Raw genomic sequence first — 223,469 nt, forward strand, 5'->3', positions numbered from 1 at the left:
GCAGGATGTGCTCACGCGTTTGCGGCATCGGGCCGTCAGCGGCGTTCACAACCAGGATCGCGCCGTCCATCTGAGCAGCACCGGTGATCATGTTTTTGACGTAGTCGGCGTGGCCGGGGCAGTCAACGTGCGCATAGTGGCGGTTGTCGGTCTCGTATTCCACGTGGGCGGTCGAGATGGTGATCCCGCGCGCTTTCTCTTCCGGCGCACCGTCAATCTGGTCATACGCTTTGAAGTCACCGAAATACTTGGTGATCGCTGCGGTCAGCGTGGTTTTACCATGGTCAACGTGGCCAATCGTGCCGATGTTGACGTGCGGTTTTGTACGCTCAAACTTTTCCTTTGCCATGATGGCCTCCTTTTTCGGTAATGAAGGGAGCCCGTGAACCGGACCCCCTCAAATCTTGGGTTATGCGTATTTCGCCTGGATCTCGTCCGAGATGTTCTGCGGAACCGGATCGTAGTGGTCGAACTGCATGGTGAACTGGGCACGGCCCGACGACATCGAACGCAGCGTGTTGATGTAGCCGAACATGTTCGCCAGCGGAACGAACGCGTCGATCGCGATTGCGTTGCCGCGCGGTTCCTGACCAGACACCTGGCCACGACGCGAGGTCAGGTCGCCGATGATACCGCCGGTATATTCTTCCGGGGTGATCACTTCGACCTTCATGATCGGTTCCAGCAGCTTCGCGCCAGCTTTGCGCATACCTTCACGCATACACATACGGGCCGCGATTTCGAACGCCAGAACGCTCGAGTCAACATCATGGAACTTACCGTCCAGCAGGGCAACCTTGAAGTCGATCACAGGGAAGCCAGCCAGCGGGCCGCTATCCATGACCGAGTTGATGCCTTTTTCAACACCCGGGATGTATTCCTTCGGAACGGCACCACCAACGATGCGGCTTTCGAACGAATAGCCCTCGCCCGCTTCGGTCGGCTGGATCTCCAGCTTGACTTCCGCGAACTGACCCGAACCACCCGACTGTTTCTTGTGGGTGTAGGTGTGCTCGACCGGCATCGAGATGGTTTCACGATAGGCCACCTGCGGCGCACCAATGTTCGCTTCAACCTTGAACTCGCGCTTCAGACGGTCAACCAGGATGTCCAGGTGAAGTTCGCCCATGCCTTTCATGATGGTCTGACCCGATTCCAGGTCGGTTTCCACACGGAAGGACGGGTCTTCGGCGGCTAGACGGGCCAGACCCTGGGACATCTTCTCTTGGTCGCCCTTGGTTTTGGGCTCAACCGCGATCTCGATCACCGGATCGGGGAAGGTCATGGTTTCCAGAACCACCGGATCCTTCGCATCACACAGGGTGTCACCGGTGGTGGTGTCTTTCAGACCCGCCAGCGCGATGATGTCGCCTGCAAACGCTTCTTCGATCTCTTCCCGGTTGTTGGAGTGCATCATCATCATACGACCGATGCGCTCTTTCTTACCTTTGGTCGAGTTCAGGATCGAGTCACCCTTGTTCATGGTGCCCGAGTAGATCCGGGTGAAGGTCAGCGAGCCAACGAAGGGGTCGTTCATGATTTTGAACGCCAGACCCGAGAACGCCATGTCGTCGTCTGCACGACGTGCAATGTTACGCTCTTCGGTTTCGTCGCCGGGGGCGAAGCCCATGTAATCAACGACGTCCAGCGGGCTGGGCAGATAGTCGATCACAGCGTTCAGCAGCGGCTGAACACCTTTGTTCTTGAACGCCGAGCCACCCAGAACCGGAACAAACGCGATGTCCAGGGTCCCTTTGCGCAGCAGGGCGCGCAGGGTCGGAACGTCGGGCTCATTGCCTTCCAGGTATTCCATCATCGCGTCGTCGTCCATTTCGACGGCCGCTTCGATCATCTTGCCGCGCCATTCGTCAGCCATGTCTTTCAGGCTGTCGCGGATCGGCGCTTTGATCCAGCTTGCGCCCAGATCTTCGCCCTGCCACAGCCATTCTTCCATGGTGACCAGGTCGATCAGACCTTCCAGCTCGGACTCGGCGCCGATCGGAATGCCAACCGGAACAGCGCGTGCGCCGGTGCGGTCTTCGATCATGCGAACGCAGTTAAAGAAGTCTGCGCCGATCTTGTCCATCTTGTTGACGAAAACCATACGCGGAACCTTGTAGCGGTCAGCCTGACGCCACACGGTTTCGGTTTGGGGCTCAACACCGGCGTTTGCGTCCAGAACGCAGACGGCACCGTCGAGAACCGCCAGCGAACGCTCAACTTCGATGGTGAAGTCAACGTGGCCGGGGGTGTCGATGATGTTCAGGCGGTGCTTGGGGGTATCGGCGGTTTTACCGTCTTCGGTGCGCTCCCAGAAGGTGGTGGTCGCAGCCGAGGTGATGGTGATGCCGCGTTCCTGTTCCTGCTCCATCCAGTCCATGGTGGCTGCACCATCGTGCACCTCACCAATGTTGTGGGATTTCCCAGTGTAATACAGGATACGCTCCGAGCAGGTGGTCTTACCTGCGTCGATGTGCGCCATGATACCGAAGTTACGGTACAGTTCGAGCGGATATTCGCGTGCCATTTTGGATAAGCCTCTGGATTACCAACGGTAGTGGCTGAAGGCTTTGTTCGCCTCGGCCATCTTGTGGGTGTCTTCGCGCTTCTTCACGGCGGTACCGCGGGACTGTACAGCGTCCAGCAGCTCACCGGCGAGGCGTTCTTCCATGGTGTTTTCGTTGCGGCCACGGGCGGCGGTGATCAGCCAGCGGATGGCCAGTGCTTCGCGGCGCTCGGGGCGCACTTCGACCGGAACCTGATAGGTTGCACCACCAACCCGGCGCGAGCGAACCTCGACCGACGGTTTGATGTTGTCGAGCGCTTCGTGGAACACTTCGACCGGCGCGCGTTTGATCTTGTTCTCAACGCGGTCAAAGGCGTTGTAGACGATGCGCTCTGCGACCGACTTCTTGCCGTCGATCATCAGGTTGTTCATGAATTTGGTCAGAACCTTGTCGCCAAATTTGGCGTCAGGCAGAACTTCGCGCTTTTCAGCCGCGTGACGTCGGGACATAGTCCGTTTCCCTTTCTATTGGTTGGCACATTTGCTGGTCACTCGCCGGCATTTTGCACCAAATTTCTCTCTACATTCGGCAGATGCGGTTTTCTTGGCTTTCGAGTGCGAAGCACCTTCAGCCCAGTGGTCCTTGCCCTCGTACCGGAAAATGGCAAAGCACTGCGTTGTCTCGACTACGATTTCACAACCAGCGACGCTGTGCGAATATCGCTTGCAAGTTGCCAACGCTCTTTCGTTTGCTTCTTCCTGAGTATCTCGCCCCCAGGTGTACCCCATGTTGTTCGTGTTTTGATTATACGCCACAGCCGCAAACTCTGCGTGAGCTTGAACTGGCGCAATCAAGAACGAAGCTACAAGAGCGAATACTGGAAAGCGGGCTATCTGCATTGTCTCTTACTTGGGACGCTTCGCGCCGTATTTCGAACGGCGTTGCTTACGGTCTTTGACGCCCTGAGTATCCAGAACACCGCGCAGGATGTGGTAACGCACACCGGGAAGGTCTTTTACACGGCCGCCACGGATCAGAACAACCGAGTGTTCCTGCAGGTTGTGGCTTTCACCGGGGATGTACGAGATCACCTCGAACCCGTTGGTCAGGCGCACCTTGGCAACCTTACGCATAGCCGAGTTCGGCTTTTTCGGTGTGGTTGTATATACACGGGTGCAGACGCCGCGTTTCTGCGGGCACTGCTCCAGGTGCATGGACTTCGAGCGTTTTACTTTGGGCTGCCGCGGCTTGCGGATCAGCTGTTGAATAGTTGGCATTCCGGTTTCTTCCCCGTTTTGCAACACACATGACATGCACGCGCGTTGCGTGCGGTTAAACTTTGCTGCACTCATGCGTCCACAAGCGCAAAACCCGCGAGCGTTCCCATTCCGAGGTGAACGTCGCGGTTGGTTATCAGAGGACGCGAACTGCAAAATTGTTCGGGTCTTGACCAGTCCATTACTGAGATCGGTTTTGGGGCGGCCCCCGGTACCGAGATGGGCGCGTAATAGGGGGAGTCGGCGCAAGTGTCAACAGTACACCGGACCCATCGCACGACAGGCCGCTTTGCGCTGATATACCCGGTCCGATTGTCGGCCGCCAGTACTGCTGGCCGTTGCGCGTTCGCGACCGCAAAGGCATAGTCGGCCACAACGCCACGCACCACGGATGACCCATGCAAATCATCGGCCTGTGCCGCTTTTCCTACCCCGCCCATGGCGGCTTTCAGGTCGAACATGACACGATCGAGGAACGGCGCGCCTATCTCTACAACCCTGCCCGGCTGGAAGAGAGGTTTCGCCTGTTCGAAACCACCACCCTGCCCTGTCTGCGCGAACAGACGGACGAGGATTTCCAACTGCTCATCGTGATCGGGGAGTGTCTGCCCAAATCCGCCTATGACCGGCTGCACGATCTGACCGCAGGCATGAAACAGGTGCAGATCATCGCCCGCCGCCCCATGCGCCACCGCCGGGTGATGAAAGAGATCCTGAACGCTGCGCGTCACGACCCCAACGCGCCCTGCATCCAGTTTCGTCATGACGACGACGATGCCGTTTCGGTGGATTTCATCGAGCGTCTGCGCATCGCCGCAGACGAAGGCGGCGCACTGATGCGCAACCACAAGACCGTCGCCATCGACTATAACCAAGGGTTCCTGGCGCGGTTCGGGCCTGAGGGCATTCACGCCGCGCAGGTGTTTCAACCGCTGCTGGGTATCGGATTTGCCATGTACGTTCGGGGTGGTAGCGATCTGACAATCATGAATTTTGGGCATCACCGGATCGGAAACTACATGCCGGTTATCAGCTATCCAGACGCGCCGATGTGGGTGCGCACGCTGAATTCGTTCAACGATTCACCCCATGCCCGCAAAAGCAACACCCAGCTTGCCCCCCTGACCCCCGAACAAGAGGGCGAGTTCATCGCCCGCTTTGCCATCGATCAGGACGCCGTGCGTCGGGTTCACTCGGCTGAATGAACCGCACGTTCGCGGAATAGAGTAAACAGCCCGGCGCCCACGACCAAAACTGCGCCAGCCATGGTGATGGCATCAGGCCAATCTCCGAACACGACCCAGCCCAATGCCAGCGCCCACAGCAGACTAGAATAACGGAATGGCGCGATGAAACCCACATCGCCCTCGCGCATGACCATGACGCTGCACAGATACCCGATCAGCACAAACACTGCAGCGCAGGCGATCATCACCCCCGCGTCGAATGTGACAGGTTGCCAGCCCGTGGTCGCAGAGGCGATGCCAGCCGATACCGTAATAGTAACCGAGGTCGCCAGCGTCACCGTCAGCGAAGGTACATGAACGGACATGCGCCGCGTGATCAGATCCCTCACAGTGACGGACAATACTGCAATCAGTGCGTAGATGGCATAGATACTGAAACCTTCGGGGCCCGGCCGGACGATCAACAGCATGCCAGTAAAGCCCAACCCGATAGCCACGATCCGGCGCCAACCGATTTGCTCCCGGAAGAACAACACCGCGCCTAAAGTCACTGTCAATGGTAGTGCCTGTAACACGGCGGTCACATTGGCCAATGGCATGTGCAACAACGCAGTCAAAAAGAAGAACGTGGCCGACAACTCGGCCAGACAACGCGCGGCGATCAGCCATTTGTCGTGCCTAGGAAAGTTCAGATGCAAAGCCCCCAAATGCCGCGCCAACAGATATACCAGCACTGTCGCCAAAGCCCCGCGCATCGCCACCATCTGGAACAAAGGCACCTGTTCCCCTGCCAGCTTGATCAGCGTGTCATTGATGGTAAAGCCCGCCATGCTGCCCATCATCAGCAGGGCACCTTTTATGTTTGGAGACATGGAAACAGAACTCAGATATTTTTGTGCTCATTCGCGGGGATAGCGCGTTGCAAGTCAATAGACGCAGACGGAAAAAGTGAATTGCAAATCGCACCAATGTGTTGAACGGTTTGACCATTCTAAAGCCTATTTTTTGGAGACAATATGTTTGAGAAGAATTCTCAAGGTATGGGTCAGCAACCACATCGCTACCAAACCAGTGGTGTTCAGCCGCAACCAAAAGCGCGCGTGTCACAACCGAGAGGCCACGAGCCGATGTCTGCCCCAACCCCTATCAGATTTGACCGAGTGTTTTGGGGCGCTCTCTGCTCGTTTGTCGTGTTTTTCCTGTTTTTCAATATTCAAACGATTTCTGATCTGGCACCGGAATCCGTGAAAAACGGCAACACTCCGGGTGCGTTTGGAATACCTGTTGCCATATTGACCGTTGTTTGGATCGCCGTCATTCCCGCTTTGTTTGTTCGCGGTGTCTATCGAAGTGCGCTAAGCGGAAAACTGCTTTTGAATTGGTTTGCGACCGGCGCGTTTGTTGGGGTTGCGCTTGGCGGTCTGTTTCTGAAACTGAGCCTTTGAACGCATAACTTCTGCATAGCCTTAGCCCACCACCTGCGTTTTTTTGATAGTATCAGCCCTGTGTTCGGCAGGATCACAACAACAAAAAAGGCCCCGCGTTTCCGCAGGGCCTGTTTTTTGTTCTGAAACCGCGCTTATTCGCGGCTTTCGGGGGCGTCGGCCACGATGTCCAGCTCATCACCGACCATGTCGTCGTCGATGACCGGCGCCGCCAGCGCAGCAGCCGCTTCGGCCTCTTCGCGGCGCGCCTCGATCACGACGTTGTCGCGGCCTTGGGCGACCTGACGCACGGCCTGAGTCGCGCCACCGGTACCAGCGGGGATCAGACGACCAACGATGACGTTCTCTTTCAGGCCAACCAGCTTGTCTTTCTTGCCCTGAACCGAAGCCTCGGTCAGCACGCGAGTGGTTTCCTGGAACGACGCCGCCGAGATGAACGAACGCGTTTGCAGCGAGGCCTTGGTGATCCCCAGAAGGATCGGCTCGCCCTGTGCCGGACGACCACCTCGGGCGATGGTCTTCTCGTTGGCCGCGTCGAACTCTTGCTTATCGACATGCTCGCCTTTCAGCAGGGTGGTGTCGCCTGAATCCAGGATCTCCCACTTCTGCAGCATCTGGCGCACGATAACCTCGATGTGCTTGTCGTTGATCTTCACGCCCTGCAGACGATACACGTCCTGCACCTCGTCGATCATGTAATCCGCCAGCGCTTCGACACCCATGATGGACAGGATGTCATGCGGAGCCGGGTTACCGTCCATCAGGTACTCACCCTTCTGGATGAAGTCCCCTTCGGCGACCGGGATGTGCTTGCCCTTGGGCACCATGTATTCAATGGTCTCCATGGACTCGTCAGCCGGTTCGATGCTGATGCGGCGCTTGTTCTTGTAGTCGCGGCCAAAGCGCACGTAACCATCGGCTTCTGCGATGATCGCGTGATCCTTGGGACGACGCGCTTCGAACAGTTCGGCCACACGCGGCAGACCACCGGTGATATCCTTGGTCTTGGCACCTTCGCGCGGGATACGCGCAACAACGTCACCGGCTTCGATCTGCTGGCCATCTTCGACCGACAGGATCGCATCCACCGACATCGGATAGTGAACCGGGTTGCCCGCATCGTTGCGGACCGGCTCGCCATCTTCGCCGACCAGAATGATCTCGGGCTTCAGGTCGCTGCCTTTGGGGGCGGCGCGCCAGTCGATCACGATCTTCTGGGTCATGCCGGTTGCCTCGTCGGTCTCATCGCGGACGGCAAGGCCCGAAACAAGGTCAACGTATTTCGCAGTACCGGCTTTCTCGGCGATGATCGGCAGGGTGTAGGGATCCCACTCGAACAGCTTGTCGCCACGGGCCACTTTGGTGCCGTCCTTGACGAACAGCTTGGAGCCATAGCCCAGCTTGAAGCTGGCGCGCTCTTCGCCGTGTTCGTCGTTGATGACAACCTTCATGTTCCGGCCCATGACCAGGCTTTCACCTGCCGCATTGACCAGAATCTGCGGGTTCTCAAACGCGATGACACCGTCCTGGTTGGCTTCCTGGAACGACTGCTGACCACCTTGGGCAACACCGCCGATGTGGAAGGTCCGCATCGTCAGCTGTGTACCGGGTTCACCGATCGACTGGGCGGCGATGATGCCGACAGCCTCACCCGTGTTGACCATGGTGCCGCGTGCAAGGTCACGGCCGTAGCAGGTTGCACAGACGCCTTCCTCGGACTCACAGGTCAGAGGCGAGCGGATGCGCATCGAGGCAACACCGGCCTCATCAATGGTGTCCGCCATACGTTCGTCGATCAGCTGGCCTGCGGCCACGATCACCTCATCGGTGCCCGGACGCAGAACATCGTCTGCGGCCACACGGCCCAGCACGCGCTCGGCCAGCGAAGCAACAACCTCACCGTCATTCACGGCGGCTTCGGCCGTGATCGCACGCTCGGTGCCACAATCGATCTCACGCACGATACAGTCTTGCGCCACGTCCACCAGACGACGGGTCAGGTAACCCGAGTTCGCCGTCTTCAGAGCGGTATCCGACAGACCCTTACGGGCACCGTGGGTCGAGTTGAAGTACTCGAGAACGGTCAGACCTTCCTTAAAGTTCGAGATGATCGGCGTCTCGATGATGTCACCGTTCGGCTTGGCCATCAGGCCGCGCATACCGCCCAGCTGTTTCATCTGAGTGACCGAGCCACGCGCGCCCGAGTGAGCCATCATGTAGACCGAATTCGGTTCCTGTTCGGACCCATTCTCTGCCCGTTCAGACGACGAAATGGTGCTCATCATCGCTTCGGTGACGCGATCGTTACACTTCGACCAGGCATCGACAACTTTGTTGTACTTTTCGCCCTGAGTGATCAGGCCGTCCATGTACTGCTGTTCAAAGTCCTTCACCTGACTGCGGGTGTCATCAACGATGCCCCACTTGTCGTCAGGGATAACCATGTCGTCCTTACCGAACGAGATGCCCGCCTTGAACGCTTCTTTGAAGCCCATCGACATGATCTGGTCACAGAAAATGACCGACTCTTTCTGACCGCAATAGCGGTAGACAGTGTCGATGACCTGCTGCACTTCTTTCTTACGCAGCAGCCGGTTAACCAGCTCGAACGGGGCCTTGTTGTTCATCGGCAGCAAGGCACCCAGACGCAGACGGCCCGGAGTGGTCTCAAAACGCTTCTGAACTTCGTTGCCTTCGTCGTCGATCTGCGTGATCCGCGCGGTGATTTTCGAGTGCAGGTGCACCTCACCGGAATCCAGCGCGTGCTGAACTTCGTCGATCGACCCGAACACTTTGCCTTCGCCCGGCATGCCTTCGCGTTCCAGGGTCACGTAGTAGAGACCCAGGATCATATCCTGCGACGGAACGATGATCGGCGCGCCGTTGGCAGGCGACAGAACGTTGTTCGTCGACATCATCAGAACACGGGCTTCCAGCTGGGCCTCAAGGCTCAGCGGGACGTGAACGGCCATCTGGTCACCGTCGAAGTCGGCGTTAAAGGCCGAGCAGACCAGCGGGTGCAGCTGGATGGCTTTACCTTCGATCAGAACCGGTTCGAACGCCTGAATGCCAAGACGGTGCAGCGTCGGCGCACGGTTCAGCATGACCGGGTGTTCGCGGATCACCTCGTCGAGGATATCCCACACTTCGGGACGCTCTTTCTCGACCAGTTTCTTTGCCTGTTTCACGGTCGAAGACAGACCCTTGGCTTCAAGGCGCGAGTAGATGAACGGCTTGAACAGTTCCAACGCCATCTTCTTGGGCAGACCACACTGGTGCAGCTTCAGCTCCGGACCGGTCACAATGACCGAACGGCCCGAGAAGTCGACGCGCTTACCCAGAAGGTTCTGACGGAAGCGACCCTGCTTACCCTTCAGCATGTCCGACAGCGATTTCAGCGGACGCTTGTTGGCGCCGGTGATCACGCGGCCACGACGGCCGTTGTCGAACAGAGCATCAACGGATTCCTGCAACATCCGCTTTTCGTTGCGGACGATGATGTCAGGTGCGCGCAGTTCGATCAGACGCTTCAGACGGTTGTTCCGGTTGATGACGCGGCGGTACAGATCGTTCAGATCCGAAGTCGCGAAACGGCCACCATCCAGCGGAACCAGCGGACGCAGTTCCGGCGGAATGACCGGGATCACGGTCATCACCATCCACTCGGGCCGGTTGCCCGACTCGAGGAAGGATTCAACAACCTTTAGACGCTTGATGATCTTCTTGGGCTTCAGCTCGCCGGTCGCTTCGGCCAGATCAACGCGCAGCTGTTCGGCTTCGGCTTCCAGATCGATCTGGGCCAGCATCTCGCGGATGGCTTCGGCACCGATATTCGCGGTGAACGCGTCCATGCCATAGGCATCCTGCGCGTCCATGTACTCTTCTTCAGTCAGCATCTGGCCGTAGGTCAGGTCGGTCAGACCGGGCTCGATGACGACATAGTTTTCAAAGTACAGAACGCGTTCCAGATCGCGCAGCGTCATGTCCAGCATCAGACCGATGCGGGACGGCAGCGATTTCAGGAACCAGATATGTGCGACGGGTGCTGCCAGTTCGATATGGCCCATACGCTCGCGGCGGACTTTCTGCAAGGTGACTTCCACACCGCATTTCTCGCAGACAACGCCGCGATACTTCATCCGCTTATATTTGCCGCACAGACATTCGTAATCTTTGATCGGGCCAAAGATACGCGCGCAGAACAGACCGTCACGCTCGGGCTTGAACGTCCGGTAGTTGATGGTTTCGGGTTTCTTGATCTCACCATAGGACCAAGACAGGATCCGCTCGGGCGACGCCAGCGAGACCTTGATCTCGTCGAAAACCTTCGGAGGCGTCAGCGGGTTGAACGGGTTGTTCGTAATTTCCTGGTTCATTTTATTCTCCCCATGAGGGTGTTTGTCCGAAGACAAGTAAATCTAAAGCGAGTGCGAAGAAGAGAGCGATCCAGACCAGCCTCACGGTGTGGTTTTTTTCGTACCATCTTGTTTTTCTTTCGTTTGGCCAAAAGACCGAAACCAAATCCAGAACAAGAAATCCGAAACCAACCACGCCGAAAGCGACCGGTCCGGTCAGATTCACTCATCCACCTCCGCATCCAGGAGTTCCATATTCAGGCCGAGGCCACGGACTTCTTTAACCAGAACGTTGAACGATTCCGGTACGCCCGCTTCAAAGTTATCCTCGCCCTTGACGATCGACTCATAGACCTTGGTCCGGCCGGCGACGTCATCCGATTTCACCGTCAGCATCTCCTGCAGGGTGTAGGCGGCGCCGTAAGCTTCCAGAGCCCAGACTTCCATCTCACCAAAGCGCTGACCACCGAACTGCGCCTTACCACCCAGCGGCTGCTGGGTCACCAGGCTGTACGGCCCGGTCGAACGCGCGTGGATTTTGTCGTCCACCAGGTGGTGCAGTTTCAGCAGGTACTTGATGCCCACGGTCACCGGACGTGCGAATTGCTCACCGGTGCGACCGTCGAACAGAACCGACTGACCGCTTTCCGAGAAGCCTGCACGCACCAGCGCGTCGTTGACGTCTGCTTCCTTGGCGCCGTCAAAGACCGGGGTTGCGATCGGAACACCGCGGGTCACGTTGCCCGCCGCCTCGATCAGGCCATCCTCGTCCAGACCGGTGATGCCTTCTTCGTAGACATTCTCGCCATAGGCCAGCTTCATCGCTTCGCGAACCGGGGTCAGGTCGCCGGAACGGCGGTATTCACCCAGAGCGTCATCGATGTTCAGACCCAGACCGCGTGCGGCCCAACCCATGTGGGTTTCCAGAATCTGACCAACGTTCATACGCGAAGGCACACCCAGCGGGTTCAGACAGAAGTCGACCGGAGTACCATCGGCCAGGAACGGCATGTCTTCCATCGGAACAACCTTGGAGATCACACCTTTGTTCCCGTGACGACCAGCCATCTTGTCGCCCGGCTGCAGTTTGCGCTTCACGGCGATGAAGACTTTGACCATCTTCATCACACCCGGCGGCAGGTCGTCGCCACGGCGGACTTTCTCGACCTTGTCTTCAAAACGGGCGTCCAGAGCGCGTTTCTGCACTTCGTACTGCTCGTTCAGAGCTTCAACGATCTGTGCGTCCTGCTCACCTTCCAGCGCCAGCTGCCACCACTGACCACGGGTCAGGGTATCCAGCAGTTCCTCGGTGATCACCGACCCCGCCTTGACGCCTTTCGGGCCTTTGACAGCGGTTTTACCCAGGATCAGGCCCTGCAGACGCGCATAGATGTTGCGGTCAAGGATCGCCAGCTCGTCGTCCCGGTCACGGGCCAGACGTTCGACTTCCTCACGCTCGATCTGCAGCGCACGCTCATCTTTTTCGACGCCGTGACGGTTGAAGACGCGGACCTCAACGACCGTACCGTAATCGCCCGGCTTCACGCGCAGCGAGGTGTCGCGCACGTCAGATGCTTTTTCACCAAAGATGGCGCGCAGCAGCTTTTCTTCCGGGGTCATCGGGCTTTCGCCCTTCGGAGTGATCTTGCCGACCAGAATATCGCCCGGCTCAACATCCGCGCCGATGTAAACGATGCCCGCCTCGTCGAGGTTGCGCAGCGCTTCTTCACCGACATTCGGGATGTCGCGGGTGATCTCTTCCGGGCCCAGCTTGGTGTCACGGGCGGCGACTTCGAATTCCTCGATATGGACCGAGGTAAAGACGTCATCACGCGCGATACGTTCCGAGATCAGGATCGAGTCTTCGTAGTTGTACCCGTTCCACGGCATGAACGCGACGACCACGTTCTTGCCAAGGGCCAGTTCACCCATATCGGTCGACGGACCGTCGGCAATAACCTCGCCCTTCTGGACGGTGTCACCCACCTTGATCAGCGGACGCTGGTTGATGCAGGTGTTCTGGTTCGAACGCTGGAACTTGCGCAGACGATAGATGTCAACGCCAGCGTCGCCCAGTTCCAGATCCTCAGTCGCGCGGATAACGATACGCTGGGCATCGACCTGGTCGATGATACCGGCCCGTTTCGCCTGAATCGCAGCGCCCGAGTCGATCGCAACCTTTTCCTCGATGCCGGTACCGACCAGCGGCGCTTCGGCGCGCAGCAGCGGAACCGCCTGACGTTGCATGTTCGAGCCCATCAGAGCGCGGTTGGCGTCGTCATTTTCAAGGAACGGGATCAGCGATGCAGCGACAGAAACCAGCTGCTTCGGCGACACGTCGATCAGGTCAACATTCTCGCGCGGGGCAAGAGTGTAGTCACCGGCCTGACGGGTCGAAACCAGATCGTTGATGAACTTGCCATCCGCATCCAGCGTCGCGTTCGCCTGCGCCACGGTGTGACGCATTTCCTCGGTCGCGGACATGTAGTGAACCTCATCGGTCACCTCGGCGTCTTTGACAACGCGGTAAGGTGTTTCGATGAAGCCGTACTTGTTCACGCGGGCAAAGGTGGCCAGCGAGTTGATCAGACCAATGTTCGGACCTTCCGGCGTTTCAATCGGGCACATCCGGCCATAGTGGGTCGGGTGTACGTCGCGCACCTCAAAGCCTGCACGCTCACGCGTCAGACCACCGGGGCCAAGCGCCGAGAGGCGGCGTTTGTGGGTAACCTCGGACAGCGGGTTGGTCTGGTCCATGAACTGCGACAGCTGCGACGAGCCGAAGAATTCACGAACAGCAGCCGCAGCTGGTTTCGCGTTGATCAGATCCTGAGGCATGACGGTGTCGATCTCGACCGACGACATACGCTCTTTGATCGCGCGCTCCATGCGCAGCAGGCCAACGCGGTACTGGTTTTCCATCAGTTCGCCGACCGAGCGCACACGACGGTTGCCGAGGTGGTCGATGTCGTCCACGTCGCCCTTGCCGTCGCGCAGTTCCACCAGCGCCTTGATGCAGGCCACGATGTCTTCGCGGCGCAGGGTGCGCAGGGTGTCCGGCGCGTCCAGAGCCAGACGCATGTTCATTTTCACGCGGCCAACAGCGGACAGGTCATAACGTTCGCTGTCGAAGAACAGAGTGTCGAACAGGGCCGAGGCCGCTTCGACGGTGGGCGGCTCACCCGGGCGCATGACGCGGTAGATGTCCATCAGCGCGGTTTCGCGGCTCATGTTCTTGTCCTGAGCCATGGTGTTGCGCATGTAGGGGCCGACATTGACGTTGTCGATGTCCAGAACCGGGATGTCGGTGATGCCCGCATCCATCAGTTCCTTGACGGTGCCGCCGATCAGGTCGCCGTCCTTGTCGTATTCCAGGGTCAGCTCATCACCGGCTTCGACATAGATCGCGCCGGTTTCTTCGTTGATGATGTCCTTGGCGACGTATTTCCCAACGATGTTGTCGAAGGGCACCAGCAAATCGGTAACGGCACCTTCGTCGATCAGCTTTTTGACCGCGCGCGGAGTGACTTTCTTACCCGCTTCGGCAATCACTTCACCCGATTTCGCGTCGATCAGGTCGTATGTCGGACGAGTGCCGCGGACACGCTCGGGGAAGAACGGCGTGACCCAGCCTTTCTTTCCATCCAGCTTGTAGGACACGGTGTTGTAATACGCGTCCATGATCGCTTCCTGATCCAGACCCAGCGCATAAAGCAGGGTCGTCACAGGCAATTTGCGGCGACGGTCGATCCGGGCGAACACGATGTCCTTGGCGTCGAACTCAAAGTCCAGCCAGCTGCCGCGATACGGGATGATGCGGCAGGCGAACAGCAGTTTACCGGACGAGTGGGTCTTGCCCTTGTCGTGGTCAAAGAACACACCGGGCGAGCGGTGCATCTGGCTGACGATCACACGCTCGGTGCCGTTCACGATGAACGTGCCGTTCGGTGTCATCAGGGGCATATCGCCCATGAACACGTCCTGTTCTTTGATGTCTTTCACCGACTTCGCGCCGGTATCCTCATCGACATCAAACACGATCAGACGCAGGGTGACCTTCAGCGGCGCGCTGTAGGTCATGTCGCGCTGCATGCACTCTTCGACGTCGTATTTGGGTTTTTCCAGATCGTATTTCACGAACTCCAGCACGGAGGTTTCGTTGAAATCCTTGATCGGGAAAACCGACTGGAACACGCCTTTGATGCCTTCGCCGTCAGTGGGCTGTTCTGCATCGCCGGAGCGCAGGAAAAGATCATAAGAAGATTTTTGTACCTCAATGAGGTTCGGCATCTCCAAAACTTCGCGGATTTTGCCGTAGTATTTACGAAGACGTTTCTGGCCAAGGAACGTTTGAGCCATGTCAGATGTCACCTTTCAAGTTCTCAGCGGGCAAAGACACCGTCGGGCCCCGGCATCCTGCACATTCGAGACGACACGTCCGGATCAATTCGTGGCCACCGTCCCGAAGGCAGCCTCCCGATCCAAGAACCGCGTCTTAGAAAACGCCCCAGCACATGAGGCCCTTTCTAAGACAGGTTCGGCTGGACCCGGATTTCTCCGGGCCCAGCCTGAATTTTCGGCACATCAGCGATGCACCTGTCGGTTGGCTTAGGCCAGCTCGACTTCGGCGCCAGCTGCTTCCAGCTTGGCTTTGACTTCTTCGGCTTCTGCCTTGTCAACGCCTTCTTTGATCTTGCCGCCAGCTTCAACCAGCTCTTTGGCTTCTTTCAGGCCCAGACCGGTGATGCCGCGAACTTCTTTGATCACGTTGATTTTCGAAGCGCCGGCGTTCTTCAGAACGACGTCGAATTCGGTTTTTTCTTCCTCAGCTGCGCCGCCGGCGTCGCCACCAGCTGCCATGACAACTGCGCCGCCTGCTGCGGGCTCGATGCCGTATTCGTCTTTGAGGATGGTTTTCAGTTCTTGTGCTTCCAGCAGGGTCAGACCCACGATGCTTTCTGCGAGTGCTTTCAGATCAGCCATTTTATCAGCTCTTTCCGTTTACAGTGTGTGTTCCAACGTCAGGGTGTTCACCCTACGCAGATCATTCAGTGCCAACCGCTTACGCAGCTTCCGCCTTCTCTTCGATGGTGGAAAGGATGCTTGCGATGTTGCTTGCAGGTGCGCCAATCGCGCCGGCGATGTTCGAAGCAGGTGCGCCAATGCAGCCAGCGATCGAAGCAATAAGCTCCTCGCGAGACGGCATTTTCGAAACGGCTTCAACGCCTTTGCGGTCCAGAGCGTTCTCGCCCATTGCACCGCCAAGGATTTCGAACTTTTTGTTCTCCTTGGCGAAGTCCTCGGCCACCTTGGCTGCTGCCACGGGATCCTCGGAATAGGTCAGAACGGTCATACCCGTCAGCAGGTCACCAATGCTTTCACATGGCTTTCCGTCGAGGGCGATTTTGGCGAGCCTGTTCTTGGCAACACGCACGGCACCACCCGCGTCACGAGCACGTGCGCGAAGGTCCTGCATCTCGGCAACTGTCAGACCGGCGTAGTGGGCAACCACTACGACGCCAGAGCTTTCGAAGATTTGGCCGAGTTCCTCGACCACTTTCTCTTTCTGGGCTCTATCCACAGTTCTCTCCAAGTTTGGGATGTTGAACATCCCGGCTCATATTTGCCGAGGCCGAAACCCCAGCGTTCAGGTCCGTTGTTACGGGATTGGCCAAAATGCGCCCGAGGAATGCGACCCTCAGAATTCTTTGGTCTTACCCGTCTCAGGCAGGGAATTAAGACCTTTCGCAAAGTCACCCACCGTCTTGGACGAAACGAAATAAAGCGCACGACGAATCGCACGCTTTACTCCGCAAGTCTCTTTAGGGCAGATAGGCGGGGTTTCCAAGAGGTAAATCACATCAAATCGCTGCAATCCCTGCCCAGCGAGGCACCCTGCCCTAACTGAATTGTGCGGCATTGACATGTCATGCGCGCTAAGGTCCTGTCTCGCGTACCCAAACCTCGGATAACACTCTGCAAATGCCGAAACTCTCCCCGCAGGAACACCGATTTGCGACAGGTTGCGTCGAAGAATTCTTGGCACATGGCAGGAACTTAAGCTTATCCGGGTTTGAATGCGTCTACCGATCGCATGATTTTGCCGACACCCGGTACCTATTGCGCCTGAGAACCGGTTCAGGGGAGTACGCCTTAAAGATTGATATGACCTCGCCTGAAACGGGTCGGTTGCAGAAGGAATATGACCTTCTGACGACCCTGTCGGCTTATTTCGAAGACACGCAGACTGTGCGAGTTGTTCGCCCTGTCTACATCTCACCCTCGCAGACGTTCTTCGTGACAGAGTATATCGACCGTCCAACCGCAGCGGATATTATTCACAAAAGCCCTGATGCGGATCAGGTCGCCCAGATTTACCGACGCGCCGGAGAATGGCTGCACCATTTGCACGCGTACCGCCCGCTACAGAAATACGGATTTCGACCGAAATGGATGCTCGACAACATTCAGGCCGCAGCGGCGCATGCCCCGCAAGAGATTCAACGCGAAAGCGCGGCAATGCTGGATGTGCTGACAACCGAAGCATGGAGCTTCAGGGGCACGCTGGAAACGCAGGTGTTTTCACACGGAGATTTCCATGCACAGAACCTGATCGTCGGCCGAGGGCATATGATCGGTTTGGATTTCACCGAGGTCAGGGTGAAACTGGCCGCCTATGACATCGTGGACTTCCTGAAGTCCGATGTGTTTCGCGACGCACCCCCTCAGGAAGTGGATCGCAGTGGCATTTTGAAAACAAACAAAGAGATGTTTTTCCGGCGTTACGCACACCCCATCCATATGGACATTCTGGACGCCTGCATCCGAGGACGGTTGATTTTGGACTGGTTGGCACTGTGGCACCTAAACCATCGCTGCAGCCCGTACGAGGAAGACAAACGGCACAGGCTGGGCGACCGACTGCGCATCGCATTTCAGGACCGTTTTGATTAACGCAACTTTCGCGCTGCTAACAAAATTGTGTGATCGCAGCTGAAGAAACGACTGGCAAAACCAGACCCAAGCAAATTAAATTGCGTACTGGATATAGGTTTTGCCGGTTTCCAACCTAAAGCCTCCGCCTGGTTAACAAGTTTCTGTAAGGTTAAGTCGAGCACATGGTACTTCGCAGTTTTTTCGCTCAGGACAGCTCCAGCCTGATTGTGACCTCCAGTTCTTCTGGCGGCATCGTAGGCAATCCGATTATCAACAACTCGGATACTCCGGACGGGACCATCTTTTCCTTTTCGGGCGGCGGCGGGACGACCGTCACGCTAGACGACACCAGCGGCAGCCCGGATATTTTCAACGACGACCAGGCGGGCGGACATATCATCACGGATGGCGGCGGGATTGTCGCCGACGGTACGCCGGTCGAGTCAGAATCCATTATCGTCCTGCGCGCCCTGGACGGTGATGGCAACCCGGTCGGACCCGAAATCGAGGTCTACGTTTTTTCGCAAAACGGCGTCACCTCGGACGTTTGGGGATTTGCAACGTCTGCACCACTGGACCCCGGAACTTCCTATATCAAGGTTTCAGGATCCAACGCAGGCAGTTCGGCTTATGACGACTACATCCCCTGTTTTGGCCCGGGCACTCTGATCGCAACATCTGAAGGGGATGTCGATATCGCGCAACTCAGCCGTGGTCAGAACATCTGGACCCGCGATGCCGGTTTTCAGCCAATCATGTGGATCGACACGACCACAGTCCCCGGGCGCGGCGCCTTTGCACCTGTTGTGATTGAACAGGGGGCCATCGGAAACACCAAAAAACTTATTCTGTCACAGCAACATCGGGTTCTGGTCGCTTCGCCCGCGATAAGCATGCTGTTCGGGTCTTCTGAGGTTTTCGTTGCGGCCAAGCATCTTTGCAGCCTGCCGGGCGTTGAAATCCGCGAGATGGACAGGATCACCTACACGCATTTCATGTTCGACCAGCATCACATCGTTCGGTCGAACGGAGCGTTGACAGAAAGCTATTTCTTTGGCGAAAGCGCGAAACATGCCTTGTCCTCGGCGCAGCGAGCCGAGATTTTGGCCCTGTTCCCCTCGCTTGACCACGCTAGGGACGCCTTCCGTCACACTGCAGCCGCGACGATCAACGCCCGTGAAGCCGCAGTTCTGAGCGCGTATATGTGACCTGACTGGATGCGGGATGCCGCCAATCCCGGCATTTGCGCAACGCACCCGAACGCTGCATTGTCTGCAAATACGAATGCGGACGATTGATGCGAAAAGAAAAACCTTGGCATGTGGTGGAACTTTCAGGAATCGACCCTCGACAAAACGGCCTTGAAACTTTGGCCAGGATTCGCCGCCCAGGCGGGGTTGTCGCGCCATGGCTGGACGCTGACCAAACTGTCCCGCCGAGACGATCCGGAAAACTCTCGGATTGTTCTTCGCGCAAAACACAGGTCGGGTTTGTCTTACGCCTACAAGTTCCAGCTTAAACCCGAGTCGCAACAGGGGTTTGTCGCCCACCACATGCGCCAGGAACGAGCGTTTCATGCTCTGGGGGAAGACGCCACCCTGACCGCGCCCAAACCTATCCACGTGTCACAGGACGCTCAAACAAGCCTCTTTGAATACATAAAGGGTCACACCTTCGCTGAACTCGTCCGCAAGGCTGAGGGTCGGCCTGTCCAACAATTGGACCTTTTAAAACAAGCCGGGGTCTGGCTGGATGCCTATCACCGCACGCAAATCGAAGAGCGGCGCATCTTTCAGCCCAAATACACGGTCTGCTACTATCAGGAGCTGGAAAAACAGATCACCGCAGGCACTGCAACCGTACCCGCACGGCAACTGTTTCTCGCCGGTATCCGACGGATCGTCGAGCTGGCGCCACAGTTCGAAGGCCAACAAACGATTTCGGCAATTCAGCACGGCGACTTTCACCTATCCAATCTGATACGAGACGACCAGCGGACACTCGGGCTTGACTTTTCCAGCGATCAAATGGCGCCGGTCGGATATGACATTTCCAAGGTCTTGCTGGTTTCACCACCCTGACCCGTTCTGCAAACGAGGTGGCGCCCGGCCGAGTCGTCCCCGAGGATGTCACCTCTGCTTTTTTCGAAGGGTATAAACTGGTCGGTCCAAATGATCCCAGCCTGGCTTTTCTTCTTTATCCACGCGTCTTGTCGACTTTGGCCCGCGTGCCACAGAAAAAGGCGCTGCGCACTGCGGCTAAACAAAGAACTCTGCGGCGGCTACGACCCTTTGCGAAAAGGGCTTTTCAGCCGGATCACTTTACCAATTGACACAAAAAATCCCGGGCAGTTCTCACCACCCGGGATCAATTCTTTGTAGTCGTGCGTCAGGGCTTATTCGCCCGCCGCAGCCGTCACATCCAGAGTCACGCCTGGGCCCATGGTCGAGCTCAGCGCGATTTTCTTCATGTAGGTGCCTTTTGCGCCCGACGGCTTGGCCTTGGCCACAGCCGAAACGAATGCGCGCACGTTTTCGGCCAGCTTGGCTTCGTCGAACGACGCTTTGCCAACGCCAGCGTGCACAACGCCGCCTTTTTCCGCTTTGAACTGAACTTCACCGCCCTTGGCTGCTTCCACGGCTGCTTTGACGTCCATGGTCACGGTGCCAACCTTGGGGTTCGGCATCAGGTTGCGGGGGCCCAGAACCTTACCCAGACGGCCAACGATGGGCATCATGTCCGGGGTGGCAATGCAGCGATCGAATTCAATGGTGCCGCCCTGAATGGTTTCCATCAGGTCCTCTGCGCCAACGATATCGGCGCCAGCTTCTTTCGCTTCGTCAGCCTTGGGGCCACGAGCGAATACCGCAACGCGCATCGCTTTACCGGTGCCGTTGGGCAGGCCAACAACGCCGCGAACCATCTGGTCAGCGTGACGGGTGTCAACGCCCAGGTTCATCGCGATTTCGATGGTCTCGTCGAATTTCGAAGTTGCGTTGGCTTTGACCAGGGCAACTGCGTCTTCGATCGACAGGTTTTCCTTGCCGGCGACAGCTTCGCGCGCAGCGCGGGTGCGTTTACCAAGTTTTGCCATCTTACTTCACCTCGATGCCCATGGAGCGGGCCGAGCCCAGGATGATCTGCATTGCGCCTTCGACGTCGTTGGCGTTCAGATCTTTCATTTTGGCTTCGGCGATTTCGCGAACTTGCTTCGAGGTCACGGTTGCCACGGTCTCACGACCTGGGTTTTCCGCGCCACGGGGGCGGTTACGCTTGCCAACCGGCTTCAGACCAGCTGCTTTTTTCAGGTAATAAGACGCGGGCGGCGTCTTGATGTCCATGGTGAAGGACTTGTCCTGATAGTAGGTGATCACGGTCGGGCATGGGGCGCCGGGCTCCATGTCTGCAGTCTTGGCGTTGAACGCCTTGCAGAATTCCATGATGTTGATGCCGCGCTGACCCAGCGCCGGACCAACTGGCGGCGACGGGTTCGCCTGACCTGCAGGAACCTGCAGCTTCATTGTACCAGCAAGCTTCTTGGCCATTTGGTTTTCCTTTCAACGTAGGTGAAACGCGTTCCACCCGGTTTATGTTGCGTGGTCCGATCCGGGATCGCGATCCCAACAACCTCCCACGAGAGAATCTCGCCCGAAGACGATAGAGGCGGCATTTACAGGGGAACGATGGGGTTGGCAAGTAGATGTCACCTTATTCCCAATTGACCCTTTTTGTCTTGGTCCGACCCCAGTGTCAGTTAGAAAAGCCAAACAGAATAATTTACTTGAATACATAAGTTGCGCCAGAGAACAAGACGGGTATCTTGGAACTGCTTGATTGCAAAAGAGGTGATCGGGGATGGCATCATCTCGGCTGAACAAGGGGCTACTGATCTGCGTTTTCCTAGCGATGCTGCCGGGATGTGGCAGCAAGGCTCAGGATCAGGACGCCGAGTCCGAGACAACCGGCCAATCCAATGGGTCCAACAGTCCCGCGTCAACCGTCACGACGGGGATTGATCCTGCCAACTATGCCGGTCGGTTTCAGATAAAACTGACCAAGGAAGTTCCCCTACGCGACATTCCCGTTCCCTTCACGGTTTACAGTGGCCTTGAAGAAGCCAGCCCCACACGGTTGCAAATAAGGGCGTTCATGGACCTGCGCGGATTGCAGGAAAAGGCGCCGCAGATTCTGACTGGCCCTCTGGAAGAAAGCTGCAAACGTCAGATCTATCTTGAGATCCGCGATGTCACTGCCACAGGCGATACTGTAAAGGTCGAGGGTTCGGCCCGCGCTCAATTTACCAGGTGCAACCGGCGTGAAGAAGCTGGCATTCGTTATTTTGGGGCTACAGTCGATGCCGTGGCTGTCGCCAAGGCGGAAGTTAAAGGCCAGTGCCTGACATTCAGTATCGAAAATGTTGACCTGAACCCGCGTGGCTTTATCGGCGCCGTCAGCAATCTCTTTGGTTTGACCAACCGCATCAACGAAGCCGTGCTAGAAAAGGGTGGAGAGTTTTTGGCCGCAAACCCGGTCTGCCCGCCACTGCCCGAAGAATTCGCAGTTCTCGACCCGATCTACGAATCCGGCGGCACACGCGAAATTGCTCCGGGCGGGATGGGAGCCGCAGTTGTCGGATCGGCTGATGTCAGCGCCGAGACAATCGTCAAAGTCCTTGCGGGCCTAAAAGCTCTTGGTGTTTTGGAGTTTGCTGAATGAGACATTGGTTCATGATCTTGGTCTTGGCAGCAGCAGTTCCCGGCGTTCGCGCTCCTAGCGCTCAGCAGGTGAACTTTCTGATCGACGCAACCTTGCCGGTGCGCGAAACAAAGCTCCCCTACACGCTGGACCTGAAAATCACTGCCGCTGCCCCTACACGGATCGGGGTAAACGCCCTTCTCGATCTCCGAGAGATACAAAAAACAGTGCCAGAGCAGTTGGCTGACAACGCGATCATCGACAATTGCGGCCTGCAGGCCCGGCTGGATGACTTAAGCCTCAAAGCCCAAGACGACGCGATTGACTTGAATGGAGATGTAACCATCACAATCTTCGAATGCAGTCGAACCAGCGAGCGCGACTTTCAGCGGGGCGAACAAAAAAGAGCCATCCTGGCGAATATGTCCACCGCGGCGACCGTCGAGCTGCGCGACAATTGTGCTTATTTCAAACTCATTGATCTTACACTTACGGCCCCTGAAGAACAGCGCGAGCAACTTCTGAAGGACGACACTCTGGACTCTGTTAAAGAATTGATGCTGGCCGCTGTGGACCTTGTTTTGAACGAAACCCCATTGTGTCCGGAATTGCCAGCAGAACTCGCTTCACTCGATCCGGTTTACGACAATGGCGGCCCGAAAGAAATCGGAGAAGGCGGGCTGGGTGTCTTTCTTGACGGATCGGTGGATTTCAGCCCGTCGACAATCCTCGACATTCTGACGACCCTTCAACAAAATGAACTGATCCCCGGACCGCCATAGCGACACAGTTTTTCCCTGCCACCGAAGTAGCCTGCCCCTTTCCTCCGGCCGCTAGAACTGGTTTGAATCAAAAAACGCCGCGTTGCCCAAGGCATCGCGGCGCTTCGAATCTCGCAGCAGGTTAAATCAGCTCTGCTTGGTCACCTGGGTGAAGTCCAGCTCGACCGGTGTTTCGCGGCCAAAGATCGAGACCGAAACCTTCAACTTTTGGTTCTCGTCGTCCACGCCTTCGACCATGCCGTCGAAATCCTCGAACGGGCCGTCGTTGACCTTGACCTTCTCGCCGACCTCGAAGGTGATCATCAGTTTCGGCGCTTCTTCGCCTTCCTGAACGCGGTTGAGTATCTGGTTCACCTCGGCATCGCGCATCGGCATCGGGCGGCCTTGCGGGCCCAGGAAACCGGTGACGCGGTTGATCGAGTTCACAAGGTGATAGCCCTGATCCGACATCTCCATATGCACCAGCACGTAACCGGGCATAAAGCGGCGTTCGGTGGTGACCTTCTTGCCCCGGCGCACTTCGATCACCTCTTCGGTGGGCACCAGAACCTCGTCGATATCGTCCTCAAGGCCGTGTTCGGCCACCGACGTGCGGATCTGTTCTGCGATCTTCTTTTCGAAATTCGAAAGAACGCTGACCGAGTACCACCGTTTCGCCATGAACCTGTCGTCCTTGTTTTTCTCAGGCAGCGGCAACGCGTGCCCGTGATTGAAATTCCATTACGCTACCCGGAATAAAAAGCGGCGCGCGGTCCGAATCGCCGCACGCCCATTCCGAATAGTTCCGCGTGACCTACAAGGACATCGCGAGCTGTGCAAGGGGGAAGCAGTGTTTCCACCCTGCCCGCGCGGGTTTAGCCGAACATGCCGAGGATCAGTTGCAGACCGCCGCGAATGCCCAGATCGACCAACGCAAAGAACACAGCGGTCAGGGCCGCCATGATGAACACCATGACCGTGGTCAGCAGAACCTCGCGGCGCGTCGGCCAGACGACCTTTGCGACTTCGGCGCGGACTTGCTGAATGAACTGGATCGGATTAATGGTAGCCATTTGGCGGTGTTCTCTCTGCTAGCGGATGGGCCGGACATAACCGGGCATTGCGGCAATTTCAAGGGCTGTCAGGGCTTGGGCTTGTCGTCCCATTCATCGCTGAGGATGCGCCGCGCGTCCCCTTCAGGGTCGTCGTACTGGTTCGAGCGGACAGTATAGACAAACGCCACCAGCCCAACCCCACCCAGAAACAGGGAAATCGGTATCAGATAGGCCAGAACTTCCATCGCTTTACCTTACCCGCAACGCGTTCAAAGAAACGGTGATCGACGAGGTCGACATCGCCAGCGCCGCAATCAGCGGCGTCGCCAGACCAACCACAGCCAACGGCACTGCGATGATATTATAGACGGTGGCGATGCGAAAGTTTTCGCGAATCCGTTTTGTCGCTTTGGCAGCGGTATCGCAGGCATCGGCGATAGGTGACAGGTCATTGCCCAGCAGCACGATGTCGGATGCCACCCGCGCGGCATCCAGTGCCGAGGCCGGAGAGATCGACACATGCGCCGCCGCCAGCGCCGCCGTGTCGTTCAGCCCGTCGCCCACCATCAGCACATGGTGGCCCTGATCGCGCAGCGCCTCGACATGCGTGGCCTTGTCCTGCGGCAGAGCCTGCGCAATCCAGTTCTCAATCCCCAGCCTGCCCGCCAGTGCCTGTACCGCGCCCTTTGTATCGCCTGAGATCAGGATGACCTCTTTGCCCGCATCGCGCAGCGTCTGCACCGCCTCCGCAGCGCCCGGGCGCAGCGCGTCCGAGAACAGGAATGCCGACGGCGCTTGCCCGGCGATGGCCAGCCATGCGGCGGTCTGGTCGCCTTCGTCTGCACCGGTCCACGCGGCGCGGCCCAGACGCACGCGTTGGCCGCGCCACGTGCCCTCGGTGCCATAGCCCGGAACCTCGGTGACGTCTTTCAGCGTGGCGGGTTTGATCCCGGCCTCACGCGCGGCCTTGGTCAAAGCAACCGACAACGGGTGCGAGGACGCCTCGGCCAGGGCCAGTGCGACCTCAAGATCAGTGCGGGAGTGATCGCCCAGATTGGTCAGTTCCGGCGTGCCCGAGGTCAGCGTGCCGGTCTTGTCGAAGACAACCGTATCGACCTCGGCCAGACGTTCCAGCGCGGTGGAGTGTTTGATCAGCATCCCCTTGCGGAACAACCGCCCCGAGGCCGCCGTGGTCACCGCAGGCACGGCCAGACCCAGCGCACAAGGGCAGGTGATGATCAACACGGCGGCGGCGATGTTCAGCGCCGTCCGCACGTCACCGGAATAGATATACCACCCCACAAAGCTGAGCGCCGACAGGATATGCACCCCCGGCGCATAGAGCTTGGCCGCCTTGTCGGCCAGCGAGGTGTAGCGCGACCGGCCAGACTCGGCGATGGCCACCAGATCGGCCATACGGTGCAGCGAAGTATCCTCGCCCACTGCCGTTGCGCGGATGGTCAGGGGGCCGGTCAGGTTGACCTCACCGGCGCTGACAGTCGTGCCCGCCTCGGCGAAGACCGGCAGGGTTTCTCCGGTCAGAAGCGACCGGTCGAGTTCGGACTGGCCCGAGACAATTTCGCCATCCACAGGCATCCGCCCACCGGGACGGACAAGGATCAGGTCGCCCACACTCAGCGTGGCAACGGCCACCTCTTCTTCGGCCCCGTCCACCACGCGAATGGCGCGGGGCACTTCGAGCGCGGTCAGCTCCTCGGCCGCGGATCGGGCAGCGGCGCGCGTGCGATAATCCAAGTATCGCCCGGCCAGCAGGAAGAAGGTCAGCGTCAGGGCGGCGTCGAAATAGGCATGCTCGCCGCTCAGCGCGGTTTCCCACAGCGATGTGACCAGCGCCAGCAGGATCGCCAGTACGATTGGCACGTCCATATTGAGACGACGCACGCGCAAGGCCGACCAGGCATTCGCAAAGAAGGGCTGGGCGGAAAAGGCAATCGCAGGCAGCGCAATCGCCGCCGAAATCCAGTGGAACATGTCCCGCGTTGCATCCGCCGCCCCGGACCAGACCGAGACCGACAGCAGCATCACGTTCATCGAGGCAAACCCGGCCACCGCCAGCCGCATAAGCAGATCACGCCCCGCCTTGTCGGCCTGCGTGGCGGACAGGGCGCCGGGGTCCAACTCATGCGCCTCAAAACCCGCGTTTTCCAGCACCGGAATCAGATCGACAGCACGAAGATCGGGCGCAGCTTTGATCATAGCGCGTTTCAGGGTCAGGTTGACGCGCGCATCCTCGACGCCGGGCGTGGCGTTCAGCGCACGCTCGACCGTCGAGATACAGGCCGAGCAATGGATACCTGGCAACGACAGCGCGATCTGCACGTCCTGAGGGATCGGCCGTGCCGGTTCTGCAGGGGCTGCGATACAACCCGGACAAGCCACTGTGCCGGAACTCATCTGCGCCACAGTCCCCTACCCCTTCACATAGAGCGGTACGCGCTGCGCGAATTCCGCTCCGCTATGGTCTTTGGCAACCAGACGGATGTTCCAGTTGCCCTTGCCCAGCGACGCGGGCGTTGCATAGGCGATGCCGTCAAAGGTGAAATCGGGAGCGAAATCCTCTTTGACGTGAGTAGCCCGACCCACAACGGCCTGCAGCTCGGCCACCTGAACCGGCGCACCGGTCTGGTCGGTGATATGCAGGATCAGCAATCCGCCGGAAACCTCGGCCCGGATCTCCCAACCCAGAGCCTGCTGTTCCTGCAGGCGTTCGTTGAACTCCTGACTGGCCACGTAGGAGTTTTTAACCTCAAGCCCCGGAAAGGTCTTCACAGCACTGTAGGCCAGCACCAGATTGACGGCGATGATCACACTGAAGGCCCCAACAAACACGGCCAGCGCGTGTTTTCCGGTGAATTGACGTTCTGCCATCTTACTGCCCTCGTCCGTTGAAGGTCGTGTCCTTATAGGCGCGCTCACCGCTTTGCAGGTCTTCGACCCATATGCGCACAGGCGTCACATCCTCTGCCGCTGGACCAGTCTCTTTACGCGCAACGATATAGACACGCTCAAGCTGGGCAGTATCGGCTGTGACATTTACTGTATCAAGATTCGTGCCCTCAATCACGATCCGCATGGCCGGATCGCCGGTCAGCGACAATTTGAACAAGCGATCCTCGCCATGCTTATTGCGTAGCCGAACGTCGTAGGTGTTGCGGATCGTCCCGTCAGACAGGGTCACAAAGGTCGGATTCCGCACCGGTGCGACGGTCAGGTCGATTTCCGAGCGGATGAACAACGCGAACAGCAGCGCAAAGCCCACCGCCGACCACATGGCCGTATACATGATGGTCCGCGGGCGCAGAATGTGCTTCCAGATGTTCTTGGGCGGCTGACCAGCGCGTTCGCGGGTCTCGTCGCTCAGCGCCATATAATCGATCAGACCGCGCGGCTTGCCGATCTTGGCCATCATGTCGTCACAGGCGTCAATACACAGCGCGCAGGTGATGCATTCCAACTGCTGGCCATCACGGATGTCGATTCCCACCGGGCAGACATTGACGCAGGCCATACAGTCGATGCAATCGCCAAGCTCGGAATCCGCCGTGCGCTTGCCCTTGCCGCGCGGTTCGCCCCGCCACTCGCGGTAGCCCACGACCAGAGTATCCTCGTCCATCATCGCGGCCTGAATACGCGGCCACGGGCAGGCGTAGATACAGATCTGTTCCCGCGCAAACCCACCAAACAGAAAAGTGGTGCCGGTCAGAATCAACACGGTCGTATAGGCCACGGGATGCGCGTTTCCAGTCACCAGATCGCGCAGCAATGTGGGCGCATCGGCAAAGTAAAACACCCATGCCCCGCCGGTCGCCAGACCAATCAGCAACCAAACCGTCCACTTCGTGACCCGCAGACGCGCCTTGCGCAAATCCATCTTTTCCTGCCGATGCAGACGCAGACGCGCGTTGCGGTCGCCCTCGATCCAGCGTTCGACCAGAATGTAGAGGTCGGTCCACACCGTCTGCGGACAGGCATAGCCACACCATACGCGTCCCAAAGCCGAGGTGAACAGGAACAGGCCCAAACCGGCCATGATCAACAGACCGGCCACGAAATAGAACTCGTGCGGCCAGATCTCGATCCAGAAGAAATAGAACCGGCGGCTTGCCAGATCCAGCAGCACCGCCTGATCCGGCAGGCTGGGGCCACGGTCCCATCTGATCCACGGAGTGATGTAGTAGATCCCCAGAGTAACCGCGAGGATGATCCATTTCAGGTTTCTGAACGGGCCGGATACACGACGGGGGAAAATAGGCTCCCTTGCAGCATATAGGCTGGGGGCGGGGTCGGAATCGCTCACGAGCTGGCTCCAGATTTGGCTTTATTTTTTGTGTCTTGTCCCAGATCACACAGATAAGCTCTTTGACATGGGTCAAAAGCGCATCGTGCAGACACCTTTTGTCACATGCGACCGGATTGCCGCCGAAGCCACGATACGAAGGTTCTGACCGCCGGACGCATAGAGTTTTCAGTGGTTACAATATGATATCCGCTGTTACCCGGCTGGCAAAACAGTTCGACCAGCCGTCCGTCGGCGATGTCGGATTCGACAAAATGCCGCGCCGTCACCGTGACGCCCTGACCCGTGCGGAGCCCGTCCAGCAGCAGGTTTCCGGGCAATGCAATTCGCCCTGCACGGGGGCCGTGCTCTACGCCTTGTCCAGCAAGCCATGTCGTTGCTTCAGTGGTCCCGAACTCTTCCAGCCAAGGCAGCTGACTTAACTCGGCAGCAGTCCAGTTCGTCTTGTCCCCCAGCAATGAAGGCGCGGCCACTATGGTAATCGGGCTTGGCAATAAAAGCTCGGATGTCACTCCGGGCCAACCTCCCGCTCCATAACGGAGAGCCACATCCACCCCGCCGGGCCCGAGAGTCACAAGCTTTGGGGTGGGTTCCAACGCCAAGTCAATATCCGGATGTTCCGCCTGAAAAGCCGGCAGCCTTGGCATCAGCCACGATGCGGCGAAAGACGGGGTTAGAGAAACATGAACCGGCCGATCAAGGCCCGATTGCACCAGATCAGTCACTGCCGCGCCAATGGCGCGAAACCCAAGGTGTAAAGCTTGGGCCAGGTGCTCACCCTCGGGTGTTAGAACCATCGACTTGCCCGACCGGTTCAGAAGGCTGGTACCTAAGTGCTTTTCCAACGCCCGCAGCTGCTGGCTGATTGCAGCGTGGCTGACATTCAGCATCGAACCCGCCTGCACCACATTACCCGTTTCCGCAAAGGCAGAAAAAGCCCTGAGCGCTGCAAAGGGCGGCATCTTCATCCAATCCATCTGTAAGCCTTACTTACACACTGACAAGGTAATTGAGTCGCATTTTAGGGCCCACAGGGCAATCCTCAAATAAGCTACAAACAGCAAAGGAGTGCAAAAATGCTTTCGATCCTAGCGCGCAGTTTCATGACCGCGACCCAAAGCATGGACCGCAATCAGCAAGAAAAGGAACACCGCCAGAATTGGTTGCCGGAGGCGCATTGGTGGAAACAAAAAAGCGATGCGCGCGAAAAGGTGAGTCTGGACCACACCTTTTTTCGTCGGTAGTCTAAAAAGTCAGCACCGGCTGTTCTGGAAACGCGCGAACAGATGGAACAGCCGGTGCTTCAACCTTCGGACGGCGAACCGTCCGGAGGTATTCTTTTCGCCTTACTGACCGCCACCCAGCTGGTGGACATAAGCGGTCACGGCGCGGATCTGCGCCTGAGTCAGGCGGTTTTCCCACGGAGGCATAACGCCGAAGCGGCTGTAGGTGACCGTCTTGGTCAAAGCCTCTTCGCTGCCACCGTACAACCAGATCGCGTCGGTCAGGTTCGGCGCGCCCTGGAAGACATCGCCTTTGCCGTCTTCGCCGTGGCAGGCCGCGCAATTGTCTTCGAAGACAATCTTACCGGCTTCAGCCGCGGCGTCATCCGACTGGGCGTTGGTCAGGGACATCACATATTGAACGACCTGAGTGATCTCATCCTTTTCCAGAAGCTCGCCAAAGGCCGGCATCTCGGAATAGCGCGCATCGTCGCTTTCTTCATTCCTGATACCATAGGCAACGGTATATTCGATATCCTCAAGCGAACCGCCCCAAAGCCAGGCGTCATCCAGAAGGTTCGGGAAGCCGGTGGCCCCCTGCGCGCCCGAGCCGTGGCACTGCGCACACCAGGTGCGGAACACGGCACCACCCGAATTCACAGCGTATTGCTGCAATTCGGCGTCCGCCGAGATTTCCTCAAGCGGCGTTTCCACCAGCCGCGCATTCCAAGGCGCGTTGGCTTCTTCGAAGGACACGATATCCTGCTGCACTTCCCCGCGCGAGGACCAGCCAACAACACCAGCGGTTGCCGATTGAACCAGCGGCCATGCCGGATACATGATGGTGTAGATCACGCCCCAGAAGATACAGGCGTAGAAGGTCCACAGCCACCAGCGAGGCATCGGATTGTCGAATTCTTCGATACCGTCCCAGCTGTGACCCGTGGTATTCGGATCGCCAGGCTGTTTATCAGGTGTCTTGCTCATGGCCGCGCCTCCTTGGATTCGGCGGGTTTGTCTTGATGCCGGAAGGGGATGTTGGCGGTGTCGTTGTATTCCTTGCTGGAACCGGGGCGGAAAACCCACACCACGATGCCAATGAAGAAAGTGAACAACAACAACAGCATCCAGCTATCCGCGAACTGTCTGAGGAGTGTGTATTCTTCCATAACGCCCTCCTTAGCGGCTTGCGTCCGGGGTGAAGGTCGAGAAATCGACCAGCGTGCCCAGCATCTGAAGATAAGCCACCAACGCATCCGCTTCTGTCAGCTCTGGCTGACCATCGAAATTGCGCACGCTGACCTTGTCGCCATAGCGCTCAAGCAGCCCGTCATAGTCGCTGTCGGGATCGGCCTGCGCACGGAAGTCAGCCTCGGCATTGGCCAGCATGTCCTCGGTGTAAGGCGTGCCGACAACAGCGTTCGCCTGCATGATGTCACCGATATACTTGCCGTCCAGCTTGCGGTTTTCGAGGAAGCCGTATTTCGGCATCACCGATTCCGGCACAACCGACTGCGGATCACGCAGGTGGTCCACATGCCACTGGTCCGAATAGCGGCCTCCCACACGGGCCAGATCAGGACCGGTCCGCTTGGAACCCCACTGGAACGGGTGATCATACATCGATTCAGCCGCCAATGAGTAGTGGCCATAGCGTTCGACCTCGTCCCGCATGGGGCGGATCATCTGGCTGTGGCAGACATAGCAGCCTTCGCGAATGTAGATTTCACGCCCTGCCATCTCGAGAGGGGTGTAAGGGCGCATGCCCTCCACCTTCTCGATGGTGTTCTCAAGGTAGAACAGCGGGGTGATCTGAACGATGCCACCGATGGTCACGACCAGAAAGCTGAACACCAGCAGGAGGGTCGCGTTGGTCTCGAGGATCTTATGTTTGTCGAGAATTGCCATTGCTCCGGCCCTCCTTATTCAGCCGGGACCGCGACGGACAGGCTGGCCTCTTTGGCCGGCGCTTTCCGCACAGTCATCCACAGGTTGTAGCACATGATCACGGCACCAGCGACGAACATCACGCCACCCAGAGCACGCACCACATACATCGGGAACTTGGCAGCCACGGTGTCGGCGAACGAGTTCACCAGGAAGCCGTTGGCATCCACCTCACGCCACATCAGGCCTTCCATGATACCTGTGACCCACATCGACGCGGCGTACAGAACGATGCCGATCGTGGCGAGCCAAAAGTGCCAGCTGACCATCTGCAGCGAATACAGACGCTCACGCTTCCACAGGACGGGAACCAGGAAGTACAGCGCACCAAAGGTGATCATGCCGTTCCAGCCCAGCGCGCCCGAGTGCACGTGACCAATGGTCCAGTCCGTGTAGTGAGACAGCGAGTTCACGGCGCGGATCGACATCATCGGACCTTCAAAGGTGGACATGCCGTAGAAGCCGACCGAGATTACCATCATACGGATCACTGGATCGGTGCGCAGCTTGTCCCATGCGCCCGACAGGGTCATCAGACCGTTGATCATACCACCCCAGGACGGCATCCACAGCACGACCGAGAACACCATGCCCAGCGTCGAAGCCCAGTCAGGCAGCGCGGTATAGTGCAGGTGGTGCGGACCGGCCCAGATATACAGGAAGATCAGCGCCCAGAAGTGGATGATTGACAGCTTGTAGCTGAACACCGGACGTTCGGCCTGTTTCGGGATGAAGTAATACATCATGCCCAGGAAACCGGCAGTCAGGAAGAAGCCCACAGCGTTGTGGCCGTACCACCACTGGATCATGGCGTCTTGTACGCCCGACCAGACGATGACCGATTTCGAACCCCAGATGCTGACCGGGATGGTGATGTTGTTCACCACGTGCAGCATTGCAACGGTCACGATAAAGGCCAGGTAGAACCAGTTGGCCACGTAGATATGCGGCTCTTTCCGCTTGATCACGGTGCCCAGATATACGGCCAGATAGGCGACCCAGACGATGGTCAGCCACAGGTCAACATACCATTCGGGTTCGGCATACTCTTTGGATTGCGTACCACCCAGAACATAGCCGGTTGCAGCCAGAACGATGAACAGCTGATAGCCCCAGAACACGAACCACGCCAGATTGCCACCCCACAAGCGCGCGGCGCTGGTGCGTTGCACCACGTAGAATGAGGTCGCAATCAGTGCGTTACCACCAAATGCAAAAATCACTGCCGAGGTGTGCAGCGGACGCAAACGGCCAAAGTTCAGATAACCCTGCGCCCATTCAAAGTTCAGCGCCGGAAAGGCCAACTGGAACGCGATAAAGGTTCCTGCGACGAAACCGATCACCCCCCAAAAGGCGGTTGCGATCACGCCATAGCGGATCACCCCATCCATGTACTCACCGGAATGATCCTCGAATTTCTCTGGCTCATCCGTGTTTCTCAGCGTCCAGATGAACAAACCGCCGGCGATCAACATCACCAGAATTGCATGCACCTGATACGCCAAATCGCGTGCATAATTGGTTGCGATCGCGGCGAATACCGCAATCACACCAAGCACGATCAGCTTGATATAATTTGACATATTGCGTCCCTTTGCCATGCCCCGCGCGATTCTTTGGTGTCGCGAGACCCATTTGACTGGCTGCTGTTTTCTACGACAGCTGCTCAAACTGCTTTGATCTGTGTCAAGACAGAGCTCCGCATACTATGACAATGCTGAGGAAACGAATGGGCTGGAACGTCGCAGGGAACCGGCCCGTAAGCACGAGGTCAACATGGCTTACAAATCTCTCCTCACTGTTATGACAGAAACCACGCAATCTGACTCGGCACTTGCACAGGTCGTGGCGCTGGCTGGGGCTCAGGACGCGCATGCTGAAGCACTGTGTCTTGGCGTCGACCGCAGCCAGACAGGGTATTATTATGCGGGCGCTAACGCTCTGATTCTTCAGGAAACCCTAAGCCGGGCCAATGCTGAAGCCGAAGAGATTCTGGCATTCGCAAAAGACTTCTTTAGCAAGTCAGGAGTGCGATGGTCTGCCGAATCCGGTGTTGCGCAAATCGCCGATTTGGGGCGACATGTTGCGCATCGCGCCCGGTTTTCCGACCTTGTCGTTTTGCCGCAGCCCTACGGTGAAAACCGCGGCGTCGAAGCGGAACCCATTGTCGAAGCCGCGATGTTCGAAGGGCACACCCCTGTGTTAATTGTTCCGGACTCGGCTAAAGTCTTCAGCAAGCCCGGCACCATTTTGATCGGCTGGAATGAAAGCGTCGAGGCCATGCGCGCTATTCGCCGGGCTTTGCCTTTCCTTATTGCGGCAACCCAAGTGCGTATCGTTGTAATTGACCCGCCTCGGCATGGCCCGGATCGTTCGGACCCCGGTGGGATGCTGTCACAGATGCTGTCGCGCCATGGGGTCAAGTGTGAAATAGATGTTCTCAGCAAAACCATGCCACGGGTATCAGATATCCTGAACCGTCACGCTGTGGATACTCAGGCTGATATGATCGTCATGGGGGCTTACGGCCACTCGCGCTTCCGCGAAGCCATTCTTGGCGGCGCAACTCGCAACATGTTGGAACAATCCTCGGTTCCGGTCTTTCTGGCGCACTGAAAGGCGTCAGACCAGAAAGCCACCATCCGAGTCGTCACCCGCTTCTTCCATAAGGCGGCCCATATCGGGGATCGTCACGTGGCGCTTGCCTTCCAACAGGATGACCTCATCTTTTTTGAGCGCCGAGATCTGGCGGCTGACCGTTTCCAGTGTCAGGCCGAGGTAATCGGCCATCGCCTCGCGGGTCAACGGCAGGTCGAAGACGATGGGTCCCCCTTTTTGGTTGATTGAGGCATCGCGGCGCGCGATGATCGACAGCAGGCTCGCGATCTTCTCGCGCGCGGTCTTGCGCCCCAGCACCAGCATCCATTCGCGGGCCGCGTCCAACTCGTCCAGAGTCATCTGCAGCAACCGATGCGCGATGTGCGGAGTAGTGTTCATCAGTTCTTCGAAAGGCTTCTTTCGAAAACAGCACATGACCAGATCGGTCGTCGCCTGCACATCATAGGGGGCCGATTCGCGCCCCGGACGCCCGACGAAATCGCTGGGCAGCAAAAGGCCCACCATCTGGGTCCTGCCATCTTCCATCGTCTGGGTCAAAGTGGCGATACCAGAGACGACGGACCCAACGAAATTCATTTGGTCACCTGACCAGATGACCGTCTGTCCGGCTTCGAAACTACGATAATATTTAATGCCTTCAAGCTCTTCCAGCTCATCGGCATCACAATGGGCACACACGGCCCGATGTCGGATCGGGCAGTCTGCACAGTTCGTATGGTCGATCTTGAATGTGGGTGTCATGCGCGCTTCCACTTGATCTCTATCAAAGCATCTGTTCGTGGCGTCCTCTAACCGTACCGGTATGATAGTAAAACCACAACTGGCACGGCTTGGACTATTTGACGCGAAAGTCCCGCGTTACACAAGCTATCCCACCGCCCCCCACTTCAGCAATGACGTGGGGTCAGAGCTTTTTGGAGACTGGATTTCCGGCATCACACCCGGAAGCGAGATCTCGTTGTATATCCACGTTCCGTTCTGCCGCAGGCTATGCTGGTTCTGCGCATGCCGTACACAAGGCACCCAGACGGACAACCCAGTCATAGCCTATGTGGATGTCCTCAAGGCCGAGCTGGACCTGTTGGCTGCGCGCTTGCCCGAGGGTGTGACCCTGTCGCGTCTGCATTGGGGTGGAGGCACGCCGACCTTGCTGAACGCGGATCTGATGCGCGAACTGGCGGCGCGAATTCTGGACGTGGTGCCTTTGGGGCCGAATGCCGAGTTTTCGGTCGAGATCGACCCCAATGAGATTGACGAGGCGCGTTTGGATGCGCTGGCCGAGGCCGGCATGAACCGCGCCTCAATTGGGGTGCAGGATTTCGACGACGAGATACAGAAGACCATCGGCCGCATCCAAAGCTATGACACCACACGCAAGGCCGTGGACATGATCCGCGAACGCGGCATCACCAGCTTGAACGCCGATATCCTCTATGGTCTGCCGCATCAGACCAAGACCCGGATGACGGAAAGCGTGCAAAAACTGCTGTCGCTCAGCCCCGACCGGGTGGCGCTTTACGGCTATGCACATGTGCCGTGGATGGCCAAACGGCAGCAGATGATCCCCTCGGACGCGCTGCCTACTCCGGAACAGCGTCTGGATCTGTTCGACACCGCCCGTCGTCTGTTCATGTGGGACAATTACGCCGAGATCGGCATCGACCACTTCGCCACGCAGGATGACGGCCTGACCCGCGCACTGAACGCAGGCAAGCTGAAGCGGAACTTCCAAGGCTATACCGACGATCAGGCCGAAGTTCTGATCGGTGTCGGGGCCAGTTCGATCTCGCGCTTTCCGCAGGGCTATGCGCAGAACGCGCCCGCAACGTCCGCCCATACCAAGGCCGTCCGAGAGGGGCGATTCTCAACCTCGCGCGGACACCTGTTCAAAGGTCAGGACGTACTGCGCGCGCGCCTGATCGAGGCACTGATGTGCGATTTTCAGATCAACACAGCCGAAATCCTGCGCGACCACGACATCTCCGTCGCCGAATTGCAGGGCATGTATGCGGACGCCAACGCCGCCTTTGACGGGCTGCTGCGCATCACCGAGGATGGCCTTTACATCCCGCAAGAAGCCCGCGCCTTGACCCGCATGATCGCCCGCAGCTTTGACGCCTATGACCTGAGCAAGGCAGGCCACAGCTCGGCGATCTGACCTCTTTCCGGCGGGCCGGGTTCACGGCCAGCCGACCCCCAACCCGCACAGGGGCTTGACGCAGGCCTCTGGTTTTCTCCACACTTGGGGCGTGCAATCGCACCCCGAGGCAGGCGAATTCGCAGACAGCTTTTACCGACGCAACCGCGCCGGACAGCCCTTTTCGTGCAGGTATATCTGCAACCTGAAAGAGGGACAGCACCCATGCGCGTTTTCACCGTCCTCGGCCCCAGCCAATCGGGCAAAACCACTCTGGTCGAGGCCATCAGCCGCCTCGACGGGCGGCCCACCACATTCGACGTGTCCGGGACCGTGCATTTGCACGGTTTTTCTTACTTGGACGAACCCTGGTGCGCCATCGACGTCGACGGGGGCGGCGATAACCTGGCCTATGTCGGCCCTGCCATGGCGATCTCGGACGCAGCGGTCGTGGTCGTTCCACCCGACCCCAACGCAGCCGTCCTCTGCGCCCCCTATCTGCGCCTGGTCGAAGAGGCCGGCATCCCTTGTTTCCTGTTCATCAACCGCATGGACAGCCCCAGTGGACGCATCCGCGACATCATCTCGGCGCTGCAAACCTATTGCACGCACCACATCGCCCTGCGCCAAGTGCCGATCCGCGAAGGCGACACGATTGTTGGTGCGGTCGACCTGATCTCAGAGCGGGCGTGGAAGTATCAGGAAGGCCAACCCTCGGCCCTGATCGAGCTGCCGCAATCGGTTGAGGATCGCGAGCAAGAGGCACGAACTGAACTGCTGGAGACGCTGTCGGATTTCGACGATCACCTGCTGGAACAGCTGATCGAAGACAAACAGCCCCCCAACGGTGAGATTTACGATCTGGCCGCGCAGGTCCTGCAGAACCACCAACTGATCCCGGCCTGTCTGGGCGCGGCCAGCCATGGCAACGGGCTGACCCGCCTGATGAAAGCCCTACGGCACGAAGCACCCGAATTCGACATCGCTGCCGACCGGGACGAGGCCGCCGAGAACGCCCGCGCCATCGCAGGCTTTGCGGATGTGAAAAAGCATATCGGCAAGATCGTCGTCCTGCGGGGCCTGGGTGACGGCGTCACAGCGCATGAGGCATTGGGCGGTGAGACCGTCGGCAATCTGACCACGCTGGACGCCAAGACCCAGATCGCGGACCTGCCCGCCGGGCAGATCGGGCTGGCGGTAAAATCCGATCACCTGAACCCCGGCAACATCTATGACAGCAAAGGCGCGACACCGCTGCCCGAATGGGCCTCGTCACACCCGGCGGGGCACCGTCAGGTCGTCTCACCCGCGCATGAGCGCGACGACGTGCGCCTGTCCAACGCCCTGTCGCGTCTGGTCGAGATCGACCCCGGCCTGCATCTGGGACAAGACGACCTGAGCGGCCACGCGGTTCTGGGCTCTCAAGGCCCACAGCACATGCGGCGCGTGACGGCGAAGCTGGCCGAGGATTTCGGGATCGAGATCGCCACCGACACCGTCGAAACAGCCTATCGCGAGACGATCCGCGCACCCGTCGAACATCGCCACCGTCACCGCAAACAGTCGGGCGGCGCAGGGCAGTTTGCCGACGTGGTGATCTCAGTCGCGCCCATGCCACGCGGGGCGGGGTTCCAGTTCGAAGAGGTTGTCAAAGGCGGCGCGGTCCCGCGCAACTATATCCCCTCGGTCGAACATGGGGCCAAGGACGCGCTGGAGCAGGGGCCCGAAGGGTTTCCCGTGGTTGATGTCAAAGTCACGTTGAGCGACGGCAAGCACCACAACGTGGACAGTTCCGATTACGCCTTCCGCACCGCAGGCAAGAACGCGGTGCGCGAAGCCCTGCCACAGGCCAAGCCGGTGGTGCTGCAACCGATCCTAAATGCGGAGATCCACCTGCCCTCGGATTTCGTCGGCGATCTGGTGCCCACCATCAGTTCCTTGCAGGGTCAGGTGCTGGGGTTTGAAGGCAATCCAAACGCCTCAGGCTGGGAGATTTTCAATGCCCAGCTTCCCGCCGTGGCCGAAGATGAACTGCACCGCACCCTCGCCAGCGCCACACGCGGCACCGGCTGGGTCAAGCTGAGTTTTGATCACTATGAGGAACTGCGTGGTCCGGTGCCGAAACCGGCAGCGCAGGAAAAAGCCAGCGCGTAAAAAAAAGGCGGGCTGGGATCAGCCCGCCGCCGCAATCAGCTCGCGGGTATAGTCGGTCTGGGCGTTCTCGAACAGATCTTCTGCCGTGCCCATCTCGACCACATCTCCGTTGCGCATGACGATCACGTTGTGGGACATGGCGCGTACGACTTTCAGGTCGTGGCTAATGAACAGATAGGCCAGCCCGTATTTGCGCTGCAGATCGCGCAGCAGATCGACGATTTGCACCTGCACAGTCATGTCCAGCGCGCTAGTCGGTTCGTCCAGCACCAACAGCTTGGGCCGCAGCACCATGGCGCGCGCGATGGCGATCCGCTGACGCTGCCCGCCCGAGAATTCGTGGGGATATCGGTCCATTGCGGCGGGGTCGAGGCCCACTTCGGTCATCACCTCGGCCACCAGATCACGCGGGGCGCGGTGCGGGTCGACCTTGTGGATCGCCAACCCCTCGGCAATGATCTGCATGCAGGTCATCCGCGGGCTTAGGCTGCCGAACGGGTCCTGAAACACGATCTGCATATCTTTGCGCAGCCGTCGCAACTCGCGCGTGGACCAGCGGCGCACGTCCTGATCACGGAAGGTGATCCCGCCCTCGGACGCAATCAGCCGCATGATCGCCAGCGCCAGCGTCGTCTTACCCGAACCACTTTCGCCGACGATGCCCAGCGTCTCACCCGCGCGCACGCTGAGCGTGGCGTCATTAACCGCCTTCACATGACCCACAGTGCGTTTCAGAAATCCGCGCTGGATCGGGAACCAGACCTTGAGGTGATCTGTCCGTGCAACCTCTTCGGCATCCGACGCCACCGGATCAGGCTGACCCGAGGGCTCGGCCCCCAGCAGTTTGCGCGTATAGGGGTGTTGGGGGTTGTCAAAAATCTCGGTCGTGACGCCGGTCTCGACAATCTCACCGTCTTTCATCACACAGACCCGGTCGGCGATGCGGCGCACGATGCCAAGGTCATGGGTAATGAACAGCATCCCCATGTTTTCCGACTTTTGCAGCTCGGCCAGCAGTTCAAGGATTTGCGCCTGAATGGTCACGTCCAGAGCCGTTGTGGGTTCATCCGCGATCAGAATATCGGGCTTGTTGGCCAGCGCCATGGCGATCATCACCCGTTGCCGCTGCCCGCCTGACAACTGATGCGGATAGCTGTCCAGCCGGTCACGCGGATCACGGATGCCCACCTTGGTCAGCAGTTCCACAATCCGGTCTCGTGCAGCATCCCCAGTCAGACCCTGATGCAGGGCCAGCGATTCCGCCATCTGTTTCTGGATCGTGTGCAATGGGTTCAGCGAGGTCATCGGCTCCTGGAAGATAAAGCTGATGTCGTTTCCACGCACATCCATCAACTTGTCCTCTGACGCTCCGATCATTTCATCGCCGTCATATTTGACCGAACCTTCAACGATCGCACTGTCGCCCAGCAACGACACCGTGGACAGCGCCGTCACTGATTTGCCCGACCCGGATTCGCCCACCAAAGCCACGGTTTCCCCACGATCAACGGTAAAGGACACGCCTTTGACAGCCGCCGAGACCTGACCATCCTGCTTGAACGAGACCTTCAGGTTGTTCACATCCAAAAGGCTCATGAGAAGGTCTTTCTGGGATCAAACGCATCGCGGACGCCTTCGAAGATGAAGACCAGAAGCGACAGCATAATGGCAAAGGTAAAAAACGCGGTAAAGGCCAACCATGGGGCCTGCAGGTTCTGTTTCGCCTGCAAGGTCAGTTCGCCCAGTGATGGGGCCGAGGACGGCAGGCCGAAGCCAAGGAAATCCAGCGAGGCCAAACCGCCAATTGTACCCGTCACGATGAACGGCATGAAGGTCAGCGTCGCCACCATGGCATTCGGCAGCATGTGGCGGAACATGATCGTCATGTTGCCCACGCCCAGCGCCCGTGCGGCGCGCACGTATTCAAGGTTTCGCGCCCGCAGGAATTCAGCCCTGACGACACCGACCAAGCCCGTCCAACTGAACAGGATCATCAGGATCACCAGCAGCCAGAAACTTCGCCCCAACACCGCAAACATGATGATGATGACATAAAGCGAGGGCGTCGCTGACCAGATCTCAATCACACGCTGAAATATCAGGTCCAGCCAACCGCCAAAGAAGCCCTGAATGGCCCCCGCAAAGATACCGACAATGCTGGCAGCGCCAGTTACCATCAGCGTGAACAGAATGGACAAACGGAAACCATAGATCACCCGCGCCAGCACATCGCGCTTGGTATCATCGGTACCCAGCAGGTTCTGCCCATTGGGCGGCAGCGGCGCGGCACCTGGGCGATCCACGCTGGTGTTGAAGGAATAGGGGATCAGCGGCCAGATTGCCCAGCCGCGTTCAAACCCGTCAGCTTCATAGGTGCCGGCCTCGATCTGTTCGATGATGCCTTCGGGGTCGTCGAAACAGTCTTCTATCCCGCCGCTGTCGATCAGGCACATGACCTCGGGGTCGCGATAGATCGCCTCGGTCTGGAAATCTCCTCCGAACTCCGTTTCGGCGTAGAAATTGAAGATCGGCGTGTAGAATTCGCCCCGGTACTTCAAAAGGATCGGCTTGTCATTGGCGATGAACTCGGCAAACAGAGACAGGCCGAAGAGGATCGAAAAGATGATCAGTGACCAGAAGGCCCGGCCATTGCGGCGGAAGTTGCGCCAGCGGCGCTGATTGAGCGGAGAAAGAGCCATTTACCCCTCGCGCTTTTCAAAGTCGATGCGCGGGTCGACCAGCACATACATCAGGTCACTGATGATGCCCACAACCAGCCCCATCAGGCCAAAGATAAACAAGGTGCCAAAGATCACCGGATAGTCGCGGGCCACGGCGGCCTCAAAGCCAAGTCTGCCCAGACCATCCAGCGAGAAGATCGTCTCGATAATGATCGAGCCACCAAAGAACACACCGATGAACACGGCTGGAAAGCCGGCGATCACGATCAGCATCGCGTTACGGAACACATGGCCATACAGCACCTTCCGCTCGCTCAGTCCCTTGGCGCGGGCGGTCATGACGTATTGCTTTTTGATCTCGTCCAGAAACGAGTTCTTGGTCAGCAGCGTCAGCGTCGCAAAAGCCGAAATCGTAAGCGCTATGATCGGCAAAGCGATGTGCCAGAAATAGTCCGTAATCTTGCCGAACAGGCTAAGGCTGTCCCAATTGTCCGAGGTCAGCCCCCGCAGCGGGAATATCTGCCAGTAGGAACCACCGGCGAACAACACCAGCAACAGGATCGCGAACAGAAACCCGGGTATGGCATAGGCAACAATGATCGCCCCGCTGGTCACGGTATCAAACCGCGATCCGTCCTTGACGGCCTTGCGAATGCCCAGCGGGATCGACACCAGATAGGCAATCAGGGTCGACCAAAGACCCAGCGAGATCGACACAGGCATCTTTTCCAACACCAGATCGATCACACTGATCGACCGGAAATAGCTCTCGCCGAAATCCAATGTCAGGTAGTTGCCCATCATGGACAGAAACCGCTCGACCGGCGGTTTGTCGAACCCAAACTCTTTCTCAAGCTCGGCGATGAATTCAGGCGGAAGACCACGGGCGCCGACGTATTTGTCGTCAAAGACCCCTCCGGCGGGTTCAGCGGCCGCTCCGGCGTCACCGCTGCCTGCAAAACCGGCAAAGACATCACCCTGCCCTTCGATTTGAGCAATGATCTGTTCGATCGGTCCACCGGGCACGAACTGAACCAGCGTGAAGTTGACAATCATGATGCCCAGAAGGGTCGGAATAACCAGCAACAGGCGTCTTAGAATATAGGCGCCCATGTTAACGCAGTGCGCCTTTTGCCTTCAGGTCAGCCTCTTTTTCAGGGTTTACCCACCAAAGATCCAGATAACCGAGCGTGAAAGGCGGCAGGTTTTCAGGGTATTCGTACATGTCGTAGTAAGCCGTCCAGTAGTCCGCGACATAACCGTCGGGGATGATAAAGAACTCATACCTCAGGACACGGTCCAATGCCATAAGTGCTGCGTCCTGTTCTTCCTGATTTGTCGTATCGAATGAGGATTCGATGACCGCGTCGACTAAAGGACTGGCCAAACCCGCAGGGTTGAACAGGCTAAAGGCGGCTTCTTCCGAACCGTACATCTGGCTAAGACCGCCGCCCGTCGACAAAAACGACCCATACCGGTTCGAATAAACCATGTCGTAGTCGCGCTCACGACGGCGCAATGTGAACTGTGACGGATCAACCTTCTCGGCCGAGGCATCCACGCCAATCGCCTGCAGGTTTTGAACGAAAGTCTCGATCATCGTGGCCGTCGATGTGGGAATGCTTGAGGCGTAAGGGATGTTCACCTTCAGCGTCTGCCCTTCAGCGTTGCGCCGCAGATTGCCGTCACCAACCGGCCAACCGGCCTCGTCCAGCAACTTCGAAGCCTTGCGCAGATTTCGACGATCATTCAGCCGCGCCGAATTGGATTCATGAGTAACCAAGGCAGGTTCACTTAGGACTTCGGCCGGCACAACGTCGCCCAGCGCCTCGAGGAAGGCAAGCTCAGCCCCTTCTGGTGCGCCTGTCGCTTCAAGATGAGTACCTTGCACAAACGAGCTGCGCGGTGAATTGAGACCGAACATCAGCGACTCATTTGCCCATTCGAAATTGAAAGCCAGCGCTATGGCTTTGCGGACATTCTTATCCTCGAACTGCGGCTTTCCCAGATTGAACACGAAACCCGATGGCGTCGGCGGGCTGCCATCCGTAATCTCATCACGAACGACCGACCCTTGGGTCAGCTTTGGAAAGTCATACCCCGAAGCCCAAAGCTTGGGGTCGCTTTCGATGCGCATTGTGTATTCGCCGGCCTTAAACCCTTCGAACGCGGCGGTCTGGTCGGCGAAATACTCGACCCGAATGGTGTCGTAGTTATTGCGCCCGACATTGATCGGCAAATCCTGCCCCCAATAATCGTCGCGCCGCTTGTAAACGATGCGGCGGTTAATGTCATAGCTATCCAGCTTGTACGGCCCCGACCCAACGGCCACTTCAAGCCGCGGTTCGTCCAGGCGGCGGCTCTCATCGGCCTCGAACCACGCTTTCGAAAACACCGGTGTCGAGCCAACCGTTTCGATCAACCCACGCCGCGTCACTTCGGGACTGAAGGTAAACTTGACCGTATGATCATCCAATGCTTCGGCACCGGTGACCATCCGGCCAACGGCCTGCGCATAAGATGGAAGACCCTGTTCGATAAACAGTCGGTGGCTATAGACCACATCTTCGGCAGTTACTGGCGATCCGTCCCAGAACGTTGCTTCGGGCCGGATGTGAAAGATCACATAGTTGCGGCCTTCGTCATACTCCATGCTTTCCGCAAGCAGACCATAGTATTGACCCACACTATCCGAGGTGCTGTCGATCAACGAGTCGTACTGCAGGGTCGTCAATGCACCGGCACGCCCTTTGCGCGAATACGGGTTCAGAGAGTCGAACGTGCCTGATCCAGCCAGCGACAGCTCGCCACCCTTTGGGGCTTCGGGATTCACATAACCCAGATGCGGATAATCCGCCGGGTAGTCTAGGTTGCCAAAGTAAGAATACCCATGGCTGCGCGTCACATTTTCTTCTGCGGCGCTGACCCCGCTGCTTGCCCCCATAACAATCGCTATTCCCAATGCTGCCGCCCAAGGTCGCATATTCGAAACGCGCAGTGCAGGCAGGAGGGGTGTCATGTGGCTCATCCTCTGGATCGTTGTCGTCTTTATTTTCGTACGCGAAAGCTAAAAGGCCAGCGCTGACAGATTCAAGTTTAGAATGCGTGAGCGCTTTGTGAAGTTCTGTTTAGACAAAAAAAGCCGCTGCACAAAGCAGCGGCTTTCAATTTTTGGAATTTCCAAGGACTGGATCAGTCGCCGATTGTCTGCAGATAGGCAATCAGGTCCGCGCGCTCTTGCGGTTTTTTCAAGCCAGCAAAGCTCATCGAAGTGCCCGAGATATACGCACTTGGGCGGGTCAGGAACGCATCCAGTGCTTCTGGTGTCCAGTTGCCACCATGCGCTTGCATCGCAGCCGAATAGCCGGTGAAACCCTTGGCCGATGCAACAGGGCGGTCAACAACGGCGTAAAGGTAGGGTCCGGTTCCGTTGGCTCCGTCTTCCAGTTTGTGGCAAGCGGTGCATTTGCGGAAAACGCGTGCGCCTTTTTCCGGATCGGCGGCGGCCAGCAGGTCTTCGAACACCACTTCTTCAGCGTTGGCGCTTTCACCAGAGCTTTCGGTTTCAATGATGTAAGAGGCCGTCTCGCCATGACCATCGGCATGGTACAGGCCTTCGGCGGCCCATTTGGCCAGAAGCAGCACCAGGAAGGTGCCAAACAGGCCTGCGGCGGCCTTGGTAACTGTCATCGTGTCGAACATTGATCGCGAGTCCATTTAGCTGTCTTGGGGGTGTCTAAGGCTTCCCCTGACAAGAGGCAAGGTATAGACACCGCGACTAAACGCCCAATCTTGGAACTTGTTGCACGGAATCGACCAAATGACCAAACGTATCGCATTTCAGGGGGAACCCGGCGCCTATAGCCACGAGGCTTGCCGCAACGCGCGCCCCGATATGGAGGCCCTGCCCTGCCGTACCTTCGAGGATGTGATCGAATCGGTTCGGTCAGGTGAAGCCGAACTTGCGATGTTGCCGGTTGAGAATACGACCTACGGCCGAGTGGCCGATATTCACCGCTTGCTGCCCCATAGCGGGCTGCACATTATCGACGAGGCGTTCGTGCGGGTGCATATCAACTTGTTGGCCGTTCCGGGTGCGTCGCTGGAGGATGTTACCGAGGCGCATTCCCATCTGGTCTTGCTGCCACAATGCGCGGGCTTCCTGAAACAACACGGCATCCGTGGCCGTGTCAGCCCAGACAATGCCCGCGCCGCGCGCGAAGTGTCCGAACAGGGCGAGGTTCACTCGGCGGCGTTGGCCAGCGAATTGGCCGGAGAGATCTACGGCTTGGACGTTCTGGCCCGCCATATCGAGGATAACGACGACAACACCACTCGTTTTCTGGTGATGTCACGCGAAGCGGACGACGCGCGGCGCGGCGAAAACGGGATGATCACCAGCTTTGTCTTTCAGGTCCGGAATATTCCGGCGGCGCTTTACAAGGCGATGGGCGGATTTGCGACCAACGGTATCAACATGACCAAACTGGAAAGCTATATGGTCGACGGATCCTTTACGGCGACCCAGTTCTACGCTGATATCGTTGGCCATCCAGATGACCGCAACGTGCAACTGGCAATGGACGAGCTGCAGCACTTTACCACCAATGTCGAAGTTCTGGGCGTTTACCCGGCAGCGCAACCGCGCGGTTAGTCAGGCAGATGAACGTTTGTTACTGGTATTTCAGCCGTGATGATATCGTTCTTCTATCTCTCTCGAGAACTCGCTGAGCCGTGATTGGAAACGTCGTTTGAAGCGTGACTTTCCCAGTCTGATAGACTGCAGGAACAGGCGTGCTGGCAATGACTTTGCAGCCAGACTCAGGTCTACACTCAACCGGGTTCGGCGTTGCGATAAGGCCAGGAAGTCAACCGTCGTCGTACCACTTACGCCCTTTCCTGCCGCGTTGAACTGCATCCTTGATGGCGGATCACACTCGGCCATCTCGATAGAGACGCGACGCGGCTTGCCTCGAAGCTTGAAATCCGCCTGCCATGTGGTGCCCGGCACAACACCCATGTGACCCGAAAGGCGTCTGACTTCGATCCCGCGACGCATTGCCATACGCTCGAAACGTTCAAAATCAGCGACCATTTCAAACACCGCGTTGATGGGTGCGTCGATATCTTCATGTGCTGTGAATTGCATGGTGTCCGAGGCTCTTACCTTTGATTCCCCAATATTCTGTCAATCCAGCGTATCCGCCAGCCAGTGCTGCAAAAGAAAATGCGCGATGGCACCCTTCCGCGCAGGCATCAATGTCGGATGCTCACCAGCAAAGGCCTGCATCATTTCCGACTTGCTGACCCAGATGGCATCTTCGATTTCAACCGGGTCGATTGTAATATCGCGTGACAGCGCCAGACCTGCACACCCAAACATCAACGACGCGGGAAAGGGCCAGGGCTGACTGGACAGATAGGTGACTGCGCCGACAGGTACTCCGGCCTCTTCCATCACTTCGCGGCGCACGGCAGCCTCGAGCGTTTCACCGGGTTCGACAAAGCCCGCAAGCAGGGAATACATCCCGTCCGGCCAACCCGGAGACCGCCCCATCAACACCGAATCTCCATGCGTGATCAACATGATCACAACCGGGTCCGTGCGCGGGAAATGCTGCCCCCCGCAAGACGGACAGCTGCGCTGCCATCCCGCCTGCGCCAAATCACTGGCGGCACCGCAGCGGGCGCAGAAACGGTGCGTCTCGTGCCAGCCGATCACCGCCTTGGCTGTTGCCGCCAGCTCCGCATCCCGAGGGTTCAGACGGGTCATGATCCGGCGCAATTCGACAAAAACATGCCCGATGGGCAACGCGGGGTGCTGTTGCTCGGAACGGTCGAAGAATGCCCCAACCTCGGACAGGTCCAGCCCCTCGGCGTCCCACCCCGAGATGTCCAAAGCGAATAGCGGAACGTGATCCGAAATACCTAAAAAGACCGGATCCTCAACAATACCACCCGGTCCATTGCGCAGCAGATCGTGCGTCAGCGGCAGCAACGCCAGCCGATCCAGAGCTTCGCCCTCGACCAGCACCTTACCGCGCCACAACAAAAGGCACCTTGCCTCCGGGTCGTTTGCGACTTGCGCAAGCCCCTCGGGATCGTTGCGCAGATGCGCCGCGCGATCCAGTCCCGACCCGCCAAACGTCACGGTTTCCGCGTATTTCATTACAATCCCTTCAGGTTGTCGGCACAGGGCTGCCACGAGCGCCGGATCGTTGCAACGACATTTCTGCCTCGTGGGAAATTGAGGAGATAATGTGATCAACTCAAACTCTGCCTTGAAACTTGCGTCAAATACTCTTTTTGTTGAAATAGGTTAACCAAAAACGTCTAAAAGTAGAGTATTGCAACATCCCCCTTCCTCTCTAACCGCAACGATCAGGATTTTGGGAACCTCGGATCTACATATGAATGTGACCGGGTTTGACTATTATCGGGATGCGCCGGAACCCATGATTGGGTTTACCCGCACAGCCACACTGATCCGCCAAGCTCGAACCGAGGCCAAAGATGCCCTGACCATCTTGCTGGATAACGGAGATTCGCTGCAGGGAACGCCTATTGGGGAATGGGCCGTAACACAAACCCAGACCCGTCATCCTCTGATGGAGGCTTTCGAAGCGCTGGATTACGATGCCATCGGGCTGGGAAACCATGATTTCGGCTTCGGCTTACAGGTTCTGGACCGTATCCTGCCCCAATCCCCCTGCCCTGTCCTATGCAGCAACACGCACCGGTTGGACCGCCCCGGTGCTTGGAGCAGGCAGACAGTGCTAAGGCGAACCATGAAAGCCGGAGGCCGCGAATATCCGATCAGAATCGGCGTTTTTTCAGCCCTGCCGCCGCAAACTGCGAACTGGGAGGCGCACCGCCTAGAGCAAAAGGTGCGCATCGACGATATCCTGTCCACGGCACGACATGTGTCGCAAGAGTTGAAGGCCACTGGCTGCGATCTTGTGATCGCACTGGCGCATTCCGGGATTGGCACCGCCCAACCGGAGCCGAATCTGGAAAACGCCGTGATTCCCGTTGCGGCCATCGAACCGATCGATGCGATCATAGCGGGACATTCACATCTGACTTTGCCTGGCGCGTCGCATAAAGGGTTTGCGTTCGTGGACAGTGCCAAAGGTCAAGTGCACGGCAAGCCGGTTGTCATGCCGGGCAGTGCAGGGTCGCATCTTGGTGTGATTGACCTGACGATGACACTCGGTGACGACGGAAAATGGCATGTAGAAACGCACCGTTCACACCTGAAGGCAATCGCACCCGACTTTGTTGGCGCTGAGGTTCTGGAAGACCCCGAACTGTCGCGGATTTTTGCTAAGGCGCACCGCGAAACTCGCGCGCAATGCAACACGCCCGTTGGACACACGTCGCATCATCTGCACAGCTATTTCAGCTTTTGCGCCTGGGATCGCGGTCTGGCGCTTGTGGCTGCCGCGCAAGCCGCAGCATTGCGGCAGCATGTGCAGGGAACTGCCTATGCGGGGCTACCCGTCTTGTCGGCAGTTGCGCCGTCGAAATTCGGCGGTCGTGCAGGACCTCGGTTTTTCACCGATATCCCACCCGGGCAGATATGTACGCGACATGTCGCCGACCTGAACGTGTTTCCGAATGAGATGCAGGCCGTCATTGTCTCGGGCACTGAAATCAAGGATTGGCTGGAAATGTCCGCTGGCGTGCTGAACCAGATGCGCCCGGGTGAACAATCGGACCTTGTGGATGCGAATCGCGCCGGACATAATTTTGACGTGCTACACGGGTTAACTTACGCACTAGATCTAGCATCTCCGGCGCGGTTCGACACAGGTGGCGCAATACTTCATCCCAACAGCCATCGGGTTCGCGAATTGCGATTCAACGGCCGCCCTATCGACGCAAATCAGCGCTTTGTTGTCGCGTTGAACAACTATCGCGCCAACGGAGGCGGGAACTTCCCGTTTGCCGAAAACGCGACCCGAATTCCTCTGCCAGTCCTTCCGATTCAACATATTGTAAGGGATTACCTGTCGGGCGTCTTACCAATAGACCCGTTGGAAGAGGCGCCCCAGCCTTTTCGGTTGTCACCCATACCCGGTGCCCATGCGCTTGTGAAAACCGGAGAGGCCGCTGACCAACACCTGGAAGAACTGGTACACTATCGCGCCAAAGTCATCGGTCCGGATGCGAAAGGTTTCCTGAATATTCAGCTCTCCCTCTGACGGGTTGCCAAGCACGAACCAAATGCCTATATCCACCGTTGAGAGGTTGGCGCGGGCGAGCGCCTCGCCAACCTGGTCAGGTCCGGAAGGAAGCAGCCACAACGAGCCCCGCTTGGGTCGATGTCCAACCTCTCACTTCATCCCCCGACAGTTTTGACCGGTTTAGACGCGCAGCACTTATGCGATCAAGCGCGGCCATAGGGACGCGTTGCGACGCGCGAACGCGCCGATATGGCCAATGTCCTTCAGTCCGAATTCCTGCGGTGACAGTACATGACGCCGAGCGCTGGAGCCGTACAGATCTGCCAACCGCCAAACGGCTTCGGGCGGAACCATCTGGTCGTCCTCGAAAGTGAACAGATCGACCGGTTTGCCTTTCTCTGCCCAGGTTGCGGCTGGTAGCGTTTTTCCGATTTCAGGCAGATAGTTTTGGGGCGCCGTGCACCACTTACGCCACTGCCAGTAAACCGATGCAGGCAGGTCGGCCCCAAATCCCACTGCCTTTCCTGGCAGGTATCCAACGGTTTTTACCGCCAGCGGAACATGTCCATACCAGAACAAGGACGCCAGCGCGCGATAAGGCCAAGGGTGATCACTGATTGTCACCAGCCCCGAACACACACAGATCATGCGATCTATATGGTCGATATCAGGTTGTATTGGCCCCAACATCCCTCCGACCGAGTGTCCTATGCTCCAGTGTTCTGCGTGTGGGTAACGTTGGCGCATTTCCGCTCTGGCGGCAGGCATGTCGGTCAGCGCCCAATCCGCCATCTTCACCCGCGATTCCTGCAGTGGTCCGGTTAGTGAGTGGCCAAAGTCGCGATAGTCGTAGGTCAGGCAGGCGATCCCCTGATCCGCTGCCAGCCAATGCGCGAAATGCTGATAATAATCCCTCGGGACACCGGTCGCACCATGTACAACCACAGCGACTTTGGGATCGGTCACGGGCCGGTACAGGCGCGCCGACAGCATTGCCGAACCGGCAGAAAACCGAAAATCCTCGGTCAGGACGGGGGGTGTATCATCCAGCATAGCATTGCTCACCTGATCTGAACTGTTCGGTTTACCCCTTATCCCCACTTCTTTGGCCAGGCTGAGTCAAGGGCGCATCAAGATGACCAAACGTCCACTTTGCACCTACTGCCGCTTGACTCAAAGCCCGCTCAACCGCTAGCGATGGCGTGATGGTTCTTGTCCCGTGTCGGGACAGGATGAAAAGGGAACACGGTGCGATTCTGCCCGGTCATGCCGGAACGAACCAAGGCCGCGACTGCCCCCGCAACTGTAAGCGGTAAGCAATGCCGAAATACCACTGGCCAAACGGCTGGGAAGGTCGGCAACGCGATGACCCGCAAGTCAGGAGACCTGCCATCAAAGCAAAACTGTAACTCGGGCGGGGTGTCCGGGCGGGATTGTCAGCGCGCTGTCACACCTGATCCATGCCCCGTTCCCCGCGCGGAGGGCGCATTATGATCTGGAAGACAAAAACGCACCAATTCAGTGCAACCCTATGTCAGAAAACCGGCAAGACCTGCCCGGCTCTGGCGCAGATGGCACGGGCTGTTGTGCAAGCGATGGAATCCGCAGTGCCCGCCACTTCGGATGACTTCGCCTTGGACGGCAGCGGAGAGCTGGGCCATTGCCCACAGGGCTGCATCGCTCGATTCCGCGCCCGGAAAGATCAAATTCGCATCTTCTGCGGCACCAGCACGGACGCCTCGCTCGACGCATTGGATGGTTATGCGGATATGCTGTTCGGCCCCGATGCGGCGGCCCGTCCGGCCAGCCTGTTGCCAGCGCCGCCCTGCGCCATGCTTGAAGTGTCAGAGCTGGCCCCGGCGCAATCAGCACAGCCCCAGCAGCATCTGGCGCTGTAACTCAGTCCGGCGCGCAGGTTGCCCAGCGCATTTGCCCATCGGTTTCAACCGCACAGGGCCGCACGGCGCGCAAGCGACGCAACGCCGCGTCAGGTGCTATGCCCTGTTCGACCATCAGCCGCAGGGCGATCATCCCCGACCGCCCGCACCCGCCCCGGCAATGCACCAGCACCCGCCCTCCACGCGCCAGAATATGCGCGGCGGACTGGCTGATCTGCGGCCATGCGGCCTCGGTGTCTGGTGACGGCGCGCCAAAATCCACAATCGGCAGGTGCGTCCAGCTTATGCCCTCGGCGCGCAGGTCATCCCCCAGTGTTCCCGCCCCGGCCTGCGCCATCTCGGGGCTTGTGGTCATCGAGATCACAAGACCGGGCCGCCAGCGGCGGATAACATCCAAATCCCGCGCATATTCCTCCGTGCGCCCCGGCAGCGGTGACAGCGCGACATGGCCAGCCCCGACCGCGACCGCGTGAATTGCAAATGGCTCCATCCCCGCCCTCCTTTTCACATCGCTTCTATGCCGTGCAAACTGACCTGCAAACCGAATTTCCCCGTTGGCGGCGGTGGACGCGGGCGGCGGGGGTCTCTACGCTGCGTCGGAACCCGAATCCGACAGAGCAGATATGACCGACACGCCCAGCCCCGCCTATCAGGTTCTTGCCCGCAAATACCGCCCCGAAACCTTTGCCGATCTGGTCGGGCAGGAGGCCATGGTACGCACATTGAAAAACGCGTTCGAGGCGGATCGGATCGCGCAGGCCTTTATCATGACCGGCATTCGCGGCACCGGCAAAACCACCACGGCCCGGATCATTGCCAAGGGCATGAACTGCATCGGCCCCGATGGTGAGGGCAAACCCACGACCGAACCCTGCGGCCAGTGCGAACATTGCACCGCCATCATGGAAGGCCGCCATGTCGACGTGATGGAGATGGACGCCGCCAGCCGCACCGGTGTCAATGATATCCGCGAGATCATCGACAGCGTCCGCTATCGCGCGGCCTCGGCCCGCTACAAGATCTACATCATCGACGAAGTTCACATGCTGTCGACCAACGCCTTCAACGCGCTGCTCAAGACGCTTGAGGAACCGCCCGAGCATGTGAAGTTCATCTTTGCCACCACCGAGATTCGCAAGGTTCCGGTGACGGTCCTGTCCCGCTGCCAGCGCTTTGACCTGCGGCGGATCGAGCCCGAGGACATGATCGGCCTGCTGCGCAAGATCGCCGATGCCGAAGGCGCACAGATCGCCGAAGACGCGATGGCGTTGATCACCCGCGCCGCCGAGGGTTCGGCGAGGGACGCGACCTCGCTGCTGGATCAGGCGATTTCACACGGGGCTGGTGAAACCAGCGCCGATCAGGTGCGTGCGATGCTGGGTCTGGCCGACCGGGGCCGGGTGCTGGACCTGATGGACATGATCCTGCGCGGCGACGCCGCCGGGGCGCTGACCGAACTTGGCGCGCAATATGCCGAAGGGGCCGACCCGCTGGCCGTGCTGCGCGATCTGGCCGAGATCACTCATTGGGTGTCGGTGGTGAAAATCACGCCGGATGCCGCCGAAGACCCGACCGTTTCCCCCGATGAGCGCGCGCGGGGTCAACAAATGGCCGAGGCCCTGCCGATGCGCGTTCTGACACGCATGTGGCAAATGCTGTTGAAAGCACTCGAGGAGGTCTCGGCCGCGCCCAATGCCATGATGGCCGCCGAGATGGCCGTGATCCGCCTGACCCATGTGTCCGATCTGCCCAGCCCCGAAGAGCTGATCAAACGGCTGCAGGACGCGCCTCCCCCAACGCCCAACGGTGGTCCGGGCGGTGGAATACCCGCGCCAACTCATGCCGCGCAGGCCCCGGTGGCGTCCACCTATGCGCCGCCCGTTCGCGGCGGGGCCGGAGCGCCCACGGCCGCACTGGCGCAGGATGTGCAGACGGCTCTGGCACGATATCCGAGTTTCGAACATGTGGTTGAGTTGATCCGCACCAACCGGGACGTGAAGCTGCTGGTCGAGGTCGAAAACGGCGTCCGGCTGGTGTCCTACCAACCCGGACGGATCGAGTTCACCCCGACGGACGCGGCCCCAACCGATCTGGCCGCGCGCATGGGCACCGCACTACAACGCTGGACCGGCAATCGTTGGGCGGTGACGATCGCGCCCAACGGTGAGGCCGCGACCATCGCCGAACTACGCGATGCTGCCGATCTGGCCCTAAAGGCCGAGGCCGAACAGCACCCGCTGGTGCAGGCCGTTCTGGCGCAGTTCCCCAAAGCGAAGATCAAGCGCATCGAAACCCCCGAAGAGCGCGCCGCCAAGGTCGAAACCGAAGCCCTGCCTGAGGTCGAAGACGAATGGGACCCGTTCGAGGAGGACTGATCCTCTCGCTCTTGGCTTCAAGCACGATGGCAGAAGTCTGCGACAAGGAGCGCCCGCGTTGGGACCCGGCTTCTGGCCCAGCATCTATGTTGGACGAGTTCTTCGCACTGATTTTGAACCCTTTCGTGCTTGGAATGCTCTGTCTGACTGCAGTTGCAATTCTGTCAAAGTGGCGCATTCCAAAGTGGATCCTCGCGGTTGTCTGGCTATCGCTATCCATCTTGATCGGTATCGATCACTACGGCCCTGTTCTGAACGATGTTCGCTGGTTCGCAATGCAAGAAGGCTGTATTGGCTCTCCCCTCTTGTTCATTGCGCTCGCAATTGCGATATGTGCCAAACTCATTCACGGCGCTCTGCGCCCCCGCTTACAGGAGAAAACGTAATGCTTAAAGGACTCGGCGGTCTGGGCGATATGGCCAAGATGATGAAATCCGCGCAGGATCTGCAGACCAAGATGACCGACATGCAGGAAGAACTGAACAATCTGATGGTTGTCGGCGAATCCGGTGCTGGTCTGGTCAAAGCCACCGCCACCGCCAAGGGCGAACTCAAAGGTCTGGACATCGACCCCTCGATCTTCAACGGCGACGACAAAGAGGTCGTCGAAGACCTGATCCTCGCCGCGATCAAAGACGCGCAGACCAAAGCCGCCGAACGCGCGCAGGCCGAGATGGCCAAGCTGACCGAAAGCATGGGTTTGCCCGCAGACATCAAGCTGCCGTTCTGATAGACACGCCTGACGGTCCAAAGGCCGGGCACCCTGCCCGGTCCCTGTGCAGGGGTACACGCGTTGAGTTCGAACAGCGACATCGACAATCTGATCGACCTGATGGCCAAACTGCCGGGGCTTGGGCCCCGCTCGGCCCGTCGCGCGGTGCTGCACCTGATCCGCAAACGTGCGCTGCTGCTGACGCCCCTGTCGGACGCCATGCAGCAGGTCGCCATCACCGCCCGCGAATGCCTGAACTGCGGCAACGTGGGCACCACGGACATCTGTGACATCTGCGACGCCGAGGCCCGCGCCACCGGAGAGCTCTGCGTGGTCGAAGACGTGGCCGACCTCTGGGCGATGGAGCGCGCAGGCGTGTTCAAAGGCCGCTATCACGTGCTGGGCGGGACACTCTCGGCACTGGACGGCGTCGGACCGGACGAACTGCGCATCCCGCGCCTCAAAGATCGAGTCACTGCAGAAGGGATCACCGAAGTCATCCTCGCCCTGAACGCCACCGTCGATGGCCAGACCACAGCCCATTACATCGCCGACCAGCTAGAGGGTCAGGTGCGCCTGACCTCGCTCGCTCAGGGTGTGCCGATTGGTGGCGAATTGGATTATCTGGATGACGGAACGATCACGGCAGCGCTGCGGGCGCGCAAGGAGATCTAGCGACCCATACCAGACCTAAATAGCAGGTTAAGCGCTCAGGACAGCTCGCGCCTCGACAGGAAAACATCGGCCCATCTGCGGTCTGTACCGGATAGATAATGCATGCATTGTTCCGCGTCTGTCCGCTGCAGTCTTTTGTTCCTGCTACCCATGATATAAACAAAGTCAAACGCCTTCAGGACCGCGGCAAAGGCCTGGGCGTCGAATTCAGGTTTTGGTATCCGCCACCCTTCGAACACCGCCAAATCTACGCGCTGCCAGAATCCAAGTGGAAGTTCGCTCATCAGCACCTCATCCAAACCTTGGGTATCCGATTTCCAAATCAACCGTCGCTTTCGGGCCTCATCCCCCATGCAATCGTCAAGCAGCTGCTCCGATATCTTGCGGATCGGGGCTTTGATCACGTGATGGTTTCTGCCCGCTACTGCATTCTCATTGAACGAAAAATTCCCTCCGTTCACATCGTCAGTAAAAAAGGTCAACTCACCATCTGTCGTTCCCAGACCGAAGTTATGGACCGTCGCAGTTGGCATCCCGCCGATATTTCGCTCAAGATGCTCGACATTGTCCGGGCTGGGTTCAAAACAGGAAGCGGAATGCACGTTCTGGTAATTGAGCAGCACCTGCCGCGTATAGAGCCCGACATTCGCCCCTACATCAATAAGATGGTAAGAGGCTGCATCGCAAACCTGACCAATAAAGCGTGTTTCGTTGAAATTCCACTCGTGCTGCTGCGCGACATGAGGAAAGATCGAGCCATCGGTTAGAAGCGAGATCTCGTCCCCCCGCTCAAACGTTCCACGAAGGGGGCTTTCCTCGGACAGCCGCATTTGCACCGAGGTGCAGGTACGTCGAAGAAAACGTATCTGTTGACGGTTCATCATGTGATCCTGAATAGTGAAAACATCTAATCTCGAACAACGGCCACCACCGGCATTACCCGATCGCGCACAAAATGGAACAATTGCGCCTGCTTCTCAAGATTTGATATAAACGTTCGGCACATTTGGCGCTTTAGATGCACCGGACTTTGGTATCAACTCGATTCCGAATGCGTGCGACCGTTATTCTACATATTTCAGGAGCTTAACCAATGCCTCGTCTTCTTGCTCTTTTGTTAACGGCAGTCACAACAACAACAGCGTTTGCACAAGACCTCATCGACAAGGGTTTCGTCGAGGGTTGGAACATCATGATGGACCCTGCGCTTGGGAACGGGTGCCTGATCCAGACGATTTATCAGGATCTCTCGGTCGTGCGTATCGGATATGACGCGTTGGACAAACGCGGTTATTTCGCCGTCTACAACAAGGCCTGGGGCGAGATCGAACAGGGCGAGAGCTATCCGATCCGCTTTGAACTGGACGGCAAGAGCTATGATGGCACTGCAATTGGATTCAACGAACGCGATGTCCCCGGTGCAACGGTGTTTTTCACTGACCCCAAATTCGTTGATGCGATTGCACAGAACAAAACCTTGACCATCTACAACCCGCAAGGTGAAACCGTGATGGCCATTGATCTGAAAGGAACCGCCAAGGCGCTGGGCTATGCGCGGGAGTGCCAGAACCGCGAGCTTTAACGAATCGGATCGAACAGAGCGTCCTTGGCCGTGCAGTCGCGGATCACATCTCGGCCGCATGGCACAGGTTTCAGGTCGCGCGACAGGCAAAGGCGGACCTCTTCGATATAGCCCTGTTTGCAGGTGACGGTGATCATGTCGCGCTCGAGCGCGGGGTTGGCCTTCAGAAACGCCTCTTCGACCACCGAGGCGGGCAGTTTGACCGCCCCGTCCAGCTTGCGGAACACAGGCGGGCGGGTGACACTCTCATAGGCCGCGCGCGACAAAGCGTAGTAGTCCGCTGCAGACAGGCCCGAACAGGTTCCGTGCTTCTTCCACTGGTGCCACGCCAGCCCCGAGGTGCCTTGAATATCCGCCATCTCGCGCGTCATCGCGCGCGACGGCGGCGCCTTGACCGTCGGGCAATAAGACGGCCAGCCTTGATGATATTGTGGCCAGAGCCCGTGCAGAATCCACCCGTGATCATGCCGCGCTTCGCATTGATCAGAACCGCGCGCATCACCTTCGCGGGCACACCAGTTGGGCGACCAGCTCAGCGACAGGACGAAATAGTCGAACACGCCCGCCTTCTCTCCATCGGCCAGTGCGACCAGCCCGCTGAACGCCCACATGACCAGCGCTAGAATCCCGTGACGCATTCGCCTCTTCCCTTCTTGCCTTTGCGCGACTATATAGGCCCGAAGTTCCCCGACAACGGAAACCTGCCCCAAGATCACGGGGCCGCCGAATTCCGGCGACGGGACAGATGTATTTACAGGAGACGGGCTGATGGCAAAACCGCTTATGGCCAAAGCAACCGCCGTTTGGCTGGTGGACAACACCACGATCAGCTTCAAGCAGATCGCGGATTTCGTAGGGATGCACGAGCTTGAGGTGCAGGGTATCGCCGATGGTGACGTGGCCGCCGGCGTCAAAGGGTTCGACCCCATCGCCAACAACCAGCTGACCCAGGAAGAAATTGACTCGGCGCAGAACAACCCGCTGCACAAGCTGAAGCTTAAGTTCAACGCCGCTGCCGCGGGCGAGGAAAAGCGCCGCGGCCCGCGCTATACCCCGCTGTCTAAACGTCAGGACCGTCCGAACTCGATCCTGTGGCTGGTCAAATTTCACCCGGAACTCAGCGACGGCCAGATCGCCAAGCTGGTCGGCACCACCAAGCCCACCATCCAGTCGATCCGTGAGCGCACGCACTGGAACATCGCCAACATGCAGCCGATCGACCCGGTTGCGCTGGGCCTGTGTAAACAATCCGAGCTGGACGCGATCGTGCAAAAGGCTGCAGCGAAGAAAGCCGCCGAAGGCGGCGTCATGAGCGATGATGAGCGCCGCAAGCTGGTTTCGACCGAGCAGTCGCTGGAAATGGACGCCGCACCGAAAATCCCGACAGCCATCGAGGGGCTGGAAACCTTCTCGCTTTCCGATGATCCGGTCGAGGAAAAGGACGATGAGCCGATCATCGACGCCGACAGCTTCTTCAACCTGCCTAAAGGTGGCGGAGATGAGGAAGAAGACGAAGATCCGCGCTTCTGATACCCAATCAGCCCCGGTCCGAAACGGCCGGGGCTTTTTTGCCCGAGATACCTATGCTGAATGTCTTGTCTTCTGTCTTCGGCCCGCACCGTGCGGTGTCAATCTATGCGTTTCTGAAAACATGGGGCCTGCTGATGGTGGCGATCACCGGCACGATCTCGATCGCGGCAGCGCTGCTGGTACTCAACGATGATGGCGCGCATGAACACGACTCGTACCTGACGGTTTCGGTTTTGACAGCAACCCCAATGAATGGGGATTTGAAACACGGTGTTATCGCGTCGGTTCGTCTGCCCGACGGATCAACAATCTCGATCGACGAATCCAAGGAACACGTTGCGCGCACCGTCGGCGATACCGCTTGCGTCGAAAAACGCGTTTACGTCAATAGCGGGGAAGCAAGGTACCGCTTCAAAATGCCGAGCCTCTGCGAGGCCAACCAATAAGCAAAGCCGCCCGGAGGCATCTCCGGGCGGCTTTTCCTTTAGATCATCTGAAAGATGATCCCTGAGATGATCGCGCCAGTAATCCCCAATCCGAGATAGGTCGCAAAGACCCGTGGCTTGACCAGCGACCATACAGCAGCCATCGCCGGGATCGAGCTGACCGCACCTGCGATCATGAACGACATGGCAGCGCCTGCGCTCATGCCCTGCTCGGTCAGACCCGCCAGCAACGGCGGTGCGACGTAAGAGTTCAGATAGGCAGGCATTCCGACCAGCGCCGCGATGACAATCGGCACGACGCCTTCGCCCCCAACCACACGTGCGATCAGATCAGCCGGCACATAGCTGACCAGAAGCGCCTCAAGCACATAGGCCAAAGCCAGCCACTTCAGCAGGAACATCCCGTTCTGGACAAACTCAGCTCGGAACCGCGTGCGGCGTTCCGGTTCCTGCCAGAATTTCCAGACCGGTTTGTCGTCCTGTTTCGGACCACAGCCGCAGCACCCGGCGGGTTTGTAAACGCGCAGAGGCTCGGCGAACGCTCCGCCACGCATCAGCGCGCGCACCACGAAGCCTCCGAACAGGCCCAAAGTAACAGCGGCGACGGCCTTGCCTATGGCAAACGGCCAACCCAGCGCGCCCGCCGTGATCAGCAGGGTTGGCGGGTCGATCAGCGGTGAGCTCAACCAAAACGCCATCACCGCCGACAAAGGCGCGCCCAGCGCCAGCAGACCGGCGATGAAGGGGATCACCTCGCATGAACAGAACGGGGCCAACCCTCCGAACAGGGCGGCGAGGAATATCATCCGCGTCTCGCGCCCTTCAAAAGCGCGGGCGACCATGACCTCGGCCCCGGTGGCTTTGAGGTAGGACAGTAGCAACACAGCGAAAAGGATATATTGCCCGGTATGCGCCAACGCTTTGCCCGCGAAGATTACCACCTCACCCCAGTTACCCGGGTCCAGAACGGCAACCGCGATCAGAATAGCCACGATGACCGTCCAGGGCGTTTTGATCAACTCCAGCGCAGCTTTCGCTTGGACCTTCGGGTTTTGCGTTAACTCAGCCATCGTTTGCGGCCTTTCCGACTTCGTCTGCGCAGCACTCGGACAGAATGAACTGCGCCAAAGCGCGCAGCTCGTCATAGCTGGCGCGGTTGATGGTGGTGCGACCGATCTTTTCCTGCTGCACGACCCCTCCGGCGGCCAGAAAGCGCAGGTGATGGGCAAGAGTAGACGGCGCAATTCCGGTGCGTTCCTGAATCTCACCAACCGTCAGCCCGGCCTGACCGGCGCGGACCAGCGTTTTGAGAACCTTCAACCGGGCCTCGGACCCCATGGCCGAAAACCCTGCTGCTGCAGTTTCCCACATATCGCAACTCCATTAAACTAGTTTTCTAGTTATTTAGGTTAATGTCGCGCACCCGTCAATGACAAAATGCGTAAGTCCAGATTGCTCGCCGCATAAGTCCACCCTATAAGACTTGAATGGGCATCTCAGTCGACACCTTCTTTCTGGAACTCAACGGTCAGGGCACGTTGCAGGCGCAGATTCAGCAAATGATTGCCGAAGGCATCCTGTCGGGCCGTTTTCATGTGGGCGAGAAGCTGCCCTCATCTCGCAAACTGGCGGCCCATCTGGGCGTCAGCCGGATCACGGTGACACTGGCCTATACGGAACTGCTGGCCAATGACTATCTGACCGCCAAGGGCCGGTCGGGGTATTACGTGTCGGAAAACGCGCCGGTGCCGCCGAAATACACGCCCACCCCGCGCGGCGACGAGACGGTTGACTGGACCACGGCACTGGCCCGTCGGTTCTCGGACGGGGACACCCTGACCAAACCCGCCGATTGGCGCGACTACCGCTATCCTTTCATCTACGGTCAGGCTGATCGGTCGCTGTTCGATCACGCCAACTGGCGGCTGTGCGCGGTGCGGGCGCTGGGGCACAAGGATTTCGATTCCCTGACCGGCGATTACGTGGATCAGGATGACCCGCTGCTGGTCGAATTCATCGCCCGCCACACCCTGCCCCGCCGCGGCATCGCCGCCCGCCCCGAAGAGATTTTGATCACCATGGGCGCGCAGAACGCGCTTTGGCTGGCCTCTCGCATTCTGTTGAACCACAACCGAACTGCGGTGATCGAAGACCCATGTTATTACGCCCTGCGCGATCTTCTGAACCATTCCGATTGCAAAGTGGCCCCGGTCGCAGTGGATCGCGACGGCTTGCCACCCGAGGCGCTGCCCGATCAGACCGATGTGATCTTTACCACCCCAAGCCACCAAAGCCCGACCACCGCCACTATGCCCGTGGACCGGCGCACCGCCCTGCTGGCCCGCGCCCGCGAATTGGACGCCATGGTGGTCGAGGATGACTACGAGTTCGAGATGGCCTTTCTGGGCGCGCCCTCGCCCGCGCTCAAATCGATGGATCGCGACGGGCGGGTGATCTATGTGGGCAGCTTTTCCAAATCGCTGTTCCCCGGCCTGCGCCTTGGCTACATGGTCGGGTCCGAGCCGTTCATCCGTGAGGCCCGCGCCCTGCGGTCGCTGGTTCTGCGCCACCCGCCGGGGCATATCCAGCGCACGGCGGCCTATTTCCTGTCGCTCGGCCACTATGACGCGCAGATCCGGCGGATGTCCAAAGCACTGGCGCAGCGGCGCGCGGCGCTGGATCAGGCTGTCGAACAGCATGGCCTGACCGTGGCCGGGCGCGGCGTTTTGGGCGGCTCATCCATCTGGATGTCGGCTCCGGACCATGTGGACACGGCCCGGCTAGCACAGGAACTACAAGGCCAGAGCGTTCATATCGAACCCGGCGCGCCCTTCTTTTCCGGCCCCGATCGGCCGCAGAATTTCTACCGTTTGGGATATTCTTCGATCGCGCCGGATCGCATCAATCCGGGTATAAAACGCATCGCCGAAGCAATCGCCGCTTGTTAGCGTAATACTGGACCTATTCCGCCGCGCATTCTGGCCCTAACGCCACCCCGCGCCATCCGTCAAAACCGTATCTAAAGGCCGGGCAGAAGACCCGGCCATTCCACATATGCGCGGAGATCATTCAGATGAAAATGACCACGGAAGAGGCTTTTGTTAAGGTTCTGCAAATGCACGGAATCGAACATGCGTTCGGGATCATCGGCTCGGCCATGATGCCGATCTCGGACCTGTTTCCCAAGGCAGGGATCATGTTCTGGGATTGTGCCCACGAAGGTAGCGCCGGCATGATGGCCGACGGCTACACCCGCGCCACCGGCAAAATGTCGATGATGATTGCCCAGAACGGCCCCGGCATCACCAACTTTGTCACCGCCGTCAAAACCGCCTATTGGAACCACACCCCGCTGCTGCTGGTCACGCCGCAGGCCGCGAACAAGACCATCGGTCAGGGTGGTTTCCAGGAAGTCGAGCAGATGAAACTGTTCGAAGACATGGTCGCCTATCAGGAAGAGGTTCGCGATCCGACCCGCGTGTGCGAGGTTCTGAACCGCGTGATCATGCAGGCCAAACGCGCCAGTGCCCCCGCGCAGCTGAACATCCCGCGCGACATGTGGACTCAGGTCATCGACGTCGACCTGCCGGCGATTGTAGAATTCGAGCGTCCCTCGGGCGGCGAAAGCGCCGTAGCGCAGGCGGCCGAGCTGCTGTCGAACGCCAAAAACCCGGTGATCCTCAATGGCGCGGGTGTGGTTCTGTCAGAAGGCGGGATTGAGGCGTCCAAGGCGCTGGCCGAGCGTCTGGATGCGCCGGTCTGCGTTGGATACCAACACAATGACGCCTTCCCCGGCTCGCACCCTCTGTTTGCTGGCCCGCTGGGCTATAACGGCTCGAAAGCGGGGATGGAGCTGATCAGCGAGGCCGATGTGGTTCTGTGCCTCGGCACCCGTCTGAACCCGTTCTCGACACTGCCGGGCTATGGCATGGAATACTGGCCGGCGGATGCCAAGATCATTCAGGTCGACATCAACCCGGATCGGATCGGCCTGACCAAAAAGGTCTCGGTCGGCATCATCGGCGACGCGGCCAAAGTGGCCAAAGGTATTCTGGCAGGACTGAGCGAGACAGCAGGCGACGCGGGGCGCGATGAGCGCAAGGCGAAAATCGCTCAGAAGAAATCCGCTTGGGCGCAACAGCTGTCCAGCATGGACCACGAGGATGACGATCCGGGCACCACATGGAACCAGCGCGCTCGCGCGGCCAAGCCCGACTGGATGAGCCCCCGCATGGCGTGGCGCGCGATCCAGTCCGCCCTGCCGAAAGAGGCGATCATCTCGTCCGATATCGGCAATAACTGCGCCATCGGCAACGCCTATCCGTCCTTCGAGGATGGCCGTAAATATCTGGCCCCCGGCCTGTTTGGCCCCTGCGGCTATGGCCTGCCGTCGATCATGGGTGCCAAGATCGGCTGCCCAGATGTGCCGGTTGTGGGTTTTGCCGGTGACGGTGCCTTTGGCATCGCGGTCAACGAACTGACCGCCATTGGGCGCGAAGAATGGCCCGCGATTACGCAGATCGTCTTCCGCAACTATCAGTGGGGGGCCGAAAAACGGAACTCGACCCTGTGGTTCGACGATAACTTTGTGGGCACCGAGCTGGACACCAAGGTCTCTTACGCCGGTATCGCGCAGGCGTGCGGGCTGAAAGGCGTGGTGGCGCGTACCATGGATGAGCTGACAGCCGCCCTGAACCAAGCCATCGAGGACCAGAAGAACGGCATCACCACCCTGATCGAAGCCATGATCAACCAAGAACTGGGTGAGCCCTTCCGCCGCGACGCGATGAAGAAACCGGTGGCCGTTGCAGGCGTCACCGCCGATGACATGACCCCGCAGGCCGGGGCGTAACCGGGGTGAAGCCTCTGCGCGCCATTCTCGGGACGGCAAGCGCGTCGGACAAGATCATCGCCCTGTCCGAGGGCGATGATCCCCGCGTTGTCGAAGGCGCGGTGAAAGCCGTGAAAGAGAATGTTGCGCGGATCATCCTGATCGGAGACAGGGCCGAAGTTTCGGCCCTTCTTGGCGCACATGAAGGATATGACCCGGACCGGATCGACATCCATGACCCGGCCACCTCTGACCTGACAGCCGGCCTTGCGCAGGCGTTGTATGAACGGCGCAAACACAAAGGCATGACGCCGGATGACGCCCGCCAGCAGATCACCAACCGCCTGACTTATGCCGCCATGCTGGTGCAGCAGGGCATCGCCGATGGCACGGTCGGCGGCGCGGTCGAAACCACCTCGGACACCGTGCGCGCCGCGTTGCAGATCATCGGCACCGCGCCCGAGGCGGCGATGGTGTCCAGTTTCTTCCTGATGCTGTTCTGCCAGGACCATCACGAGGTCAAAGGCGCCCGGATCTTTGCCGATTGCGGTCTGGTCGTGGACCCCGACGCGCAGGAAATGGCGGAAATCGCCCGTGCCTCGGCTGAGTCCTATACCACCCTGACCGGCGATACGGCGCGCGTAGCGATGCTGTCCTTCTCCACCTCGGGCAGCGCAGAGCACCCCAAAGTGTCCAAAGTGGTCGAAGCCACACAGATCGCACGCGCCAAGGACCCAACCCTGCTGATCGACGGAGAGCTGCAATTCGACGCCGCCTTCGTTCCCGAAGTCGCCGCAACCAAGGCCACAGAGTCGCCGCTCAAAGGTGAGGCAAATGTCTTTGTCTTCCCCAGCCTGAATGCTGGGAACCTCGGCTATAAAATCGCACAGCGCATCGGCGGGGTCGAGGCAATCGGCCCGGTACTGCAAGGGCTGGCGAAACCCGCAAACGACCTGTCGCGCGGCTGTTCGTCCGAAGACATCCTGCACATGATCGCCGTCACCGCCGTTCAGGCGCAACACAATGATGCCGGGACATAAGCCGCCCTCGGGCAGAAAAACGAAAATTTTATTCCGATTTTCCGCTTTTTATGGGAATGATCGGATCGCTAGCCAAAAAACAGGGGGCGCATTTGAACCAGCCAGTGATCGACACCTCGCCCAAGGTTTCCGACGAGGTCCGCAAGACCACCTGCTACATGTGCGCCTGTCGCTGCGGCATCAACGTCCACATGAAGGACGGCAAGGTTGCCTATATCGAGGGCAACCGCGACCACCCTGTGAACAAGGGCGTGCTGTGCGCCAAGGGGTCGGCGGGGATCATGCAGGTCAACGCGCCCTCGCGCCTGCGCAAACCGCTGCGTCGGGTCGGCCCGCGCGGCTCGGGCGAGTTCCGCGAGATCGAGTGGGACGAGGCGATCAGCACCGCAGTCGGCTGGCTGAACGAACTGCACGAAACGGCCCCTCAGAAATTAGCTTTTTTCACTGGTCGCGATCAGTCGCAGTCTTTCACCAGCTTCTGGGCGCAGCATTTCGGCACCCCGAACTACGCGGCCCATGGCGGGTTCTGCTCGGTCAATATGGCGGCGGGCGGCATCTACACCATGGGCGGCGCGTTCTGGGAATTCGGCCAGCCCGATTGGGAGCATACCAAGCTGTTCATGCTGTTCGGTGTGGCCGAGGATCACGACAGCAACCCGATCAAGATGGGCATCGGCAAGATCAAGGCGCGCGGCGCACGGGTTATTGGCGTCAACCCAATCCGCTCGGGCTATAACGCGGTGGCCGACGATTGGGTCGGGATCACGCCCGGCACTGATGGTCTGTTCATCCTGTCGCTGATTCATGTGCTGATGAAGGCGGGCAAAATCGACCTCGATTACCTCAGCCGCTATACCAACGCGCCGGTTCTGGTGAACGCCGCCGAGGGACCGGAAAAGGGCCTGTTCCTGCGCGACGCCGACGGCAAGCCGCTGGTGATCGACCGCGTGACCGGCGAACTCACCGCCTTTGACAAACCCGGCGTCCGCCCGGACCTGTCGGCCACCTATGACAAAGACGGCGTCACCCACCGCCCGGTCTTTCACCTGATGGCCGAGAAATACCTGTCCGACGAGCACGCACCTGAAAACGTGGCCGACCGCTGCGGCATCCCTGCCAAACGCATCCGCGTAATCGCGGCCGAAATCGCCCGCGTCGCCTTTGACGAGGCGATCGAGTTGGATCACGAATGGACCGACTTCCGCGGTGAGACACACGCCAAAATGACAGGCCGCCCGGTCAGCTTCCACGCCATGCGCGGAATATCGGCACATGCCAACGGCTTCCAAACCTGCCGCGCGCTGCATGTGCTGCAAATCCTGCTGGGCACGGTCGAGGTTCCCGGCGGTTTCCGCTTCAAACCGCCCTACCCCAAACCGGTCGAGGCGCACCCCACGCCTCACGGCGACCGCCGACCGGGCCGCCCGCTGGAAGGCCCGCACCTCGGCTTCCCGCGCGGCCCCGAAGACCTGTTGTTGGACGAAAACGGCAACGCCCAGCGCATCGACAAGGCCTTCACCTGGGAAAACCCGATGTCCGCCCACGGGCTGATGCATATGGTGATCTCGAACGCCGCCGCCGGTGATCCTTACAAGATCGACACGCTGTTCATGTATATGGCGAACATGTCGTGGAACTCGTCCATGAACACCAAGGGCGTGATGGAGATGTTGTCGGCCAAGACCGAAGATGGCAAATACGTCATCCCCAAGATCATCTACTCGGATGCCTATTCCTCGGAAATGGTGGCCTATGCCGATCTGATCCTGCCCGACACGACTTATCTGGAACGGCACGACTGCATCTCGCTGCTGGACCGCCCGATCTGCGAGGCCGACGCCGCAGCAGACGCCATCCGCTGGCCGGTGGTCGAGCCCGACCGCGATGTGCGCGGGTTCCAGTCGGTGCTGATCGAACTGGCCAACCGCATGAGCTTGCCCGGCTTCACCAACGAAGACGGCACGCCCAAATGGAAGAACTACGCCGACTATATCGTCAACCACGAACGCAAACCGGGCATCGGACCGCTTGCGGGGTTCCGGGGCGAGGATGGCAACAAAGAAGGGCGCGGCGCGGTCAATCCAGACCAGCTGAACCGCTATATCGAGAACGGCGGCTTCTACGTCGCCCATATCCCCGAAGGTGCGGATTACTACAAACCGTGGAACACGGCCTATCAGGACTGGGCGGTCAGCATGGGCCTCTATGACAGCCCTCAACCCTATCTGTTTCAGCTCTATTCTGAACCGATGCGCAAATTCCAACTGGCGGCCGAAGGCCACGGCGGCCGCCAGCCCCCCGAGCACCTGCGCCAGCGCCTCAAAGACACGATGGACCCGCTGCCCATCTGGTATGAGACGGACCAACAAGGCAACGAAGGATTCACCGTCAACGCCCTGACCCAGCGCCCGATGGCGATGTACCATTCATGGGGCACCCAGAACGCGTGGCTCAGGCAACTCCACGGACGCAACCCGCTCTATGTGCCGACCAAACTGATGCGTGAACACGGTCTGCAGGACGGCGATTGGGCCAAAGTCACCTCGCCCCATGGCGAGATCACCGTCCCGGTGATGGAGATGGCCGCGCTGAACGACAACACCGTCTGGACGTGGAATGCCATCGGCAAACGCAAAGGCGCATGGGCCTTGCAGGAAGACGCCCCCGAAGCCACCAAAGGCTTCCTGCTGAACCACCTGATCCATGAACTCCTCCCCCCAAAAGGCGACGGAATGCGCTGGGCCAATTCGGACCCGATCACCGGACAGGCCGCGTGGTTCGACCTCAAGGTAAACATCGAAAAGGCCGATCCACCATCCGACGCCGAAAGCCAGCCGGAATTCGCCCCGATTCAGTCCCCAGTCGGCACCGGCCCCAAGGACTTGGCATGGAAGGTTGGCAAATGAGCAGGATCCAATCTTCATCTGGCCAAAAATATCCCGGGGAGCCGCCTTTGGTTGCGCCATTGGTTCGAGCAACCAATGGCGGCGGGCTGGCCCCTCGCACCGACCCTCACCACCTACGCGGAGGTCAAAGCACATGACCCAGCTCCCCCCATCGACCGACCGCAAAATGGGCCTCGTCATCGACCTTGACACCTGCGTCGGTTGCCACGCCTGTGTGATCTCTTGCAAAGGCTGGAACACGGAAAACTATGGCGCGCCGCTATCGGATCAGGATGCCTATGGGGCCGACCCCTCGGGTACGTTCCTCAACCGGGTGCATTCCTATGAGGTACAACCCGCCGACGGTCATGCTCAACTCATCCACTTCCCCAAGTCCTGCCTGCATTGCGAGGACGCCCCCTGCGTCACCGTCTGCCCCACCGGGGCCAGCTATAAACGGGTCGAGGACGGGATCGTTCTGGTCAATGAAAGCGACTGCATCGGTTGCGGGTTGTGCGCATGGTCCTGCCCCTATGGCGCGCGTGAACTGGATCAGGCGGAAGGCGTGATGAAGAAATGCACCCTCTGCGTCGACCGCATCTATAACGACAATCTGCCGGAGGAGGATCGCGTGCCGTCCTGCGTGCGCACCTGCCCTGCGGGTGCTCGCCATTTCGGAGACCTCGGGGACCCCGACAGCGATGTCAGCAAGCTGGTCGCCGAACGCGAGGGCATGGACCTAATGCCTGAGATGGGCACCAAACCCGTCAACAAATACCTGCCGCCGCGGCCCAAGGATCAGATCGAGGACCAGATCGACATCCTCGCCCCCCTTCTGGCCCCTGTAGCCGAAGAGCCGAAAGGGTTCCTTGGATGGCTCGATAAAGCACTGGAGAAGCTCTGATGCACCCGGCCCCTTCTGTCATCATCTTTACCACCCTGTCAGGCCTGGGTTTCGGCCTTCTGTTCTTTTTGGGTCTGGGAATACCTGACGTCTCGGGCTGGGTGGCGTTTGTTTTCTTTTTGATCGCCTATGCGTTGTCAGTTGGCGGTTTGATGGCCTCGACTTTCCACCTTGGGCGCCCCGAACGCGCGTGGAAGGCGTTTACACAATGGCGGTCAAGCTGGCTCAGCCGTGAAGGCTGGTGTGCCGTGATCGCTTTGATCGTGATGGGGCTTTATGCGCTTGGGGTCGTTTTCGCAGGTCAACGCTGGAGTGTCTTGGGCCTGTTGGGCGCGGCTTTCTCATTGGCCACGGTTTTCACGACCTCGATGATTTATACCCAACTCAAGACAATCCCGCGCTGGAACATGGTGCTGACACCGGCGATGTTTCTTAGTTTCAGCATGGCGGGTGGCGCGTTGCTGGCCGGACAAACCACAGTTTCCATCATACTTCTTGTGGTCGCCGCTACAATTCAAGCGCTGTATTGGTGGCGTGGGGATACTGCCTTGGCCCGCTCCGGCACCGATATCGGAACGGCCACGGGTTTAGGATCACGTGGTGACGTCAGAGCGTTTGAACCGCCGCACACCGGTACGAACTATCTGCTGCGCGAGTTCGTGCATGTGGTTGGCCGCAAACATGCTGAGAAACTTCGCATCATTTCTTTTGTGCTGGCATTCATGGCACCGGTGTTGTTCCTGCTGCTGCCGTTCAGCCATGCCTTTGCCGCCGTCGCGGTCTTGTCCCATATCGCAGGTGTTGCCACATCACGTTGGCTGTTCTTCGCGCAGGCGGAACATGTCGTGGGGCTGTATTACGGCAAACGCTGATGGAGGGGGCCAGCCCCCTCCTTGGCCTTTAAGGCCAATTCCTCCCCCGAGGTATTTGTAGCCAGATGAAGAACGGATCCGGACGGAAGCGCGGTTTTACAACAGGCCTGCGTGTTTCATGGCTGCTTCGATCGCGGCTTTGGTACTGTCTTCCAGTTCGGTCAGCGGCGAGCGCACTTCGGGGCTGCACAGGCCCAGTTTGCTAAGCGCGTATTTGGCGCCCACAAGGCCGGGCTCGATGAAGATGGCTTCGTGCAGGGGCATCAGGCGGTCCTGATACGCAAGCGCCTTGGTATAATCGCCATCCAGCGTGGCCTGCTGAAATTCGGCGCACAGCTTGGGTGCCACGTTTGCAGTGACCGAGATACAGCCAACGCCGCCATGGGCGTTGAAACCCAGCGCAGTGGCGTCCTCGCCCGATAGCTGGCAGAATTCCGGGCCGCAGGAGGCACGTTGCTGGCTGACCCGAGCGATATCGCCTGTGGCATCTTTGACGCCTACGATGCGTGGCAGTTTGGCCAGCTCACCCATGGTTTCGGGTGACATGTCGATGACCGAACGACCCGGAATATTGTAGATGATGATCGGGATATCTGCGCAGTCATGCAACGCGCGGAAATGTGCGATCAGCCCTTTTTGCGTCGGCTTGTTGTAGTAGGGTGTCACAACAAGTGCCGCATCCGCGCCAACTGTCTGTGCGAACTGCACAAAGCGGATTGCTTCGACGGTATTGTTCGATCCAGCCCCCGCAATCACTGGCACGCGACCGGCGGTTGCCTTGACGACCTCGGCCACGACGGTTTCGTGTTCTTCGTGGCTGAGTGTGGGGCTTTCGCCCGTCGTGCCCACAGGGACCAATCCGGTCGAGCCTTCCTGAATGTGCCACTCGACCAAACGTTTGAGCGTATCCAAGTCCAACGCGCCGTTAGTGAACGGAGTGACGAGGGCTGGCATTGAGCCTTTGAACATGACACGCTCCTTGGTGTGCGGTTAGTGTTTTTTGCCTCGCGGGTCATCACAATCTTGGCGATGTGTGTTGATCCCGGCGGTGCAAGCTTTATCCTGAATGGCTCTATCCTTGGTTGGTTGGGAAATGCAAGGCATGACACGCGTTCTGGCGCTTTTTACGGCTGTGATTCTGGTTTCATTCGGGCAGGCAAGGGCCGACGCGGTGGGCGACCTGCGCGCGGGTCTTTACGAGATGCGCAAAGGCGATTGGAACGCCGCCCTGCGCGAATCTGGTGCCCGAGGGTCGGTATCGCGCGACATTATCGTATGGCACTGGTTGCGCGAAGGCTTCGGGACTTCAGGCGATGTGTTGGTTTTTCTGGACCGACGCCCCGATTGGCCAGGCCTCGCATGGCTGCGACGCAAGAGCGAGCCAGCCTTTACCGGAGCTGATCCGGATCGTGTCGTGAAATTCTATACCGACGTTCCACCTCAGACCGCCGAGGGTGCGTTGAATTATGCTGTGGCGCTGAAGGCCAAGGGGCGGTCGGGAGATGCCGAGGCTGATATCGTGGCTGCCTGGCGGACCATGCCGATGGGGTCTGGACTGCAAAAGAACTATCTTGAGAACTTTGGATCGTTACTGAAACCTCATCACGCGGCGCGGCTGGACCGGATGCTGTGGGACGGTCATCTGGTGAGCGCTGGCCAGATGTTGCCTTTGGTCAGTACCGATCAGCGTAAACTGGCCGAGGCGCGAATTGCATTGCAAAAGCGGCAACCGGGTGTCGATGGCAAGGTCGCTGCGGTTCCGAAATCACTGACGGACGCGCCGGGGCTGGCCTTTGACCGCTTTGTCTGGCGCGACAAGAAAGAGCTGGACGACAGTGCAATTGACTTGATGCTGGCGCGTTCCACCGGGCCGGATGCGTTGGGGGAACCCGACAAATGGGCCGAAGGTCGCCGCCGTCTGGCGCGGCTTGAGATGCGCAATGGTAGCGCCTCGAAAGCCTACAAGATTGCAGCGAACCACCATATGACGCCTGAGATGGGCTATGGCTATGCCGATCTGGAATGGCTGTCCGGATTTCTGGCACTGCGGAAACTGAACGACCCTGGCACGGCGGTGCGCCATTTCCAGAACTTCTCGGATGCAGTTGCGTCCCCTATTTCGAAGGGGCGCGGCGGCTATTGGCTGGGGCGGGCCTACGCGGCTCAGGGGGATGCGGACAAGGCATATGAAGCTTATGCGATGGGGGCTGACTACCAGACCTCATTCTATGGCTTGCTGGCGGCGGAACGGATCGGTCGACCCTTTGACAGTGAATTGGCCAGCCCACGCCGAGCCCCGCATTGGAAACAGGCAGGATTTGCCGATTCCAGCGTGCTGGAAGCCGGTCTACTGCTGCTGCGTGCGGGCGAGGACAACCTATCAGAACGCTTCCTGACCCACTTGGTCGAAGATCTGGATGACACGCAGGCCAACCAATTGGGTGATCTGGCGATCGAGCTGAAACAACCACATCTGGCAGTGATGATTGCCAAACGGGCGGCAAAAACCGGTGTCGTGCTGCCCGCTGCGTACTATCCGGTGCATCCGGTTGCCGATCTTGGCCTTCCAATGGCGAAGGAAATGACGCTGGCCATCGCCCGCCGAGAAAGCGAGTTTGATCCAGTCGTCATCAGCGGTGCAGGCGCACGTGGATTGATGCAGGTGATGCCCGCCACCGCCCAGAACGTGGCGCGGAATCTGGGCATCCTCAGCGGGCACAAGACCTCGAGCCTGACGTCGGACTGGCAGTACAATGCCAAGCTGGGGGCGAACTACCTGTCCAGTCTGGCCGAGGATTTCAACGGCAACGTGGTGATGATGGCCGCAGGCTATAACGCTGGACCACGCAGGCCGATCTCGTGGATGGATCGGTATGGCGACCCGCGTGCAGGTGAGATCGACATGGTCGACTGGATTGAGACTATCCCGTTCAGCGAGACCCGGAACTATGTGATGCGCGTCGCCGAAAGCCTGCCGGTTTACCGCGCACGGCTTGGGCGGCCCGCCTTGCCTGTCCCGTTTTCGCAAGAACTCACGGGGTCAACTCTGGCGGCGTTCGCGCCATAGGGTGAACAACCCCGCCGCAATCACCAGCGCGGCCCCGACCACAACTGCGGGCCGCAGCGATTCTCCGAAGACTGAGATGCCAAGGATTGCGCTCCACATCAGGTGGAAATAGGCAAAAGGCTGCACGGCACTGGCCTCGGCCATCTCATAGCACTTGATCAGCAGCCAGTGCCCCAGCACGCCGCTGAGACACAAAAGGCCCATCCACAGCCAGTCGCCACCGACCATCGGCTCCCAAAACCACAGGCCTATGACAGTCATGGCAACGGCCCCGGCAATACCGGTCCAGAAAAAGCTGGTCGCGGTGCTGTCACGTCGTGCTGCGTATCGGGTCAGCAAGCCGTAAACTGCGAACATCAGGGCCGAGATCAGTGGGATCACCGCCCACGGATTGAACACGCCCATGCCCGGCTGCAGGATGATCAGAACCCCGACGCACCCCACTCCAATTGCCGACCAGCGCCGCCATCCGACCTGTTCGCCCAGTACCGGCCCGCTGAGTGCCGCAATCAACAGGGGATAACAGATGAAAACCGCCTGGCTTTCGATCAGCCCAAGGATGGTAAAGGCATATACTGCGACGCAGACCTCTCCGGCTAACAGAACACCGCGCAGAATTTGCAGCACCAACTGACTGGTTCTTGCAGTGGCCGCGATCCCTCCGGGTGTGCGCAGGGCCAGTGCGATGACGAACGCCGCGAAAAACCAATAGCGGATCATAACGACCATGTAGGTGTTATATGTCCCTGCCAAATGGCGCGAGATTCCGTCCTGCAGGGCAAACACCACGGTGGCCGCAATCATCAGCGCGATGCCCGCGCGGGTGTTGTTTTGCTGGCTCATGATTTGACAGCGCGGGTCATATGGCGTTTGCGGCCGAAACCCGGTGCACGTGTGACAGTAAAGCCCGCATCCTCCAGCCCGCGACGCACAAACCCTGCGGCAGTATAGGTGGCAGCAGTGCCGCCTTTGGCCGTGTGATCCGCCACCTGTTGCATCAGGTCAGCACCCCAAAGCTCGGGGTTCTTGGCTGGGGAAAACCCGTCCAGAAACCACGCATCCGCAAGGCCCTGCCACGCAGGCAGAGCTTGCCGGGCATCGCCTTCGATGACCTCAAGGTGCAGAGTGCCCAAATCACAAACGCCTCCCCGCCATGTGGCCAGAAACCGTTCGGCCCACGGGGCTAATTCGGGAAAGGCGGCCAGGGCGCGGGACATGTCATCGCGGACCATGGGGTAGGCTTCGAAACTGGTGAAGGTCAGCGGAGTCGTCTGGCCCGATTTTTCCCAAGCTGACCAGACCGTCAGCATGTTCAGACCGGTGCCGAATCCCAGCTCGGCTATGCGAAATCCCGGTGCAAACCGTGCAGGCAGATCATTGCCCGCCAGAAAAACATGCCGTGTTTCTTCCAACCCGTTCTGGAGCGAGAAATAGGGGTCATCGAAACGGTCCGAGACGGGGATCTGCCCGTCCCGCCATGTCAGTTCGGCACGCTGGTCTGCCATCGGGGAATCCTGTAGCTAAGCGGCGCGACACTGAACAAGGAAATGAGGTTTGGCAATGGTCGATGTGACGGTGCGGGGTGCGGGTATCTTTGGCCTGTCCATCGCGTGGACCTGCGCCCGGCGCGGTGCCAAGGTTCAGGTGGTGGACCCGTTTGGCCCCGGTGCGGGCTCTAGCGGCGGGCTAGTGGGCGCGCTGGCCCCGCATGTGCCCGAGAACTGGAACGCCAAGAAAGCCTTTCAATTCGACAGCCTGATCATGGCCGAACCGTTCTGGAAACAGGTCGAGGCGACAGGAGGCGTGTCGCCCGGCTATGCCCGGTCAGGTCGCCTGCAACCCATTGCCGATCAACGCAGCCTGGACCTTGCCTACGCGCGAGCCGGGACGGCACAAGACTTGTGGCAAGGCCATGCCGAATGGCGCGTGGTCAAAACCTCGGAGATCGGTGCTTGGTGCCCGCCCAGCCCCACCAATTTCGTCATTCACGACACGCTCAGCGCGCGGATGCACCCCAGACGGGCCTGTGCCGCGCTGGTCGCCGCGTTAGAGGTGATGGATGTGCACGTTCAGGCGGAAGCGCCTGACAAAGGTCAGGTTATCCACGCCACCGGGTTGGCCGGGCTGCAAGCACTGAGCGACGCTTTCGGCAAGACCGTCGGCAACGGCGTCAAGGGACAGGCCGCCCTGCTGCGATTTGATGCGGGTAACGTTCCACAACTTTTTGCAGACGCCATTCATTTCGTTCCTCATGCGGACGGAACGCTGGCAATCGGTTCGACTTCGGAACGAGAGTATGACGATCCAACCAATACGGACGCTGCGCTGGACGATGTGTTGGAACGCGCCATGCGGGCGGTGCCGGTGCTGCACGGGGCTGAAGTGATCGAACGATGGGCCGGCATCCGCCCTCGCAGCAAAAGTCGTGCACCGATGTTGGGGGCACATCCTTTGCATCAGGGGCAGTTCATTGCCAATGGAGGGTTCAAGATCGGCTTTGGCATGGCGCCGAAAGTGGCTGAGGTGATGGCCGATCTGGTGTTGGAAGAACGCGATACCATCCCCGATGATTTCCGGCCAGAAGCCTCACTCTGAACGGGGCACGGCCTGCGCGCTCATACATTGGCGTCCGTCCGGGCCACGCACCCACATATCCGCGCCGTTCCGACACAAAACCGCCTGCTCGAAATGCATCAAAGGCGAAGAGGCCCGGAAAGAAAACTGCGCCAACGGGCCGGTCTGATCCTGCGCGAACAACATCAACAGTTGCGCCAGCAGGGGTCCGTGAACAACCAGCCCGTCATAGCCTTCGACTTCGCGGGCATAATCCAGATCATAGTGTATGCGGTGCCCGTTGAACGTCAGCGCCGAATAGCGAAACAGCACTGTCGAATCGAAATCGACCTCCCGCCGATGCGTTTCATCCACACGTGCTCGAGGTGCGACAGGCCGGGCAACATTCGCCGAGGGGTCTTCGCGGTAAACCAAATCCTGCCATTCCGTCAGGCAAAGCGCTCCGTTTTGGTGGAATTCGTGACGCAGAGTGACAAACCCAAGCGGGCCACTGCGTCCAGCCTTCACCTCGGAGCTTTCGCAAACCGTCCGCTTCTCGGCCTGCGCTCCTGCTGTTAGCGGCGTATGAAACTCCAACCGTCCTCCGGCCCACATACGGCGCGGCAGGCCCATGTCGGGGATCAGCCCGCCGACTTTTGGGTGCCCGTCGCGCCCCAGCTGATCTGGGGTCTGTGGAGACCAGAAATACAGGTGATGAAAAAATGGTGGCAACTCGGACCCGGCTGCCACACTTGGCTTTTGACCCAGCATTGCCTGCAATGCGGCGGCACGCGCCGGGTCCAGGGTGTCAGTCAGGATATCCTCGGTCATAAGAAAACCCTAAGCAGCGCGCCTGTGCAGAACAAGCCATCGGGGCTTTCAAAGACCCGCTTCCGCCCGCAATTTCTGCATCAGGGTCCGCAGGGCGCTTTCATAGCGTTCGCTGACCAGCTTGCCGTGTTCGTCGAATTCGTTCGAACTGTCAGCCAAATGGATTTCCGGACCCTGCAGGATGCGCGGCTGGAAAGGAACCATATAGCCGCGCAAAACCATTTGCGCGCGCTCCCCACCGGCCCGTCCGGCAGCCGCAGACATAACAGCGACAGGCTTGTCAGCCCAGGGACGGCCCTTGGTTCGGCTGACCCAATCCAGCGCGTTTTTCAGTACGCCAGACGGTCCCTTGTTGTATTCCGGGGTCGAAATGATCACCGCATCGGCCTGCGCGATCTGATCCGCCAGCACCTGAACGGCGGCGGGAATACCCTCGCCCTCTTCCAGATCGCCGTCGTAGAGCGGCAGATTCAGGTCTGCCTCGATATGGGTGGCGGGTTCGAACAGCCGGGCGGCCTCGCGCAGCAGTTTACGGTTGGTCGCGCTTTCGCGAAGTGAGCCGGAAAGGCTCAGAAGGATCGGTTCGGACATTGGGAAACTCCGTTGCGGTGTTTCCCAATACCTAGCGCGGCTTTGTCGTGGACCAAAGCCCACCTGACGCGCAGTCAGTGTGCGCAAAAGGGCGCCAAAAGGCGCCCTGTCCGGTCAATGTGATCAGTTGGGGATGATCTCGATATCGACCCGACGGTTCTGCGCCTTGCCCGCAGCGGTCAGGTTCGATGCAGCAGGACGACTTTCGCCCAGACCAATGGTCGAGATCCGCGCGCCATTCACGCCATTCGCTTGCAGAATATCCGCGACCGAGCGCGCGCGACGTTCGGACAGGCCCTGATTATACGAGGCTTCGCCATCGCTGTCGGTGTGGCCGATAACCTGCACGTTCGAATTGGGATAGCGTGTCAGGTTCTGACCAACCTTAACCAGATCGGCCCGCAACGCCGGACGCACGGTCGCGCTGTCGGTGTTGAATGTAATGTCGTTGGGCACAGTCACGATCAGGCGGTTGCCTGCGTTCACAATAGTAATGCCGTCATTGGCCAGTTGCTGCCGCAGCTCGGCCGCTTGCTGGTCCAGCTGATTGCCGATGATACCACCGCCCGCTGCGCCGATTGCGGCACCGGCCACGGCACCCAGAAGCGGGTCCGAGTCGTTGGCAATCGCCCCAACACCGGCGCCAACAATACTGCCCAGAATTGCGCCTTGCTTGGCGTTCTGGTTCGGATCGGCCGGAAGGTTCAGGGTACCGGGATCCGTACAAGCCCCCAGAAACATGGCCGAGCACAGCCCGGCGGTTACAAAAAACTTGGAAATCGTCATGAATTCACCTTCTGCTCTGGACCTCTTTTTTAGGTCCATGTTGTTTGAGGCAGTATATCGTGCCTAGTGCAGGCGGGCTCAAGCAACAATGCGGTGATATGGGCAGTTACCCGCCGTCTAATGGGCTTTTGGTCCAGTCTCCCATTGGTTTTGTTCCTGCCAGATGGCGCGCAACGGCTCTCCCTGACCGCAAAAATGGTCATCTATCAGTTCGCAGGCCCAGATTCGGTCCGTGCGGAAGTGGCGAAACCCGCTACGAAGCTCGCACCAGGCGACCAGCATGGTGCATTCTATGTGATAAATCAGAGCGACAGGCCGCACGACACGTTCGGATTGTTCCTCTTGGGCATTGATGTAGGTGATGCGAATCTTGCGCTCGGCGCGGATGGCCTCTCGGTAGTTCACAACGGGGATACAGCCCTTGTCGGGATCGTCGATCGGTGCGCCCCACGGCGCCACCTGCAACCAGTCCGCAGGCGCGCGCAGTGCCTCGTTCTTGCGGCACACCCGGTCAGCAGCCTGTTGCAGCGTACTGTCCCCGGTGCGGGCCAACATTGAGAGACCAACCCACAGCGCCTCAACTTCTTCGGCGTCGAAATTCAGGGGCGGCAGGTCATACCCCCGCCGCATCATGTAGCCGACCCCTGCTTCGCCCTCGATCGGAGTGCGCTGCGCCTGAAGTGCCGCGATGTCGCGATACACCGTACGCACCGACACTTCGAGCTTTTCGGCCAGCGCCTCGGCTGTGACCGGCGCGTCGGTGGCGCGCAGGATCTGGATGATTTCAAACAAACGGGTCGAGCGACGCATGGCGGTCTCCGGAGTTTTTCTGCTGACACCTTAGCACACCCCCCTGACAAGGTGGTGTCAGTAGTGACGCGCCAGATTGGATCACCCACACAGGAGATCCGCCATGCCAAGCCGCGACAATCACGTCATGATGACACTGCAACTTGGGCGCTGGTCGCAGGACCACAACCTGCGAGCGTTTGAAATCGAACGCGAACTCATGTCCACTCGACAACCCTGCGCCCCCCGGCGACGGATTAGGCGTTTTTCGCTTGGAAATTTGAAACTGCTATGGACCGGGACGGCTTAAAAATCCGCCCCGGCGCGGAACTTCATCGACGCGCCGCCATCGGGGCTTTTCAACCTTAGTTCTTCGGAATGCAGCATCAGTCGCGGATAGTCCCGCGCTGGCCCTTCCGCGTAAAAGGGATCGCCCAGAATTGCATGACCCAGCGATTGCATGTGGACGCGCAACTGATGCGAGCGGCCGGTTTTCGGAAACAGACGGATACGCGTCGTCTCGCCCTCATGTTTCACCACACGCCAGTCGGTCACGGCGGGTTTTCCGGTCTCGTGGCACACCATCTGACGGGGGCGGTTGGGCCAGTCGACAATCAATGGCAGATTGACAGTGCCGGTCTTGTCCTCAACCTTCCCCCAAACGCGGGCGATATAGGTCTTGCGGGTCTGGCGCTTTTCGAACTGCATACTCAGATGACGCTGCGCATGCGGCGTCTGCGCAAACACCATCACGCCCGATGTATCCCTATCCAGCCGATGCACCAGCAGCGCCTGAGGGAACACCGCTTGCACACGGGTCAGCAAGCAGTCGGCCAGATGCTCCCCGCGTCCAGGCACGGACAACAGACCCGAGGGTTTATTGACCACAATCAATTGCGCATCTTCGTGCAGCACATCCAGTGGGGTCTGAGGGGGATTATAGGCGTCGTTCATGCGCGCCTGCCTATCTTACCGCGCCCCCTCCCGCAACGTCGTCCTTGCCTGCTCGGAGTGGTTCGGCAAATCTGTTCCAAAGCGGAGGAGAACAAATGCACCCCACAATCGAGCGTATGCAAGAGGTCGTCGCCAAGGGCGATGAAACCCTGATCCTTGAGTTGCTGGCCGAAGACGTGCGTTTTTTGCCCCCCACCTATTTCAGCACATGGACCGGGCGCGAACCCGTGGCGGCCGTGCTGGGACATGTGGGGCAGGTGTTTTCTGATTTCCATTATCGCCGGATCATGGGGGACGGCAAGGATTGGGCGCTGGAGTTTCAGTGCAAGATCGGTGATCTGGATGCGGTTGGCGTTGACCTGATCACGCTAAACGATGACGGGCTGATCCAGGATTTCGAGGTCGTCATGCGCCCCTACAAAAGCGTTGGTGCCCTGCGCGAAGCGATGATGTCGCGCGTTATGACCGACGCGCGGTTCCTCAAGTTCAAAGACGCTCTAAGCTGATATGCCTCTCGCCGCTGATCAACTTTTACGCGTTCCCCTGTTGCCCGTGCTGGCAGCACAGGGGTTTTCCGTACGCCGGAACGCGCGGTTCCTGCCCGAACCCTCAGGTCCACGTGAAGGGCGAGAAGGGCGCGGTCCCCGGTTGCGTCTTCTGATTGCCGGGGACAGTTCAGCCGCTGGTGTCGGCGCAGGCACTCAATCACAAGCGTTATCGGGGTGTCTGGTCCGAGAGCTGTCTCGCCACTACGCTGTAGAGTGGCGGTTAGAGGCGACAACCGGGCACACGACGCTGGACACGATCGAACGCCTGCAGGCTTTGAACGGGCAATTCGACATGGCGGTGACCGCTTTGGGCGTCAACGACGTCACGCGGGCTGTTTCCCAAAGGGTTTTCATGGAACGGCAGTCGCGGCTGCTTGCGTTGCTGACGGGTCAGCTGGGTGCCCGGCGCGTCGTTGTAACCGCCGTACCACACATGAACCGCTTCCCCGCGTTGCCCCAACCACTGGCCTGGGTCCTGGGCCAACAAGCCGCCCGGTTGGATCTTGGGTTGCGAGAAGTCGTGGAAAGTTGCCCTCAGGCACGACATCTGTCTCTCGATCTGCCGGACGACCCGGCACTTGCGGCACCTGACGGGTATCATCCAAGCCCGAAAACCTATGCCTTATGGGCGGCAGAGGCCGCGCGTCTATTGCGTCAGGCCTGAGCCCGCATCTGCCGGATCATCGGGATCGAATACACCACCAGCGCCGTCCAGATCAGTGGGAAAGCGATCATGCGGCCCCGGTCAATCTGCTCGCCGAACACAGCTATGGCGGTGATGAAGATCATGGTTGGCGCGATGTATTGCAGGATGCCCATTGTTGACAACCGCACCAGTTTGGCCCCGTTTGCATAGACCAACAAGGGCACAGCCGTCACGATCCCAGCACAGGCCAGCAGCAGGGTGTCCGTAAGCCCCATGCCAAAATGCCCTGTGCCCTTCACGCCAAGCAAGGTGACATACATCAGGGCTGGAATCAGCAGGATCAGCACCTCAAGCAAGAAACCCTGATTGGGCCCGATGGGCAAAGACCGTTTGAAAAACGCATAAAACCCCCAGCTTACCATCAGACCCAACGCAGGCCACGGCAAGCTGCCTGCTTCTACGACCAGCACCAGCACCCCCAGCGCCGCAATCGCCACCGCCGCCAATTGTGTCTTGGTCAAAGGCTCTCGCAACAACACCGCGCCCAAGGCGATGCTGAACAGCGGGTTGATGTAGTACCCCAGCGCCGCATCCAATGCCCGGTCATTGGCAATAGCCCACACATAAATAGCCCAATTCACCGAGATCAGCGCAGCCGTCAAACATGCCATGCCCAGCATCTTCGGGTTCACCAGCGCCGCCTTCAAATCCCGTGTCCGCCCCAAAGCGACCAGCAGCAACCCCGCCACCGGCACTGACCAGATAATGCGGTGCGAGACAATCTCGATCGGCCCGACATGCGCCATGGCTTTCATATAGAGCGGCAAGAATCCCCACAAAACATAGGCTGTGACAGCCAGTACCAACCCCTTGGGCGTGTCTGCGGCATTCGGTGGGATGGATGTGTTTGCCACGGTGGGTCTCCGACTGATATCGGACTCTCTACGGCAAACCTCTGCCCTATGAAAACCACGAAAACTGTGAAGCCGGCCATCAGGAATTCTGATACGTCACATGTTTGGAACCAATCCAACATGCGAGGCTCTGCCTCGCGCTCCGAGATATTTTTAGCCAGATGAAGCACGGATCCGGCACTTCATCTGGCCTCAAATACCTCGGGGGAGTCGCGGCTTGCCGCGGCGGGGGCAGCGCCCCCTTTTCCCACGCCTCAGACTTTTACCCGCTCCGATTTGGGGTCGTACATCGGTTTCAGCGAGGCTTCTGCTTTGACCTTCACGCCGCAGACGTCGATCTCATAGCTGGAGGCCAGCACATCTGTAGCCTTTTCACCCGCGCACGGCACATACCCCAGGCCGATGGCCGCGCCCAGCGTGTGGCCATAATTGCCTGAACTCAGGTAGCCCACATATTCGCCATCGCGCAGGATAGGTTCGTTATGGAACAGCAGCGGTTCAGAGTCGGTTAGTTTGAACTGAACCAACCGGCTTTGTGGACCCGTTTCCCTGCGGTCGATCACGGCTTCGCGCCCGATAAAATCGCAGCCCTTGTCGGTTTTCACGGCAAAGCCCAGCCCGGCATCGACCACATGGTCCTCGCAAGTGATGTCATGGCCGAAATGGCGGAATCCCTTCTCGATCCGGCAGCTATCCATCATATGCATGCCGCAGAGTTTCAGGCCCATATCCTGTCCTGCCTCGTGCAGGGTTTCGAACACGTGGCCCGCCATGTCGGAGGAGACGTAGATCTCCCACCCCAGCTCTCCCACGTATGTCACGCGATGCGCCCGGGCGAGGCCCATGCCGATCTCGATCTCTTGCGCGGTGCCAAACGGGTTGGCCGCGTTCGAGAAATCGGCGGGCGAGACCTTTTGCAGCAGCGCGCGCGCGTTGGGGCCCATAACGGCCAGCACGCCTTCACCTGCGGTGACATCGGTGATGACCACGTTGAACCCACCCGCGTGGCGCTGCATCCATGTCTGGTCGGCCAGACGAGTGGCCGCAGGGGTGACGACCAGATAGGCGGTCTCGGTCAGGCGGGTGACGGTCACGTCCGCTTCGATCCCACCGCTGCGGTTCAGGAACTGAGTGTAGACGATCTTGCCATTGGGCACCGCGTAATCGCCGCCGCCGATATAGTTCATGAACGCCTCCGCATCCGGCCCTTCGACGCGGATTTTGCCGAAGGAGGACATGTCATACATGCCCACATTCTCGCGCACCGCACGGTGTTCGGCAGCGGAGTTTTCGAACCAGTTCTGGCGTTTCCAGCTGTAGTGGTACTCGCGTTCCTGACCTGCGTTGGCGAACCAGTTGGCCCGTTCCCACCCGGCCAGTTCCCCCATGACGGCACCCTGTTCCAGCAGGTGATGGTGGAACGGCGTACGCCGCACGCCGCGCGCGGTGGCCTTTTGGCGATAGGGGTAGTGGTCGGCGTAAAGCAGGCCCAGCGTTTCCTTGGACCGTTCAAACAGATACTTCTTGTTGCCCTGAAACGGTTGCATCCGGCTGATATCCACATCACCCAGATCAAACGGTTTCTCGCCGCTGTCCATCCACTCGGCCAGCGCCATACCCGCGCCTCCGGCAGATTGGATACCGATCGAGTTGAACCCGGCCGCGACCCAGACATTGTCCATCTCGGGCGCAAGGCCCAGATGATAGGCATCGTCGGGTGTGAAGGATTCCGGGCCGTTAAAGAAGGTGTGAATCCCCGCCTCGGCCAGCATTGGCATCCGGTTTACTGCCGCCTCAAGGATCGGCTCGAAATGGTCGAAATCCTCGGGCAGTTGGTCAAATTCGAAACTGTCCGGGATGCCGTTCATTGCCCAAGGCTTTGCATTCGGTTCGAACGCGCCCAGCAGGATTTTACCCGCATCTTCCTTGTAATAAGCGCATTCATCCGGCACGCGCAGAACCGGCAGCTGGGTCAGGCCGTCGATGCCTTCGGTCACGATGTAGAAATGCTCACACGCGTGCAGAGGGACGTTCACGCCTGCCATTCGACCGACCTCATGCCCCCACATACCGGCGCAGTTCACCACCATATCGCATTCGATATGGCCCGAGGCGCTGCCGTCATCGGCGACCCAGTCGACGCCCGTGACCGTGCGCCCCTGTTTGACGATATCGGTGACTTTCACCCGTTCTTTGACGATCCCGCCGCGTTGCCGTGCGCCCTTGGCCAGCGCCAGCGCGATATTGGCCGGGTCGCCTTGCCCGTCCAGCGGCAGATAGACCGCGCCTTTGACGTCTTCGACGTTCAGATGGGGGTACATCTCTTTGACGCGCTCGTTCGAGATTTCTTCGACCTCGACCCCAAAGGCGCGGGCCATGGCGGCCTGACGATAGATCTCTTCCTTCCGCTCCTCGGTCAGCGCCACGGTGATCGAACCGCAGCGTTTGAACCCGGTGGCCACGCCGGTTTCTTCTTCGAGCGCGCCGTACAGTTCTTGACTATATTTCGCCAGCTTGGTCATGTTCGCCGTCGCCCGCAGCTGCGCGATCAGACCCGCCGCGTGCCATGTGGTGCCGCTGGTCAGCTGCTTGCGTTCCAGCAGAACGACATCGCTCCAGCCCTTCTTGGTCAGGTGATACGCGACCGAGCATCCAATGACGCCGCCGCCGATGATGACCACACGGGCCTTGTTGGGAAGATCAACCATCCTGAAATCTCCGCACTGTCAGGTTTGGGCCAAAATGCCACGGAAGATCGACAGCAAATGCGCCAAAAGCGTCACAAAACGGGTAATTTTCACCGATGTGCCGCGCGCTTTTCACGACGCAGAACAAAGGGCGTGACGCCGAAAAAGCTTTTGTAAACAGACGAAAACCCGTTCGGGAACCCGCAGGCCAGGCCGATCTCGCGCACGCTCATGGTGGTGTTGAGAAGCAGGTTGTTGGCCTTAGCCAGCCGCATCTCGCGGTAGAACCCGTTGGGGGTGGTGCCGAAGAAGGTCTTGAACTTGCGCTCGAGCGAACGGTTGGACAGGTGCAGTTCCTCGACGATCTGATGGATCGGCAGAGGGTCTTCGATATTGGCCTGCATCAGCTTGATGCACTGGTCCAGCTTGGCATCGCCTGTCGCTGTCAGATGCGTGCCGGAAAACGGCTGCATCGAGGAAAAATCGCGGATGTTCTCGTGCAACATGATATCGGCAACGGTCATCTTGGCGGGCCCCGAGATGTGACGGCCGATCACCGACAGCGCCACGTCCGTCGTCGCCTCCATCCCCGCGCAGGTGACGACAGCGCCTTGCTGGGTGGCGATGGAGAGCTTGGCCTCGAACCGGGCACCGCGTTCGCGCAAGAATGAGGCGTTTTCCCAATGGGTTGCCATATCCTCGGTGCCGTGTTCGTCGATATAGCGGCTGGCGGCTTCAGCTAACAGAAACACCTGCGCGCCGCGGTAAGTGTAGTCCGACACCACGCGGCCCAGTGACAGATCGGGGTGGTCGGGGTCGGAATTGCCGATGACAAACAGGTAATCCGCTTTGGGTTGGGTGCTAACCGCCTCGGTCTGGATCATCGCATCGCTGCTGGAATGGATCGCTCCACCCTTCAGCGATGTATACGCATAGGTAAAGGGCGGGTGCGGGCAGACGCGATTAGCCAGCCGCAGCACCTCGACCAGCGACGCCAGTTCCAGCAGCACATAGCCGGGGGCGACGAGGATATCGAAATGCTGCTGACCCGCCATCGCTCTAGACGATCCGGTGTCGGGCAGCGTGCAGCGCGTGGGCCAACGCCTCGATATGATCGGGGCCGACCTCGCAGCAGCCGCCGACGATGGTGGCACCGTGTTCGACCCAGGACATGGCGAAATCGGCATAGGCTTCGGGGGTCAGGTCATGACGTTCTTGCAGCGCATCGACGGTGGGGGCGTCTTCCAAGAACCCTTGCGTGATGCCGGTGAAGCCGTTGGCATAAGCCCCAAAAGGACGACCTATCGTTTCAAGGATCATCAGCGCGGGCATCACCGATTCCGGTCGGGTGCAGTTGATCAGTACCGCCTGCGGCCCGAAATGATCCACCAGCGGTGCCACTTGCGCCAGATGCTCGCCCGAGCGCAGGCGGGTGCCGTCATTGTCCATCACCGACAGCGCCAACCAGACGGGTTTGGTTGCGCTTTCCGTACCGCGCAGCGCGCCTTCGGCCTCTTGCAGGGACGAGACGGTTTCGTGCAGGAACAGGTCCACCCGGTCGTTCATCAAACCGACCAGCTCGGCATATTTTAGCGCCGCCTCTTCCACATCGGGTTTCAGGTCAGGTCGGTATGAGGCCAGCAGCGGCCCGAGCGCCCCCGCGATCCGTCCACCCAACACAGGCCGCGCGCGCTCTGCCTGTGTCAGCGCCGAGTCGATCAGGGCGGGCAGTTGATCCTCGATCCCTTCGCGCACCAAGCGCGAGCGGTGGACGGCATAGGTGTTCGTAGTCGCCACCGTCGCGCCGCGGCGGAAGTAATCCGCATGGACCTGCCGCACCAGATCGGGTTGATCCATCATCACCCGCGTCGACCACAAAGGCGTGGGCTTTTCGCCGCCGCGCTTGACCAGTTCCTGCCCGATCGAGCCGTCCAACAGGGTGATATCCGCCATAGCCTTGCCTTTCCTCAGGGAATGAGAACCAGTTTTCCCGCAAACGCCTTGGACTGAAAGCCCTCTTGCGCTTCGGCGATATCTCTTAGCGGATAGGTTTTTGAGATCAAAGGTTTGATCCGACCCGCATTCATCAGTTCGACCAATCGTCCGAAGACCTCAAATGCCTGATGGGTACAGCCGTGGATGGTGATGTCGCGCAAATAGATATCGCGCAGATCGGCCTGAACGATGGGTCCGGCGATGGCACCGGATACCGCATACTGCCCGCCGGGTTTCAGCGACAGGATCAGGTCGGGCCATGCGGGGCCGCCGACGACGTCGATCACCACATCGAACATGTCTTTCGGCAAAGGCGCGTTACGGTCGAACGTATCCGTTGCCCCTTGACCTTTGACCACATCGGCTTTGGCTGGGCTGGTGACGCCCCACACGGTCGCTCCGCGCAGCCGGGCAAGTTGCACAGCAGCCAGACCGACCCCGCCCGAGGCTCCGGTGATCAGGACCTTGTGGCCTGCAGTCACGCCTGCGCGGGTCAGCAGGTTCTCGGCCGTTCCAAAAGCGCAGGGAATGGCCGCGATCTCGGCATCAGATAGCGGAGACGCTGAGACGTCGTACAGGTCCGATGCTTCAACCAGGCAATATTGCGCGAAGGCCCCGTCGATCTCGGACCCCAGCGCGATGAAGCCGGTCGGATTGCCCGGGCGTGGGCGCGGCAGGTTGATCGGGCAGGTGACGCGCTGACCTTCGGCGAAGCCCGTCTCTGGCCCGGCCACCTCAACGATACCGCACAGATCGCCGCCCTGAATGCGCGGGAAGTGCAGCGCGCCGCCCCAGCCGCCCGCATCGACCTCCTGATCCACCGCATCTGTCGCGCCGGTCACATCCGAGGAATACCAGCCGACGCGCGTGTTGATATCGGTATTGTTCACCCCGGCGGCGGCAACCCGAACCAGCACCTGACCGGGTCCGGGTTGCGGCACCGGGATATCCGCGCGCCATTCCAGCGCCTCTGGCCCGCCGTGGCGGGTCAGATAGACGCCCTGCATGACGCGCGGAACAGCCATGGATCAGGCCCGCAGCCGGTCGTTGGCCGGATCCCAGAGCGGCTGATCCTCCTGCACCACGGCGGGGTATTTCTGGCCGTAGATCTCGACCTCAAGCGCGGTGCCGGGGTTGGCGAGTTCCGACTTGATCATGCCCAGCGCGATGGATTTGCCCACGCGGTATCCCCATGCGCCAGAGGTCGTCTCGCCCACGATCTGATCGCCTTGCCAGATGCAGGACATGTAAGGCGCGTCGCAGTCTCCGGCCTCGACCGTCAGGGTCACGAACGACTTCTTCACCCCCTGCTGCTTTTCGTTCAGGATCGCCGCCTTACCGGGGAAATCCTGCGGTTTGTCCAATTTGACGAAGCGTTCCAGCCCGCCTTCCAGCAGCGTATAATCGGTCGACAGATCGCCCTTCCACGCGCGGTAGCCTTTCTCGATCCGCAGCGAGTTCAGCGCGTACATGCCAAACGGCGTGGCCCCGGCCTCAAGGATCGCATCATAGATCGCGGGTATGTCCGCGTTCTCGGCGTGGATCTCCCACCCCAGTTCACCCGCAAAGGATACGCGCAAAAGAGCGACCCATCTGCCATTGACTTCGCTTTCCTGAAAGCTGAGCCACGGCAGGGTCAGATCCGCATCGCACAGCTTGCCCAGCACCTCGCGCGATTTGGGACCGGTGACGATCAGCGTGTCCATGCGCGTGGTCCAGTCTTCCAGCGTGAATGCTGCGTTTGCGGGCATATGGCGTTCCAGCCATTCCCGGTCATGCCACTGCGCGGTGGCGGCTGTGACCAGCACAAACAGATCCTCGGCTTCGCGGGTCACGGACATTTCGGTCAGGATGCGGCCACGATTATCCGAGAAATAGACCAGCCCGACACGACCAATCTTGGGCAATGACCCGGTCACAAGCCCCCGCAGCCATTCGTCCGCCCCTGGCCCTTGCACCTTGAACCGCGAGAATCCCGGCAGGTCCAGCACGCCGCAATGGTCGCGCACCGCCTCGCATTCTTCTTTGATCCGCTGCTCCCACGGGCCGGACCGGCCCCATGTATGCGTCGCATCCAGCGAGGTATCGTCGCCCGGCTTGGCGAACCAGTTGGCGCGTTCCCAGCCGTTATAGGCGCCCATCACGCCGCCCAGTTCCTTGATCTTGTCATGAACCGGAGACAGCTTCTTGTCGCGCGCCGCAGGCCATTCGTGATGCGGGAAGTGCATGGCGTATTCGTTGCCGTAGACCTCCATGCCCTTCTGGTTGCAATAGTCCTGGTCGGTATAGTCGGTGTAACGACGCGGATCGACGGCCCACATATCCCATTCGGTCGCGCCATCGACGATCCATTCGGCCAGCACCTTGCCCGCGCCGCCGCCCTGCGCGATGCCGAAGGTGAAGGTGTGCGCCTCAAACGCGTTCGTCACGCCGGGCATCGGGCCAATCAGCGGCAGACCATCCGGCGCGTAAGGAATCGGCCCGTTGATCACCCGACCCACGCCAGAGGTTGCCATCAGTGGCACCCGTTCCATCGCGTCGGTGACGATATCCTCGATCCGGTCCAGATCATCATTCCAAAGCTGAAAGCTGAAATCCTCGGGCATCGGATCGTCTTCGGTCATCCAATGGCCTTTGCAGTTGGGCTCATACGGCCCAAGGTTGAAGCCATTTTTTTCCTGCCGCAGATAATACGAGATATCCACGTCGCGCAGCAGCGGCAGCTTGCCGCCGTTTTCTTTCGACCACGCCTCAACCTCGGGGATTTCGTCGGTCAGCAGATATTGGTGGCTCATGACCATCGCAGGCACCGTGCGCCCGCCGAAAGGCTTGAACCATTCACCCACGCGCTGCGCATAATACCCGGCGGCGTTGACCACGTAATCGCAGGCAATATCGCCCTTATCGGTATGCACAGTCCAGGTGCCGTCGTCATGCTGGCTCACGCCGGTCGCCGGGCAGAAACGGATGATCCTGGCCCCCAGATCTCGCGCGCCCTTGGCCAGCGCCTGCGTCAGCTGCGCCGGGTCGATGTCGCCATCGGTCGGATCGTACAGAACGCCCTCAAGATCATGGGTTTCAAGGAACGGATAGCGCTCTTTGGCCTCTTCCGCAGTCCACATCTCCATCGGGATGCCCTGATAGCGGCCCATGGACATGGCGCGCTGAAACTCCTGCATCCGTTCCTTGCTATGCGCCAGACGGATCGAGCCCGAAACGTGGTAGTTCATCGGGTAGTCAACCTCATCGGCCAGTCGCGAATACAGCTCGGTCGAATAGCGCTGCATGTTCATGATCGCCCACGAGGTCGAAAAGGTCGGAACATTCCCCGCTGCGTGCCATGTCGAGCCTGCGGTCAGTTCATTCTTTTCCAGCAGAACGCAGTCGGTCCAGCCCTTCTTGGCCAGATGATACAGCGATGAACAGCCGACAACGCCGCCGCCGATGATGACCACACGGGCCTTGGTTGGAAAATCACTCATGGTTTTGCTTCCCTGTTAGTCTGCCCGCTGGGGCAGATCGTCCTGAATGTCGTAGTAGTCGCCCTTGTCGGCGACGAAGATGTGCTGGGCGAGTTTCAAGCCGGTGGGTTCGTCCAGAGACCCTATTGAAACCGCGATCGTGTCCTCATCATTGTGCTGCCAAAACAGGAACGAGCCGCAGGCGCTGCAAAAGCCGCGCTTGGCGATGTCCGAGGCGCGGTACCAGCCCAGCGTCTCGCTGGAGGTAAAGTTGAGGTTGTCCTGATGGGTTTCGCAGGAGGCCCAGAGATGACCCGATTGCCTTCGGCATTGGCCGCAATGGCAGGCGTTGGGTGCGGCGAGTTCTCCGTCAATGGTGAAGGCAACCTTGCCGCAGAGGCAGGAACCGGTGTGCATGTCTTTACCCCCTTGCTGTAGGCGCTGCGCTAGTGCCCAGCAACACGCCGTAGATGATGAAACAGCCCGCCATCACGCGGCGGACCCAGATGTTGAACACAGCGCCAAGCGCGGCTTTGCCCATCAGCGCACCCAGCAGGGTGAACCCCGTGTAGCTGAGCGTTGTGATGACCAGCGCGGTGGGCATGATCACCCCCATCTGCTGCCAGACCGGCACGTCGGGTTGAACGAATTGCGAAAACGCCGCCAGATACCCGGCCACGCTTTTGGGGTTGATCGTCGCCACCGCCAGTGCGTGCAGATAGACGTGGCGCGCGGGTCGCTCAGATGCAGGCGCGGGTTTGGTGGCATTGATCCAGCCGCGAATGCCCATCCAGATCAGGAACCCCGCGCCGATCAGTTTGGCGATGAAAAACCCGGTGGGTGAGGCCGCGATCAGCGCGGTGACGCCCAACGCCGACAGGATCAGAAAGGCGCTGGCCTGTGTCAGGATCGCCAGCACGCCCAACATTGCCTTGGCAAAGGGCAGGCTCATCCCGTTTGATATGCAATTGACCGCATTCGGCCCCGGTGTGGTGACGAACACCACCCAGAACAGAGCGAATATGGTCCAGGCCTCAAAGCTCATTCAATACACCGGCGGGGCGATAACCCAGATGGCCACGGCGGGCTCATCATAGGGGTTCGCCCAATGATAGGGTTCGTGTTTGATACGGAAACTGTCCCCCGGCCCGACCGAGAATTGCCGCCCGCCAATCGTCAGGTCCAGCCGCCCCGAGATCATATAGCCCACCTCTTGCGTCGGACGGTCGGCGGGGGTCTGCATCTGCGAGCGGGGCTCGAAGGTGGAATGCACCATCTCAAAATCATCGGTCAGATCGGGCGACAGCAGTTCCTCGATCAGTCCTTCCTCGCCCGATCCCATTGGGCGGCGTGATCCGGCGCGGACCACATATCCCTGTTCATCCGCCGGGGCGGCAGAATGGGCAAACAGCATCGACATTGGTACGCCCAGACAATCAGCCATCTGTCGCAGGTCCGAGATGGACGGATCGGACATATCCCGCTCGACCTGGCTCAGCCACCCGACCGAGCGGTTCAGCTTTGCCGCAATCTCACTCAGCGTCAGCCCGCGCGCTTTGCGCAGGGCGCGGATATCAGCACCAAGGGTCGCGCTTTGGGGGGCCTGTGAGTTCAATCGCCGCTCCGTGTTGTCGTGAAATTTCATCCCTGTTTTTCACGATGGCGCGAATCGATGAAAAAACCAAGCGTTTTTTCACTTGGGTCACGCGGCCACGTTCGGTATCGGTCACGCATGTGGATTGCAGTGATGTATCTGTGGGCGATCAATACCCTGACCCTGCTGGCCTTTGGCTGGGACAAACTTCGCGCTCGGCGGCGCAAGCGCCGTGTGCCGGAACGTCGTCTGCTATGGCTGGCTGCGCTGGGTGGCAGCCCCGGAGCCATAGTCGGGCGGTGGATATTCCGCCACAAGACCCGCAAACGGGGATTTTCGAGATGGTTATTTGCAATCCTGATCGGTCAGGCCGCTGCTTGCTACGCTGCCTTCACCTTTCTGCCCCCGCTGCTTGGCTAACCGACGTCAGCGCGCGAACACATCGCGCAAGATCGCGGCAAGCCCATCGGCATCCGCCTGCGTAAATGCATCGGGCAGATCGCTGTCGATATCAAACACCGCGATCACCTCTCCCTGCGCGTCAAAGACAGGCAGCACCAGTTCCGACCGGGTCGAGGACGCACAGGCGATATGGCCGGGAAATGCGTCCACGTCAGCCACAAGCTGCACCTCTTGGGTCCGGGCCGCCGCGCCACAAACGCCACGGCTAAAGGGGATAACGAGACAACCGTGGCCACCTTGGTAGGGACCAATCTTAAGCAGGTCGGGCTCGGTCACCCGATAAAACCCGGTCCAGTTAAAGCGATCATCGCTGTGATGCACCTCGCAGGTGACGGTCGCCATCAGGGCGACCTCATCCGTTTCACCCTCGGTGAGGGCCGCAATAGCTTTAGCAAGCTGCGCATAGTCGACGGTCATGGTCACTGGTCCGGGTCAATTTACTTTGTGCCGCGACCTATGCCGAAAACGCCAAAGCGTCAAACCCGTTCGATTGCGATCGCTGTCCCTTCACCGCCGCCAATGCAGATGGCCGCCACACCCCGTTTGAGGTTCCGCTTTTCCAACGCATTCAAAAGCGTGACCATGATCCGTGCGCCCGAAGCGCCGATTGGGTGCCCCAGCGCACAGGCCCCTCCGTTGACATTGACGATGTCACGGGGCAGGCCCATCTCGCGCATGAAGGCCATGGGGACGACCGCAAAGGCTTCGTTGACTTCCCACAGATCCACATCGTCCTTGGACCACCCGATTTTAGTCAGCAAGGACTGCGCCGCAGGAACGGGAGCAGTGGTGAACAAACCCGGTGCCTGAGCAAAGCTGGCATGGCCAAGAATGCGCGCGCGTATGGTAAGCCCGCGGGCCTCGGCAGCATCGGTCGACGCGAGAACCAGAGCCGCGGCACCATCCGAGATAGAGGAGGAATTGGCCGCCGTTACCGTCCCGTCTTTGCGAAATGCTGGTTTTAGCGTCGGAATTTTTTCGGGGCGCGCCGATTGCGGTTGTTCATCAGCCGAATGGGTGATCTCTCCCTTACGAGAGCGGGTCACGACAGGTGTGATCTCGGCGTCAAAAGCACCGGTTTCCTGCGCGGACAGCGCGTTGGACAACGAGCGCAAGGCGTATTCATCCTGCTCTTCACGCGTGAACTGATACGCCTCGGCACAATCCTCGGCGAAGGTTCCCATCAAACGGCCTTTGTCATAGGCATCCTCGAGCCCATCCAGAAACATGTGGTCTACGACCTGCCCATGACCAATCCGAGCACCGCCACGCATCTTGGGCAGCAGATATGGTGCGTTCGTCATACTCTCCATCCCCCCGGCAATCATCGTGTCGGAATGACCCAAGGCGATTTGGTCGTAAGCAATCATCGCAGCCTTCATGCCCGACCCGCACATCTTGTTCAGTGTGGTGGCGGGAACGTCCTCGCCAAGCCCGGCAGCAAAGCCCGCCTGCCGCGCGGGCGCCTGACCCTGACCGGCCGGCAAAACGCAACCCATCAGAACCTCGTCCACTGTGTCGGCCTGTGCGCCATCAAGCGCCGCACGGATTGCGGCCCCGCCTAGTTCGGCAGCGTCAACCCCGTCGAACATCCCCTGAAATCCACCCATCGGAGTGCGTGCAGCCCCTGCGATCACGACCTGTTTCATACGGATGCTCCTCTCAACTTCCTTACCTTTGGATACCGAATGGTAAGATTTGCCGTCTAGCGTATTTCTACCATTGATTTTCAGTTTGAAGGATAGTCGCGTATGAGCCTGACCAGCAAGACGACTGACACAACGCAGGTCATTACGGTCCATTCCGACCGGATTGATGCCGCGATGGCCATCCAGTTCAAAGAAGACATGCGAAGCACGGCACAAGGCGGGGCGCCACGAGTCGTTCTGGATTTGACGGATGTGGAATTCATTGATTCCAGCGGACTTGGGGCCATCGTGGCCTCGATGAAGCAACTCGGCAGCGAAAGACGTCTGGATCTGGCCGGGCTGCACCCGTTTGTCGAAAAGGTGTTTCGGCTGACGCGCATGGATACGGTGTTCAAGCTGTACCCGACATTGGACGATGCGCTGACGGCTGCGGCGGACTGACGGATCTGAATGGGCGCAATGGCCATGTGTGACGAAAATTGCATGGATTTGAACTTTGCCGCGACCGAGGCTGAAGCCAGCACTGGTATCGCCAGAATTAGCACCTGCCTGGAAGCTCAGGGCCTGCCGCAACACAAAGCCGCCGACGTCAAGATAGCGCTGGCCGAGGCGATCAATAATGTCGTTGAACACGCATATGCGGGAATTACACCGGCAAAGGTCAAGGTCAGATGCCGATTGCACGAAAACTGGCTTGAGATCCTGATCTCGGACACAGGCAACCCACTGCCGGGGTTTCGCGTACCTGACGGGGTCCCTGCCCCGCTTGGCTCCTCGCTGGATGATCTACCCGAAGGTGGGTTTGGCTGGTTTCTGATCCATGAATTGACCAGCGAAATCCGTTATGAACACGCGGACGGCTGCAATCGTCTGTCTCTGCGCTTTGACTTTCCACGCTTGGGCTAGGTCGAAAATGTCACAATAACGCCCAGATCAGACCATTGTCGCGCCGCAAACAAAGAGCAAAAGTTAACTCGTAGCTCAGATAGCTTCCCTCGGCGCCAAGTGTCACAGCCCCCACCCAGTGAACGGCGCCGAGGAACTTCCCCTTGATTTGACTGGACAATACCAACCCGCGCGATACGTTCGGCGCGTTCAGTCACGGGAGCATCACCATGCGCGATTTCCATACACCGGGCCGGTCACAGGTTCTGGCAACCGAAGGCATGTGTGCTACGTCACATCCTCTGGCGGCTCAGGTTGCGTTGCAAATTCTGCAGCAGGGCGGCAATGCGATGGACGCCGCGATCGCAGGAGCGGTCTTGTTGGGAATTTGCGAGCCGCAAATGACCGGTATCGGCGGCGATTGCTTTGTACTTTTCAATCGCGCTGGCGAAAACACAGTTCGGGCTTTGAACGGATCAGGTCGCGCGCCTGCTGCGGCCAAAGCGCAAGACCTGCGCGCCAAGGGTTTGGAGACTGTCCCCTTGAACACGCCCGAAGCTGTGACAATCCCCGGTGCGGTGGATGCATTTTGCCATTTGGCTGATACCGAGGGAAAACTCGGGCTTGAAACCATTCTTCAACCCGCGGTTCATTATGCCGAAATCGGGGTTCCAGTCGCGCCGCGGGTGGCATTTGACTGGATATCAGGCGCATCCAACCTGCAAGGCGCCGCACGAGACCACTATCTGTTCAACGGAGCCGCACCCAAAATCGGGCAGGTTTTTCGCGCGCCCGGTCAGGCCCAGGTTCTGCGGCAGATTGCCAAATACGGCAGGGATGCGTTTTACACCGGTGACATCGCGCAGGACATGATCGATGCCCTGACAAGCCGCGGCGGCGTACATACAGAAGCGGACTTCGCCTCGACCGCCTTTTCCAAGACGAAACCGGTGAGCGGCCGGTACCATGACACCGAACTGTTCGAACATCCGCCCAACGGTCAGGGGGCCACAGCGATTCTTCTACTTAATATTCTGAAGAACTTTGATCTTTCCAGTATGGACCCGTTCGGGGTCGAGCGTATTCATATTGAGGCTGAAGCCTCAAAATTGGCCTATGACGCCCGCAACCGGTTCATTGCCGACCCCGATCATATGGCACAGGCTCAGAAGTTCACTGATCAGGGTATTGCCGACAGCTTAGCCGCGTTGATCGACCCCAATCGAGCGATGCCCGCTGCTGCACCGGTCACTGAGGCAATTCACAAAGATACGATCTATATCACCGTCGTCGATCGCGACCGAATGGCAGTGTCACTGATTTATTCGATCTTCCACAGTTTTGGCTCGGGCATCGCATCCGAGAAATATGGGATTTTGCTGCAAAACCGCGGCGCTGGGTTCACGCTGCAACAGGGCCACCCCAACGAAATGGGCGGCGGCAAACGCCCGATGCATACCATCATTCCGGGCATGGTCATGCAGGACAACCGGATCACTATGCCCTTCGGCGTGATGGGCGGAGCGTTCCAGCCAACCGGCCATGCGCGCCTGTTGTCGAACCTCACCGATCACGGTTTGGACCTTCAGGCCAGCATCGACGCGCCACGCGCATTCGCTGATGGGGGCGTACTGAAACTCGAGCGCGGAATTCCGCCCAAGGTGGCTGAACAATTAGGCGATATGGGTCACAAAGTTGAAATTCCGGAAACCCCGCTCGGCGGCGCTCAGGCAATCCTCATCAAAGAGGACGGTGTGCTTGAAGGCGCAAGCGATCCCAGAAAAGACGGTTGTGCGCTTGGCTACTGACCAAGCGCCGGCTGTCCCGTTATCAGTTCAGGTGAAAGTGCAAAGGGTACGCACCGTTTTCGAACGGACCGAACATGTCGGGAATATCGGGATGTTCCACCGGTTCGCCCGACTGGTCAGCAACCAGATTTTGTTCAGAAACATAAGCAACATAGAAGGATTGGTCGTTTTCGGCCAACAAATGATAGAACGGTTGTTCCCTGAGCGGACGACTGTCTTCCGGTATCGCTTGATACCATTCTTCCGTGTTCGAGAATTCCGGATCCACATCAAAAATGACCCCTCGGAAGGGATGTTTCTTGTGGCGAACCACCTGACCCAGACGGTATTTGGCGTTTGTCTTCAGCATATCTTCAGCCCCCAAAGGTCTTACTACTCTTTTATGCGCTGAAATGCCAATCAATGATCGGAAATTAAGGGAAACAGTCTGTGAACCTCTTACTGACAGTGTTTGAAATCGTTGCTCCGGTCTTTCTTTTGGCCGGAATCGGCTATGCGTGGGTCAAGTTTGGATTCGAATACCGACTGGAATTCGTGACTCGTTTGGCGGTCACGCTTGCAGTACCCAGCCTTATTTTTGTTGCCCTTATGCAAACTGAGATTCCAGCAGGCGAGCTGACGCGGTTCACACTGGCGGCCATTGTTGGCCATCTGGTACTTGCTGTCGCATTCGGTTTATTTGTGCGGTTTTCCGGGCTGGATCGCAGAACCTATCTTGCACCGCTCATCTTTGGAAACACGGGCAATTTGGGGCTACCGCTTTGCATCTTTGCCTTTGGCCAGGCCGGGCTTGGATTTGCCGTGATCTTTCTGGCCGTCACTGCACTTTTCTCTTTTACCTACGGGATTTATCTGGTGGCTGGCAAAGGCGCGTTTGGCAAAGTAGCACGCGAACCGATGGTCTGGGCCACTTTGCTGGGCGCGCTATTTCTGTGGCGCGGGTGGGAAACGCCACTGTTCCTGACCAATACACTGGATCTATTGGGACAAATGGCTATCCCAATGATGCTGATCACTGTCGGCGTCGCAATAGCGCGCCTGACCACCCGGAAACTGGGGCAAGCTATCTGGCTTTCAGCGTTGAAACTGGCGGTCTGTTTCGCGCTTGGCTGGGGTATCGCACTGGCGTTCGGTTTGGATTCGGTCGCATTCGGGGTTCTGGTGCTGCAAATGTGCGCGCCCGTAGCCGTGACCTCTTATTTGCTGGCCGAACGCTTCGAAGCAGACGCGGACGCCGTAGCGGGTATGGTTATGGTCTCGACCGTGTTGTCGGTGGGCGCAATGCCTATAATTCTAGCTATTGTCCTGTAGCGTTTGTGATTTCCAAAACGCTCAATCTGCGCTAGAATAAAGAAAAAAGGCACGAGGCACATGAGCAGAATTTTTATCGTACTCTTCGGGGTGCTGCTTTTGGCATCCTGTAGTGGTGGCTCCAAACAGCCGCCCAGCAAGCTAAACGACGCGTGCAGTATTGCGCGCGAACGACCTGACTTTATCAAAGCTTTCAAAAGCACCGAGCGGAAATGGGGTGTCCCCGTCCACGTTCAGATGGCGACGATTTATCAGGAAAGCCGCTATCGTCACGATGCGCGCACTCCGCACAAATACGTGTTGGGTGTCATCCCGATGGGCCGTCAAAGCAGCGCCTATGGGTTCAGTCAGGCTCTGGACGGCACGTGGGAGGAATACCAGCGCGAAACCGGCAAGCGCCGCGCCAAGCGCGACCGTATCCGTGATGCGTCGGATTTCATCGGTTGGTACATGAACAAAACCAACCAGCGCAACGGCATTCAGCTGCATGACACCCGCAACCAGTATCTGGCCTATCACGAAGGCCATACCGGCTACGCACGTGGCAGCCACTACAGCAAAACCTGGCTGCTGAATGTGGCCAATGATGTGGATGCACGTGCGAAACTGTATCAGGCGCAGCTGGCGGGCTGCCGAATTTGACCGGTTAGCGGGTCAGCGATTGTCTGACCCGCGCCGCGTCCGTTTCGAGAACAGATCGCTGTTCAGCTTGCCACCGGTTTCAAGCTGTCCAAGCAAGACCGTAGTCTGGCTGCCTGCGTTGTCATGGATCACCCATTTGCGCAGCTCTACCGGATCCCCGGTGAACATCAGTTCGATCCGGCCCGAATCCGGGTTTTTGGGATCTTGCGCTGTCACGACCGTAGCCGTACCGTCAAAGTCGTGCCCGACCACCATATTCGCCTGAGCCAAGTTCACGTTCCTCGCCAGAACCAATGACAATGGTGTGCGTCGCAAGGGGTATTGCTCGGGTGGTTGATTGGATTTTGGGTCGAAAATCTGAACCGTCCCAGCCCGCGCCAGAACAACAGCGCTGTTCGGCGGGTCGTATTCGAACCGCATCTTGCCCGGCCGTTCAATCCACAGCTTACCGGTGCTGAGCGACCCGTCATCATTGACCTGAGTGAAGGTGGTCTGAACGGTTTTCAACTCGTTCAGATAGTTTGATATCTGCGACAATGGCAGCTTATCCGCGGCCCACGCGGCGGGTGCGGTCAATGTCAAAGCAAGGGCAAAAGCAATCTGTTTCATAAGGCACAGATAGGCGCTTTGCCCTTGTTATTAAATATCCTATTGCTCGGGGACGAGGATTTCGCGCTTTCCGACATGATTGGCTGCGGAAACAACGCCTTCGTCCTCCATCTGCTCAACCAGACGGGCGGCCTTGTTGTAGCCGATGGCAAGTTTCCGCTGGATATACGAGGTCGAGCATTTGCGATCCTTGATCACAATCGCCACCGCCTGATCGTACAAGGCATCCTCTCCGTTCGTGTTGCCCCCGGTGTTCAGGCCCAGAACGGCGTCGATATTGTCTGCCTTTTCCTCGGCCGGGCCATCGACCACACCGCTCATGTAATCCGGCGGGCCGAACTGTTTCAGGTGGTTGACGATTTCCTCGACCTCTTCATCCGAAACAAACGGACCATGGCACCGGGTAATCTTGGCACCACCGGCCATATAGAGCATATCGCCCTGCCCCAGCAGCTGCTCGGCTCCCATCTCACCCAGAATGGTGCGGCTGTCGACTTTCGAGGTCACCTGGAACGAAATCCGGGTCGGGAAGTTCGCCTTGATTGTACCCGTGATCACATCGACCGAGGGCCGCTGCGTGGCCATGATCAGGTGAATACCCGAGGCCCGCGCCATCTGCGCCAGACGTTGAATACACGCCTCGATCTCTTTGCCCGCGACCATCATCAGGTCGGCCATCTCGTCGACGATAACGACGATATAGGGCATCGCCTCGGGTGCGAATTCTTCGGTCTCGAAGGTGGGTTCTCCGGTCTCGTCGTCAAAGCCGGTCTGTACCGTGCGGCTGAACATCTCGCCCTTGGCCAGAGCATCCTTCACACGGCCATTATAGCCCGCGATGTTGCGCACGCCCATTTTGGACATCTTGCGATAGCGGTCCTCCATCTCGCCCACGACCCATTTCAGGGCGACAACCGCCTTTTTCGGGTCGGTCACAACAGGCGAAAGCAGATGCGGGATGCCGTCATAAACCGATAGTTCCAGCATCTTGGGGTCGATCATGATCAGGCGGCATTCATCCGGCGACAGCTTATAGAGCAGCGACAGAATCATCGTGTTGATCGCCACCGACTTACCCGACCCCGTGGTCCCTGCGATCAGCAGGTGAGGCATCTTGGCAAGGTTCGCCACGACCGACTCACCACCGATATCCTTACCCAAGGCCAACGGCAGCGCATGATTGCCGTCGCCGAAATCACGGCTGGCGAGAATTTCACGCAGCACCACCATCTCGCGGTTTTCATTGGGCAGTTCGATCCCGATGACCGAGCGCCCTGGCAGGGTCGAAACACGTGCGGACAGTGCCGACATCGAGCGTGCGATATCATCGGCCAGACCGATCACACGGCTGGCTTTCAGACCGGGCGCAGGCTCCAGTTCATACATAGTGACAACCGGGCCGGGGCGAACACTGACGATCTCACCCTTGACGCCATAGTCATCCAGCACGTTTTCCAGCATCCGGGCGTTTTCCTCCAACGCTTCATCGCTGAGGTGATGACGTTGAATGTTCGCCGGGTTGGCCAGCAGGCCCAAAGGCGGCAATTCGAAATCGGAATGCTTGTCCTCGAACGACAGCGCAGGCTGCGCTTCGGCTTGCGCGCGGCGCGAAGGCTGAGGCGCGCGGCGCACAGGTTGCGCGACAACCGGTTTGCGCGGTTCAGCCACCGGGATTTTCATCGCCGGGCGCGACTGAGGGGCGGGCTCGGGTTCAACCATCGGCTCATCCTCGAACACGGCCTCATCATAGTCCGGCTCGGGCGCAAAATCCTGATGCAGAGGCTCCTGCCATTCGGTTGGTTCTGCCGTCAGCATCGGCTCGGGTGGCAAACCAGTCGACGTCATCGGCGGTTCCGGCGGCAATTCACCCGCGCCAGAGTTCAGGATCAACGGATCGGGCCCACGGCCCCGCCCCTTGGTCAGCGGCAGGTTTGGGTCATGTTCAGGTGCCATCTCACCCGCGGCGACCTTGCGGTTGCGCACAGCGGCGGAAATCTTGGACCGGATACGGTCTTCGCCCGGCATCTCTTCAAAATCGGCGAGAGGCTCGCGGTCAATTAATTCGGGCTCGGGCATGGGATCCGGGCGGCGGATCAGATCGGGGATACGCGACAGCAAGCCCGATTTCACGGGCTCGGGCGCAGTTAGCGGAGGCTCTTCGAACAGCGGATCGGCGTAAGCCAAGTCATCGTCGAACACGGCTTCGGCGGCTTCGACACGCGCGGCTTTGCGCTCATCCCATTTCGCGCGGCGGTCACGAGCCGCCTGCGCGGTTGCCGACGCACTGCGGCCCAGCAGGTTCATCAGCGTGTCGTAAGACATCACCAAGCCCAACAGGAAGGCGCGGAAGCCTTTGCGCACATCTTCCTTGGTAAAACCCAGGACGAAAATGCCCAGCGCCAGCATCCCGAGCGCCATGGCCAGCGACATCAGCTTGACCATGAAATGCGATGCGACCGGCAACAGGGTTAGCAACGCGCCCATGACGGTGTCGCCAAACAGCCCTCCCAGACCAAAACTATGGGTTGAGCGCCAAGCCTCATCCGGCACCAAAGTCGCTGCATAGACCGAGACGACGGCAATCCAGATCGGCGCAAAGATCAGCCGTGCAATCGCGCGATCCTCGCCAAAATGCCCGGCAAAGCGCACGCCCCAGCCGATCAGGACCAAGGCAATGCTCCAGCTGCCCCAGCCCACGATCATGAACAAGGGCGCCGCGATCGAAGCCCCAATCCGCCCCATCCAGTTCTGCACCGGCGCATCGGTCGAGACCATCCAGTTCGGATCATCCGGCGTGTAGGACCAGATCATCGCCGCCGAGGCCAGACCCAGCAGGATCAAGGCAATCCCGATCAGCTCTTTGCTGCGCCGTTCGATGGCGGCTTGCGTTGTACTGTCCAGCAATGGATCGCGGTTGCGCGCGTTCAATGATGCCATTTTGCCCTCGTACCTCACGAATAGATGCAGTCACGCAGCTTGATCAGCCCGTGCTGCAACTCTGTTTTTGGGGCCACCAAAGCGGCCCGGATAAATTGCTCGCCCGGGTTTTGCCCCGGATCGCCTTGAGAAAGATATGCGCCCGGCAGAACCCGAACCCCGGTTTCACGCCACAGCTTCAATGCGGTCTCTTCGCCGTTATCGACCGGCAGCCACAGGAAGAACCCGGCCTCGGGTGACATGTAACCTTGCACGCCCGCAAACACCTCATCCGCGATAGCGTATTTTTCCTGATAAAGCGCGCGGTTCTGGATGACATGCTCTTCGTCCGCCCAAACACGTGCAGCGGCGGCCTGCAACGGCAGGGGCAGTGGCGATCCGGCATAGTTGCGCAGCTGTTTGATCCGTTTGATCGTATCCGGCCCGCCCGCAATCAGACCCGAGCGCAACCCGGCCAGGTTCGACCGCTTCGAGAGCGAGTTGAACAGCACCACACGTTCAGGGTCTGCGCCCATCTCTTGCGCGACGGTCAGTGCGCCGACCGGTGCCTCTTTGCGGTAGATTTCGGAATAACACTCATCGGCGAAGATGCGGAAATCGTACTTTTCCGCCAGCCCGATCAGCTCGGCCCAATAGTCGCGCGAGGCCACAGCGCCCTGCGGGTTGGCGGGCGAACAGATATAGGCCGCGACCGTGCGGTTCAGCACATGCTCGGGCAGGCCTGCATAATCGGGCAGGTGTCCAGTGGCCGCAGTGGCCGATACAAAAACTGGCTCCGCCGCGACCGAGATCGAGGCCACCATATAAACCTGATAGAACGGGTTCGGGCACAGGATGACCGGCTTCTGGCCATTCTTTTCCTCGGGGCACAGCGCCATGGCGGCGTTGTACAACCCTTCGCGCGTGCCGTTCAGGGCCATCACATTGGTGTCCGGGTCCATCGTCACGCCATAGCGGCGCGCGATCCAGTCGGTGATCGCGCCACGCAACTCGGGTGAGCCTTCATTGGGCGGATACCCTTGAAATCCTGCAGCATTTTCGGTGATCACATCCGTCACCCAAGCCGGGAAATCATGCATCGGCGCACCGATGGTCATGTGAATCACATCTCCGCCCGGCTGGTGGTGGTCCAACAGGGTGCGCAGACGCGGGAATGCGTATTCCGGTAGGTTCGAAAACCGCTCGGGGAAATTCATATCTACTGCCTCAAGTTCGGGATCATTATCGCCCCGTTTTCAGGCAGGTTACAGACCACACCCCGTTTCGTCCAGCCAAAGTGATGGCGAATCAGGGGATTGTGGCATTCAGGCCAACGCCGCCTCGGCCGCTGATCCGATCCGTAACAGAGCCTCCTCGGACCCCGGATAGCCCATCATCATCAGCCCGCACCCCGGTGTTCCCGTTGGTAAGGTCAGCGCGGCCAGGCCCATCAGGTTGCCGATCCGCGTGTTGCGCAAGGCAAGCAGGTTTTCAGTGACGTAATAATCGTGATCGGTCAGCAACCGATCCAGATTAGGCGGTAGAATCGGAGCAGTCGGGGCCAGAACAGCATCAAACCCGGATGTGGCCGCATCCCATGCAGCGCGGCAGGCTTCCAGCTTCGACCACGCCGCGATGTAATCCGCACCCGAGACATTCTTGCCTGTTCGGAACCGTTCGAGGATTTCTGGATACATCGCATCCGGGTTGGCTTCGATCACGTCGCGCCATAGGCCATAGGCCTCGGTGGTGTAAAGCACACCGGACAGCGCCATCGCATCCGCCAGTTCGGGCACTTCCAGCGGTACGATCTCGGCCCCGGCATCGCGCAGACGCTCCAGCGCGCTGTCATAGGCGGCACGAGGAGCATCGCGCAGGTCATCCTTGGCAATGTTTTGCAGATCGGCAAAGCGGCGGCCTTTCAGGCTGGCCCCGCGCAGGTCGGCGGGTGTGCCGCCTTCCAGCAAGGCCAGCATATGCGCCGCATCCTCAACCGACCGGGCCAGCGGGCCCACGGTGTCGAAGCGCAGGCACAGCGGCACCGTGCCTTCAAGGCTGACCCGCCCTGCAGTTGTTTTCAAACCCACCAGATTGTTCCACGCAGACGGAATACGCACCGAGCCGCCCGTATCCGACCCAATCCCACAAGCCGCCAAGCCCCAAGCGACCGAGGCCGCCGCGCCCGAGGATGACCCGCCCGGCACGGCATCCACATCATCAATGCAGGGCGGCGTGTCGGTGATGGGATTCAGACCAAGGCCCGAGAAAGCAAGCTCGCTCATATGGGTTTTGCCCAGACAGACCGTGCCCATGGCCGTGGCGTTGCGCACGACAACCGCGTCCGCCTGCGGCACCCGGCCTTTCAGCAGGGCCGATCCGGCCTCGGTCCCGGTGCCCGCGGTATCGAACAGGTCTTTCCAGCTGATCGGCACCCCGTCCAGCAGTGACCGGCGCAGGCCCAGCGCGGCGCGATCCTGCGCGGCTTTGGCCTCGGCCCGGGCGCGGTCATGGGTGACGCGTGCATAGATGCGGTCGCGCTGGGGATGGGCGTCGATGGCGGTCAGATAGGTCTCGGTCAGCTCGACCGGGTCAATCTGGCCCATGCCGATTCCCCGCCCCAGATCACACGCCGTCATGGTCAACCAGTCCTGCATCCCTACCCCCTTGGAAAATTCTGCTGTGAGGGGACGGTAGCGACAGGACCGCACATGGACAATCCCGAAAGGGCGCGCATATTGCGGGTCATGGAACAGACCTCGGATATCGTGATCGTAGGCGGCGGGCTGAACGGCCCGGCTTTGGCTTTGGCGCTGGCGCAGACGGGGCATTCCGTCACCGTCATCGACAGTTTGGACCAGAAAGTCCGCAAGAACGCGGCGTTTGACGGACGTGCCTATGCACTGGCGCTGGCCTCGCAACGGCTTCTGGATGCTGTGGGCGTGTGGGACAAGGTCGCCGATCACGCCCAGCCCATGCTGGAGATTAAGGTCACGGATGGACATGCGGGCGCGGGTCCCTCTCCGTTCTTCATGCATTTCGACCATGCCGAGATCGAAGAGGGCCCGATGGGCTATATGGTCGAAGATCGCCACCTGCGCCGCGCCTTTCTGGACGCCATGGCCGAAGAGACCCGGATCACGCAGATCAACGGACGCACGGTTGTCGCGCAAGAGGCTGACGCGACCGGAGTGACCTTGACACTGGATGATGGCGCGACCGTTTCGGGTGGGTTGCTGGTGGGTTGCGATGGCCGCCGCAGCGGCACCGCCGCGCGTGCCGGGATCAAGCGGATGGGGTGGGATTACGGCCAGACCGCGCTGGTCTGCGCGATTGAACACGACCTGCCCCATCACGGTATCGCGCATCAGTTCTTCATGCCCCCCGGCCCGCTGGCGATCCTGCCGTTGACCGGCAATCGCAGCTCGATCGTCTGGAGCGAACGGTCTGACACTGCCAAGCGCATCAATGCCCTGCCCGAGGCCGACTATCTGCAAGCTCTGCGCCCTCGGTTCGGCGATTTTCTGGGCGACATTCGCATCGCCGGAGACCGGTTCACCTATCCGCTGAACCTGACCATCGCCAATTCCTTTATCGGTGATCGCATGGCTCTGGTCGGGGATGCCGCCCACGGGATGCACCCGATTGCAGGCCAAGGGCTGAACGCCGGTCTGCGCGATGTGGGCGCATTGGCCGAAGTTCTGACGCTCGCCGGACGGCGCGGCGAGGATATCGGATCTGTGCTGGTGCTGGAGCGCTTTCAGGAATGGCGGAGGTTCGACACGGCCTCTCTGGCAATGGCGACGGATGTGTTCAACAAGCTGTTTTCCAATGATAATCCGCTGCTGCGGATGGGCCGCGATATCGGCATGGGGATTGTTGGATCGCTGCCGGGCCTACGGCGCGGCTTTGTGCGCGAGGCCGCTGGGTTGACCGGAGACCTGCCCAAACTGCTGCAAGGCCGCGCGATCTAGTCCAGCTCGCGCGCCTCATCGACCAGCATGACAGGAATGCCATTGCGGATCGGAAACGCCAGCCCGGCGGCTTTCGACACCAACTCCTGCTTGTCCGCGTCATAGTGCAGGGTTGTGTGGGTCTGCGGGCAGATCAGCGCCTCAAGCATGTGGCGGTCAAACGCGTGTTCAGTCATTGTAAATGGTCCTCGCTCGATCCGCCGCGCATGGCGAATTCGATCAGTGTTACCAAGGTCTCGCGGCGGGTGCGCAGACAGGGGGCCTCAAGCAGCGCCTGTTTCTCTTCGGGGTCGAAATCCAGCAGCATCGACAGCGAATTCACCAGCAGCTCATCATCCGCATCTTTCAACGTATCCCAATCCGTCGACAGGTTTTGCGACGAAAAGAACTTTTCCAACAGGTTCAGGAAACGCGGACGATTGAACCCGTCATCCTGTTCGGTTTTACCCAGATCGCGGTCGAACCCCTCCCACGACACGGCACAGCGGCGATAGGGGGTGAAAGCGTCCAACTCGGATCGGATGCGGAACCGCGAGACCCCGGACAGCGTGATCAGATAGCGCCCATCCTCGGTCTCGGAAAACTGCGTCACACGGCCTGCGCAACCGATCTGGTGAAGACGCGCGTCGTTGCTGGCAGACGGGTTGGGTTGCACCATCCCGATCAATCGTTCCGGTGTTTTCAACGCATCATCCAGCATCTGCAGATAGCGCGGCTCGAAGATATGCAGCGGCAGGCGCGCGCGGGGCAGCAGCAGCGCCCCGGGCAGAGGGAATACGGAAACCGTTTCCGGCAAGTCGGCGGGATGCATCATGTATCCGAGTGTAGCTCTGATCGGAAATTAGGCAAATATCATCGAGCTGAGCTTACGCCGCCCGTTCAGAACAATCGGATCATTGGGTTTGAGCGCATCGAAGATCGTGAACAGCTGCGCCTTGGCCGCGCCTTCATTCCATTCGCGATCGCGACGGAACAGGTCCAGCAATTGCGCGACGGCCTCTTCCACATCGCCGTTCGCGTGCAGCGCCTGCGCCAGATCGAACCGGGCCTGATGGTTGTCGGGGTCGGCCTCAACCGCCGCCTTCATCTCGGCCACGGGGCCGGCATCGGCGGCCTGTTTGGCCAGTTCCAACTGCGCATGGGCAGCTTCCAATTCGGGCGCGTTGGAAATCTCGGCCGGAGCACCGTTCAGGATCGCTTCGGCCTGCTCCAGATCATCTGCAGCAATATGGGCGCGCACCAGCCCGCCATAGGCACCGGCATGGTTGGGGTCTTCGCCCAGAATGGCCGCAAAGGTCTGGGCCGCATCCGTGGCCGCGCCTTCAGCCAACATTTCCTCAGCCGCCGCGACAGCATCGTCCAATTGACCACCGGGGCTTTCGCCACCCGCGGCCTCGATCACCCGGTCAATGAACGCTTTGATCTCAGAGCCCGGCAGCGCGCCCTGAAAGCCATCAACCGGTTGGCCCTTGTGAAACGCATAGACGGTCGGGATCGACTGAATGCGCAACTGGCCAGCGATCATCTGGGCCTCGTCGACATTGATCTTGACCATCTTGACCGCGCCCTTGGCGGCAGTGACAGCCTCTTCCAGCATCGGGCCCAAGGTTTTGCAGGGGCCGCACCACGGGGCCCAGAAATCGACAATGACCGGCACGTCTTGCGAGGCTTCGACGACGTCGGCCATGAAGGTGGCCTCGGACCCGTCCTTGATCAGGTCAGTGGCGGCAGGGCCGGTGGCGGTGTTCAGAAGGTCCATGGCGATACGTCTCCGGTTCAAACTTGCGCCTTATATGCAGCCGCGCGTCGCGGAAACCAAGGGCAGATTTGTGCTGTTACAGGTCGAAAGTGGCAAAAACCGGCGCGTGATCACTGGGTTTCTCCCACCCGCGGGCGTCGCGCAGGACGCGGCTGGAATGCCCCGCGTTCGAGATATCGGGTGTCGCCCAGACGTGATCCAAACGCCGCCCCTTATCCGCCGCATCCCAATCCCGCGCGCGGTAGGACCACCAGCTATAAAGCTGCCCCTCGGGGATATCCTGACGGGTGACATCAACCCAACCGCCCGCATCCTGTGTCTCGGCCAGCGCCTCAACTTCGATCGGTGTATGCGAGACGACTTTGAGCAGTTGTTTATGCGACCACACGTCATCTTCGCGCGGAGCGATGTTCAAATCGCCAACCAGAATGGATTTCTCGGGCTTGTCAGTGCGGAACCAGTCGCGCATGTCGGCGAGGTAATCCAGCTTTTGCCCGAACTTCTCATTCACCTCGCGGTCAGGTACATCACCGCCCGCAGGAACATAAAAATTCTGGATGGTCACACCGTTTTCCAGCCGCGCGGCAATGTGGCGGGCATGGCCGAGACCGGCGAAGTCCTTGTCGCCCACCTCCTCCATCGGGATACGCGACAGGATCGCGACGCCGTTATAGCCCTTTTGCCCGCGCGCAACCATGTAGGTATAGCCCAGTTCCGCAAAGCCTTCGGTCGGGATTTTCTCGACGGGGGATTTACACTCTTGCAGGCACAGCACATCAGGGGCCTCTTCCTGCAGCAATTTCAACACGATAGGTTCGCGCAGGCGGACCGAGTTGATGTTCCAGGTGGCAAGAGTGAAAGGCATGGGGGATTCCTTTATCGCGGTTGCGCGCGACGTTAACGCGGTAGAAGACTAGGTGCCATCGGAAAAAGCAGCGCTTTCCCAGCCTATAATCGAGCAGGGGCGGAGTTCAAAAGCGCCTGCGCATCAGTGAAAATCTCCTCGACGATTTGGGCGGCAGGCATGATGTCACGGACCATTGCAACACCTTGCCCAGACCAAAGTGACATCGCCTCGATATCCCCTTCTGTCCCTGACAACGGCGTATAGCTCTGGTATCGGACAACGTCCTCTCCACCCGGGCGCTGACCGATGATTTCGCCTTCGTTCGGGCGATGCCCCGGAGCGGCCGAGCCTGCTTCTTTCCACGTTTGCGCGGTAGAATTGGCTAACGCGCGATGTGGTGCCTGCGGCCACTTCACATCATAAAGATCAGTGTACCATTCGGTCTGCGCCTCAGACGCGTTCAGCACGCGGCGGCGATAGTCTTCGTGTATCGTTGCCTCGGCACTGGCCAAAAACCGTGTACCGACCCAAACCGCCGAAGCCCCCAACATCAACGCAGCCGCCATACCGCGCCCGTCGGCGATTCCGCCAGCAGCAACAACAGGAATCGAAACCGCGTCCACGACGGCCGGAATCAGCGCCATTGTCGCGACCTGCCCCCAGACATGGCCACCTGCTTCCCACCCTTGGGCAACGATAATGTCCGCTCCGGCATCTTGCGCGGCCTTCGCCTCGGCAGCGTTACCGACACTGACCATGACGCACAGCCCACCTTTCTTGGCGTCCGAGATAGCCGAAGGTTCCATCCCCCAGAACAACGAAACGGCGTGAACCTGCTTGTCGATACAAACCCGCAGCTGGTCTTCGTACGGGAAGGCAAGGTTCAGGTTCACGGCGAAATTGCGATCCGTCAGCGCACGCACGGCATCTATCCCGTCCGAGACCTGATCCGCAGGCTTACCCCATAGGGGAATCACTCCGTACCCGCCTGCACTACAGACAGCCGCAACAAGTTCAGGTCCAGCGGCCCCACCCATAGGGGCCGACAGAACGGGTTTTTCAATATTCAACAGAGTGCAGATTTCGTTTGCCAAGTCTCACGCCTCCCAGATCGTTGGGCAGAATTGGCACCGCGAACCACTGATAAGTCAAGCAATTGGATCAAGACTTTGGCAGAGCGCCCGAGTCAAAAAAAAGCCGGGCCAAAGGCCCGGCAGTCCAACAGGGAGGTACATGTCATTACCCGGACATGCACGGGTTGGGAGTAACCTAAATATATCTTCAGAGTATCACTTTGATCTGCGTCATACCATCAAAGTTAAGATACCAACCGATATCCGCCCGATTCTGTGACCAAAAGGCGCGCGTTCGATGGATCGGGCTCGATCTTTTGACGCAGGCGATAGATGTGGGTTTCCAACGTATGGGTGGTGACACCCGCGTTGTATCCCCAGACCTCATGCAACAGCACATCGCGCGCGACGACGCCATCAGCCGAACGATAGAGGAACTTGAGGATGTTCGTCTCTTTCTCGGTCAGACGGATTTTGCGATCTTCTTCGGTGATCAGCATCTTCATCGCGGGCTTGAAGGTGTACGGCCCCAGAACAAAAACGGCATCTTCGGATTGTTCGTGCTGACGCAGCTGTGCGCGAATGCGGGCCAGAAGAACCGGAAATTTGAACGGCTTAGGAACATAGTCATTTGCACCGGCATCCAGGCCCAGGATGGTGTCGGCGTCGCTGTCATGACCGGTCAGCATCAGGATCGGGCTTTTGACGCCTTGCTTGCGCATCAGGCGGCACAGCTCGCGGCCATCGGTATCCGGCAAGCCAACATCCAGAATCACCAAGTCGTAAATCGCCTCGCGGGCGCGCTCCATGGCAGAGGCACCGTCTGACGCTTCGAACACGTCGAAGTCTTCGGTCATCACGAGTTGCTCACTCAGCGCTTCGCGCAGATCCTCGTCATCATCCACCAACAGGATTTTCTTAAGCTGTGCCATTCCCGGTCCTCCTAAGCCTTTTCGGACACTTGCGCGTAGAACACGCGTTCAACAAGGTTTGCTGCAATCGTCTCACGCCCTCGTGTCCGGCGAGTAGGAATTGTTTCACATTTCTTTCAGATCGCGCTAGAGGATGTTTTGACCGTTATAGGGTAACATACATGAGTCTCATTCCGGATATCTCTGAACTGCTGGCGCGGGCGCGGGCCGACCTGCGTATGGGCGTTCCGGTTGTTCTGACCGATGACACCGGGTTCAGCGTTGTCGCCATTGCAGCAGAAACGCTGAGCGCACAACGGCTTGCCGATTTACGTGGTTTGGGTGATGACCCGGTGGTTGCCATCACCGTTCGCCGTGCCGAAACGTTAAAAGCACGGGCCTATGACGGTGACTTGGCAAGGGTCGTGGTTCCGGCTGACGTCGATATTTCCTGGGTTCAGGCTGTAGCCGACCCCTCGGACGACCTGAACGCTCCGATGAAGGGGCCGTTGATGAGCGAACGTACGGGCAATGCAAACCTTCACCGTATAGCCATTGCCCTTACCAAATCCGCGCGGCTTCTGCCTTCTGCTGTTGTTGTGCAGATCGAAGATGGGCGCGGTTTTGCGGCCTCGAACGGGTTGACCTGCATCGACCATACCCGCGCTGCCCCGCATCTGGCAGATCGTAGCCTGCTGAACGAGGTGGTCGCCGCGCGCCTGCCAATGGAGGTTTCCGAGGCCGGACGCCTGCACGTCTTCCGCCCCGAAGATGGGGGCGAAGAGCATTACGCCATTGAAATCGGGCGACCGGATCGCAGCAAACCGGTTCTTGCGCGTTTGCACTCGGCTTGTTTTACCGGCGACCTGATGGGTAGCCTGAAATGCGATTGCGGACCACAGTTGCGCGGCGCGCTGGCGCAGATGGGATCTGAAGGGGCAGGTGTCCTGCTTTATCTCAACCAAGAGGGGCGCGGGATCGGGCTCGCCAACAAGATGCGTGCTTACTTCCTGCAAGATCAGGGTTTTGACACGGTCGAAGCCAATCATCGTCTTGGGTTCGAGGATGATGAGCGTGATTTCCGGTTGGGCTCCGATATCCTCAAATCGCTGGGATTCAACTCGGTTCGGTTGCTAACGAACAACCCCGCTAAAATCGCCATGATGGAAAAAACCGGCATTGCCGTGACCGAACGTGTACCTCTCAAGGTTGGTGAAACTGCACATAACCGAGGGTATCTGGCTACAAAAGCAGCCAAGTCGGGCCATCTGCTGTGACGCCAAAAGATCTGGTGCTGACGCCGCGTGGGGTTCGGTTCGCTGGCCGCATGTTTCCATGTTCAATCGGAAAAGGCGGGCGTAGTCGGACAAAACGCGAAGGCGACGGTGCCACCCCAACTGGCGAGCATCAAATCGTCGGAATGCTTTATCGGCCAGACCGGATTTCACCCCCAACCGCTTGGGCGATTCCGATCGGGCCCCGCGACCTGTGGTCTGATGATGTGTGCGACGCGCGATATAACCAAATGGTCAGCGCGCCCTACGCCTGCAGCCACGAAAAGCTGCGCCGTTCCGACCCGCTATATGATCTGGTGTTGCTCACGGATTGGAACTGGCCGAATGCAATACCAGGGCAAGGGTCGGCCATTTTCCTGCATCAATGGCGGCGGCCAGGTTATCCAACTGAAGGCTGTATCGCCTTCCGGCGCGATCACCTCCATTGGATTGCAGCCCATGTTCAACCGGGCACGCGGCTGATCATCCCTGAGGTTTAACGCGTGCGCCAAATATCGCAGACCCAACCCGCACATGGGTCGCACCCAGCGCGATTGCGCGCTCAAAGTCGCCGCTCATACCCATCGACAAGCCTGCCAAACCGTTGCGTTCGGCGATCTTGGCCAGCAAGGCAAAATGCAGCGCAGGCTCTTCTTCCACCGGAGGAATGCACATCAGCCCCTTCACAGGCAGGTCAAGGTCTTGGCACTCGGCAATAAACGCATCAGCATCAGCTGGCAGAATCCCAGCTTTCTGATCTTCTTCACCTGTATTGACCTGAATAAACAGGTCAGGGCATGACCCAATCTCTTGCGCCAAACGGGCAAGAGTTTTCGCCAGCTTCGGGCGATCGACCGAATGAATTGTGCTGAATAGCTCCATCGCCTGCCGGGCCTTGTTGGTTTGCAATGGGCCGATCAGATGAAGGTCAATATCGGGGTAGGTTGCAGAGAATTCGGGCCACTTCCCTGCAGCCTCTTGCACACGATTCTCACCAAAGCACTTGTGCCCCTGTTGCAGTACATCGCGGATACGTTCGTTGGGCTGCACCTTTGAGACGGCAATCAGTTGAACTGACCCTTCCGGCCGCCCGGCGGCGGCTTCGGCTTTAGCAATACGGGCAGAGATTTCCTGCAGTGACATGGGATTCCTCATTCTGGCTTGGGCGCAGGAAAACACCATGTCGATCAAAAAGAAAAGGGCAGGTCCGAAGACCTGCCCTTAAACCTTGCGGTTCAGATCAACTTAGAAGTTGAACTGGGCACCGAAGTCTGCGCGCAGCTGCGAGTCTTCGCAGATGTCACAGTCGCTGTTGCCGATACCACCGCGCAGCGATGCACCGCCACCCAGATCGTACAGAGCACCGATACCGTACTGCTGCAGGTCAGCGTCAGCCGAACCGTCGCCGTAAGCGAAGGTCAGGGTCAGAGCCGAACCAACATTGTAAGCTGCCGAAACACCGTATGCGGTGCCGTCGGTTGCGTCGACTTCGGTTTTATCGTCTGCGACAAACACAGTACCCGAGAAGTCACCGAATTCTGCGCCCAGCGTCAGAACCAGCAGGCTCGGGTCGTCGGCCAGGAGACCGTCCGAGTCGGTTTGACCGTATGCCAGAGCAGCAGTGATGTTGTTGAAGGTGTAGGTCGCGCTGATGTCCCAACGGTCAGCGTCGTTGGTTACACCTTGACCTTGGAAGATGGTCGCTTGGTCATACGAAGCGCCAAATGCGAAGTCACCAACTGCGTACTGGAAGAACACAGCGTTCGAACCCGAACCGGTCGACGAGTATGCCAGGAAGTCATAGTCAACGCCCGAGTACTGGCCGATGAAGTTTTCCAGGCCAGGCTCGTTACCGTAGTAGTTTGCCAGGTTGTCGAATGCACCTGCGACGTTGCCCGCGTCAACACGCAGACCACCGTAGATGACCGAGAAGCGTGCGCCGTTCAGGCCAGCCGCGTTGGCTTCGCCGGTGCTTGCATCTTCGTCAGCCTGCAGACGAACACGACCCGAGAACTCGACGCCGCCGTCGGTTTCAACGTTTGCGTCGATGTTCAGACGGAAGCGAGAAACCAGAATGGTCTCGTCGGCTTCGTTGAAGAAAGTGTTGGTTGCACCGCCTGCAGTGGTGGTGGTGGTCGTGAAGCCACGATCCTCCAGGTAACCAATACCAAAGCGGCCATAACCGCTGAACTTAACTTCGGCCGCGGCAACCGATGCGGTTGCGATCAGAGCGGTCGATGCGAAGAGAACTTTTTTCATCTTGTTTCCCTCGGTTTCAAAGTTTTCTAACTCGACAAGTGTCATTGCACATGTCTCAGCACGGGAACCGTTTCGCTCTTTTTGCCCCCTTCACGCAAGTATGGCATAAACGTGAAGACCGCATTGGCCACAGATTGGTGCAAGGATGCCACAGTCAGTTTTGTGACCTCTTCAGTCAGTAAACCCACCCGTATGTGACAATAATAGGGTTGTTGCCGCACTGGACCTTGTCTAGGAGTATCACCTAGCAAGTGAGACCCAGTGAAACAGGACACCTCTACAATGCGCCTGCAGACGATTTTCGGCTTGATCATAGCGACCGCACTCGTGTCGACCTGCGGACAGAATCGGAGCGCTGCCCCCAACCCCAATCTTGGAAACGTGGATGGTGGACGTTCGGACGAGCGGGAACTGAACGACCCAAATCGTTCAACCATCTGGGATGTTTTCAATACCGGCAATGCCGAGCAGGTCGCGAATGTGAACCGATACCTGTGGACGGCTTCTCTGGATGTTCTCAACTTTCTGCCTGTGCAGGAAGTCGATCCGTTTACCGGTGTAATTGTAACGGGTTACGGCACCCCACCGGGTGGCGGGCGCCAATATCGCGCGACCGTCCACATCAGCGATCCAGCCCTCGCAGCGCGGTCGCTATCCGTCGCACTCCAAACCAGCGGGGGCAACCCGGTCAGCGCGGCGACCACACGCGCGGTAGAAGACGCCATCCTGTCCCGAGCCCGCCAGCTGCGCATCGCGGACAACAAGTTCTAGCAACTTGCCGAAAATCACACTAATACCACGCCGGGCTCTCACCCGGCGTTTTCATTCACGAAGGACCGCACGATGTCGCGCTACTCGGCCAACGAAATCGAAGCAAAATGGCAAGAGGCCTGGGACAAGGCCGGAATCTTTGCCGCTAATCACAAGGCGGACAAGCCGAAATACTATGTGCTTGAGATGTTCCCCTACCCGTCCGGCCGAATCCACATGGGGCATGTGCGCAACTACACGATGGGCGACGTGATCGCGCGGCACAAACTGGCGACCGGCCACAACGTGCTGCACCCGATGGGCTGGGACGCCTTCGGGATGCCTGCGGAAAACGCGGCGATGGCGATTGGAGGCCACCCGAAAGACTGGACCTATGGCAATATCGCCGACATGCGCGGGCAGATGAAGCCTCTGGGCCTGTCGATCGACTGGTCACGCGAATTTGCCACCTGTGACCCGGAATATTACGGCCAGCAACAGGCGTTGTTTCTGGATATGCTCAAGGCCGGGCTGGTCTATCGCAAGAACGCCGTGGTGAACTGGGACCCGGTCGACATGACCGTTCTGGCCAATGAACAGGTGGAAAACGGGCGCGGCTGGCGCTCGGGTGCCCTGGTCGAACGGCGCGAGCTGACACAGTGGTTCTTTAAGATTTCCGACTATTCCGAGGAACTGCTGAGCGCGCTGGACACGCTGGAAAACTGGCCCGCCAAGGTGCGCCTGATGCAGGAAAACTGGATCGGCAAGTCGCGCGGGTTGCAGTTTTCCTTTGATCGCACCGATGGGGCCGAGCCGATCACGGTGTATACAACGCGCCCCGATACGCTGATGGGCGCGTCTTTCGTCGGTATCTCGCCGGATCACCCGATTGCCAAGCAGCTGGAGGCTGAAAACGCCGAAGTTGCTGAATTCGTGGCCGAATGCCGCAAGGGTGGCACCACGGAAGAGGCGATCGAGACCGCCGAAAAGCTGGGCTATGACACAGGCATAACCGTCAAACACCCGCTGGACCCGAATTGGGAACTGCCGGTCTGGATCGCCAATTTCATCCTGATGGATTACGGCACCGGCGCGATCTTTGCCTGCCCTGCCCATGACCAGCGCGATCTGGATTTTTGCCGCAAATACGGCCTGCCCGTGGTCGATACGTTCTTTGCGCTGGATGATGATACTCCGGTCGACAAAATCGCATTCGTTCCGCCCAAAACCGAGAAAGTCCGCTGGGTGAATCACTTCGCCGGCCTGACCGAAGCGACGGGTGATGAGGCCATCAACACCACCGTCGATTTCGCCGAAAAGGCGGGCTGGGGCGAAGGCGTCACCAAATACCGTCTGCGCGACTGGGGTCTGAGCCGCCAGCGCTATTGGGGCTGCCCGATTCCCGTGGTGCATTGTGATTCCTGTGGTGTGGTGCCCGAAAAGAAAGAGAACCTGCCGGTTCGCCTGCCCGATGACGTGACATTCGACAAACCCGGCAACCCGCTGGACCGTCACCCGACCTGGCGCGACTGCGAATGCCCGTCCTGCGGCGCGCCCGCCCAGCGCGAGACGGATACGATGGACACGTTCGTCGATTCGTCGTGGTATTTCGCCCGTTTCACCGCGCCGCGCGCGGAAACCCCCACTGATCTGGCGGAGGCCGAATACTGGATGAATGTCGATCAGTATATCGGCGGGATCGAGCACGCGATTCTGCACCTGCTCTATTCGCGATTCTTCGCCCGCGCGATGCAGATCACCGGCCACCTGCCCAAGAAGGCCATCGAGCCCTTCGACGCGCTGTTCACGCAAGGCATGGTCACGCATGAGATCTACCAGACCCGCGACACCAATGGCCGCCCGGTCTATCACCTGCCCGAGGACGTGACCGACGGCAAACTGGCCGACGGCACCGAGGTTGAGATCATCCCCTCGGCCAAGATGTCGAAATCCAAGAAAAACGTTGTGGACCCGGTCAGCATTATCTCGGCCTTTGGCGCAGATACCGCGCGCTGGTTCGTACTGTCCGATTCGCCGCCCGAACGCGACGTCGAGTGGACCGCATCCGGGGCTGAGGCCGCGTTTAAACATCTCAGCCGTGTACATCGCATCGCATCGGAAATCGCCGAGTCGGACGTTCCGGCCAACGGAGAAGACGAAACCCTTCTGCGTGAGATGCACAAGGCGATCCATGATGTGTCGGGCGGGGTCGAATCCTTTGGGTTCAACGCATCCATCGCCAAGCTCTATGCCTTCACCAACACGTTGGCGAAGTCCAAGGCCGGCACCGATGCCAAACGTCAGGCCGCCAAAACACTGGCGCAGCTTATGTCGCCGATGACCCCGCACCTGTCCGAAGAACTGTGGCAGCTGCTGGGCGGCGAAGGTCTGGTCGCCACCGCGCCGTGGCCCATCGCTGATGAAGCGATGCTGGTCGATGACACCGTCACCCTGCCCATTCAGATCAACGGCAAGCGCCGTGCGGAAATCAGCGTTCCCAAGGATATGGACAAGGCAGAGGTTGAAAAAATCGCGCTCAGCACCGAAGCTGTGCAAAAGGCGCTGGATGGCAACGCGCCGAAGAAGGTGATTGTTGTACCGGGCCGGATCGTGAATGTCGTTGTTTGATCGCAGAACCCTTTTGATATTACCGCTGGCGCTGGCCGCTTGCGGGTTCGAGCCTGTTTACGCCCCCGGCGGATCGGGTTCGGCTCTGAATGGCAGAGTCGAGGTTTCTGCCCCTAACTCGGTCAACAGCTATCTTCTGGTTCAAAATCTGGAACAAAGGCTGGGCCGCAGTGCAAGTTCGGGCTCGGACTACGCGCTGAACGTCAATGTGTCGACCGTCCGTCGACGGGCGGCGATTACGCAAACGAATGAAACGGATCGTTACACGATCGAAGGGCGAGCGGATTTCGCACTCAGATCCAATGCGACGGGCCAGGTGATCACCTCTGGCTCGGTCGCGGATTTCGTAGGTTTCTCGGCCGCAGGATCGACGGTATCCGAACTGGCAGATGAACGGGACGCGAATGAACGTCTGATGGTGATTCTGTCAGATCAGATCGTCAGTCGGCTTTACGCGACACCGGATCTTACGCAATGAAGCTCAGCCCGCGCGAGGCTGAGGGGTATTTTGCGCGGCCCGACGCCGACAAGGCCGGGCTGCTGATCTATGGCGCGGACGCGATGCGAGTGGCATTGAAGCGCCAACAGGTTCTGGCCGCATTGCTCGGCGCGAATGCTGAAGAGGAAATGCGCCTAACCCGAATGCCGGGGGGCGACCTGCGCGGCGATCCCGCACTGTTGCTGGATGCGGTCAAGGCAGTGGGCTTTTTCCCCGGCCCGCGCGCTGTCTTTGTCGAAGACACCACCGATGTTGCCGCCCCCGCGATCATTGCCGCGCTACAGGATTGGGCCCCCGGCGATGCTCAGATCATCGTCACTGCGGGTCAGTTGAAGCCCAGTTCGAAAATCCGCAAGGCGTTCGAGGGTCATCCCGCGGCCTATGCGGTGGGCATTTATGACGACCCGCCCTCGCGCGGAGAAATCGAACGGATCTTAGCTCAGGCCGGGTTGCAAAATATCCCGCACGAAGCAATGTCGGCACTGGCCGAGCTGGCCACTGGTATCAGCCCGGGCGACTTTGCCCAGACGATCGAGAAACTGTCGCTGTATAAACGTGGCGACAGCGCCGAGCTAAGCATTGAGGATATCGAGGCCTGCGCGCCACGCTCAACCGAGGCAGCGCTGGACGATGTTCTGAACGTGGTGGCCGAAGGTCGGGCAGGCGAAATCGGCCCTCTGATCCGGCGTCTGCAGTCGCAGGGTACCAACGCGGTCAGCTTGTGCATCGGCGCGACACGGCATTTTCGAACTCTGTATGCCTGCGCCTCAGACCCCGGAGGGGCCGCACAGGGCATCGGCAAGCTGCGTCCGCCGGTCTATGGCAAGCGGCGCGACCGGATATTGCGGCAAGCGCAGGGCTGGGGCGCGCCAAAACTGCAAACCGCGCTGACCGTTCTGACCGATACAGACCTGTCCTTGCGCTCTGCCGGACAAACTGCGCCCGCTATGGCTTTGGTTGAACGTGCCATGATCCGACTGGCTATGCTGGCGCGGTCGCGCTAAGCGCGGGCCAGCCAATCCACTGCTGCACGCCCGGCCCACCGCCCGGTCGCCAGACAGGCGGTCAGCAGATAGCCCCCGGTCGGAGCCTCCCAATCCAACATCTCTCCGGCGCAGAACACACCCGGCAACGCGGTCAGCATCAGCCCTTCATTGACGGCAGCTTGTTTGACCCCGCCTGCAGTTGAGATCGCCTCGTCCATCGGACGCAGGCGTGCGCCCACGATGGGCAGGCGTTTGAGCGCCGCCACCTCGTGTCCTTGCGGCTCGGCAGCTTGCTTGGACATCTCGTGAAACAGAGCGATTTTCTGCGGCGGCAGTTTCAGCGCCTTTTTCATCCATTGCGTGAACGTGGTTTTCGCGCTTTTTGCGGCCAGCCGCGCCTGCAAGGTCGCCGCGTCCAGATCAGGCAACAGATCAACATGTAAGTCCGCGCCCGAACGCAAGGCCGGGGTCAGGGAATAAAGGCCCCCGCCCTCCAACCCGGTGGCGGAAATCGTGGCTTCCCCACGGCTTTCCAGCTCTCCGGCCAGCCAGCGCACCGCTTTCAGCGCCTTGCCAAAATGAGGTTGCATATGGGGGCTCCACGCCACCGACAGAGCAGAGTTCGCCGGTTCAAACGGGGCCAGCGCCACACCTTTCTCTGCCAGTACCTGCGCCCAGTGCCCATCCGACCCCAACCGCGCCCAACTGGCCCCGCCCAGCGCCAGCACGGTTGCTTCAGACGCAAGCGCCTGCACCCCCTCGGGCGTATCAAACGACAGCGCGTTGCCATCCCAGCCCAGCCAGCGCCAGCGGGTTCTGATCTGCACACCCTCCTCATCCAACCGTCGCAACCATCCCCGCAACAATGGCGAGGCTTTCATAGCGCTGGGAAATACCCGCCCGGTCGATCCGGTGAACAGCTCTTGCCCCAGCCCCCGCGCCCAGTCCTGCACGGCGTTGGCATCAAATTCCGCCACAATCGGGCGCAGCCAATCCGCTGCGTCGCCATAGTTGGGCATCAGCGTCTGGAGCGGCTCATCTTTGGTCAGGTTCAGACCGGATTTTCCTGCCATCAGGAACTTGCGCGCGACCGAGGGCTTGGCCTCGGCAACCAGCACATCATGGCCCGCTGCGGCCAGCTGTTCCGCTGCCATCAGACCGGCGGGGCCGGCCCCGATTACCACCGCTTGCGCCATTGTTGTCCTCTTGCCTTTCGCATCTGCGGGCGCACATTCTGCCCCATGTCAGATCGCGATCCCATCTGCCCGCTGTGTGACCGCCCCATCCCAGACGGGGGCGGCAGCCTGCACCATCTGATCCCAAAACTCAAAGGGGGCAAGGGCGGACCTACGGTTTTGCTGCATATCATCTGCCACAAAGAGGTCCATGCCACCCTGTCCGAGGCCGAACTGGCCCGCAGCTATAACACGGTCGAAACTCTGCGCGCGCATCCCCGACTTGAGAAATTCCTGAGCTGGGTCCGCAAACGCCCGCCCGGATTCCGCTCGAAAGTGCCGGGCAAGCGACGCGGGCGATGATCAAGCCGGCCAGACCCGATCACCAAATGCATCCGCAAGGGGCGTGTCGATCCCTTCAAACTCCAACCCCCGGTAATCAGGTACAGGGGCAAACTGGGCACCAGCGAGGTGCTGAAACTCCAACGTCGTATAGGGGCGTTTCCAAAGCCATTCGCGGTTTTCCACGGACCATAAATCCGCGTTTGGCGGAGTATCATCTGAAAACGCATAGAAATGCAGATCGAACCCGTACTGTGCCACATCCTGCATCGACAGTAAGCGCATGCCCTGCGCGCGGCAAAACGCATCTTCGGCCGCGATATCGCCAGTACGCAACGTAATCTGCCCGATCCGCGCATCAGCAAAGGGCGCGTCGGGGCTTGCGGCATTGTCTGGCCGGTTGCCTTCGAAATCATGCTGCAACACTTCGATCACAAACCCTTCGGGGTCTTGCAGGTGGCACAGGTAACCAATGTCCAGAAACTGCTTGGGGTCCGAAACCTCAAACCCCTTTGCGCGCAGAGCGTTAACCGCCAGATCGACATCCGGTACTGTGACACCGATCTTCCAATACCGTTGCCCGCGGTCGTGACTGTACCCGCCGCCGCCGGGCATCAGGACCAGGTCAGCATCCAAACCAGTATACCCCACACGCTGACTAACGCCCTGAGAACGCGCGGACATGCCCAGCGTATCACCGTAGAACGCCGCCAACCGGTCAGGATCGGCAACACGCAACCTTACAGCAGACAGCCTCATGGGCACAGCGCCGCGATACCCGCGGCCGTTTCCGGGTCGGCGGCCACGCTGTCCGCAACCAGTTCCAAAGCTGTTGGTATCAATGCGTCCGGCTCGACCACGCGGTCGACAAGACCGAAATCATAGGCGTCCTTGGCGGTGATCTTTTGCCCGGCCATCAAGATCATCTTCGTACGCGATGGTCCGATCAGAGCCGCCATGCGACCGGGATCGGACGGTTGCGGCAGAAAACCCAGCTTCATGACCGGATAGAAAAACTTGGCATTCGGCACCGCAATTCGGATGTCGCAGGCCAGCACCATGCCATTGGCCCCACCGGCAAGTGTTCCGTTCAGTGCAGCAACGGTCAGACAGGGCAAAGCAGCGATGGCCCCCGAAAGCCTCTCCCACAGATCCGAAGTTGCAAGACCGGCCCGCGCTTCGTCCAGATCAGCGCCCGCGCTGAAAACCTTGCCCTTGCCGGTCAGGATCAGAGCGCGGGCATCGGTTGCCGCCTCGGCAATCTGGCAGAGCTCGGTTAGCATGGCCCCGGTCAGCGCGTTGGCTTTGTCGGGATTGTTAAGTGTAACGGTCCAAAGACCATCCACCTGTGTCAGTTCGATCACGTCAGGCCTATCCTTTTTCGAATGTCTTCCCGCCGCAGGGAAATCTCGGTGCCCAGAAACTCATCCGCATCCTGTGAACACATCCAAAGCAACGCCCGTGCGGGCCAGTCGGCGGGGATATGATCGCTCCAATCCAGTTGGCTGACCGCATTGATGCCGCTGGCCTTAATCACCCGCTGCATTTCAGTGGCCACAGTACCCGGCGACAGGCCCATAGCGCGGATGCCATGCATTGATTCCTCAAGATGCAAGCATTCCGTCAGCATCTTTGCCCCCGCTTTCGAGGCGCAGTAGTGACTCCACGCTTCAATGGCGTTCGAAGCTGCACCGGATGAGACAGTGATCACCGTACCGCCCCCAGCGGCTCGCATGACCGGCAAAGCCGCACGCATACCATGGAAAACGCCTTTAAGGTTTATGTCTATGGCCTTGCCCCACGCATCTGCATCCGCATTTCCGAGGTGAAAGATCGGATCAATCACCCCTGCATTGCCGATCAGCACGTCCAGCCCACCAAAGCGATCCACGCAATCGGCAATGGCTTGCTCAACCTGCGAAAACACGCTGACATCGCATTGCCGCGCGATCGCGTTGTCCCCAAGTTCCGAAGCCAGTGCAGAAATCTGGTCCCGGCTGCGCGCCACCAGCGCGACATTCGCCCCGGCTGCGGCAAAAACGCGCCCCGCCTCGGCCCCAATGCCGCGACTGGCCCCTGTGATCAGTACGGTTTTTCCTTGCATGTGGACCCTGTACCTCCGTTGTTTTGAGATTGTGTGAACGTCTACCGTGCAAAGGGGGAAAGGGTCCAGTGCTTGCCCCTTGACGCCCGGAGCCACAGGCACGACGATGCCTGTAAAATTGATCAAGAAGGGTTCTGTAATGTCCGTTTTCCTTCACCGCAGCTGCGGTGCTGTATTGGCCTATGCCGTTATCTCTCAGGGGGCGCTGGCTGATGTCACCGCGCAGGATGTCTGGGATGATTGGAAATCCTACCTGACCCAAATGGGCTATACTGTGGAAGCTCAGGAAACCGCAGACGGCAATGTGCTGACAGTCACCGATATGACCATGACGATGGCTCTGCCAGAAGAGGATGGATCCTTTGACATGGTCGTCCCTCAGATGACCCTGACCGAAAACGGAGACGGCACCGTCAGTGTAGACGTCCCCGAAAACTTTCCAATGACCGTGAAGGGTGATGGCAGTGGCGAGTCATTCTCCACCGAAATCCTATACACCCATACCGGCCTCAAGATGGTTGTCTCGGGCTCGCCCGAGGATATGACATATGACTATTCGGCTGGCTCGATTGGGGCCAAGTTGGATGGGTTTACCGTAAATGGCGAAGAAATGCCCGCGGACGCGCTGGCCGTCAGCATTGCATTGAACGACGTAAGCGGAAGCTCGCGGATGAAAATCGGTGAGAACCGCGATGTTGACCAGAACTTTACAGCCGCCGACCTGACATATGGGCTGGTTTTCAACGATCCCGAAAGCGGCGAGACGGCCAATGTGGACGGTGCGCTTCAACAACTCGCGTTTGAAGGCACCACGGTCATTCCATCAGATTTCGACGTCGCTGATCCGCAGGCTTTCTATGATGCCGGCTTCGCCTTTTCCGGCCGCTTCACCTACGATTCAGGTAAATCCGCTTTGGCGGGAACCAGCGAAGGTCAAGCGTTTTCACTGGGAAGCGAGTCCCAAGGCGGACGCCTGGCCGCCAGCCTGGACGCGCAGCGTCTTGCATACGACATCGAACAAAACAGCACCAAAGTGGCCGTAACAACTGCAGGTTTGCCGTTCCCGATCGAAGTCGCGATGGAAAATGCGGGTTTGAAATTCGAGTTCCCGGTCCAGGAATCTGAGGAAATTCAACCGTTTGGTTTTGCGATGAACCTGACGAACTTCACCATGTCGGACGTATTGTGGGGCATCTTTGATCCCGCAGGCGCTCTGCCCCGTGACCCGGCCACGATTGCGCTGGACACAACCGGTACTGCGAAAATCCTGACCAATTTCTTTGACCCCAACGCAGTTGAGGCGCTGGCCCTGTCCGATACCGCACCGGGCGAGCTGCATTCGATGAAGATCAACGAATTGCTGATCTCGCTGGTGGGAACCAAGCTGACCGGCGATGCCGATTTCACCTTTGACAACGCAAACACCGAGGCTTTCGACGGCCTGCCCACGCCAAAAGGTACTGCAAACCTGCAGCTTGTCGGCGCGAACGGGTTGATCGACACGCTGATCGGCATGGGCCTGATGTCGGACAGCGACGCTTTGGGTGCCCGCATGATGATGGGTCTGATGGCGGTTCCGGGCGAAGAACCTGACACGCTGAACTCCAAGATTGAATTCAACGAAGAGGGCCAGATTCTGGCGAACGGTCAGCGTATCAAATAACCATCGAGGGAAGGCTTCTGTCGGAGCCTTCCCCTTTTACCTGCGGCCGACGCGTCGAAACAGGACCGACCCGCCACTGCTGACGCGCTGATCATAGGCGAACCCGAGGGCGGACAGGTGGTCGAAACACGCTTTTATCCCGCGCAACCCGATCTTGCGGGTGTGCACCTCTAGATAGACCTTGTCCACATTCGCCAGATTGGCTCCGTCGAACAGGTATTTCTCGCCGCCTTCGATATCGACAATCAGAACATTGGCGTCGAAGCTGCCAAGAATTTCTGACAAGTGCCGTTCGGGCACGCTGACCTCTTGTACATAGTCGGGTTTCGGGTCCAACGAGGACGACCAGAACGGATCACGAATGTAAAACGTAGACATCCCCAATTCGTGCGAGTCCGCCAGCGCGACCGCATTCAGAACTTCGACCCCTTCAATTCCGTTCGCGGCATGGACGCGGCCGATAAAGTCACAAAGGGTTGGGTTGGCCTCGATGCACATCACGCGACGAACATTCAACTGGGTTGCCAGATAGGACGAGATGAACCCGATTCCGGCCCCAAGCTCGACCACGCGGTCCTCGGGATCGATGAATTTCGGCAGGCCGGTCACTTCGTCCTTTTCGTACCGTTCTGCGCGGATGGATCGTGCAACCTGAGGCGTGATGACATCCGGATCATTCGGTATCCGAACCCCACGCAACGAGAGATGATCTTGCATAAACTGCCCTGCCCGTTTGCCCTGCGCCAACCTGGGCAGAGCCTTCATTTCGCAATCAGGTTTAGCCCATGCCCCAGTCCTTAGCAGCCGGTTTTTTGCTGAAAACCAAAAGTTTTTGCACCCTTCACGCAGCTGCTATGGTCCTGATCCCCCCACAGCCCTTGCGGGACAAGCTGTCCAAGGCTAGGTCCAATACAACCAGACCGGAGGTTTCATGACCCGCACGCCCGAAGATATCAGCCAAGATCTGCTGGACGCCGCCCGCAAGGCCGGAGCAGACGCTGCAGACACCATCGTACTTGACGGGTCATCCGTTTCGGTCGAAGTCCGCGGCGGAGCGTTGGAACATGCGGAACGCTCGGAAGGGGCTGATCTGGGTTTGCGGGTGTTTCTGGGCAAGCGTCAGGCGATCGTTTCAAGTTCTGACAGCCGCCCCGAGACCCTGACAGCCATGGCCGAACGCGCCGTTGCAATGGCGAAAGAAGCACCCGAAGATCCGTTTACCGGACTGGCACGGACGGATCAGCTGGCAGCTGATTGGGATGTAGAGGCACTTGAGTTGTTCGATCCAATGCCTGAGCCGAGTGCCGAAGACTTGCTAAAGGATGCTCTGGCAGCCGAAGCAGCCGCGCTGGCTGTGCAAGGCGTGTCACAAGTATCAGACGCGGCGGCGGCCTATGGGGTTCACCGCGTGCACCTGGCAGCGACCAACGGCTTTTCGGGCGGGTATGAACGCAGCAGCCGGTCGACCTCTTGCGTTGCAATCTCGGGCGAGGGAACCGGGATGGAGCGCGACTATGACGGCGACAGCCGTACATTCCAGTCCGATTTGCGCAGCCCCGATGACATCGGTCGCCGCGCGGGTGAACGGGCTGTGCAGCTGGTCGGCGCGCGCCAGCCAGTGACCGGTACGTTCCCGGTCCTGTTTGACGAACGCATATCGTCCTCGTTGATCGGTCATCTGCTGGGTGCAAGCAACGGAGCCGCCATCGCGCGTGGATCTTCGTGGCTGTCCGACTGTCTGGGAGAGCAGGTGCTTCCTTCCCACGTATCCCTGATCGAAGACCCGCATCGTCCGCGCATTGCCGGATCGCGCCCGTTCGACGCCGAAGGACTGCCCACCCAACGCCGGGCTATTGTCGAAAACGGTGTCCTGACTGGCTGGACATTGGATCTGGCCAGTGCGCGCAAACTGGATATGGTCTCGACCGGGAACGCGGTACGCGGCGTGTCCGGCCCACCTTCGCCCAGTAATTGGAATCTGAGCCTGACCCAGGGTACGCAAAGCCGCGAAGACCTGCTGCGTGACATGGGCACCGGGCTGCTGGTCACGTCGATGATCGGGTCCACGATCAACCCCAATACTGGCGATTACTCGCGCGGGGCCTCGGGGTTCTGGATCGAAAATGGGCAGATCGCCTACCCGGTCAACGAATGTACCATTGCGGGCAATCTGCGCGACATGCTCAGGCGGATCATTCCGGCAAATGACGCACGACCTTACCTGTCGCGCGTTGTGCCGTCGGTTCTGATCGAAGGGATGACACTTGCCGGCAACTGACCTGCAACTGCTGATCGACGCTGCGCTTGAAGCCGGAAGGATCGCAACGCGGTACTCTGGCACAACTGCGCGACGCTGGGACAAACCCGACGGAGCCGGTCCAGTGACCGAAGCCGATCTGGCCGTGAACGCGATGCTGGAACAACGCCTGCCCTTTGCGCGGCCCGATTACGGTTGGCTCAGCGAAGAAACCGAAGATTCGCAGGCTCGTCTGTCCAAAGATCGCGTGTTCATCATTGATCCGATCGACGGCACCCGCAGTTTCGCGGAAGGGTCAAAAACCTGGGCGCATTCGCTTGCGGTCGCCCAGCAGGGCGAAGTCACGGCCGCTGTGATCTATTTACCTTTGCGCGACATGCTTTACGCCGCTGCCAAAGGACAGGGGGCCACGCTTAACGGCGCGCCGATCAGGGTGTCCGGCGCCTTTGACTTGGAAACCTCACAGGTTCTGGCCGCAAAGCCAAATCTGGACGCGCGTCACTGGCGCAACCAAGATGTTCCAGACTTCATCCGGACCTATCGTCCGTCTTTGGCCTATCGACTGGCGCTGGTGGCGCAGGGGCGGTTCGACGGTATGCTGACACTACGCCCGAGCTGGGAATGGGACATCGCCGCCGGAGACCTTATCATTCGCGAGGCCGGAGGAGCCTGCACGGATCGCACTGGAAGCTTATTGCGGTTCAACAACCCGAATCCGCGCCTGAACGGGGTCATCGCTGCGGGGCAGCGGATTCACACCCAATTGTCGGAAAGACTGGCTCCGGAAGGCCCTGGAATACAGGCATGAGCAAACCGCGCTCTCTTAGCCTTGCGGCCTATCGCGTTCTGTCCTGGGGCGTTCCCAACGGGACGGACAAACCCTACATCCCGCGCCCCGAAGGTGAGCTGATCTGGATACATATCGCCTCTCAGGATCGCCAGCGCGTGGTCGAGGGCTTCTGCCAACGTCTGCGCCAATCCCGTCCCAACCTGTCGGTCTTGCTGACGGCTCCGCCCGGAGTCGATTTGACACGGTGGGACGCAAGCAGCCATCCTTTGGTCAATCTGCCGTCCGAACAGACCGGCGCCGCACGAGAATTTCTGGATCATTGGCGCCCCGACCTTGGTCTATGGGTCGGTGGCGGGTTAATGCCCAACGTGATCACCCGCGCTGAAGAACGTGGGCTACCCCTGATTCTGATCGAAGCCGAGATTGATATCCACGTGGCACGCGGCGCACGATGGTTGCCCGATATCACACGATACACATTTGATTGTTTTCAAACAATTCTTGCCACTTCACCCGAAACAGTTAGACACATTCGCAGGCTCGGCGTCCCGGCCTCCAAAGTCGACACGGCCCCGCCCTTGCACGTCAGCCCCAATCCAAGTCCCTGGCCCGAAGATGAATTGATCGAAATGACCCACGCGCTGTCCAGCCGGCCAGTGTGGTTGGCAACCTGGGTTCAGGACAAAGAATTCATCTCGGTCCTCAGCGCGCACCGCCAGGCAATGCGGATGCTGCCGCGCTTGGCTCTTATCCTTCATGTCGCCGACATGTCCGAGGCCGAACCACTGCATCGCAGGCTGCTCTCGATGGACCTTAGATGCGTCAATTGGGATGACGGAGGGACAATCGAAGATACAACACAGGTTATACTGACATCGGACCCTGAAAATCTGGGGCTGTGGTATCGTCTGTCACCCGTAGCATTCATGAGCAGTTCGCTTGAACGGGGTGCAGGGGGGCGCGATCCGCTGACAGCAACTGCTCTGGGAACCGCGGTCATTCACGGACCTTTCGTGCATCGTCATCAGCAGCTATATGATCAGCTAAACAGAGCAGGTGCGGCTAGATTGGTCCGCACCGCGACCGAACTGGGCGATGCAGTGGTAGAACTTCTGGCACCTGACGAGGCCGCGAGAATGGCTCTGGCGGGTTGGGAAATCGTGTCCGAAGGCGCTCCGCAAACGGATCACCTGATCGAAATTGTACAGGACAGTCTGGACCAGCGGGGCCAAGATCATGCGAGCACCTGATTTCTGGAATACTGCGCCGGACAAACCGTCATTGGCGGCCCTGCTTCTGTCGCCGCTTGGGCACCTCTATGCGGCAGCAACCGCTCGCCGCGTTGCAAGCGATCCCGGCTTTGCCCCCGGTGTGCCGGTTATATGTGTCGGTAACCTGAACGCAGGCGGCACTGGCAAAACGCCTACGGTCATCTGGATGATCGAACAACTGCGCGACGCCTGGCATCAGACCCATGTGGTCACCCGCGGCCATGGCGGATCGCTGGACGGGCCGGTTCGCGTCGATCCCGGCAAACACACCGCAGCAGATGTTGGCGATGAACCGCTTTTGCTGGCGGCATTCGCCGATGTTTGGGTCGCCAAAGATCGCGCCGCCGGAGCAAAAGCCGCGGCCCAAGCCGGAGCAACGGTTATTGTGCTGGATGACGGGTTTCAGAATCCTTCGGTCGCAAAGGATTTCTCGGTCATCGTTGTGGATGCGGAACGCGGGTTCGGCAATGGCCTGTGCCTGCCCGCAGGCCCGTTGCGCGAACCGGTCGATGTAGGGCTTCAGCGGGCCGATCTGGTTTTGTCGTTGGGCGACGCAGATGCGCAGGCCCAATTCTCAGACCGTTGGGCAGGGGATTTAACTGTTCCACATGCCACCGGTGCGGTTGAGCCTCTGCAAACGGGTATGGACTGGAGCGACACTTCCGTATTGGCGTTTGCCGGTATCGGCCACCCGGAAAAGTTCTTCGCGACCTTGCGCAATCAAGGCGCGACACTCTTGCGGGCCGAAGCCTTGGACGATCATCAACCATTGACCTCGGCGTTGATGACCCGCCTGGAAAACGAGGCACGTTTGTTGGGCGCTCAAATGGTCACAACGGAAAAAGATGCTGTTCGTTTGCCCGCCGCCTTTCGCAGCAAAGTAATAACGTTGCCCGTCCGTTTGCGTGTCAATGACGCCGACAACGTCAGGCAGATGCTACTTAAAATCGCACCGTCGCCGTAGGTAGCGGCCGGTCCTAAGACCGGCCAACCCATATTAACTGCCCAATTCAGCTTCGATCAGCTTCTTGAACTCGTCATAAGACTGGTTGTCGACCTTTTTACCGTTCACGATGAACGAAGGTGTCGACTGGATACCATCCTTTTCGGCATTTTCCTGATACCAAGCGACCAGAGTACGCGCCCGGTCTCCGTCCTGCAGACAGGCTTCAAGCTGATCGTTGTCGATCCCTGCCAGACGCCCGATCTTGCGCAGTTCATCCACGATTTCAGCAGGACCGCCAGCGCGCGTCCACTCGGACTGGCCTTCATAGATCAGGTCCGAGATGCCAAAGAACTTATCGGGTCCAGCACAGCGCGCGACCATCGAGGCCCACAGGCCGTAGCGATCGAAATAAACCTCGCGGTAGGTGAACTTAACCTTGCCGGTGTCGATGAAATCCTTCTTGAGTTGCTTATACGGCCCTTTGTGGAAATTCGCGCAATGCGGGCAGGTATAGGATGCGTATTCAATGATCTCGACCGGTGCATCCTCGGCCCCCTGAGTCATTTCGACGATGGTCGAGGTGTCCAGTTCAGCCTCTTGCGCCTCGGCGCTGCCGATCAGCGAAAATGACGCGTTTGGTGACGACAGCAAAAAGCTGCCTGCGGCAATGGCGACGGCCGCGCAAATTCCGGTTGCAATACGGCTCATGTATCAGCCCTTTCTCAGCGTTTTTGTTTGGATAGAACGTTACGGCCCAGACGTTCAAGGGCTGCACGCAGATCGCCATCATGGACGCCTTGCGCTGCCCGGTCCGCTTCGGCCGCGATTTCCGGTTTCAGTGTGGGTTTCGCCGCCTTCGGTTTGTGATCGAAACTGGCCTGCCCCTCGGCAAATCCTGTCGGAGCGGTCTGGGTGATACGAACCCGGCTGATGGCGTTATAACCGTAGACCGCGTTCACCTTGCCGCGCAGCTGTTCCTTTTGCATCTCAAGCATCGGTGCCTGCGAGCCAGTGGTCAGCACAGTCAGCGTCGCGCCCATGCCGCCCTTACCATAGCCCACATTCACAGGGCGCGCGATGGCGGCCATGTCCTGCCCCACGATCTCGGCCCAGTGAGTCAGGATGCGCGACACGGCAAACCCCCGGCTTTCGCCAGCGCGCCTGATCTGCGTATTCAGCAATGTCGCGGTGCGTTTGAACCCGCGGGTCGAAGAACGTCTGCGCTGCATCTGGTTTCCAACTCCTGCACCACTATTGTAGAGGGCAGAACACCGGGCGCCAGCGAAACCCGACAGGGAGATGATTAAAAATTGCGTGACACAGGCGAATTTGACGTCAGCAGCGAATTGCTGGACTGGTACGACCGCCACGCCCGCCAGATGCCGTGGCGCGTCAGCCCCACAGATCGGGCCGCCGGAGTGCTGCCCGACCCCTATCGCGTCTGGCTGTCCGAAGTGATGCTGCAACAGACCACCGTGGCCGCCGTGCGCGACTATTTCATGCGGTTCACGACGCGCTGGCCCACGGTGCAGGCGCTGGCCGCAGCCCCAGATGATCAGGTCATGGGCGAGTGGGCTGGCTTGGGATACTACGCCCGCGCTCGCAACCTGCTGAAATGCGCCCGCGTGGTGGCGGACGAACATGGCGGTCAGTTCCCCGACACCTACGAAGCTTTGCTGACGCTGCCCGGCATCGGCCCTTATACTGCCGCCGCTATCTCGGCCATTGCCTTCGACCGCCCCGAGACGGTGCTGGACGGCAATGTCGAACGTGTCATGGCACGGCTGCACGACATACACGATCCCTTGCCCGGCTCGAAACCGCAGCTGAAAGACAAGGCCGCCGCACACACCCCGCAGGCCCGACCCGGAGATTATGCTCAGGCCGTAATGGATTTAGGCGCAACGATCTGCACGCCAAAATCTCCGGCCTGTGGAATTTGCCCTTTGCGCGAACCCTGTCGGTCCCGCAAGGCCGGAACACAGGCGGACCTGCCGCGCAAAACGCCAAAGAAGCCAAAACCTACGCGCTATGGCCATGTCTACATCGCCCAAGGCTCAGACGGGGCGCTGCTGCTGGAACGCCGCCCCGATAAGGGCCTGCTGGGCGGAATGTTGGGCTGGCCGGGGTCCGAGTGGTCTGAGGCTCCGACCGAGACACCACCGTTCGCAGCGGATTGGCGGCTATTGTCAGGTGAGGTGCACCATACCTTTACCCATTTTCATCTGATCTTGCGCATCTGGACGGCCAATCTGCCCGCTGATCAGAGTTATAGTGGCTTGGTAATCATCGAAAAACACGCGTTCCGCCCCAGTGACCTGCCCACAGTGATGCGCAAGGCGTATGACCTCTGGCGCGCGACGTAACCCATTGTGCCACAATGCGTGCCGGGTCTAACCTGATTACATTAGTTCGGAGCGCCAAATGATCACAACAGACAGTCTGTCTCGCTGGCAAGCAGCATTGCCATTCTGGGTGTCTTTGCTGTTGATCCCATTGATTTGGGTCGCCGCATTTGCAGGTGGCTGGTGGGTGTTGCTTGTGCCGTTATCGACCTGGTGGGCTTTCGCGGTTTTGGATCGATTGACGGGCCTAAACCTTGAAAACGCCGACCCCGACACTCCCGACACTGCGCTGCACTGGTATATCTTGTTGACCAAAGCGTGGGTGCCGGTTCAGTTCCTGACCCTGTTCGGGTTGATCTGGTTCGCGACACATACAGACCACCTGTCCACGGCGTCCAAGATCGGGCTGTTCTTTGGCATGGGCGTGATCTCGGGCACGATCGGGATCAATTACAGCCACGAGCTGATGCACCAGAAAGGCCGGGCCGAGCGCTGGCTGGGGGATATCTTGCTGGCGATGGTGCTGTATTCACATTTCCGATCAGAACACCTGCTGGTCCATCACCGCTTTGTCGGCACCCCCCGAGATCCTGTCACAGCCCGATATAACGAAGGCTTCCACCGCTTTTACCCTCGTGTCCTGTGGCAATGCCTGACCTCGGCCTTCCGGGCCGAGCGCGACAAGCTGGCCCGCAAAGATCGCCCGTGGACTGACCGCGCAAACCCGTTCTGGCGCTATTGGGCGTTGCAGGCAGGAATGCTGCTGCTGGCCCTACTGATCGGAGGTCTTTCGGGCCTTGCCCTGTTCCTGATTCAGGCGGGCGTTGCGATCTGGCAACTGGAGCTGGTGAATTATGTCGAACACTACGGCCTGACCCGGAAACACCTGGGCGAGGGCAAATACGAGCATGTCCAGCCGCGCCACTCGTGGAATGCCTCGCAAAAGGCGTCGAACTGGCTGCTGATCAATCTGCAGCGCCACTCGGACCACCACTACAAACCCAACCGCCGCTTTCCCCTGCTGCAACACCATTCGCAGGACGCAGCGCCGCAATTGCCCTACGGCTATCCCGTTATGACTGTTGCCGCCATGATACCGCCCCTGTGGAGGCGCGTGATGAACCCCCGTGTCAAGGCCTGGAGGCGGCAATACTACCCCGAGATAACCGACTGGTCGCCCTACAATAAGTCGCGAAACCCGTTGCCCCCCGCATGACCGCAGCGCGCTCCCGCGCGCTGCCCGGCCCAACAGTCTTTAGGGCATCTTTGATGCCGTACAGACTGGCGGGAGCACCTACTTCACCCAAATATCCATCGGATGCTCTACACCCCGCACGCTCTGACCTGTATGTCGCACAAATCCTTCGGTCAAAATCGCAGCGTTTGATCCTTCCTCGGAAAGCTGGGTACAAACCTCGTCACTCAGCACCACTTTGACGTCAAAATCGCGGGTCAGCGCCTCTAGTTTTGCGGCCACGTTCACCGCATCGCCTATGACGGCAAATTCCAACCGGTTCGCCCCAATATCCCCCAATACGACCGAGCCGTAGTGAACACCGATCCCAACCCGTATTTCCGGCTCGCCCAGCCGCCGTCTTTCAACATTCCAACGGTTGATGACCCCCACCATGTCCCGCGCGCAAGCCACAGCATTACTGGCGTCCAGCGGCGTGGGCACCGGGGTTCCGAACGTGGCCATCAACCCGTCCCCCAGATATTTGTCCAACGTTCCGTGATGGCGAAACACCTCGGTCTCCATCCGGGCATGAAACCCGCGTAGGACTTCGATCACTTCATATGGATCACGCCCCGCCGCGTATTTGGTAAACCCCACGATATCTATGAACAAAACCGCGACATTTTCCTTGCGCACCTGCTTGAGCGGCTCATCATTTTGGCTCAGCTCATCCACCACATTGGGCGAAAAATAGCGCGACAGGTTGGCGCGCTCCCGCTCCAGCCCGGCATTTGTCATCAACAACCGGTTCAGCCGCCGCATCGAGATACCCAACGTCACGGCAACCATCACGAACACAATGACCTGCTGAATGCGCAGCGACGGCATAAAGCTGTTTGGGTCCATGAACTCGGCCACGTCAGGATAGCCAGCCAACGCCTGAGCAACCCGCTCGCTGAGGCCGGGGATCGGAGTCGCAACCCACCATGCAACGATCCAGCCAATAGTCCACATCATCGCAGTCCACGACCCGATTGCCACAACTGTCCGCCAGGAATAAGCAAGTGTTCCCGCCGCCAGAATAATGAAGAAATACTGAAAGTTATCGAACCTGTACTGCATGGCCAGTGGCCGGACGTCGTCGCTGAACGGGTTCGGGATGATCATGCCCAGCGTCATGATCAGAAGGTCCACAAAGATCAAAAGCAGTTCGACCCGCGATTGCCCGACACGGCCCGCACGTCGGATGAACCAACCGTTTGCGCAGATCAGAAGTAGAATGAAGTGATACCACATCACCTCCCACTGGGGATTCAGAAAGACCAAAAGCACACCGGTTAGTCCCATCGCGACCCAACGTGCGCGTACGGCCAGTTCCAACCCCTCGCGTTTGTGCTTTTCCAGCGCGGCCTCGGTGTATTTGTTGTCCAGATCGTAGCTGTCTGGTTGCGTCACAAAAAACCGGCCAAACCGGGATTCGCTGGCTGTGGTATCCGACATGGCTGAGGCTCCCTCGGTGCGCGGCGGGCTATATCGAATTCATACCGAAATGGGAATGTGATGAAAACAAAAGACCCCGCCGAGAACGGCGGGGCAAGGCTTAGTGCCTTGTGTCAGGCCACAGGCACCGGCGGTATTCAGTTGTGCATTTCAGCCCGGATCTGCTGGCGCAGCACGTCGATCGGCACAGTCTTGCCGTCGCGTTTGAAGCACCAATAGGTCCAGCCATTGCAGGACGGCGCGTTTTCCAGATGTGCCCCCACCTGATGGATCGAGCCTTTGACATTGTCGCCCACCAGCGTGCCATCAGCGCGGACCTTGGCCTTGTGGCGCTGGTTCATCGAATAGAGTTCCTCGCCCGGACGCAGCATCCCGCGCTCGACCAGCTGACCGAAGGGCACGCGCGGCTCGGCGCGTTTGCTGGCACTGACCTCCAGCGCCTCGCGGTCGAATTTGCGGACCTTGGCGATGCGTTTCTCGGCCACTTTACGATAGCTTTCCTCGCGTTCGATGCCGATGAACTCGCGCCCCAACATCTTGGCGACAGCGCCGGTCGTACCCGTGCCAAAGAACGGGTCCAGCACCACATCGCCCGGATTGGTCGAACCGACCAGCACCCGGTGCAGCAGCGATTCCGGCTTTTGAGTCGGATGCGCCTTATCGCCTTTCTCATCTTTCAGACGTTCATGACCGGTGCAGATCGGCAGCACCCAGTCGCTGCGCATCTGTACGCCCTCGTTCAACGCCTTCAGGGCCTCGTAATTGAACGTATATTTCGCGCCTTCACGCTTGGACGCCCAGATCATCGTCTCATGCGCGTTGGTGAACCGCTTGCCCCGGAAATTCGGCATCGGGTTCGATTTGCGCCAGACAACGTCGTTCAGAATCCAGTAACCCGCATCCTGAAGGGCCGAGCCAACACGGAAGATGTTGTGATATGAACCAATTACCCAAATCGCACCATTGGGCTTCAACAGTCGATGCGCTGCTTTCAGCCATTCGCGCGTGAACTGGTCATAGGCCCCAAAGCTGGAAAACTGATCCCAGTGATCATCCACCGCATCCACCTGAGAGTTATCCGGGCGGTGCAGCTGGCCTTTCAGCTGCAAATTGTACGGCGGGTCTGCAAAGATCAGGTCAACCGACGCCTCGGGAAGACTGTTCATCACATCGATGCAGTCCCCGGATAGAATCGTGTTCAAAGGGAGCGCTTTTGCGCCCTTTTTGGTGGTTATGGTCATTATACTGCCTCAAGTATCCACGGCGCTTTTGCGCTCATTTGGTTGAGACAAGGATGAGTCAAAGACGAATCGCCGTCAATTTCTTTTTTGAATCAGCGACTTACGATTTACTCTTGATACAATATATTGTGGACCGGTTTGAACGAACGTCTATGGTGTGGGGTCACGCCAAGATTTCGCAACGCTTCGCGATGCATTTTTGTCGGATAGCCTGCATTCGACTCCCACCCGTAGCCGGGATGCTGTTGCGCCAAATCCACCATCACCTGATCGCGCCAGTTTTTCGCAAGGATCGATGCCGCTGCAATTGAGACCGACCGCCCATCCCCCTTGACCACCGCCTGCGCCGGGATCGTCAAACCGCGCGGAATCATGTTGCCGTCGATCAGCACATAATCCGGGGGCGGGTCCAAGGCGGCCACTGCGCGCTCCATCGCGATATGCGAGGCGCGCAAGATGTTGTGTGTATCAATCTCGGCAACTGTGGCCTGGGCCACCGCGAACTCGGCCCGTTCACGTATTGAAGTGTCCAACGCAGCGCGGCGCTTGTCGGTCAGCTTCTTGGAATCGTTCAGCCCCTGCGGAATGTCCCCGGGGTTCAGAATCACTGCAGCCGCAACCACGGGCCCTGCCAAGGGGCCCCTGCCCACCTCATCCACGCCCGCGATCCGCACATACCCATGGGCTTTGGCTGATTGTTCGATGTCATAATTCGGAGTTGTCATCCTTTCTGGCAAACCGTGTTTCGCCACCGTCCGCAACAAAAAAGAGAGGGCAGCTTGCGCCACCCTCTCCTGCACGGCGCTTCTGTGGCGCCGCTCCTGCTCGAAAACGGTTACTGGTAAACCACGCGGTATCCGTGATGGCGCAGGCAGGCGGGCTCGTAGGCGCGCTTGACCTTTTTGCCATTCCAGAAACCGACTTTGCACTCTTGCGGCAGGCTATTGGTGTATTTGTAATGCTTTTTCAGACAACGCGGCCCCAAAAGCGCATGGTGGGGCGAGTAACGCTCGTACGTCCGCAGGCAGTGTTTCGGCAGATCATACTTGGCCACGTGGTGGGGCAGCGGGCGAACCGGATGATGGGGGTGAACCGGCTTAGGTGTCTGAACGTGCGAACGGTGACGACGGTCACGGTCTTTGTCTTTTTCTTTGTTGTAGTAGTGCACGCCAGCGCCAATGATCGCGATGGCGGCCAGGCCACCCAGAATGTCTTTGGCATCTGCGGCCCGCGCCTGCGACACTGACACCCCTGTTATGGTGATGGCGGTTGCTACGATCAGGGCGATGAATTTCCGATGCATGGTGCTTGTCCTTTTAGTGCTGGGGCGATCCGTGAACGATCGCGAATTCCTTGCACCGACAATGAGGACGCCCCCCTCAGACAAGCAATAACGGGCAAATGTTATCGAATATCAGGACACCAAAACCCCTTGGGTTATTGAATATCAGGCCAAGCCATGCGCAGGATGCGGCCTATGAAACAGATCCTATCTTTCTTGGCTGTTCTGGCCCTGATATCGGTCGCAAGCTCTGTGGCTGCGGCGGATTGTTATGCCGATTACAAGGCAAAACAGGACAACCCCCTGCGCCTGCACTACGGGGTGATGCAAGTGTCGGCCTGCGACAAGGGCAAGGCGACTCAAGAAGTGTCGCAACGGCTGCGCGGGTCGGGCTGGACCTTGCTGAACGTGATGTCGGTGTTTGGGCCGGAAGGGCTGGATAAAAGGAAGGCAAATGCCGGACAATTCTATCTCCGTTACTGAGGCCCGACGATCCGGAGTACGTCTGGTCGGTGCAGGAATTGCCGCAATCGTTTTGATTCTGGTGACGGCTGCCATCTTCCTGTTCTGGACTCTGCCCGACGCAAACGCCTTTAACGCCCGCGTCGAACGATTGTTTGTCGAAAGCGATCTGACCGCGCAGACCGAAATTCGGCTGCTCGAAATTCTGGCCCAGTCGGGCACGGCGTTTGCGGATACGCTCTCAAGCTATCGGATGGTGATTTTCGTGTTGTTGGTGTTCGCCAGCGCGATGCTGGTCACCGCGCTTGTGTTTCTGGTCATGTTGGTTTTGCTAAACCGGCGCATGGCCCAGATCGAACGTACGGGTATACAAGTTACGTCCCTGTTGATCAGCCGCGAAGAAAACACTGTTTACCTCAATAACATGGATTTCAAACTGACCCCTGCCGCGATGGAGACTTTGTCTGTTCTGGCTGAATCCCGGCTGGATGACGAGATGCTGTCTGGCGCTCAGATTGAGGCTGTGATTTCAGGCAAGGATGCTGCCGATTGCGACGAGGCCGCGGGCGCGACACGGATCAAACGGTTGCGGGATGCGTTGGGCAATCAGATGGTCAGCGAGTTGCTGGTCAAGAACATCGCCAAAAAAGGGTACATGCTGTCCATCGAGAAAGACGTCATTCAGATGGTTTGATTGCGCGGTTCACGCTCTCGAAAAATGCACCGCGCCCCTTGGAATGACTGCGCAAAAGCCCCATCCTTTAGGAACCTGTGCCAAGGAGGTTACCTATGAACGTCCACGCAGCACCAAAGTCCAGTGGCTATGGAATCACTGTCGAACGATTGAATGGCTTGGTCTCGGTATACCGGGGTGACATCCTGCTGGCGCAAAGCGCAGACGCCAAGGTGATGTACGAAACACGGTTGCCGCCGATGATCTATATCCCGCGCCAGGATGTTCTAATCGACCTGAGCGCTGAAACCGATCTGCAAACCTTCTGCCCGTTCAAAGGCACCGCCACCTATCAGGACGTGTTGCTGCCGGGCGAAACCTTGGCAAACTCAGTCTGGGCTTACGAAGATGCCCTGCCTGAAAGCAAGATCATTCAGGGCCATATAGGGTTTGCATCAACCGCTTATGATCGGATGGATTTGGGCGATAACCGGCTCAAGACGCCGGATGACGGCAATATCAGCGGCCCGCTGATCGACTGGTTGATGCGGGGGGCCTCGGACATCAAAACGTCCGAGGAGTTTACCAAGGCGCTGGCAGAAAAGATGCTGGAACACGGGATCGCAATTCAGCGGCTGAGTATTCTTGTCTGGTCGCTGCACCCTTTGATCGCAGGCAAACACTACATCTGGGAAAAGGACAAAGACGAGATTTCGACCAATGTGCCGACCTACGAAATCCATGATCATCCCGCTTACATCAACAGCCCCCTGCGCCATGTTTCCAATGGGTTGGGCGGTGTACGACAACGCCTGAATGATGAGAACCCGCACAATAGCTTTCCCATTATTGAGGATCTGCGCGCCAAAGGTGCGACCGATTACGTCGCCATGCCGCTGCCGTTTTCTGACGGGCGCACCAATGTCATAACGCTGACCTGCGATCATCCGCATGGCTTCACCACCGAGAATCTGGGGCTGGTTTTCGAATGCTCCTCGGTCATCGCGCGGTTCTACGAAGTGTTTATGCAGCGGGAAAACGCGCAGGTCCTTCTGGAAACCTACGTGGGCAAACGCTCGGGCGCGCGAGTGCTGGGCGGTGAAATCCGGCGGGGTGACGGGGACGAGATTGATGCGGCGATCATGTTCTGTGATCTGCGCAACTCGACCAGCCTTGAAGAACGGTTGGGGCGGGAAACCTATATCAGTCTTCTGAATGATTTCTTTGAAACCGTCTCAAACATCGTCCATGAGAACGCAGGTGAAGTCCTGAAGTTCATCGGAGACGCGGTTCTGGCTGTCTTCCCCGCCGGGGAAGATGCCCAGTCGGCACGTGACAATGCGCAGAAAACGGCTGTGCAAATAGTCGAAAAGCTGGGCGAGTTGCGTCAATCGGGATCAGAAGTTCATTGCGATTGTTCGATCGGCGTGGCCTTTGGGCGCGTGACTTACGGCAATGTCGGGTCGCGTGAACGGCTGGATTTTACAGTGGTCGGCCAAGCCGCCAATGTAGCTGCACGCCTTGGGGAGTATGGCAAAACAGTCAATCACCGGATCGTGGTTTCGGCCGATATCGTCCCCGCATGTGCCAACGCTATCCCACTGGGTGATGTTAAGCTTCACAATGTGTCGAAACCGGTCGAGTCCTATGCGCTGCGAACGGCTGCTGACGCCGTGCTGAACGGCTGAAACCACAGTTCCTGTTTGAACGGATTTCGATTGACCCTGCTGGCGTAAAGCCAATGGCTAACCACCCAGCAGGATCAGGGCTGTTTGCGCCGGCGAGATCGTCCTTTGCAGCTGGGAAATCTGACTTCGTGCCAAGTACCTGTCCGTCAATTGGTCGATTGCAGATTCGTCAGTGAACTGGCTCAGATCTTCTGATCCTGTTGCACGAGACAGCCGGTCTTTGAACACCTCTAACTGTCGATCCAGGTCGAGTTGCGCAAAACTGGATGGCAAACCAAGCGCTGTTTCCATCATGCTGCGCAACGGAGGTAAACCCATCAGATCAAACCATTTCGTATCCGCGCTTGTGTCTTCAGCCGCGAGATCTGCCAAAGCATGGCGCGCATAGAGCGAAATACGCATCGTATCGTCGCGTTCTCCAACGGCGACTTCGAACCGCGAGACAACATTGTCGCGCGCGATGTCTTCCATGAACGTGACCAGGCCAGTGCGTCGAATTTCACCTGGGCCCAAACCGAAAGCTTCGGAAAACTCTCGGTACCGGCCATCTGCCAGCCGATTGGACAAGGCGTCATCCGCGCTGGTGCCGTCCGACAATATCTTCTGGATGAAGTAGCGATTGTTGATGTCACCCTCCAGCCCAAACGCACCCAATGCCACCTGAAGCAACCGTCGGTCTGAAACCAGATCCTCGGCGGTTTGCACTTTGCCAATGTTGTCCAAGAAGTATTGCGACTCACGCTCATTGACGGCAGACGATGCAAAGCTCTCGATCTGCGCGTCATAAGTGCGCTGCAGAAAACGCCAGCCAACAATGCCACCAGTGGGAATGACCGGCTGGAATGTCATTGCTGATAGGCCATCAACCGTTCCTCACGCGGCAACAGCGCACGCAGGGATTTGAGACATTTGTAATACTGCTCGGTCAGTAGCGCTTCGGTCGCTTCAGCCAGAACCTTGCGACTATCTGCGTCGGTGAACACCTGGCTCAATTCCTCGACCCGGCGCAACAGCTGTTGGCGGGCGTCTCCCGGCTCCATATCGCCAGACAGAACAAGCTGGGCGGCATAGCAAACACGGCGGACAGGTGTATTGACCTCATCCGGGTGAATTGCATCGCGCAGACGCAACACATTCGCCTGTGGGGTCATGATCGAAAATCGGCTTCGACGATCGCCATTTTCAACGACTACCCCATTGATTAACACTCTCTCTTTCGGGGCGAGTTTTAGAACAAGTCCTCCCATCAGGCAGTCCCCCTCTGACGGAGACCACGCAGTACGGCCATATTTATCTCGAGCAACGGCTCAACACTTGCCTTGTTTCCAAGCACCTGACTGCTGTGTTGTTCGGTAAACTCGGCCAGATAGAAAATCCGGGCGCGCAGCTCATTTGGTAGCGCGTTGTCGGAATCTGTGACGCCACTGGCCAATACCGTCCACAGTCGGCGGTTTTCGTGTAACGCGTGAACGAATGCCCCAAAATCCGATTTCTGGCGCGCAGCCGCTGCCTTAAGGCGATGTGTGATCTTTGAAATCGCCTCATACTCGGTGTCTCGCGGTGTGCGGGTCGGGGCGGCGGTTTGTGCATACGCACGCTGTGCAAGAGTTTGCGGAGTCACTTGAAATCCTTCCAATAGGCCGTCTGCGGGCGATCAGGGACGGGGCGCGAAACCACGCCCCGTCCAGGTTCCTGAAGTTAACGGAACAGCGACAGGATCGACTGTGGTGCCTGATTGGCGATCGACAGCGACTGGGTGGCCAGCTGCTGTTGCACCTGCAGGGCTTGCAAACGGGCCGAGGTCTCTTCCATGTCGGCGTCAACCAGCGAGCCGATACCGGACTTGAACGAGTCCGCTAGGTTCGAGATGAACTCTTTCTGGGTTTCGATCCGGCCTTGCGACGAACCGAAGGCCGCCGAGGCATCAATAGCCGTGTCGATCAATGTCTCAATCGTACCCAGAGCGGCGGTGGCACCGGCACCGGTGGACACATCAATCGAAGACAACGCACCCAGACCACCAGAACCAGCATTGGCGAACTGACCACTGACAGTCAGGTCATTGCCACCGGCATTGGTGAAATCGAGTGTACCTGGTGTGCCGCTGTCATAATCCACGGTCAAACCGGCGATACCCAACTCGTCAACTTTGCCTTTCAAAGCAATGGCAACGATGTCAGCCGTTGTTGTCGCTGCAGCATCGTCAGCGGTCACAGTATAGGACACGGTCTTGTCGCCAACAGTAAGGCTAACGCTGTCTCCGGCCGCAAAGGCGGTGGCGTTTTCGGCAATTTCAATCTGTTCGTTACCGCCACCATTATCCAGCGCGATCGCGACAGTGTCACCGTTGGCCGAGGCACCCGCTGAGCTGCCCGAGAAAATGTCATTGGCCGTATAACCCCCAACCGACAGATCCTGCCCCGTCACGGTAATGGAAGAAGCCGTAACAGCGCCTGTCGCGTCACGATCCAGCGAAGCCAGAATAGAAGCTGAACCCGCCGACCCGTTAACCAGGTTAAGCCCGTTGAACTGGGCCGCTCCGACAACAGCGGTGATCTGATCGCGCAGCGCGGTCACGTCGTCGTTGATCTTGCCGCGATCCACGTTGTCTTCCTGCGCCGCGACGATCTTGCCTTTCATCTGGTTCAGCAGATCAGTCACGGTTTCCGATGCGTTCCGCGCCACCGCGACAGTGGACTCACCCAAGGCGAGGCTGTCTTTGATCGCGTTGAACCCTTTCACGTCGGATTCCATGACTTTCGAGATTGCCCACACAGCCGAGTTGTCCTTGGCCGTGGCAACATCTTTACCGGTCGAGATCGCGTTCTGGGTCATTGCCAGGTTCTTGTTGACCGATTTCAGGGTCTGCAGCGCAACCATTGCGCCATTGTTGGTCAGAATGCTGGACATAGCTTCTTCCTTTTTTCGTATGGGCCCTTTGCGCCCGTGCTAACCCCGCACCACATGCGGGCTTTAACGTCTTTCTGATCATTGCGATCCGCCGTCGGGCTGTTCGCGCCACCTGCTGTTTCAGATGCCCGACCACCTTTGCCGCCGATCCCCTAACGGAGTGCTAAAACCCAAACGCGGAAAAATTCGGATTTGAATCAAACCGACATCTATGCCCGTTTTTCCAGTTTCGGGTGACTGCGCACCGCGAAGCCATTGCGTTGCCCATCAGCCCCGTAAGTGCTGAATTCCTGACGCACCCGGCGCAGTTCGGCCATGCGCGCGGCCACAGCGCGAATCCCATCCGCCGCGCTGTTCAGCAGTGCCTGGTTCCGCTCGACCTTTTTTTGCACGCGAATCAAATCCTCGCTTTCGAACACATCCAGTTCGTTGATCGCCCCGATTAGTTTTTCCTTTGCAGGGACCATATGATTAAGGCGATCCAGATCGCCTTCGATCAGAGCAGAGCGCTCCAGGTCCAAAACCTCTTCAAGAGACTGCACCAGATCAGGTTCAGATTTTGTCGGCATTGGTTTTCTCCATCATGGACCGCAAAAGAATTTCTGAAAGGCCAACGCCACCGGATTCGGCCAGCTGGCGTGCTTGGTGCTGAACAAGAAAAGATGAGAACTGGTCTTCGCCCGCACCGCCACCAAAGGCTTTGCGCGCTTCACCCAACCCTGCCGACTTGAGCATTTCCGAAAGAAACGCTGCCTCAATCTCGACCGCGGCAGAGCGCAGCCTGTCGGATGTGGTGGGTGTTTGATGCGTGGGTAAGGTCGCAGAGATCTGCATTGTTTTCTCCGAAATTTACGTCGAACTTTCTTGATCAAAGGCGAAAGCGGTTAAAATAAACGTAACTTCCTGCAGGCAGATTTCGGGTCACACAACCGGAGTCGGAGCAAAATGCCCAACCCTCTTACAGCGGCGATGTCAGCGCCGACCACCCATGCAAAAGGCAACCAGAACGCGCAGGAACAGCCTGAACAGAAAGAGGCGGGTTCGTTTCAATCCGTTCTGGACGAGCAGACAGAAACGACCACCGATGATGCCGAAACGCCGGATGTTCCGATGCCAGACGCTGAGGCGGTACAACATGAGCTGCCCATCAGCGACGAACCTACAGATGCCGAGCCTTTGCCAACTGACCGGCCAACCTCGTTGGACAATGGCAATCCTGAGGTCCAACAAGATCGCACCATTCTAGTATTCGGGACTGCACTGGCGCCGGAAAAACCGGTGGTCAGGGGCGAGGCGGCGGCTGCCATCATCGTCAAGCCGGATACACCAATCCAACAGTCCGGCCGTGTCGACTCTGATCTACCGCATGTTTCACCGACCAAGACTCCCGCGCCCGTAGCGCCTGACGTTAATCGGGCGGTGAATTCGACATCACTGGCCCAAGCAACTCAAACGTCCAAACCGCCGACACCGGTTTTGTCGGAACATGCAGCCGATCCGAATCTGGTCGAGCCAGTTCAGGACGCTCCGGCCGCGCAGCCGCGCACGCCAATCAATACAGCAACCAGTCTTGTTCAGATGCAGATCATGGCGACAGAAAAAAACCCTGTTGTCCCCGACGTTTCTGCCACAACCGAATTAGGCGAAATCCCGTCTTTCAAAGATGTATCACCCACATCCTCAACCCGCGACACTATGGCAGCCACGCAAGCCTTGACCGCATCTGCCCGCGCTGAGACGGCCCGCGCCGTCGCAGGTCAAATGGCTGCGGCAATCCACGCGCGACCGCAATCAGGTATGATCGAAATCGCTCTTAACCCCGAAGAACTGGGGCGTGTTTCGATCGTCATGAATGGCCGCGACGATGGGCTGCATCTGACGATCGCCACCGAACGCCCCGAAACACTGGACATGATGCGGCGGCACATCTCGTTGCTGGAGGCCGAGTTCAAGTCCCTTGGACTGGGGGATTTGTCTTTCGATCTCGGGACTTCGTCTGACACAGGATCGGACGAACAGAACGATGCGCATACTGCGGCATCAGAACCCGAACACGCGACCCAAGCGCAACCAGACCCTTCGGCCCGACCAATAATTGGCACTCTCGGGCGCATCGACATGAGGCTTTGACAATGATCACTCCTATTCAATCTGCAACTCAACCCGGTAACACGGCACAAACCACCGCACCTTCGGTTTCATCCGGGCTGGCCTCGGATTTTGAAACCTTCTTGCTGATGCTGACGGCTCAAGCAAAGAATCAGGACCCTCTCGAGCCGCTGGACTCGACGGAATACGCCTCGCAACTGGCGCAGTTTTCGATGGTCGAGCAACAGGTCCAGACCAACGACCTTCTGACTGGTCTGGCCTTGTCGATGGGCAACGTGGATATGGGCGAGCTTGCCAGCTGGGTCGGGATGGAAGTCCGGTCACCGGCCGCGTTCCGCTTTGATGGCCAGCCCGTTACTTTGCTTGCGCAGGCCAGCGCTGCGGCGGACAGCGCCGTCATGGTCATCCGCGACAAGGACGGGGCAGTGATCGACCGCATCCCCGTTCCGACCGATCAGGCAGAGTTCGAATGGGCAGGCACAGACGGTACCGGCACGCCCCTGCCAACAGGCTCTTATTCGGCCACTTTGGAAAGCTATGACGGCGAAGAGCTTGTGTCACAGCAGTTGGCCACGGTCTACAACCGGGTGGTGGAAGCACAAGTCGGAGAGGGTGCTGTCCTTCTGACCTTGGAAAGCGGGCAGGTTGTGCCGGTTGGAGACGTGACTGCAGTCAGAGCGGGCGCTTGATCTAAGAGGCGAGACAGGCCAAAGGTTTGCAACCCTCGACTCGCTTTTCAAACGGTGATCCCGCTGCCTGACCAGACGCCTCCTCCACAAGACCTTGTCAACCGGCTGCTGGACGCCGGGCTTATCGGAGCGGGTGCCCAGTTTCGCACCTTGTATGGCGGGCGCACCAATCAGGTGTGGAAAGTGCTCGGCGGAGATGGTGACAAGGTCCTAAAGCTCTACCGGACCAATCGGTGCAATCCCCTGTTTCGCAATGATCCCGAACTTGAGGCGCGGTGTCTGCGCGCATTGGAACAGACCGGCTTTGTGCCGCGTTTGCGCACGACCGGAACTCACCAAGAGGGGAATTGGGTATTTTACGACCACGCACCGGGATCACCCTGGTTGACCGGGCCAGAGGCTGTCGGTGTGTTATTGCGCGATTTGCACGACCTTAAAATCCCGGTTCAGGCCCCAGCCGGGTGCAACGGAAGCGCCGATTTGGAGGCTCACACGCTAAACATTCTGAACGGGTGCGAGTCCACGATGAAGGCCCGCGTCAACCAAATGCGCCCGACGACATCGGTTCCGCCGTCTCACCAAACCTGCTTGATCCATGGAGATCCGGTGGCCGGCAATATTCTGGTCGACGGTTCGGCATTGACGTTGATCGACTGGCAATGCCCCGCACAGGGCGACCCCTGCGAAGACCTTGCCATGTTCCTGTCGCCTGCCATGCAACAGGTCTATCGCGGCGCGCCACTGACCCCCGATGAGGAAAACGCTTTTTTGGCGGCCTATAATCACCCGGCCACAACGTCGCGCTATCTTGCGTTGCGTCCCTGGTATGCCTGGCGCATGGCGGCCTATTGCCTGTGGCGTATCGAGCGCGGGGCCGAAGACTATGCGAAGGGCCTGGAACTGGAACTCGCGTCACTCTGACCGGGTCACATGTCCGCAAGCCCCATCATCCAATAGGCGGGCGGCATCAGTGCCCTCCGCCAGGGCCCCAGCGGAAACCGGGCAGGAGTGCGCGTCATCGGAGTGGGAAGCTGCGGACCTTGACCAAGGGCCAACTGGGCAAGTGCGCGCCCGCAATAAGTCCCCATCGCGACGCCGTTGCCGTGGAACGCAAACCCTGCAAACATGCCAGGCTGGCCCGGAACCGGCCCCACATAGGGCGTTAACCCCCGTGTCAAACACACCATTCCCGACCAGATATGGGTGATATCCACTGCGCTCCATTCCGGGAACATCTGTGTGAAGTCACGTTGAACCTTATGGCGAATCGCGGCCTCAGCTCGGGGTGAGGACCGCAGACCGCCGCGCATTCCAAACAGGAACCGCCGGTCGGGCATCAGCCGGAAATAATGCAACAGGTGCCGCGTGTCATAAGACATCTGATCCGTGGTCCAGCCTTGCGCCGCCAACTCGAGTTTGGTCAAGGGACGAGTCACCAGTACCGTGGACTGGGCGGGCATGTAGCGCCCGGACATCCAGTCCGGCACATCCTCGCTGGAATATCCATTGGTGCAAATCAAGACATTTGATGCACGAACTTTCCCTATAGGTGTTGTGACCTTAAAACCCTGAGCGATCTTTTGCAGTGTCTGGACGGCGCTTTTCTGAAACAGTTTTGCACCATTTCGCTGCGCCGCTTCGGCCAGTCCGAACAAGTACTTCCGGGGGTTCAGGCCAAAGCCCACAGGGTTCGTATACCCGCCATGAAACGCGCCACCAAAACCGAGACCGGGCAAGTCCTTGGCTTCGTGCAAAACTCCGGTCGAATCTGCACCTTTCCTAAGGGCTGACATGGCGTGCGCATTGTGCGCCAGCTGGGTTTCTCCCTTCGAATGGACGTCCGCATCAATCCGATGGTCCCTTAGGAGACCGGCCACGAGATGAACGGCATCCGCTTCGGCTTGTCCGTATTCCCGCGCAGCAGAAGCTCCGTACCTGCGGGACATTGCCTTCGGGCTGAGTTTTGAACTACCCAGACAGCAAAAACCACCGTTTCGCCCGGACGCGCCCCAGCCGGGCGTCTCGGCCTCAAGCACAGCGACAGACGTACCCGCTTGCGCCAAATGTAGCGCGGCAGAAAGGCCCGTGAACCCGCCACCCACGACCGCGACATCAACCGTCAGGTCTCCTTTCATTTCCGGCCAATTCAGGCTGGGAATGGTTTCATCCCACCAGCATCCTGCGCGGGGTCCGGGGCCATAAGTGTAGTCCGGGAACAGCCGTTTCATTCGGCACGCGCCGCGGCCATTTCATCCTGCTTTTGGCGCATCATCGCCCGTTTTGTCACCAATGACGCGGTGATGACCCCAACCGTCACAACTGCAATCATCAACGTGGACAGCGCATTGATCTCGGGGCTGACACCCAGCCTGACCGCCGAGAAAATCTTGATCGGCAAGGTCGTCGCCGACGGTCCCGAGGTAAAGGACGCAATCACCAGATCGTCCAGCGACAGGGTAAAGGCCAGCAACCAACCGGAAATCACGGCAGGCGCAATGATCGGCAGTGTCACTAGGCGAAATGCTTGCGCGGGCGAACAACCAAGGTCCAGAGCAGCCTCTTCCAGCGACTGATCGAACGTGACCAAGCGCGACGAGACGACGACCGAGACGAAACACATCGAAAAGGTCGTATGTGCCAGCACGATGGTCAGGATACCGCGATCCAGACCGATACCGATGAACAGCAACAGCAGTGACAGGCCGGTTATCACCTCGGGCATGACCAGCGGCGCATAGATCATGCCGGAAAACAGCGTGCGGCCAAAGAAGCGCCCACCGCGCACCAGCACATAAGCCGCGGCTGTGCCCAGAATGGTCGCCAGCGTTGATGAGAAAACGGCCACCCGAATCGTGACCCAGGCCGCGTCCAGAAACGCCTCATTCTGCAGCAGCTCTCCGTACCATTTGGTCGAGAACCCGGCCCAGACCGTCACCAGTTTGCCCGCGTTGAAGCTGTAGATGATCAGGATCACCATCGGGATGTAGAGAAACGCAAAGCCCAGCGTCAGCGAGACTGCGTTGAACCAACTAAGCCTGTTCATCGCTCGGCCTCCGCCTGTTTTTGCTGGTTGCGCTGGAACAGCACGATGGGGATCACAAGGATCAGCAGCAGCACCACGGCGACGGCGCTGGCCACGGGCCAGTCGCGGTTCGAGAAGAACTCCTCCCACAGCACTTTACCAATCATCAGCGTGCCTGACCCGCCCAGAAGCGAGGGGATCACGAACTCGCCAATCACCGGGATCATCACAAGGAAACAGCCTGCTATGATACCGGGGCGCGACAGCGGGACTGTCACAAGCCAAAAGGCTTGAACCCGCGAACAACCAAGGTCTTCGGCGGCCTCAATCAGGGATTCGTCCATCCGTTCCAGCGCCGAATAGATCGGCAGGATCATGAAGGGCAGATAGGTGTAGACGATGCCGATATAGACCGCTGTGTTGGTGTTCAGAATGGTCAGCGGGGTCGAGATCAACCCCGTCCACAGCAGCAGTTGGTTCAGATAGCCTTCGTTCGAAAGGATGCCCATCCACGCATAAACGCGGATCAGGAACGAGGTCCAGAAAGGCAGGATCACCAGCATCATCAGCGTCGGCCGCCATTCAACCGGCGCGCGCGCCATGCCATAAGCGATAGGATAGCCAACCAGCAGCGTGAAAAACGTGGAAATCACCGCGATCTTGACGCTGGACAGGTAGGCTTTCCAATACAGGTCATCCTCGGTCAGCCAGACGAAGTTTTCGAAATCCAATTGGCTGAAGAACTCTTTGATTCCCGACCAGCCCTGCGAAAAGTCCAGCGTCGGCGTGTAAGGCGGGATCGCCAGTTCGATATCCGACAACGAGATTTTCAGGACGATAAAAAACGGCACCAGAAACAGTGCCAACAGCCAGATATAGGGGACGGCGATAAGAAGCGCGCGGCGCATCAGTCGGCCAGCAGAACCGCAGCCGTTGCTGTCCAGGACAGCCAGACCGGGTCTTCCCAGGTATAGGACCGGCGCGAGATACGGCGGGTATTGGCCGTCTGCGCCTTGATGATCGTGCCGTTGGGCAATTCGACGTGATAGGTGGACAGGTTGCCCAGATAGGCGATGTCATGGACCTTGCCTTGCACCGCATTGATCGCGTCCGCAGGGCGGTCGGCCGAGATAGTTACCTTCTCGGGGCGGATCGCCAGATGACAGGCCTGCCCCTGCGCGAACCCATTGGCCGAGGTCGCGGTCAACGGAGCCTGCCCCTCCGCCCAATCGATCTGATATGTGTCTTCGCCATTGGCGGTGGCGCGACCTTCGATGATATTCACGTCGCCTATAAAGTCGGCGACATAGACCGAGTTGGGGTTCTCATAAATCCGGTCCGGCGTGGCGACCTGCATCAGTTTACCCTGATCCATCACGGCGACACGGCTGGCCACGGTCATGGCCTCTTCCTGATCATGGGTTACGATGACAAAGGTGGTGCCGGTCTTTTCCTGAATATCCATCAGCTCGAACTGCGTGTCCTGCCGCAGCTTCTTGTCCAGCGCACCCAGCGGTTCATCCAGCAGCAATAGTTTCGGCGCTTTCGCCAAAGACCGCGCCAACGCGACCCGCTGCCGCTGCCCGCCCGAGATCTGATGCGGTTTACGACGCGCGAATTGAGTCAGACGCGTCAGGCGCAACATTTCTTCGACCCTGTCCTCGAGGTCGCGTTTGGGCATGTTGTCCCGGCGCAGGCCAAAGGCGATGTTTTCCCAGATGCTTAGGTGCGGGAACAACGCATAGGACTGGAACATCATGTTCACCGCCCGCTTGTTCGGCGGGATCGGGTCAATATCCTGACCGCCCAGCATGATGTGGCCTTCGGTGGGCGTCTCGAACCCCGCCAGCATCCGCATCATCGTGGTTTTGCCGCAGCCCGATGGCCCCAGCAGAGCGAAAAATTCTTTCTCGAAAATATCCAAAGACAGGTTGTCGATTGCCGTAAAGTCTCCAAACCGCTTGGTGACATTCTGGAATTGGATCAAGGGTTTCGCCTGTGGGTCTTCCCACGGCGCAAAGACGTCAGAGTTCAAATCGGCCCTCGTGCATCAATCTGGAAAATGGGGCAAGGCGACACATGCCGCCCTGCCGGGGAACCGGATCAGGTGCCCGATTTGATTTTGGTCCACATCCGCGTCACAACGCGCTGCGTTTTTTGCGGGTACGGCCCTTTGATATAGGTATTGTCCATCGCCTCGGCCGACGGATAGATCGCAGGATCAGTGATCACATCTTCCTCGAGAAACTCCTGTGAGGCTTTGTTGCCATTGGCGTAATAGACATAGTTCGAGGCCGCCGCCATATTCTGGGCATCCAGCATGAAATTGATGAACTGATGCGCGCCTGCGGGGTTCGGCGCATCCACTGGCACGGCCATCTGGTCGAACCACATCTGCGAGCCTTCCTTGAACGCGTTATACGCAATCTCGACCCCGTTATCAGCCTCGGCTGCGCGGTCGCGGGCCTGCAAGACGTCGCCCGAGAAACCGACGGCCACACAGATATCACCGTTAGCCAGCGCGTTGATATATTCCGAGCTGTGGAACTTGGTGACATAGGGGCGAACGGCAGCAAAGACCTCTTCGGCCTTGGCGATATCGTCCTTTTCGTGGCTATTCGGGTCCAACCCGGCATAGACCAGAGCGGCGGGAACCATCTCATCCGGAGCGTCCAAGAAATAGACACCGCATTCGGCAAGTTTCGCCATGTTGTCGGGGTTAAAGATCAGTTCCATCGAATCCAGCGGTGCGTCTTCGCCCAGCACTTCCTTTACCTTGCCGACATTCACGCCCAACCCGGTGGTGCCCCACATGTAGTTGACCGAATGCTTGTTGCCGGGGTCGAACTGCGCGACCCGCTCGGCGATGACATCCCAGGCATTGCCGATATTGGACAGCTGCGCCGGGTCCAGTGGCTGAAACGCGCCCGCCTGAATCTGACGGCTCATGAAACTGCCGGTCGGCACCACGACGTCATAGCCTGACCCACCTGCCAGCATCTTGGTTTCCAAAACCTCGTTGCTGTCGAACACGTCGTAGATCAGCGTCAGACCGGTTTCTTCCTCGAATTTCTGCAAAAGGTCTTCGTCGATGTAATCCGACCAGTTGTAAACACGCACTTCTTCAGCGAAGGCCGCCGAAGTCCCCAATGCGATGACCGCTGTCAGTGTCAGCGTTTTGATTGACATTTTTTTCTCCCTGCAAGTGTGCGGGTATTTTCCCGTTTTTTTGGATTTGATCAAGTTTTGCGTTTTTCCCCGATCCGTCGTATGGTTTCACGAGGTCAGGCACCTGGCAAGTCAACACAATCGCAAACAGGGCAAACCAATTGGATTTGATCAAAAATAAGGCACCGAGGCCAGTGGCCGATGATCAGAAACGACCTGCCCACGAGCAGGTCTATCAGACGCTGCGCGCCCAGATCATGTATGGCGATCTGGTCCCCGGGCAGCCTGTCACCATTCAAGGGCTGACTGATTCGCTGGACGTTGGCATGACCCCTGTTCGCGAAGCGATTCGCAGGCTGATCTCTGACGGAGCACTTATGTTTCAGGGCAATCGCCGGGTCAGCGTACCTTTGCTGAAACATAGCGATGTTCAACAGATGATTTTCGCTAGAATTTCAATAGAAACAGAGCTTTCCAGACGCGCGACAACTAACATGAGCGCCGTCGAAATAGATCATCTGGCTCAGATCGATAAACAGTTGGACCGTACTATCGCCGACGGCGACGTCGGCGGATATCTGCGGCTCAACCACCTGTTTCATGAAACGCTCTATTCCTACGCAGACGCTCCGATTCTCAACGATTTGGCGGAACGGTTATGGCTGCGGTTCGGCCCCTCACTGCGTGTCGTTTGCGGTCGTTTCGGAACTCAAAGCCTGCCCGACCGCCACAAAGATATCATAACGGCGCTCCGCCGTAAGGACCCCGACAGGGTCGCGAAAGCCACCGCGCAGGACATCGAACAGGGAATGGAGCTGATGGCAGGTGCCTTGTCATCCGCCTAGATAAATGCGATTCGATTGACAGAAAAAAATTTGATCATATTGTGACCGCTAATCGCTCTTGCAGGAGATTCCCCGATGTCGACCATCACAAATCACATGCCGACTGCCGAATTGCAGGCACTGGATGCCGCCCACCACATGCACCCGTTCTCGGCCAATGGCGCGCTCGGGAAAGAGGGTGCCCGCGTCATCACCCGCGCCAAGGGCGTCTATCTGACCGATAGCGAAGGCGAGGAAATTCTGGATGCCATGGCCGGTCTTTGGTGTGTCAATGTCGGCTATGGCCGCGACGAGCTGGCCGAGGCAGCTGCGCGACAAATGCGCGAACTACCCTACTACAATACCTTCTTCAAAACCACGCATGTCCCCGCCATCGCGCTGGCTAAAAAGCTGGCCGAACTGGCGCCGGGCGATCTGAACCATGTGTTCTTCGCTGCCGGCGGGTCCGAAGCAAATGACACCAATATCCGTCTGGTTCGCACTTATTGGGCCGAAAAAGGCCAACCCGACAAGAATATCATCATCAGCCGCCACAATGCCTATCACGGTTCGTCCGTTGGCTCGGCCTCGCTGGGGGGTATGGCAGGGATGCACGCGCAGGGTGGTATTCCGATCCCGAACATTCACCACATCAACCAGCCGAACTGGTGGGCCGAAGGCGGCGACATGACGCCCGAAGAGTTCGGTTTGGCCCGCGCGCAGGAACTGGAAGAGGCAATTCTTGAATTGGGCGAAAACCGCGTCGCGGCCTTCATCGCCGAGCCGGTTCAGGGCGCAGGTGGCGTGATCGTCGCCCCCGACACCTATTGGCCCGAAATCCAGCGTATCTGCGACAAATACGATATCTTGCTGATCGCGGATGAGGTCATCTGCGGCTTTGGCCGCACTGGCAACTGGTTCGGGTCGCAAACCGTGGGCATCCGCCCCCATATCATGACTATCGCCAAGGGCCTCAGCTCGGGCTACGCGCCCATCGGAGGTTCCATCGTCAATGATGAGATCGCCGAGGTGATTGGCGGCACCGAATTCAACCACGGCTACACCTATTCCGGCCACCCGGTCGCTGCCGCCGTGGCACTGGAAAATCTACGTATCCTCGAAGAAGAAAAGGTCGTGGACCACGTCCGCGACGTCGCCGCCCCCTACCTGAAAGAAAAATGGGAGGCGCTGGTCGCTCACCCGCTGGTGGGCGAAGCGAAAATCGTCGGTATGATGGCCTCGATTGCGCTGACGCCCGACAAAGCAAGCCGCGCAAAGTTCGCCTCAGCCCCCGGCACCGTCGGCTATGTCTGCCGCGACCGTTGCTTTGGCAACAACCTGATCATGCGCCATGTGGGGGACCGGATGATCATCTCACCTCCGCTGATCCTGACCCCATCGGATATCGACGAGATGTTCGTGCGCATCCACAAATCGCTGGACGAAGCCCAGGCCGACATCATCGAACAAGGGCTGATGAAAGCCGCAAGCTGATCCGCCCAGCTTCATCTGGCCAAATATATCTCGGGGGAATCGCGGCTTGCCGCGATGGGGGCAGAGCCCCCTCCCCTACCTCAACCGTTCTAGCAACCGCAGGGTTGGATAACCATCCGGTACCAAACCCTGCGCCAACTGATAGGCCCGCACCGCGTTGACAGTATTCGGGCCTGTGCGCCCGTCGATTCCTTGGGTATCGAACCCAGCCTGGGTCAAAAGGCTCTGCAGCTCTTTCTTTTCGGTAAAGCTCAGTATCCGATCATCGCGGGGCCAAGATGCCTGAAATGGCGCGCCGCCAACCAGCCGATCCGACAAATGGCCAATCCCGATCACATAGGCGTCGGCACCGTTGTATTTCTCGATCACGTTGAAATTGTCGAATATCATCAAGGCCACGCCTTGCCCGCCTGCCGGTAATAGAATGGCCGCCTTCCCATGATCCGGAATGGCCTGTCCATCACGTCCAACAACACCAAGCGCGGCCCATTCGGATGGCATCAACCTGTGATCCCGCTTGGCCGAGGCAAAATCGAAACCGTCTGGCAACCGCACTTCGATCCCCCAGGGTTGACCCTTTTTCCACCCATGTCGGGCCAGGTAGGACGCCGCCGAAGCCAAAGCGTCTGTCGGGTCGTCGGACCAGATATCTCGCCGTCCGTCGCCATCAAAATCCACCGCGTGTTCCAAATACGAGGTCGGCATAAACTGCGTATGACCCATTGCGCCCGCCCAACTGCCTGTCATCGCGCCGGGTGCGACATCGCCAGCCTGAATGATCTGCAAGGCGGCCACCAGTTGCGCCTCGAAGAAAGACGCCCGTCGTGCGTCGAACGCCAGCGTTGCCAGCGACCGGATCGTCTGATCTCCGCCCCGAAACGAACCATACGACGTCTCAAGCCCCCAGATGGCCGTTACAACTTCTTTCTCGACGCCATATTGCGCTTCGATCCGGGTCAAGATCGCGTCATGGCGCTCCAACCCGGCGCGCCCATTCGCAATTCGCCGGTCTGATACGGCAGAGTCCAGATACTCCCAGATTGGCTTCGAAAACTCGGCTTGATTGCGATCGCGCTTGATAACATCCCAATCGTAAGTCAGCCCCGCCAATGATCGGTCCAACGTCGTCGCAGATATTCCTTGCTGCAACGCGCGTTCGCGGAACGCTCCCACCCACGCCTGAAAGCGCGCATTCCCTTCGGTTGACACGCGGATCTCCTTAAACTCTGGCCGAACAACCGGCCGTATCGACACGGTGACATCGGCCGATGCGAGCTCGTGAATCTGTGGGCCATTGGCCGAGTTGATAGGATCCGCCTGCACTATGGATGCCCATAATGCAGCGGTCATGACGCCGCTTACGCATTTATGCATTCCGATTTTCCTGATTACTGCTCAACACCAAGGTAGCGCATAATGGCGAAATCACAAAGAGCTCAGGTTTCGCCCTCGCGGAGTTTTGCTGCCCGCTCGGCCCGCAACCGATCCAACGCTTGCCGAAGCAGAGGCACCCTGTTGGGCCGGAAAAAGTCTTCTGTCAGGGCCATATCGCGCATACGGTCCAGCCGGAATATCCTGAAATCCTGCCGTAAATGGCACCAACTGATCAAAACGCTTGCCCGGTCCATATATACGATACTCAGCGGATTCACCCGACGACGGGTGGCATCCCCCTTGGCATCGGTATAGGCGAACTCGACTGTGCGTTCATCCCATGTGGCCTGTCTCAGATCGCGCACATCTATGGTTGGCCGGGCCGGGCGATCAAACCGTGTGGCCGTCAGGACGGCGTGTGACAGGCGATGCGACTGGCGGTGTGGCAAGCGTCCCTGCAGCTTGCGCAGAACCGCCCCGGCCGCATCTGCAAGACCTGGATCGCCAATGGATTGCACCTCACGCAGGCCCAAAACCAGTGCCTCTAGCTCGTCATCGGTGAAGCCCAAAGGCGGCAGTGTCGCATCTTCGATCAGGGTGAACCCAAACCCTGCTTCCCCGTCGATGACAGCCCCCAGTCCGCGCAAAGCGTCGATGTCACGATGAACTGTGCGGGCTGAGACGCCCAGATCCTGCGCCAGTTGAACCGAAGTCTTGGGCGACGGACCAGAGCGCAAGGCTTGCATCAATTGGAACAGGCGGGCGGTGCGAGACATATCGCAATCTAGACTAAGACTAATGACAGAAACTGTCATTACGACATCTTACCCAAATGGCATCTTAACGACTCCGGAGCCAACGATGCTGACACTTCTGACCTTCCCTGCCGCTTTCGGCCAATTCAGCGCAAGCCCTTTTTGCGTCAAAACGGCGTATATGTTGCAACTATCCGGCCAAAGCTGGCAGCGGTCCGATATGCTGAACCCATCGAAGATGCCCCACCAGAAATTGCCTGTTTTGCGCACGTCCCAAAGGCTGGTGGCCGACAGCGACCTGATCCGGGACTGGCTGGAAACACAAGGGGCCAATTTCGATGCAGGCCTTAGTGACATTCAAAAGGCCCAGTCCCGCGCCCTGATCCGCATGGCCGAAGAACATATCTATGACCACGTCGTTCTGGATCGCTGGGGCAATGACAAGGTCTGGCCGATCCTGCGCGATATGTTCTTCACCGAGGTTCCTGCACTGATCCGTCGCCCCGTGACCCACACAATCCGCAAATCGGTGATGAAGCGGATGGACGGGGCCGGTGTCTCTCGGTTCTCGGATACTGAACGCACGGATCGCCTGGAACGGGACCTCGAAGCGATATCCGCTTTTCTGTGGCAGTCGCCCTTCCTGTTTGGTGAAAGCCCAACCGCCGCAGATATGAGCGTCGGGCCTGTACTGGCCGCGATGCGCGCGACACCAAAAGAAACTCAGCTGACGCGACGCATCAAAACCGATACCTTGCTTAACAGTTATTTGGACCGGTTAGAGCAGGCGATCCCCCTATGACGCCCTTTCAAGACCCCGCTGTTCAGTCCGTTTTCGACGGGTACAATCCAGACACCCAAAAGGGTGTGCTGGCCCTGCGTGAATTGATCTTTGAAACGGCCCTAACTCTTCCCAGCGCCCAACCTCTGCAAGAAGCCTTGCGCTGGGGGCAACCCGCCTACTTGGCACCCAAAGGGTCCACAATCAGGGTAGGGGGCCACAAGACCGCCAGTTTCGCCCTGTTCGTCCATTGCCAAAGCCGTCTGATCAGTGATTTCACTTCGGCCTTCCCGGACGAGGATCGGCTGGAAGGCAACCGGGCAGTTCTTTTCGACGACCCCCGCCAGATTGACGCGAACCGCCACGGATGGCTGATTGCGCGGGCGCTGACCTATCACCTCTGACGGCGTTTGCGTTCGACTTTGCGTTTGATCTTGTCTTTCTTGCGCTTGTTGCTGACCGCCTTTCGCCGTGCGCCGCGTTTCACTGGGCCGCGGCCGCGCGGTAGGGCTTGATCGTCGATGGACAGCAGCTCCAGCTCCAGCCCGCCCGTAACCGGCGTCGCGGCAGTCAGACGCACGCTGACGCGTTGACCGATGGCGATGATCAACCCGGTGTCTGATCCCATCAGCGTCCCGGCTTCGCGGTCGAAGTGGAAGAACTCACGCCCCAGGGATCGCACGGGCACCAACCCATCAGCGCCGGTTTCGTCCATCTTCACAAAGGCCCCGAACCGCGCGATGCCGCTGATGCGGCCGGTGAACTCATTGCCCACCCGCTCACTCAGATAGGCCGCCAGATAGCGATCGGTCGTGTCGCGTTCGGCCATCATCGAACGCCGCTCGGTGTCCGAGATATGGGTGGCGGTTTCGTCCAGTCGCGCGATTTCATCCTCGGTCAGCCCATCCTTGCCCCAACCATGGGCCGAGATCAGCGCCCGATGCACGATCAGGTCCGCATAGCGGCGAATGGGCGAGGTGAAATGTGCATAATTCCGCAGCGCCAGACCGAAGTGGCCGAAATTCTCTGGGTTGTAGTAGGCCTGCGCCATCGACCGCAGGGTGGTCAGGTTGATCAGCTCCGCATCCTCGGTTCCAGCAGCGGCGTTCAGCAGCGCGTTCAGGTGGCGTGTTTGCAGCACCTGCCCTTTCGCAAGGTTCAAACCTGCAGCCTGAGCAGTTTCCCGCAGGCTTTCCAACTTCTCGGGCGCGGGTTCTTCATGGACACGGAACAGCAGCGGGCGCCGTTTGGCGATCAGCGTTTCAGCGGCGGCGACATTGGCGAGGATCATGAACTCTTCGATCAGCTTATGCGCGTCCAGCCGGTCGCGGAACGCCACGCTGGTCACCTCACCCGTGTCGCTGAGCACGATCTTGCGTTCGGGCAGGTCCAGCTCCAATGGCTGTCGCACCGCACGCGCGGACTTCAACGCGGCATAGGCAGCGTAGAGAGGTTTCAGCACTGTCTCCAACAGGGGCCCAGTGCGGTCGTTGGGGGTACCATCGATGGCCTCCTGCACCTCAGCATAGTGCAGCGACGCGGCCGAGCGCATCAGCCCGCGCACGAAACGGTGGCCGATCTTGTTGCCCTCGGCGTCGATCTGCATCCGCACCGCGATACAGGCGCGCGGAACGCCTTCGTGCAGCGAACACAGATCGCCCGACAGACGGTCAGGCAGCATTGGAACCACGCGGTCTGGGAAATAGCTGGAATTGCCGCGCTTGCGCGCCTCGCGGTCCAGCGCGGTGCCGGGCTGCACATAGGCGGCCACATCTGCGATGGCGACCCAGATTACATGGCCACCGGGGTTCTTGGGGTCGTCATCAGCGTGCGCATAGCACGCGTCGTCATGATCCCGCGCGTCCGAGGGGTCGATGGTCAGCAGCGGCATATCCCGCAGGTCATCGCGGCCCTTCAGACCGACGGGTTTGGCCTTATCGGCCTCGGCGATCACCTTGTCCGGGAAGTCGTCAGGGATACCATGCTGGTGGATCGCGATCAGAGAGACCGCCTTGGGCGCGGTTGGATCGCCCAATCGTTCAACGATGCGGGCGCGGGGCAGGCCCATGCGGTTCTTGGGCCCGGCCTGCTCGGCCTCGACCAGTTCACCGTCTTTGGCGCCCAGCAGCGCACCTTCGGGCACCTGCCATTCGGTTGAACCCGCCTTGTCGATGGGGACGATCCGCCCGCCCTCGGCCCCTTTGCGGAAGATGCCGACGATCTTGCGCGGGTTGGTGCCGATCCGGCGGATCAGGCGGGCTTCGTAGTTGTGGTCTTCCTCATGCACCACGGTCAGGCGGGCCAGAATCCGGTCGCCTTCACCCAGAGCCGGGTCACTGGCGCGGGTAATCAGCAAGACGATGGGCTCGACCCCCTCGCCATGCCACTCCAGCGGGCGGGCGAACAGGTCGCCATCCACGTTCGGAGCCTTCACCTGCAGCACGCTGACCGGCGGCAGACGATCCGGGTCGCCATAATTGCGCTTGCGCTTTTCCAGATGGCCCTCGGCCTCAAGCTCGCGCAGGATGCGTTTCAGGTCGATCCGCGCCGCGCCCTTGATCCCAAAGGCTTTGGCGATATCGCGTTTCGAGGTCAGGGTGGGGTTCGCCGAGATCCAGTCAAGGACCTCCTGCTTGGTGGGGATACGACTCATATATTTGGCGTAACACGGGTGTGCGACGGCGTCATGACCAAAATCGGATCAGGGTTTCAGATCCGCCACCGTGTCCACATCGCGCAACGGGTCCAATAGGGCCACGCGCTGACCGGGGATCGAGGCCAGCGTGTCCGCCAGCGCATATTCGGTGGACCAGCGCACATTGCGGAACAGGTTGTTGGGCAGCGCGCCGTATCTTTGCGCACCCACCAGCCAATAGCCGCCGTCAGGCGCGGGGCCAAATGCCATCTGCGCAGACCCCAACGCCGTGAACGCGCGGGCAATGTGACTGCGGGTAATGCCCGGAATATCCGCGCCGATCAGGCAGACCGGCCCCAGCGGCATCCCGCGCAGCATCCGACCCATCCGGTCACCCAGATCTCCGCGCCCCTGCGCCGCCCGCGGCAGATCAGCAGGCCAGATTCGGCTGGTCAGACCTTCGCGGTCAGGCGCGACCGCCAGCACAATCTGCCAACGCGGATCACGCAGCCGCCGGATCAACGAGCGTGTCTGGTGGCGAAACCACCAAGCCGCCCCAACCATACCGATATCGCGGCCCAGCCGGGTTTTCACCCGACCCGGGCGCGGTTCTTTCACCATGATCACAAGAGTGCGCTGCATGTCAGGCGAAATAGCCCCGCAGGATGCGCGTGTAGATGGCCTTGAGCTGTTCGATCTGTGCCACCTCGACGCATTCGTCCACCTGATGCATGGTGCGGCCCACAAGGCCGAATTCCACCACCGGGCAGTGGTTCTTCACAAATCGCGCGTCCGAGGTACCGCCCGTGGTCGACATCTCGGGCACCACACCGGTTTCCGCCTCAACCGCCTTGGCGACCAGGGTGGACAGGGGTCCCGGCGGGGTCAGAAAGCTCTCGCCCGAGATCTTGATGCGCAGGTCGATCTCAACCCCGAACTCATCGGCCACTGCGGCGGCCTCGGCCCGCAACCAATCGCTGAGGCTGGCCCCGGAATGCAGATCGTTGAACCGGATATTCACCGCCCCTGTCGATTGCGCGGGGATCACGTTGGTTGCCGGGTTGCCCGTGTCGATCGTCACCACGGCCAGTGTTGAGGCGTCGAAATGGTCTGTTCCCTGATCCAGCTCGTGGCTGGCCAACCGATCCATCAGCCGCGCCATTGCGGGCATCGGGTTCTTGGCGCGGTGCGGATAGGCCGCGTGACCCTGTACCCCGGTCACGGTGAACCAGATGTTCATCGAGCCACGCCGCCCGATCTTCATCATCTCGCCCATTGTGTTGGGGCAGGTCGGCTCGCCCACCAGACAGACCGACATCTTTTCCCCGGCGCTGTCCATATAGTCCAGCAGAGCGGTGGTGCCGTCCAGCGCATCGCCTTCCTCATCCCCGGTGATGGTCAGGATGACGGCCCCGTCGGGCGGTGTGTCACGCACAAAATCAACGGCCGCTGCGGCAAAGGCCGCCACTCCGGATTTCATGTCCGTCGTGCCTCGTCCAAACATCACGCCATCTTTCACCTCGGCCCCGAAAGGTGGCATGGTCCACGCAGCCTCATCCCCAACCGGCACGACGTCTGTATGGCCATTGAAACCAAAGCTGCGCGGATGCCCCTTCTCGCCCCAGCGTGCAAACAGATTGCAAATCCCGCCGCGATCGACACGGGTGCAGGCAAACCCTGCCTCCGCCAGCAGCTTTTCCAACAGAACAAGGGCGCCCCCTTCATCAGGTGTGACCGATGGGCAACGGATCAGGTCCGCTGTCAATTCTACCGCATCTGTCATTTCTTGCCCTTTCTCTGCACTGAACTGCATCTTCGCGCACAGATTCAACGAATTGGCAGGATTGCCAACCCCCGCACGGCACGCTTCACACGCTTTTTTGCAGTTTATCTCGCGATGAGATGTCAACAAAACATTGGCGTTTCCGTTGCGATTGCCTTGCCGCCCAATTCGAAATCGCGTTAGAGGGCCGCGAAACAGGTAAATTTCGATGACACGCGCTTTTATCGCTTGGATCTGCCTGACTTTCGCCGTTCTTGCACAGCAAAGCCAGGCTCAGACATTGACGGTCACCACTGTGACCCGCCAACCGTTCTCGTATGTCGAGGACGGGGCAGAGACCGGATTCTCGATGGATCTTCTGGCTGCATTGGCACAATCGTTGGACTGGGACTACCAAATCAACCGGGTCGAGGGGTTCGGTGATATGCTGGTCGCAGTGCAGGACGGATCAGCAGATTTGGCCATCGCCAATATCTCGATCACGGCTGCGCGCGAAACCCAGATGGATTTCAGTCAACCGATTTTCGAGGCCGGGCTTCAGATCATGGTGCCGTCGGACGCGATGCGCCGCCCTTCACTGTTGCAGGCGTTGTTGTCAGTCGAGCTGTTCATCGCAATCGGGCTGGCCTTTGCCATCCTGCTGGGCGGAGGGATGCTGATGTGGGTGTTCGAGCGCCGCTCGCAGCCCTATTTCGACCGCAAGTTGGACGAGGCATGGTTTCCGTCCTTCTGGTGGGCGCTTAATCTGGTGGTTAATGGCGGCTTCGAGGAGCGGATGCCGCGCACACCCTTTGGGCGCTTGCTGGGTGTTGTTTTGGTTGTATCATCCCTGTTCATCGTGTCTGTCTTTACCGCGCGGATCACCTCGGTGATGACGGTGGATGCGATCAGCGGCAACGTGAATTCGGTGAATGATCTGTACGGCAAACAGGTCGGAACGATCTCGAACTCGACTGCAGCCAGCTTCCTGAACCGGCGCGAGATCGAATTTACCGGATACGACAGTCTTGAACCCATGCTGGACGCATTCCGGGCCGAAGAACTGGATGCGATCGTCTTTGATGCGCCCATCCTGTCCTACTATGCATCGCACGAAGGACGCAGATTCGCGTCCATGACCGGCGGGGTGTTCCTGCGCGAAAACTACGGCATAGCCTTTCCCACCGGGTCGCCTCTGGTCGAGGATGTCAATCAGGCGCTGCTGGCGCTACGCGAAGATGGAACCTATGACGAAATCTACCGCAAATGGTTCGGGGCGCGGAACTAAGCTGGTTCCTCATCCCCGAAAAACGGTGTCATCTGGGCGACAATAACCGCGTTTTCGTCCAACGCGCGCTGCATCAGGGCGCGCTCATCCGGGTCGATGTCATGCCCCTGCGCCTCGCGTTCAGCCAGCGTGCCATAGCCGGTCACATCCAAAGGCGCTGTGTCAGCCTGTTTCAGGATGGCAACGGTTTCACGCACGGCCTCGGCTTCGTCCACGCCACTGGCAAAGCACATCAGCGCCGCACCGGTTGCGCCTTCGGGCAAACCATCGCCTTCCTTGCGACCGATCTGCACAAGCAGGGTGTAAACTTGCTGACGAGAGGGTTTCTTTTGCTTTTCCATGCGCCCGGCCTTATCGCCGCGCCGCGTGTTGGTCAAGCGCGGGACACTAACGCTCGGCCGTCGCCAGTTTGAGCGCCAGCGCCACGAAGATCACGCCCGAGATCCGGTTCAGCCACATTTGAACGCCCGGCGACCCGCGCAACAGCCCGCCCAGAGTACCCGCGGCCAGCGCCACAGCACCGAATACCACGACCGTAGCCAGAAACATCAGAGCGCCCAACTGATAGAACTGCCCAATGATCGGCCCGTTATTCGGGTCGACGAACTGAGGCAGAAACGCCAGCATAAAGATTGTCACCTTGGGATTGGCAATATTCATGATCAACCCGCGCAGAAACAACTTGCGCGTCGCGATACGGGGTGCATCTGCACTGTCCAGCCGGGTTTCAGTGGCCGTGAACGCTTTCCACGCCAGATAGACCAGATACCCCGCCCCGGCATATTTCAACATGGCAAAGGCCGCCTGCGAGGTCTGAAACAGCACCGCAACCCCGAACGCTGCCGCAGTGGTGTGTACAATCAGCCCCGATGCCAAGCCAAGCGTCACAATCAGCCCTGACATCCGGCCATAAAGCGCCGATTGGGTCAGTACAAAAATATTGTCGGGCCCCGGCACCGCGGCCAAAGCGATGGCAACGCTCATGAACAAGATGACCACGTCAACGGGAATCATGAAAACCTCAAAAGGTGCGGGAAAGAGCCGGTCAATTCTTCAGACTGCAGGAGAAGGCCACATCCAAAAAACATGGCCTTTTCCCGCGAACGCCCGGGATCAGTCGCGCAGCAGCTCGTTGATCCCAGTTTTGGAACGGGTCTTTTCGTCTACCCGCTTCACAATGACGGCGCAGTAAAGGCTGACATTGTTTTTCGACGGCATCGAACCGGCCACAACCACCGAATAGGGCGGCACCTCGCCATACATGACTTCACCGGTTTCGCGGTCAACGATCTTGGTCGATTGGCCGATGAACACGCCCATTCCCAGAACCGAGCCTTCGCGGACGATACAACCCTCGACCACTTCCGACCGCGCACCGATAAAGCAATTGTCCTCGATGATCGTGGGGCCAGCCTGCATCGGCTCGAGCACACCGCCGATACCAACGCCGCCAGACAGGTGGACGTTCTTGCCAATCTGCGCGCAGGACCCGACAGTGGCCCATGTGTCGACCATGGTGCCTTCGTCCACATAGGCGCCAAGGTTCACAAAGGACGGCATCAAGACCACGCCCGGCGCGACATAAGCCGACTTGCGCACCACGCAGTTCGGCACGGCGCGGAAACCGGCGGCTTTCCACTGGTTCTCACCCCAACCGGCGAACTTGCTGTCCACCTTGTCCCACCAGCCACCGGCCTGCGGGCCACCCGTTTGGATTTCCATGTCCTTGATGCGGAAGCCCAGCAAGACCGCTTTCTTGGCCCACTGGTTTACGTGCCAATCGCCGCTGTCCAGCTTTTCGGCAACACGCAGCCTGCCACTGTCCAGCGCGTTCAGCGTGTCTTCGATGGCCTCACGTGTTTCACCGGTGGTGGCGGGGGTTATTGTATCGCGTGCCTCCCAGGCGGCTTCGATGGCGGCTTCCAGTTGCGCGTTGGACATTTCGGGGCTCCCTGACGAATCTGTTCATGTTGGTGTTGCCTATACGCAAGCGCCAACCTTGGCGCAATGCGACGCAGGTGGGCGCATTTGCGTCGGGCCGATCCCAATCAAAGGCTAGAGTAATGATCAACGCGCGCGCCGGATGTGCCGGATCAGAAGCCCAACCGCCCCTGCGGTGTCTTTCTTTTGGATTGCCTGCATGATCGCGGCATGATCCGTATCCGCCCGCTGCACCCATTTTGGCCGCCAATGCGCGAACAGATGGCGCGCGCTGGCAATGTGCAAATCATCAATCGTCCGCAACAGCCGGGGCAGCGCGCATGGTGCAAGAATGGCGCGATGAAAAGCGCGGTTTTTGGCCTCCCACTCGGGCATCGTTTCAGCCGCATCGCAGGCCAACCGCGCCTGTTCTGCCCGGGTGACAGCGTTCACCGACATGTTCTGCACCGCGTATTGCAAGGCCAACGGTTCAAGGGCGACACGCATTTCGATCACTTCGCGCACTTCAACCGGATCCAGTGGCGTCACACGCATCCCGCGTCGGGGTTCGCTTTTGGCCAGCCCATGGGCTTGCAAACGCAGCAGAGCTTCGCGCACCGGGACATGGCTGGTATCAAAAGCCCGCGCGATGTGGTCCTGACGCAGTTTTTCCCCCGCGCTCAGCTCTCCGGTAATGATTTGCTGGCTGAGGGTGTCATAGATAGTGTCGGCAATGGTCGCGCTCATGAATTATAGATAAAATCCACCGCCACTGATCACAAGCCGCATTCTCAGCCCATAAATGGGTCGGGTGAGATGTTGCCCCCGCATACCAGTACTGCAACCTTTTCACCGCGCGCAGGTGTATAAGCGCCCGATAACAGCGCAGCCAACGCGGTCGCGCCTGCGGGCTCGACAAGGATGCGATGGGTTTGCCAAAGCAGTTGCTGCGCTTGAGCAATCGCCTCATCAGGAACCAGGACCGAGGTCATGCCCTGCGCCAACCCAAAACAGATCGCTCCTATACGCCGCGCGCCCAGCGCATTGGCCGCGATCCCGGACACCCGGACATCCACCGGCTCACCGGCCTGCAAGGCGGCATTCAAAGCACATGAGGTTTCGGGTTCTACGGCCACGACCTTGCGCGCATTTTGCAACCAAGCAAGCGCTCCGGCGATCAGACCGCCACCGCCAACAGCGACCAGAACGGTATCAGCCTTAAGGCCCTGCGCCTCCCATTCGGCAAAACAGGTACCTTGCCCGGCTACAGTGCCGGGTGCGTCATACGCATGTATCTGCATTGCGCCGGTGCGCGCCTCATGATCCTGCGCAGCCGTCAGGGCGTTCGCATATTCGCCAGACACAACGCTCAGATCCGCACCCGTTTGTTCGATCAACGCGATTTTGGACGGACCAGCCAGTTCGGGTACGAAAATCTTGGCAGGGAAACCCAGCGTATGTGCGGCATAGGCCGCCGCTGCCCCGTGATTGCCGCCTGACGCGGCAACAACCCCGGCCTCGGGCACGTCGGAACTCAGTAACGTGTTGAACGCCCCCCGCGCCTTGAAGCTGCCGGTGTGCTGCATGTTCTCCAGTTTCATCTCGACCGGATAATCCAGCCCCAACGCGCGGCTTTCCATCACCGGTGTGACTTGCGCATACCCGCCGATCCGGTCTGCGGCTGCTGAAATTTCGTTCTTCCAATTCATTCTTGTACTTCCGTGACTGGCACTCTGCCCGCGAACCCTATAGCTGTTTTGCAAACACGCAAGCAGGGATCGATCACCTATGAGAGAAGACCGCCACAGCCCGTTCCGCGATGCGCAGACCGACCGCTCGACCGCGAGCGAGGTGCCGGATACGCCGCAGACGCGATCCCCCGCCTATCGCCTTGCCTTTGCCGATGATGAGTTCCTATGCCGTGATGAGCTGCGCCCGGTGCGCCTGCAGTTGGAACTGCTGAAGCCTGAGATGATCATGTCCGAGCGTCAGATCACATCGACCATCGTCATGTTCGGCGGTGCGCGCATTCCTGAACCGTCGCAAAAGCACACCGCGCGCACGAAAACACTGGCTGACTTATCCGAGTATTATGACGAGGCGCGCGAATTTGCCCGGCTGATGACCGAGAAGTCGAACCAGACTGGTTGCCGCGAGAATGTGATCGTCACCGGCGGCGGCCCCGGCGTGATGGAGGCTGGCAATCGCGGCGCGCAGGATGCGGGCGGCTGTTCCATAGGGCTGAACATCGTGCTGCCCCATGAGCAGGCACCTAACCTGTATGTGACGCCGGAACTCAGCTTCAACTTCCACTATTTCGCCATCCGCAAGATGCATTTCCTGATGCGCGCCCGGGCCATCACCATCTTCCCCGGTGGCTTTGGCACCATGGATGAGCTGTTTGAATCCCTGACTTTGATCCAGACCGGCCGGATGGACCGCGTGCCCTTTCTGCTGTTTGGCCGCGCGTTCTGGGAAAAGGTCATCAACTGGGAGGCGCTGGCGGATGCGGGCACCATCTCGGAAGAAGATCTGGACCTGTTCCGTTTTGTCGACACCGCGCAAGAGGCGGTCGAGATCATCGAGAACTGGGAACCCGCCCCGCCCCGCGACGACATTCCGGGGCGCTGAACGATGGCCCCGAAACCCGGAGAGATGCTGCACCTGCGCGGCAATGCCCTGAATGCAGGCGACCCTGTGGCGCTGCCGCTGACCCAAAGCAGCATGTACCATCTGCCCGGCGCGCCGGACGGTTTGGCAACCTATGGCCGCGTCGACAACCCCACATGGGTGCATCTGGAACATGTACTGGCCCATCTGGAGGACGCGCCTTGCCTTGTGTTCCCCTCGGGCATGGGGGCGATTTCCGCCGCTTTGTTTGCCACCATCAAGGCCGGGTCGCGTATCCTGATCCCGTCCGACGGCTACTATGTCACCCGCGTTCTGGCGGATCGATTTCTGTCGGGTCTGGGCGTGTCGGTCACCGAACGCCCCACGACCGCGTTTGCCGAGGGCGGGTTTGACGGGTTCGACGTGGTCTTTGTCGAAAGCCCCTCGAACCCCGGTCTGGACATGATGGACCTGCCCGCGATTGCACAAGCAGTACGCGCAGCCGGAGGAATCACAATTGCCGACAACACCACCATGACCCCGCTGGGCCAGCGCCCGCTGGATCTGGGTGTGGATGTGGTTGTGGCCTCAGACACCAAGGCGATGGCTGGGCATTCCGACCTGCTGATGGGCCATGTCTCCAGCCGCAATCCGCAGATCATGGAGCGGGTCGAGGAATGGCGCAAAGTCTCGGGTGCGATCCCCGGCCCGCATGAGGCGTGGCTGCTGCATCGCGGTTTGGAAACGCTGGATGTGCGGTTCGACCGGATGTGCGCCTCGGCGCAGGTATTGGCCGAGCGGCTAGCGGATCACCCTGCGGTGAAAACCACCCGCTATCCGGGTCTGCCCTCTGACCCCGCGCATGCGCTGGCCAAAGCGCAAACCGCGCGGTTCGGGTTTCTGCTGTCGATCACGCTGGACAGTGAAGACAAAGCCGAAACCTTTATCAACACCTGTCCGATGTTGCGCCCTGCCACGTCCTTTGGGGGCGTCCACAGTTCGGCTGAACGCCGCGCGCGCTGGGGCGACGATGTGGACCCAGCCTTCATTCGCCTTTCGGTCGGCTGTGAACCGGTCGAAGAACTGTGGCAGGCGGTCAACGCTAGCCTTAACGCGCTGTGATTACTTCTTGGGCTCGCGCAACTCAGTGAACACATAGATCGGCAGCACAATGCTGGCGATCAACGCCCCCAGCCAGACCAGCAGGGTTGAGGCCAGCAAGTTGGAAATCCCGCCTACAGTCAGGCCGTTTGTGATCAGATCGGTCAGCAACAAGCCGACAAAGGTCACGATCAGCGCGATGCCACCCTTGATCGCGGGCGCGCGCTTTGCCCCCAGTTTCAGGATCAGCGGCTCGGCGATCCATTGAATAAGCGTGAAAACGATCACCACCACAATGAACGAGATCGGTCGGATCGCGAACTCGGGCAATAGGATCGCTGCCAGCAGCAGCCCGATGGCGTTCCCGGCCAGCAGGGCCAGAATGGATTTCAATCGGCGCGTCATGGGGCCTCCGGTCAATCTATAAAAACATACGTATGTTAGCAGACCTATAGGGATTTGCGAGCGGTTTCAAAAGCCTCTTCCTTTTGTGCCCTTGAAAACGCATGATAAAACCATCCTGTTCCTCCGAGCCGCGAGAGGTGAGATGAGCGACGATCCCTATTCCGCCCTTGGCGTCACCAAAGACGCCAGCGATGCCGAGATCAAAAAAGCCTATCGGCGCATCGCCAAAGACTGCCACCCCGACCTAAAGCCCGGCGATGCCGAGGCCGAGGCTAAGTTCAAAGCCGCAGCTGCCGCTTATGACCTGCTGAAAGACCCCGAAAAGCGCGCGCAGTTTGACCGAGGCGAGATTGACGCCTCGGGTCAGGAACGCGCCCAGCAGCAATACTATCGCGACTATGCCGAGGCCGCTGGAAACCCCTATCGCGGGCGTCAGACAGACCCGGATGACATGTCGGACATCTTCGCCGAGTTCATGCGCGGGCGTGGCGGCTATGGCCAGCGCAGCCAAGGCTTCCACGCGCCGGGGCATAACCGCAGCTACAGCCTGCAGATCAGCTTTCTGGATGCTGTATTTGGTGCCAGCCAGAAACTCACCCTGCCCGATGGCGACCGGATCGAGGTTAAGATCCCCGCCGGCATTACAGACGGCCAAACCATCCGACTTCGCGGCAAGGGGGATCCCGGGTTCGGCGACGGGCCTGCAGGTGATGCTCTGGTCACGGTAACAGTCGCACCTCATCCGGTGTTTGAACGTCAGGGTGATGACATCCACATTACCCTGCCTATCACCATTGACGAGGCCGTTCTGGGCGGCAAAGTCCCCGCGCCAACTATTGACGGCGGCGTCAACGTCAGCGTGCCGCCCGGCACCAGCAGCGGCAAAACCTTGCGGTTGCGGGGCAAAGGGGTCAAAAAACGCGGCTCGGCCGACCGGGGCGACCAACTGATCGAATTGACCGTCGCCATGCCTGACCAGATCGACAATGACCTGAGGGCTTTCATGGAAACTTGGCGCGACACGCACAGCTATGATCCCCGCAAAGGAATGCCGTCATGAACCACACCTTGACCGAATCCGAAGTGATCGCAACCGTGACCCGCCTGACCTCGGCCCGGTTGACCGAGTATCTGGCCGCCGAAATCGTGATCCCTGAGAACACTGAACAAGGGCTGGTCTACCACAGCCTCGACGTGGCCCGGCTGGAGCTGGCCTGCGAATTACACGACCAGTACGAGATGGAAGCGGATGCCCTGTCGATGATGATCTCGCTGATTGACCAGATGCACGGTTTGCGCGCCGAACTGCGTGAAGTGCTGAGCGCCGTCGAAGCGCAACCAGAAGCAGTCAGGCAAAACCTGATCGATGTGATCGGAATCGCCCGGTTCGGGTCAAAGTAAGGTTCAGTTCTGCACCAAATATTCTTCGGGTACGTAAAAAGTATAATCCCGATCAGCCACAGCCTCGTGGCAATCGTGGCAATAGGCTACTGCGCTTGCGCGATCTCCCATCGTGTCACCGAACACCGACCCGTCCGGCATCACCATGATGTACCGCCAATCCGCCGTATCGGGGCTAACGCCTTCGGCCAGCTTTTCCATTACGAACAATGCGCCGGGATGCGTATTGCCAGTATCCGTGACGGTCATGCTGTCCTTCGCCAACACAGACCCCATTGGCAGTTTTTCGCCCTCAGTCAGAGTGCCATAGTTATGTGCCATCCGGTTTGCATAGCTGTTCACGAACCGCCGGCCATGTGTCTCAGAGATGTAGGGCGCATCATTGAACAGCGGCCAGCTTTGGTAGTTTCTGATGATATCCATCTGCGCGGCGGCATATCCCCGCGCCATGCGCTTTTGCAGCGAGCTGTAGATGCCTGACGCTTCTTCCTTGGACAGTTCAGCAGGATTTTCGATGGCAAGATGTGCGCTTTCACTCTCGGACTGGGCTGCAGCAGAAACTGCAACCAAACAGCCGACACATAGCCCCGGAAATATGCCGGGGATTCGTCGTATCAATTCCAATAGCATTCTATGGCCCAACCGGTAATTCGTTTCACAGGAACGCAGCACGTCATGTGAGTGGCAAATGGATAGCGGCCACGCTTAATCTTGCCAAAATGGCTAAAGCTTGCGCTTGGTCAGGCGCTGGTATGTCAGTGCTTCAACCACTCGGGCCAGACAAACATACCAAATTCCGCATACAATAGACAGCGGACGACGCATTAAATCTGTTCACATATCGCTGAAATATTGCGCTTACTGCCTGTCCAACCCCGCTTCGGCTGCGATTTGCTTGCGAGATTTGCGCGCGCGTTCCGTCGCTGACTTCAGCTGGCCGCAGGCCGCCATAATGTCCTCGCCCCGAGTCTTGCGGATGGGTGACGCATAACCCGCCTGATAGATGATATTCGCAAAAGCCCGGATTCGGTTGTTCGAGCTGCGCTTGTACGGCGCACCGGGCCATTCGTTGAACGGGATCAGGTTGATCTTGGCCGGGATCTTGTGGCGCTTGATATGGTCGATCAAGCGATGCGCGTCAGCGTCACTGTCATTCACACCATCCAGCATCACGTATTCAAACGTGATCCGTTCAGAATTCGAGACTTTAGGATAGCTGGCCAGCGCCTGAAGCAGTTCCTCAATGTTCCAACGCTTGTTGATGGGGACCAGCAAATCGCGGGTCTCATCCGTTGTCGCATGGAAAGAGATTGCCAGCAGACAGCCGATTTCCTCGGCGGTGCGGGCGATTTCAGGGACAACGCCCGACGTGGACAGGGTGATCCGGCGGCGCGACAGAGAAATCCCTTCGGGGTCCATAGCGATCTTCATCGCGTCGCGGACGTTTTCAAAGTTATAGAGCGGCTCGCCCATGCCCATCAGAACGATATTCGACAGCAGGCGCGTTTCATCCTTGGGCGCGCCGGGGGTGGGCCATTCTTCCAGATCATCGCGGGCCATCATCACCTGTCCGACAATCTCAGCGGCGGTCAGGTTGCGCACCAGTTTCTGCGTGCCCGTATGGCAGAAGGAACAGGTCAGCGTACAACCCACCTGCGAGGAAATACACAGCGTGCCGCGATCTTCCTCGGGGATATAGACCACCTCGACCTCATGCCCTCCGGCGATGCGGCACAGGTATTTGCGGGTGCCATCCTCGGACACTTGCCGCGTCACGACCTCGGGGATTTCGATGACGAAATGCTCGGCCAGTTGGGCACGATAGGCTTTGGCAAGGTTCGTCATATCCGCAAAGTCGCGCTTGCCCCATTGATAGATCCACTGCCAGATTTGACCGGTGCGCATCTTGGCCTGCTTTTCCGGCGTGCCATGTTCGATCAAAGCCGCACGCATCTGGTCGCGGGTCAGGCCGACAAGGTTCACCTTTCCCTCGGGCAGCTTGCGAGGGAGGGTCAGGACGTCTTGAGTGATCGGCGCTTTGGGCGACATTGGGCTATCTCGGCAGATTCTGGCTTGGGATGCGCCTCTATATAGGACCTAGCGCAAAGATCAAAAGAAATCGTCGCGTTTAATTCGCATAGCGCAGCAATTCGTCCACACGTGCCCGGCCCAACTCGACCCGACAGGCGGTAATGCCAATGCCGGTACCTGACACACCACCGAACGACGCGCCAACAGCCTCGCATTGGGCGTCCCGGTAAGCCAGCCACGCGGTCTGAGCGCTGTCCAACGCGGGCACTGCCACAACACGTCCGGTAACATCATCCAGTTCTTTGGCCGATTGCATGGCAATGTCGTAACTTGCATCTATCGCCTGATTGACGCGGTCCTCCATCGCGCCCACGCATGCGCCGATCTCTACCTGAGACCCAACATCCAGACATTCTAGTGCTGGATCGGCACTGGCAGCGGAAGACAGAAACAAAACAAAAAATGCAAAGCGCATCAGGCAGCCCCCTATTGGTTGCCCAATACTAGCACAGGCCTGGTTTCATCCCAAAGCTACGAAGCCCCGGGCACGACGACATGGCCGTGCCACGATGGGACCCGCATGCGTCAAATGCCTGGTGGCAGGATATTGCAATCCGTTGCGTCCAGCGTTTGAACCGGATCATCCGGCCCGCACTGCTCGCCCGAGACCGGATATGTATCGGCCTCTTTCTCGCAGGCACTCAGGATAAGGGCGGCCATCATTAAGACGGCGGTGAGTGTTTTCGTTGGCATTTCGGGCTCCTTCACTCGTTCAGAGCCTTATACATGCAGATATTTGCATTCATTTCTTTGACCGGAATCAAGTCCTGAACACGGGTGCCGCCTCCAGAACGCTGCACAATGCCTTGTCACAATGCAAAAACCCCGCCGAACTGGCGGGGCAGCGGTCAGGCAAAAGCCCAGTTTAGCTAGTGCAGCGCTTTTCCGCGTCTTCAATCGCCGCAGTGAACCCCAGCAATGAGAACGTGTCCTTGGTCTGCGTGCCACGCTCAGAACGCGCAGTCAGTACAGCCTCAGTCCCGCGCTTCATGGCGGCGACCACCTTCAGGTCCTCACCTTCGGTTGCGGGCCACGCCCATTCGCCTTCGGTAATCAGCTCGAACTTGGTGCCGTCGATATCAAGATTGACAGTCGAGCCCGCCGCGAACGGATAACCACCCGTAAATGTCACCTGTCCTTTGACCTCGGCATTCGGGCGGTAAAACACAAACAGCAGAATGTCGCTTCGGCGTACGGATACAACGCGCCCGCCACGTGTGTTTACCGTTTCCTTCGGGGCAGACACGCTCCAGCATTCGGTCGGGTCATCTTCGACGAAGACGCTCCAGTCCGTTTTGGCAGCCACCCTGTTGGTGCTTGTTGCCTGTTGAGCGGTTGCAGTTGTGGCCAGCCCCGCCACGCAAAGGCCCGCGATCACGCGGACAAGCTTTGATCCCATCGTCCAGCCTCCTAGCTCGACCTAATACCTCATACCCACCAGCGTCGCGTGCGAACCCTGCCTGGTTCGTCTGTAAGTTGCGTCTTCTGGTGTTTGCCGACATACACACTGTAACGCAGGTTTCGCCACAGGCGAAAGGGCGATTGGCAGAATTTTGCGCATGTTTAGGAGGGTTCGCATGACACAAGCCGTACCAATGACAGAACTGTGGCGTGGACCCCTGTTGGAAAGCCTACATCTTGGGCATGCGGTGATCTGCGACGATACCGGTCAGATCGTTCAAAGTTGGGGGGACTCGAACGCCGTGATCTATCCGCGATCCTCGGCCAAGATGATTCAGGGGCTGCCGCTGATCACCTCGGGTGCTGCGGCGAAATACGGGCTGAATTCGGAACATCTGGCGCTGGCCTGCGCCTCGCATAGCGGTGCACCTATCCACACGGATCGCGTCTCGGCCTGGTTGGACCATCTGGGTCTGGCGGAACCCGATCTTCGCTGTGGCCCGCAAGAGCCACAGGACATGGCTGCGCGCGACGGGTTAATTTTGGCCGACGACACGCCCTGTCAGATTCACAACAACTGTTCGGGCAAGCATTGCGGGTTTCTGACCGTGGCTCAGCATATGGGCGCCGGGCCGGAATATCTGGAGATCGACCACCCCGTACAACAGGCTTGCCTCTCCGCGCTTGAGGAGACAACGGGCGAGACCAGCCCTGCCTATGGGATTGACGGCTGCTCGGCCCCGAACTTTGCGACGTCGCTGGTCGGGTTGGCGCGGTCGATGGCCTGGTTTGCCAGCGCCGCGGATCGGTCGGACCGGGCCAGCGATGCGGCGCAACAGTTAACGGCCGCAATGATGAAACACCCCGAGCTGGTCGCCGGTGAAACCCGCGCCTGCACCGAACTGATGCGCGCCATGGGTGGTCGCGTTGCCATCAAAACCGGTGCCGAGGCCGTATTCATCGCAATCCTGCCGGAAAAGCGCATGGGCGTGGCACTGAAAATCACCGACGGCACCACCCGCGCCAGCGAATGCGCCATTGCCGCGATTCTGGTCAGCTTGGGCGTGCTGGAGGCCGACCATCCGGCCACCCGCAAGTTTCTGAACGCCACGCAATACAGCCGTCGCGGGCTGGAATGCGGCGTGATCAAACCCGCGCCGGGGTTCCCCAACTAAAGGCTACATCTCAATCTCGTGAATCTCGGCCACTTCGACCGAACCGGATCCGTTCACAACCATCGGGCAGCCCTTGGCCATCTCGGTCGCGGCATCCATGCTGTCGGCCTTGATGACTGTAAAGCCCGAGGCCGGATTGGCGCCGCCATTGTCGACAACACCGTTGCTGCTGACGGTGTAAGACTGGCCAACCGGGTTTCCGGGGATATCCAATGCATCGCCCATTCCACCAAACCACGCGCCCCAGGCGGCCATGGTTGCTTCGATTTCAGCGGGGTCGGTCGGGGTATGACCGCCGTGATAGACAAATAGAAACTGTGGCATTTATTTCCTCCCTTATGCCTTCGTAATGAAAATCTAGGCCAGTTGCGCCGCCAGCTTGTTCAGCGTCGACGTCCAGCCTTTGCTGTGGTTCGCTGCGATTTCGTCATCGCCCAGTTCGCGGTGGTCGATGATCAACTTTGCACCCTCTTCTGCTGCCTCGACCACCAACATCACATGGCTTTCAGCCCCGCGCTGGTCCTGATCGTCATGCCAGCCCCACGTGAACCCAACCGATTTGGGCGGATCGACATGCGTCACATGACCCGAAACTTTAAACCGCTGCCCTTCGCCATTTTGCATCACCGAATACCACGGCCCAGTGCGAGAGAAATCCAGGTTGTGTTCAGGGATATGCATCCCTTCAGGCCCCCACCATTGCAACAGCTTGTCGGGGGTGCTGATCCACGCATACAGATCATTGGGGGCAATTGGGAATGCGCGTTCAAGTTTCAGGTCGGCCATGAATTTTCCCTTTCGATTGCATCACCCAGACGGTCCAGGCTGCTTTCCCAGAATTGACGTTTCGAGATGGTCCATTCCGCAATCGCCCGCAGCCCCTCGGGGCGGATCGAATACATCCGCTGACTGCCCTGCACGCGCTGATTTATCAGCCCCGCCTCCCGCAGCAGCTTCAAATGGCGCGAGATCGCAGCGCCGGACATGCCGCGCCCTTCGATCAGGTCTCCGGCGGGTAATTCGCCATCCTGCATAAGCTGCTCGACGATGGAAAACCGTGTGGCGTCAGACAACGCGGAAAATGTGGTCAGAAGAGTGCTCATGACCATTGTTTAACATTTTTGTTAAATAAAAGAAAGCCGCGCTGTTTTAACCCGCCGCAAACTCGGATCTTGCATAGCCTTGCAGGAACAACAAAGCCGAAAGATCCCCGTGGTTTACCCGCACCTCGCATTGTTCCGCGACCGAGGGCTTGGCGTGCAGCGCCACCCCGGTTCCGGCCCGTCCCAGCATACCCAGATCATTCGCGCCATCGCCCACGGCGATCACATCCGATTCGGACAGACCCAACCGCGCAGTGATCTGTTCCAAAGCATCCACCTTGGCCTGACGTCCCAGAATAGGCCGCCCAACATCTCCGGTCAGCTTGCCACCCTCGGCCAGCAGCGTGTTGGCGCGGTTCTCATCAAAGCCCAGTTCGGCCCCAACCTTGGCCGTAAATGCCGTGAACCCGCCCGAGACCAATGCGGCATAACCCCCATTCGCGCGCATCGTGCCGACCAGTTCCTTGCCGCCGGGCATCAGGGTAATACGCTCGGCCAGGACCTTGTCGATCACGGCCTCGTCCAAACCTTTCAGCAATCCGACACGCTCGGTCAGAGCGCCCTCGAAATCCAGCTCGCCATTCATGGCCCGCGCGGTGATGTCCTTGACGCGCTCGCCAACGCCCGCCTCATCAGCCAGTTCGTCGATGCATTCCTGCTGGATCATGGTGCTGTCCATATCGGCCAGCAGCATTTTTTTGCGCCGCCCCTCGGCGGGTTGGACCACCAGATCGACACCCATTTTCTGCAAATCAGCCCACACGTCCCATTGATTGTCCGGCAGACCCGCCAGAGAAAACTCTGCCGCTTCATCCGGGCTCAACCACTGCACATCGCCGCCGCCCCAGGCATTACGCAGGGAGTCGACCAACGCCTGATCAAACGTGTTCTTCTCGGGGTTGGTCAAAAGGGTGGCAACATACATCTTAAATCTCCGGCAAGCTCACCTGCGGGATATCGCAGGTGCAGCATTTTCACCAGAGGACAGATGCGCCCTAGCCCAGAATACCCGGCAGTCGCAGCCCATGCGCACGGGCGCAATCCTTCGCCGTCTCATAGCCCGCATCCGCATGCCGCCACACGCCCGAGGCCGGATCGTTCCACAACACCCGCTCCAGCCGCCGCGCGGCGTCCTCGGTCCCGTCAGCGCAGATCACCACACCTGCGTGCTGACTGAACCCCATGCCAACGCCGCCGCCATGGTGCAGCGACACCCATGTCGCCCCGCTGGCCGTGTTAATCAACGCATTCAGCAAAGGCCAGTCGCTGACGGCATCCGAGCCATCCAGCATCGCCTCGGTCTCGCGGTTCGGGCTGGCGACCGAGCCGCTATCCAAGTGATCCCGCCCGATCACCACTGGGGCCTTCAACTCACCATTGGCCACCATCTCATTAAAGGCGAGCCCAGCGCGATGGCGATCCCCAAGACCGATCCAGCAGATGCGCGCGGGCAGGCCCTGAAACGCGATGCGGTCCTGCGCCATGTCGAGCCAGCGATGCAAGTGCTCGTTCTCGGGGAACAGCTCTTTCATCTTGGCGTCGGTTTTGTAGATATCTTCGGGGTCGCCGGATAGGGCGCACCAGCGGAACGGGCCGATCCCTTTGCAGAACAGCGGACGGATATAAGCGGGCACAAAACCGGGGAAGGCAAAGGCGTTCTCCAGCCCCTCATCCTGCGCGACTTGCCGGATGTTGTTGCCGTAATCCAGTGTCGGCACGCCTGCATTCCAGAAATCAACCATAGCCGCCACATGCTGCTTCATCGACGCACGTGCAGCCTTTTCCACTGCTTTAGGCTCTGTTTCGCGCGTTTCCCGCCACGCTGCCATGGACCAGCCGATAGGCAGGTATCCATTGATCGGGTCATGGGCGCTGGTCTGATCGGTAACGATATCGGGGCGCATTCCTCCCTCGGCCATACGACGGTAGATCTCGGGGAAAACCTCGGCGGCATTGCCCAGCAGACCGACGGATTTCGCCTCACCGGCTTTGGTCCAGCGGTCGATCATCTCAAGCGCTTCGTCCAGCGTCTCGGCCTTTTCATCCAGGTATTTAGTGCGCAGGCGAAAGTCGATACTGTCGGGGTTGCATTCCACCGCCAGACAACAAGCCCCGGCAAAGACGGCCGCCAGAGGCTGCGCGCCGCCCATACCACCCAAGCCGCCGGTCAGAATCCACTTGCCGGTCAGGTCGCCGCCATAGTGCTGGCGTCCGGCCTCGGCAAAGGTCTCATACGTGCCCTGAACGATGCCCTGCGTACCGATATAGATCCACGAACCGGCCGTCATCTGGCCGTACATCATCAGGCCCTTCTTATCGAGTTCGTTGAAGTGATCCCAGTTGGCCCAATGCGGCACGATGTTGGAATTGGCGATCAGAACGCGCGGTGCATCCTTGTGGGTGCGGATGATGGCCACGGGCTTGCCGGACTGGACAATCAGAGTCTCGTCCTCTTCCAGATCCTTCAAACCCTCTACAATAGTGTCGAAATCCTGCCATGTACGCGCGGCGCGACCAATTCCGCCATAAACCACCAACTCATGCGGATTCTCGGCCACGTCCGGGTGCAGGTTGTTCATCAGCATCCGCAAAGCCGCTTCGGTCATCCAGCATTTGGCGTTCAGCTCTGGCCCAGTCGGCGGATAGATATCTCGCGTGTTCTTACGGGGTTCGTTCATGGCGTAAGCTCCAGTACTGTGTCTTGGATGGCATCCAGAATATCGCGCAACCACGGGCGCAGACGGTCGGCTTTGGCAGTGTCATAGCGCCACGGCGCGCGCTCGGCGATTAGGTACGCGGACTGCGCAATCTCCATTTGAATGGCGTGTACACCTTCGCTCGGTCGACCGTAGTGCCGAGTGGTCCACCCGCCGCGGAAACGTCCGTTCAAAACGGTGCTATACGGCGACGAATCCGCAAATTCGTACGCAACAGCCTCGATTTCCGGCGCGCAGGTCGTTCCGCCGTCTGTTCCAATGTTCAAGTCTGGCAGAACACCGTCAAACAGGAACGGAATGCGACTGCGGATCGAATGGCAATCAAACAGGACCGCCACGCCATGTTTGGCCCGGACGCGATCCAGCTCTGCTGCAAGCGCCACGTGGTACGGCGCGTGGTATGCGCTGCACCTTTTCTGGACCTCATCGGCTGAGGGCACCTGACCGGCTTGCCAGATCGGCTGACCGTCAAAACCCGTCTCGGGCACGAGCGTTGTCGTATTCTGCCCAGGATAAAGCGAGGCACCTTCGGGATCGCGATTTGCATCAACGACATAGCGGTGGATATGAGATTGCACCACGGTCGCACCCGGCAATAGCCCGTCATAGAGCCTGTTTATGTGCCAATCCGTATCTGCCAGCGCAGTGCCTGCTGCGTTCAGTCGCCCAGCTATTTCGCCCGGAACCAACGTCCCGCCGTGTGGTTGGCCCAGCACAACCGGGCTGTCACCTTGTTGGACACTAACGACCTGCATCAGCGCAACTCTGGCATCGGGTTGCCAGCCGCCTTCAGAATGTCACCGCGCGCTACCAGTGCTTTCGCGGTCTCAAGGTCTGGCGCCATATAGCGATCCTGATCCAACGTAGGCACCTCGCGGCGTAGTCGGTTGATGACTTGCTGCAGCGGAGCGCTGGTCGCCAACGGCGCGCGAAACTCGACGCCCTGCGCGGCGCACAGCAATTCTACCCCAAGAATGTAGGTCAGGTTTTCGACCATCCGTCCCAGCCGCCGCGCCCCATGCGCAGCCATGGAAACGTGATCTTCCTGATTTGCAGAGGTCGGCGTGCTGTCGGTGACGCATGGGTTGGCGAGATGCTTGTTCTCGCTCATCAACGCTGCCGTGGTGACCTCGGCGATCATAAGGCCCGAGTTCAAGCCCGGATCGGGTGTCAGGAAGGGTGGCAGATCAAAGCTCAGCGCAGGGTCCACCATGAGGGCGATCCTGCGTTGCGCAATCGCGCCAATCTCGGACAGTGCCAACGCGATCATGTCAGCGGCAAATCCAACGGGTTCGGCGTGGAAATTCCCGCCCGAGACTATCGCATCTTCAAGAACCAATGGGTTGTCAGTGGCGGCATTTGCCTCGATCTCCAAAGTCGCAGCGGCCTGACGTATGACGTCCATCGCCGCCCCCGTGACCTGCGGCTGGCATCTGATACAATAGGGATCCTGCACGCGACTGTCGCCGTCGCGATGACTTTCGCGAATCTCTGAACCGGCCAGCACTCCGCGCATGGCGCTGGCGGCTTCGGTCTGGCCGCGATGTCCGCGCAGGGTGTGGATTTCGGGCCGTAAAGGGGCCGTAGACCCCATGATCGCATCGGTGGACAAGGCCGAAATGACGAGCGCAGTTTGCGCCGCTTGCCAGGCTTCGAACATGCCCGCCAAAGCGTAGGCAGTCGAAAACTGAGTGCCGTTGATCAAGGCCAACCCCTCTTTCGGGCCCAGCGCAACAGGCTCTAACCCTGCCGCTTTCAACGCGTCACGCCCCGGCATCACCTTGCCGTTCCAGTCGGCCTCGCCCTCACCAATCAGGACTGCGGCCATATGGGCCAAGGGTGCCAGATCGCCAGACGCGCCGACTGACCCCTGCGCCGGAACGACCGGGATAACATCGTGTGCCAGCATGTCTTGCAACAGCGCAATCAGTTGCCATCGAACGCCCGACGCACCGCGGCCGAAGGACAGCAGTTTCAGCGACATCATAAGCCGAACGATACGGCGCGGGACAGACGGCCCAACACCGCAACAATGGCTGAGGATCAGGTTGCGCTGCAAAACCGCAGTATCCTTGGGGGCGATCTTATGGCTGGCCAGCTTCCCGAACCCGGTGTTGACGCCATAGACGGCCACGTCGCCCTCGGCGGCGTGCTGAACGCGCTGTAATGCGCGCTGCACGACGGTTTCGCAGGCAGGGTCCAGTCGCACAGATGGCTGATTCCAGTAGATCTCGGCCAATTCCGCAAGGGTTACACTTCCGGGTGTTACGGTGAGGTGCGCCATCACTTCCCTCCGAAGATTCGCTGGTGCAGGGGATTGAACCCGATCCGATACGCCAGTTCAGCCGGGTGCCGCACATCCCAGACAGCCAGATCCGCCCGTTTGCCCACAGTGATTTCGCTCGTGTCCTGTAAGCCCAGCGCACACGCCGCATTCCGGGTCACACCAGCCAGCGCCTCTTCGGGCGTTAGGCGGAACATGGTGCACCCCATATTCATCGTCAGCAACAAAGACGTCAGCGGGGACGATCCCGGATTACAATCTGTCGCCAATGCCATAGGCACGGATTTGTCTCGCAGAATGTTCACGGGCGGAACCTGAGTTTCGCGTAGCGTGTAAAACGCGCCCGGCAAAAGCACGGCAACCGTGCCCGCCTCCGCCATGGCCGCGACACCATCCTCATCCAGATATTCCACATGATCAGCCGACAGGGCTCCGTAACTGGCAGCTAATCTGGCCCCGCCTAGATTGGACAGTTGTTCAGCATGCAGCTTGACCGGCAGACCAAGAGATTGCGCCTCATCAAAGACAAGCGCCATCTGGGCGGGGGTGAAGGCAATACCCTCACAGAAACCGTCAACCGCATCCACGAGCCCTTCGGCGTGGGCTGCGTGCAGGGTCGGGATGCAAACCTCGGTCAAGTAGTCTTTGGGGCGGGACTTGTACTCGGGCGGAACAGCATGCGCGCCCAGAAAGGTGGTTTTCACGCGCATCGGACGCAGTTTTTCTATTTTTCGCGCAACCCGAAGCATTTTTAGCTCGGTTTCTACGTCCAAACCGTATCCCGATTTCACCTCGACACAGCTGACACCTTCGGACACCAAAGCATCGGCACGGGTCAAAGCGTCGGACAACAGCGCCTCTTCGGATGCTTCGCGGGTGGCGCTGACAGTCGAAAGAATGCCCCCTCCGGCGCGCGCGATCTGTTCATACGATGCACCGTTCAACCGCATCTCGAATTCAGCCGCCCTGTTGCCCCCGAACACCAGATGCGTATGCGCGTCGATCAAGGCCGGGGTCACCAGCCTTGCACCATAATCCGTGGCCTCCCAACCCGAGAATCGCTCGGGCAACTCATTTCTTGACCCGACCCAGGCAATGCGGCCACCCTCGATCGCGATCGCTGCGTCCACGCACAAACCGTAGGGCTCCCGGTCGCGCTCCAGCGTTGCAACATTTCCCGCAAAAATGACCATATTTGTCATCATCGAAGCTCTTTTCGGATTCCGTGGTTGTTTATTTTTAAGTATACTTATAAAAATTTAAAGTCTACACAAATTGGATATGTCATGACGATCCACGCGAAGACAGCCTTGTTGGAAACAGGATGGGCTAACAACACACGAGTCCACGTTCGGGGTGGTCGGATATCCGGACTTGAAACCGGCGCGGCAGTCGCTGGGGATAGGTGCGTCGACCTTTTGCTGCCGGCGCCGGGAAACCTGCATAGCCATGCGTTTCAACGCGCCATGGCCGGCATGACCGAAACCCGAGCGGCAGGGCGTGAAAGCTTTTGGACCTGGCGCACCTTGATGTATCGATTTCTCGACAGGCTAACGCCCGATCAAATCCAGGCCATAGCTGCGCTGACGTATATGGAGATGCAAGAGGCCGGCTTTGCCGCAGTTGGTGAGTTTCACTATGTCCACCACCAGCCCGGCGGGCAGCCCTATGACACGCTGTCCGAACTGAGCCAACGAATCTTTGCCGCTGCGGATCAAACCGGGATCGGCTTGACGCACCTGCCGGTCCTTTATTCCTACGGGGGCGTACAGCAACAGGCTTTAGAGGGCGGGCAGTTGCGATTTGGGAACAGCTTGGACCGCTATAGTGACCTGACCGAAGAGTGCCGCACGATCCTGCCGCATGCAGACAGCAGGATCGGTATTGCGCCTCATTCGCTGAGGGCGACCTCGCCAGGTGACTTGGAACAGCTGATGCAACTGGACCCAACTGGCCCGGTCCACATCCACATCGCTGAACAGGTACAAGAGGTTACCGATGTCGAGGCCGCATTAGGCCAACGCCCTGTGGCTTGGCTGTTGGACAATATGGATGTCGACCAAAGATGGTGTCTGATCCACGCCACCCACATGACCGAGGCCGAGACCCGCATGCTGGCGCGATCCGGGGCTGTAGCAGGGCTGTGTCCGATAACCGAGGCGAACCTTGGCGACGGTATTTTCAACGGCTCCGCCTTTATCAAGGAAGGGGGGCGGTTTGGTGTTGGTTCTGACTCCAACATCAGAATTTCACTGCCCGCAGAACTGCGAATGTTGGAGTATTCGCAACGCCTGCGCGACCGCGAACGCGCTGTTCTGGTTCGCGGAGAGGGGTCCGTGGGCCATGCGCTTTATACAGGCGCCACCAGCGGAGCAGCGCAGGCGTTGGATCGGGATTCTGGTTCGATAGCCATTGGTAAGTTGGCCGATCTTGTGGCCTTCGATCGTTCGCATCCGTCCTTATGCCCGCTGACCGATGATCAGGTACTGGACGGGCTTTGTTTTGCGGGCCCCGATGGGTTGGTCACGGATCTTTGGTCCGCCGGGCGGCACATGGTGCGCGAAGGCCGCCATGTCGCACGCGACCGCATTGTAGATACCTACCGCGCTGCGATTGCCGAGCTGCTGGCTGACGTCTAAAACGAATCCCTGAAAGCAGGACGCACATGACCCAGACATCCGAGACCACCAGCTACAAGGACATCAAGAGAACGGTCCTGTCTCGTATTCGGTCCGGGGATTGGGGGCCGGATTCTCTGCTGCCCAACGAACAGGATCTGGCCGCCGAGTTTTCATGCACCCGCACCACTGTGAACCGTGCCCTGCGCGAACTGGCCGACGAAGGATATCTTGAGCGTCGTCGCAAAGCAGGCACGCGGGTTCTGAGCGCCCCTCAGAGGCAAGCGAGATTTACCATTCCGATGGTCCGAGACGAGGTTGAGGCCCTTGGCGGGACCTATCGCTATGCGTTGGTCTCTTCGGCACGGGAAAACGCGCCCGACTGGCTGGCGGCCCGGCTGGCATTGCGTACGGGGCAACCGGTGATGCATGTCAGGTGCATGCACTTTTCAGGCAACACGCCATTTCAATACGAAGACCGTTGGATCGTCGTCGATAGCGTCCCGCAAGTGATGCAAGCGGATTTCTCGCAGATCGGACCGAATGAGTGGCTGATCCAGACAGTACCTTTCACAAATGTCGAACTGACATTCCTGGCCAGCCGTGCCGACGCAATGGTTGCCGGATTTCTGGACGTTCCTGAAGGCGAGCCCGTTTTCACCGGTGAGCGCATCACTTGGCTGGAAGGCCAGCCTGTAACCTTCGCCAAGATGTATTTCGCGGCCGGCTACCGCATGACGACGCAGTTCTGATTTCGTCAAAAATTGGCTTTACCGTCCTGCCGATCCACGCCAGATTTCCACGAAATTGATCTGGCGAAAGGAACATCAGTCATGAGCAACCCGCTTTACGATCGCTTGTTCGGCATTCACGCGGGCAAAGACACACCGTTCCTGCATCTTTCGAATGGTCAGACTGTGACTCATGCTGACTTTCTGGACATTGCAGCCCGACTGGCCAATGCACTGATCGGGTATGAGCTTGAGCCCGGTGACCGTGTGGCCGTTCAGGTCGAAAAATCCCCCGAGGCGCTGGCGCTGTACGCCGCCTGCGCGCAGGCCGGGCTGATCTTTTTGCCTCTCAATACCGGCTACACCACAGCCGAGCTGCAATATTTCATCGAAAACAGCGAAGCCGCGCTGGTGGTTTGCGATGACGCGAAATCCAAGGGTCTGGCCCCCATTGCCGCTGGCCAAAACGCCCGGCTGGAAACGCTGAACGCCGATGGTTCGGGCAGTTTGATGCGGCGCGCGCTTGGGATGCTGTCCGCATTTGAACCCGTGCGCCGGTCCGAGGATGATCTGGCCGCCTTCCTGTATACCTCGGGCACCACCGGGCGGTCGAAGGGCGCGATGCTGTCGCAGGCCAACCTGTTGTCGAATGCGGAAACGCTGGTGCAGGAGTGGCGGTTCACAGCCGATGACGTGCTGCTGCACGCCTTGCCGATTTTCCACACGCACGGGCTGTTTGTGGCGACGAATGTGGTGCTGGCCTCGGGTGGGTCCATGGTCTTTCTGCCGAAGTTCGATCTGGATGACATGCTGCGCCTGATGCCGCAGGCGACCTCAATGATGGGGGTGCCGACCTTCTACACCCGCCTGTTGGGGGATGATCGGTTCACCGGTGATCTGGCCCGGCATATGCGACTGTTCATCTCGGGCTCGGCCCCGTTGCTGGCGGAAACCCATGAGCGGTTCGAAACCCGCACCGGCCACCGCATTCTTGAACGATACGGCATGACCGAAACCAACATGAACACCTCGAACCCCTATGACGGTGAACGTCGTGCGGGCACGGTCGGGTTTCCCCTGCCTGATGTCGAATTGAAAGTGACTGACCCTGACAGCGGCGAGACCCTGCCGCAGGGCGAGATCGGCATGATCGAAGTACGCGGCCCGAACGTGTTTCAGGGCTATTGGCAAATGCCCGAGAAAACCGCCGCCGAGCTGCGCGAGGATGGGTTTTTCATCACCGGCGATCTGGGTCGAATGGACGCCGATGGCTATCTCCAAATCGTCGGACGCGGAAAGGATCTGATCATTTCGGGCGGGTTCAACATCTATCCCAAGGAACTTGAGATGCTGCTGGACGATCAGCCCGGTGTGTTGGAAAGCGCGGTGATCGGCGTGCCACACCCGGATTTCGGCGAAACCCCCGTGGGCCTGCTGGTGGCGGAACCCGGCTCAACGCCTGATCTGGACGCGATCATGGCCCGTGCGCAGGCCGAGTTGGCGCGTTTCAAACATCCCCGCAAACTGATCGTTCTGGACGCGTTGCCGCGCAACACGATGGGCAAGGTTCAGAAAAACGCCCTGCGTGAGCGTTTCGCCGAGCTGTTTACCTAAGCGGCACGCGTCCGTTTGGGCTCAAAAGCCAGCAGTTACGCCCCTCAAACACCGCCGTGGCCAATGGACGGCCATAGCCTGCGCCCGCATCCAGATTGACCCGGTTGCCGCAATGCTCGGCCTGATCGACAGGCGTGTGGCCATGGACAATCAGCCACGGATGCGGCGCGGCTTCGGTCAGGAACTCGTTGCGGATCCAGATCAGGTCATTCTCGGACTGTTGCTCCAAAGGCAGGCCCGGTCTGATACCCGCGTGAACGAACAGCAATTCGCCCTCTTGGTGATAGTTCGGCAGAGCATTGAGGAAATCCAGATGCTGCGGTGGAACAGTCTCGACCGCGCGTTGATGGACATGGATGATGCGGTCATTGTCGGTGACATCCACACCGTAAGAGGCCAACGTTTCGCGCCCGCCCAAACGCGGATGCAACCAACTGAGCGTGACCGGCAGGTGGCTGTCGGCGACCTCGCAATCCTGTACAAATCGCGCCATCATCCGGTCGTGGTTGCCTTTGACCATGACCCAGTTGCGGCCAGCGCGTTGACCTTCGATCAACAGGTCAAGCACGTCGCGACTGTTCGGCCCGCGATCTACGTAATCCCCCAGAAACACGACCCGTGCGTCCGGGCCGCCATCCTGTTCGATCCGACGCAGGGCGGTTTGCAACATCTCAAGCTGGCCGTGAATATCGCCAATGGCGTAGATGGGGGACGTCATGAAAAACCTCGGGTCAAAAATCACTTTGCTTGTGACGTTAAAATTGTCCCTCGCATAGAAAATACCCGCGCCTTAAGTGGCGCGGGTTGGGATTGTCTCAGAAATTCAACACTGCCCGTTAGACTACGTCGAATTCCAGCGGTTTGATTTGCGTGAACAACCCTGTCTCAGCCAGTTTGGCTCGAGCCTCTGCTGGAACGGGTTCATCCACATAAAGCAGCGCGATCGCCTCGCCGCCGGCCTCAGACCGACCAAGGGTAAAGTTCGCGATATTCACGTCATTCTCGCCCATGGTCTGACCCAGCGCACCAATGATGCCCGGCACGTCTTCGTTGGTGGTATAGAGCATATGCGCCCCGACCTCGGCGTCGATATTGATGCCCTTGATCTGGATGAAACGCGGCTTGCCATCGCTGAACACCGTGCCACCGATCGAACGCTCCCGCTTGTCCGTCACCACGGTGACCTTGATATAGCCTTCGAACGCGCCGGATTTGTCCTGATTGGTGGTCGAGATATTGATCCCACGCTCTTTCGCGATCACGGGCGCAGACACCATGTTCACATCAGGATTGACCTTTTTCATGATCCCCGCAACGGCAGCACAATTCAGCGCAGCCAGGTTCATCTCGGCTGCGACCCCATCATAAAGGATGTTGATCGCCTTGATCGGCTCATCCGTCATCTGGCCGATAAAGCTGCCCAGATGACCGGCCAGCTTGATCCACGGCCCCATGACCTTGGCCTCTTCGGCGGTCACGCTGGGCATGTTCAGCGCGTTCTCAACCGCCCCGGTCAGCAAGTAGTTCGAGATCTGCTCGGCCACTTGCAGGGCAACGTTTTCCTGCGCCTCGGTCGTGGCCGCACCCAGATGCGGCGTGCAGACGACGTTGGGCAGGTTGAACAGAGCGTTTTCCTTGGCCGGCTCCTCGCTGAACACGTCAAAGGCCGCACCGGCCACATGGCCTGATTGCAGCATCTCGGCCAGCGCGTCTTCATCGACCAGACCGCCACGGGCACAGTTGACGATGCGCACGCCCGGCTTGGTTTTCGCCAGATTCTCGCGGCTCAGGATGTTGCGGGTCTGATCGGTCAGCGGCACGTGCAGGGTGATGAAATCGGCGCGGGCCAGCAGATCGTCCAACTCGACCTTTTCGACGCCCATCTTGGCGGCTTTCTCTTCGCTCAGGAACGGGTCATAGGCCATGACCTTCATCTTCAGGCCCAGCGCGCGCTCGCAAACGATGCCGCCGATATTGCCTGCACCAATGACGCCGAGGGTCTTGTTGGTCAGCTCAATCCCCATGAATTTGGACTTTTCCCACTTACCCGCATGGGTCGAGGTGCTGGCCTCGGGGATTTGCCGCGCCACGGCGAACATCATTGCAATGGCATGTTCGGCGGTGGTGATCATGTTGCCAAACGGCGTGTTCATCACGATCACGCCCTTTTTGCTGGCCGCTTCCTTGTCGACATTGTCGGTGCCGATCCCGGCGCGACCGATGACTTTCAGATTGTCGGCTTTCTCCAACAGGGTCGGCGTGACCTTTGTGGCGGAACGGATCGCAAGGCCGTCATACTGGCCGATCAGTTCGGCCAGCTTGTCTTTGTCCTTGCCCAGATCGGGCATGAAATCCACGTCGATGCCGCGATCGCGAAAGATCTGCACGGCGGTTTCACTGAGCTTGTCAGATACGAGTACTTTGGGGGCCATATCTCTGGTCCTTGAATTTTGGGGAAAGGTCCGGGCCACAGGCGGGCCCGGATATTTCGTCGAAAAATCTTGTCAGGCGGCGGCCGTTTGCGCGGCGATCTCGGCCTCAAAGGCCCAGGCCAGCCAGGGCAGCATGGCCTGAATATCCGCGGTCTCAACCGTGCCGCCGCACCAGATGCGCAGGCCGGCAGGCGCGTCGCGATAGGCACCGATATCCAGCGCGATGTTCTCGGCCTCCAGCCGTTTGGCCACGGCCTTGGCAAATGTCGCGCCATCCTGAATGCGCGGATCGGTGAATTTGAGGCACACAGACGTGTTCGATTGCGTCGCCGCATCCTCGGCCAGATTGGCGATCCAGTCATTCTGATCACAAAACGCATGCACCGCACCGGCATTGGCATCGGCGCGGGCGATCAGCCCCTGCAGCCCACCAACCGAGCGCGCCCAGTCCAGAGCGAACAGATAATCCTCAACCGCCAGCATCGAGGGCGTGTTGATCGTGGCCCCGGTGAAAATACCGTCGATCAGCTTGCCGCCTTTGGTCAGACGGAAAATCTTGGGTAGCGGCCATGCGGGGGTGTAACTTTCCAGCCGTTCCACCGCGCGCGGGCTAAGGATCAGCATGCCATGCGCGGCCTCACCACCCAGCACCTTTTGCCAGCTGAACGTAGTCACATCCAGCTTGTCCCACGGCAGGTCCATCGCAAAGGCAGCCGAAGTCGCATCACAGATCGTCAGACCCTGACGGTCATCCGCGATCCAGTCGCCGTTAGGCACCCGCACGCCCGAGGTCGTGCCGTTCCACGTAAACACCACGTCATTGGCGAAATCGACCGAGGCCAGATCGACGATCTGTCCGTAGTCGGCAGTCTTCACCTCGGCGTCGATCTTCAGCTGTTTGACCACATCGGTGACCCAACCGGCACCAAAGCTTTCCCAGGCCAGCATCTCGACCTTGCGTTCGCCCACCAGCGACCACAGCGCCATCTCGACCGCGCCAGTGTCCGAGGCGGGAACGATGCCGATCTTGTAATCCGCCGGGATGCCCAGAACCTCACGCGTGCCTTCGATGGCCGCTTTCAGCTTGTCCTTGCCCACGGCAGCGCGGTGAGACCGGCCCAGCGCGGCGTCGGCCAGCTTGTTCAGCTCAAATGTGGGGGGTTTGGCGCAGGGGCCAGAGGAAAAACGCGGATTCGCCGGCCGCGTCGCCGGTGTATTGGTGCTCATGTGTATTACCCTTCCAGATACACGCCCCTCGTTGGGGAGGGGTGTCCCGCCGCCACACCTAGAAACCCCTCGGCAGTGCAGCAAGCAGAAAAGACGTTTGAATGCCGAAAAACGACATCACTTTTCACCCCACACACGGTCATAGGTTTCCGATAGGCGAAAAGATTTGCGCGCCATGAACATTCACGCGGCGGGGTTGACTGTTTTTTAGGCACTCAGTCTCGCGTCCCGACGGAAAAGCCACCGAACTCTTGAGATCGCGCAGCCCCCCGGTGAAAAGGTGCCATGCCAGACACCCTGACCATTGTCGTAGTAGAAGAAGACCGCGAGCGTGCAATTGCCATCGTTGATGCCCTTCGGGCGTCCGGGGCTTATGATGTGCACGTGATCGGCAACGTCTCGAGTCTTGCGCGCAAGATCGCCGCCTTGATTCCGGATGTGGTGCTGATCGACATCGACAACCCGACCCGTGACATGCTTGAGGAACTGACGCTTGCCTCCGGCCCACTGGAACGGCCCGTGGCCATGTTCGTCTCGGGCGCCGCGGGAGATTTAGCGTCAACCGCGATCGAGGCCGGGCTGTCGGCCTATGTGGTCGACGGGATGCAGCCCGATCGGCTGAAACCAGTGCTGGATGCGGCCATCGCGCGGTTCCAGATCGTGCGCCAGATGCGCCGCGAACTGGCCGAGACCAAACGTGCGCTGGAAGAACGCAAGGTGATTGACCGCGCCAAGGGCCTGCTGATGAAGGCGCGCGGGGTTGAAGAAGAAGAGGCTTACGCCCTGCTGCGCAAGGCCGCGATGGATCAGGGCCGACGCGTCGCCGACGTGGCCGAGGCGCTGGTCACGGCCTCGGGGCTGTTGTCATGAACGCTGTCACCCTGCCCGTTGCCTATGTTCCGCTGGTGGACGCCGCCCCCTTGATCGTGGCGCATGAGATGGGCCTGGCCCGCGCCGAAGGGGTCGAGCTGGACCTGATCGCCGCGCCCTCATGGTCGTCGGTGCGCGATATGCTGGCCTTTGGACGGGTGGATGCGGCACACCTGCTGTCACCGGTCCCTGTTGCCATGGCCTTGGGGCTGGGCGGGGTGACACAACCCTTGTCCGCCGTATCAGTCCTGTCAGTGAATGGCGACGTGATTGGCGTCAGCCGCGCTTTGGAAACCCGCCTGCGCGACGCAGGCTATGAGTTCGACTTCCGCGATCCGTTCAAGGCCGCCGCTGCGCTGGCCTCAGTCGCCGATGGACCCTTGGTCTTTGGCGTGCCCTTCCCGTTTTCGCTGCATGTGGAACTGTTGCATTGCTGGCTTGAGGCCACCGAACTGTCCAAGATCGGGGTCGAGGTGCGCACCATCCCGCCGCCGCTGATGGCGCAGGCTTTGGCCGAGGGCGATGTGGATGCGTTCTGCGTGGGCGAACCCTGGGGTTCGGTCGCTGTGGAATCACAGGCGGGTGCTTTGTTACTGCCCGGTCAGGCGATCTGGTCCTTTGCGCCGGAAAAGGTGCTGGCCGTGCGCACCGACTGGGCGGATACCGAGCCGCACCTGCTGGGCAAGCTGATGCGTGCCGTCTGGCGCGCTGGACGCTGGCTGGGCCAACCCGGCAGCCACACCGCCGCCGCCGAAATCCTTGCACGAGACACCTATCTGAACCTGCCTTCGGAACTGATCGACCGGGCGCTCTCGGGGCGCTTTACCATCACAGGCCACGCCGAACAGCGCGAGGTGCCGGGATTTGTCGAATTCCACGACGGGGCCGCGAATTTCCCGTGGCGCAGTCAGGCCAAGTGGATCGCCCACCGCCTGGCCCATCGGTATGATCTGGACCCGCATCTGGCGCTGGCCCAAGCGGGCAGCGTGTTTCGCAGCGATATCTACCGCGATCAGATGGCAGGATTAGGAGCCGATCTGCCCGGTGCTTCGGAAAAGCTGGAGGGCGCGATTCGCGAAACAACGCCCGTTGCCTCCCATAACGGGCAGCTGTCGCTAAAGCGGGATGCGTTCTTGGATGGGCGCATTTTTGACCCTCAGGATATCTGACGCCCAAGAATTAAGCAGACACGCGCGCAGCACCGCGCGATTGCAGCATTTAACGCCGCGTTGCAGCAAAATCGCTTGATCGGCAACGGCGCATTTACCACTCTGAACCCATCGGCACGCAAAGGCGTGTGCCGCAAGAATTCCTCCCAAAGTTTGGGAACGACTGAGCAAAGCCGCTCACTCTCTGGTCACCTCCTCCCGGCCAGAGCGTGCAGCGGCTTTTGTTTTTTACCCACCCGGTTGACCGGGACCAAGAAAGGGACAGACCCACATGAAGAAATTGCTTGCAGGCCTTGTCGCCACCACCGCCCTGATCAGCCCCGCGTTGGCAGAAACGCTGGAGCTGGAGAAGGACGAGCTGACCTTTGGCTTTATCAAACTGACGGACATGGCCCCGCTGGCCGTGGCCTATGAGAACGGGTATTTTCTGGATGAGGGCCTGTTCGTCACGCTCGAAGCGCAGGCCAACTGGAAAGTACTGCTGGACGGTGTGATCGACGGACAGTTGGACGGCGCGCACATGCTGGCCGGTCAGCCGCTGGCTGCAACCATCGGCTACGGCACCGAAGCGCATATCATCACCCCCTTCTCGATGGACCTGAACGGCAACGGCATCACCGTGTCGAACGAGGTCTGGGAAGAGATGAAGCCCAACATCCCGAAAATGGACGATGGCCGCCCGCAGCACCCGATTTCGGCCGAGGCTCTGGCGCCGGTGGTCGAGAAATACAAATCCGAAGGCAAGCCCTTTAACATGGGCATGGTTTTCCCGGTTTCGACCCACAACTACGAACTGCGCTACTGGCTGGCGGCGGGTGGCCTGCACCCCGGATACTACAGCCCCGAGAACGTGACTGGCCAGATCGGCGCGGATGTGTTCCTGTCGGTGACGCCTCCGCCGCAGATGCCGGCCACGTTGGAAGCGGGCACCATCTATGGCTATTGCGTAGGTGAGCCGTGGAACCAGCAGGCCGTGTTCAAAGGCATCGGCGTGCCGGTCATCACCGATTATGAGCTGTGGAAGAACAACCCCGAAAAAGTCTTTGGCATCAATGCCGAGTTCGCCGAGCAGTACCCCAACACCACCCGCGCCGTCACCAAAGCCCTGATCCGCGCTGCGATGTGGCTGGATGAAAACGACAACGCCAACCGCCCCGCTGCGGTCGAGATGCTGAGCCAGCCGGAATATGTGGGTGCTGATTACGACGTGATCGCGAACTCGATGACCGGCACGTTCGAATATGAAAAGGGCGACAAGCGTGAAGTGCCCGATTTCAACGTGTTCTTCCGCTATAACGCGACCTACCCGTTCTATTCGGACGCCATCTGGTACCTGACCCAGATGCGCCGCTGGGGCCAGATCGCCGAACCGCAGACCGACGCGTGGTATGACGAGGTCGCCAAGTCCGTCTATCGCCCGGACATCTATCTGGACGCCGCCCGGATGCTGGTGGACGAAGGTCTGGCGAATGAGGCCGACTTCCCCTGGGACAGCGACGGCTACAAGGCTCCCACGCCCGCCGAGGATATCATCGACGGCATTCCCTATGACGCCCGCCAGCCCAACGCCTATCTGCAAAGCCTGCCGATTGGCCTGAAAGGCGAGCAGGTCGTCGTTGGCACCGAAGTACAGGGCTAACCCCCTCGGCCCCGGCCCAATTGGCCGGGGTCTCCCTCCGAAACAGAATTTCACCCCCGCCCGGCGCTGAACGTCCGGGCCAGGAGACCGCAAGATGACAGCCATCGACCACGATACGCTATCCGCTGATGCTGAACGCGAGGCCCGCCGCGCCCGCCTGTTCACTCGGATCAACGCCGCCGACAAATGGTTTCAGGTTTTGGGCCTGGCCTGGATCACCCCCATCCTGAAGGCCGGTGCAGGTGACAACCCACGCGCCCAGATGGGCGAAATCTGGCGCCTGCTGGTGGTGCCGCTGCTGGCCATCTTCGCCTTCCTTCTGATGTGGGGCACGTTGGCCCCCAAGGTGCAGACCTCGCTGGGCGCAGTCCCCGGACCGGCGCAGGTTTGGTCCGAGGCTGTCAGCCTGCATCAGGACGCGCAGGCCAAGGCCGCCAAAAAGGCCAAGTTCGAAGCGATGGTTGAAAAGCGCAACCAGAAGTTCATCAACGCAGGTCAGCCCGAAAAAGTCAAAGAGGTCGCCTATACCGGCGCGCCAAGCTACTACAACCAGATATGGACCTCGATCAAAACCGTGTTCTTCGGCTTTCTGATCGCCACTATCGTCGCGGTTCCGCTGGGCATCGCTGCGGGCCTATCGCCCACCGCAAATGCGGCGCTGAATCCGCTGATCCAGATTTTCAAACCGGTCTCGCCGCTGGCCTGGCTGCCGATTGTGACCATGATCGTCTCGGCCGTTTACGTCACCAATGACGGTTGGTTCGCGAAATCCTTCCTGATCTCGGCCATCACCGTGACGCTGTGTTCGCTGTGGCCAACGCTGATCAACACCTCGCTGGGGGTCGCGTCGATCGACAAAGACTTGGTGAACGTCTCCAAGGTTCTGAAAATGAACACCTACACCAAGATCACCAAGCTGGTGCTGCCTTCAGCTCTGCCGCTGATCTTTACCGGCCTGCGTCTGTCGCTGGGCGTCGGTTGGATGGTCCTGATCGCGGCTGAGATGCTGGCGCAGAACCCCGGTCTGGGCAAGTTCGTGTGGGACGAGTTCCAGAACGGCTCCTCCAGCTCGCTCGCCAAGATCATGGTGGCTGTCTTCACCATCGGCATCATCGGCTTCCTGCTGGACCGCGTGATGTATGCGCTGCAGTCGCTGTTTACCTTCTCGAACAACCGGTGACCCATATGGCTGTGATCGACTTCAAGAATGTCAGCAAGTCTTTTGGCACCGGCACCGCTGCGACGGATGTGCTGAAAGACATCAACCTCTCGGTTCAGGAAGGTGAATTCGTGGTACTGCTGGGCTTTTCCGGTACCGGCAAGACCACGCTGATCAACCTGATGGCGGGGATCGAGTTTCCCACCAAAGGCTGCGTCTCCTTTCGCGACAAAGCCATCACCGGCCCCGCGCCCGAACGGGGGGTGATCTTTCAGAACTACTCGCTGATGCCGTGGCTGACGGTGACGGGCAATGTGCGGCTGGCCGTGGACGCGGTTTTCCCCAAGATGCCCAAGGCCGAGAAAGAGGAAAAGGTTGCACACTACATCCGCATGGTCGGCCTGAGCCACGCCGCCGGTCGCCGCCCCGCCGAATTGTCCGGCGGGATGCGCCAGCGGGTGAACGTGGCCCGTGCTCTGGCCATGGACCCCGAGGTTCTGCTGCTGGACGAACCCCTTTCGGCGCTGGACGCGCTGACCCGGGGCAATCTGGCGGAAGAGATCGAAAAGATCTGGGAAGAGAACCGCAAGACTTGTGTCCTGATCACCAATGACGTGGACGAGGCGATCCTGCTGGCCGACCGTATCATCCCGCTGAACCCCGATGGCACGCTGGGGACCGAGTTCAAGGTCTCGATCCCCCGCCCTCGTGATCGGTCCGCCATGAACCATGATGAGACGTTCAAGGCGCTGCGTGGCGAGGTCACGAAATACCTGATGGATGTGGGGATCGAGGCCAAGGTCGAAGGCACCAAGACCCTGCCCGACGTCACCCCGATCCACGGTGTCCCGGCAGCGGTGAAAGAGGCGCAATCAGGTCTGATCGAAGACCGCTATCTGGATTTCAGCCAGTTGCACAAGGTCTATCCCACGCCCAAAGGCCCGCTGACCGTGGTCGAGGATTTCAACCTCAAGCTCAACCGGGGCGAATTCATCTCGCTGATCGGTCACTCGGGCTGTGGCAAGTCCACGGTGCTGACCATGGCCGCCGGTCTGAACGAAATCTCCAAGGGTGCGATCAAGCTGGATGGCCGCCACGTCGAAGGCGCGGACCCGGAACGCGCCGTGGTGTTCCAGTCGCCTTCGCTGTTCCCTTGGCTGACCGCCAAAGAAAACGTCTCGGTCGGTGTGGACCGCGTCTATCCGCGCGCCAGCCAGGCCGAGCGGCAGGATGTGGTGGAATATTACCTTGAACGGGTCGGTTTGGCTGACGCGATGGACAAATCCGCCGCTGATATGTCGAACGGGATGCGCCAACGTGTGGGCATCGCCCGCGCCTTTGCCCTGTCGCCGAAACTGTTGCTGCTGGATGAGCCCTTCGGGATGCTCGACAGCCTCACCCGGTGGGAACTGCAGGAGGTTCTGATGGAGGTCTGGTCGCGGACCAAAGTCACCACCATCTGCGTGACGCATGATGTGGACGAGGCGATCCTTCTGGCCGACCGCGTGGTCATGATGACCAACGGCCCACAGGCCACAATCGGCAAGATCACCAATGTCGACCTGCCGCGCCCGCGTACCCGCAAGGCGCTGCTGGCCCACCCTGATTACTATGAATACCGGCAAGAGGTTTTGGATTTCCTTGAGGAATACGAACACGGGGCCAAACCCAAGCCCAAATCCCCTGCCCCCAAAGCCATCGCTGCGGAGTGACTGACATGAAACAGAAACTGGTAGTCATCGGAGCCGGCATGGCCTCGGGCCGGGTGCTGGAGCACCTGACCGACGCAGCCCCCGATGCGTTCGACATCACCCTGTTCAACGCCGAGCCGCGCGGGAACTACAACCGCATCATGTTGAGCCCGGTTCTGGCAGGCGATCAGACCTATGAAGAGATCGTCACCCATGACGACGCCTGGTACGCCAAGCGTGGCATCACCTGCCGGTTTGGTGAGAAAGTCACCGAAATTGACCGCACCGCCAAGGTTGTGCGCGGCGAAAATGGCGATGTGGCCTATGACAAGCTGATCTTCGGCACCGGGTCGAACCCGTTCATGATCCCGATGCCGGGGCATGATCTGGACGGCGTGATCGCCTATCGCGATCTGGAAGACACCGAACAGATGATGGGCATGGGCGCGGGCAACAAGGTCGTCGTGATCGGCGGCGGCTTGCTGGGGCTTGAGGCCGCCGCAGGCATGGCCGCACGCGGGGCCGAGGTGACCGTGGTGCATATCGTGGGTCACCTGATGGAGCGTCAGCTGGACCCTGCCGCAGGGTATCTGCTCAAGAAATCGCTGGAAGAAAAAGGCATCACGGTTCTGCTGAATGCCAAATCGACCGAGATCGCAGGCAAGGATGGCAAGGCCCGGGCGCTGCTGTTGGAGGACGGCTCTGAACTTCCCTGCGACCTGCTGGTGATGGCAGTGGGCATCCGCCCCAACACCGCGCTGGCGCAGGAAACGGGCCTTGCCGTGGGTCGGGGCATCCATGTGGACGATCAGATGATCACCTCGGACGCCGATATCTTCGCCGTTGGCGAATGCGTCGAACATCAGGGCGAGGTCTTTGGCCTTGTCGCGCCGCTTTACGATCAGGCGAAAGTGCTGGCCCAGACCCTGCTGGGCGAGGATGCGGCGTTCAAACAGCGCTCGCTCTCGACCAAACTGAAGGTCACCGGCTGCGATCTGTTCAGCGCAGGCGACTTTGCCGAGGGCGAGACCCGCGAGGACATCGTGTTCCGAGACCCCGCGCGCGGCGTCTATAAACGGCTGGTGCTGGAAGGTGACAAGCTGGTCGGCGCGGTCATGTATGGCGACACCGGCGACAGCAACTGGTTCTATGGCCTGATCCGCGATGGCGAGGACGTGTCCGAGATGCGCGAGACGCTGATCTTCGGCCCGGCCTATCAGGGGGGCGGCTCTGCGGACCCTCTCTCAGCCGTTGCAGCATTGCCGCCTGAGGCGGAAATCTGCGGCTGCAACGGCGTTTGCAAATCCGACATCACCGCTGCCATTGCAGATGGCGCAACCGATCTGGGCGCGATCCGGGCGACCACCAAGGCCAGTGCCTCTTGCGGGACGTGCACCGGACTGGTCGAGCAATTGCTGCAGGTCACACTGGGCGATGACTTCCAGATGCCCACTGCTCAGCCGATCTGCGGCTGCTGTGACCTGACCCACGAAGACGTTCGCCGCCTGATCAAATCGCAGGAGTTGAAAAGTCAGGAGGCCGTCTGGCAGGAGCTTGGTTGGAAAACCCTGAACGGTTGCCATGTCTGCCGCCCGGCTGTGAACTATTACCTGCTGGCCGACTGGCCGGTGGAATATCAGGACGATCCACAAAGCCATTTCGTCAACGAACGCAAACACGCCAACATCCAGAAGGACGGCACGTTCAGCGTCGTGCCCCGTATGTGGGGCGGCATCACCAACCCGGCGGAACTGCGGGCCATTGCTGACGCGGCCGAGAAATACGATGTGCCCACGGTCAAAGTCACCGGCGGTCAGCGCATCGACCTCCTGGGCGTGAAAGGGTCCGACCTGCCCTATATCTGGTCCGATCTGAACAAGGCCGGGCTGGTCTCGGGCCACGCGTATTCCAAGGGTTTGCGCACGGTGAAAACCTGTGTCGGCACCGATCACTGCCGGTTCGGGACGCAGGACAGCACCGGCCTCGGCGTGAAGCTTGAAAAAATCCTGTGGGGTTCTTGGACACCGCACAAGCTGAAGCTGGCGGTCTCGGGCTGCCCGCGCAACTGCGCCGAGGCGACCTGCAAGGATATCGGTGTGGTCTGCGTGGACTCAGGGTTCCAGATCAGCATCGGCGGCGCGGCGGGCATGGACGTCAAGGAAACCGAACTACTGGTGCAGGTCCCCACCGAAGACGAAGCGATTGAGGTCGTGATGGCCGTCACCCAGGCCTATCGCGAGGGCGGCAAGTATCTGGACCGTCTGTATAAATGGATGGCGAAGGTCGGCCTCGACTGGATCAAGGAAACCGTGGTGGATGACCTCGACAACCGGCGCGCGCTGGTTGAGCGGTTTGAACTCAGCCAATCCATCTATCGCAAAGACCCATGGGCCGAGCAGGCCAAAGAGGCCCCGCGCTTTGCGCCCATGGCCGATCTGACATTGGAGGCCGCAGAATGAGCTGGATCGACATCGGACATATCGACGACATCCCCCTGCGCGGCGCGCGCGTGGTGAAAACGCCCGTGGGCTGCATCGCCCTGTTCCGCACCGCCAAGGATGAGGTCTTTGCCGCATCCGACACCTGCCCCCATAAGGGCGGTCCTCTGTCCGAAGGCATCGTGCACGGCCAGTCCGTCACCTGCCCGCTGCACAACTGGGTGTTCGACCTGAACTCAGGTCAGGCCCAAGGCGCGGATGAAGGCCAGATCGCTACCTATCCAGTGCAGTTGGACGGCGAGCGTATCCTGCTCGACAGCACCTCCTTGGGGCAAAGGAGCGCCGCGTGAAAGACCTGAGTGCCTGTGCCACGCGCTCGACCTGTCCTTATTGCGGGGTGGGTTGCGGTATTTTGCTGCAGCCGGATGGCGCGGGTGGCCTGACCGTCACCGGTGACCCGGATCACCCGGCCAATCAGGGGCGGCTGTGTTCCAAAGGCTCGGCTTTGGCCGAAACGGTGGGTCTGTCGCAACGGCTGTTGTCGCCCGTGGTTGCGGGCGAAGAGACCGGCTGGGACGACGCGCTGCAACGGGTCGCCGACCGGTTTCGCGAGACCATAGCAGAACACGGGCCGGATTCGGTCGCCTTTTATGTCTCGGGCCAGTTGCTGACCGAGGATTACTATGTCGCCAACAAGCTGATGAAAGGCTTCATCGGCTCGGCCAATATCGACACGAATTCGCGGCTGTGCATGGCCTCGACGGTCGCCGGCCACAAACGCGCCTTTGGCACCGACACCGTGCCCGGCACCTATGAGGATCTGGACGAGGCCGATCTGGTCGTGCTGGTCGGGTCCAATCTGGCCTGGTGCCACCCGGTTCTGTATCAGCGCCTGATGGCGGCGCGGCAGGCGCGCGGCACCAGGATCATCGTGATCGACCCGCGCCGCACCGCGTCCTGTGACAGCGCCGATCTGCACCTGCCGCTGGCAGCGGGCAGCGATGTGGCCTTGTTCAACCACCTGCTGACGCAGATCGACGCCGCCGGGCTGGTGGACACCGATTTCCTGACCCACACCACCGGCATCCACGAGGCGCTGGACAGTGCGCTGGCCGATGATGTGTCGGTCACCGGGCTCAACCCCGACGATATCGAGCAGTTCTGTCAGATGTGGATGGAGACTGAAAAGGTCGTGACGATCTTCAGTCAGGGCGTGAACCAATCCAGCGCGGGCAGTGACAAGGTCAACGCCATCCTGAACTGCCATCTGGCCACGGGGCGCATCGGCAAGCCCGGCTGCGGACCTCTGTCGGTTACCGGTCAACCCAACGCGATGGGTGGGCGCGAGGTCGGCGGGCTGGCCAATATGCTCGCCTGCCATCTGGATATCGAAAACGCCGATCATCGCGCCGCCGTGCGCGATTTCTGGTCGGCCCCGACCATGCCCGAGGCCCCGGGCCTCAAGGCCGTGGACCTGTTCCGCGCCGTGGGCGACGGGCGCGTCAAGGCGCTGTGGGTGATCCATACGAACCCAGTGGTGTCGATGCCCGAGGCCGACGCGGTGCGCGACGCCATCGCGGCCTGCCCGTTCACCGTGGTCTCGGACATCACCGCGCGCACCGATACGGCGCGGCTGGCCGACGTGCTGCTGCCCGCCGCCGCCTGGGCCGAGAAAGATGGCACTGTCACCAATTCCGACCGCACGATCAGCCGCCAGCGCTCGGTCCTGCCTGCACCGGGACAAGCGCGCGCGGATTGGGACGTTCTGGCCGAGGTCGGACGGCGGATGGGCTGGCCCTCGGCCTTTGACTATCAAACACCCGGAGAGATTTTCCGCGAATACGCAACCCTGTCGGGTGTGGCCGCCAAGTTCGGGCGCGATTTCGATATCTCGGGCCTCAGCGATCTGGATGCGGCGGGGTATGACGCTCTGGAGCCGACACGCTGGCCCGTCTCGGCCACACGGCAGGGCGGACGGTTCTTTGCGGATGGGCAATTCTATCACCCCGACGGCAAGGCGCGGCTGCTGCCGGTCAAATGGCGCGCGCCTGCGGCCAAAACTGAACCGCGCTATCCGTTCTGGCTCAACACCGGGCGGCTGCGCGATCAGTGGCACACGATGACCCGTACCGGTCTGTCCGCGCGTCTGTCCGCGCACCTGCCCGAGCCGTTTTTGGACATTCATCCTGATGATGCGCACGACAATGGGATAAACTCCGCCGATCTGGTACAGGTCCGCAGCCCGCATGGAACATCCATCCTGCGGGCGCGGATCACCAGCGATGTCACGCGGGGTCAGGTCTTTGCGCCGATCCACTGGACCGGAGAAACCGCCCCTGCGGCCCGGATCGACGCCGTGGTTGCTGCGGCGACGGACCCGGTTTCGGGACAGCCCGAAAGCAAAGCGTCCGTGGTGAACGTCACCCGGTTGAACGCCAAATGGTACGGGTTTGCGGTGTCAGATCGCGAAATGCGGCCTTCGTGCGAATATTGGGCGCAGACCCCCACAAAACTCGGCTATCGCGCCGAGCTGGCCGGGTTGGATAGAATAGATGACTGGCAAATCGCCGCGGGTGATCTTTTCGGATTGCCCGAGGCACAGATAACGATCGTCGAAGACCCAGCGCGCGGCATGGCGCGGCTGGCGTTTCACGAAGACGGACGATTGGTCGCTGCCCTGTTCATTTCGCCCGAGCCTGTGGCGGTGATGCGCGACTATCTGGCGACTCTGCCACAGGTGCCCGACCTGCTTTCAGGTCGCGCACCTGCAGACCGGCCCGATCCCGGCCCGGTTCTGTGTTCCTGTTTCGACGTCGGTGTGAATACCATCCTCACCGCTATTGAGACCAAAGGACTGATGACCGTCGAAGCCATTGGCGAGGCGTTGCAGGCCGGAACGAATTGCGGTTCATGCCGCCCGGAACTGGCGAGCCTGCTGGCGTCAGCACATCAGAAAGAGGCCGCTCAGTAGTTCTAGAACCGAACCGCCTCTCCGGTCTCCAGCGCCTTTTGCGCGGCGAGACCCATGCGCACAGCCCACATCCCGTCCTGCAGAGTCACCTCGGGGGCGGGTTTGTCGCCCCGCAGGACGGCTAGGAACCCTTGATGCTGATAGAAAGTAGACCCGTTATGGTCACCTGCGGCCAATAGCGTTGGATCGACCGGGATATCCTTGGCAACCGGACCTTTGGGATGGCGCGGGCTGACGATCAGTTGCGGCACCGGTGCATCACCAAGATGCTCGGGCCAGAAGCGGCCCGGTCCGGGCACCAGTGCTTCAATCTTGGCGTCTGGTCCGACGGCCGAGATCTCCTCCTGATACCGCGCGCCTTCGGCGAACATGCACAGCTCCAGCATCGCACGCGCGCCCGAGGCGAAATCGACCATGACATAGCCGTGGTCCAGAATGTCGGGTGTTTCTCCGTCATACGCCTCGTCCAAATGATTGACGGCCTGCCCTCCGCTGGCCGTCACGCGCACCGGATCCGATTGCAGGATCAGGCGCATGAGGTCGAAGAAGTGACAGCATTTCTCGACAAAAGTACCGCCCGTATTGCGGTTGAAGCGGTTCCAGTTGCCGACCTTTTCCAGAAAGGGAAAGCGGTGCTCCTTGATGGTCAGCATTTTGACGCCGCCAGTCACCTGCGCCCCTTCAATCAAGGCTGCGATGGGCGGCATATAGCGATACTCCATCGCCACCCAGATCGGATGAGGGTAGTCGCGCTGGATGGCGTCAAGCCGCGATGCATCCGCAGGATCGGTGAACAGAGGTTTCTCGACCAGCAAAGGCAAGGGTCGCACCCGCGCAATCTGTTCAATCTGATCCACGTGCAAATGATTAGGGCTGGCAATCACGATGCAATCCAGATCGCCCACGGCCAGCAGATCTTCGACCGAACCCACCATCTGCGCATCCGGCACAATCGTCTGCGCCGCTTTGACCATCGCGGCGTCGGGCTCATAAATCGCCGAGACGCGCGCGCCGTCCAGCAACGCGATATTGTGCAGGTGTTCCTGCCCCATCATGCCGCAACCGATCAGCCCGTAATGGATGGTCCGGGTCATGCGCGTTTCCTTCTACTTCAGACGTTGGACATAGGTGGCCCGATCCGGGTCGAACCACGTTTTTGAAAACTCGACCGGTTCTGGCCCCTCGGACCAACTGAACCGCTCAATATAACCGGCCATTGCGCCAGCGGGTTTGGTGAAGGTCTCGGGCGTCCACTTGGGCAGCGCACGGACCGAAACCCGATCCTCGGCCCGCGTGATCCAGAACCCAAGCTGCTGTTGGTAATAGCGATAAAGCGAATCCGACAGCAGCGTCTGATCGACCTTTCCGGCGGACTCATCCAGCCAGATTTCCTCGACCGCGATGATTGTGTCATTCAAATAGCGCATCCGGCGCACTCGCGACCCCTTGCTCGAAGTCCCGAATTCCGGCAGATCAGAGGGCTTTTCCAGATGATCGACCGACAGGATATCCGCGCGCGGCAGGCCCCCGCCCTCGGGCAGTTCCAGCCGGAACATCGCATAAACGCTGTTTTGCGTCCCGGTCTCGCGGATGTAATTGCCCGAGCCTTGGATACGTTCCAACATCCCTTTTTTCTCAAGCTCCGCCAGCGATTTTCGCAGCGTCCCGACCGAAACATTGAGGTTCGCCGCCATGTCCCGTTCGGGCGGCAAACGCTCACCATCGATCAGCCGACCCGCGGCGATGTCGCGGATCAGAAGCTCGGCGATCTGCACATAGATCGGCAGCGCGTTGGGGTTGCGGCTGTTGGCAGTCATTTTCGGGGTGCTTCACCGAGTCGCGGAAAAAATTGATACACTATTGATCTACATCAAAGTGATTGCTACGCAAGAGGAAAGTCAAAAGATGCACGGAGAACGAATCAAATGACCATCGTCCCCATCACATCCCCCGATCTGGATGCGGCCGAGGTTTCGTGGTTCGCCGCGTTGTGCTCGGACGATTATCAGTTTCTGGGTGTCCCGGATGGTGACCTGCGGTCGAGTTGGGAGCACTGCTCCGGCATCGTACGCGAGGCCGAGGCGCAAGGGTTCCGCAACATCCTGTGCCCGTCTTCCTATCAGGTCGGTCAGGACACGCTGAGTTTCGTGGCTGGCTGCGCGCCGATCACCGACCGTATCAACCTGCTGGCCGCTGTGCGTTGCGGTGAGATGCAGCCGATCATGCTGGCGCGTACAATTGCAACGCTGGATCACATGCTGCAAGGGCGGCTGACGGTGAACATCATCTCGTCCGATTTCCCCGGCGAAAAGGACGACAGCGCGTTCCGCTATCAGCGGTCCCGCGAGGTGGTCGAGATCCTCAAGCAAGCCTGGACACAGGATGAGATCAACCATGCGGGTGAGGTTTATAACTTCTCTGGCCTGACCACTGACCCGGCAAAGCCCTATCAGACCGGCGGTCCGCTGCTGTATTTCGGAGGGTATTCACCGTCCGCGTTGGACCTGTGTGGCGAGCATTGCGACGTCTACCTGATGTGGCCCGAAACCAAGGATCAACTGGCCGAGCGGATGAAGGCCGTCCACGCCGTGGCTGAAAACTACAACCGCACGCTGGATTACGGTCTGCGCGTTCACATGATCGTCCGCGATACCGAGGCTGAAGCGCAGGAATATGCGGATTACATCGTCTCGAAGCTGGATGACGAATATGGCCGTGCGATCCGGGAACGGGCGTTGGATTCGACCTCTCTGGGCGTGGCGCATCAGGCCAAGAACCGCGATCTGGCGGATGAGTATGGCTATGTCGAACCCGGCCTTTGGACCGGCGTTGGCCGCGCGCGATCCGGCTGTGGCGCGGCTTTGGTCGGGTCGACCGATCAGGTGATGTCCAAGATCGAAGAATACCAGAAGATGGGCATCCGCGCTTTCATCTTCTCAGGCTATCCTCACATGGATGAGGCCCGCCATTTCGGGGCCCGCGTCCTACCCAATCTGAAAACCTGCTCGCTGCCCGAAGAATACGGGCGCGTGCCTGCAAAGACCCCGGCGACCCCGCTGGGCAATGGAGTTCGTCGCTGATGCACCGTGTGAAACTATCCGACACGCTGGAACTGAGCCGCATTGTATATGGCATGTGGCGCATCGGGGATGACGATGACACCTCGGCCGCGCATGTCGAGGCCAAGATACAAGCCTGTCTGGATCAGGGGATCACCAGTTTCGATCAGGCGGATATCTACGGCGACTACACGGCCGAAGGCATTCTGGGTGCCGCCCTGCGCGCCAACCCGTCCCTGCGGTCAAAGATGGAGATCGTCACCAAATGCGATATCGTCGCGCCTTGCGGACGGTATTCGGACGCGAAGGTCAAGTACTACGACACGTCGCGCGCGCATATCCTGAAATCGGTCGAAACCTCTTTGGCCGAGATGGCCATCGACCACATAGACCTGTTGCTGATCCACCGTCCTGATCCGTTCATGGACCACCATGAAACCGGCGCTGCGCTGGACGAAGTGGTCGCCAGCGGCAAGGTGCGCGCAGTCGGCGTGTCGAACTTCCGTCCCTGGGACTGGAGTCTGCTGCAATCGGCGATGAAGACGCCGCTGGTCACCAACCAGATCGAGCTGTCTCTGGGTCAGATAAGCCCTTTCACCAATGGCGATCTGGCCTTTCATCAACAGCACGGCCAGCACGTTATGGCATGGTCTCCGCTGGGGGGCGGGTTGCTGATGGCCGGAAACCCTCCGGTCGGTGTCGTGGCCGATGAGATTGCAGCTGAATTCGGCGTAGATCGCGCGGCGGTGGCCGTTGCCTTCTTGCTAGCGCATCCGGCAGGAATCCTACCGGTGATGGGCACGAACAATCTGGGCCGGATCAAAACCCTTTCGGACGCATTGAAAGTAAATCTGGATCGCGAAAGCTGGTTCCGCCTGTACGAGGCGGCGCTGGGGCATGAGGTACCATGATGAACGCAATCTCAAAGGACATGACCCACACTTTCATCCCACACAAGGACGACACCCGCACCCTGCGGGACGCTTTCGGCAAGTTTGCAACCGGCGTCACCATTGTCACCTGCGACAGCGACGATGGTCCGGTCTGCATCACCGCCAACAGCTTTTCATCGCTGTCGCTGGACCCCCCGCTGGTGATGTGGGCAGGCGACCGCAATTCGCGCCGGTTCCCCTATTTCCACAAGGCACGCCATTTCAGCGTGCACGTGCTATCGTCGGAACAGGCCGATCTGTGTTTTGGCTGCTCGAAAGACGCATTCGCCCTGCGGGATATCGACCACGACCGCTGCGGGAACGGAACACCTCTGCTGCCGGATTGTCTGGCGCGGTTTGAGTGCGAACAGCACGCCTATCACGATGCAGGCGATCACGTGATCGTGGTGGGCAAAGTCCTGAAAGTCAGCATGGCGGACGGAGACGCGCTGACCTTTTACGCCGGGAAACTCGGCCAATTCGCGCAGCACTAGGCGCGATTTGACGACCGCGGGACAAACCTGCGGCTGAACAAGGGAGGATCCGCATGGGCGGACTGGCAACGGCGCTTGCGCCGATTGCATTCGTGAACGAAACCGTGCTGCGTTTGGGCCGCGCGGTTGGTGTCGTTGCGATTGCATTGATGGTGATCGCAATCCTGATTCAGGTGTTCTTCCGATACGTTTTAGGCAATGCCCTGCCCTGGCCGGACGAAGCCGCCCGATTTTGCATGTTATGGATGACCGGGCTGATGGCCCCCACCGCGTTCCGGCGCGGCGGGTTTGTGGCGATTGATATGCTGCCCATGATGCTGCCGCGCGTGCTTGGGCAGGTGTTAATGCTGTTTCTGCTCTTCGTCTCGCTGGTGGTGTTGGCCGTCGCAGTGAATATCGGCTGGTCCGAGGTCACGGGTTTTGGCGGCCGCTTCGCCACGGCGGCTCTCTATGTTCCGACCTCGCTGGGGTTTGACGAGTGGTACCGCGTCCCGCGCAGCTGGATGATGGCATCGTTGCTGGTGGGGGTCATCCTTTTGCTGGTCGTCAATATCGAGCTTATCCTGCGGTCGATCGTTAAGATGATGGGCGGTGGGGACTTGCTGCCCGAAATCGCAGATGCACCGGTGGGGGCTGAATAGATGCTGATCTGGTTCCTGCCCACCTTCCTGATTTTCCTGATGATCGGCCTGCCGGTCTTTTTCGCACTTTTGGCCGCGCCCGGCATTCTGCTGTGGCTGAACGGTCAGACCGCCGACATCACGCTGCTGTACCGGAACGTCTATAACGGTATGGACAGCTTCCCGTTGATGGCCATTCCCTTCTTCATGCTGGCCGGAGAGCTGATGAACCGTGGCGGCATCACCATTCGTCTGGTCGAGTTCTCTCAGGCCCTGATGGGGCACCTGCGCGGCGGTCTGGCCCATGTGAATGTCCTGAGTTCCATTCTGTTTGCTGGCCTGTCGGGCTCGGCGGTCGCTGACACCTCGGCACTGGGGTCTATGCTGATCCCGGCGATGGAGAAACAGGGCTATACCCGCCGCTTCGCCGCTGCGATCACGGCGGCCAGTTCGGTGATCGGGCCAATCATTCCGCCCTCGGGCATCATGATCATCTATGCCTATGTGATGGGTGAAAGCGTGGCCGCCTTGTTTCTTGCGGGCATTGTTCCGGGTGTCATGGTCGGCGTCGGCCTGATGCTGATGATCAAGGTGATGGCCGACAAATACGACTTCCCCGTCGCCAGCCGCAAATACACGTGGGGCGAGCGTCGTCAAGCCAGCCTCAAAGCGTTCTTCCCGCTGCTGACCCCTGTCATCATTCTGGGCGGCATCCTCGGCGGCATTTTCACTCCGACCGAGGCTGCTGCGGTCGCTGTGGGCTATGCCTTTATCATCGGCTTCTTCGTTCTGCGCACGCTGACCCTGAAAGAAGTGCCCGAGATCCTGAGCAATGCGGGTCTGACCTCGGCCGTGGTTTTGCTGCTGGTGGGCGCGGCGATGGCATTCAAGACCGTGGTCAGCCTTAGCCATGCGCCTGAACAATTGGCGGCGCTGATCCTTGGCTTGTCAGAAAACCCGCTGATCCTGCTGTTCCTGATCAACCTGTTGCTGTTTGTCGTGGGCATGTTTCTGGATGCAGGCCCGGCAATTATCATTCTTGGCCCCATCCTTGGCCCGATCTTTACCAGCCTCGGCGTGGACCCGATCCATTTTGCTATTATCATGAGCGTCAACCTCACCGTCGGCCTGGCCACTCCGCCCATGGGGCTGGTGCTGTTCGTGGCCGCCGCCGTATCGCGCGAAAAGGTCGAAACCATTGCCAAGGCGATCCTGCCGTTTCTGGCTGTCGAAATCATAGTGATCTTCCTGATCACCTATGTCCCCGCACTATCCATGACGATCCCGAGGATAACGGGATTTGCAAACTGAACTGAGTATCACAGGGAGGAAACGAATGCTCAGAGACTTCATCAAAACCGCTGCGGTGGCCACCTCGGTGCTGGCCGCATCCGCACTTGCCGCCACCGCCGCTGATTACACCCTGCGCGCCACAGCGAACTCGAACGAAAACGACGAAGACTATGATGGTTTGATCGTCTTCAAAAACTACGTCGAGGCCGCATCGAACGGCGCCATCGAAGTCGAGCTGTTCATCGGCACGCAGCTGTGCTCGAACGGGGCCGAGTGCCTGCAAGGCGTGGCTGACGGTACGATCGACATCTATATTTCGACCTCGGGCGGCGCGTCGGGCATCTTCCCCTACGTGCAGGTTCTGGACCTGCCCTATCTGATGGCCGATGACCGCGTGGCCGAGCATGTGCTGTCGGGCGATTTTACCCGCAAAGTCCGCGACATGGCGCTTGAGGATTCCGGCGGCGCGATCCGTCTGATGACCATCGGCAACACCGGCGGCTGGCGCAACTTCGCCAACACTCAGCGTCGCATCGCTGAGCCTGCCGATATGGAAGGTCTGAAAATCCGCACCGTGGTCGCCGACCTGCCGCAAGAGCTGGTCAAGGCGCTGGGTGCATCGCCCACCCCGATCCCATGGCCTGAACTGTTCACCAGCTTCCAGACCGGTGTGGTTGAGGGGTCCAAGAACGGGATCACCGACATCATGGGGATGAAATTCCCCGATGCCGGTCTGCAATACGTCACACTGGACGGCCACGCCTATATGGGCGCGCTGTGGTGGATGAACAACGCCAAATTCCAGGAGATGCCCGAGGACATGCGCCGCGTGGTGGTCGACGGGTTCTATGCGCTGCAGCAAGCGACCTTTGCCTCGCCCAAGCGCAAGTCGATCCAGGCCTATGAAGATTTCGTCGCCGGTGGCGGGGATCTCTATGTGCCGACACCCGACCAGAAAGCTGCGTTCAAAGAGGCCGCAACGCCGGTCTATGACTGGTTCCAGTCCAACGTGGCCCGCGGGGACGAGGTGTTCACCGCCCTGACCGAAGCGGTTGCTGCGGCTGAGGCTGATATCAACGCCTCTCGCGATGCGGATCTGAACTAAGCGAAAGGGGCCGGGCGCTGCGTCCGGCCCTTACCGAAACGGGTACATCCACCCTTTGTAATCATTCACCAGCACATGCGCCCTTTCAATCTGCTCCGGCGACATTTTCTTGACCACTTCCTCAAGGCTGATCGCCGCGTCGGGATCACCGCCAATGGCACTGAGCGTGTACCACATATAGGCCCGCACCAGATCGGGCGCGGGCATGCCCAGACCCAGCTCGTAATACCAGCCGACACCCGACTGCGCCCCGGGATGCCCCTTCATCGACGCGCGCAGATACCAGTCAAACGCCCGCTCGTAATCCTGCTCGACCCCCAGCCCAAGGCCGTACATCACGCCGATCAGTTCTTCGGCCTCGGCATTGCCAGAGCGCGCGGCTGGCAGCAGTTCTTCGCGCGCGGCCTCAAATTCACCCGCTTCCATCATGTCGCGCGCTTGTTCCAATTCGGCCAGCGCGGAGGTCGCAAAAAGGCAAAGGGCAAATACAAGCTGGCGCATGGGGTTTTCTTCCTTTTCGTCGGAGCGGCTGCGGCTCAGGATTTGCCGCGCCCGCTGACCGAGGATGACTTTATTCCCTTTGATATGGAACAGGCCGCTATCGGTCATCAACTGTTTTACGACCCCATTCTGTCGGGCAACCAGAACATTTCCTGTGCCCACTGCCATCATCCTGATTTCGGCACCTCGGACGGGTTATCGCTGGGTATTGGTGAAGGCGGACAGGGTCTGGGACCGGACCGCACGCCCGGCATAGGAGATGACAGGATCCGCAAACGCATCCCCCGTAATTCGCCGGGGCTGTGGAACCTTGGCGCGCGCGACCTTCATATCCTATTCCACGATGGCCGCCTGAGTATCTCGGACGTTTACGGCAACGGGTTTAACTCTCCGGCGCAGGAATGGCTGCCCGAAGGGCTGAACTCGCTGCTGGCTGCGCAGGCGCTGTTTCCCCTGACATCGCAATTCGAGATGGCCGGCAATGTCGGCGAAAATCAAGTGACCGGAGCGGTTGCCGACCGGATTGATCTGGGCTGGCCGATCCTTGCCAAGCGCGTGCGCACCGATCCGCGCTATGGCCTGGCCATGGTCGCCGCTTTTGATGAGGTCAACACGACCGAGGACATCACCATCACCCAAATCGCCAACGCCTTGGCCGCGTTCATGGCGGTTGAATGGCGCAGCACCGACAGCGCGTTCGATCAGTATTTGGCAGGCGACGCGACGGCCCTGACGGTGGAGCAGAAAGACGGGATGGACCTGTTCTACGGCAAGGCGAATTGCGCCTCTTGCCACTCCGGCCCGCTGATGTCTGATCAGAAATTTCACGCCTTGGCCCTGCCCCCTTTTGGGCCGGGCCGCACGCGGCAATGGGACCCCTACGTGCGTGACGTTGGCCGCATGGGGGAAAGCGACCGGCTGGAGGACGCCTATCGCTTTCGCACGCCGATGTTGCGCAACGTGGCCTTGACGGCACCCTATGGTCATAACGGAGCTTTCCCCGACCTCGAAAGTATGATCCGCCATCACCTGAACCCCGAAAACAGCCTGTCGAAATGGAATCGTGATATGGCTGCGTTGCCCGAGGTTCCGTGGTTGCACAAAGCCGATTTCGTCGTCTGGGAAGACCGGTTCGAGATGGACCGGCAGCGCAGCAAGATTGACATTACCCCGCTGCAACTGTCGGACGCTGAAATCACAAAGCTCGTGGCATTCCTCAACGCACTGACGGGAACCAGCGTGGACTCCCCGCCATTCGGGGTGCCGAAAGGCTTCGTTCCCTAAGAAAAACCCCCGCCAAGGCGGGGGTTTTCTGTTTATTCCGCCGCTTCCGCGTATGCGTCCATGGGTGGACATGTGCAAACGAGGTTTCGGTCTCCGTATGCGTTGTCAACGCGGTTGACGGGGGACCAGTATTTGTCGACGCCCATCGAACCCGGAGGGAAACAGGCCTGTTCACGGCTGTAAGGCCGGTCCCAGTCACCAACCAGATCGCGCACCGTGTGGGGGGCATTCTTCAACGGGTTGTTCTCCGCGTCGATCTTACCGTCGATGATGTCCTGCGCCTCGGCCCGGATCGAGAGCATGGCGTCGCAGAAGCGGTCCAGCTCATCCTTGGGCTCAGATTCCGTCGGCTCGACCATCAGGGTTCCGGCCACCGGCCAGCTCATCGTCGGGGCGTGGAAACCTGAGTCGACCAGACGTTTGGCGACGTCGTCGACGGTCACATGCGCCTCGGCGTCCAGCGGACGGGTATCAAGGATACATTCATGCGCCACACGGCCGGACTCGGAGGTGTAGAGGATCGGATAGGCATCCTGCAGACGTGCCGCGATGTAGTTTGCGTTCAGGATCGCCACCTTCGTCGCCTGCGTCAGACCCGCACCGCCCATCAGCAGCACATAGGCCCAGCTGACCGGCAGGATCGAGGGCGAGCCAAAAGGCGCCGCCGAGACCGGACCCACAGCGGTGCCGTATTCCGGGTGACCGGGCAGGTGTTCCTCCAGATGCGCCTTGACGCCGATCGGACCCATGCCGGGGCCACCACCGCCATGCGGGATGCAGAAGGTCTTGTGCAGGTTCAGGTGGCTGACGTCTCCGCCAATGTCACCGGGGCGCGACAGGCCCACCATGGCGTTCATGTTGGCCCCGTCGATATAGACCTGACCGCCGTGATCATGGGTGATCTGGCAGACCTCCTGCACGGTGGTCTCGAACACGCCATGGGTCGAGGGGTAGGTGATCATGCAACCGGCCAGATGATCGCTGTGCTTCTCGGCCTTGGCGCGGAAATCGTTCAGGTCGATATTGCCGTTCTCATCCGATTGCACCGGCACCACCTGCCAGCCCACCATCTGCGCCGAGGCCGGGTTGGTCCCGTGCGCCGAGGTCGGGATCAGGCAAACATTGCGGTGCCCTTCGCCACGCGCGAAATGATAGTTGCGGATGGTCAGCAGACCCGCATATTCACCCTGCGCGCCCGAGTTGGGCTGCTGGCTTATCGCGTCATAGCCGGTGATCTGGCACAGCTTGTCGTTCAGATCGGCAATCATCTCGTGATAGCCCTGCGCCTGATCTTCGGGGCAGAACGGGTGCAGGTTGCCGAACTCGGGCCATGTGACCGGGATCATCTCAATCGTGGCGTTCAGCTTCATGGTGCAGGACCCCAGCGGAATCATCGCCCGGTCCAGCGCCAGGTCGCGGTCGGCCAGACGGCGCATATAGCGGGTCATCTCGGCCTCGGCCCGGTTCTTGTGGAATATCTCGTGGGTCAGATAGGGCGTCTCGCGCAGCGCGTAATCCGGCAGGCGATAGGCCACGTTGGCGCTGTCATCCTTGCGGTCGATGCCGAAAGCACCCCAAACCGCCTCAATCGTCTCAGCCCGGGTCTGTTCGTCGAGGCTGATGCCCACTTTCGTCTCACCCACCTTGCGCAGGTTGACACCCCGGGCCACGGCGGCCTCCATCACGGTGGTCTGCAAGTGGCCGACCTCAACAGTGATCGTGTCGAAGAACACTTCGGGTTCGACCGAGAAACCCGCCTCTTCCAGACCAGCGGCCAGACGCGAGGTCTTGCGGTGCACCGATTGCGCGATGGCTTTGATGCCGTCGGGGCCATGGTACACGGCATACATCGACGCAATGACAGCCAGCAGCGCCTGCGCGGTGCAGACGTTCGAGTTCGCTTTCTCGCGGCGAATGTGCTGTTCGCGGGTCTGCAGCGCCAGGCGATAAGCCTTGTTGCCACGGCTGTCGATCGACACACCGATGATCCGGCCCGGCATTGCGCGCTTCAACTTGTCGGTGGTCGCCATATAGGCGGCATGGGGCCCGCCATAGCCCATCGGCACGCCAAAGCGCTGGGTCGAGCCGATGGCGATATCCGCGCCCATCTCACCCGGTGACTTCAGAAGCGCCAGCGACAGGATGTCGGCGGCAACGATGGCAATCGCTTTGTGTTCATGCAGAGCCGCAATCTCGGCGGTGAAGTCGCGCACATGGCCGTGAGTGCCGGGGTATTGGAAGATCGCGCCAAAGACGGCGCCTGCTTCCAGTTGGTCGGGATCGCCCACCTGTACGTCGATACCCAAGGGCTCAGCTCGGGTTTTGATCACCGCGATGGTCTGCGGGTGGCAATTGCGGTCAACAAAGAAAGCCGCGTTGTTGGCCTTGGACCGGCCACCGCGTTTGGCCATCGCCATGGCCTCAGCCGCGGCGGTGGCTTCGTCTAGCAAGGACGCATTGGCCACGTCCAGCCCGGTCAGGTCGCTGACCATGGTCTGGAAGTTCAGAAGCGCCTCAAGACGGCCCTGGCTGATCTCGGGCTGATAGGGCGTGTAGGCCGTGTACCAGGCCGGGTTTTCCAGGATGTTGCGCAGGATCGGCGCGGGCGTGGTGGTGCCGTAATATCCCTGCCCGATCAACGAGGTCAGAACCTTGTTCTTGCTGGCCACCTCTTTCATGTGGAACAGCGCATCGCGTTCGGTCATCGCCGGACCCCAGTCCAGCGGCTCTTTCTGGCGGATCGCCGGCGGGACGGTGGCGTCGATCAGCGCGTCCAGCGTCTTGAAGCCGATCACCTTGAGCATGTCGCGCATCTCGGTCGGGCTGGGCCCGATATGGCGGCGATTGGCAAAGTCATAGGCTTCGTAGTCGGTCAGTTTGAAAGCCATTGCAGCGCTCCTATGAAAAAGTCAGACACGGCGGAGGCTGCGGGAGCCTCCGGCGGAGGTATTTATAGCCAGATGAAGGGCGGATCCGTGTAAAGACCCGCCGTTGAATTAACCGATGAAGTCCTTGTAGCCGGCCTCATCCATCAGATCTTCAAGCTGCGACGCGTCCGTGATCTTGATTTTGTAGATCCATGCATTGCCTTCTGGGTCTTCGTTCAGCGCGCCCGGATTGTCGGCCAGCGCCTCGTTCACTTCGATGATTTCACCATCAACCGGAGCATAAAGCTCGGACGCCGCCTTGACGGATTCGATGACGCCGATCTCGCCATCTTTGGCGAACTCTTCGCCGACTTCCTGCTGTTCCACGAAGACCACATCGCCCAGCTGTTCCGCCGCGTGTTTGGTGATGCCCAGAGTGGCCGTGTCGCCATCAACGTCGATCCACTCATGTTCTTCGGAATAATAGGTTGCCATTGGGTTTTTCTCCTGACTTCAACGCTTGTAATTCTGTGTGACGAAGGGCAGCGCCACGATCTGCGCCGGTTGCGGCTTGCCCCGAATGATCAAGTTGACCACCTCGCCCGGTTCGCCATGGCTTGCGGACACATAGCCCATCGCAACGGGACCGCCGACTGTGGGGCCGAACCCGCCCGAGGTGATCTGGCCGATGGTGTTGCCCTCGGCGCATTGGATCTCAACGCCCTGACGCGCGGGCGCACGACCCTCGGGCTTGATACCGACCAGCTTACGCGCGGGGCCCTCAGTTAGTTCTTTCTGGATGCGGTCGGCACCGGGAAAGCCGCCGTCTTCCTTGCGGCGCTTTTGGATCGCCCAGCCAAGGCTCGCCTCGATGGGCGAGGTCGTTTGGTCGATGTCATTGCCATAAAGGCACAGCCCAGCCTCCAGCCGCAGGCTGTCGCGCGCGCCAAGGCCCGCCGGTTCACAATCCTCATGCGCCAGAAAGGCGCGGGTGATATCGATGGCCTTGTCCTCGGGGATCGAGATCTCGTACCCGTCCTCGCCGGTGTAACCCAGGCGCGAGATACGGCATTCAACGCCGTTTATATCCGCCACAGTGGTTTCCATGAATTTCAGATCCCGCGCCACAGGGCAGAGCGCGCCCACCACATCCTCGGCCTTTGGTCCCTGCACCGCAACCAGCGCACGGTCGAAAATCTCGATCACTTCGACGCCGTCCAGATGTTCGCGCATATGCGGAATGTCCTGATGACGCAGCGCCGCGTTCACCACCACGAAGTAGTGATCCCCTGCATTCGACACGATCAGGTCATCCATGATCCCGCCTTCCGGGTTGGTAAAGAACCCGTACCGCGCCTTGCCGTCCTTCAGCGTAGCATAAGCCTGCGGGCAGAGCGCTTCCAGCTTCTCGCCCACATCATCACCACGCAGGATCACCTGACCCATATGGCTGACATCAAACACCGCCGCCTTCTCACGACACTGCTTGTGTTCCCCCATGATCCCCAGTGGATACTGAACCGGCATCTCCCAGCCCGCAAAATCAACCATCTTGCCGCCCAACTCAACGTGCAGATCATACAAAGGCGTGCGCTTAATCTCGGTCATGGGTGGTCGCTTTCCTAAGCCGTTGTCACAGACTGTCGCAAACGTCCCGTCCTGCAAAAAGGCGGTGTTCCGCCAGCCTCCCACTCCTTTGCTGTAAGTCAACAGAGTTAGACACGTGTTCCACGCCAGAGCGGGCTGCAGGACCTACGGGAATGGTGTATGCACCCGCATGCCACAGCTTGGTTTCCTATAGGAAACTTTTTTTCGTAACGCAATAGAAAAACCCCCTGCCCCGCGTAAAAACCTGACCATGGGGAAAGCTTCGAACGGCCAAGATTTTGCATACAGATTTCCAAACGCCTCTGGTCCCGGCCCACAACCTGCCCTAAGACTTTGCGGCAAGAGGGACAACCATGTCACATATTACACTGGTGCGTCACGGGCAGGCCAACACCGCCGCGCGAGACGAGAAAAGCTATGACAAACTCAGCGATCTGGGTCATCAGCAAGCACGCTGGCTGGGCGGGCATCTGCAGGACACCCGCGCGCACTATCCCCGCGTCTACAGCGGCACGCTGACCCGGCATGTGGAAACAGCGGCGAGCATGGGCTTGCCGGACCCGATCCGCGATCCGCGTCTGAACGAGATCGAGTATTTCACCCTCGCGCAGCTTTTCGAACAACAGCATGGCGTTACGGTTCCCACCGATCGTGAGGGATTCGTTGACCACCTGCCCCGAACATTCACGGCATGGGCCAATGGTCAGATCGAAGACGCGCCCGAAACCTTTGCCGCGTTCGAGGCACGCGTCGCAGACGCCCTGCATGATATCGGAACCGAAGGCGGGCCGGCGATTGTGGTGACTTCGGGCGCGCTGATTTCGATGGCTGTGCGGCAGGCGATGGGGCTGGACATTGCTGCGATGGCGCGAGTGGCGCTTGCCATCATGAACACGTCGATGCATCGTCTGCATCCGATTGGAGCGCAGCTGAGCCCCGTGCTGTTCAACGCCGTGCCCCATCTGGAAGCGCCCGACCGGCACTACGCCCAAACCCACCTGTAAGGAGGCCCCGATGCAGCTTTATTACGCCCCCCGCACGATTTCGGTCGCTGTGGCCATCGCTTTGGAAGAGGCCGAGCTGGAGTACGAGGCGATCAAGCTGGACTTTGCGGGGGGTGAGCAAACCAAACCTGCCTACAAACAGATCAACCCCAAGGGCCGCGTGCCTGCGTTGGTGGTGGATGGCGGTATTCTGACCGAGACCGGCGCGTTGCTGGACTATATCGCGACTGTTGCGCCGCAGACCGGACTGGTGCCGTCCGACCCGATCATGGCCGCGCGGATGCGCGAGGTGATGTATTACCTTGCCTCGACCATGCATGTGAACCACGCCCATAAGATGCGTGGAGAGCGTTGGGCCGACAAAAAGTCCAGTTGGAAGGACATGCAAAGCAAGGTTGCGCAGACGATGACCGCGTCCTGCGACTATATCTGCTCAAACGGGCTGCGGGGGCCATTTGTGCTGGGGGATGAGGTCTCGCTGGCGGACGTTTACCTCTATGTGGTTTGCAGCTGGCTGGAAGGTGACGGCGTCGACGTCGCAGCCTTTCCCAAGATTATCGCGTTCCGCGAAGCGATGGAGGCACGGGCCTCGGTTCAGACCGTGCGCGCCGCCGGAATGCTCTGAAGGTAAGGAACTGACATGACACATCTCTGGGTCCGGGCAGAACAGCGCCCGAACGAGGAACGGGTCGGGCTGACCCCCGAAGGCGCTGCCGCCCTGATCGCCGCAGGCATCCGCGTGACGGTCGAAGAAAGTTCCGTCCGCGCCCTCCCGCTGCAGGGTTACAAAGACGCAGGGTGTGAGATCGCGCCCGAGAATGCGTGGCCCGAGGCCCCGCTGGATGCGATCATCTTTGGCCTCAAGGAACTGCCCGAGGACGGCACGCCCCTGCCCCACCGCCATATCATGTTCGGCCATGCCTATAAGGGGCAGCATTCCGGGCGCGCTTTGTTGGAGCGGTTCAAAGCCGGGGGCGGCACACTCTATGATCTGGAATATCTGGTCGACGAAAACGGCCGCCGGGTCGCCGCCTTTGGCTATTGGGCCGGCTACGCAGGCGCGGCGGTGACGTTGAAAACATGGGCTGCACAGCAGCGGGGGCAGGAATGCCCGCCGGTCGGAGTGTACCCGAACAAAGACGCGCTGAACGCCGAGTTGCTGGCCGAACTGGACGCCACCGGCACCCGCCCCCGCGCCATCGTCATCGGCGCTTTGGGCCGCGTGGGAACGGGTGCTGCGGATATGTGCGAGGCGATGGGCGTTTCCGTCACCAAATGGGACATGGCCGAGACCGCCAGCGGCGGGCCTTTCCCAGAAATCCTAAACCATGATCTGTTCCTGAACTGCATCTTTGCCCGCCCCGGCACGCCCGTCTTTGTCCCGCGTGAGGCGCTGAGTGCGCCGCGCAACCTGACCGCCGTTGGCGACGTGGCCTGCGACCCGGACAGCGATTACAACCCGGTGCCGGTTTATGACCGCGCGACCACCTGGGATGCGCCCGCCCTGCGCGTGGCGACCGATCCGGTGATGGACGTGATGGCCATCGACAACCTGCCCTCGATGCTGCCGGTCGAAAGCTCGGAAGACTACGCCGCACAACTGCTGCCCTCATTGCTGACACTGACCGATCTGGACAGCGGCGTCTGGGGCCGGGCTGAGACAACTTACAAAACCCATATTGAAGGGATCTGAGCGATGACAATTCACTGGTGTGGCACCGGCCTGTCGGCCATCCCCGGCCTGCGCCGCCTGATCGAGGGCGGTCACAAGGTCACTGTCTGGAACCGGACCATCGACAAGGCCCGCGCCGAGGTCGGAGACCTGACCGACGACATCCGCGCCTTTGACATCGACGCCCTGGGCGCGGTGCTGGAACAGGGCGACGTGATCGTCTCGATGCTGCCGGGCGACTGGCACGTGCCGCTGGCGGAACTGGCGATATCGAAGCGCGCGAACTTCGTGTCTTCGTCCTACATCGCCCCCGAAATGCGCGCGCTGAATGACAAAGCCCGCGAGGCCGGTGTTGCACTGGTCAATGAGGTCGGGCTGGACCCGGGCATCGACCACCTGATGGCGCACGCCTTGGTGGCCGATTATCGCGCGTCCGACGCGTTCGATGCGCAAAACCACCTGAGCTTTATCTCCTATTGCGGTGGCATCCCGAAAAACCCCAACCCGTTCCGCTATAAATTCAGCTGGTCGCCTCTGGGCGTTCTGAAAGCCCTGCGGTCGCCCTCAAAATCCATCCGGGACTACGCCCCGCTGGATGTGGCCCGCCCGTGGGACGCGATCACCAGCTATGTCGCGCCGCTGCCGACGCCTGAGAGCTTTGAGGTTTACCCAAACCGCGACTCGATCCCCTTCATGGCGGAATATCAGTTCGAGGATCACTGGCCAGTCAAAGAATTCGTCCGCGGCACTCTGCGCCTGAACGGCTGGGCCGATGCGTGGTCGGATGTGTTCACCGAGATCGAGACCCTGTCCGGCCCCGAAGGCGACGCGCGTCTGAAAGAGATGTCGGACCAATTCTGGGATGAGAACGCCTATGATGAAGGCGAGCCCGACCGCGTTGTTCTGTGCGTGGGCCTGAAAGCCGAGAAAGAAGGCGTCGAGACCTGGCACAAAACCTATGTCATGGATGCATGGGGTGACGCGCGAGGCACGGCGATGGCGCGTCTGGTCTCGATCCCGGTATCCTTGGCAGTTGAGGCGGTTCTGAACCGCGCGATCCCCGCCGGAGTGCATGCCGCCCCCAGCGATCCGAAACTGGTGCAAGCCTGGATGGCCGAAATCGACAAGCTGGCCCAACATCTGCAAGTGGTCGATCAACAGGCCTGACCACACCACAAACCTTCATGCGAATAAAAGCCGTTCTGAAACCCTCAGAGCGGCTTTTTTGGCTCTTTCGCGTCCTACATCTTTGTCGGCAAGGGATGGGGCAGGCATCTCAGATATACCTTGCGATCATCTCGTCAATATCCGTGCGATTGATCCCCATCTCAGAAAGCTGACGATCACTCAGGCAGTTCAGTTCTTGCGCGGCTCGAACGATGTCGGCACGGATAGCATGGATTTTCATTGCCCGGTCAAACAGCACCAAAGCGCTCGTGCTTGGGGTTGCGCCCGGGCAAGTATGTGTATCAAGCATCATATCCCTCCACCTTCAAATCCAGTTTCAACACTGCGACGCTTATTGCACGCGGTGGTCATACGGCATCTGGTGATAGACGCTTTGATACGCGCGCTGCTTGATCTCGCTCCGGGGGATGCCGATGTCCTCCAGCTGTTGATCGCTCAGCTTCTCCAAAACGCGGACTGTATTGCCATAAATTTTAAGGCGAAATTGCTCGACGCGCGCTTCTGTATAGTTCGAAAACAAGCTAAAAAACAGACCCTTCCGAGGGCTGGCTGTCTGTGCGTAGTCCATCCTCTCCTCCTTTATCATTAAGATGATGTTGCGGGGTACACAGTCGATAAAGGTTGACCCGATTAACGAATGTCTGGCGAAGAGTTAAACTTTGTTAATGTCAGTAGCTCTGCGATTGAGGCGCAAAATCCTAAGCAAACCCAGCGCGACGCGGACGTGACCTCAAATCAGCAATTCCACTGGGGAAGTCTGCGGGGGCCTTAAAAAAGTGTCGCGCAAACCAAGTGATTGATCCGACCCGGACTTACGCGCAAGCAAGAAACCCAGCCTTCTTTCGAAAGCTGGGCTTTGGAGTCTTGTGCCGGAAGGCACGCCGCATCTGACTTATTCGGCCGCAACGGATGGGCTGGCGTCGTCAGTTTCTCCGAACCCTTTAGGCACCGGAAGATCAGGCAGACCAGCAGCGCGTTTCTGCAGCGCCCGGCCGATCACAACCCGGCTGATCTCGGTCGTTCCGTCCACAATACGCAGCATCTGCGCCAGACGTGACAGGCGGTCAAGCCCGTAGGGTTGCAGCAGGCCCATTCCACCAAGAACCTGTGTACAGGTATTGGCCGCCTTGACCGCCGCATCCGGCACGAACCGTTTGGCGTGGGCTGCCATCAACGGGCCTTCGGGCGTTCCCAGCGCCTCTGCCGCTTTGCGGTACAGCAGCTTCGAGACTTCAAGCTCGGTCGCGACCTCACCCAGCATCCACTGAATTCCATCCAGCTGAAGGTTTGTGCCACCAAACATCTTGCGGTTTTTCGAATAGGACAGCGCGGTATCCAACGCCGCTTGCATCAGCCCGCAACACCCCGAAGCAATCGAAACCCGGGCGATGTCGATCGCCATCAATGATCCCTGAAGTCCCTGACCAACCGGCAAAATGATGTTGTCTTCGCTGACAACAACCTTGTCGAGATACATTTCACCAATCGGGAGGAAACCGTAAGAGGGTGTGTCGTACAATGGCCCGAAGCTGACACCCGGTGCGTCAGCGGGAATCGCGATCATCGCCATGTCCTTGTGGCCCGGCGCGTCGCTTGTCTTGACGACAGTGAAATATACATCCGCCTCTGTCGCCAGGCTGACCCATGCCTTGGCACCGCTGATCGTCCACGTTCCGTCCCCGTTGATGGTCGCTCGGGTGTACATCTTCATGGGGTCAGACCCGGATTGAGGCTCGGTCAACGCAAAGTTCGCCAATTTGCGCCCCGAAGTCAGATCACGTGCCCATTTTTCCTTGAATGCATCGGTCCCGTAACCACATCCGGCGAAAGTGCAGATGTTATGCATGGACAATGCAAAAGCATAGGCGCCATCGCCAAGCCCCAGTTGTTCGTAGACCTGAATGCCTTCTGACAGAGGAAGACCCTGACCGCCCCACTCCTCAGGAGCGTACAGGCCCGTCAACCCAATGGAACCCGCCTTGTCCGATGCGTCACGAGGCCAGGTTCGTGCCGCGTTCCATGCATCCACGTTGGGTGCAATGACATCCTCGGCATGCTGGCGCGCGGCCTCGAGAATTGTGGCGAGTTTTTCTGACATGAGAAATCCTTTCACAAGCAATGTTGCCCGAAATCGTCAACCCGCCGACCACCCTAAAAACAAGCGAATTCGGCACACTGAACGTTTCAGTTATTTTTAAAGGTTCTATCCGCGCGTCAGGATGCTCGCCATCTCATGAGACGACAGGCAATTGTCCAAAAGTGACAAAATTATCGAGATCCAATCGGTGAGCGCCTGTAGGCACTCGGAGCAGCCCCTGTCCATCTTTGGAACGCTTTGTGAAAGCTGGCCGACGACGAAAACCCAAGATCCTGAGCGATCGCCTCAACGCTTTTGCGCCCTGCCTGAAGGTGCCCGATGGCAATATCCCGGCGCAGGGCATCTTTGATCGCCTGAAAGGATGTGCCGTCTGATTCCAATCGGCGCATCAAGGTACGCGGTGTCATATTCATTGCTTTCGCAGCCGCCGACAGGTTCGCGTGATCCCACCCCGTTTTGGTTAGGAAACTCCGCACCCGCAGAGACTGGGTGTGTTCACTTGATCGCGTGAATATCCAATCTCTTGGCGCGTTTTCCAGAAACAGGTCGAGGTCGCTCGCCTGGCGGGCATGAATCGGACCCAATACGCTTGCGTCAAAAGAAATGAAGGAGGCCGGCTGAGCGAAATATACCGGCGCAGGAAAGATAACCGAATAATCCTCGTCAAAGACCGGACGGTCGAATGAAAACCCGACTGCTTTGACAGGCACTTCACCTCGGGCCAGCCACGACATGAGGCCGTGGGCCAGCTTTAGGATCAACATATGACCAAACCGCTGGGCCTCGACCTCGTGCACAGGCATAAGCGCCAGTTCAACGGCTTGATCGGCCTCGGTCAATTTGAACTGGTAGTCGTCCAATAACAGGTTCCAGAAGGTCGAGAACCGATAGAGCGCCGATGACAAGGACGTCGCTTCGCGAACAGATGTCAGCAAGTGCTGCAAGGCTCTGGGTCTAATCGGACGCGACCAAAGACCCATCATCTCGTCTCCGGTTTCAACAGCCGCCAGCTGATACAGGTCGACAATCTGATCCAGTGTTACCCGGTCCTGACGCGTATCGCCCGCCAACGGCAGTTCGGACCGTTCCAATAACGACCCAAAATGTGAAACCGTGCAAAGTGGTTCCAACGCCGACAGCCAGTCGGCGATAAACTCACTTGAAACCGTCGAAAACAGATTGGGTGATGTTTCGTTCATTCACGCTCTCTGCCACAGACGATCCAAGACCGCAAAATTCCAAGTGAGCGGCTTTCAGGGGTCAGCCATTCAAAAGCCCCGCGACCTCATCCGCAAGCGCGCGCACCTCTCCTGCAGCGGAACTGGCGCGCTTCGCCTCAAGCACACCCAGCCCTTGACCTAAAGCTTCTGCATATATCACCCTGTTGGCCAATGAGGATTGAAACTGCGTCGCGCCAATCTCGCTGAGGGATTTCGCAACATCTTCGCCCACGCGGGTGCCAGCCCGGGTTCGATTCAAAACGATTTGAGTCGGCTTCCCGATACGGTCAGCCAGATCCAGAATATCATGAGTTGCCCAAACATCTGCCTGACTGGCCGAGACCGGCACCAACACAAGGTCAGACTCGCGCAGGACCCACCGCACATCACTGTCGGCTTTGGGCGGCGTATCGACAAGCACGATATCAGCATCCCCGCCGACACCACGAATTGCCCGTGAAATTCCATATGCGGTCGCTGTTGAAAACCGAAGGTCTGCGTTCTCGCCAAAGGTTTCTTCGCGCACGTCCAGCCATTTCCCAAGACTTCCCTGCGGATCGGTATCCACAAGCGCGACGCTTTTCCCTTCTTGCAGGAAGGCGATCGCCAGATTCGAGACAAGCGTCGTCTTCCCCGCCCCGCCCTTTTGCTGCGCCACACAGATTATACGACCACCCATAGATCAAGCCTCCAACAGCCATTCTGCACCGCAGAATAGCGTGTCAGACAGGGAAAGGCGATAGGAGCGTTAAGGGATTGCCTTTGGGTATGTTTTCAGAGCGCATTGACTTTCTATGCCGAACACACGCGTTACTGCCCTGGCAACAGCAGTGTTTGGATTTGGTTAAAACCATACGTGAATGCGAGGCTAGTATTCGACACCCCATCGCAGAGCATAATTATAGTAAAAAAATATTTTTTTTAAGATATCTCTGTTACGTGGGTCGCCGGTGAAAGCTTGTGTGAAACTTTCGAACGAAGATGCTGGACGCTCGAAATAGACGAATATCTCCACAATACCTCCACTATTATTTCGGATAATTTGCGCTGTAATCAAATAGTTTTTTTGAGAAGCAAAGTCGGGTGTTATATCTGCATATTGATAACCGTCACTTCTTATTGTTTTATTAACTTTTGGATTTCCGGACCGTAAAAGGTGGTTAACACTTGATCGAGGAACTACTTGTAAATCTGACTTATCCAAGTCGCAAAAAATACCACCACAATCCTTCAAATCAAAAAGGATTGCAGAGTCATCTTTCGTCCAGTTGTCGATTAGAATCGCTGCGACGTCTCCATTGACCTTATTCTGATTCCGCTTTGAAAACTCGGAAATTTGCTCCATCGGCGCTATAGCCCATGTTGAGTTAAAAAATGGCGACCCAAACTGGTAGACCTCGGCAACGGAATGCGGAGCCGGAAAATGAGTGGCCAAAAAACTGTCTTGTTGCACGAGCTCTATCGCATTTCTTTTAATTTTGTCTTCCAGCTTGGAGCGGGCCAAATAGCTTCCAATGGCAAAACTAACCATTGCAAGCAAACACACTGCTACAAGAATTAACAAAATTTTCTTCAATACTTCAGACCTGATTAAGTTATTTTTCCGACGCGCACGTCAAAAATCGCGCCAAAAACGTAGTAATAAAACTCAGTGAGTTGAGGAAAACCGGAATTCACATCGTTATCAAGTCACGATTTCCTTAGTGCGTTTCGACTTGCGCGCTGAGGGCATTTCTGGGCTTTTCAGTCTTCATTTGTGTTTAGGTAGGTTTTCGTTGAATGTATCCGGGTGTTTTCCGGACATCATCAACTTTAACTGAGCTATCCGCCTATGATCTCGGAGGTCGTGCTCCTGTCTGTGGAGGATAAGTATCGGCGTTTCTTAAGGCAAATGTCACCATGTTTACTTCCACGTTGCTTCCAGTGCCAAAGGCGCAAAAGTAAACACAACAAGCCTCGCGTTGAGCGAGGCTAAGTGTTTGTTATCTGGCTGGTATTATTGGTTGCGGGAATAGGATTTGGATCTACGACCTTCAGGTTATGAGCCTGACGAGGTGAAGACGTAAAGCACTTGATCCAGTGGATCAATTGTAGTCTGAACGGGCTGCTTTGGGTTTTCCGACACTGGTTGCGGGAGTA

At 59.3% G+C, this 223,469-nt stretch carries 218 protein-coding genes, 1 other RNA gene and 1 riboswitch; of the genes, 89 read left to right on the forward strand and 130 right to left on the reverse strand.

Annotated elements, in window-relative coordinates:
* From J7380_RS15765 to rpsL, 4 genes are all read right to left on the reverse strand, one after another.
* On the reverse strand, positions 1 to 349 hold a 349-nt coding region (locus J7380_RS15765; protein WP_209196706.1), incomplete at its 3' end, for a GTP-binding protein.
* 60 nt (positions 350 to 409) lie between these two features.
* Complete coding sequence (fusA, locus tag J7380_RS15770) at positions 410 to 2,527, reverse strand: elongation factor G (protein ID WP_209196707.1); 2,118 nt, start codon at positions 2,525 to 2,527, stop codon at positions 410 to 412.
* A gap of 18 nt (positions 2,528 to 2,545) precedes the next feature.
* A complete protein-coding gene (gene rpsG, locus J7380_RS15775; protein ID WP_039529242.1) occupies positions 2,546 to 3,016 on the reverse strand; it encodes a 30S ribosomal protein S7 in 471 nt (156 codons plus the stop codon).
* A gap of 396 nt (positions 3,017 to 3,412) precedes the next feature.
* Positions 3,413 to 3,784 carry a 30S ribosomal protein S12 gene (rpsL, locus tag J7380_RS15785; RefSeq protein WP_005621086.1) on the reverse strand — a complete coding sequence of 124 codons (372 nt, stop codon included), beginning with the start codon at positions 3,782 to 3,784 and terminating at the stop codon, positions 3,413 to 3,415.
* A gap of 398 nt (positions 3,785 to 4,182) precedes the next feature.
* Here rpsL and J7380_RS15790 point away from each other — a divergent pair, with 398 nt between their 5' ends.
* On the forward strand, positions 4,183 to 4,989 hold the full coding sequence (locus J7380_RS15790; RefSeq protein ID WP_209196709.1) for a putative rhamnosyl transferase: 807 nt from the start codon (positions 4,183 to 4,185) through the stop codon (positions 4,987 to 4,989).
* On the opposite strand, the gene J7380_RS15795 is transcribed toward J7380_RS15790, so the two are convergent.
* A complete protein-coding gene (locus J7380_RS15795) occupies positions 4,974 to 5,843 on the reverse strand; it encodes a DMT family transporter (RefSeq protein WP_209196710.1) in 870 nt (289 codons plus the stop codon). The genes J7380_RS15790 and J7380_RS15795 overlap by 16 nt on opposite strands.
* A gap of 255 nt (positions 5,844 to 6,098) precedes the next feature.
* On the opposite strand from J7380_RS15795, the gene J7380_RS15800 reads away from it, so the two are divergent.
* Positions 6,099 to 6,416, forward strand: a complete 318-nt coding sequence (locus J7380_RS15800) for a hypothetical protein (protein ID WP_209196711.1) — start codon at positions 6,099 to 6,101, stop codon at positions 6,414 to 6,416.
* 134 nt (positions 6,417 to 6,550) lie between these two features.
* Here J7380_RS15800 and rpoC read toward each other — a convergent pair whose 3' ends face one another.
* The 5 genes from rpoC to rplJ form a co-directional block, all read right to left on the reverse strand.
* Positions 6,551 to 10,792 carry a DNA-directed RNA polymerase subunit beta' gene (gene rpoC, locus J7380_RS15805; RefSeq protein WP_209196712.1) on the reverse strand — a complete coding sequence of 1,414 codons (4,242 nt, stop codon included), beginning with the start codon at positions 10,790 to 10,792 and terminating at the stop codon, positions 6,551 to 6,553.
* Between the two features lies 1 nt (position 10,793).
* A complete protein-coding gene (locus tag J7380_RS15810; RefSeq protein ID WP_209196713.1) occupies positions 10,794 to 10,997 on the reverse strand; it encodes a hypothetical protein in 204 nt (67 codons plus the stop codon).
* Positions 10,994 to 15,130, reverse strand: coding sequence for a DNA-directed RNA polymerase subunit beta (gene rpoB, locus J7380_RS15815; protein ID WP_209196714.1), 4,137 nt, complete (start codon positions 15,128 to 15,130; stop codon positions 10,994 to 10,996). Before rpoB ends, J7380_RS15810 begins: the two co-directional genes overlap by 4 nt.
* 249 nt (positions 15,131 to 15,379) lie before the next feature.
* Positions 15,380 to 15,754, reverse strand: a complete 375-nt coding sequence (gene rplL / locus J7380_RS15820) for a 50S ribosomal protein L7/L12 (protein WP_008755409.1) — start codon at positions 15,752 to 15,754, stop codon at positions 15,380 to 15,382.
* Positions 15,755 to 15,833: 79 nt separating this feature from the next.
* On the reverse strand, positions 15,834 to 16,352 hold the full coding sequence (rplJ, locus tag J7380_RS15825) for a 50S ribosomal protein L10 (RefSeq protein ID WP_209196715.1): 519 nt from the start codon (positions 16,350 to 16,352) through the stop codon (positions 15,834 to 15,836).
* A 401-nt stretch (positions 16,353 to 16,753) separates the two neighbouring features.
* On the opposite strand from rplJ, the gene J7380_RS15830 reads away from it, so the two are divergent.
* The 3 genes from J7380_RS15830 (at position 16,754) to J7380_RS15840 (ending at position 19,788) form a co-directional block, all read left to right on the forward strand.
* Positions 16,754 to 17,725, forward strand: coding sequence for an aminoglycoside phosphotransferase family protein (locus J7380_RS15830; RefSeq protein ID WP_209196716.1), 972 nt, complete (start codon positions 16,754 to 16,756; stop codon positions 17,723 to 17,725).
* Positions 17,726 to 17,889: 164 nt separating this feature from the next.
* Positions 17,890 to 18,915 (forward strand): Hint domain-containing protein, encoded by a 1,026-nt coding sequence (locus J7380_RS15835; RefSeq protein WP_209196717.1) that lies wholly within the window; start codon positions 17,890 to 17,892, stop codon positions 18,913 to 18,915.
* Positions 18,916 to 19,026: 111 nt separating this feature from the next.
* Positions 19,027 to 19,788 (forward strand): phosphotransferase, encoded by a 762-nt coding sequence (locus J7380_RS15840; RefSeq protein WP_209196718.1) that lies wholly within the window; start codon positions 19,027 to 19,029, stop codon positions 19,786 to 19,788.
* A 314-nt stretch (positions 19,789 to 20,102) separates the two neighbouring features.
* On the opposite strand, the gene rplA is transcribed toward J7380_RS15840, so the two are convergent.
* Both rplA and rplK read right to left on the reverse strand, forming a co-directional pair.
* Positions 20,103 to 20,801 carry a 50S ribosomal protein L1 gene (rplA, locus tag J7380_RS15845; protein ID WP_209196719.1) on the reverse strand — a complete coding sequence of 233 codons (699 nt, stop codon included), beginning with the start codon at positions 20,799 to 20,801 and terminating at the stop codon, positions 20,103 to 20,105.
* Position 20,802: 1 nt separating this feature from the next.
* Positions 20,803 to 21,252, reverse strand: coding sequence for a 50S ribosomal protein L11 (rplK, locus tag J7380_RS15850; protein ID WP_010440985.1), 450 nt, complete (start codon positions 21,250 to 21,252; stop codon positions 20,803 to 20,805).
* A 310-nt stretch (positions 21,253 to 21,562) separates the two neighbouring features.
* Between rplK and J7380_RS15855 the strand changes: the two genes are divergently transcribed.
* On the forward strand, positions 21,563 to 22,423 hold the full coding sequence (locus J7380_RS15855; protein ID WP_209196720.1) for a hypothetical protein: 861 nt from the start codon (positions 21,563 to 21,565) through the stop codon (positions 22,421 to 22,423).
* A gap of 11 nt (positions 22,424 to 22,434) precedes the next feature.
* Entirely contained in the window at positions 22,435 to 23,184 is a 750-nt protein-coding gene (locus tag J7380_RS15860) for a hypothetical protein (protein WP_209196721.1), read from the forward strand.
* Positions 23,185 to 23,310: 126 nt separating this feature from the next.
* Here J7380_RS15860 and nusG read toward each other — a convergent pair whose 3' ends face one another.
* The 11 genes from nusG to ccoN all read right to left on the reverse strand — a co-directional run bounded on the left by nusG (position 23,311) and on the right by ccoN (position 33,289).
* Positions 23,311 to 23,844, reverse strand: a complete 534-nt coding sequence (gene nusG / locus J7380_RS15865) for a transcription termination/antitermination protein NusG (protein ID WP_209196722.1) — start codon at positions 23,842 to 23,844, stop codon at positions 23,311 to 23,313.
* Between the two features lie 194 nt (positions 23,845 to 24,038).
* Positions 24,039 to 24,236 carry a preprotein translocase subunit SecE gene (secE, locus tag J7380_RS15870; protein ID WP_209196723.1) on the reverse strand — a complete coding sequence of 66 codons (198 nt, stop codon included), beginning with the start codon at positions 24,234 to 24,236 and terminating at the stop codon, positions 24,039 to 24,041.
* Between the two features lie 68 nt (positions 24,237 to 24,304).
* Positions 24,305 to 24,463: a cbb3-type cytochrome oxidase assembly protein CcoS gene (gene ccoS, locus J7380_RS15875; RefSeq protein ID WP_170355309.1), complete on the reverse strand. Its 159-nt coding sequence runs from the start codon at positions 24,461 to 24,463 to the stop codon at positions 24,305 to 24,307.
* 4 nt (positions 24,464 to 24,467) lie between these two features.
* Positions 24,468 to 26,633 (reverse strand): heavy metal translocating P-type ATPase, encoded by a 2,166-nt coding sequence (locus J7380_RS15880; protein ID WP_209196724.1) that lies wholly within the window; start codon positions 26,631 to 26,633, stop codon positions 24,468 to 24,470.
* A 15-nt stretch (positions 26,634 to 26,648) separates the two neighbouring features.
* Entirely contained in the window at positions 26,649 to 27,107 is a 459-nt protein-coding gene (locus tag J7380_RS15885; protein WP_209196725.1) for a FixH family protein, read from the reverse strand.
* A gap of 1 nt (position 27,108) precedes the next feature.
* Positions 27,109 to 28,536, reverse strand: coding sequence for a cytochrome c oxidase accessory protein CcoG (ccoG, locus tag J7380_RS15890; protein WP_209196726.1), 1,428 nt, complete (start codon positions 28,534 to 28,536; stop codon positions 27,109 to 27,111).
* A gap of 101 nt (positions 28,537 to 28,637) precedes the next feature.
* Positions 28,638 to 29,513, reverse strand: a complete 876-nt coding sequence (locus tag J7380_RS15895) for a LysR family transcriptional regulator (protein WP_209196727.1) — start codon at positions 29,511 to 29,513, stop codon at positions 28,638 to 28,640.
* A gap of 369 nt (positions 29,514 to 29,882) precedes the next feature.
* Positions 29,883 to 30,746, reverse strand: a complete 864-nt coding sequence (gene ccoP, locus J7380_RS15900) for a cytochrome-c oxidase, cbb3-type subunit III (protein ID WP_209196728.1) — start codon at positions 30,744 to 30,746, stop codon at positions 29,883 to 29,885.
* Positions 30,743 to 30,928, reverse strand: a complete 186-nt coding sequence (locus J7380_RS15905) for a cbb3-type cytochrome c oxidase subunit 3 (protein WP_170355315.1) — start codon at positions 30,926 to 30,928, stop codon at positions 30,743 to 30,745. The genes ccoP and J7380_RS15905 overlap by 4 nt, the downstream gene beginning before the upstream one ends.
* Before the next feature lie 10 nt (positions 30,929 to 30,938).
* A complete protein-coding gene (gene ccoO / locus J7380_RS15910) occupies positions 30,939 to 31,667 on the reverse strand; it encodes a cytochrome-c oxidase, cbb3-type subunit II (RefSeq protein ID WP_170355316.1) in 729 nt (242 codons plus the stop codon).
* A 14-nt stretch (positions 31,668 to 31,681) separates the two neighbouring features.
* A complete protein-coding gene (gene ccoN, locus J7380_RS15915) occupies positions 31,682 to 33,289 on the reverse strand; it encodes a cytochrome-c oxidase, cbb3-type subunit I (RefSeq protein ID WP_209196729.1) in 1,608 nt (535 codons plus the stop codon).
* A 193-nt stretch (positions 33,290 to 33,482) separates the two neighbouring features.
* Between ccoN and J7380_RS15920 the strand changes: the two genes are divergently transcribed.
* Entirely contained in the window at positions 33,483 to 34,322 is an 840-nt protein-coding gene (locus J7380_RS15920; protein ID WP_209196730.1) for a universal stress protein, read from the forward strand.
* A gap of 6 nt (positions 34,323 to 34,328) precedes the next feature.
* Here J7380_RS15920 and J7380_RS15925 read toward each other — a convergent pair whose 3' ends face one another.
* On the reverse strand, positions 34,329 to 35,066 hold the full coding sequence (locus tag J7380_RS15925) for a transcriptional regulator FnrL (RefSeq protein ID WP_209196731.1): 738 nt from the start codon (positions 35,064 to 35,066) through the stop codon (positions 34,329 to 34,331).
* A 61-nt stretch (positions 35,067 to 35,127) separates the two neighbouring features.
* On the opposite strand from J7380_RS15925, the gene hemN reads away from it, so the two are divergent.
* Together hemN and J7380_RS15935 are read left to right on the forward strand one after the other, a co-directional pair.
* Positions 35,128 to 36,483: an oxygen-independent coproporphyrinogen III oxidase gene (hemN, locus tag J7380_RS15930; protein WP_209196889.1), complete on the forward strand. Its 1,356-nt coding sequence runs from the start codon at positions 35,128 to 35,130 to the stop codon at positions 36,481 to 36,483.
* Positions 36,484 to 36,687: 204 nt separating this feature from the next.
* Entirely contained in the window at positions 36,688 to 38,616 is a 1,929-nt protein-coding gene (locus J7380_RS15935) for an elongation factor G (RefSeq protein ID WP_209196732.1), read from the forward strand.
* Positions 38,617 to 38,634: 18 nt separating this feature from the next.
* Here J7380_RS15935 and J7380_RS15940 read toward each other — a convergent pair whose 3' ends face one another.
* The 5 genes from J7380_RS15940 to J7380_RS15960 form a co-directional block, all read right to left on the reverse strand.
* On the reverse strand, positions 38,635 to 40,212 hold the full coding sequence (locus J7380_RS15940; protein WP_209196733.1) for an ABC transporter ATP-binding protein: 1,578 nt from the start codon (positions 40,210 to 40,212) through the stop codon (positions 38,635 to 38,637).
* Complete coding sequence (locus J7380_RS15945; RefSeq protein ID WP_209196734.1) at positions 40,209 to 41,315, reverse strand: ABC transporter permease; 1,107 nt, start codon at positions 41,313 to 41,315, stop codon at positions 40,209 to 40,211. The genes J7380_RS15940 and J7380_RS15945 overlap by 4 nt, the downstream gene beginning before the upstream one ends.
* Entirely contained in the window at positions 41,316 to 42,410 is a 1,095-nt protein-coding gene (locus tag J7380_RS15950; RefSeq protein ID WP_209196735.1) for a microcin C ABC transporter permease YejB, read from the reverse strand.
* 1 nt (position 42,411) lies between these two features.
* Positions 42,412 to 44,316: an extracellular solute-binding protein gene (locus J7380_RS15955; RefSeq protein ID WP_209196736.1), complete on the reverse strand. Its 1,905-nt coding sequence runs from the start codon at positions 44,314 to 44,316 to the stop codon at positions 42,412 to 42,414.
* 173 nt (positions 44,317 to 44,489) lie between these two features.
* Positions 44,490 to 44,999 (reverse strand): cytochrome c family protein, encoded by a 510-nt coding sequence (locus J7380_RS15960; RefSeq protein ID WP_209196890.1) that lies wholly within the window; start codon positions 44,997 to 44,999, stop codon positions 44,490 to 44,492.
* A 118-nt stretch (positions 45,000 to 45,117) separates the two neighbouring features.
* On the opposite strand from J7380_RS15960, the gene J7380_RS15965 reads away from it, so the two are divergent.
* Positions 45,118 to 45,951 carry a prephenate dehydratase gene (locus tag J7380_RS15965; protein ID WP_209196737.1) on the forward strand — a complete coding sequence of 278 codons (834 nt, stop codon included), beginning with the start codon at positions 45,118 to 45,120 and terminating at the stop codon, positions 45,949 to 45,951.
* Between the two features lie 30 nt (positions 45,952 to 45,981).
* Here the strand turns inward: J7380_RS15965 and J7380_RS15970 are convergent, their stop codons facing one another.
* Together J7380_RS15970 and nudC are read right to left on the reverse strand one after the other, a co-directional pair.
* Positions 45,982 to 46,446 (reverse strand): SRPBCC family protein, encoded by a 465-nt coding sequence (locus tag J7380_RS15970; RefSeq protein ID WP_209196738.1) that lies wholly within the window; start codon positions 46,444 to 46,446, stop codon positions 45,982 to 45,984.
* A 39-nt stretch (positions 46,447 to 46,485) separates the two neighbouring features.
* Positions 46,486 to 47,466, reverse strand: coding sequence for an NAD(+) diphosphatase (gene nudC, locus J7380_RS15975; RefSeq protein WP_209196739.1), 981 nt, complete (start codon positions 47,464 to 47,466; stop codon positions 46,486 to 46,488).
* Positions 47,467 to 47,644: 178 nt separating this feature from the next.
* Here nudC and J7380_RS15980 point away from each other — a divergent pair, with 178 nt between their 5' ends.
* Both J7380_RS15980 and ffs read left to right on the forward strand, forming a co-directional pair.
* The gene (locus J7380_RS15980) at positions 47,645 to 49,504 is read left to right on the forward strand and encodes a bifunctional 2',3'-cyclic-nucleotide 2'-phosphodiesterase/3'-nucleotidase (RefSeq protein WP_280635786.1); all 1,860 of its coding nucleotides are present in this window, start codon (positions 47,645 to 47,647) and stop codon (positions 49,502 to 49,504) included.
* 39 nt (positions 49,505 to 49,543) lie between these two features.
* Positions 49,544 to 49,642: signal recognition particle sRNA small type (gene ffs / locus J7380_RS15985), an RNA gene on the forward strand.
* 39 nt (positions 49,643 to 49,681) lie between these two features.
* Here the strand turns inward: ffs and J7380_RS15990 are convergent.
* Positions 49,682 to 50,539 carry an alpha/beta fold hydrolase gene (locus tag J7380_RS15990; protein WP_209196741.1) on the reverse strand — a complete coding sequence of 286 codons (858 nt, stop codon included), beginning with the start codon at positions 50,537 to 50,539 and terminating at the stop codon, positions 49,682 to 49,684.
* 136 nt (positions 50,540 to 50,675) lie between these two features.
* Positions 50,676 to 50,895, forward strand: a riboswitch (cobalamin riboswitch).
* 81 nt (positions 50,896 to 50,976) lie between these two features.
* On the opposite strand from J7380_RS15990, the gene J7380_RS15995 reads away from it, so the two are divergent.
* On the forward strand, positions 50,977 to 51,384 hold the full coding sequence (locus J7380_RS15995; protein WP_209196742.1) for a hypothetical protein: 408 nt from the start codon (positions 50,977 to 50,979) through the stop codon (positions 51,382 to 51,384).
* 1 nt (position 51,385) lies between these two features.
* On the opposite strand, the gene J7380_RS16000 is transcribed toward J7380_RS15995, so the two are convergent.
* Positions 51,386 to 51,874, reverse strand: coding sequence for a dual specificity protein phosphatase family protein (locus J7380_RS16000; protein ID WP_209196743.1), 489 nt, complete (start codon positions 51,872 to 51,874; stop codon positions 51,386 to 51,388).
* Between the two features lie 73 nt (positions 51,875 to 51,947).
* On the opposite strand from J7380_RS16000, the gene J7380_RS16005 reads away from it, so the two are divergent.
* The 3 genes from J7380_RS16005 to recR all read left to right on the forward strand — a co-directional run bounded on the left by J7380_RS16005 (position 51,948) and on the right by recR (position 55,146).
* The gene (locus tag J7380_RS16005; RefSeq protein ID WP_348539121.1) at positions 51,948 to 53,759 is read left to right on the forward strand and encodes a DNA polymerase III subunit gamma/tau; all 1,812 of its coding nucleotides are present in this window, start codon (positions 51,948 to 51,950) and stop codon (positions 53,757 to 53,759) included.
* A gap of 385 nt (positions 53,760 to 54,144) precedes the next feature.
* Positions 54,145 to 54,489 (forward strand): YbaB/EbfC family nucleoid-associated protein, encoded by a 345-nt coding sequence (locus tag J7380_RS16010; RefSeq protein WP_170355334.1) that lies wholly within the window; start codon positions 54,145 to 54,147, stop codon positions 54,487 to 54,489.
* A gap of 63 nt (positions 54,490 to 54,552) precedes the next feature.
* Positions 54,553 to 55,146 carry a recombination mediator RecR gene (recR, locus tag J7380_RS16015; RefSeq protein WP_170355335.1) on the forward strand — a complete coding sequence of 198 codons (594 nt, stop codon included), beginning with the start codon at positions 54,553 to 54,555 and terminating at the stop codon, positions 55,144 to 55,146.
* A gap of 35 nt (positions 55,147 to 55,181) precedes the next feature.
* Here the strand turns inward: recR and J7380_RS16020 are convergent, their stop codons facing one another.
* A complete protein-coding gene (locus tag J7380_RS16020) occupies positions 55,182 to 56,027 on the reverse strand; it encodes an FkbM family methyltransferase (RefSeq protein WP_209196745.1) in 846 nt (281 codons plus the stop codon).
* A 212-nt stretch (positions 56,028 to 56,239) separates the two neighbouring features.
* Between J7380_RS16020 and J7380_RS16025 the strand changes: the two genes are divergently transcribed.
* Positions 56,240 to 56,728 (forward strand): hypothetical protein, encoded by a 489-nt coding sequence (locus J7380_RS16025; protein WP_209196746.1) that lies wholly within the window; start codon positions 56,240 to 56,242, stop codon positions 56,726 to 56,728.
* Here the strand turns inward: J7380_RS16025 and J7380_RS16030 are convergent.
* The gene (locus tag J7380_RS16030) at positions 56,725 to 57,366 is read right to left on the reverse strand and encodes a ribonuclease T2 (protein WP_209196747.1); all 642 of its coding nucleotides are present in this window, start codon (positions 57,364 to 57,366) and stop codon (positions 56,725 to 56,727) included. The genes J7380_RS16025 and J7380_RS16030 overlap by 4 nt on opposite strands.
* 130 nt (positions 57,367 to 57,496) lie before the next feature.
* On the opposite strand from J7380_RS16030, the gene J7380_RS16035 reads away from it, so the two are divergent.
* Together J7380_RS16035 and J7380_RS16040 are read left to right on the forward strand one after the other, a co-directional pair.
* Positions 57,497 to 58,258, forward strand: a complete 762-nt coding sequence (locus J7380_RS16035; RefSeq protein WP_209196748.1) for a cell cycle transcriptional regulator TrcR — start codon at positions 57,497 to 57,499, stop codon at positions 58,256 to 58,258.
* A gap of 53 nt (positions 58,259 to 58,311) precedes the next feature.
* Positions 58,312 to 58,704: a hypothetical protein gene (locus J7380_RS16040; protein WP_209196749.1), complete on the forward strand. Its 393-nt coding sequence runs from the start codon at positions 58,312 to 58,314 to the stop codon at positions 58,702 to 58,704.
* 38 nt (positions 58,705 to 58,742) lie between these two features.
* On the opposite strand, the gene J7380_RS16045 is transcribed toward J7380_RS16040, so the two are convergent.
* Positions 58,743 to 59,774: a permease gene (locus tag J7380_RS16045; RefSeq protein WP_209196750.1), complete on the reverse strand. Its 1,032-nt coding sequence runs from the start codon at positions 59,772 to 59,774 to the stop codon at positions 58,743 to 58,745.
* A complete protein-coding gene (locus J7380_RS16050) occupies positions 59,767 to 60,075 on the reverse strand; it encodes a metalloregulator ArsR/SmtB family transcription factor (protein ID WP_170355342.1) in 309 nt (102 codons plus the stop codon). Before J7380_RS16050 ends, J7380_RS16045 begins: the two co-directional genes overlap by 8 nt.
* Positions 60,076 to 60,191: 116 nt before the next feature.
* Here J7380_RS16050 and J7380_RS16055 point away from each other — a divergent pair, with 116 nt between their 5' ends.
* From J7380_RS16055 to J7380_RS16080, 6 genes are all read left to right on the forward strand, one after another.
* Positions 60,192 to 61,652 (forward strand): PLP-dependent aminotransferase family protein, encoded by a 1,461-nt coding sequence (locus J7380_RS16055; protein ID WP_209196751.1) that lies wholly within the window; start codon positions 60,192 to 60,194, stop codon positions 61,650 to 61,652.
* Between the two features lie 125 nt (positions 61,653 to 61,777).
* Positions 61,778 to 63,556: a sulfoacetaldehyde acetyltransferase gene (xsc, locus tag J7380_RS16060; RefSeq protein WP_209196752.1), complete on the forward strand. Its 1,779-nt coding sequence runs from the start codon at positions 61,778 to 61,780 to the stop codon at positions 63,554 to 63,556.
* A 5-nt stretch (positions 63,557 to 63,561) separates the two neighbouring features.
* Positions 63,562 to 64,575: a phosphate acetyltransferase gene (pta, locus tag J7380_RS16065; RefSeq protein ID WP_209196753.1), complete on the forward strand. Its 1,014-nt coding sequence runs from the start codon at positions 63,562 to 63,564 to the stop codon at positions 64,573 to 64,575.
* Between the two features lie 56 nt (positions 64,576 to 64,631).
* A complete protein-coding gene (locus tag J7380_RS16070; RefSeq protein ID WP_209196754.1) occupies positions 64,632 to 67,481 on the forward strand; it encodes a molybdopterin oxidoreductase family protein in 2,850 nt (949 codons plus the stop codon).
* 133 nt (positions 67,482 to 67,614) lie between these two features.
* Positions 67,615 to 68,364 (forward strand): 4Fe-4S dicluster domain-containing protein, encoded by a 750-nt coding sequence (locus J7380_RS16075; RefSeq protein ID WP_209196755.1) that lies wholly within the window; start codon positions 67,615 to 67,617, stop codon positions 68,362 to 68,364.
* A complete protein-coding gene (locus J7380_RS16080) occupies positions 68,364 to 69,236 on the forward strand; it encodes a DmsC/YnfH family molybdoenzyme membrane anchor subunit (RefSeq protein ID WP_209196756.1) in 873 nt (290 codons plus the stop codon). Before J7380_RS16075 ends, J7380_RS16080 begins: the two co-directional genes overlap by 1 nt.
* Before the next feature lie 96 nt (positions 69,237 to 69,332).
* Here the strand turns inward: J7380_RS16080 and dapA are convergent, their stop codons facing one another.
* Positions 69,333 to 70,205 carry a 4-hydroxy-tetrahydrodipicolinate synthase gene (dapA, locus tag J7380_RS16085; RefSeq protein ID WP_209196757.1) on the reverse strand — a complete coding sequence of 291 codons (873 nt, stop codon included), beginning with the start codon at positions 70,203 to 70,205 and terminating at the stop codon, positions 69,333 to 69,335.
* 133 nt (positions 70,206 to 70,338) lie between these two features.
* Between dapA and J7380_RS16090 the strand changes: the two genes are divergently transcribed.
* Positions 70,339 to 72,303 carry a lytic transglycosylase domain-containing protein gene (locus J7380_RS16090; protein WP_209196758.1) on the forward strand — a complete coding sequence of 655 codons (1,965 nt, stop codon included), beginning with the start codon at positions 70,339 to 70,341 and terminating at the stop codon, positions 72,301 to 72,303.
* On the opposite strand, the gene J7380_RS16095 is transcribed toward J7380_RS16090, so the two are convergent.
* Both J7380_RS16095 and mnmD read right to left on the reverse strand, forming a co-directional pair.
* Positions 72,277 to 73,146, reverse strand: coding sequence for a DMT family transporter (locus J7380_RS16095; RefSeq protein WP_209196759.1), 870 nt, complete (start codon positions 73,144 to 73,146; stop codon positions 72,277 to 72,279). The two genes, J7380_RS16090 and J7380_RS16095, sit on opposite strands and share 27 nt — an antisense overlap.
* Positions 73,143 to 73,808, reverse strand: coding sequence for a tRNA (5-methylaminomethyl-2-thiouridine)(34)-methyltransferase MnmD (gene mnmD, locus J7380_RS16100; protein ID WP_209196760.1), 666 nt, complete (start codon positions 73,806 to 73,808; stop codon positions 73,143 to 73,145). The genes J7380_RS16095 and mnmD overlap by 4 nt, the downstream gene beginning before the upstream one ends.
* A 55-nt stretch (positions 73,809 to 73,863) precedes the next feature.
* On the opposite strand from mnmD, the gene J7380_RS16105 reads away from it, so the two are divergent.
* Positions 73,864 to 74,898 carry an FAD-binding oxidoreductase gene (locus tag J7380_RS16105; protein ID WP_209196761.1) on the forward strand — a complete coding sequence of 345 codons (1,035 nt, stop codon included), beginning with the start codon at positions 73,864 to 73,866 and terminating at the stop codon, positions 74,896 to 74,898.
* Here the strand turns inward: J7380_RS16105 and J7380_RS16110 are convergent.
* From J7380_RS16110 to J7380_RS16130, 5 genes are all read right to left on the reverse strand, one after another.
* Entirely contained in the window at positions 74,890 to 75,687 is a 798-nt protein-coding gene (locus J7380_RS16110) for an acyl dehydratase (RefSeq protein ID WP_209196762.1), read from the reverse strand. The two genes, J7380_RS16105 and J7380_RS16110, sit on opposite strands and share 9 nt — an antisense overlap.
* 48 nt (positions 75,688 to 75,735) lie before the next feature.
* Positions 75,736 to 76,278: an NAD(P)H-dependent oxidoreductase gene (locus tag J7380_RS16115; protein WP_209196763.1), complete on the reverse strand. Its 543-nt coding sequence runs from the start codon at positions 76,276 to 76,278 to the stop codon at positions 75,736 to 75,738.
* A gap of 123 nt (positions 76,279 to 76,401) precedes the next feature.
* Positions 76,402 to 77,064: an OmpA family protein gene (locus tag J7380_RS16120; protein ID WP_170355355.1), complete on the reverse strand. Its 663-nt coding sequence runs from the start codon at positions 77,062 to 77,064 to the stop codon at positions 76,402 to 76,404.
* 117 nt (positions 77,065 to 77,181) lie between these two features.
* Complete coding sequence (locus tag J7380_RS16125; RefSeq protein WP_209196764.1) at positions 77,182 to 77,874, reverse strand: YafY family protein; 693 nt, start codon at positions 77,872 to 77,874, stop codon at positions 77,182 to 77,184.
* A 285-nt stretch (positions 77,875 to 78,159) separates the two neighbouring features.
* Positions 78,160 to 78,807, reverse strand: coding sequence for an RluA family pseudouridine synthase (locus J7380_RS16130; protein ID WP_209196765.1), 648 nt, complete (start codon positions 78,805 to 78,807; stop codon positions 78,160 to 78,162).
* 95 nt (positions 78,808 to 78,902) lie between these two features.
* On the opposite strand from J7380_RS16130, the gene J7380_RS16135 reads away from it, so the two are divergent.
* Both J7380_RS16135 and J7380_RS16140 read left to right on the forward strand, forming a co-directional pair.
* The gene (locus J7380_RS16135) at positions 78,903 to 79,313 is read left to right on the forward strand and encodes a nuclear transport factor 2 family protein (protein ID WP_170754524.1); all 411 of its coding nucleotides are present in this window, start codon (positions 78,903 to 78,905) and stop codon (positions 79,311 to 79,313) included.
* A 1-nt stretch (position 79,314) separates the two neighbouring features.
* Positions 79,315 to 80,019 (forward strand): SGNH/GDSL hydrolase family protein, encoded by a 705-nt coding sequence (locus tag J7380_RS16140; protein ID WP_209196766.1) that lies wholly within the window; start codon positions 79,315 to 79,317, stop codon positions 80,017 to 80,019.
* On the opposite strand, the gene rarD is transcribed toward J7380_RS16140, so the two are convergent.
* The 9 genes from rarD to J7380_RS16185 form a co-directional block, all read right to left on the reverse strand.
* A complete protein-coding gene (gene rarD / locus J7380_RS16145; RefSeq protein ID WP_209196767.1) occupies positions 80,010 to 80,915 on the reverse strand; it encodes an EamA family transporter RarD in 906 nt (301 codons plus the stop codon). The two genes, J7380_RS16140 and rarD, sit on opposite strands and share 10 nt — an antisense overlap.
* 254 nt (positions 80,916 to 81,169) lie before the next feature.
* A complete protein-coding gene (locus tag J7380_RS16150; protein WP_209196768.1) occupies positions 81,170 to 83,623 on the reverse strand; it encodes an FAD-dependent oxidoreductase in 2,454 nt (817 codons plus the stop codon).
* Positions 83,624 to 83,712: 89 nt separating this feature from the next.
* Complete coding sequence (locus tag J7380_RS16155) at positions 83,713 to 84,657, reverse strand: helix-turn-helix domain-containing protein (protein ID WP_209196769.1); 945 nt, start codon at positions 84,655 to 84,657, stop codon at positions 83,713 to 83,715.
* Between the two features lie 4 nt (positions 84,658 to 84,661).
* The gene (locus tag J7380_RS16160; protein WP_209196770.1) at positions 84,662 to 85,555 is read right to left on the reverse strand and encodes a homocysteine S-methyltransferase family protein; all 894 of its coding nucleotides are present in this window, start codon (positions 85,553 to 85,555) and stop codon (positions 84,662 to 84,664) included.
* 14 nt (positions 85,556 to 85,569) lie between these two features.
* Positions 85,570 to 86,622 (reverse strand): alcohol dehydrogenase family protein, encoded by a 1,053-nt coding sequence (locus J7380_RS16165; RefSeq protein WP_209196771.1) that lies wholly within the window; start codon positions 86,620 to 86,622, stop codon positions 85,570 to 85,572.
* A 3-nt stretch (positions 86,623 to 86,625) separates the two neighbouring features.
* Positions 86,626 to 89,079, reverse strand: coding sequence for an FAD-dependent oxidoreductase (locus J7380_RS16170; RefSeq protein WP_209196772.1), 2,454 nt, complete (start codon positions 89,077 to 89,079; stop codon positions 86,626 to 86,628).
* A gap of 15 nt (positions 89,080 to 89,094) precedes the next feature.
* Positions 89,095 to 89,475, reverse strand: coding sequence for a GFA family protein (locus tag J7380_RS16175; protein WP_209196773.1), 381 nt, complete (start codon positions 89,473 to 89,475; stop codon positions 89,095 to 89,097).
* A gap of 4 nt (positions 89,476 to 89,479) precedes the next feature.
* A complete protein-coding gene (locus tag J7380_RS16180) occupies positions 89,480 to 90,103 on the reverse strand; it encodes a LysE family transporter (RefSeq protein WP_209196774.1) in 624 nt (207 codons plus the stop codon).
* Entirely contained in the window at positions 90,104 to 90,673 is a 570-nt protein-coding gene (locus J7380_RS16185; RefSeq protein WP_209196775.1) for an XRE family transcriptional regulator, read from the reverse strand.
* A gap of 57 nt (positions 90,674 to 90,730) precedes the next feature.
* Between J7380_RS16185 and J7380_RS16190 the strand changes: the two genes are divergently transcribed.
* Positions 90,731 to 91,072 (forward strand): DUF1294 domain-containing protein, encoded by a 342-nt coding sequence (locus tag J7380_RS16190; protein WP_247742604.1) that lies wholly within the window; start codon positions 90,731 to 90,733, stop codon positions 91,070 to 91,072.
* 6 nt (positions 91,073 to 91,078) lie between these two features.
* Here the strand turns inward: J7380_RS16190 and J7380_RS16195 are convergent, their stop codons facing one another.
* Positions 91,079 to 91,531: a GAF domain-containing protein gene (locus J7380_RS16195; protein ID WP_209196776.1), complete on the reverse strand. Its 453-nt coding sequence runs from the start codon at positions 91,529 to 91,531 to the stop codon at positions 91,079 to 91,081.
* A gap of 59 nt (positions 91,532 to 91,590) precedes the next feature.
* Entirely contained in the window at positions 91,591 to 92,763 is a 1,173-nt protein-coding gene (locus tag J7380_RS16200) for an acetyl-CoA C-acyltransferase (RefSeq protein ID WP_209196777.1), read from the reverse strand.
* A 102-nt stretch (positions 92,764 to 92,865) separates the two neighbouring features.
* Here J7380_RS16200 and J7380_RS16205 point away from each other — a divergent pair, with 102 nt between their 5' ends.
* The 3 genes from J7380_RS16205 (at position 92,866) to ggt (ending at position 95,456) form a co-directional block, all read left to right on the forward strand.
* Complete coding sequence (locus J7380_RS16205; RefSeq protein ID WP_170527408.1) at positions 92,866 to 93,204, forward strand: STAS domain-containing protein; 339 nt, start codon at positions 92,866 to 92,868, stop codon at positions 93,202 to 93,204.
* A 42-nt stretch (positions 93,205 to 93,246) separates the two neighbouring features.
* Entirely contained in the window at positions 93,247 to 93,669 is a 423-nt protein-coding gene (locus J7380_RS16210; RefSeq protein ID WP_247742605.1) for an ATP-binding protein, read from the forward strand.
* A gap of 209 nt (positions 93,670 to 93,878) precedes the next feature.
* Positions 93,879 to 95,456, forward strand: coding sequence for a gamma-glutamyltransferase (ggt, locus tag J7380_RS16215; protein WP_209196779.1), 1,578 nt, complete (start codon positions 93,879 to 93,881; stop codon positions 95,454 to 95,456).
* Positions 95,457 to 95,478: 22 nt separating this feature from the next.
* Here the strand turns inward: ggt and hspQ are convergent, their stop codons facing one another.
* The gene (gene hspQ, locus J7380_RS16220) at positions 95,479 to 95,805 is read right to left on the reverse strand and encodes a heat shock protein HspQ (protein WP_170355374.1); all 327 of its coding nucleotides are present in this window, start codon (positions 95,803 to 95,805) and stop codon (positions 95,479 to 95,481) included.
* Positions 95,806 to 95,885: 80 nt separating this feature from the next.
* Between hspQ and J7380_RS16225 the strand changes: the two genes are divergently transcribed.
* Positions 95,886 to 96,767, forward strand: coding sequence for an AEC family transporter (locus J7380_RS16225; RefSeq protein WP_209196780.1), 882 nt, complete (start codon positions 95,886 to 95,888; stop codon positions 96,765 to 96,767).
* Between the two features lie 60 nt (positions 96,768 to 96,827).
* Positions 96,828 to 97,409: a lytic transglycosylase gene (locus tag J7380_RS16230; protein ID WP_209196781.1), complete on the forward strand. Its 582-nt coding sequence runs from the start codon at positions 96,828 to 96,830 to the stop codon at positions 97,407 to 97,409.
* Between the two features lie 12 nt (positions 97,410 to 97,421).
* Here J7380_RS16230 and J7380_RS16235 read toward each other — a convergent pair whose 3' ends face one another.
* The 4 genes from J7380_RS16235 to J7380_RS16250 all read right to left on the reverse strand — a co-directional run bounded on the left by J7380_RS16235 (position 97,422) and on the right by J7380_RS16250 (position 103,588).
* Entirely contained in the window at positions 97,422 to 98,018 is a 597-nt protein-coding gene (locus J7380_RS16235) for an outer membrane lipoprotein carrier protein LolA (protein ID WP_209196782.1), read from the reverse strand.
* A 39-nt stretch (positions 98,019 to 98,057) separates the two neighbouring features.
* The gene (locus J7380_RS16240) at positions 98,058 to 100,955 is read right to left on the reverse strand and encodes a DNA translocase FtsK (protein ID WP_209196783.1); all 2,898 of its coding nucleotides are present in this window, start codon (positions 100,953 to 100,955) and stop codon (positions 98,058 to 98,060) included.
* Positions 100,956 to 100,969: 14 nt separating this feature from the next.
* A complete protein-coding gene (locus J7380_RS16245; RefSeq protein WP_209196784.1) occupies positions 100,970 to 102,151 on the reverse strand; it encodes an aminotransferase class I/II-fold pyridoxal phosphate-dependent enzyme in 1,182 nt (393 codons plus the stop codon).
* 108 nt (positions 102,152 to 102,259) lie between these two features.
* On the reverse strand, positions 102,260 to 103,588 hold the full coding sequence (locus tag J7380_RS16250; protein WP_209196785.1) for an amidase family protein: 1,329 nt from the start codon (positions 103,586 to 103,588) through the stop codon (positions 102,260 to 102,262).
* Positions 103,589 to 103,642: 54 nt separating this feature from the next.
* Here J7380_RS16250 and J7380_RS16255 point away from each other — a divergent pair, with 54 nt between their 5' ends.
* Complete coding sequence (locus tag J7380_RS16255; protein ID WP_247742606.1) at positions 103,643 to 104,905, forward strand: FAD-dependent monooxygenase; 1,263 nt, start codon at positions 103,643 to 103,645, stop codon at positions 104,903 to 104,905.
* On the opposite strand, the gene J7380_RS16260 is transcribed toward J7380_RS16255, so the two are convergent.
* The 6 genes from J7380_RS16260 to J7380_RS16285 form a co-directional block, all read right to left on the reverse strand.
* Positions 104,902 to 105,081 (reverse strand): Trm112 family protein, encoded by a 180-nt coding sequence (locus J7380_RS16260; RefSeq protein WP_170355381.1) that lies wholly within the window; start codon positions 105,079 to 105,081, stop codon positions 104,902 to 104,904. The two genes, J7380_RS16255 and J7380_RS16260, sit on opposite strands and share 4 nt — an antisense overlap.
* Entirely contained in the window at positions 105,078 to 105,719 is a 642-nt protein-coding gene (locus J7380_RS16265) for an LON peptidase substrate-binding domain-containing protein (RefSeq protein ID WP_209196786.1), read from the reverse strand. Before J7380_RS16265 ends, J7380_RS16260 begins: the two co-directional genes overlap by 4 nt.
* Before the next feature lie 27 nt (positions 105,720 to 105,746).
* On the reverse strand, positions 105,747 to 106,664 hold the full coding sequence (gene trxA, locus J7380_RS16270) for a thioredoxin (protein WP_209196787.1): 918 nt from the start codon (positions 106,662 to 106,664) through the stop codon (positions 105,747 to 105,749).
* Between the two features lie 76 nt (positions 106,665 to 106,740).
* Positions 106,741 to 107,529, reverse strand: a complete 789-nt coding sequence (locus J7380_RS16275) for an exodeoxyribonuclease III (protein WP_209196788.1) — start codon at positions 107,527 to 107,529, stop codon at positions 106,741 to 106,743.
* 83 nt (positions 107,530 to 107,612) lie between these two features.
* Positions 107,613 to 108,605 carry a nitronate monooxygenase gene (locus J7380_RS16280; RefSeq protein ID WP_209196789.1) on the reverse strand — a complete coding sequence of 331 codons (993 nt, stop codon included), beginning with the start codon at positions 108,603 to 108,605 and terminating at the stop codon, positions 107,613 to 107,615.
* Positions 108,606 to 108,829: 224 nt separating this feature from the next.
* A complete protein-coding gene (locus J7380_RS16285; protein WP_170355386.1) occupies positions 108,830 to 109,516 on the reverse strand; it encodes a response regulator transcription factor in 687 nt (228 codons plus the stop codon).
* 161 nt (positions 109,517 to 109,677) lie between these two features.
* Between J7380_RS16285 and ribA the strand changes: the two genes are divergently transcribed.
* Complete coding sequence (ribA, locus tag J7380_RS16290; protein WP_209196790.1) at positions 109,678 to 110,772, forward strand: GTP cyclohydrolase II; 1,095 nt, start codon at positions 109,678 to 109,680, stop codon at positions 110,770 to 110,772.
* Positions 110,769 to 111,269, forward strand: coding sequence for a L,D-transpeptidase family protein (locus tag J7380_RS16295; protein ID WP_209196791.1), 501 nt, complete (start codon positions 110,769 to 110,771; stop codon positions 111,267 to 111,269). The genes ribA and J7380_RS16295 overlap by 4 nt, the downstream gene beginning before the upstream one ends.
* Here the strand turns inward: J7380_RS16295 and J7380_RS16300 are convergent.
* Positions 111,253 to 111,912, reverse strand: a complete 660-nt coding sequence (locus J7380_RS16300) for a YggS family pyridoxal phosphate-dependent enzyme (protein ID WP_209196792.1) — start codon at positions 111,910 to 111,912, stop codon at positions 111,253 to 111,255. The two genes, J7380_RS16295 and J7380_RS16300, sit on opposite strands and share 17 nt — an antisense overlap.
* A 102-nt stretch (positions 111,913 to 112,014) precedes the next feature.
* Positions 112,015 to 113,028 (reverse strand): porin, encoded by a 1,014-nt coding sequence (locus tag J7380_RS16305; protein ID WP_209196793.1) that lies wholly within the window; start codon positions 113,026 to 113,028, stop codon positions 112,015 to 112,017.
* A 282-nt stretch (positions 113,029 to 113,310) separates the two neighbouring features.
* Between J7380_RS16305 and J7380_RS16310 the strand changes: the two genes are divergently transcribed.
* The 4 genes from J7380_RS16310 (at position 113,311) to holA (ending at position 117,909) form a co-directional block, all read left to right on the forward strand.
* Entirely contained in the window at positions 113,311 to 113,799 is a 489-nt protein-coding gene (locus J7380_RS16310) for a DUF3576 domain-containing protein (protein ID WP_170355391.1), read from the forward strand.
* A gap of 72 nt (positions 113,800 to 113,871) precedes the next feature.
* Positions 113,872 to 116,406, forward strand: coding sequence for a leucine--tRNA ligase (leuS, locus tag J7380_RS16315; RefSeq protein ID WP_209196794.1), 2,535 nt, complete (start codon positions 113,872 to 113,874; stop codon positions 116,404 to 116,406).
* Positions 116,393 to 116,884 (forward strand): LPS assembly lipoprotein LptE, encoded by a 492-nt coding sequence (lptE, locus tag J7380_RS16320; protein ID WP_209196795.1) that lies wholly within the window; start codon positions 116,393 to 116,395, stop codon positions 116,882 to 116,884. Before leuS ends, lptE begins: the two co-directional genes overlap by 14 nt.
* The gene (gene holA, locus J7380_RS16325) at positions 116,881 to 117,909 is read left to right on the forward strand and encodes a DNA polymerase III subunit delta (protein ID WP_209196796.1); all 1,029 of its coding nucleotides are present in this window, start codon (positions 116,881 to 116,883) and stop codon (positions 117,907 to 117,909) included. Before lptE ends, holA begins: the two co-directional genes overlap by 4 nt.
* Here holA and J7380_RS16330 read toward each other — a convergent pair.
* Positions 117,906 to 119,087: a TIGR03862 family flavoprotein gene (locus J7380_RS16330; protein ID WP_209196797.1), complete on the reverse strand. Its 1,182-nt coding sequence runs from the start codon at positions 119,085 to 119,087 to the stop codon at positions 117,906 to 117,908. The genes holA and J7380_RS16330 overlap by 4 nt on opposite strands.
* 45 nt (positions 119,088 to 119,132) lie before the next feature.
* Here J7380_RS16330 and J7380_RS16335 point away from each other — a divergent pair, with 45 nt between their 5' ends.
* Positions 119,133 to 119,429 (forward strand): HNH endonuclease, encoded by a 297-nt coding sequence (locus tag J7380_RS16335; protein ID WP_209196798.1) that lies wholly within the window; start codon positions 119,133 to 119,135, stop codon positions 119,427 to 119,429.
* On the opposite strand, the gene J7380_RS16340 is transcribed toward J7380_RS16335, so the two are convergent.
* Genes J7380_RS16340 through J7380_RS16350 form a run of 3 tightly spaced genes read right to left on the reverse strand, consistent with a single transcriptional unit; the run spans position 119,430 to position 121,512 of the window.
* Positions 119,430 to 120,167, reverse strand: a complete 738-nt coding sequence (locus tag J7380_RS16340) for a VOC family protein (RefSeq protein ID WP_209196799.1) — start codon at positions 120,165 to 120,167, stop codon at positions 119,430 to 119,432.
* The gene (locus tag J7380_RS16345) at positions 120,164 to 120,772 is read right to left on the reverse strand and encodes an enoyl-CoA hydratase/isomerase family protein (RefSeq protein WP_209196800.1); all 609 of its coding nucleotides are present in this window, start codon (positions 120,770 to 120,772) and stop codon (positions 120,164 to 120,166) included. The genes J7380_RS16340 and J7380_RS16345 overlap by 4 nt, the downstream gene beginning before the upstream one ends.
* The gene (locus tag J7380_RS16350) at positions 120,769 to 121,512 is read right to left on the reverse strand and encodes an SDR family oxidoreductase (protein WP_209196801.1); all 744 of its coding nucleotides are present in this window, start codon (positions 121,510 to 121,512) and stop codon (positions 120,769 to 120,771) included. Before J7380_RS16350 ends, J7380_RS16345 begins: the two co-directional genes overlap by 4 nt.
* 139 nt (positions 121,513 to 121,651) lie before the next feature.
* Between J7380_RS16350 and J7380_RS16355 the strand changes: the two genes are divergently transcribed.
* The gene (locus J7380_RS16355) at positions 121,652 to 123,175 is read left to right on the forward strand and encodes a DUF2125 domain-containing protein (protein ID WP_209196802.1); all 1,524 of its coding nucleotides are present in this window, start codon (positions 121,652 to 121,654) and stop codon (positions 123,173 to 123,175) included.
* 36 nt (positions 123,176 to 123,211) lie between these two features.
* Here J7380_RS16355 and J7380_RS16360 read toward each other — a convergent pair whose 3' ends face one another.
* A complete protein-coding gene (locus J7380_RS16360) occupies positions 123,212 to 123,940 on the reverse strand; it encodes an FkbM family methyltransferase (RefSeq protein WP_209196803.1) in 729 nt (242 codons plus the stop codon).
* Between the two features lie 166 nt (positions 123,941 to 124,106).
* On the opposite strand from J7380_RS16360, the gene J7380_RS16365 reads away from it, so the two are divergent.
* Genes J7380_RS16365 through lpxK form a run of 4 tightly spaced genes read left to right on the forward strand, consistent with a single transcriptional unit; the run spans position 124,107 to position 128,457 of the window.
* On the forward strand, positions 124,107 to 125,453 hold the full coding sequence (locus tag J7380_RS16365; protein ID WP_209196804.1) for a TldD/PmbA family protein: 1,347 nt from the start codon (positions 124,107 to 124,109) through the stop codon (positions 125,451 to 125,453).
* A complete protein-coding gene (locus J7380_RS16370) occupies positions 125,440 to 126,240 on the forward strand; it encodes a 3'(2'),5'-bisphosphate nucleotidase CysQ (protein ID WP_209196805.1) in 801 nt (266 codons plus the stop codon). Before J7380_RS16365 ends, J7380_RS16370 begins: the two co-directional genes overlap by 14 nt.
* Entirely contained in the window at positions 126,237 to 127,472 is a 1,236-nt protein-coding gene (locus tag J7380_RS16375) for a glycosyltransferase N-terminal domain-containing protein (protein ID WP_209196806.1), read from the forward strand. Before J7380_RS16370 ends, J7380_RS16375 begins: the two co-directional genes overlap by 4 nt.
* Complete coding sequence (gene lpxK, locus J7380_RS16380; RefSeq protein WP_209196807.1) at positions 127,459 to 128,457, forward strand: tetraacyldisaccharide 4'-kinase; 999 nt, start codon at positions 127,459 to 127,461, stop codon at positions 128,455 to 128,457. The genes J7380_RS16375 and lpxK overlap by 14 nt, the downstream gene beginning before the upstream one ends.
* 33 nt (positions 128,458 to 128,490) lie before the next feature.
* On the opposite strand, the gene J7380_RS16385 is transcribed toward lpxK, so the two are convergent.
* Both J7380_RS16385 and J7380_RS16390 read right to left on the reverse strand, forming a co-directional pair.
* Positions 128,491 to 129,147, reverse strand: coding sequence for a DsbA family protein (locus J7380_RS16385; protein WP_209196808.1), 657 nt, complete (start codon positions 129,145 to 129,147; stop codon positions 128,491 to 128,493).
* A gap of 14 nt (positions 129,148 to 129,161) precedes the next feature.
* On the reverse strand, positions 129,162 to 129,668 hold the full coding sequence (locus tag J7380_RS16390) for a DciA family protein (protein WP_209196809.1): 507 nt from the start codon (positions 129,666 to 129,668) through the stop codon (positions 129,162 to 129,164).
* Positions 129,669 to 129,749: 81 nt separating this feature from the next.
* On the opposite strand from J7380_RS16390, the gene mutY reads away from it, so the two are divergent.
* Together mutY and J7380_RS16400 are read left to right on the forward strand one after the other, a co-directional pair.
* Entirely contained in the window at positions 129,750 to 130,805 is a 1,056-nt protein-coding gene (gene mutY, locus J7380_RS16395; RefSeq protein WP_209196810.1) for an A/G-specific adenine glycosylase, read from the forward strand.
* Positions 130,806 to 130,863: 58 nt separating this feature from the next.
* Positions 130,864 to 132,000: an alkane 1-monooxygenase gene (locus J7380_RS16400; RefSeq protein ID WP_209196811.1), complete on the forward strand. Its 1,137-nt coding sequence runs from the start codon at positions 130,864 to 130,866 to the stop codon at positions 131,998 to 132,000.
* Between the two features lie 78 nt (positions 132,001 to 132,078).
* Here J7380_RS16400 and J7380_RS16405 read toward each other — a convergent pair whose 3' ends face one another.
* The 4 genes from J7380_RS16405 to J7380_RS16420 form a co-directional block, all read right to left on the reverse strand.
* Complete coding sequence (locus J7380_RS16405) at positions 132,079 to 133,461, reverse strand: adenylate/guanylate cyclase domain-containing protein (RefSeq protein WP_209196812.1); 1,383 nt, start codon at positions 133,459 to 133,461, stop codon at positions 132,079 to 132,081.
* 137 nt (positions 133,462 to 133,598) lie between these two features.
* A complete protein-coding gene (locus tag J7380_RS16410; RefSeq protein ID WP_209196813.1) occupies positions 133,599 to 134,702 on the reverse strand; it encodes a site-specific DNA-methyltransferase in 1,104 nt (367 codons plus the stop codon).
* A gap of 107 nt (positions 134,703 to 134,809) precedes the next feature.
* Positions 134,810 to 135,490 carry a ribonuclease HII gene (locus J7380_RS16415; protein WP_209196814.1) on the reverse strand — a complete coding sequence of 227 codons (681 nt, stop codon included), beginning with the start codon at positions 135,488 to 135,490 and terminating at the stop codon, positions 134,810 to 134,812.
* A gap of 47 nt (positions 135,491 to 135,537) precedes the next feature.
* Positions 135,538 to 136,005, reverse strand: coding sequence for a hypothetical protein (locus J7380_RS16420; RefSeq protein ID WP_170754612.1), 468 nt, complete (start codon positions 136,003 to 136,005; stop codon positions 135,538 to 135,540).
* Positions 136,006 to 136,179: 174 nt separating this feature from the next.
* On the opposite strand from J7380_RS16420, the gene J7380_RS16425 reads away from it, so the two are divergent.
* The 3 genes from J7380_RS16425 to J7380_RS16435 all read left to right on the forward strand — a co-directional run bounded on the left by J7380_RS16425 (position 136,180) and on the right by J7380_RS16435 (position 138,807).
* Positions 136,180 to 136,467 carry a hypothetical protein gene (locus J7380_RS16425; protein WP_209196815.1) on the forward strand — a complete coding sequence of 96 codons (288 nt, stop codon included), beginning with the start codon at positions 136,180 to 136,182 and terminating at the stop codon, positions 136,465 to 136,467.
* On the forward strand, positions 136,439 to 137,140 hold the full coding sequence (locus tag J7380_RS16430) for a helix-turn-helix domain-containing protein (protein ID WP_170355415.1): 702 nt from the start codon (positions 136,439 to 136,441) through the stop codon (positions 137,138 to 137,140). Before J7380_RS16425 ends, J7380_RS16430 begins: the two co-directional genes overlap by 29 nt.
* A 95-nt stretch (positions 137,141 to 137,235) precedes the next feature.
* Complete coding sequence (locus J7380_RS16435; protein WP_209196816.1) at positions 137,236 to 138,807, forward strand: DUF427 domain-containing protein; 1,572 nt, start codon at positions 137,236 to 137,238, stop codon at positions 138,805 to 138,807.
* Between the two features lie 57 nt (positions 138,808 to 138,864).
* On the opposite strand, the gene J7380_RS16440 is transcribed toward J7380_RS16435, so the two are convergent.
* The 6 genes from J7380_RS16440 to J7380_RS16465 all read right to left on the reverse strand — a co-directional run bounded on the left by J7380_RS16440 (position 138,865) and on the right by J7380_RS16465 (position 142,551).
* Positions 138,865 to 139,656 (reverse strand): DUF1217 domain-containing protein, encoded by a 792-nt coding sequence (locus J7380_RS16440; protein WP_209196817.1) that lies wholly within the window; start codon positions 139,654 to 139,656, stop codon positions 138,865 to 138,867.
* Positions 139,653 to 140,054 carry a flagellar biosynthesis repressor FlbT gene (gene flbT / locus J7380_RS16445; RefSeq protein WP_170355418.1) on the reverse strand — a complete coding sequence of 134 codons (402 nt, stop codon included), beginning with the start codon at positions 140,052 to 140,054 and terminating at the stop codon, positions 139,653 to 139,655. The genes J7380_RS16440 and flbT overlap by 4 nt, the downstream gene beginning before the upstream one ends.
* On the reverse strand, positions 140,054 to 140,428 hold the full coding sequence (flaF, locus tag J7380_RS16450; RefSeq protein ID WP_170754618.1) for a flagellar biosynthesis regulator FlaF: 375 nt from the start codon (positions 140,426 to 140,428) through the stop codon (positions 140,054 to 140,056). The genes flbT and flaF overlap by 1 nt, the downstream gene beginning before the upstream one ends.
* A gap of 77 nt (positions 140,429 to 140,505) precedes the next feature.
* Positions 140,506 to 141,717, reverse strand: coding sequence for a flagellin (locus J7380_RS16455; RefSeq protein WP_170355420.1), 1,212 nt, complete (start codon positions 141,715 to 141,717; stop codon positions 140,506 to 140,508).
* Between the two features lie 209 nt (positions 141,718 to 141,926).
* The gene (locus J7380_RS16460; RefSeq protein WP_209196818.1) at positions 141,927 to 142,286 is read right to left on the reverse strand and encodes a flagellar export chaperone FlgN; all 360 of its coding nucleotides are present in this window, start codon (positions 142,284 to 142,286) and stop codon (positions 141,927 to 141,929) included.
* A complete protein-coding gene (locus J7380_RS16465) occupies positions 142,270 to 142,551 on the reverse strand; it encodes a rod-binding protein (RefSeq protein WP_170355422.1) in 282 nt (93 codons plus the stop codon). The genes J7380_RS16460 and J7380_RS16465 overlap by 17 nt, the downstream gene beginning before the upstream one ends.
* A gap of 111 nt (positions 142,552 to 142,662) precedes the next feature.
* Here J7380_RS16465 and J7380_RS16470 point away from each other — a divergent pair, with 111 nt between their 5' ends.
* Genes J7380_RS16470 through J7380_RS16480 form a run of 3 tightly spaced genes read left to right on the forward strand, consistent with a single transcriptional unit; the run spans position 142,663 to position 145,436 of the window.
* The gene (locus J7380_RS16470; RefSeq protein ID WP_209196819.1) at positions 142,663 to 143,847 is read left to right on the forward strand and encodes a flagellar hook-length control protein FliK; all 1,185 of its coding nucleotides are present in this window, start codon (positions 142,663 to 142,665) and stop codon (positions 143,845 to 143,847) included.
* Between the two features lie 2 nt (positions 143,848 to 143,849).
* The gene (locus J7380_RS16475; protein ID WP_209196820.1) at positions 143,850 to 144,515 is read left to right on the forward strand and encodes a flagellar hook capping FlgD N-terminal domain-containing protein; all 666 of its coding nucleotides are present in this window, start codon (positions 143,850 to 143,852) and stop codon (positions 144,513 to 144,515) included.
* A 54-nt stretch (positions 144,516 to 144,569) separates the two neighbouring features.
* Positions 144,570 to 145,436: an aminoglycoside phosphotransferase family protein gene (locus J7380_RS16480; RefSeq protein ID WP_348539119.1), complete on the forward strand. Its 867-nt coding sequence runs from the start codon at positions 144,570 to 144,572 to the stop codon at positions 145,434 to 145,436.
* 5 nt (positions 145,437 to 145,441) lie between these two features.
* Here the strand turns inward: J7380_RS16480 and J7380_RS16485 are convergent, their stop codons facing one another.
* The 5 genes from J7380_RS16485 to J7380_RS16505 all read right to left on the reverse strand — a co-directional run bounded on the left by J7380_RS16485 (position 145,442) and on the right by J7380_RS16505 (position 150,726).
* Entirely contained in the window at positions 145,442 to 146,743 is a 1,302-nt protein-coding gene (locus J7380_RS16485; RefSeq protein WP_209196821.1) for an FAD-binding oxidoreductase, read from the reverse strand.
* Complete coding sequence (locus J7380_RS16490; protein WP_209196822.1) at positions 146,740 to 147,558, reverse strand: ABC transporter permease; 819 nt, start codon at positions 147,556 to 147,558, stop codon at positions 146,740 to 146,742. Before J7380_RS16490 ends, J7380_RS16485 begins: the two co-directional genes overlap by 4 nt.
* A complete protein-coding gene (locus J7380_RS16495; protein ID WP_209196823.1) occupies positions 147,555 to 148,445 on the reverse strand; it encodes an ABC transporter permease subunit in 891 nt (296 codons plus the stop codon). The genes J7380_RS16490 and J7380_RS16495 overlap by 4 nt, the downstream gene beginning before the upstream one ends.
* Positions 148,445 to 149,572, reverse strand: a complete 1,128-nt coding sequence (locus J7380_RS16500) for an ABC transporter ATP-binding protein (RefSeq protein WP_209196824.1) — start codon at positions 149,570 to 149,572, stop codon at positions 148,445 to 148,447. The genes J7380_RS16495 and J7380_RS16500 overlap by 1 nt, the downstream gene beginning before the upstream one ends.
* A gap of 68 nt (positions 149,573 to 149,640) precedes the next feature.
* Complete coding sequence (locus tag J7380_RS16505) at positions 149,641 to 150,726, reverse strand: polyamine ABC transporter substrate-binding protein (RefSeq protein ID WP_209196825.1); 1,086 nt, start codon at positions 150,724 to 150,726, stop codon at positions 149,641 to 149,643.
* A 173-nt stretch (positions 150,727 to 150,899) separates the two neighbouring features.
* On the opposite strand from J7380_RS16505, the gene J7380_RS16510 reads away from it, so the two are divergent.
* Together J7380_RS16510 and J7380_RS16515 are read left to right on the forward strand one after the other, a co-directional pair.
* A complete protein-coding gene (locus J7380_RS16510; RefSeq protein WP_348539120.1) occupies positions 150,900 to 151,550 on the forward strand; it encodes a GntR family transcriptional regulator in 651 nt (216 codons plus the stop codon).
* 75 nt (positions 151,551 to 151,625) lie between these two features.
* Positions 151,626 to 153,023 carry an aspartate aminotransferase family protein gene (locus tag J7380_RS16515; RefSeq protein WP_209196827.1) on the forward strand — a complete coding sequence of 466 codons (1,398 nt, stop codon included), beginning with the start codon at positions 151,626 to 151,628 and terminating at the stop codon, positions 153,021 to 153,023.
* Positions 153,024 to 153,098: 75 nt separating this feature from the next.
* Here the strand turns inward: J7380_RS16515 and J7380_RS16520 are convergent, their stop codons facing one another.
* Together J7380_RS16520 and J7380_RS16525 are read right to left on the reverse strand one after the other, a co-directional pair.
* Entirely contained in the window at positions 153,099 to 154,397 is a 1,299-nt protein-coding gene (locus J7380_RS16520) for a lytic murein transglycosylase (RefSeq protein ID WP_247742608.1), read from the reverse strand.
* Positions 154,398 to 154,459: 62 nt separating this feature from the next.
* Positions 154,460 to 155,173, reverse strand: coding sequence for a YafY family protein (locus J7380_RS16525; protein WP_209196828.1), 714 nt, complete (start codon positions 155,171 to 155,173; stop codon positions 154,460 to 154,462).
* Between the two features lie 85 nt (positions 155,174 to 155,258).
* Here J7380_RS16525 and J7380_RS16530 point away from each other — a divergent pair, with 85 nt between their 5' ends.
* Together J7380_RS16530 and J7380_RS16535 are read left to right on the forward strand one after the other, a co-directional pair.
* A complete protein-coding gene (locus J7380_RS16530) occupies positions 155,259 to 155,954 on the forward strand; it encodes a glutathione S-transferase family protein (protein WP_209196829.1) in 696 nt (231 codons plus the stop codon).
* Positions 155,951 to 156,337, forward strand: a complete 387-nt coding sequence (locus J7380_RS16535) for a DUF1801 domain-containing protein (protein WP_209196830.1) — start codon at positions 155,951 to 155,953, stop codon at positions 156,335 to 156,337. Before J7380_RS16530 ends, J7380_RS16535 begins: the two co-directional genes overlap by 4 nt.
* Here J7380_RS16535 and rnr read toward each other — a convergent pair.
* Genes rnr through dapE form a run of 3 tightly spaced genes read right to left on the reverse strand, consistent with a single transcriptional unit; the run spans position 156,328 to position 160,351 of the window.
* Positions 156,328 to 158,586 (reverse strand): ribonuclease R, encoded by a 2,259-nt coding sequence (rnr, locus tag J7380_RS16540; RefSeq protein ID WP_209196831.1) that lies wholly within the window; start codon positions 158,584 to 158,586, stop codon positions 156,328 to 156,330. The genes J7380_RS16535 and rnr overlap by 10 nt on opposite strands.
* Positions 158,587 to 158,634: 48 nt before the next feature.
* Positions 158,635 to 159,210, reverse strand: a complete 576-nt coding sequence (locus tag J7380_RS16545; protein WP_209196832.1) for a TIGR04282 family arsenosugar biosynthesis glycosyltransferase — start codon at positions 159,208 to 159,210, stop codon at positions 158,635 to 158,637.
* Position 159,211: 1 nt separating this feature from the next.
* On the reverse strand, positions 159,212 to 160,351 hold the full coding sequence (dapE, locus tag J7380_RS16550; protein WP_209196833.1) for a succinyl-diaminopimelate desuccinylase: 1,140 nt from the start codon (positions 160,349 to 160,351) through the stop codon (positions 159,212 to 159,214).
* 208 nt (positions 160,352 to 160,559) lie between these two features.
* Here dapE and J7380_RS16555 point away from each other — a divergent pair, with 208 nt between their 5' ends.
* Complete coding sequence (locus J7380_RS16555) at positions 160,560 to 161,618, forward strand: transporter substrate-binding domain-containing protein (protein WP_170754647.1); 1,059 nt, start codon at positions 160,560 to 160,562, stop codon at positions 161,616 to 161,618.
* Here J7380_RS16555 and J7380_RS16560 read toward each other — a convergent pair.
* The 5 genes from J7380_RS16560 to J7380_RS16580 form a co-directional block, all read right to left on the reverse strand.
* Positions 161,615 to 161,959, reverse strand: a complete 345-nt coding sequence (locus tag J7380_RS16560; protein WP_058272663.1) for a hypothetical protein — start codon at positions 161,957 to 161,959, stop codon at positions 161,615 to 161,617. The two genes, J7380_RS16555 and J7380_RS16560, sit on opposite strands and share 4 nt — an antisense overlap.
* A gap of 46 nt (positions 161,960 to 162,005) precedes the next feature.
* On the reverse strand, positions 162,006 to 162,632 hold the full coding sequence (locus J7380_RS16565) for a LysE family translocator (RefSeq protein WP_209196834.1): 627 nt from the start codon (positions 162,630 to 162,632) through the stop codon (positions 162,006 to 162,008).
* A gap of 99 nt (positions 162,633 to 162,731) precedes the next feature.
* Positions 162,732 to 163,559 (reverse strand): 2,3,4,5-tetrahydropyridine-2,6-dicarboxylate N-succinyltransferase, encoded by an 828-nt coding sequence (dapD, locus tag J7380_RS16570; protein ID WP_209196835.1) that lies wholly within the window; start codon positions 163,557 to 163,559, stop codon positions 162,732 to 162,734.
* 126 nt (positions 163,560 to 163,685) lie between these two features.
* Positions 163,686 to 164,285 carry a GntR family transcriptional regulator gene (locus J7380_RS16575; RefSeq protein ID WP_209196836.1) on the reverse strand — a complete coding sequence of 200 codons (600 nt, stop codon included), beginning with the start codon at positions 164,283 to 164,285 and terminating at the stop codon, positions 163,686 to 163,688.
* Between the two features lie 44 nt (positions 164,286 to 164,329).
* Positions 164,330 to 165,247, reverse strand: a complete 918-nt coding sequence (locus tag J7380_RS16580) for a threonine/serine dehydratase (protein WP_209196837.1) — start codon at positions 165,245 to 165,247, stop codon at positions 164,330 to 164,332.
* 79 nt (positions 165,248 to 165,326) lie between these two features.
* Between J7380_RS16580 and J7380_RS16585 the strand changes: the two genes are divergently transcribed.
* Both J7380_RS16585 and J7380_RS16590 read left to right on the forward strand, forming a co-directional pair.
* A complete protein-coding gene (locus tag J7380_RS16585) occupies positions 165,327 to 166,169 on the forward strand; it encodes a TIGR00730 family Rossman fold protein (protein WP_209196838.1) in 843 nt (280 codons plus the stop codon).
* A gap of 3 nt (positions 166,170 to 166,172) precedes the next feature.
* Positions 166,173 to 167,270, forward strand: a complete 1,098-nt coding sequence (locus tag J7380_RS16590; protein ID WP_209196839.1) for a cystathionine gamma-lyase — start codon at positions 166,173 to 166,175, stop codon at positions 167,268 to 167,270.
* Here the strand turns inward: J7380_RS16590 and J7380_RS16595 are convergent, their stop codons facing one another.
* Positions 167,271 to 167,654 (reverse strand): hypothetical protein, encoded by a 384-nt coding sequence (locus tag J7380_RS16595; protein ID WP_170355445.1) that lies wholly within the window; start codon positions 167,652 to 167,654, stop codon positions 167,271 to 167,273. It abuts the gene before it with no gap.
* A gap of 142 nt (positions 167,655 to 167,796) precedes the next feature.
* On the opposite strand from J7380_RS16595, the gene J7380_RS16600 reads away from it, so the two are divergent.
* Positions 167,797 to 168,714, forward strand: a complete 918-nt coding sequence (locus J7380_RS16600) for a J domain-containing protein (RefSeq protein WP_209196840.1) — start codon at positions 167,797 to 167,799, stop codon at positions 168,712 to 168,714.
* The gene (locus J7380_RS16605; protein ID WP_209196841.1) at positions 168,711 to 169,055 is read left to right on the forward strand and encodes a hypothetical protein; all 345 of its coding nucleotides are present in this window, start codon (positions 168,711 to 168,713) and stop codon (positions 169,053 to 169,055) included. Before J7380_RS16600 ends, J7380_RS16605 begins: the two co-directional genes overlap by 4 nt.
* A 3-nt stretch (positions 169,056 to 169,058) precedes the next feature.
* Here the strand turns inward: J7380_RS16605 and J7380_RS16610 are convergent, their stop codons facing one another.
* The 5 genes from J7380_RS16610 to J7380_RS16630 all read right to left on the reverse strand — a co-directional run bounded on the left by J7380_RS16610 (position 169,059) and on the right by J7380_RS16630 (position 172,545).
* On the reverse strand, positions 169,059 to 169,685 hold the full coding sequence (locus J7380_RS16610; protein WP_209196842.1) for a cytochrome P460 family protein: 627 nt from the start codon (positions 169,683 to 169,685) through the stop codon (positions 169,059 to 169,061).
* Positions 169,686 to 169,913: 228 nt separating this feature from the next.
* A complete protein-coding gene (rlmN, locus tag J7380_RS16615) occupies positions 169,914 to 171,104 on the reverse strand; it encodes a 23S rRNA (adenine(2503)-C(2))-methyltransferase RlmN (RefSeq protein ID WP_209196843.1) in 1,191 nt (396 codons plus the stop codon).
* A 79-nt stretch (positions 171,105 to 171,183) separates the two neighbouring features.
* Positions 171,184 to 171,561, reverse strand: a complete 378-nt coding sequence (locus J7380_RS16620) for a lysozyme inhibitor LprI family protein (protein WP_209196844.1) — start codon at positions 171,559 to 171,561, stop codon at positions 171,184 to 171,186.
* A gap of 110 nt (positions 171,562 to 171,671) precedes the next feature.
* Positions 171,672 to 171,839 carry a hypothetical protein gene (locus tag J7380_RS16625; protein WP_209196845.1) on the reverse strand — a complete coding sequence of 56 codons (168 nt, stop codon included), beginning with the start codon at positions 171,837 to 171,839 and terminating at the stop codon, positions 171,672 to 171,674.
* Positions 171,840 to 172,011: 172 nt separating this feature from the next.
* Positions 172,012 to 172,545 (reverse strand): invasion associated locus B family protein, encoded by a 534-nt coding sequence (locus J7380_RS16630; RefSeq protein WP_209196846.1) that lies wholly within the window; start codon positions 172,543 to 172,545, stop codon positions 172,012 to 172,014.
* Positions 172,546 to 172,723: 178 nt separating this feature from the next.
* Here J7380_RS16630 and J7380_RS16635 point away from each other — a divergent pair, with 178 nt between their 5' ends.
* Positions 172,724 to 173,722, forward strand: a complete 999-nt coding sequence (locus J7380_RS16635) for an asparaginase (RefSeq protein WP_209196847.1) — start codon at positions 172,724 to 172,726, stop codon at positions 173,720 to 173,722.
* A gap of 3 nt (positions 173,723 to 173,725) precedes the next feature.
* Here J7380_RS16635 and J7380_RS16640 read toward each other — a convergent pair whose 3' ends face one another.
* The 8 genes from J7380_RS16640 to hutI all read right to left on the reverse strand — a co-directional run bounded on the left by J7380_RS16640 (position 173,726) and on the right by hutI (position 181,028).
* Positions 173,726 to 174,046 (reverse strand): YciI family protein, encoded by a 321-nt coding sequence (locus tag J7380_RS16640; protein ID WP_209196848.1) that lies wholly within the window; start codon positions 174,044 to 174,046, stop codon positions 173,726 to 173,728.
* A gap of 33 nt (positions 174,047 to 174,079) precedes the next feature.
* The gene (locus J7380_RS16645; RefSeq protein WP_209196849.1) at positions 174,080 to 174,508 is read right to left on the reverse strand and encodes an SRPBCC domain-containing protein; all 429 of its coding nucleotides are present in this window, start codon (positions 174,506 to 174,508) and stop codon (positions 174,080 to 174,082) included.
* Positions 174,496 to 174,825 (reverse strand): metalloregulator ArsR/SmtB family transcription factor, encoded by a 330-nt coding sequence (locus J7380_RS16650; protein ID WP_209196850.1) that lies wholly within the window; start codon positions 174,823 to 174,825, stop codon positions 174,496 to 174,498. Before J7380_RS16650 ends, J7380_RS16645 begins: the two co-directional genes overlap by 13 nt.
* A 46-nt stretch (positions 174,826 to 174,871) precedes the next feature.
* Complete coding sequence (gene serB, locus J7380_RS16655) at positions 174,872 to 175,750, reverse strand: phosphoserine phosphatase SerB (RefSeq protein WP_209196851.1); 879 nt, start codon at positions 175,748 to 175,750, stop codon at positions 174,872 to 174,874.
* A 70-nt stretch (positions 175,751 to 175,820) separates the two neighbouring features.
* Entirely contained in the window at positions 175,821 to 177,503 is a 1,683-nt protein-coding gene (hutU, locus tag J7380_RS16660; RefSeq protein WP_209196852.1) for a urocanate hydratase, read from the reverse strand.
* Entirely contained in the window at positions 177,500 to 178,297 is a 798-nt protein-coding gene (hutG, locus tag J7380_RS16665; protein ID WP_209196853.1) for an N-formylglutamate deformylase, read from the reverse strand. The genes hutU and hutG overlap by 4 nt, the downstream gene beginning before the upstream one ends.
* On the reverse strand, positions 178,297 to 179,826 hold the full coding sequence (gene hutH, locus J7380_RS16670) for a histidine ammonia-lyase (protein WP_209196854.1): 1,530 nt from the start codon (positions 179,824 to 179,826) through the stop codon (positions 178,297 to 178,299). The genes hutG and hutH overlap by 1 nt, the downstream gene beginning before the upstream one ends.
* Positions 179,826 to 181,028 carry an imidazolonepropionase gene (gene hutI, locus J7380_RS16675; RefSeq protein WP_247742609.1) on the reverse strand — a complete coding sequence of 401 codons (1,203 nt, stop codon included), beginning with the start codon at positions 181,026 to 181,028 and terminating at the stop codon, positions 179,826 to 179,828. The genes hutH and hutI overlap by 1 nt, the downstream gene beginning before the upstream one ends.
* 84 nt (positions 181,029 to 181,112) lie before the next feature.
* Here hutI and J7380_RS16680 point away from each other — a divergent pair, with 84 nt between their 5' ends.
* From J7380_RS16680 to J7380_RS16690, 3 genes are all read left to right on the forward strand, one after another.
* Positions 181,113 to 182,465, forward strand: coding sequence for a formimidoylglutamate deiminase (locus J7380_RS16680; protein WP_209196856.1), 1,353 nt, complete (start codon positions 181,113 to 181,115; stop codon positions 182,463 to 182,465).
* A gap of 26 nt (positions 182,466 to 182,491) precedes the next feature.
* Positions 182,492 to 183,196 carry a GntR family transcriptional regulator gene (locus J7380_RS16685; protein ID WP_170754690.1) on the forward strand — a complete coding sequence of 235 codons (705 nt, stop codon included), beginning with the start codon at positions 182,492 to 182,494 and terminating at the stop codon, positions 183,194 to 183,196.
* A gap of 81 nt (positions 183,197 to 183,277) precedes the next feature.
* Positions 183,278 to 184,789, forward strand: coding sequence for a malonyl-CoA synthase (locus J7380_RS16690; protein ID WP_209196857.1), 1,512 nt, complete (start codon positions 183,278 to 183,280; stop codon positions 184,787 to 184,789).
* On the opposite strand, the gene J7380_RS16695 is transcribed toward J7380_RS16690, so the two are convergent.
* The 3 genes from J7380_RS16695 to J7380_RS16705 form a co-directional block, all read right to left on the reverse strand.
* A complete protein-coding gene (locus J7380_RS16695; protein ID WP_209196858.1) occupies positions 184,782 to 185,507 on the reverse strand; it encodes a metallophosphoesterase family protein in 726 nt (241 codons plus the stop codon). The genes J7380_RS16690 and J7380_RS16695 overlap by 8 nt on opposite strands.
* Before the next feature lie 118 nt (positions 185,508 to 185,625).
* Positions 185,626 to 187,221, reverse strand: coding sequence for a phosphoglycerate dehydrogenase (serA, locus tag J7380_RS16700; RefSeq protein ID WP_209196859.1), 1,596 nt, complete (start codon positions 187,219 to 187,221; stop codon positions 185,626 to 185,628).
* A gap of 72 nt (positions 187,222 to 187,293) precedes the next feature.
* On the reverse strand, positions 187,294 to 188,448 hold the full coding sequence (locus J7380_RS16705) for a phosphoserine transaminase (protein WP_209196860.1): 1,155 nt from the start codon (positions 188,446 to 188,448) through the stop codon (positions 187,294 to 187,296).
* 285 nt (positions 188,449 to 188,733) lie between these two features.
* Here J7380_RS16705 and J7380_RS16710 point away from each other — a divergent pair, with 285 nt between their 5' ends.
* From J7380_RS16710 to J7380_RS16745, 8 genes are all read left to right on the forward strand, one after another.
* The gene (locus J7380_RS16710) at positions 188,734 to 189,318 is read left to right on the forward strand and encodes an ANTAR domain-containing protein (protein WP_170355467.1); all 585 of its coding nucleotides are present in this window, start codon (positions 188,734 to 188,736) and stop codon (positions 189,316 to 189,318) included.
* Complete coding sequence (locus J7380_RS16715) at positions 189,315 to 190,487, forward strand: CmpA/NrtA family ABC transporter substrate-binding protein (protein WP_209196861.1); 1,173 nt, start codon at positions 189,315 to 189,317, stop codon at positions 190,485 to 190,487. Before J7380_RS16710 ends, J7380_RS16715 begins: the two co-directional genes overlap by 4 nt.
* Positions 190,488 to 190,758: 271 nt before the next feature.
* Entirely contained in the window at positions 190,759 to 192,126 is a 1,368-nt protein-coding gene (locus J7380_RS16720) for a CmpA/NrtA family ABC transporter substrate-binding protein (RefSeq protein ID WP_209196862.1), read from the forward strand.
* Between the two features lie 94 nt (positions 192,127 to 192,220).
* Positions 192,221 to 193,306 carry an ABC transporter permease gene (locus tag J7380_RS16725; protein WP_209196863.1) on the forward strand — a complete coding sequence of 362 codons (1,086 nt, stop codon included), beginning with the start codon at positions 192,221 to 192,223 and terminating at the stop codon, positions 193,304 to 193,306.
* Between the two features lie 5 nt (positions 193,307 to 193,311).
* A complete protein-coding gene (locus tag J7380_RS16730; protein ID WP_209196864.1) occupies positions 193,312 to 194,997 on the forward strand; it encodes an ABC transporter ATP-binding protein in 1,686 nt (561 codons plus the stop codon).
* A 5-nt stretch (positions 194,998 to 195,002) separates the two neighbouring features.
* Entirely contained in the window at positions 195,003 to 197,435 is a 2,433-nt protein-coding gene (nirB, locus tag J7380_RS16735) for a nitrite reductase large subunit NirB (protein ID WP_209196865.1), read from the forward strand.
* Positions 197,432 to 197,764, forward strand: a complete 333-nt coding sequence (gene nirD / locus J7380_RS16740; protein ID WP_170754709.1) for a nitrite reductase small subunit NirD — start codon at positions 197,432 to 197,434, stop codon at positions 197,762 to 197,764. The genes nirB and nirD overlap by 4 nt, the downstream gene beginning before the upstream one ends.
* Positions 197,761 to 200,385, forward strand: a complete 2,625-nt coding sequence (locus tag J7380_RS16745; RefSeq protein WP_209196866.1) for a nitrate reductase — start codon at positions 197,761 to 197,763, stop codon at positions 200,383 to 200,385. Before nirD ends, J7380_RS16745 begins: the two co-directional genes overlap by 4 nt.
* Before the next feature lie 2 nt (positions 200,386 to 200,387).
* Here J7380_RS16745 and J7380_RS16750 read toward each other — a convergent pair whose 3' ends face one another.
* Together J7380_RS16750 and J7380_RS16755 are read right to left on the reverse strand one after the other, a co-directional pair.
* Positions 200,388 to 201,479, reverse strand: a complete 1,092-nt coding sequence (locus J7380_RS16750) for a Gfo/Idh/MocA family oxidoreductase (protein WP_209196867.1) — start codon at positions 201,477 to 201,479, stop codon at positions 200,388 to 200,390.
* Between the two features lie 12 nt (positions 201,480 to 201,491).
* A complete protein-coding gene (locus J7380_RS16755) occupies positions 201,492 to 202,202 on the reverse strand; it encodes a GntR family transcriptional regulator (protein ID WP_209196868.1) in 711 nt (236 codons plus the stop codon).
* A gap of 108 nt (positions 202,203 to 202,310) precedes the next feature.
* Between J7380_RS16755 and J7380_RS16760 the strand changes: the two genes are divergently transcribed.
* Genes J7380_RS16760 through dctP form a run of 6 tightly spaced genes read left to right on the forward strand, consistent with a single transcriptional unit; the run spans position 202,311 to position 207,888 of the window.
* A complete protein-coding gene (locus J7380_RS16760) occupies positions 202,311 to 203,465 on the forward strand; it encodes an LLM class flavin-dependent oxidoreductase (protein ID WP_209196869.1) in 1,155 nt (384 codons plus the stop codon).
* Complete coding sequence (locus tag J7380_RS16765; protein WP_209196870.1) at positions 203,465 to 204,355, forward strand: aldo/keto reductase; 891 nt, start codon at positions 203,465 to 203,467, stop codon at positions 204,353 to 204,355. Before J7380_RS16760 ends, J7380_RS16765 begins: the two co-directional genes overlap by 1 nt.
* The gene (locus J7380_RS16770) at positions 204,355 to 204,870 is read left to right on the forward strand and encodes a flavin reductase family protein (RefSeq protein ID WP_209196871.1); all 516 of its coding nucleotides are present in this window, start codon (positions 204,355 to 204,357) and stop codon (positions 204,868 to 204,870) included. The genes J7380_RS16765 and J7380_RS16770 overlap by 1 nt, the downstream gene beginning before the upstream one ends.
* A gap of 53 nt (positions 204,871 to 204,923) precedes the next feature.
* Positions 204,924 to 205,511, forward strand: coding sequence for a TRAP transporter small permease subunit (locus tag J7380_RS16775; RefSeq protein WP_209196872.1), 588 nt, complete (start codon positions 204,924 to 204,926; stop codon positions 205,509 to 205,511).
* Positions 205,512 to 206,801 (forward strand): TRAP transporter large permease, encoded by a 1,290-nt coding sequence (locus J7380_RS16780; RefSeq protein ID WP_209196873.1) that lies wholly within the window; start codon positions 205,512 to 205,514, stop codon positions 206,799 to 206,801.
* A gap of 25 nt (positions 206,802 to 206,826) precedes the next feature.
* Positions 206,827 to 207,888: a TRAP transporter substrate-binding protein DctP gene (gene dctP, locus J7380_RS16785; protein ID WP_209196874.1), complete on the forward strand. Its 1,062-nt coding sequence runs from the start codon at positions 206,827 to 206,829 to the stop codon at positions 207,886 to 207,888.
* A gap of 30 nt (positions 207,889 to 207,918) precedes the next feature.
* On the opposite strand, the gene J7380_RS16790 is transcribed toward dctP, so the two are convergent.
* On the reverse strand, positions 207,919 to 208,389 hold the full coding sequence (locus J7380_RS16790; RefSeq protein WP_209196875.1) for a tetratricopeptide repeat protein: 471 nt from the start codon (positions 208,387 to 208,389) through the stop codon (positions 207,919 to 207,921).
* 42 nt (positions 208,390 to 208,431) lie between these two features.
* On the opposite strand from J7380_RS16790, the gene J7380_RS16795 reads away from it, so the two are divergent.
* Positions 208,432 to 209,673, forward strand: coding sequence for a cytochrome c peroxidase (locus tag J7380_RS16795; RefSeq protein WP_209196876.1), 1,242 nt, complete (start codon positions 208,432 to 208,434; stop codon positions 209,671 to 209,673).
* 32 nt (positions 209,674 to 209,705) lie between these two features.
* On the opposite strand, the gene gcvP is transcribed toward J7380_RS16795, so the two are convergent.
* The 3 genes from gcvP to gcvT all read right to left on the reverse strand — a co-directional run bounded on the left by gcvP (position 209,706) and on the right by gcvT (position 214,148).
* Positions 209,706 to 212,561 (reverse strand): aminomethyl-transferring glycine dehydrogenase, encoded by a 2,856-nt coding sequence (gcvP, locus tag J7380_RS16800; protein WP_209196877.1) that lies wholly within the window; start codon positions 212,559 to 212,561, stop codon positions 209,706 to 209,708.
* A 108-nt stretch (positions 212,562 to 212,669) separates the two neighbouring features.
* The gene (gene gcvH / locus J7380_RS16805) at positions 212,670 to 213,035 is read right to left on the reverse strand and encodes a glycine cleavage system protein GcvH (protein ID WP_170355485.1); all 366 of its coding nucleotides are present in this window, start codon (positions 213,033 to 213,035) and stop codon (positions 212,670 to 212,672) included.
* A gap of 18 nt (positions 213,036 to 213,053) precedes the next feature.
* On the reverse strand, positions 213,054 to 214,148 hold the full coding sequence (gcvT, locus tag J7380_RS16810) for a glycine cleavage system aminomethyltransferase GcvT (RefSeq protein ID WP_209196878.1): 1,095 nt from the start codon (positions 214,146 to 214,148) through the stop codon (positions 213,054 to 213,056).
* 353 nt (positions 214,149 to 214,501) lie between these two features.
* On the opposite strand from gcvT, the gene J7380_RS16815 reads away from it, so the two are divergent.
* The 4 genes from J7380_RS16815 to J7380_RS16830 are packed head-to-tail and all read left to right on the forward strand — an operon-like array spanning position 214,502 to position 217,991.
* On the forward strand, positions 214,502 to 215,152 hold the full coding sequence (locus J7380_RS16815) for a histidine phosphatase family protein (protein ID WP_209196879.1): 651 nt from the start codon (positions 214,502 to 214,504) through the stop codon (positions 215,150 to 215,152).
* A 10-nt stretch (positions 215,153 to 215,162) separates the two neighbouring features.
* Positions 215,163 to 215,777 carry a glutathione S-transferase family protein gene (locus J7380_RS16820; protein WP_209196880.1) on the forward strand — a complete coding sequence of 205 codons (615 nt, stop codon included), beginning with the start codon at positions 215,163 to 215,165 and terminating at the stop codon, positions 215,775 to 215,777.
* 15 nt (positions 215,778 to 215,792) lie between these two features.
* Complete coding sequence (locus J7380_RS16825; RefSeq protein WP_209196881.1) at positions 215,793 to 216,845, forward strand: saccharopine dehydrogenase; 1,053 nt, start codon at positions 215,793 to 215,795, stop codon at positions 216,843 to 216,845.
* 3 nt (positions 216,846 to 216,848) lie between these two features.
* Positions 216,849 to 217,991: a saccharopine dehydrogenase family protein gene (locus J7380_RS16830; RefSeq protein ID WP_209196882.1), complete on the forward strand. Its 1,143-nt coding sequence runs from the start codon at positions 216,849 to 216,851 to the stop codon at positions 217,989 to 217,991.
* Positions 217,992 to 218,100: 109 nt separating this feature from the next.
* Here J7380_RS16830 and J7380_RS16835 read toward each other — a convergent pair whose 3' ends face one another.
* The 6 genes from J7380_RS16835 to J7380_RS16860 form a co-directional block, all read right to left on the reverse strand.
* Positions 218,101 to 218,301 carry a hypothetical protein gene (locus J7380_RS16835; protein WP_209196883.1) on the reverse strand — a complete coding sequence of 67 codons (201 nt, stop codon included), beginning with the start codon at positions 218,299 to 218,301 and terminating at the stop codon, positions 218,101 to 218,103.
* Positions 218,302 to 218,343: 42 nt separating this feature from the next.
* Positions 218,344 to 218,580: a DUF1127 domain-containing protein gene (locus J7380_RS16840; protein WP_209196884.1), complete on the reverse strand. Its 237-nt coding sequence runs from the start codon at positions 218,578 to 218,580 to the stop codon at positions 218,344 to 218,346.
* Positions 218,581 to 218,904: 324 nt separating this feature from the next.
* A complete protein-coding gene (locus J7380_RS16845; protein WP_209196885.1) occupies positions 218,905 to 220,110 on the reverse strand; it encodes an acyl-CoA dehydrogenase family protein in 1,206 nt (401 codons plus the stop codon).
* Positions 220,111 to 220,280: 170 nt separating this feature from the next.
* On the reverse strand, positions 220,281 to 221,309 hold the full coding sequence (locus tag J7380_RS16850) for an AraC family transcriptional regulator (RefSeq protein ID WP_209196886.1): 1,029 nt from the start codon (positions 221,307 to 221,309) through the stop codon (positions 220,281 to 220,283).
* Between the two features lie 61 nt (positions 221,310 to 221,370).
* The gene (parA, locus tag J7380_RS16855) at positions 221,371 to 222,009 is read right to left on the reverse strand and encodes a ParA family partition ATPase (protein WP_209196887.1); all 639 of its coding nucleotides are present in this window, start codon (positions 222,007 to 222,009) and stop codon (positions 221,371 to 221,373) included.
* Between the two features lie 189 nt (positions 222,010 to 222,198).
* Complete coding sequence (locus J7380_RS16860) at positions 222,199 to 222,906, reverse strand: hypothetical protein (RefSeq protein WP_209196888.1); 708 nt, start codon at positions 222,904 to 222,906, stop codon at positions 222,199 to 222,201.
* Positions 222,907 to 223,469: the final 563 nt, after the last annotated feature.

The organism is Ruegeria sp. R8_1 (assembly GCF_017743815.1).
Classification (GTDB): Bacteria; Pseudomonadota; Alphaproteobacteria; order Rhodobacterales; family Rhodobacteraceae; genus Ruegeria; species Ruegeria lacuscaerulensis_A.

Bases quoted from the DNA above. Each gene is read 5' to 3' on its own strand.
- J7380_RS16250 (WP_209196785.1), bottom strand. From the start codon at position 103,588: ATGCAGGACTGGTTGACCATGACGGCGTGTGATCTGGGGCGGGGAATC.
- leuS (WP_209196794.1), top strand. From the start codon at position 113,872: ATGTCGCGCTACTCGGCCAACGAAATCGAAGCAAAATGGCAAGAGGCC.
- J7380_RS16360 (WP_209196803.1), bottom strand. From the start codon at position 123,940: ATGAAGGCTCTGCCCAGGTTGGCGCAGGGCAAACGGGCAGGGCAGTTT.
- J7380_RS15935 (WP_209196732.1), top strand. From the start codon at position 36,688: ATGCGCGTTTTCACCGTCCTCGGCCCCAGCCAATCGGGCAAAACCACT.
- J7380_RS15995 (WP_209196742.1), top strand. From the start codon at position 50,977: ATGATCTGGAAGACAAAAACGCACCAATTCAGTGCAACCCTATGTCAG.
- lptE (WP_209196795.1), top strand. From the start codon at position 116,393: ATGTCGTTGTTTGATCGCAGAACCCTTTTGATATTACCGCTGGCGCTG.
- gcvT (WP_209196878.1), bottom strand. From the start codon at position 214,148: ATGACCGAGATTAAGCGCACGCCTTTGTATGATCTGCACGTTGAGTTG.
- J7380_RS16835 (WP_209196883.1), bottom strand. From the start codon at position 218,301: ATGCTTGATACACATACTTGCCCGGGCGCAACCCCAAGCACGAGCGCT.
- ccoO (WP_170355316.1), bottom strand. From the start codon at position 31,667: ATGGCAATTCTCGACAAACATAAGATCCTCGAGACCAACGCGACCCTC.
- J7380_RS15990 (WP_209196741.1), bottom strand. From the start codon at position 50,539: ATGCTGGATGATACACCCCCCGTCCTGACCGAGGATTTTCGGTTTTCT.
- J7380_RS16125 (WP_209196764.1), bottom strand. From the start codon at position 77,874: ATGCGTCGCTCGACCCGTTTGTTTGAAATCATCCAGATCCTGCGCGCC.
- J7380_RS15790 (WP_209196709.1), top strand. From the start codon at position 4,183: ATGCAAATCATCGGCCTGTGCCGCTTTTCCTACCCCGCCCATGGCGGC.
- dapA (WP_209196757.1), bottom strand. From the start codon at position 70,205: ATGTTCAAAGGCTCAATGCCAGCCCTCGTCACTCCGTTCACTAACGGC.
- J7380_RS16025 (WP_209196746.1), top strand. From the start codon at position 56,240: ATGCCTCGTCTTCTTGCTCTTTTGTTAACGGCAGTCACAACAACAACA.
- J7380_RS16545 (WP_209196832.1), bottom strand. From the start codon at position 159,210: ATGCAGCGCACTCTTGTGATCATGGTGAAAGAACCGCGCCCGGGTCGG.
- J7380_RS15960 (WP_209196890.1), bottom strand. From the start codon at position 44,999: ATGTTCGACACGATGACAGTTACCAAGGCCGCCGCAGGCCTGTTTGGC.
- J7380_RS16750 (WP_209196867.1), bottom strand. From the start codon at position 201,479: ATGACCCGGACCATCCATTACGGGCTGATCGGTTGCGGCATGATGGGG.
- J7380_RS16485 (WP_209196821.1), bottom strand. From the start codon at position 146,743: ATGAAACGGCTGTTCCCGGACTACACTTATGGCCCCGGACCCCGCGCA.
- J7380_RS16630 (WP_209196846.1), bottom strand. From the start codon at position 172,545: ATGGGATCAAAGCTTGTCCGCGTGATCGCGGGCCTTTGCGTGGCGGGG.
- J7380_RS16055 (WP_209196751.1), top strand. From the start codon at position 60,192: ATGGGCATCTCAGTCGACACCTTCTTTCTGGAACTCAACGGTCAGGGC.
- xsc (WP_209196752.1), top strand. From the start codon at position 61,778: ATGAAAATGACCACGGAAGAGGCTTTTGTTAAGGTTCTGCAAATGCAC.
- J7380_RS16765 (WP_209196870.1), top strand. From the start codon at position 203,465: ATGCACCGTGTGAAACTATCCGACACGCTGGAACTGAGCCGCATTGTA.
- J7380_RS16235 (WP_209196782.1), bottom strand. From the start codon at position 98,018: ATGAAACAGATTGCTTTTGCCCTTGCTTTGACATTGACCGCACCCGCC.
- rpoB (WP_209196714.1), bottom strand. From the start codon at position 15,130: ATGGCTCAAACGTTCCTTGGCCAGAAACGTCTTCGTAAATACTACGGC.
- J7380_RS16730 (WP_209196864.1), top strand. From the start codon at position 193,312: ATGGCTGTGATCGACTTCAAGAATGTCAGCAAGTCTTTTGGCACCGGC.
- J7380_RS16640 (WP_209196848.1), bottom strand. From the start codon at position 174,046: ATGCCACAGTTTCTATTTGTCTATCACGGCGGTCATACCCCGACCGAC.
- J7380_RS16150 (WP_209196768.1), bottom strand. From the start codon at position 83,623: ATGGTTGATCTTCCCAACAAGGCCCGTGTGGTCATCATCGGCGGCGGC.
- J7380_RS16600 (WP_209196840.1), top strand. From the start codon at position 167,797: ATGAGCGACGATCCCTATTCCGCCCTTGGCGTCACCAAAGACGCCAGC.
- rpsG (WP_039529242.1), bottom strand. From the start codon at position 3,016: ATGTCCCGACGTCACGCGGCTGAAAAGCGCGAAGTTCTGCCTGACGCC.
- secE (WP_209196723.1), bottom strand. From the start codon at position 24,236: ATGGCTACCATTAATCCGATCCAGTTCATTCAGCAAGTCCGCGCCGAA.
- J7380_RS16275 (WP_209196788.1), bottom strand. From the start codon at position 107,529: ATGCCTTTCACTCTTGCCACCTGGAACATCAACTCGGTCCGCCTGCGC.
- J7380_RS16780 (WP_209196873.1), top strand. From the start codon at position 205,512: ATGCTGATCTGGTTCCTGCCCACCTTCCTGATTTTCCTGATGATCGGC.
- J7380_RS16535 (WP_209196830.1), top strand. From the start codon at position 155,951: ATGACGCCCTTTCAAGACCCCGCTGTTCAGTCCGTTTTCGACGGGTAC.
- J7380_RS16620 (WP_209196844.1), bottom strand. From the start codon at position 171,561: ATGCGCTTTGCATTTTTTGTTTTGTTTCTGTCTTCCGCTGCCAGTGCC.
- rpoC (WP_209196712.1), bottom strand. From the start codon at position 10,792: ATGAACCAGGAAATTACGAACAACCCGTTCAACCCGCTGACGCCTCCG.
- J7380_RS16580 (WP_209196837.1), bottom strand. From the start codon at position 165,247: ATGAATTGGAAGAACGAAATTTCAGCAGCCGCAGACCGGATCGGCGGG.
- J7380_RS16285 (WP_170355386.1), bottom strand. From the start codon at position 109,516: ATGGCACAGCTTAAGAAAATCCTGTTGGTGGATGATGACGAGGATCTG.
- J7380_RS16625 (WP_209196845.1), bottom strand. From the start codon at position 171,839: ATGCCAACGAAAACACTCACCGCCGTCTTAATGATGGCCGCCCTTATC.
- J7380_RS16355 (WP_209196802.1), top strand. From the start codon at position 121,652: ATGTCCGTTTTCCTTCACCGCAGCTGCGGTGCTGTATTGGCCTATGCC.
- nirB (WP_209196865.1), top strand. From the start codon at position 195,003: ATGAAACAGAAACTGGTAGTCATCGGAGCCGGCATGGCCTCGGGCCGG.
- dapE (WP_209196833.1), bottom strand. From the start codon at position 160,351: ATGACAGATGCGGTAGAATTGACAGCGGACCTGATCCGTTGCCCATCG.
- rpsL (WP_005621086.1), bottom strand. From the start codon at position 3,784: ATGCCAACTATTCAACAGCTGATCCGCAAGCCGCGGCAGCCCAAAGTA.
- dapD (WP_209196835.1), bottom strand. From the start codon at position 163,559: ATGTCCAACGCGCAACTGGAAGCCGCCATCGAAGCCGCCTGGGAGGCA.
- J7380_RS16455 (WP_170355420.1), bottom strand. From the start codon at position 141,717: ATGTCCAGCATTCTGACCAACAATGGCGCAATGGTTGCGCTGCAGACC.
- J7380_RS15860 (WP_209196721.1), top strand. From the start codon at position 22,435: ATGATCTTGGTCTTGGCAGCAGCAGTTCCCGGCGTTCGCGCTCCTAGC.
- J7380_RS16775 (WP_209196872.1), top strand. From the start codon at position 204,924: ATGGGCGGACTGGCAACGGCGCTTGCGCCGATTGCATTCGTGAACGAA.
- nudC (WP_209196739.1), bottom strand. From the start codon at position 47,466: ATGAAATACGCGGAAACCGTGACGTTTGGCGGGTCGGGACTGGATCGC.
- J7380_RS16605 (WP_209196841.1), top strand. From the start codon at position 168,711: ATGAACCACACCTTGACCGAATCCGAAGTGATCGCAACCGTGACCCGC.
- J7380_RS16255 (WP_247742606.1), top strand. From the start codon at position 103,643: ATGGACAATCCCGAAAGGGCGCGCATATTGCGGGTCATGGAACAGACC.
- hutH (WP_209196854.1), bottom strand. From the start codon at position 179,826: ATGGCGCACCTCACCGTAACACCCGGAAGTGTAACCCTTGCGGAATTG.
- J7380_RS16645 (WP_209196849.1), bottom strand. From the start codon at position 174,508: ATGGCCGACCTGAAACTTGAACGCGCATTCCCAATTGCCCCCAATGAT.
- J7380_RS16755 (WP_209196868.1), bottom strand. From the start codon at position 202,202: ATGACTGCCAACAGCCGCAACCCCAACGCGCTGCCGATCTATGTGCAG.
- J7380_RS16160 (WP_209196770.1), bottom strand. From the start codon at position 85,555: ATGGCGGATATCACCCTGTTGGACGGCTCGATCGGGCAGGAACTGGTC.
- J7380_RS15840 (WP_209196718.1), top strand. From the start codon at position 19,027: ATGTGGTGGAACTTTCAGGAATCGACCCTCGACAAAACGGCCTTGAAA.
- hspQ (WP_170355374.1), bottom strand. From the start codon at position 95,805: ATGCTGAAGACAAACGCCAAATACCGTCTGGGTCAGGTGGTTCGCCAC.
- flbT (WP_170355418.1), bottom strand. From the start codon at position 140,054: ATGGGAGGACTTGTTCTAAAACTCGCCCCGAAAGAGAGAGTGTTAATC.
- J7380_RS16430 (WP_170355415.1), top strand. From the start codon at position 136,439: ATGCCGGACAATTCTATCTCCGTTACTGAGGCCCGACGATCCGGAGTA.
- J7380_RS16230 (WP_209196781.1), top strand. From the start codon at position 96,828: ATGAGCAGAATTTTTATCGTACTCTTCGGGGTGCTGCTTTTGGCATCC.
- J7380_RS16390 (WP_209196809.1), bottom strand. From the start codon at position 129,668: ATGCAGCGCAGACGTTCTTCGACCCGCGGGTTCAAACGCACCGCGACA.
- J7380_RS16530 (WP_209196829.1), top strand. From the start codon at position 155,259: ATGCTGACACTTCTGACCTTCCCTGCCGCTTTCGGCCAATTCAGCGCA.
- J7380_RS16575 (WP_209196836.1), bottom strand. From the start codon at position 164,285: ATGAGCGCGACCATTGCCGACACTATCTATGACACCCTCAGCCAGCAA.
- J7380_RS16590 (WP_209196839.1), top strand. From the start codon at position 166,173: ATGGCCCCGAAACCCGGAGAGATGCTGCACCTGCGCGGCAATGCCCTG.
- J7380_RS16680 (WP_209196856.1), top strand. From the start codon at position 181,113: ATGACGATCCACGCGAAGACAGCCTTGTTGGAAACAGGATGGGCTAAC.
- J7380_RS16330 (WP_209196797.1), bottom strand. From the start codon at position 119,087: ATGGCGCAAGCGGTGGTAATCGGGGCCGGCCCCGCCGGTCTGATGGCA.
- J7380_RS16080 (WP_209196756.1), top strand. From the start codon at position 68,364: ATGCACCCGGCCCCTTCTGTCATCATCTTTACCACCCTGTCAGGCCTG.
- J7380_RS15835 (WP_209196717.1), top strand. From the start codon at position 17,890: ATGGTACTTCGCAGTTTTTTCGCTCAGGACAGCTCCAGCCTGATTGTG.
- gcvP (WP_209196877.1), bottom strand. From the start codon at position 212,561: ATGGCTTTCAAACTGACCGACTACGAAGCCTATGACTTTGCCAATCGC.
- J7380_RS16135 (WP_170754524.1), top strand. From the start codon at position 78,903: ATGCACCCCACAATCGAGCGTATGCAAGAGGTCGTCGCCAAGGGCGAT.
- J7380_RS16210 (WP_247742605.1), top strand. From the start codon at position 93,247: ATGGATTTGAACTTTGCCGCGACCGAGGCTGAAGCCAGCACTGGTATC.
- hemN (WP_209196889.1), top strand. From the start codon at position 35,128: ATGATAGTAAAACCACAACTGGCACGGCTTGGACTATTTGACGCGAAA.
- dctP (WP_209196874.1), top strand. From the start codon at position 206,827: ATGCTCAGAGACTTCATCAAAACCGCTGCGGTGGCCACCTCGGTGCTG.
- J7380_RS16715 (WP_209196861.1), top strand. From the start codon at position 189,315: ATGAACGCTGTCACCCTGCCCGTTGCCTATGTTCCGCTGGTGGACGCC.
- J7380_RS16175 (WP_209196773.1), bottom strand. From the start codon at position 89,475: ATGCACACCGGTTCCTGCCTCTGCGGCAAGGTTGCCTTCACCATTGAC.
- J7380_RS16505 (WP_209196825.1), bottom strand. From the start codon at position 150,726: ATGTCAATCAAAACGCTGACACTGACAGCGGTCATCGCATTGGGGACT.
- J7380_RS16560 (WP_058272663.1), bottom strand. From the start codon at position 161,959: ATGGAAAAGCAAAAGAAACCCTCTCGTCAGCAAGTTTACACCCTGCTT.
- J7380_RS16475 (WP_209196820.1), top strand. From the start codon at position 143,850: ATGATCACTCCTATTCAATCTGCAACTCAACCCGGTAACACGGCACAA.
- J7380_RS16490 (WP_209196822.1), bottom strand. From the start codon at position 147,558: ATGAACAGGCTTAGTTGGTTCAACGCAGTCTCGCTGACGCTGGGCTTT.
- J7380_RS16815 (WP_209196879.1), top strand. From the start codon at position 214,502: ATGTCACATATTACACTGGTGCGTCACGGGCAGGCCAACACCGCCGCG.
- J7380_RS16695 (WP_209196858.1), bottom strand. From the start codon at position 185,507: ATGACGTCCCCCATCTACGCCATTGGCGATATTCACGGCCAGCTTGAG.
- J7380_RS16030 (WP_209196747.1), bottom strand. From the start codon at position 57,366: ATGCGTCACGGGATTCTAGCGCTGGTCATGTGGGCGTTCAGCGGGCTG.
- ggt (WP_209196779.1), top strand. From the start codon at position 93,879: ATGCGCGATTTCCATACACCGGGCCGGTCACAGGTTCTGGCAACCGAA.
- J7380_RS16460 (WP_209196818.1), bottom strand. From the start codon at position 142,286: ATGCCGACAAAATCTGAACCTGATCTGGTGCAGTCTCTTGAAGAGGTT.
- J7380_RS16245 (WP_209196784.1), bottom strand. From the start codon at position 102,151: ATGAATTTCCCCGAGCGGTTTTCGAACCTACCGGAATACGCATTCCCG.
- J7380_RS16170 (WP_209196772.1), bottom strand. From the start codon at position 89,079: ATGAGTGATTTTCCAACCAAGGCCCGTGTGGTCATCATCGGCGGCGGC.
- J7380_RS16305 (WP_209196793.1), bottom strand. From the start codon at position 113,028: ATGAAAAAAGTTCTCTTCGCATCGACCGCTCTGATCGCAACCGCATCG.
- J7380_RS15885 (WP_209196725.1), bottom strand. From the start codon at position 27,107: ATGGCAGAACGTCAATTCACCGGAAAACACGCGCTGGCCGTGTTTGTT.
- lpxK (WP_209196807.1), top strand. From the start codon at position 127,459: ATGCGAGCACCTGATTTCTGGAATACTGCGCCGGACAAACCGTCATTG.
- J7380_RS16495 (WP_209196823.1), bottom strand. From the start codon at position 148,445: ATGCGCCGCGCGCTTCTTATCGCCGTCCCCTATATCTGGCTGTTGGCA.
- J7380_RS16335 (WP_209196798.1), top strand. From the start codon at position 119,133: ATGTCAGATCGCGATCCCATCTGCCCGCTGTGTGACCGCCCCATCCCA.
- J7380_RS16760 (WP_209196869.1), top strand. From the start codon at position 202,311: ATGACCATCGTCCCCATCACATCCCCCGATCTGGATGCGGCCGAGGTT.
- J7380_RS16435 (WP_209196816.1), top strand. From the start codon at position 137,236: ATGAACGTCCACGCAGCACCAAAGTCCAGTGGCTATGGAATCACTGTC.
- J7380_RS15940 (WP_209196733.1), bottom strand. From the start codon at position 40,212: ATGAGCCTTTTGGATGTGAACAACCTGAAGGTCTCGTTCAAGCAGGAT.
- ccoN (WP_209196729.1), bottom strand. From the start codon at position 33,289: ATGTCAAATTATATCAAGCTGATCGTGCTTGGTGTGATTGCGGTATTC.
- J7380_RS15855 (WP_209196720.1), top strand. From the start codon at position 21,563: ATGGCATCATCTCGGCTGAACAAGGGGCTACTGATCTGCGTTTTCCTA.
- J7380_RS16385 (WP_209196808.1), bottom strand. From the start codon at position 129,147: ATGAGCCGTATTGCAACCGGAATTTGCGCGGCCGTCGCCATTGCCGCA.
- J7380_RS16425 (WP_209196815.1), top strand. From the start codon at position 136,180: ATGAAACAGATCCTATCTTTCTTGGCTGTTCTGGCCCTGATATCGGTC.
- ccoS (WP_170355309.1), bottom strand. From the start codon at position 24,463: ATGGAAGTTCTGGCCTATCTGATACCGATTTCCCTGTTTCTGGGTGGG.
- J7380_RS16825 (WP_209196881.1), top strand. From the start codon at position 215,793: ATGACACATCTCTGGGTCCGGGCAGAACAGCGCCCGAACGAGGAACGG.
- J7380_RS16365 (WP_209196804.1), top strand. From the start codon at position 124,107: ATGACCCGCACGCCCGAAGATATCAGCCAAGATCTGCTGGACGCCGCC.
- serA (WP_209196859.1), bottom strand. From the start codon at position 187,221: ATGGCCCCCAAAGTACTCGTATCTGACAAGCTCAGTGAAACCGCCGTG.
- J7380_RS16375 (WP_209196806.1), top strand. From the start codon at position 126,237: ATGAGCAAACCGCGCTCTCTTAGCCTTGCGGCCTATCGCGTTCTGTCC.
- J7380_RS16110 (WP_209196762.1), bottom strand. From the start codon at position 75,687: ATGACCGAGGATATCCTGACTGACACCCTGGACCCGGCGCGTGCCGCC.
- J7380_RS16040 (WP_209196749.1), top strand. From the start codon at position 58,312: ATGCTGAATGTCTTGTCTTCTGTCTTCGGCCCGCACCGTGCGGTGTCA.
- J7380_RS16260 (WP_170355381.1), bottom strand. From the start codon at position 105,081: ATGACTGAACACGCGTTTGACCGCCACATGCTTGAGGCGCTGATCTGC.
- J7380_RS16105 (WP_209196761.1), top strand. From the start codon at position 73,864: ATGGTCGATGTGACGGTGCGGGGTGCGGGTATCTTTGGCCTGTCCATC.
- J7380_RS16525 (WP_209196828.1), bottom strand. From the start codon at position 155,173: ATGTCTCGCACCGCCCGCCTGTTCCAATTGATGCAAGCCTTGCGCTCT.
- J7380_RS16690 (WP_209196857.1), top strand. From the start codon at position 183,278: ATGAGCAACCCGCTTTACGATCGCTTGTTCGGCATTCACGCGGGCAAA.
- J7380_RS16400 (WP_209196811.1), top strand. From the start codon at position 130,864: ATGATCACAACAGACAGTCTGTCTCGCTGGCAAGCAGCATTGCCATTC.
- J7380_RS16720 (WP_209196862.1), top strand. From the start codon at position 190,759: ATGAAGAAATTGCTTGCAGGCCTTGTCGCCACCACCGCCCTGATCAGC.
- J7380_RS16200 (WP_209196777.1), bottom strand. From the start codon at position 92,763: ATGAAACAGGTCGTGATCGCAGGGGCTGCACGCACTCCGATGGGTGGA.
- J7380_RS16820 (WP_209196880.1), top strand. From the start codon at position 215,163: ATGCAGCTTTATTACGCCCCCCGCACGATTTCGGTCGCTGTGGCCATC.
- J7380_RS16770 (WP_209196871.1), top strand. From the start codon at position 204,355: ATGAACGCAATCTCAAAGGACATGACCCACACTTTCATCCCACACAAG.
- trxA (WP_209196787.1), bottom strand. From the start codon at position 106,664: ATGGACCTTCTGAACACCGCCACCGGCCCTGCCGCCACTGACCTGATC.
- J7380_RS15905 (WP_170355315.1), bottom strand. From the start codon at position 30,928: ATGGAAGAATACACACTCCTCAGACAGTTCGCGGATAGCTGGATGCTG.
- J7380_RS16190 (WP_247742604.1), top strand. From the start codon at position 90,731: ATGAAAAAACCAAGCGTTTTTTCACTTGGGTCACGCGGCCACGTTCGG.
- J7380_RS16790 (WP_209196875.1), bottom strand. From the start codon at position 208,389: ATGCGCCAGCTTGTATTTGCCCTTTGCCTTTTTGCGACCTCCGCGCTG.
- J7380_RS16470 (WP_209196819.1), top strand. From the start codon at position 142,663: ATGCCCAACCCTCTTACAGCGGCGATGTCAGCGCCGACCACCCATGCA.
- J7380_RS16140 (WP_209196766.1), top strand. From the start codon at position 79,315: ATGCCTCTCGCCGCTGATCAACTTTTACGCGTTCCCCTGTTGCCCGTG.
- hutU (WP_209196852.1), bottom strand. From the start codon at position 177,503: ATGAACGAACCCCGTAAGAACACGCGAGATATCTATCCGCCGACTGGG.
- J7380_RS15920 (WP_209196730.1), top strand. From the start codon at position 33,483: ATGGCTTACAAATCTCTCCTCACTGTTATGACAGAAACCACGCAATCT.
- J7380_RS16705 (WP_209196860.1), bottom strand. From the start codon at position 188,448: ATGAGCACCAATACACCGGCGACGCGGCCGGCGAATCCGCGTTTTTCC.
- J7380_RS16265 (WP_209196786.1), bottom strand. From the start codon at position 105,719: ATGATGCATCCCGCCGACTTGCCGGAAACGGTTTCCGTATTCCCTCTG.
- gcvH (WP_170355485.1), bottom strand. From the start codon at position 213,035: ATGGCAACCTATTATTCCGAAGAACATGAGTGGATCGACGTTGATGGC.
- J7380_RS16710 (WP_170355467.1), top strand. From the start codon at position 188,734: ATGCCAGACACCCTGACCATTGTCGTAGTAGAAGAAGACCGCGAGCGT.
- J7380_RS15795 (WP_209196710.1), bottom strand. From the start codon at position 5,843: ATGTCTCCAAACATAAAAGGTGCCCTGCTGATGATGGGCAGCATGGCG.
- J7380_RS15965 (WP_209196737.1), top strand. From the start codon at position 45,118: ATGACCAAACGTATCGCATTTCAGGGGGAACCCGGCGCCTATAGCCAC.
- J7380_RS16405 (WP_209196812.1), bottom strand. From the start codon at position 133,461: ATGTCGGATACCACAGCCAGCGAATCCCGGTTTGGCCGGTTTTTTGTG.
- J7380_RS16035 (WP_209196748.1), top strand. From the start codon at position 57,497: ATGGCAAAACCGCTTATGGCCAAAGCAACCGCCGTTTGGCTGGTGGAC.
- J7380_RS16850 (WP_209196886.1), bottom strand. From the start codon at position 221,309: ATGAACGAAACATCACCCAATCTGTTTTCGACGGTTTCAAGTGAGTTT.
- J7380_RS16725 (WP_209196863.1), top strand. From the start codon at position 192,221: ATGACAGCCATCGACCACGATACGCTATCCGCTGATGCTGAACGCGAG.
- J7380_RS16115 (WP_209196763.1), bottom strand. From the start codon at position 76,278: ATGTCCGAACCGATCCTTCTGAGCCTTTCCGGCTCACTTCGCGAAAGC.
- J7380_RS16010 (WP_170355334.1), top strand. From the start codon at position 54,145: ATGCTTAAAGGACTCGGCGGTCTGGGCGATATGGCCAAGATGATGAAA.
- J7380_RS15955 (WP_209196736.1), bottom strand. From the start codon at position 44,316: ATGACACCCCTCCTGCCTGCACTGCGCGTTTCGAATATGCGACCTTGG.
- J7380_RS16155 (WP_209196769.1), bottom strand. From the start codon at position 84,657: ATGGCGGGTCAGCAGCATTTCGATATCCTCGTCGCCCCCGGCTATGTG.
- J7380_RS16120 (WP_170355355.1), bottom strand. From the start codon at position 77,064: ATGACGATTTCCAAGTTTTTTGTAACCGCCGGGCTGTGCTCGGCCATG.
- fusA (WP_209196707.1), bottom strand. From the start codon at position 2,527: ATGGCACGCGAATATCCGCTCGAACTGTACCGTAACTTCGGTATCATG.
- J7380_RS16515 (WP_209196827.1), top strand. From the start codon at position 151,626: ATGTCGACCATCACAAATCACATGCCGACTGCCGAATTGCAGGCACTG.
- ccoP (WP_209196728.1), bottom strand. From the start codon at position 30,746: ATGAGCAAGACACCTGATAAACAGCCTGGCGATCCGAATACCACGGGT.
- J7380_RS16095 (WP_209196759.1), bottom strand. From the start codon at position 73,146: ATGAGCCAGCAAAACAACACCCGCGCGGGCATCGCGCTGATGATTGCG.
- J7380_RS16830 (WP_209196882.1), top strand. From the start codon at position 216,849: ATGACAATTCACTGGTGTGGCACCGGCCTGTCGGCCATCCCCGGCCTG.
- J7380_RS16555 (WP_170754647.1), top strand. From the start codon at position 160,560: ATGACACGCGCTTTTATCGCTTGGATCTGCCTGACTTTCGCCGTTCTT.
- J7380_RS15945 (WP_209196734.1), bottom strand. From the start codon at position 41,315: ATGGCTCTTTCTCCGCTCAATCAGCGCCGCTGGCGCAACTTCCGCCGC.
- J7380_RS15925 (WP_209196731.1), bottom strand. From the start codon at position 35,066: ATGACACCCACATTCAAGATCGACCATACGAACTGTGCAGACTGCCCG.
- J7380_RS16350 (WP_209196801.1), bottom strand. From the start codon at position 121,512: ATGCAAGGAAAAACCGTACTGATCACAGGGGCCAGTCGCGGCATTGGG.
- J7380_RS16585 (WP_209196838.1), top strand. From the start codon at position 165,327: ATGAGAGAAGACCGCCACAGCCCGTTCCGCGATGCGCAGACCGACCGC.
- rlmN (WP_209196843.1), bottom strand. From the start codon at position 171,104: ATGTCGCCCAAAGCGCCGATCACTCAAGACGTCCTGACCCTCCCTCGC.
- J7380_RS16130 (WP_209196765.1), bottom strand. From the start codon at position 78,807: ATGAACGACGCCTATAATCCCCCTCAGACCCCACTGGATGTGCTGCAC.
- J7380_RS16845 (WP_209196885.1), bottom strand. From the start codon at position 220,110: ATGTCAGAAAAACTCGCCACAATTCTCGAGGCCGCGCGCCAGCATGCC.
- J7380_RS16340 (WP_209196799.1), bottom strand. From the start codon at position 120,167: ATGAGGCTGTCTGCTGTAAGGTTGCGTGTTGCCGATCCTGACCGGTTG.
- rplA (WP_209196719.1), bottom strand. From the start codon at position 20,801: ATGGCAAAACTTGGTAAACGCACCCGCGCTGCGCGCGAAGCTGTCGCC.
- J7380_RS15895 (WP_209196727.1), bottom strand. From the start codon at position 29,513: ATGGATTGGATGAAGATGCCGCCCTTTGCAGCGCTCAGGGCTTTTTCT.
- J7380_RS15970 (WP_209196738.1), bottom strand. From the start codon at position 46,446: ATGCAATTCACAGCACATGAAGATATCGACGCACCCATCAACGCGGTG.
- J7380_RS16000 (WP_209196743.1), bottom strand. From the start codon at position 51,874: ATGGAGCCATTTGCAATTCACGCGGTCGCGGTCGGGGCTGGCCATGTC.
- J7380_RS16075 (WP_209196755.1), top strand. From the start codon at position 67,615: ATGACCCAGCTCCCCCCATCGACCGACCGCAAAATGGGCCTCGTCATC.
- mnmD (WP_209196760.1), bottom strand. From the start codon at position 73,808: ATGGCAGACCAGCGTGCCGAACTGACATGGCGGGACGGGCAGATCCCC.
- holA (WP_209196796.1), top strand. From the start codon at position 116,881: ATGAAGCTCAGCCCGCGCGAGGCTGAGGGGTATTTTGCGCGGCCCGAC.
- rplL (WP_008755409.1), bottom strand. From the start codon at position 15,754: ATGGCTGATCTGAAAGCACTCGCAGAAAGCATCGTGGGTCTGACCCTG.
- ribA (WP_209196790.1), top strand. From the start codon at position 109,678: ATGAGTCTCATTCCGGATATCTCTGAACTGCTGGCGCGGGCGCGGGCC.
- J7380_RS16465 (WP_170355422.1), bottom strand. From the start codon at position 142,551: ATGCAGATCTCTGCGACCTTACCCACGCATCAAACACCCACCACATCC.
- J7380_RS16165 (WP_209196771.1), bottom strand. From the start codon at position 86,622: ATGGCTGTTCCGCGCGTCATGCAGGGCGTCTATCTGACCCGCCACGGC.
- hutI (WP_247742609.1), bottom strand. From the start codon at position 181,028: ATGACAAATATGGTCATTTTTGCGGGAAATGTTGCAACGCTGGAGCGC.
- J7380_RS15950 (WP_209196735.1), bottom strand. From the start codon at position 42,410: ATGGGCGCCTATATTCTAAGACGCCTGTTGCTGGTTATTCCGACCCTT.
- serB (WP_209196851.1), bottom strand. From the start codon at position 175,750: ATGTATGTTGCCACCCTTTTGACCAACCCCGAGAAGAACACGTTTGAT.
- J7380_RS16635 (WP_209196847.1), top strand. From the start codon at position 172,724: ATGACACAAGCCGTACCAATGACAGAACTGTGGCGTGGACCCCTGTTG.
- J7380_RS15800 (WP_209196711.1), top strand. From the start codon at position 6,099: ATGTCTGCCCCAACCCCTATCAGATTTGACCGAGTGTTTTGGGGCGCT.
- parA (WP_209196887.1), bottom strand. From the start codon at position 222,009: ATGGGTGGTCGTATAATCTGTGTGGCGCAGCAAAAGGGCGGGGCGGGG.
- J7380_RS16050 (WP_170355342.1), bottom strand. From the start codon at position 60,075: ATGTGGGAAACTGCAGCAGCAGGGTTTTCGGCCATGGGGTCCGAGGCC.
- J7380_RS16205 (WP_170527408.1), top strand. From the start codon at position 92,866: ATGAGCCTGACCAGCAAGACGACTGACACAACGCAGGTCATTACGGTC.
- J7380_RS15880 (WP_209196724.1), bottom strand. From the start codon at position 26,633: ATGAGTTCCGGCACAGTGGCTTGTCCGGGTTGTATCGCAGCCCCTGCA.
- rplK (WP_010440985.1), bottom strand. From the start codon at position 21,252: ATGGCCAAGAAGCTTGCTGGTACAATGAAGCTGCAGGTTCCTGCAGGT.
- rnr (WP_209196831.1), bottom strand. From the start codon at position 158,586: ATGAGTCGTATCCCCACCAAGCAGGAGGTCCTTGACTGGATCTCGGCG.
- J7380_RS16020 (WP_209196745.1), bottom strand. From the start codon at position 56,027: ATGAACCGTCAACAGATACGTTTTCTTCGACGTACCTGCACCTCGGTG.
- nusG (WP_209196722.1), bottom strand. From the start codon at position 23,844: ATGGCGAAACGGTGGTACTCGGTCAGCGTTCTTTCGAATTTCGAAAAG.
- J7380_RS16685 (WP_170754690.1), top strand. From the start codon at position 182,492: ATGACCCAGACATCCGAGACCACCAGCTACAAGGACATCAAGAGAACG.
- J7380_RS16195 (WP_209196776.1), bottom strand. From the start codon at position 91,531: ATGACCGTCGACTATGCGCAGCTTGCTAAAGCTATTGCGGCCCTCACC.
- J7380_RS16045 (WP_209196750.1), bottom strand. From the start codon at position 59,774: ATGGCTGAGTTAACGCAAAACCCGAAGGTCCAAGCGAAAGCTGCGCTG.
- J7380_RS16180 (WP_209196774.1), bottom strand. From the start codon at position 90,103: ATGAGCTTTGAGGCCTGGACCATATTCGCTCTGTTCTGGGTGGTGTTC.
- J7380_RS16070 (WP_209196754.1), top strand. From the start codon at position 64,632: ATGATCGGATCGCTAGCCAAAAAACAGGGGGCGCATTTGAACCAGCCA.
- J7380_RS16650 (WP_209196850.1), bottom strand. From the start codon at position 174,825: ATGAGCACTCTTCTGACCACATTTTCCGCGTTGTCTGACGCCACACGG.
- J7380_RS16300 (WP_209196792.1), bottom strand. From the start codon at position 111,912: ATGTCACTGCAGGAAATCTCTGCCCGTATTGCTAAAGCCGAAGCCGCC.
- hutG (WP_209196853.1), bottom strand. From the start codon at position 178,297: ATGCAGGTCGTTAGTGTCCAACAAGGTGACAGCCCGGTTGTGCTGGGC.
- J7380_RS15830 (WP_209196716.1), top strand. From the start codon at position 16,754: ATGCCGAAACTCTCCCCGCAGGAACACCGATTTGCGACAGGTTGCGTC.
- J7380_RS16420 (WP_170754612.1), bottom strand. From the start codon at position 136,005: ATGCATCGGAAATTCATCGCCCTGATCGTAGCAACCGCCATCACCATA.
- J7380_RS16440 (WP_209196817.1), bottom strand. From the start codon at position 139,656: ATGACATTCCAGCCGGTCATTCCCACTGGTGGCATTGTTGGCTGGCGT.
- J7380_RS16610 (WP_209196842.1), bottom strand. From the start codon at position 169,685: ATGCTATTGGAATTGATACGACGAATCCCCGGCATATTTCCGGGGCTA.
- nirD (WP_170754709.1), top strand. From the start codon at position 197,432: ATGAGCTGGATCGACATCGGACATATCGACGACATCCCCCTGCGCGGC.
- J7380_RS16410 (WP_209196813.1), bottom strand. From the start codon at position 134,702: ATGACCATAACCACCAAAAAGGGCGCAAAAGCGCTCCCTTTGAACACG.
- J7380_RS16520 (WP_247742608.1), bottom strand. From the start codon at position 154,397: ATGCATAAATGCGTAAGCGGCGTCATGACCGCTGCATTATGGGCATCC.
- J7380_RS16595 (WP_170355445.1), bottom strand. From the start codon at position 167,654: ATGACGCGCCGATTGAAATCCATTCTGGCCCTGCTGGCCGGGAACGCC.
- J7380_RS16310 (WP_170355391.1), top strand. From the start codon at position 113,311: ATGCGCCTGCAGACGATTTTCGGCTTGATCATAGCGACCGCACTCGTG.
- J7380_RS16090 (WP_209196758.1), top strand. From the start codon at position 70,339: ATGACACGCGTTCTGGCGCTTTTTACGGCTGTGATTCTGGTTTCATTC.
- J7380_RS16240 (WP_209196783.1), bottom strand. From the start codon at position 100,955: ATGGCATCATTGAACGCGCGCAACCGCGATCCATTGCTGGACAGTACA.
- J7380_RS16840 (WP_209196884.1), bottom strand. From the start codon at position 218,580: ATGGACTACGCACAGACAGCCAGCCCTCGGAAGGGTCTGTTTTTTAGC.
- J7380_RS16565 (WP_209196834.1), bottom strand. From the start codon at position 162,632: ATGATTCCCGTTGACGTGGTCATCTTGTTCATGAGCGTTGCCATCGCT.